Annotated in this window: 212 protein-coding genes and 21 tRNA genes (2 of these 233 only partly in view); 33 read left to right on the forward strand and 200 right to left on the reverse strand. The window is 52.3% G+C overall.

Annotated features, from left to right (window positions below):
- Window positions 1-3,416, reverse strand: partial view of an EAL domain-containing protein gene (locus BQ7382_RS04335; protein ID WP_077390911.1) — the 5' portion only. The gene continues 7 nt to the left of window position 1, outside the view; only the first 3,416 of its 3,423 coding nucleotides appear in the window; the start codon lies at window positions 3,414-3,416; its stop codon lies beyond the left edge, outside the window.
- 1 nt (window position 3,417) lies between these two features.
- On the reverse strand, window positions 3,418-4,332 hold the full coding sequence (locus BQ7382_RS04340) for a GGDEF domain-containing protein (protein WP_159437221.1): 915 nt from the start codon (window positions 4,330-4,332) through the stop codon (window positions 3,418-3,420).
- 381 nt (window positions 4,333-4,713) lie between these two features.
- Between BQ7382_RS04340 and BQ7382_RS04345 the strand changes: the two genes are divergently transcribed.
- The 4 genes from BQ7382_RS04345 to tnpA (BQ7382_RS04360) all read left to right on the forward strand — a co-directional run bounded on the left by BQ7382_RS04345 (window position 4,714) and on the right by tnpA (BQ7382_RS04360) (window position 7,824).
- The gene (locus BQ7382_RS04345; RefSeq protein WP_235847942.1) at window positions 4,714-5,409 is read left to right on the forward strand and encodes a TetR/AcrR family transcriptional regulator; all 696 of its coding nucleotides are present in this window, start codon (window positions 4,714-4,716) and stop codon (window positions 5,407-5,409) included.
- A 39-nt stretch (window positions 5,410-5,448) separates the two neighbouring features.
- Window positions 5,449-6,360, forward strand: coding sequence for an SHIRT domain-containing protein (locus BQ7382_RS04350; RefSeq protein ID WP_077390913.1), 912 nt, complete (start codon window positions 5,449-5,451; stop codon window positions 6,358-6,360).
- Between the two features lie 225 nt (window positions 6,361-6,585).
- Window positions 6,586-7,071 carry an IS200/IS605 family transposase gene (tnpA, locus tag BQ7382_RS04355; RefSeq protein ID WP_077390623.1) on the forward strand — a complete coding sequence of 162 codons (486 nt, stop codon included), beginning with the start codon at window positions 6,586-6,588 and terminating at the stop codon, window positions 7,069-7,071.
- Between the two features lie 267 nt (window positions 7,072-7,338).
- Window positions 7,339-7,824 carry an IS200/IS605 family transposase gene (gene tnpA / locus BQ7382_RS04360; RefSeq protein ID WP_077390623.1) on the forward strand — a complete coding sequence of 162 codons (486 nt, stop codon included), beginning with the start codon at window positions 7,339-7,341 and terminating at the stop codon, window positions 7,822-7,824.
- A gap of 293 nt (window positions 7,825-8,117) precedes the next feature.
- Here tnpA (BQ7382_RS04360) and BQ7382_RS04365 read toward each other — a convergent pair whose 3' ends face one another.
- The 5 genes from BQ7382_RS04365 to BQ7382_RS04385 all read right to left on the reverse strand — a co-directional run bounded on the left by BQ7382_RS04365 (window position 8,118) and on the right by BQ7382_RS04385 (window position 13,481).
- On the reverse strand, window positions 8,118-10,529 hold the full coding sequence (locus BQ7382_RS04365) for an ABC transporter permease (protein ID WP_159437222.1): 2,412 nt from the start codon (window positions 10,527-10,529) through the stop codon (window positions 8,118-8,120).
- Between the two features lie 120 nt (window positions 10,530-10,649).
- Window positions 10,650-11,357, reverse strand: coding sequence for an ABC transporter ATP-binding protein (locus BQ7382_RS04370; protein WP_077390915.1), 708 nt, complete (start codon window positions 11,355-11,357; stop codon window positions 10,650-10,652).
- 93 nt (window positions 11,358-11,450) lie between these two features.
- Complete coding sequence (locus tag BQ7382_RS04375) at window positions 11,451-12,023, reverse strand: TMEM175 family protein (protein ID WP_077390916.1); 573 nt, start codon at window positions 12,021-12,023, stop codon at window positions 11,451-11,453.
- A gap of 65 nt (window positions 12,024-12,088) precedes the next feature.
- Window positions 12,089-12,859, reverse strand: a complete 771-nt coding sequence (locus tag BQ7382_RS04380) for a PhzF family phenazine biosynthesis protein (RefSeq protein WP_077390917.1) — start codon at window positions 12,857-12,859, stop codon at window positions 12,089-12,091.
- A 94-nt stretch (window positions 12,860-12,953) separates the two neighbouring features.
- On the reverse strand, window positions 12,954-13,481 hold the full coding sequence (locus BQ7382_RS04385) for a TetR/AcrR family transcriptional regulator (RefSeq protein WP_159437223.1): 528 nt from the start codon (window positions 13,479-13,481) through the stop codon (window positions 12,954-12,956).
- Between the two features lie 135 nt (window positions 13,482-13,616).
- Between BQ7382_RS04385 and BQ7382_RS04390 the strand changes: the two genes are divergently transcribed.
- Window positions 13,617-14,408 (forward strand): DUF1295 domain-containing protein, encoded by a 792-nt coding sequence (locus BQ7382_RS04390; RefSeq protein WP_077390919.1) that lies wholly within the window; start codon window positions 13,617-13,619, stop codon window positions 14,406-14,408.
- Window positions 14,408-14,935 (forward strand): hypothetical protein, encoded by a 528-nt coding sequence (locus tag BQ7382_RS04395; protein WP_144082079.1) that lies wholly within the window; start codon window positions 14,408-14,410, stop codon window positions 14,933-14,935. Before BQ7382_RS04390 ends, BQ7382_RS04395 begins: the two co-directional genes overlap by 1 nt.
- 7 nt (window positions 14,936-14,942) lie before the next feature.
- Here BQ7382_RS04395 and BQ7382_RS04400 read toward each other — a convergent pair whose 3' ends face one another.
- The 9 genes from BQ7382_RS04400 to BQ7382_RS04440 all read right to left on the reverse strand — a co-directional run bounded on the left by BQ7382_RS04400 (window position 14,943) and on the right by BQ7382_RS04440 (window position 21,198).
- Window positions 14,943-15,938 (reverse strand): sensor domain-containing diguanylate cyclase, encoded by a 996-nt coding sequence (locus BQ7382_RS04400; RefSeq protein WP_077390921.1) that lies wholly within the window; start codon window positions 15,936-15,938, stop codon window positions 14,943-14,945.
- Window positions 15,939-16,098: 160 nt separating this feature from the next.
- Window positions 16,099-16,758 (reverse strand): vWA domain-containing protein, encoded by a 660-nt coding sequence (locus tag BQ7382_RS04405; protein ID WP_077390922.1) that lies wholly within the window; start codon window positions 16,756-16,758, stop codon window positions 16,099-16,101.
- 150 nt (window positions 16,759-16,908) lie between these two features.
- The gene (locus BQ7382_RS04410; RefSeq protein WP_077390923.1) at window positions 16,909-17,967 is read right to left on the reverse strand and encodes a macro domain-containing protein; all 1,059 of its coding nucleotides are present in this window, start codon (window positions 17,965-17,967) and stop codon (window positions 16,909-16,911) included.
- Between the two features lie 68 nt (window positions 17,968-18,035).
- Window positions 18,036-18,554 (reverse strand): nitroreductase family protein, encoded by a 519-nt coding sequence (locus BQ7382_RS04415; protein WP_077390924.1) that lies wholly within the window; start codon window positions 18,552-18,554, stop codon window positions 18,036-18,038.
- Window positions 18,555-18,580: 26 nt separating this feature from the next.
- Complete coding sequence (locus BQ7382_RS04420) at window positions 18,581-19,123, reverse strand: pyridoxamine 5'-phosphate oxidase family protein (protein ID WP_077390925.1); 543 nt, start codon at window positions 19,121-19,123, stop codon at window positions 18,581-18,583.
- Between the two features lie 43 nt (window positions 19,124-19,166).
- Complete coding sequence (locus BQ7382_RS04425; RefSeq protein ID WP_077390926.1) at window positions 19,167-19,514, reverse strand: DUF2200 domain-containing protein; 348 nt, start codon at window positions 19,512-19,514, stop codon at window positions 19,167-19,169.
- A 20-nt stretch (window positions 19,515-19,534) separates the two neighbouring features.
- Window positions 19,535-20,230: an alpha/beta hydrolase gene (locus BQ7382_RS04430; protein WP_077390927.1), complete on the reverse strand. Its 696-nt coding sequence runs from the start codon at window positions 20,228-20,230 to the stop codon at window positions 19,535-19,537.
- Window positions 20,231-20,250: 20 nt separating this feature from the next.
- A complete protein-coding gene (locus BQ7382_RS04435) occupies window positions 20,251-20,535 on the reverse strand; it encodes a DUF1905 domain-containing protein (RefSeq protein WP_077391223.1) in 285 nt (94 codons plus the stop codon).
- A gap of 30 nt (window positions 20,536-20,565) precedes the next feature.
- Window positions 20,566-21,198, reverse strand: a complete 633-nt coding sequence (locus BQ7382_RS04440; protein WP_077390928.1) for a GyrI-like domain-containing protein — start codon at window positions 21,196-21,198, stop codon at window positions 20,566-20,568.
- Between the two features lie 41 nt (window positions 21,199-21,239).
- Here BQ7382_RS04440 and BQ7382_RS04445 point away from each other — a divergent pair, with 41 nt between their 5' ends.
- Entirely contained in the window at window positions 21,240-21,917 is a 678-nt protein-coding gene (locus BQ7382_RS04445; protein ID WP_328587312.1) for a methylated-DNA--[protein]-cysteine S-methyltransferase, read from the forward strand.
- Between the two features lie 11 nt (window positions 21,918-21,928).
- Here BQ7382_RS04445 and BQ7382_RS04450 read toward each other — a convergent pair whose 3' ends face one another.
- From BQ7382_RS04450 to ruvC, 7 genes are all read right to left on the reverse strand, one after another.
- A complete protein-coding gene (locus BQ7382_RS04450; protein WP_077390930.1) occupies window positions 21,929-22,825 on the reverse strand; it encodes a cation diffusion facilitator family transporter in 897 nt (298 codons plus the stop codon).
- A gap of 7 nt (window positions 22,826-22,832) precedes the next feature.
- Window positions 22,833-23,999 (reverse strand): 23S rRNA (uracil(1939)-C(5))-methyltransferase RlmD, encoded by a 1,167-nt coding sequence (gene rlmD / locus BQ7382_RS04455; RefSeq protein ID WP_077391224.1) that lies wholly within the window; start codon window positions 23,997-23,999, stop codon window positions 22,833-22,835.
- A gap of 4 nt (window positions 24,000-24,003) precedes the next feature.
- On the reverse strand, window positions 24,004-25,134 hold the full coding sequence (gene tgt / locus BQ7382_RS04460) for a tRNA guanosine(34) transglycosylase Tgt (RefSeq protein WP_077390931.1): 1,131 nt from the start codon (window positions 25,132-25,134) through the stop codon (window positions 24,004-24,006).
- Window positions 25,135-25,191: 57 nt separating this feature from the next.
- The gene (gene queA, locus BQ7382_RS04465) at window positions 25,192-26,301 is read right to left on the reverse strand and encodes a tRNA preQ1(34) S-adenosylmethionine ribosyltransferase-isomerase QueA (protein WP_077390932.1); all 1,110 of its coding nucleotides are present in this window, start codon (window positions 26,299-26,301) and stop codon (window positions 25,192-25,194) included.
- Between the two features lie 79 nt (window positions 26,302-26,380).
- A complete protein-coding gene (gene ruvB, locus BQ7382_RS04470; RefSeq protein ID WP_077390933.1) occupies window positions 26,381-27,433 on the reverse strand; it encodes a Holliday junction branch migration DNA helicase RuvB in 1,053 nt (350 codons plus the stop codon).
- A gap of 72 nt (window positions 27,434-27,505) precedes the next feature.
- Window positions 27,506-28,111, reverse strand: coding sequence for a Holliday junction branch migration protein RuvA (gene ruvA / locus BQ7382_RS04475; RefSeq protein WP_077390934.1), 606 nt, complete (start codon window positions 28,109-28,111; stop codon window positions 27,506-27,508).
- 15 nt (window positions 28,112-28,126) lie between these two features.
- Window positions 28,127-28,627 (reverse strand): crossover junction endodeoxyribonuclease RuvC, encoded by a 501-nt coding sequence (gene ruvC, locus BQ7382_RS04480; protein WP_077390935.1) that lies wholly within the window; start codon window positions 28,625-28,627, stop codon window positions 28,127-28,129.
- A 373-nt stretch (window positions 28,628-29,000) separates the two neighbouring features.
- Between ruvC and BQ7382_RS04485 the strand changes: the two genes are divergently transcribed.
- Window positions 29,001-29,465, forward strand: coding sequence for an arginine repressor (locus BQ7382_RS04485; RefSeq protein WP_077390936.1), 465 nt, complete (start codon window positions 29,001-29,003; stop codon window positions 29,463-29,465).
- Window positions 29,466-29,492: 27 nt separating this feature from the next.
- The gene (recN, locus tag BQ7382_RS04490) at window positions 29,493-31,136 is read left to right on the forward strand and encodes a DNA repair protein RecN (protein WP_077390937.1); all 1,644 of its coding nucleotides are present in this window, start codon (window positions 29,493-29,495) and stop codon (window positions 31,134-31,136) included.
- A gap of 4 nt (window positions 31,137-31,140) precedes the next feature.
- Here recN and holA read toward each other — a convergent pair whose 3' ends face one another.
- Both holA and BQ7382_RS04500 read right to left on the reverse strand, forming a co-directional pair.
- On the reverse strand, window positions 31,141-32,202 hold the full coding sequence (gene holA / locus BQ7382_RS04495) for a DNA polymerase III subunit delta (RefSeq protein WP_077390938.1): 1,062 nt from the start codon (window positions 32,200-32,202) through the stop codon (window positions 31,141-31,143).
- 3 nt (window positions 32,203-32,205) lie between these two features.
- Window positions 32,206-34,713, reverse strand: coding sequence for a ComEC/Rec2 family competence protein (locus tag BQ7382_RS04500; protein WP_077390939.1), 2,508 nt, complete (start codon window positions 34,711-34,713; stop codon window positions 32,206-32,208).
- Between the two features lie 173 nt (window positions 34,714-34,886).
- Between BQ7382_RS04500 and BQ7382_RS04505 the strand changes: the two genes are divergently transcribed.
- Entirely contained in the window at window positions 34,887-38,525 is a 3,639-nt protein-coding gene (locus tag BQ7382_RS04505; protein ID WP_077390940.1) for a transglycosylase domain-containing protein, read from the forward strand.
- Between the two features lie 172 nt (window positions 38,526-38,697).
- On the opposite strand, the gene rpe is transcribed toward BQ7382_RS04505, so the two are convergent.
- The 11 genes from rpe to BQ7382_RS04560 all read right to left on the reverse strand — a co-directional run bounded on the left by rpe (window position 38,698) and on the right by BQ7382_RS04560 (window position 50,394).
- A complete protein-coding gene (rpe, locus tag BQ7382_RS04510) occupies window positions 38,698-39,354 on the reverse strand; it encodes a ribulose-phosphate 3-epimerase (protein WP_077390941.1) in 657 nt (218 codons plus the stop codon).
- Window positions 39,342-40,211 carry a ribosome small subunit-dependent GTPase A gene (gene rsgA, locus BQ7382_RS04515; protein ID WP_077390942.1) on the reverse strand — a complete coding sequence of 290 codons (870 nt, stop codon included), beginning with the start codon at window positions 40,209-40,211 and terminating at the stop codon, window positions 39,342-39,344. Before rsgA ends, rpe begins: the two co-directional genes overlap by 13 nt.
- 30 nt (window positions 40,212-40,241) lie before the next feature.
- On the reverse strand, window positions 40,242-41,939 hold the full coding sequence (gene pknB / locus BQ7382_RS04520; RefSeq protein ID WP_077390943.1) for a Stk1 family PASTA domain-containing Ser/Thr kinase: 1,698 nt from the start codon (window positions 41,937-41,939) through the stop codon (window positions 40,242-40,244).
- 1 nt (window position 41,940) lies between these two features.
- Window positions 41,941-42,675 (reverse strand): Stp1/IreP family PP2C-type Ser/Thr phosphatase, encoded by a 735-nt coding sequence (locus BQ7382_RS04525; RefSeq protein WP_077390944.1) that lies wholly within the window; start codon window positions 42,673-42,675, stop codon window positions 41,941-41,943.
- Window positions 42,676-42,712: 37 nt separating this feature from the next.
- Entirely contained in the window at window positions 42,713-44,104 is a 1,392-nt protein-coding gene (gene rsmB / locus BQ7382_RS04530; RefSeq protein WP_077390945.1) for a 16S rRNA (cytosine(967)-C(5))-methyltransferase RsmB, read from the reverse strand.
- Between the two features lie 72 nt (window positions 44,105-44,176).
- Entirely contained in the window at window positions 44,177-44,887 is a 711-nt protein-coding gene (locus BQ7382_RS04535) for a zinc metallopeptidase (RefSeq protein ID WP_077390946.1), read from the reverse strand.
- Window positions 44,888-44,927: 40 nt separating this feature from the next.
- A complete protein-coding gene (fmt, locus tag BQ7382_RS04540; protein WP_077390947.1) occupies window positions 44,928-45,854 on the reverse strand; it encodes a methionyl-tRNA formyltransferase in 927 nt (308 codons plus the stop codon).
- 86 nt (window positions 45,855-45,940) lie between these two features.
- Complete coding sequence (gene def / locus BQ7382_RS04545) at window positions 45,941-46,462, reverse strand: peptide deformylase (protein ID WP_077390948.1); 522 nt, start codon at window positions 46,460-46,462, stop codon at window positions 45,941-45,943.
- Window positions 46,463-46,497: 35 nt separating this feature from the next.
- Window positions 46,498-48,498, reverse strand: a complete 2,001-nt coding sequence (gene priA / locus BQ7382_RS04550; RefSeq protein ID WP_077390949.1) for a replication restart helicase PriA — start codon at window positions 48,496-48,498, stop codon at window positions 46,498-46,500.
- Window positions 48,499-48,625: 127 nt separating this feature from the next.
- The gene (gene asnA, locus BQ7382_RS04555) at window positions 48,626-49,636 is read right to left on the reverse strand and encodes an aspartate--ammonia ligase (protein WP_077390950.1); all 1,011 of its coding nucleotides are present in this window, start codon (window positions 49,634-49,636) and stop codon (window positions 48,626-48,628) included.
- A 50-nt stretch (window positions 49,637-49,686) separates the two neighbouring features.
- Entirely contained in the window at window positions 49,687-50,394 is a 708-nt protein-coding gene (locus BQ7382_RS04560) for an epoxyqueuosine reductase QueH (protein ID WP_235847944.1), read from the reverse strand.
- A 219-nt stretch (window positions 50,395-50,613) separates the two neighbouring features.
- On the opposite strand from BQ7382_RS04560, the gene BQ7382_RS04565 reads away from it, so the two are divergent.
- Window positions 50,614-51,555, forward strand: coding sequence for a TIGR01212 family radical SAM protein (locus BQ7382_RS04565; protein ID WP_077390951.1), 942 nt, complete (start codon window positions 50,614-50,616; stop codon window positions 51,553-51,555).
- A 104-nt stretch (window positions 51,556-51,659) separates the two neighbouring features.
- Here BQ7382_RS04565 and BQ7382_RS04570 read toward each other — a convergent pair whose 3' ends face one another.
- The 30 genes from BQ7382_RS04570 to BQ7382_RS04715 all read right to left on the reverse strand — a co-directional run bounded on the left by BQ7382_RS04570 (window position 51,660) and on the right by BQ7382_RS04715 (window position 69,907).
- Complete coding sequence (locus BQ7382_RS04570; RefSeq protein ID WP_077390952.1) at window positions 51,660-54,272, reverse strand: SH3 domain-containing protein; 2,613 nt, start codon at window positions 54,270-54,272, stop codon at window positions 51,660-51,662.
- Window positions 54,273-54,510: 238 nt separating this feature from the next.
- Entirely contained in the window at window positions 54,511-54,918 is a 408-nt protein-coding gene (locus BQ7382_RS04575; protein WP_077390953.1) for a DUF1667 domain-containing protein, read from the reverse strand.
- A 28-nt stretch (window positions 54,919-54,946) separates the two neighbouring features.
- Entirely contained in the window at window positions 54,947-56,206 is a 1,260-nt protein-coding gene (locus tag BQ7382_RS04580; protein ID WP_077390954.1) for an NAD(P)/FAD-dependent oxidoreductase, read from the reverse strand.
- Complete coding sequence (locus BQ7382_RS04585; protein WP_077390955.1) at window positions 56,203-57,645, reverse strand: NAD(P)/FAD-dependent oxidoreductase; 1,443 nt, start codon at window positions 57,643-57,645, stop codon at window positions 56,203-56,205. Before BQ7382_RS04585 ends, BQ7382_RS04580 begins: the two co-directional genes overlap by 4 nt.
- Before the next feature lie 54 nt (window positions 57,646-57,699).
- Window positions 57,700-58,968: an ArsB/NhaD family transporter gene (locus BQ7382_RS04590; protein WP_077390956.1), complete on the reverse strand. Its 1,269-nt coding sequence runs from the start codon at window positions 58,966-58,968 to the stop codon at window positions 57,700-57,702.
- Between the two features lie 146 nt (window positions 58,969-59,114).
- A tRNA-Phe gene (locus BQ7382_RS04595) sits at window positions 59,115-59,190 on the reverse strand.
- Window positions 59,191-59,209: 19 nt separating this feature from the next.
- Window positions 59,210-59,286, reverse strand: a tRNA-Ile gene (locus tag BQ7382_RS04600).
- Between the two features lie 13 nt (window positions 59,287-59,299).
- Window positions 59,300-59,376: transfer RNA gene (locus tag BQ7382_RS04605), tRNA-Pro, on the reverse strand.
- Between the two features lie 32 nt (window positions 59,377-59,408).
- Window positions 59,409-59,485 (reverse strand) — tRNA-Pro (locus tag BQ7382_RS04610).
- Between the two features lie 27 nt (window positions 59,486-59,512).
- Window positions 59,513-59,589 (reverse strand) — tRNA-Pro (locus BQ7382_RS04615).
- A 3-nt stretch (window positions 59,590-59,592) separates the two neighbouring features.
- Window positions 59,593-59,668 (reverse strand) — tRNA-Trp (locus BQ7382_RS04620).
- A 6-nt stretch (window positions 59,669-59,674) separates the two neighbouring features.
- A tRNA-Ser gene (locus tag BQ7382_RS04625) sits at window positions 59,675-59,767 on the reverse strand.
- 13 nt (window positions 59,768-59,780) lie between these two features.
- Window positions 59,781-59,869: transfer RNA gene (locus tag BQ7382_RS04630), tRNA-Ser, on the reverse strand.
- A gap of 13 nt (window positions 59,870-59,882) precedes the next feature.
- A tRNA-Lys gene (locus BQ7382_RS04635) sits at window positions 59,883-59,958 on the reverse strand.
- Window positions 59,959-59,963: 5 nt separating this feature from the next.
- Window positions 59,964-60,039, reverse strand: a tRNA-Gln gene (locus BQ7382_RS04640).
- A 37-nt stretch (window positions 60,040-60,076) separates the two neighbouring features.
- Window positions 60,077-60,153: transfer RNA gene (locus BQ7382_RS04645), tRNA-Arg, on the reverse strand.
- A gap of 72 nt (window positions 60,154-60,225) precedes the next feature.
- Window positions 60,226-60,299: transfer RNA gene (locus BQ7382_RS04650), tRNA-Gly, on the reverse strand.
- A gap of 5 nt (window positions 60,300-60,304) precedes the next feature.
- A tRNA-Gly gene (locus BQ7382_RS04655) sits at window positions 60,305-60,379 on the reverse strand.
- A gap of 3 nt (window positions 60,380-60,382) precedes the next feature.
- Window positions 60,383-60,467, reverse strand: a tRNA-Tyr gene (locus tag BQ7382_RS04660).
- A gap of 6 nt (window positions 60,468-60,473) precedes the next feature.
- Window positions 60,474-60,548 (reverse strand) — tRNA-Thr (locus BQ7382_RS04665).
- Window positions 60,549-60,581: 33 nt separating this feature from the next.
- Window positions 60,582-60,658, reverse strand: a tRNA-Asp gene (locus BQ7382_RS04670).
- Between the two features lie 7 nt (window positions 60,659-60,665).
- Window positions 60,666-60,741: transfer RNA gene (locus BQ7382_RS04675), tRNA-Val, on the reverse strand.
- 280 nt (window positions 60,742-61,021) lie between these two features.
- Window positions 61,022-61,651, reverse strand: a complete 630-nt coding sequence (locus BQ7382_RS04680; RefSeq protein WP_077390957.1) for a YigZ family protein — start codon at window positions 61,649-61,651, stop codon at window positions 61,022-61,024.
- 8 nt (window positions 61,652-61,659) lie between these two features.
- Complete coding sequence (hslU, locus tag BQ7382_RS04685; protein WP_077390958.1) at window positions 61,660-63,102, reverse strand: ATP-dependent protease ATPase subunit HslU; 1,443 nt, start codon at window positions 63,100-63,102, stop codon at window positions 61,660-61,662.
- A gap of 31 nt (window positions 63,103-63,133) precedes the next feature.
- Window positions 63,134-63,673, reverse strand: coding sequence for an ATP-dependent protease subunit HslV (hslV, locus tag BQ7382_RS04690; RefSeq protein WP_077390959.1), 540 nt, complete (start codon window positions 63,671-63,673; stop codon window positions 63,134-63,136).
- Between the two features lie 152 nt (window positions 63,674-63,825).
- Window positions 63,826-66,000 carry a type I DNA topoisomerase gene (topA, locus tag BQ7382_RS04695; RefSeq protein WP_077390960.1) on the reverse strand — a complete coding sequence of 725 codons (2,175 nt, stop codon included), beginning with the start codon at window positions 65,998-66,000 and terminating at the stop codon, window positions 63,826-63,828.
- Window positions 66,001-66,119: 119 nt separating this feature from the next.
- Window positions 66,120-66,995 carry a DNA-processing protein DprA gene (dprA, locus tag BQ7382_RS04700; protein WP_159437225.1) on the reverse strand — a complete coding sequence of 292 codons (876 nt, stop codon included), beginning with the start codon at window positions 66,993-66,995 and terminating at the stop codon, window positions 66,120-66,122.
- A gap of 14 nt (window positions 66,996-67,009) precedes the next feature.
- Window positions 67,010-68,545 carry a YifB family Mg chelatase-like AAA ATPase gene (locus BQ7382_RS04705; RefSeq protein ID WP_077390962.1) on the reverse strand — a complete coding sequence of 512 codons (1,536 nt, stop codon included), beginning with the start codon at window positions 68,543-68,545 and terminating at the stop codon, window positions 67,010-67,012.
- Window positions 68,546-68,554: 9 nt separating this feature from the next.
- Window positions 68,555-68,875 (reverse strand): YraN family protein, encoded by a 321-nt coding sequence (locus BQ7382_RS04710; RefSeq protein WP_077391226.1) that lies wholly within the window; start codon window positions 68,873-68,875, stop codon window positions 68,555-68,557.
- A gap of 174 nt (window positions 68,876-69,049) precedes the next feature.
- Window positions 69,050-69,907: an HAD family hydrolase gene (locus BQ7382_RS04715; RefSeq protein ID WP_159437226.1), complete on the reverse strand. Its 858-nt coding sequence runs from the start codon at window positions 69,905-69,907 to the stop codon at window positions 69,050-69,052.
- A gap of 321 nt (window positions 69,908-70,228) precedes the next feature.
- On the opposite strand from BQ7382_RS04715, the gene trkA reads away from it, so the two are divergent.
- From trkA to BQ7382_RS04730, 3 genes are read left to right on the forward strand one after another with little or no spacing between them, the layout of a single operon-like run.
- Window positions 70,229-71,626, forward strand: a complete 1,398-nt coding sequence (gene trkA / locus BQ7382_RS04720) for a Trk system potassium transporter TrkA (RefSeq protein ID WP_235847945.1) — start codon at window positions 70,229-70,231, stop codon at window positions 71,624-71,626.
- Window positions 71,627-71,638: 12 nt separating this feature from the next.
- A complete protein-coding gene (locus BQ7382_RS04725) occupies window positions 71,639-73,105 on the forward strand; it encodes a TrkH family potassium uptake protein (RefSeq protein WP_235847946.1) in 1,467 nt (488 codons plus the stop codon).
- Between the two features lie 15 nt (window positions 73,106-73,120).
- Window positions 73,121-74,635 carry a TrkH family potassium uptake protein gene (locus tag BQ7382_RS04730; protein ID WP_077390964.1) on the forward strand — a complete coding sequence of 505 codons (1,515 nt, stop codon included), beginning with the start codon at window positions 73,121-73,123 and terminating at the stop codon, window positions 74,633-74,635.
- A gap of 116 nt (window positions 74,636-74,751) precedes the next feature.
- Here BQ7382_RS04730 and tnpA (BQ7382_RS04735) read toward each other — a convergent pair whose 3' ends face one another.
- From tnpA (BQ7382_RS04735) to rpsO, 18 genes are all read right to left on the reverse strand, one after another.
- Window positions 74,752-75,237, reverse strand: a complete 486-nt coding sequence (gene tnpA / locus BQ7382_RS04735; protein ID WP_077390623.1) for an IS200/IS605 family transposase — start codon at window positions 75,235-75,237, stop codon at window positions 74,752-74,754.
- A gap of 267 nt (window positions 75,238-75,504) precedes the next feature.
- Window positions 75,505-75,990 carry an IS200/IS605 family transposase gene (tnpA, locus tag BQ7382_RS04740; RefSeq protein WP_077390623.1) on the reverse strand — a complete coding sequence of 162 codons (486 nt, stop codon included), beginning with the start codon at window positions 75,988-75,990 and terminating at the stop codon, window positions 75,505-75,507.
- Between the two features lie 225 nt (window positions 75,991-76,215).
- Window positions 76,216-78,252 (reverse strand): ribonuclease R, encoded by a 2,037-nt coding sequence (gene rnr / locus BQ7382_RS04745; RefSeq protein ID WP_077390965.1) that lies wholly within the window; start codon window positions 78,250-78,252, stop codon window positions 76,216-76,218.
- A gap of 115 nt (window positions 78,253-78,367) precedes the next feature.
- On the reverse strand, window positions 78,368-80,362 hold the full coding sequence (locus BQ7382_RS04750; RefSeq protein ID WP_077390966.1) for a bifunctional 4-hydroxy-3-methylbut-2-enyl diphosphate reductase/30S ribosomal protein S1: 1,995 nt from the start codon (window positions 80,360-80,362) through the stop codon (window positions 78,368-78,370).
- A gap of 85 nt (window positions 80,363-80,447) precedes the next feature.
- Window positions 80,448-81,731: a phosphopyruvate hydratase gene (eno, locus tag BQ7382_RS04755; protein WP_077390967.1), complete on the reverse strand. Its 1,284-nt coding sequence runs from the start codon at window positions 81,729-81,731 to the stop codon at window positions 80,448-80,450.
- A gap of 108 nt (window positions 81,732-81,839) precedes the next feature.
- Complete coding sequence (locus BQ7382_RS04760; RefSeq protein ID WP_077390968.1) at window positions 81,840-82,367, reverse strand: DUF6382 domain-containing protein; 528 nt, start codon at window positions 82,365-82,367, stop codon at window positions 81,840-81,842.
- Between the two features lie 12 nt (window positions 82,368-82,379).
- Window positions 82,380-83,156 (reverse strand): TadE/TadG family type IV pilus assembly protein, encoded by a 777-nt coding sequence (locus BQ7382_RS04765; RefSeq protein ID WP_077390969.1) that lies wholly within the window; start codon window positions 83,154-83,156, stop codon window positions 82,380-82,382.
- On the reverse strand, window positions 83,153-84,556 hold the full coding sequence (locus tag BQ7382_RS04770) for a DUF5702 domain-containing protein (RefSeq protein WP_077390970.1): 1,404 nt from the start codon (window positions 84,554-84,556) through the stop codon (window positions 83,153-83,155). Before BQ7382_RS04770 ends, BQ7382_RS04765 begins: the two co-directional genes overlap by 4 nt.
- Window positions 84,543-84,962, reverse strand: coding sequence for a hypothetical protein (locus BQ7382_RS04775; RefSeq protein ID WP_077390971.1), 420 nt, complete (start codon window positions 84,960-84,962; stop codon window positions 84,543-84,545). The genes BQ7382_RS04770 and BQ7382_RS04775 overlap by 14 nt, the downstream gene beginning before the upstream one ends.
- The gene (locus tag BQ7382_RS04780) at window positions 84,962-85,150 is read right to left on the reverse strand and encodes a Flp1 family type IVb pilin (protein WP_077390972.1); all 189 of its coding nucleotides are present in this window, start codon (window positions 85,148-85,150) and stop codon (window positions 84,962-84,964) included. The genes BQ7382_RS04775 and BQ7382_RS04780 overlap by 1 nt, the downstream gene beginning before the upstream one ends.
- Window positions 85,151-85,196: 46 nt before the next feature.
- Window positions 85,197-86,222: a hypothetical protein gene (locus BQ7382_RS04785; RefSeq protein ID WP_144082081.1), complete on the reverse strand. Its 1,026-nt coding sequence runs from the start codon at window positions 86,220-86,222 to the stop codon at window positions 85,197-85,199.
- Between the two features lie 5 nt (window positions 86,223-86,227).
- Window positions 86,228-86,968, reverse strand: coding sequence for a type II secretion system F family protein (locus BQ7382_RS04790; protein ID WP_077390974.1), 741 nt, complete (start codon window positions 86,966-86,968; stop codon window positions 86,228-86,230).
- Between the two features lie 14 nt (window positions 86,969-86,982).
- Window positions 86,983-88,272 (reverse strand): CpaF family protein, encoded by a 1,290-nt coding sequence (locus BQ7382_RS04795; RefSeq protein WP_235847947.1) that lies wholly within the window; start codon window positions 88,270-88,272, stop codon window positions 86,983-86,985.
- A complete protein-coding gene (locus BQ7382_RS04800; protein ID WP_144082082.1) occupies window positions 88,269-88,676 on the reverse strand; it encodes a hypothetical protein in 408 nt (135 codons plus the stop codon). Before BQ7382_RS04800 ends, BQ7382_RS04795 begins: the two co-directional genes overlap by 4 nt.
- Complete coding sequence (locus BQ7382_RS04805) at window positions 88,639-89,145, reverse strand: hypothetical protein (RefSeq protein WP_144082083.1); 507 nt, start codon at window positions 89,143-89,145, stop codon at window positions 88,639-88,641. Before BQ7382_RS04805 ends, BQ7382_RS04800 begins: the two co-directional genes overlap by 38 nt.
- 240 nt (window positions 89,146-89,385) lie before the next feature.
- Window positions 89,386-90,678, reverse strand: coding sequence for a DUF2207 family protein (locus BQ7382_RS04810; protein ID WP_077390977.1), 1,293 nt, complete (start codon window positions 90,676-90,678; stop codon window positions 89,386-89,388).
- Between the two features lie 89 nt (window positions 90,679-90,767).
- Window positions 90,768-92,891 carry a polyribonucleotide nucleotidyltransferase gene (locus tag BQ7382_RS04815; RefSeq protein WP_077390978.1) on the reverse strand — a complete coding sequence of 708 codons (2,124 nt, stop codon included), beginning with the start codon at window positions 92,889-92,891 and terminating at the stop codon, window positions 90,768-90,770.
- 155 nt (window positions 92,892-93,046) lie between these two features.
- Window positions 93,047-93,313 (reverse strand): 30S ribosomal protein S15, encoded by a 267-nt coding sequence (gene rpsO, locus BQ7382_RS04820; RefSeq protein WP_077390979.1) that lies wholly within the window; start codon window positions 93,311-93,313, stop codon window positions 93,047-93,049.
- A gap of 312 nt (window positions 93,314-93,625) precedes the next feature.
- Between rpsO and BQ7382_RS04825 the strand changes: the two genes are divergently transcribed.
- Window positions 93,626-95,941 carry a cation:proton antiporter gene (locus BQ7382_RS04825; RefSeq protein ID WP_077390980.1) on the forward strand — a complete coding sequence of 772 codons (2,316 nt, stop codon included), beginning with the start codon at window positions 93,626-93,628 and terminating at the stop codon, window positions 95,939-95,941.
- A 53-nt stretch (window positions 95,942-95,994) separates the two neighbouring features.
- Here the strand turns inward: BQ7382_RS04825 and BQ7382_RS04830 are convergent, their stop codons facing one another.
- Window positions 95,995-96,885 (reverse strand): LysR family transcriptional regulator, encoded by an 891-nt coding sequence (locus BQ7382_RS04830; RefSeq protein WP_077390981.1) that lies wholly within the window; start codon window positions 96,883-96,885, stop codon window positions 95,995-95,997.
- A 212-nt stretch (window positions 96,886-97,097) separates the two neighbouring features.
- Between BQ7382_RS04830 and BQ7382_RS04835 the strand changes: the two genes are divergently transcribed.
- A complete protein-coding gene (locus tag BQ7382_RS04835) occupies window positions 97,098-98,282 on the forward strand; it encodes a M20 metallopeptidase family protein (RefSeq protein WP_077390982.1) in 1,185 nt (394 codons plus the stop codon).
- 51 nt (window positions 98,283-98,333) lie between these two features.
- Window positions 98,334-99,506 carry a hypothetical protein gene (locus tag BQ7382_RS04840; protein ID WP_077390983.1) on the forward strand — a complete coding sequence of 391 codons (1,173 nt, stop codon included), beginning with the start codon at window positions 98,334-98,336 and terminating at the stop codon, window positions 99,504-99,506.
- A 59-nt stretch (window positions 99,507-99,565) separates the two neighbouring features.
- Here BQ7382_RS04840 and BQ7382_RS04845 read toward each other — a convergent pair whose 3' ends face one another.
- Genes BQ7382_RS04845 through BQ7382_RS04855 form a run of 3 tightly spaced genes read right to left on the reverse strand, consistent with a single transcriptional unit; the run spans window position 99,566 to window position 100,912 of the window.
- Entirely contained in the window at window positions 99,566-99,802 is a 237-nt protein-coding gene (locus BQ7382_RS04845; RefSeq protein WP_077390984.1) for a hypothetical protein, read from the reverse strand.
- On the reverse strand, window positions 99,769-99,981 hold the full coding sequence (locus BQ7382_RS04850; RefSeq protein WP_077390985.1) for a hypothetical protein: 213 nt from the start codon (window positions 99,979-99,981) through the stop codon (window positions 99,769-99,771). Before BQ7382_RS04850 ends, BQ7382_RS04845 begins: the two co-directional genes overlap by 34 nt.
- A 25-nt stretch (window positions 99,982-100,006) precedes the next feature.
- Window positions 100,007-100,912, reverse strand: coding sequence for a DMT family transporter (locus tag BQ7382_RS04855; RefSeq protein WP_159437227.1), 906 nt, complete (start codon window positions 100,910-100,912; stop codon window positions 100,007-100,009).
- 118 nt (window positions 100,913-101,030) lie between these two features.
- Here BQ7382_RS04855 and BQ7382_RS04860 point away from each other — a divergent pair, with 118 nt between their 5' ends.
- A complete protein-coding gene (locus BQ7382_RS04860) occupies window positions 101,031-101,957 on the forward strand; it encodes a LysR family transcriptional regulator (protein ID WP_077390987.1) in 927 nt (308 codons plus the stop codon).
- 21 nt (window positions 101,958-101,978) lie between these two features.
- Here the strand turns inward: BQ7382_RS04860 and BQ7382_RS04865 are convergent, their stop codons facing one another.
- The 43 genes from BQ7382_RS04865 to BQ7382_RS05075 all read right to left on the reverse strand — a co-directional run bounded on the left by BQ7382_RS04865 (window position 101,979) and on the right by BQ7382_RS05075 (window position 144,142).
- Entirely contained in the window at window positions 101,979-102,947 is a 969-nt protein-coding gene (locus tag BQ7382_RS04865) for a bifunctional riboflavin kinase/FAD synthetase (protein ID WP_077390988.1), read from the reverse strand.
- 38 nt (window positions 102,948-102,985) lie between these two features.
- On the reverse strand, window positions 102,986-103,939 hold the full coding sequence (gene truB / locus BQ7382_RS04870; protein ID WP_159437228.1) for a tRNA pseudouridine(55) synthase TruB: 954 nt from the start codon (window positions 103,937-103,939) through the stop codon (window positions 102,986-102,988).
- Window positions 103,936-104,937 (reverse strand): DHH family phosphoesterase, encoded by a 1,002-nt coding sequence (locus BQ7382_RS04875; protein WP_159437229.1) that lies wholly within the window; start codon window positions 104,935-104,937, stop codon window positions 103,936-103,938. The genes truB and BQ7382_RS04875 overlap by 4 nt, the downstream gene beginning before the upstream one ends.
- Complete coding sequence (gene rbfA, locus BQ7382_RS04880; RefSeq protein WP_077390991.1) at window positions 104,921-105,340, reverse strand: 30S ribosome-binding factor RbfA; 420 nt, start codon at window positions 105,338-105,340, stop codon at window positions 104,921-104,923. The genes BQ7382_RS04875 and rbfA overlap by 17 nt, the downstream gene beginning before the upstream one ends.
- 65 nt (window positions 105,341-105,405) lie before the next feature.
- A complete protein-coding gene (infB, locus tag BQ7382_RS09860; RefSeq protein ID WP_077390992.1) occupies window positions 105,406-108,375 on the reverse strand; it encodes a translation initiation factor IF-2 in 2,970 nt (989 codons plus the stop codon).
- 3 nt (window positions 108,376-108,378) lie between these two features.
- A complete protein-coding gene (gene rnpM / locus BQ7382_RS04890) occupies window positions 108,379-108,654 on the reverse strand; it encodes an RNase P modulator RnpM (protein WP_077390993.1) in 276 nt (91 codons plus the stop codon).
- Entirely contained in the window at window positions 108,655-109,818 is a 1,164-nt protein-coding gene (gene nusA, locus BQ7382_RS04895; RefSeq protein ID WP_077390994.1) for a transcription termination factor NusA, read from the reverse strand.
- A 9-nt stretch (window positions 109,819-109,827) separates the two neighbouring features.
- Window positions 109,828-110,307 (reverse strand): ribosome maturation factor RimP, encoded by a 480-nt coding sequence (locus BQ7382_RS04900; protein ID WP_159437230.1) that lies wholly within the window; start codon window positions 110,305-110,307, stop codon window positions 109,828-109,830.
- Between the two features lie 142 nt (window positions 110,308-110,449).
- On the reverse strand, window positions 110,450-113,917 hold the full coding sequence (locus tag BQ7382_RS04905) for a PolC-type DNA polymerase III (protein ID WP_077390996.1): 3,468 nt from the start codon (window positions 113,915-113,917) through the stop codon (window positions 110,450-110,452).
- A gap of 3 nt (window positions 113,918-113,920) precedes the next feature.
- The gene (gene ispG, locus BQ7382_RS04910) at window positions 113,921-115,003 is read right to left on the reverse strand and encodes a flavodoxin-dependent (E)-4-hydroxy-3-methylbut-2-enyl-diphosphate synthase (protein WP_077390997.1); all 1,083 of its coding nucleotides are present in this window, start codon (window positions 115,001-115,003) and stop codon (window positions 113,921-113,923) included.
- A 32-nt stretch (window positions 115,004-115,035) separates the two neighbouring features.
- A complete protein-coding gene (gene rseP / locus BQ7382_RS04915; protein ID WP_077390998.1) occupies window positions 115,036-116,049 on the reverse strand; it encodes an RIP metalloprotease RseP in 1,014 nt (337 codons plus the stop codon).
- 13 nt (window positions 116,050-116,062) lie between these two features.
- Entirely contained in the window at window positions 116,063-117,208 is a 1,146-nt protein-coding gene (locus tag BQ7382_RS04920; protein WP_077390999.1) for a 1-deoxy-D-xylulose-5-phosphate reductoisomerase, read from the reverse strand.
- Between the two features lie 94 nt (window positions 117,209-117,302).
- Window positions 117,303-118,085 (reverse strand): phosphatidate cytidylyltransferase, encoded by a 783-nt coding sequence (locus BQ7382_RS04925; protein WP_077391000.1) that lies wholly within the window; start codon window positions 118,083-118,085, stop codon window positions 117,303-117,305.
- A 2-nt stretch (window positions 118,086-118,087) separates the two neighbouring features.
- Complete coding sequence (locus BQ7382_RS04930) at window positions 118,088-118,831, reverse strand: isoprenyl transferase (protein ID WP_077391001.1); 744 nt, start codon at window positions 118,829-118,831, stop codon at window positions 118,088-118,090.
- Between the two features lie 67 nt (window positions 118,832-118,898).
- Window positions 118,899-119,450 carry a ribosome recycling factor gene (gene frr, locus BQ7382_RS04935; protein ID WP_077391002.1) on the reverse strand — a complete coding sequence of 184 codons (552 nt, stop codon included), beginning with the start codon at window positions 119,448-119,450 and terminating at the stop codon, window positions 118,899-118,901.
- Window positions 119,451-119,463: 13 nt separating this feature from the next.
- Window positions 119,464-120,168, reverse strand: a complete 705-nt coding sequence (gene pyrH, locus BQ7382_RS04940) for a UMP kinase (RefSeq protein WP_077391003.1) — start codon at window positions 120,166-120,168, stop codon at window positions 119,464-119,466.
- Between the two features lie 67 nt (window positions 120,169-120,235).
- Window positions 120,236-121,408 (reverse strand): signal peptide peptidase SppA, encoded by a 1,173-nt coding sequence (gene sppA, locus BQ7382_RS04945; protein ID WP_077391004.1) that lies wholly within the window; start codon window positions 121,406-121,408, stop codon window positions 120,236-120,238.
- Window positions 121,409-121,419: 11 nt separating this feature from the next.
- Complete coding sequence (thrS, locus tag BQ7382_RS04950; RefSeq protein WP_077391005.1) at window positions 121,420-123,159, reverse strand: threonine--tRNA ligase; 1,740 nt, start codon at window positions 123,157-123,159, stop codon at window positions 121,420-121,422.
- Window positions 123,160-123,257: 98 nt separating this feature from the next.
- Entirely contained in the window at window positions 123,258-123,785 is a 528-nt protein-coding gene (locus BQ7382_RS04955) for a hypothetical protein (protein WP_077391006.1), read from the reverse strand.
- A gap of 29 nt (window positions 123,786-123,814) precedes the next feature.
- Entirely contained in the window at window positions 123,815-125,017 is a 1,203-nt protein-coding gene (gene thiI / locus BQ7382_RS04960; protein WP_331465914.1) for a tRNA uracil 4-sulfurtransferase ThiI, read from the reverse strand.
- Between the two features lie 11 nt (window positions 125,018-125,028).
- On the reverse strand, window positions 125,029-126,213 hold the full coding sequence (locus BQ7382_RS04965) for a cysteine desulfurase family protein (RefSeq protein ID WP_077391008.1): 1,185 nt from the start codon (window positions 126,211-126,213) through the stop codon (window positions 125,029-125,031).
- Between the two features lie 68 nt (window positions 126,214-126,281).
- A complete protein-coding gene (gene rny / locus BQ7382_RS04970) occupies window positions 126,282-127,820 on the reverse strand; it encodes a ribonuclease Y (RefSeq protein ID WP_077391009.1) in 1,539 nt (512 codons plus the stop codon).
- Window positions 127,821-128,144: 324 nt separating this feature from the next.
- Window positions 128,145-129,506 carry a peptide MFS transporter gene (locus BQ7382_RS04975; RefSeq protein ID WP_077391010.1) on the reverse strand — a complete coding sequence of 454 codons (1,362 nt, stop codon included), beginning with the start codon at window positions 129,504-129,506 and terminating at the stop codon, window positions 128,145-128,147.
- Between the two features lie 396 nt (window positions 129,507-129,902).
- Window positions 129,903-130,643 carry a P-loop NTPase gene (locus tag BQ7382_RS04980; RefSeq protein ID WP_144082084.1) on the reverse strand — a complete coding sequence of 247 codons (741 nt, stop codon included), beginning with the start codon at window positions 130,641-130,643 and terminating at the stop codon, window positions 129,903-129,905.
- Window positions 130,644-130,776: 133 nt separating this feature from the next.
- On the reverse strand, window positions 130,777-131,472 hold the full coding sequence (gene radC / locus BQ7382_RS04985) for a RadC family protein (protein ID WP_077391012.1): 696 nt from the start codon (window positions 131,470-131,472) through the stop codon (window positions 130,777-130,779).
- 99 nt (window positions 131,473-131,571) lie between these two features.
- Entirely contained in the window at window positions 131,572-132,069 is a 498-nt protein-coding gene (locus BQ7382_RS04990) for a hypothetical protein (RefSeq protein WP_077391013.1), read from the reverse strand.
- Between the two features lie 30 nt (window positions 132,070-132,099).
- Entirely contained in the window at window positions 132,100-132,771 is a 672-nt protein-coding gene (cmk, locus tag BQ7382_RS04995) for a (d)CMP kinase (protein WP_077391014.1), read from the reverse strand.
- A 13-nt stretch (window positions 132,772-132,784) separates the two neighbouring features.
- The gene (gene nrdR / locus BQ7382_RS05000) at window positions 132,785-133,372 is read right to left on the reverse strand and encodes a transcriptional regulator NrdR (RefSeq protein WP_077391015.1); all 588 of its coding nucleotides are present in this window, start codon (window positions 133,370-133,372) and stop codon (window positions 132,785-132,787) included.
- Window positions 133,373-133,397: 25 nt separating this feature from the next.
- Window positions 133,398-134,483 (reverse strand): trigger factor, encoded by a 1,086-nt coding sequence (gene tig / locus BQ7382_RS05005; RefSeq protein ID WP_077391016.1) that lies wholly within the window; start codon window positions 134,481-134,483, stop codon window positions 133,398-133,400.
- 401 nt (window positions 134,484-134,884) lie between these two features.
- The gene (locus BQ7382_RS05010) at window positions 134,885-135,067 is read right to left on the reverse strand and encodes a hypothetical protein (protein WP_077391017.1); all 183 of its coding nucleotides are present in this window, start codon (window positions 135,065-135,067) and stop codon (window positions 134,885-134,887) included.
- A gap of 2 nt (window positions 135,068-135,069) precedes the next feature.
- Entirely contained in the window at window positions 135,070-135,426 is a 357-nt protein-coding gene (rplT, locus tag BQ7382_RS05015) for a 50S ribosomal protein L20 (RefSeq protein ID WP_077391018.1), read from the reverse strand.
- Between the two features lie 18 nt (window positions 135,427-135,444).
- Window positions 135,445-135,645: a 50S ribosomal protein L35 gene (gene rpmI, locus BQ7382_RS05020; RefSeq protein WP_077391019.1), complete on the reverse strand. Its 201-nt coding sequence runs from the start codon at window positions 135,643-135,645 to the stop codon at window positions 135,445-135,447.
- 26 nt (window positions 135,646-135,671) lie between these two features.
- Window positions 135,672-136,196 carry a translation initiation factor IF-3 gene (gene infC / locus BQ7382_RS05025; protein ID WP_077391020.1) on the reverse strand — a complete coding sequence of 175 codons (525 nt, stop codon included), beginning with the start codon at window positions 136,194-136,196 and terminating at the stop codon, window positions 135,672-135,674.
- A 148-nt stretch (window positions 136,197-136,344) separates the two neighbouring features.
- On the reverse strand, window positions 136,345-138,075 hold the full coding sequence (locus BQ7382_RS05030; protein WP_159437231.1) for a proton-conducting transporter transmembrane domain-containing protein: 1,731 nt from the start codon (window positions 138,073-138,075) through the stop codon (window positions 136,345-136,347).
- Window positions 138,068-138,331, reverse strand: coding sequence for a hypothetical protein (locus BQ7382_RS05035; RefSeq protein ID WP_077391022.1), 264 nt, complete (start codon window positions 138,329-138,331; stop codon window positions 138,068-138,070). Before BQ7382_RS05035 ends, BQ7382_RS05030 begins: the two co-directional genes overlap by 8 nt.
- Window positions 138,328-139,851: a monovalent cation/H+ antiporter subunit D family protein gene (locus tag BQ7382_RS05040; protein ID WP_235847948.1), complete on the reverse strand. Its 1,524-nt coding sequence runs from the start codon at window positions 139,849-139,851 to the stop codon at window positions 138,328-138,330. Before BQ7382_RS05040 ends, BQ7382_RS05035 begins: the two co-directional genes overlap by 4 nt.
- A complete protein-coding gene (locus BQ7382_RS05045; RefSeq protein ID WP_077391023.1) occupies window positions 139,848-141,329 on the reverse strand; it encodes a complex I subunit 5 family protein in 1,482 nt (493 codons plus the stop codon). The genes BQ7382_RS05040 and BQ7382_RS05045 overlap by 4 nt, the downstream gene beginning before the upstream one ends.
- Window positions 141,329-141,721 carry a sodium:proton antiporter gene (locus BQ7382_RS05050; RefSeq protein ID WP_235847949.1) on the reverse strand — a complete coding sequence of 131 codons (393 nt, stop codon included), beginning with the start codon at window positions 141,719-141,721 and terminating at the stop codon, window positions 141,329-141,331. The genes BQ7382_RS05045 and BQ7382_RS05050 overlap by 1 nt, the downstream gene beginning before the upstream one ends.
- Window positions 141,708-142,493, reverse strand: coding sequence for a hydrogen gas-evolving membrane-bound hydrogenase subunit E (gene mbhE, locus BQ7382_RS05055; RefSeq protein WP_077391024.1), 786 nt, complete (start codon window positions 142,491-142,493; stop codon window positions 141,708-141,710). Before mbhE ends, BQ7382_RS05050 begins: the two co-directional genes overlap by 14 nt.
- Window positions 142,493-142,735 (reverse strand): Na(+)/H(+) antiporter subunit B, encoded by a 243-nt coding sequence (locus tag BQ7382_RS05060; protein WP_077391025.1) that lies wholly within the window; start codon window positions 142,733-142,735, stop codon window positions 142,493-142,495. The genes mbhE and BQ7382_RS05060 overlap by 1 nt, the downstream gene beginning before the upstream one ends.
- Complete coding sequence (locus BQ7382_RS05065) at window positions 142,723-143,163, reverse strand: cation:proton antiporter (RefSeq protein ID WP_077391026.1); 441 nt, start codon at window positions 143,161-143,163, stop codon at window positions 142,723-142,725. Before BQ7382_RS05065 ends, BQ7382_RS05060 begins: the two co-directional genes overlap by 13 nt.
- A complete protein-coding gene (locus tag BQ7382_RS05070; RefSeq protein ID WP_235847950.1) occupies window positions 143,160-143,423 on the reverse strand; it encodes a monovalent cation/H+ antiporter complex subunit F in 264 nt (87 codons plus the stop codon). The genes BQ7382_RS05065 and BQ7382_RS05070 overlap by 4 nt, the downstream gene beginning before the upstream one ends.
- Window positions 143,420-144,142 (reverse strand): Na+/H+ antiporter subunit E, encoded by a 723-nt coding sequence (locus tag BQ7382_RS05075; RefSeq protein ID WP_077391027.1) that lies wholly within the window; start codon window positions 144,140-144,142, stop codon window positions 143,420-143,422. The genes BQ7382_RS05070 and BQ7382_RS05075 overlap by 4 nt, the downstream gene beginning before the upstream one ends.
- 229 nt (window positions 144,143-144,371) lie before the next feature.
- Here BQ7382_RS05075 and BQ7382_RS05080 point away from each other — a divergent pair, with 229 nt between their 5' ends.
- From BQ7382_RS05080 to BQ7382_RS05090, 3 genes are all read left to right on the forward strand, one after another.
- A complete protein-coding gene (locus tag BQ7382_RS05080) occupies window positions 144,372-145,232 on the forward strand; it encodes a radical SAM protein (protein ID WP_077391028.1) in 861 nt (286 codons plus the stop codon).
- A 125-nt stretch (window positions 145,233-145,357) separates the two neighbouring features.
- Window positions 145,358-146,047: a transcriptional repressor LexA gene (gene lexA, locus BQ7382_RS05085; RefSeq protein WP_077391029.1), complete on the forward strand. Its 690-nt coding sequence runs from the start codon at window positions 145,358-145,360 to the stop codon at window positions 146,045-146,047.
- Between the two features lie 80 nt (window positions 146,048-146,127).
- Entirely contained in the window at window positions 146,128-146,937 is an 810-nt protein-coding gene (locus BQ7382_RS05090) for a zinc dependent phospholipase C family protein (protein ID WP_077391030.1), read from the forward strand.
- 167 nt (window positions 146,938-147,104) lie between these two features.
- On the opposite strand, the gene BQ7382_RS05095 is transcribed toward BQ7382_RS05090, so the two are convergent.
- From BQ7382_RS05095 to BQ7382_RS05125, 7 genes are all read right to left on the reverse strand, one after another.
- Window positions 147,105-147,557, reverse strand: a complete 453-nt coding sequence (locus tag BQ7382_RS05095) for a COG2426 family protein (protein ID WP_235847951.1) — start codon at window positions 147,555-147,557, stop codon at window positions 147,105-147,107.
- 21 nt (window positions 147,558-147,578) lie between these two features.
- Window positions 147,579-148,958: an aminopeptidase gene (locus BQ7382_RS05100; protein ID WP_077391031.1), complete on the reverse strand. Its 1,380-nt coding sequence runs from the start codon at window positions 148,956-148,958 to the stop codon at window positions 147,579-147,581.
- A 160-nt stretch (window positions 148,959-149,118) separates the two neighbouring features.
- Window positions 149,119-150,864 carry an NADH-dependent [FeFe] hydrogenase, group A6 gene (locus tag BQ7382_RS05105; RefSeq protein ID WP_077391032.1) on the reverse strand — a complete coding sequence of 582 codons (1,746 nt, stop codon included), beginning with the start codon at window positions 150,862-150,864 and terminating at the stop codon, window positions 149,119-149,121.
- A gap of 12 nt (window positions 150,865-150,876) precedes the next feature.
- On the reverse strand, window positions 150,877-152,670 hold the full coding sequence (locus tag BQ7382_RS05110; protein WP_077391033.1) for an NADH-quinone oxidoreductase subunit NuoF: 1,794 nt from the start codon (window positions 152,668-152,670) through the stop codon (window positions 150,877-150,879).
- A gap of 11 nt (window positions 152,671-152,681) precedes the next feature.
- Window positions 152,682-153,053, reverse strand: a complete 372-nt coding sequence (locus BQ7382_RS05115; protein WP_077391034.1) for a (2Fe-2S) ferredoxin domain-containing protein — start codon at window positions 153,051-153,053, stop codon at window positions 152,682-152,684.
- Window positions 153,054-153,056: 3 nt separating this feature from the next.
- Window positions 153,057-153,626 carry an ATP-binding protein gene (locus tag BQ7382_RS05120; RefSeq protein ID WP_077391035.1) on the reverse strand — a complete coding sequence of 190 codons (570 nt, stop codon included), beginning with the start codon at window positions 153,624-153,626 and terminating at the stop codon, window positions 153,057-153,059.
- A 12-nt stretch (window positions 153,627-153,638) separates the two neighbouring features.
- On the reverse strand, window positions 153,639-154,127 hold the full coding sequence (locus tag BQ7382_RS05125; protein WP_077391036.1) for an NADH-quinone oxidoreductase subunit NuoE family protein: 489 nt from the start codon (window positions 154,125-154,127) through the stop codon (window positions 153,639-153,641).
- Window positions 154,128-154,394: 267 nt separating this feature from the next.
- Here BQ7382_RS05125 and BQ7382_RS05130 point away from each other — a divergent pair, with 267 nt between their 5' ends.
- The 4 genes from BQ7382_RS05130 (at window position 154,395) to BQ7382_RS05145 (ending at window position 156,327) form a co-directional block, all read left to right on the forward strand.
- A complete protein-coding gene (locus BQ7382_RS05130) occupies window positions 154,395-154,739 on the forward strand; it encodes a DRTGG domain-containing protein (protein ID WP_077391037.1) in 345 nt (114 codons plus the stop codon).
- 1 nt (window position 154,740) lies between these two features.
- A complete protein-coding gene (locus BQ7382_RS05135) occupies window positions 154,741-155,178 on the forward strand; it encodes an ATP-binding protein (RefSeq protein WP_077391038.1) in 438 nt (145 codons plus the stop codon).
- Between the two features lie 103 nt (window positions 155,179-155,281).
- Window positions 155,282-155,620 carry a hypothetical protein gene (locus BQ7382_RS05140; protein WP_077391039.1) on the forward strand — a complete coding sequence of 113 codons (339 nt, stop codon included), beginning with the start codon at window positions 155,282-155,284 and terminating at the stop codon, window positions 155,618-155,620.
- Window positions 155,608-156,327 carry a PHP domain-containing protein gene (locus tag BQ7382_RS05145; RefSeq protein WP_077391040.1) on the forward strand — a complete coding sequence of 240 codons (720 nt, stop codon included), beginning with the start codon at window positions 155,608-155,610 and terminating at the stop codon, window positions 156,325-156,327. The genes BQ7382_RS05140 and BQ7382_RS05145 overlap by 13 nt, the downstream gene beginning before the upstream one ends.
- A gap of 13 nt (window positions 156,328-156,340) precedes the next feature.
- Here BQ7382_RS05145 and BQ7382_RS05150 read toward each other — a convergent pair whose 3' ends face one another.
- From BQ7382_RS05150 to BQ7382_RS05205, 12 genes are all read right to left on the reverse strand, one after another.
- Window positions 156,341-157,384, reverse strand: coding sequence for a S66 family peptidase (locus BQ7382_RS05150; RefSeq protein ID WP_077391041.1), 1,044 nt, complete (start codon window positions 157,382-157,384; stop codon window positions 156,341-156,343).
- Between the two features lie 29 nt (window positions 157,385-157,413).
- Entirely contained in the window at window positions 157,414-158,307 is an 894-nt protein-coding gene (locus BQ7382_RS05155) for a YitT family protein (protein WP_077391042.1), read from the reverse strand.
- A gap of 220 nt (window positions 158,308-158,527) precedes the next feature.
- A complete protein-coding gene (gene ppdK / locus BQ7382_RS05160; protein WP_077391043.1) occupies window positions 158,528-161,149 on the reverse strand; it encodes a pyruvate, phosphate dikinase in 2,622 nt (873 codons plus the stop codon).
- Between the two features lie 15 nt (window positions 161,150-161,164).
- Window positions 161,165-162,592 carry a glycine--tRNA ligase gene (locus BQ7382_RS05165; RefSeq protein WP_077391044.1) on the reverse strand — a complete coding sequence of 476 codons (1,428 nt, stop codon included), beginning with the start codon at window positions 162,590-162,592 and terminating at the stop codon, window positions 161,165-161,167.
- A 104-nt stretch (window positions 162,593-162,696) separates the two neighbouring features.
- The gene (locus BQ7382_RS05170) at window positions 162,697-163,527 is read right to left on the reverse strand and encodes a DUF4342 domain-containing protein (RefSeq protein WP_077391045.1); all 831 of its coding nucleotides are present in this window, start codon (window positions 163,525-163,527) and stop codon (window positions 162,697-162,699) included.
- Between the two features lie 26 nt (window positions 163,528-163,553).
- Window positions 163,554-164,348: a DNA repair protein RecO gene (gene recO, locus BQ7382_RS05175; RefSeq protein ID WP_077391046.1), complete on the reverse strand. Its 795-nt coding sequence runs from the start codon at window positions 164,346-164,348 to the stop codon at window positions 163,554-163,556.
- A 1-nt stretch (window position 164,349) separates the two neighbouring features.
- A complete protein-coding gene (gene era, locus BQ7382_RS05180) occupies window positions 164,350-165,249 on the reverse strand; it encodes a GTPase Era (protein WP_077391047.1) in 900 nt (299 codons plus the stop codon).
- Between the two features lie 61 nt (window positions 165,250-165,310).
- Window positions 165,311-166,261, reverse strand: coding sequence for an rRNA maturation RNase YbeY (ybeY, locus tag BQ7382_RS09865; RefSeq protein WP_159437233.1), 951 nt, complete (start codon window positions 166,259-166,261; stop codon window positions 165,311-165,313).
- A 38-nt stretch (window positions 166,262-166,299) separates the two neighbouring features.
- Window positions 166,300-167,265 (reverse strand): PhoH family protein, encoded by a 966-nt coding sequence (locus tag BQ7382_RS05190; RefSeq protein WP_144082085.1) that lies wholly within the window; start codon window positions 167,263-167,265, stop codon window positions 166,300-166,302.
- Between the two features lie 114 nt (window positions 167,266-167,379).
- Complete coding sequence (locus tag BQ7382_RS05195) at window positions 167,380-167,841, reverse strand: GatB/YqeY domain-containing protein (RefSeq protein ID WP_235847952.1); 462 nt, start codon at window positions 167,839-167,841, stop codon at window positions 167,380-167,382.
- Window positions 167,842-167,855: 14 nt separating this feature from the next.
- Entirely contained in the window at window positions 167,856-168,035 is a 180-nt protein-coding gene (rpsU, locus tag BQ7382_RS05200; protein ID WP_077391048.1) for a 30S ribosomal protein S21, read from the reverse strand.
- A 133-nt stretch (window positions 168,036-168,168) separates the two neighbouring features.
- The gene (locus BQ7382_RS05205) at window positions 168,169-169,689 is read right to left on the reverse strand and encodes an NAD(P)H-hydrate dehydratase (RefSeq protein ID WP_077391049.1); all 1,521 of its coding nucleotides are present in this window, start codon (window positions 169,687-169,689) and stop codon (window positions 168,169-168,171) included.
- Between the two features lie 219 nt (window positions 169,690-169,908).
- Here BQ7382_RS05205 and BQ7382_RS05210 point away from each other — a divergent pair, with 219 nt between their 5' ends.
- Entirely contained in the window at window positions 169,909-170,775 is an 867-nt protein-coding gene (locus BQ7382_RS05210; RefSeq protein WP_077391050.1) for an N-acetylmuramoyl-L-alanine amidase family protein, read from the forward strand.
- 28 nt (window positions 170,776-170,803) lie between these two features.
- On the opposite strand, the gene BQ7382_RS05215 is transcribed toward BQ7382_RS05210, so the two are convergent.
- From BQ7382_RS05215 to BQ7382_RS05290, 16 genes are all read right to left on the reverse strand, one after another.
- The gene (locus BQ7382_RS05215; RefSeq protein WP_077391051.1) at window positions 170,804-171,235 is read right to left on the reverse strand and encodes an aspartate carbamoyltransferase regulatory subunit; all 432 of its coding nucleotides are present in this window, start codon (window positions 171,233-171,235) and stop codon (window positions 170,804-170,806) included.
- A complete protein-coding gene (pyrB, locus tag BQ7382_RS05220) occupies window positions 171,236-172,159 on the reverse strand; it encodes an aspartate carbamoyltransferase (RefSeq protein WP_077391052.1) in 924 nt (307 codons plus the stop codon).
- Window positions 172,141-172,767: an orotate phosphoribosyltransferase gene (gene pyrE, locus BQ7382_RS05225; protein ID WP_235847953.1), complete on the reverse strand. Its 627-nt coding sequence runs from the start codon at window positions 172,765-172,767 to the stop codon at window positions 172,141-172,143. Before pyrE ends, pyrB begins: the two co-directional genes overlap by 19 nt.
- A 72-nt stretch (window positions 172,768-172,839) precedes the next feature.
- Complete coding sequence (pyrF, locus tag BQ7382_RS05230) at window positions 172,840-173,556, reverse strand: orotidine-5'-phosphate decarboxylase (protein WP_077391054.1); 717 nt, start codon at window positions 173,554-173,556, stop codon at window positions 172,840-172,842.
- Between the two features lie 3 nt (window positions 173,557-173,559).
- Complete coding sequence (locus BQ7382_RS05235) at window positions 173,560-174,477, reverse strand: dihydroorotate dehydrogenase (protein ID WP_205408166.1); 918 nt, start codon at window positions 174,475-174,477, stop codon at window positions 173,560-173,562.
- 56 nt (window positions 174,478-174,533) lie between these two features.
- Window positions 174,534-175,268 (reverse strand): dihydroorotate dehydrogenase electron transfer subunit, encoded by a 735-nt coding sequence (locus BQ7382_RS05240; RefSeq protein WP_077391056.1) that lies wholly within the window; start codon window positions 175,266-175,268, stop codon window positions 174,534-174,536.
- 28 nt (window positions 175,269-175,296) lie between these two features.
- The gene (locus BQ7382_RS05245; protein WP_077391057.1) at window positions 175,297-176,532 is read right to left on the reverse strand and encodes a dihydroorotase; all 1,236 of its coding nucleotides are present in this window, start codon (window positions 176,530-176,532) and stop codon (window positions 175,297-175,299) included.
- Window positions 176,533-176,683: 151 nt separating this feature from the next.
- Window positions 176,684-176,899 (reverse strand): cold-shock protein, encoded by a 216-nt coding sequence (locus tag BQ7382_RS05250; protein ID WP_077391058.1) that lies wholly within the window; start codon window positions 176,897-176,899, stop codon window positions 176,684-176,686.
- 254 nt (window positions 176,900-177,153) lie between these two features.
- Complete coding sequence (nifU, locus tag BQ7382_RS05255; RefSeq protein WP_077391059.1) at window positions 177,154-177,579, reverse strand: Fe-S cluster assembly scaffold protein NifU; 426 nt, start codon at window positions 177,577-177,579, stop codon at window positions 177,154-177,156.
- A complete protein-coding gene (locus tag BQ7382_RS05260) occupies window positions 177,569-178,759 on the reverse strand; it encodes a cysteine desulfurase family protein (protein ID WP_077391060.1) in 1,191 nt (396 codons plus the stop codon). Before BQ7382_RS05260 ends, nifU begins: the two co-directional genes overlap by 11 nt.
- 188 nt (window positions 178,760-178,947) lie before the next feature.
- Window positions 178,948-179,454: an RrF2 family transcriptional regulator gene (locus tag BQ7382_RS05265; protein WP_077391061.1), complete on the reverse strand. Its 507-nt coding sequence runs from the start codon at window positions 179,452-179,454 to the stop codon at window positions 178,948-178,950.
- A 115-nt stretch (window positions 179,455-179,569) separates the two neighbouring features.
- The gene (locus tag BQ7382_RS05270; RefSeq protein ID WP_144082086.1) at window positions 179,570-180,694 is read right to left on the reverse strand and encodes a hypothetical protein; all 1,125 of its coding nucleotides are present in this window, start codon (window positions 180,692-180,694) and stop codon (window positions 179,570-179,572) included.
- A gap of 156 nt (window positions 180,695-180,850) precedes the next feature.
- On the reverse strand, window positions 180,851-181,492 hold the full coding sequence (locus BQ7382_RS05275; protein WP_077391063.1) for a TetR/AcrR family transcriptional regulator: 642 nt from the start codon (window positions 181,490-181,492) through the stop codon (window positions 180,851-180,853).
- Window positions 181,493-181,507: 15 nt separating this feature from the next.
- The gene (locus BQ7382_RS05280) at window positions 181,508-183,097 is read right to left on the reverse strand and encodes a xylulokinase (protein ID WP_077391064.1); all 1,590 of its coding nucleotides are present in this window, start codon (window positions 183,095-183,097) and stop codon (window positions 181,508-181,510) included.
- A 16-nt stretch (window positions 183,098-183,113) separates the two neighbouring features.
- Window positions 183,114-184,238 carry a class II aldolase/adducin family protein gene (locus BQ7382_RS05285; protein ID WP_077391065.1) on the reverse strand — a complete coding sequence of 375 codons (1,125 nt, stop codon included), beginning with the start codon at window positions 184,236-184,238 and terminating at the stop codon, window positions 183,114-183,116.
- 15 nt (window positions 184,239-184,253) lie between these two features.
- Window positions 184,254-185,732: an aspartate aminotransferase family protein gene (locus tag BQ7382_RS05290; RefSeq protein ID WP_077391066.1), complete on the reverse strand. Its 1,479-nt coding sequence runs from the start codon at window positions 185,730-185,732 to the stop codon at window positions 184,254-184,256.
- Window positions 185,733-186,041: 309 nt separating this feature from the next.
- On the opposite strand from BQ7382_RS05290, the gene BQ7382_RS05295 reads away from it, so the two are divergent.
- Window positions 186,042-187,130 (forward strand): M24 family metallopeptidase, encoded by a 1,089-nt coding sequence (locus BQ7382_RS05295; protein ID WP_077391067.1) that lies wholly within the window; start codon window positions 186,042-186,044, stop codon window positions 187,128-187,130.
- 194 nt (window positions 187,131-187,324) lie between these two features.
- Here BQ7382_RS05295 and epsC read toward each other — a convergent pair whose 3' ends face one another.
- The 24 genes from epsC to mraZ all read right to left on the reverse strand — a co-directional run bounded on the left by epsC (window position 187,325) and on the right by mraZ (window position 211,985).
- Entirely contained in the window at window positions 187,325-188,089 is a 765-nt protein-coding gene (epsC, locus tag BQ7382_RS05300) for a serine O-acetyltransferase EpsC (protein WP_077391236.1), read from the reverse strand.
- Between the two features lie 127 nt (window positions 188,090-188,216).
- Window positions 188,217-189,134 carry a magnesium transporter CorA family protein gene (locus BQ7382_RS05305; protein ID WP_077391068.1) on the reverse strand — a complete coding sequence of 306 codons (918 nt, stop codon included), beginning with the start codon at window positions 189,132-189,134 and terminating at the stop codon, window positions 188,217-188,219.
- Between the two features lie 2 nt (window positions 189,135-189,136).
- Window positions 189,137-190,441 (reverse strand): chloride channel protein, encoded by a 1,305-nt coding sequence (locus BQ7382_RS05310; protein WP_159437234.1) that lies wholly within the window; start codon window positions 190,439-190,441, stop codon window positions 189,137-189,139.
- 105 nt (window positions 190,442-190,546) lie between these two features.
- A tRNA-Met gene (locus BQ7382_RS05315) sits at window positions 190,547-190,622 on the reverse strand.
- Between the two features lie 18 nt (window positions 190,623-190,640).
- Window positions 190,641-190,728, reverse strand: a tRNA-Leu gene (locus tag BQ7382_RS05320).
- A 13-nt stretch (window positions 190,729-190,741) separates the two neighbouring features.
- A tRNA-Asn gene (locus BQ7382_RS05325) sits at window positions 190,742-190,816 on the reverse strand.
- Between the two features lie 103 nt (window positions 190,817-190,919).
- Window positions 190,920-192,017 (reverse strand): tetratricopeptide repeat protein, encoded by a 1,098-nt coding sequence (locus BQ7382_RS05330; RefSeq protein WP_077391070.1) that lies wholly within the window; start codon window positions 192,015-192,017, stop codon window positions 190,920-190,922.
- Window positions 192,018-193,535 carry a B12-binding domain-containing radical SAM protein gene (locus tag BQ7382_RS05335; protein ID WP_077391071.1) on the reverse strand — a complete coding sequence of 506 codons (1,518 nt, stop codon included), beginning with the start codon at window positions 193,533-193,535 and terminating at the stop codon, window positions 192,018-192,020.
- 8 nt (window positions 193,536-193,543) lie between these two features.
- Entirely contained in the window at window positions 193,544-195,265 is a 1,722-nt protein-coding gene (gene argS / locus BQ7382_RS05340) for an arginine--tRNA ligase (protein WP_077391072.1), read from the reverse strand.
- 42 nt (window positions 195,266-195,307) lie between these two features.
- Window positions 195,308-195,760, reverse strand: coding sequence for a DUF523 domain-containing protein (locus BQ7382_RS05345; RefSeq protein ID WP_077391073.1), 453 nt, complete (start codon window positions 195,758-195,760; stop codon window positions 195,308-195,310).
- 32 nt (window positions 195,761-195,792) lie between these two features.
- Window positions 195,793-198,204 (reverse strand): endonuclease MutS2, encoded by a 2,412-nt coding sequence (locus BQ7382_RS05350; RefSeq protein WP_077391074.1) that lies wholly within the window; start codon window positions 198,202-198,204, stop codon window positions 195,793-195,795.
- Window positions 198,194-198,676, reverse strand: a complete 483-nt coding sequence (locus BQ7382_RS05355; protein ID WP_077391075.1) for a cell division protein ZapA — start codon at window positions 198,674-198,676, stop codon at window positions 198,194-198,196. The genes BQ7382_RS05350 and BQ7382_RS05355 overlap by 11 nt, the downstream gene beginning before the upstream one ends.
- A 51-nt stretch (window positions 198,677-198,727) precedes the next feature.
- Entirely contained in the window at window positions 198,728-199,519 is a 792-nt protein-coding gene (locus BQ7382_RS05360) for a TrmH family RNA methyltransferase (RefSeq protein ID WP_077391076.1), read from the reverse strand.
- Between the two features lie 43 nt (window positions 199,520-199,562).
- A complete protein-coding gene (gene ftsZ, locus BQ7382_RS05365) occupies window positions 199,563-200,702 on the reverse strand; it encodes a cell division protein FtsZ (RefSeq protein WP_077391077.1) in 1,140 nt (379 codons plus the stop codon).
- 125 nt (window positions 200,703-200,827) lie between these two features.
- Window positions 200,828-201,577 (reverse strand): cell division protein FtsQ/DivIB, encoded by a 750-nt coding sequence (locus BQ7382_RS05370; protein WP_159437235.1) that lies wholly within the window; start codon window positions 201,575-201,577, stop codon window positions 200,828-200,830.
- A gap of 61 nt (window positions 201,578-201,638) precedes the next feature.
- Complete coding sequence (murG, locus tag BQ7382_RS05375; protein WP_077391079.1) at window positions 201,639-202,745, reverse strand: undecaprenyldiphospho-muramoylpentapeptide beta-N-acetylglucosaminyltransferase; 1,107 nt, start codon at window positions 202,743-202,745, stop codon at window positions 201,639-201,641.
- Window positions 202,742-203,983 (reverse strand): putative lipid II flippase FtsW, encoded by a 1,242-nt coding sequence (gene ftsW, locus BQ7382_RS05380; protein ID WP_077391080.1) that lies wholly within the window; start codon window positions 203,981-203,983, stop codon window positions 202,742-202,744. The genes murG and ftsW overlap by 4 nt, the downstream gene beginning before the upstream one ends.
- A 32-nt stretch (window positions 203,984-204,015) precedes the next feature.
- Entirely contained in the window at window positions 204,016-205,440 is a 1,425-nt protein-coding gene (gene murD, locus BQ7382_RS05385; RefSeq protein WP_077391081.1) for a UDP-N-acetylmuramoyl-L-alanine--D-glutamate ligase, read from the reverse strand.
- 51 nt (window positions 205,441-205,491) lie between these two features.
- Window positions 205,492-206,454 carry a phospho-N-acetylmuramoyl-pentapeptide-transferase gene (gene mraY / locus BQ7382_RS05390; protein WP_077391082.1) on the reverse strand — a complete coding sequence of 321 codons (963 nt, stop codon included), beginning with the start codon at window positions 206,452-206,454 and terminating at the stop codon, window positions 205,492-205,494.
- A 53-nt stretch (window positions 206,455-206,507) separates the two neighbouring features.
- A complete protein-coding gene (locus BQ7382_RS05395; protein ID WP_077391083.1) occupies window positions 206,508-207,971 on the reverse strand; it encodes a UDP-N-acetylmuramoyl-tripeptide--D-alanyl-D-alanine ligase in 1,464 nt (487 codons plus the stop codon).
- 42 nt (window positions 207,972-208,013) lie between these two features.
- Window positions 208,014-210,083, reverse strand: a complete 2,070-nt coding sequence (locus BQ7382_RS05400) for a penicillin-binding transpeptidase domain-containing protein (protein WP_077391084.1) — start codon at window positions 210,081-210,083, stop codon at window positions 208,014-208,016.
- Window positions 210,084-210,152: 69 nt separating this feature from the next.
- Window positions 210,153-210,554, reverse strand: a complete 402-nt coding sequence (locus BQ7382_RS05405) for an FtsB family cell division protein (protein ID WP_159437236.1) — start codon at window positions 210,552-210,554, stop codon at window positions 210,153-210,155.
- 28 nt (window positions 210,555-210,582) lie between these two features.
- Window positions 210,583-211,539 carry a 16S rRNA (cytosine(1402)-N(4))-methyltransferase RsmH gene (rsmH, locus tag BQ7382_RS05410; RefSeq protein ID WP_077391086.1) on the reverse strand — a complete coding sequence of 319 codons (957 nt, stop codon included), beginning with the start codon at window positions 211,537-211,539 and terminating at the stop codon, window positions 210,583-210,585.
- Window positions 211,540-211,553: 14 nt separating this feature from the next.
- On the reverse strand, window positions 211,554-211,985 hold the full coding sequence (mraZ, locus tag BQ7382_RS05415) for a division/cell wall cluster transcriptional repressor MraZ (protein ID WP_077391087.1): 432 nt from the start codon (window positions 211,983-211,985) through the stop codon (window positions 211,554-211,556).
- Between the two features lie 396 nt (window positions 211,986-212,381).
- Here mraZ and BQ7382_RS05420 point away from each other — a divergent pair, with 396 nt between their 5' ends.
- The gene (locus BQ7382_RS05420) at window positions 212,382-213,269 is read left to right on the forward strand and encodes a YitT family protein (RefSeq protein ID WP_077391088.1); all 888 of its coding nucleotides are present in this window, start codon (window positions 212,382-212,384) and stop codon (window positions 213,267-213,269) included.
- Between the two features lie 118 nt (window positions 213,270-213,387).
- Here the strand turns inward: BQ7382_RS05420 and BQ7382_RS05425 are convergent, their stop codons facing one another.
- The 5 genes from BQ7382_RS05425 to BQ7382_RS05445 all read right to left on the reverse strand — a co-directional run bounded on the left by BQ7382_RS05425 (window position 213,388) and on the right by BQ7382_RS05445 (window position 220,314).
- The gene (locus BQ7382_RS05425) at window positions 213,388-215,883 is read right to left on the reverse strand and encodes an FAD-dependent oxidoreductase (RefSeq protein ID WP_235847954.1); all 2,496 of its coding nucleotides are present in this window, start codon (window positions 215,881-215,883) and stop codon (window positions 213,388-213,390) included.
- A 459-nt stretch (window positions 215,884-216,342) separates the two neighbouring features.
- Window positions 216,343-217,002, reverse strand: a complete 660-nt coding sequence (locus BQ7382_RS05430; protein WP_077391089.1) for a Crp/Fnr family transcriptional regulator — start codon at window positions 217,000-217,002, stop codon at window positions 216,343-216,345.
- A 21-nt stretch (window positions 217,003-217,023) separates the two neighbouring features.
- Window positions 217,024-218,256, reverse strand: coding sequence for a cytidylate kinase-like family protein (locus tag BQ7382_RS05435; protein WP_077391090.1), 1,233 nt, complete (start codon window positions 218,254-218,256; stop codon window positions 217,024-217,026).
- Window positions 218,257-218,268: 12 nt separating this feature from the next.
- On the reverse strand, window positions 218,269-219,615 hold the full coding sequence (locus tag BQ7382_RS05440; RefSeq protein ID WP_077391091.1) for a sodium:proton antiporter: 1,347 nt from the start codon (window positions 219,613-219,615) through the stop codon (window positions 218,269-218,271).
- A 174-nt stretch (window positions 219,616-219,789) separates the two neighbouring features.
- The gene (locus tag BQ7382_RS05445; RefSeq protein ID WP_077391092.1) at window positions 219,790-220,314 is read right to left on the reverse strand and encodes a helix-turn-helix domain-containing protein; all 525 of its coding nucleotides are present in this window, start codon (window positions 220,312-220,314) and stop codon (window positions 219,790-219,792) included.
- Window positions 220,315-220,538: 224 nt separating this feature from the next.
- Here BQ7382_RS05445 and BQ7382_RS05450 point away from each other — a divergent pair, with 224 nt between their 5' ends.
- Genes BQ7382_RS05450 through BQ7382_RS05460 form a run of 3 tightly spaced genes read left to right on the forward strand, consistent with a single transcriptional unit; the run spans window position 220,539 to window position 222,183 of the window.
- Complete coding sequence (locus BQ7382_RS05450; RefSeq protein ID WP_077391093.1) at window positions 220,539-221,213, forward strand: DUF4417 domain-containing protein; 675 nt, start codon at window positions 220,539-220,541, stop codon at window positions 221,211-221,213.
- Entirely contained in the window at window positions 221,213-221,728 is a 516-nt protein-coding gene (locus BQ7382_RS05455; protein WP_077391094.1) for a hypothetical protein, read from the forward strand. The genes BQ7382_RS05450 and BQ7382_RS05455 overlap by 1 nt, the downstream gene beginning before the upstream one ends.
- Complete coding sequence (locus tag BQ7382_RS05460) at window positions 221,725-222,183, forward strand: hypothetical protein (RefSeq protein ID WP_077391095.1); 459 nt, start codon at window positions 221,725-221,727, stop codon at window positions 222,181-222,183. The genes BQ7382_RS05455 and BQ7382_RS05460 overlap by 4 nt, the downstream gene beginning before the upstream one ends.
- Window positions 222,184-222,389: 206 nt before the next feature.
- On the opposite strand, the gene BQ7382_RS05465 is transcribed toward BQ7382_RS05460, so the two are convergent.
- From BQ7382_RS05465 to BQ7382_RS05480, 4 genes are all read right to left on the reverse strand, one after another.
- Window positions 222,390-222,659 carry a GNAT family N-acetyltransferase gene (locus BQ7382_RS05465; protein ID WP_077391096.1) on the reverse strand — a complete coding sequence of 90 codons (270 nt, stop codon included), beginning with the start codon at window positions 222,657-222,659 and terminating at the stop codon, window positions 222,390-222,392.
- 530 nt (window positions 222,660-223,189) lie between these two features.
- Window positions 223,190-224,290: a methyltransferase domain-containing protein gene (locus BQ7382_RS05470; protein WP_205408167.1), complete on the reverse strand. Its 1,101-nt coding sequence runs from the start codon at window positions 224,288-224,290 to the stop codon at window positions 223,190-223,192.
- Between the two features lie 867 nt (window positions 224,291-225,157).
- Window positions 225,158-225,245, reverse strand: a tRNA-Ser gene (locus BQ7382_RS05475).
- A gap of 189 nt (window positions 225,246-225,434) precedes the next feature.
- Window positions 225,435-227,207 (reverse strand): SWIM zinc finger family protein, encoded by a 1,773-nt coding sequence (locus tag BQ7382_RS05480; protein ID WP_077391098.1) that lies wholly within the window; start codon window positions 227,205-227,207, stop codon window positions 225,435-225,437.
- A gap of 185 nt (window positions 227,208-227,392) precedes the next feature.
- Between BQ7382_RS05480 and fabG the strand changes: the two genes are divergently transcribed.
- Both fabG and BQ7382_RS05490 read left to right on the forward strand, forming a co-directional pair.
- Window positions 227,393-228,130 (forward strand): 3-oxoacyl-ACP reductase FabG, encoded by a 738-nt coding sequence (gene fabG, locus BQ7382_RS05485; RefSeq protein ID WP_077391099.1) that lies wholly within the window; start codon window positions 227,393-227,395, stop codon window positions 228,128-228,130.
- Between the two features lie 64 nt (window positions 228,131-228,194).
- Entirely contained in the window at window positions 228,195-228,962 is a 768-nt protein-coding gene (locus BQ7382_RS05490; RefSeq protein WP_077391100.1) for an acyl-[acyl-carrier-protein] thioesterase, read from the forward strand.
- On the opposite strand, the gene mmuM is transcribed toward BQ7382_RS05490, so the two are convergent.
- Window positions 228,890-229,851: the 3' portion of a homocysteine S-methyltransferase gene (gene mmuM, locus BQ7382_RS05495; RefSeq protein ID WP_077391101.1), read on the reverse strand. Its footprint extends 37 nt past the window's final position; the window shows 962 of its 999 coding nt (coding positions 38-999); its start codon lies beyond the right edge, outside the window; its stop codon occupies window positions 228,890-228,892. The two genes, BQ7382_RS05490 and mmuM, sit on opposite strands and share 73 nt — an antisense overlap.

The following is a 229,851-nucleotide window of genomic DNA, read 5'->3' on the forward strand; positions in this document are numbered from 1 at the left end:
TCCTCGTGATCTTCACTGTTAAGTATCAACCGGGTCAATCCGTTTATGTATGATTCTTTGTCACTGCTGGATTTATCCGTATATGACACCGTGATATCCACGCTGCAGTTCCCGCTCCACTGACCGGCCTTTCTCATTGACTCTATCCCCTGCCTGATCTTCCTGGCGATATTGCGCACATCTTCCTTGCTGTTGAAGTTCATCAGAAGGTAAAACAGGCTTCCCTGCACTCTGCCTATAACACACCTGGTGCCAGCACTTTTTCTCAGGATAGCACCTGTCTCGCACAGCAGACAATTTCCTGAATCGTCTCCGTAAAGTCTTACTACGTCGCTGTATTCAGGGACAATTATCTCCATCAGAGCTACATTTGTCCCTCTGTGCCAGCGCTCACTCAAATATGAATAGATACTTTCCGACACACCCCTGGCATTGGCAAGGCCTGTGACCTCATCGACAGATGACAGCTTATTTTCCTCGTTAAAGAACTTTGTTGACCCTTCTGCATCTATCACAGTCCCTAATAATCCTATGATCCTGCCGTCACGGTACACAGGGATCTTGCTGACGATGATGTCCCTGTTCGTTCCGTTTACTATGCAGCATCCTCTCCTGAGGTATATCTTCTTCCCCCTGCTCAGTATCTCTTCTTCATCATCTCTGAATGGAGCCGGATCGATGTGCCACATCATATCTTCGTCTGTTTTTCCTATTATGTCCTCTTCTGAACTGAATCCGAAATATCTGAGGAAACTTCTGCTTGCACCTAGGAACCGCCTCTTATCGTCCTTCCAGAAATACATTCGCTTTGCGTTCAGGATCATATTTTTCCAGAGCACCTCGTCCGTTACTCCGACAGTATGGCGGCTCGAGCCGGCATCGCTGAGGTCGGATGCCACTTTTTTGATGCTTTCTTCATCCATTCCCGTCTCAAGTGTGACGTGAAGCGCTAGCCTGAAATCAGATCTCTGGACCGGAACGATAAGATGCAGGAACCAGCGGTATTCTCCTGAAGCAGTAATACTTCGGAACATTCCAGTAAGGGCACTCTTATCGTTATTCTCCATACGAGACCTTAGGGTGGATACATCCATGAATTCCGCAAAGCGCTTCTGATCCGGAAGGTAGCAGTAATTCATCTTCCAGGCATTGATCACAGAAGTCAGGTCCTTAAGCTTTATACCCACACCCATCGGCTGATCTGACAACGAGGATTTCACGCCCTCAACGGTGTTGTTCTCCAAATCATAAATGGCGATGTCGTTGCACATGTAATACAGATCACTCATGGATTCCATTCTGACCTGCTGAATATCATCAACTTTCACTGTCACATACTGGATGTGGACTTTATAAAGGTAGTGATCACCCTGAATGGCCACAACTGATCCCGTGAGCTGCATATAATGATCTCCAGACGGATATGACGTAGTCTGAGGGCCGTTAAGTTTCCTCAGCTGCTGGTCAGCGAACTGCCTGTGGAACATGTGAATAGGATCACCTGCAGTGTTTATTTTTTTCTCCCATCCCTTCAGATCGGGAACATTGTCTTTTATCAGAACATCTCTATAGGCCTGGTTAGCGAAGAGAAGGTTCATATTCACACCGTCATCGTCCACCACACAAAGAGGTTTGTCTGTAAGATAATCGATCTGGCTCAGCCTGGAAAAGTAGCTTCTCCACTTTGCAGGTTCCCGCGTCATTCCCATGCTCTTGAAAAATCCCGGCATCTGATCTATTGGCATTGGACGGCCGAAATAGTAGCCCTGGATTTTTTCGCAGCCGATATTTCTCAGGAAGAGATATTGTTCTTCTGTTTCCACCCCTTCTGCCAGTGTGGAAATATCCAGGGACTTTGCCATCCTTACGATGGATGTGATCATTTTCCTGGACTTCTCATCAAAGTCCTTGAGGAACGCCATGTCGATCTTCAGCTCATCAAACGAATAATTCTTCAGTACTTCGAGTGAGGAATATCCCGATCCGAAATCGTCCATCCACACCTTGTAACCCAGCTGATGAAACCTGCTGATGAAGGCTTCGACCTTGTCGATATTCTTTACGAAAGCGCTTTCTGTTATTTCGATATTTGTGAATTCTCTCGGAACTCCATACTGCTGTGAGATCCTGTCCAAGGTGTCCGGCAGGTCGTCGTGGAGGAAGTCTTTGCGTGACAGATTCACTGATACAGGGATCACGTCAACATCATTTCCAGACACCTTACGATAATCCCTGCACACCTGCTCAAACACATGGAGATCAAGTCTGTATATCTGACCGGTCTCTTCAAGTATTGGAATGAACTGGCCCGGAGATATCACACCGTATTCAGGGTCCATCCACCTCACCAGAGCCTCTCCGCTGCAGACTGTTCTGGTCATCGTGCGGACTACGGGCTGATAGAACACCTTTATCCACCCATTGTTCAGAGCCTTTTCAAAGTTACGCATAATATAGTATTTGAAGGAGGCTCTTTCCATTATTCTGTCATTAAACCATTCAAAGACAGATGATATTGTACCTGAAATCGATTCACATGCCAGTCTCGCTTTGTCGCAGGCATCCGTCAGCCTGGTACCATCATTTTCGAATTTAAATATGCCTACCTTTACCGCCAGATTGTTTCCATCATTCAGATCCTTCATCTGCAAAAATAGCTCGTTGAGCCGGGATTCAATCTGATCATCTTCAGAATACACTACAAAATGGTCACTCTCGAAGCGAGAAGACTTATCCGCATCAAAGAACTTTCCGATCAGCCTTGCAAGGCAGCAGATCTGTTCATCTCCTGCTTTAAACCCGTATCTGCTGTTAAACATCTTCAGATCGCACAGGTCGAAATACATGACTACAGGCACTTGACCCTTTTCCCACATCTTCTCGATGCCGGCGCCGGCATACTCGAGGAAGTGAGTCATATTGTGCATTCCGGTGAGCTCATCGTAGTGCTTTGAGAATTCAGTGCTCTCAGATGGAGAATATTTATCGGACAGCGTGGTCAGTACAGCCTTCACGATTTCATCATTTCCGGAATCGGCAGTTTCATCTGTGTACGTGATAAAAGCCAGTTCCGCACCGTTTACCGAAATGTGTTTGCCTGTTCCGTGAATAATATGATAATCGGACTGGTCTTCCCTCCTGTTCCTGAATATCACATCGTAGCTGTCGTCCTGTGTTGCAAAACTGTAAGAATGATCTTCCATCCTTGCAATATCGTCGGGATGAACGTTTCTGTACAGATCTGTGTTGAGGCAGTACACTGCTTCCTGACAGCTGTCATATCCGAATAGCCTAAGATATGCCTTTGAAACAAGAAGTGGCTTTATCTGATCGTCTACATACCGGTATACGGCAAGAGGGATAGGGATATTTTCAAGAAAAGACCGTGTATCAGATGATATTTCATACGTCCCCATTTTATCTGCTCCTTCTGTCGTTTTCAGCTTTCTGGTAATGTTGACGCTTTACCTCCGACATCTCGTTCGCTGCATTTTTCGTCAGCGCGCTCATGTCGATATCTTCTTTTTTCATATCTGACATGCCCATGGAGACCGAAAAACCCGCAGCCTTGATCTCTTCGTATATGCGATCCATCATTTTCCGTATCTCATTCTCGTTGCAGTCCGGAATGAAAGCCACGAACTCATCACCGCCTATCCGGTAGGAATATTCCTGCCCGAAATGGCGCTGGAATATCTCTGAGGCGGTCTTAAGGATGCTGTCACCCGCATCATACCCCTGTTTTATGTCCACCTCGTGAAGCCCGTTGACGTCGAGAAAAACACATGAGAGATTTTTTCTGCACCTTCCGGGAAAGATGGAGAGTTCCTGCTCGTAGAGGTTACGACTGTTCAGTCCGGTCATCAGGTCCGTCTCGCTTATATACTTCCACTTTCCTTCAAAGTACAGGCGCTGGATCTTGATCCGCGTCATATACGTACTGGTTATGATGCCAACCGTTCCGAATATCAGGGACTGAGCAATATCCAGCGGAAGTATGTTCCTGGCGTCATTTATCACTGCGCTGACAATGAATAGAGTGGTGCAGGCACATATATAAAGGCTTATCCGAACGGGGCGGTCCGTGAAAAACAACGGCAGCACCATGATAAATGCTATGTATTTTACCGCCATCATATCGGGATTCATAATGGTGCTGAGTACTATGCTGTAACCTATCAGGATGCTGTTGAAAACATAGATCTGTAAAAGTATGTTGGTGTTTGCTCTCTTTTCCACTACCCTCGCGTGAAAAAATGACAGGATCAGGCAGATCTGCAGCGACAGATAGACCCAGAAGTGATTGCTGAATCCACCGTAATAGAAATACACAAAAACAACTCCGGGTATGAGCAACAAGCTCAGTATCCTGGAGAGAAACATAAGATTCTTGCGATTGTCCTCGTTGACCCGCCCTTTCAGTTTGCGGTATTCTTCTTCAGATATTCCAATATTAAAAAAAGACGAAATTATATCAAACACTTTCCAGCTACCCCCTCAGGCACCTTGTGATATCACATTTTGAATACTCTACACATTATAACCCCGCGATTAAATAATTGCCTGATATTTTCAGATGTTCTTATTTGAAATCACCGTGTCACCGGGGACGTTTCTTGTTGACAAATTGCAATTCATATCATACTATTGATTATAGTCAAGAGTACGGTATTTCTTGTTAAGGTTCAACTCACATCACCGAGGAGGTTTGATTTGCCAAAGGGACTTCAGTCAAAGGGGATCGCGCGCAGGAACAGGATGCTCCACGCCGCCATAAGGCTTTTTCTGCAGAACGGATACGAGAAGACTACGACCTCGTCCATCGCCAAGGAGGCAGGCATGGCGCCATCATCGTTTTTTGCTGCCTTCGCGAGCAAGGAGGCCCTTCTCCTGATCCTCGTAAAATTGATGTTCGCAGGCCAGTTCGAAAGTGCGGAGCAAATACAGGGTCAGTCGGATGACGACCCCGTGATGCTGTACGCGGTCGAGACGTCACTGCAGATGTACATCACCGAGCTGTCCGAGCCGCTGCGCGACCTGTACGTCACTGGATACTCCCTGCCCTCCACCTCCGAGTACATCTACAGCAGCACGGCGAAGCGGCTTCCTCAGATCTTCGGGAAGTACATGCCGGACGCCCAGGAAAAGGATTTCTACGAAATGGACATCGGTTCGTCGGGGATGATGCGGGCGTACATGGCCAGACCCTGCGATTTCTATTTCACAGTCGAAGACAAGATATCCCGCTTCCTAGAGAATTCGCTTACGCTTTACTGCGTTCCCGTGGAAAAGCAGCATCAGGTGATCCGGAAGGTGCTCGAGATGGACCTCGGGCCGGCCGCGGAGAAAATAATCACCGGAATGGCGCAGAAAGCCGATGAGGGCATCGATCTTATCGGTGATGAGTAAAGAGCAAACGGTAAAAATCAAAAAAGAGAGGTCTCAGAAATGTCTACCATGAGGAACAACAGGAACAGAAAAAGTCTAAGCTATCTCGTCACATCTCTGCTGCTCTGCTGCATGCTGTGCCTCACAGGCCTGGCCGGTACCGTCTGGGCAGCCGATGATGAAGCCGGTCCGGATTGGGATCCTGCATACCTGGCAAAATCATGGCCTGCATCCGGGCTTAACGTGATATGTGACTCAGACAGCTCACATAACATCAACCATATCTATCTCACGGATTATGCAGTCACAAAAAAATACAGGGTCGATAAGTTCTTTTTCTACAGAGATGTCTGGTGCTTTGAGGTCATCCCGAAAGACCCTGCACAGTATTTTCCAAAGGACCCTGCACACGAGGCGTGCGGCGAGTCTGTGCCCCTCAGAATATATTGCGACGATAACGGCAAATATCTAGGTTCTCTGGATGGTGAATACCACTGCAGATGTCAGGCCTATACGCCTGAGTTCAGATGGAACAACGCGGAAAACCTTAAGCTCTCTCTGCCGGTGGATACGAACGTCTACGCCAATGTTGAAAAAGCAAGAGAGGCAGCCAACGCAGCATTCCCGAAACAGACGACCGCTACGGGGACAGACGGATATACCTACCTGTTCTCTGGATGGGACGAAGGCATCGTAAAAGACAAGACTATTATATTCACGGGGAACTGGGAAAAAGTGCCCGGCCAGGAGACGGCAGAACCTGAAGAACAGGGAAAGCCAGCAGTACAGGCCGGAACGACGGGAAAGACTGAAACCACGGTCAGGACTGCTGCAACCACGAAAACCGTGACGAAGGCTCCTAAGACAGAAGACACTTCCGACCTTACGCCGTGGTTCGCCGCGCTGGTGACAGCTTCTGGCCTGCTGGGTGCGGGAGTGTACATGAGGAGAAGATCCAGGTCAAAGTCCTGACAATAAGCAATCATCGAGGACCGGTCCACCGGTCATATGCCCCTTTTGATGACGCCGCCATGCATTCATGTCCCCCGCATGGCGGCGGTTTTTTGTGATCTTTAGTGTAAAAAAACCACCGGCTAAGCCGGTGGAGTAAGAAGCTTTAGCTTCAAGAAAAAACCTCCTGTGATATCATGAATGAGGCTTCCAACCGCACTCATGTAACAAAGGAGGAATAAATCGATGGGTAATATTACCAAAACCGACATCAATAGTTTAACACATTCGAAGTGGCGGTGTCAGTATCACGTAGTGTTTGCGCCGAAGTACAGGAGACAAATTATCTACGGAAAAATAAAAGAGGATATTGGCAAGATACTTAGGCAGTTGTGTGATCAGAAAGGCATAGAAATAATAGAAGCGGAGTTGTGCCCTGATCATGTACACATGCTGATATCAATTCCGCCAAAATACAGCGTATCGCAAGTGATGGGATATCTGAAGGGAAAAAGCTCACTGATGATATTCGACAGACATGCGAATATGAAATATCGGTATGGGAACAGGCATTTCTGGTGCCGTGGCTATTATGTCGATACAGTTGGCAGAAACAAAAAGGCAATCGCAGAATACATACGAAACCAACTGCAAGAAGATATCGCAAATGATCAATTAACATTGAAGGAGTACATAGACCCGTTCACGGGTAGCAAGAATACGAAGGCATAATAAAAAGCGCCCTTAGGCGCAGCCGGAAAATAGAGATGCGGTTGGCAGTCTATTTCGGTGCGTCTTAAGACGCCTGCAAGTAACAGGCCCTTTTAGGGCAAGGACAAACCACCAGTTCAACTGGTGGTTATGATTNGTGATCTTTAGTGTAAAAAAACCACCGGCTAAGCCGGTGGAGTAAGAAGCTTTAGCTTCAAGAAAAAACCTCCTGTGATATCATGAATGAGGCTTCCAACCGCACTCATGTAACAAAGGAGGAATAAATCGATGGGTAATATTACCAAAACCGACATCAATAGTTTAACACATTCGAAGTGGCGGTGTCAGTATCACGTAGTGTTTGCGCCGAAGTACAGGAGACAAATTATCTACGGAAAAATAAAAGAGGATATTGGCAAGATACTTAGGCAGTTGTGTGATCAGAAAGGCATAGAAATAATAGAAGCGGAGTTGTGCCCTGATCATGTACACATGCTGATATCAATTCCGCCAAAATACAGCGTATCGCAAGTGATGGGATATCTGAAGGGAAAAAGCTCACTGATGATATTCGACAGACATGCGAATATGAAATATCGGTATGGGAACAGGCATTTCTGGTGCCGTGGCTATTATGTCGATACAGTTGGCAGAAACAAAAAGGCAATCGCAGAATACATACGAAACCAACTGCAAGAAGATATCGCAAATGATCAATTAACATTGAAGGAGTACATAGACCCGTTCACGGGTAGCAAGAATACGAAGGCATAATAAAAAGCGCCCTTAGGCGCAGCCGGAAAATAGAGATGCGGTTGGCAGTCTATTTCGGTGCGTCTTAAGACGCCTGCAAGTAACAGGCCCTTTTAGGGCAAGGACAAACCACCAGTTCAACTGGTGGTTATGATTCTGGTGCTAGGAGAGCAGCCAGTCGATAAGCCGGACAGACCTTATACCCTCGTACGTCGTCTCCAATCCCGGATCAAGAGAGTGGATAGCATTATTTTTATTCAAGTTTATGCTATTGATTGCAGAAAAATCAAAATCGTCGTTCAACTCGTCAGCTCTCATTCGACTGCCTTGAGTGATTCCGCCATCTGGATGCCGGCGATGGAACGCCGCATGAACAGATTCACGACTGCCGCAAAGATCATCGTACAGACAACCGCAAACAGATAGCTGATACCGTGGATCACAAACGGAAACGTCATGTCGTCCAGCAGGATCCTTCCCAGAACGAACCGGGTGAACAGCCATCCTCCCGGAAGTCCAATGAATCCGGCCAGGGCTGAAATGACCATGTTTTCCCACAGCACGTACGATCTCGTCTCCTCAGGGTAAAATCCGAGCACCTCTACCGTAGCGATCTCCCGGCTTCTTTCAGCAATATTGATGTTCGTAAGGTTGAAAATGACGATGAACGACAGCGCGCCCGAGAACAGCACGAGGAGCCAGATGATGTAGTTCAGGCAGGAAACGGACTCATTGACATCCGCACGCGTATCCTCCAGATCCGTCACGCCCGAAATACCGTTAATTCCGTTGATCTGCTTCAGCAGCGTCTTGTCAGGCGCTCCATCGGTTTTGACAAGACAGGTATTTTCCATATTCGTAAAATCTTCAGCATTATTATCTTCACCCGCACCGAGGATCTCCCGGCAGGTCTTTTCGTTGATGAAGATCGTGTTTCCAATGTAATTCGTATAAACGCCCTCGACCTTCAGTTCAGCTGTCATTGTTGCACCGTTTCCTGCTGAAGATCCCTCGATCCTGAAGGCGTCGCCCTTCTTCAATCCAAGCTTATCCGCCAGCCTCTTGCTGATGACCGCGCCGTTCTCCTGTTCCGGCAGGCGTACTCGTCCTCCGCTTCCGTCCACACGGGTCAGGTTCCAGAATCCACTGATGTCCGCATCGTCGGCAAAGCTCATCAGCGTCACAAATCCCATGCGCTCATCTGCCGAGACGTCCACGATCTGACTCACGCAGGGCAGGACATGTTCCACCTTCGGGTTTTGCTGTATCTCTGCTACGGACGACATGCCCCCCTCATCAATTGTGACGGCGAGCTGATAGGTCTGTATATCCTCGAACTGGATGTCCCCTACATGGATCATCGAATCACGCACACCAAACCCGGTCAGCACCAGCGAAGTGCAGCTGCCGACACCGACCAGCATCATTATCATGCGCGCCTTATATCGGAACATGTTGCGCAGCGTCACCTTTCGCAGAAAAGGAAGCCGCTTCCACAGAGGACGGATCTTTTCGATCCAAATGCGTTTGCCCGGTTTCGCGGACTTCGGCCGGACCAATGCGGCCGGCGAGCTGAGAAGCTCACTTCTGCAAGAAAACCATACGCTCAGGGACACCGCGGCCAGCGACACACCGAAGGTGAGAAGCGCCATCTTCGTGCTGAACACATATGGGAGAGGTGCGAAATCATACAGTGTCCTGTACGCCCACCAGAAAATTTTCGGCAGCCCCCAGGTCCCGACAGGAAATCCGACAGCCCACCCGATCAAGGCTGCGCTCCCGGCGTAGAGCATATATTTCATCGTGATCGAAAGATCCGAACATCCCAGCGCCTTCAGGGTGCCTATCTGAGTACGTTCCTCCTCGACCATGCGTGTCATCGTAGTGATGCATACGAGCAGCGCTATCAGGATGAAAAAAACAGGAAACACATCGGCTATGCCATCGATGATCGACGTATCGTTCTTAAAGCTGGCGTATCCGGTATTTTCCGAGCGCGTCAGCACATATGTCGATGGTGCATATCCATCCTGCTCCGAAGCGGCCGCCGATGTGAGCGCCTCCTCCACATCGTCCTTTTTTTCCTTGATGAGATCCGAATATTCGTCGCTGTAAACAGCCTCGTTTTCCGTAGCACGCAGAGTCATGTCTACCTCTGTGTATCGCGGAGAAGTGAAGTTGTTCTCAGAAAGATAGACAAAACCAGTGCGCTTTGCGCTGTCTATCGTAGAAGAGCCTCTGTCGTTGTTGAGATAGAGCGGCGAATCTACCGTGCCTACGACCTTGTAAGTCCTGTTTTTCAAGCCCACATTATCTATGCTTCCGCTGCCTGAAAAAGTGATCGTGCTTCCCACTATCCTGCTCCCGGCGACACGGTCGTCGACCACGCATTCGTCGTCTGCTTCCGGCATCCGGCCGGAGACAAGAGAAGGAATGTTCACTTTTTCCGGCACAGACATCAGGAGAAATGTGCCGCTGTGTGCAGTACCCTTTGTGTCATCGTATGTTCCTGCGGCATCTGTGGACTTCATTCCCTCGATGCTCTGGATCACTGCTCCTTTTGGATCCATCTGGTCCCGGATCACATCGATCTCATCATCCGTGAAACCAAGGGAGGAATACAGACGGTAATCGTAAAAGTTCTGAGCCTTCAGATAATTCTGACAGGCCATCCACATCTGATCACGACAGACCTTCAGACCTGAAAAGAATCCGACGCTCAGCATGACTATCAGAAAGAGCGCCAGCCAGCGTCCTTTTGAGGCTTGCACGCTTCTGATGAACGATCGTACTGACGTATTTTTCATGCAGATCTACCTCCACGACTTCTAAGCTGCCATCAGTTCTCACCATGCAATGGAATCTACTGGCCGCTTGTCTGTATTCACTTCATTCGCCTCGATCTTTCCGCTGCGAATCCTGAGGATCCTGTCCGCCATCGGTGCGATCGCCTGATTGTGAGTGATCATGAGCACCGTCGTTCCACGCTCCCTGCCAAGCTCATGAAGGATCTTGAGGACCGACTTGCCGGTCGAGTAATCGAGGGCACCGGTCGGCTCATCGCAAAGCAGCATCCTCGGGTTTTTCGCCAGGGCACGGGCGATCGCCACGCGCTGCTGCTCTCCGCCGGAAAGCTGCGCCGGAAAGTGGTCATGCCTGTGTGACAGTCCTACCAGATCCAGCGCCTCACCGGCGGGTATCGGATCATCGCAGAGCATTGCGGCGATCTCTACGTTCTCCAGCGCCGTGAGGTTCGGGATCAGGTTGTAGAATTGAAACACGAAGCCCACATCTTTCCTGCGGTACGCGACGAGCTGTTTTTTAGAAAAATCAGAAACATCGCGCCCATCGAACCATATATCGCCGCAGGTCACACTGTCCATTCCGCCGAGCATATTCAGCAGCGTCGTTTTCCCTGCTCCTGAAGAACCAAGCAGAACGCAGAATTCGCCCTCATCCACGTAGAAACTGATACCATCCAGCGCCCGGACCTCCGCCTCACCAGACCCGTATACCTTGGTCACGTTTTTGAATTCTATGAAATGTGATGTCATAAACTGCTCCAGTCGCACACATCCGTCAGACACACCTATATCGAATTTTGCTGAGGAAGACTATATCAACGCCGATACTTTGCAGCGCTCTCATCATTTCTCGTAAGTATTCATGCCCCTCATGATCATAATGAATACCGCCGCGGCCAACACCCCGATGGACACCAGCGGAGGCCAGAATATCACGCCCAGAACGGTCCCGGCGATCTTGATGCCGACATCGATCAACAGCAAGCCCCGGACCCTGCCCATGTACTCGACCGTCACTTCGCGTTCGTCATCCTTTGCAAGGCTGCCGTAGATCAGTATCAGCATGACAGTAGTGGCGATCACGATGATGCCGTAAAAGCCCTGTACCACCCTGCTCATGAAATACGTGGAGACAAGGCTTGTGGCGTAGGGAAAGAGAGACGAGAAAAAAAGCAGTCCCATGCTGAGCCACATCGTCCTCTTGCCGATCCTGCTCACGACGTGCCAGGCATTGTGGAGGCTCGTCCACATCGCCGCAAGCCACAGGAAGGACAGAGCGTACGCGGCGAAATTGATCCTCAGGTCCCAGAAAGCCCCAAGCGTCGGCGCCGCCGGCTTTTCCAACTCCAGTACCAATATGGTCATAACAATGGCAATGACCGCATCCATGAATGCACCCAGACGTTCCTTATTCATACTTTATCCTTTACTTATCTCTCTGATGACTCGCCTGTCGGCGAGACAAACATGTGTTTTGCTATTTACAGGATATTTCCCTCTGAGTAAAGGACCGCCTTTCCCGCCACAGTCACCCTGTCGCCGGAAATTCCAGTATAGAGCAGCCCCGACCGCTCGGAGGCCTGGTAGCACGTAAGGTGATCCTTCCCGAGCTTCTCACACCAGTACGGCGTGATCATGCAATGGGCGCTGCCGGTTACAGGGTCTTCCTCCACTGCCAGCTTCGGTGCAAAGACACGGGAAACGCAGTCATATTCGCTTCCTTTTGCAGTGACCGCCACCAGAAGCCCATCCAGTTCTCCCATCTTCCTCTGATCCGGCCGGAGATCGATAACGGTCTCCTCGTCTTTCAGCACCAGCAGAAGATCCCGGTCCAGATAAGCCTCAAGAACTTCTGCGCCGATCGCATCCTTCATCGCCTGGGTCACAGGTATGGGCCTGCAGTGATAGGCAGGAAAATCCATGACGAACGTGCCCCCTTCTCTACGTACCGCGAGAGTACCGACCTGCGTCGTGAATTTTATCTCCTCTGCATTTTTTTCATAGAATGTAAAAAGTACGAACGATGTGCCAAGTGTCGCATGTCCGCAGAAATCGATCTCACCGCCCGGAGTGAACCAGCGCAGGTGGTAGGTATTTCCTTCCTTCACTGTGAAGGCGGTCTCCGAAAAGCGGTTTTCCTTCGCGATGTTCTGCATCAGACCGTCAGGGATCCATTCGTCCATGACGCACACTGCCGCCTGATTTCCCTTGAAGAGGGTATCCGTGAAAGCATCTGCAATGTATTGTTTCATGCCGCTCCCTCCTTTTAGAAAAAGCATAGCATAAAGTTCTAAAAGGAAAAAGCTTTTGCACTTGAGCGTACAGAATTTGTATGAAATCTGAATATCAGTATATTGACGCAGCGATCTGCGTCATTTTCTCTGGTGTCTCTCTCATGTCGTGGGAGAACCAGAGGAGCAGACACGAATATATACCACCTATCTGGTACGCTGTTCGATATTGCCCTATTGTCACGTTATCAGTGAACGAGTCTCCGTCCTCTTCTCCATCGTCAAAATCGAAATAGTCCTTCAAAACATCCATGAGCAGGCTTGAAAGACCGGTTCGATGTATCGACAGCATCTGTTCTTTTTTGTCATAAATCGCCTGGAATACTGGCCTGATAAAAGAAGTAAAATCCTCGTGCAGAAGGCTTCTGTCACCTTCAGCTTCCTTTATAATTTCTGAAAGGCAGCAGCGAAGCACATCCTCTTTAGAGCTGAAATGCCTGTAAAAAGTGGCTCTGTGCACCCCCGCCCTCTCCGCAATCTCGCCAACTGAGATATCACCATAATCCTTTTTTTCCATGAGCTGCATAAGAGCCTCAGTCAGATACTCCCGGATCAGGCTGTGATCAAGATTTTTTCTTCTCAAAAAGCGACACCTCCCCCTCTTCTGTTGCAGATATTGGTTTTCCCGCTGAAAAGCATTGAAAATAACGACACCTGTCGCTATCATTGATTATGCTTCAATTATAAAAAACATGTCAAACAATATTCGAGGAGAAACATGAAAACATTTCTGATAATCTTTGTGCTGGCCATGATCGCCAGCTCCTGCGGTTTCCGCAAATATGTGTGGTTCATTTCACTGGGATACGGCGCAGCCGTTGCCCTGATTGGTGCAGGCCTTCTGTTTCTATTTCCCCAGGTACTAACCGTAGGAACGATCCTGGAGTGCGTGCTGTTTATTGTATACGGATGCAGGCTGTCGGGATATCTGGCCTACCGGGATCTGAAAACTGCATACACCGGGCGTATGAAGGGGGAGGTAAAAACTAATGACGGAGTCTCCTTCGCAGCTAAGATGGGGATCTGGATCTCAGCAGCGATTCTGTATGCCCTTCAGACCTCTCCTGTTACTTTCCGCCTCATGGAAGGAAATGATACCGATGGATTCTGCATCGCCGGTCTTGTAATTTCTGCCGCCGGACTTATCCTTGAAACAACCGCAGACCTTCAGAAAAACAAAGCCAAAAAAAAGAATCCCCGCCGTTTTGTGGACACCGGCCTGTTCCGCCTGGTGCGCTGTCCCAACTATTTCGGGGAGATGGTCTTCTGGACCGGAGTATTCATCTCAGGCCTGAATGTGTACAGCAGCGCCCTTCAATGGATCGTCGCCATTCTCGGTTACGCCGGAATCATCTACGTAATGTTCGGCGGAGCCCGCAGGCTTGAGATCCGTCAGGACAAGAACTACGGAAACGATCCGGAATACAGGAAATACAAATCCACTACACCGATTATGATTCCCTTCATTCCTCTCTACTCGGTGAAAGAACATAAATGGCTGGTGGCGTAATGGAAATGAATAAGAACAGGAAAAAAGAAATTTCGAATAGTCAGGCGTCTTCGGCCGTGCCTGAGGGATTTTCTCTTGCCCTGGCCATTGCGGACTGCCTGCCAGTGCTGTTTTTCAGCATCAACTCCGCCATCCTGGCTTCACGCTTTGACAACACCCTTTTCCGCGTGGGCATCGCCCTTGTGATTATTGCCGGAGCATTTAAAGCAGGCTGGAAATTCGCCATCGCCCTGCTCCACAAAGACTTGCCTTTTCTCAGCAGGCAGATGCGATTTGTTATGCCTGCCGGCTTCCTGCTGGTGCTTGTCTCTCTCATGGTTGACCACAATGAATGGTCCTTTGGAGCCGTCGCCGGACATATGGTGCACATGCCATCTCTGATATTTTTCCTCTGCGGAGCAGCTGGCCTGGTGATGATGACATGGCTGGCCAGAAGCCAGGACAGGAGAAATGCAAAAGCTAACTGGATAGAACAGATAGTAAACTCCATATCCCAGTTCTGTATAATGATAGGTATCCTTCTATAGCCGCTTTTTATAAAACGTCCTCATCGGTCACTACTCGATCACCCTTTTCCTCCTTCGCAAGGAACATATACTTGTCTGCACGAGCAACGACAGTTTCCACGTCGTCATTTTCACGAACAACGGTGATCCCTATGGAAGCCCTGCAGGAGATACTCTGTCCATCGACAACGATCTCTGTGTTTTTTGAAAGCTGCAGAAAACGCTGAGCCAGACCACGAACATCTTCCTCTGACTTAAGTTGAAGTACACCGACAAATTCATCACCACCCCACCGGCAGAATCGATCTGTGCGCCTGCCATAGTGGCGCAGCCTGAAGCCAAATTCTTTTAACAGATCATCACCTGCGCTGTGTCCATACTGGTTATTCACATCGTGAAAACGGTCAACGTCTGTATACATGACAGCAAAGGGATGACCAGTGCGCTTGTAGCGTTCCAGCTCCTCCGAAAGGTATGACTCCATATACTTCCGTCCCGGCAGACATGTGACTGGATCTCTCGTTGCCACCTCGTAGATATCACGCATCAGATCTTCATTGTATGGATCCTCCGTAACCGGGATGAAAAGTGACATCATCTCGCTGACTCCCCCATCCTTACCCTTCAGGGGTATCACGGTATTGCGGATCAGAATGCTATCACCATTCTTTTTTCGCATGAACATCTTCATTGTCTGCACTTGTTTTGAGCGGCAAGCCAATATAGCCGGGCAGCTTGGTGTCGGGATCGCATCTCCACTGACAAAGGAGCAGGAAAACGGTAGCTGTGCACACCGCTTTCCGATCACCTCTCCAGGTGCATATCCGATGAGTTTACTTGCTTCTCTGTTCCAGAAATGGACCATCTGATCCGGACTCAGAACATAGCATCCAAAGGGAAGATCATCCAGAATTCTGAAAAGCTCATCTCTGTCTGGCAGTATAGCACCAAGTGAGCTGGAGATCTCAGCCGTATCATTCCCTGAAGAGATGGTCGATTCTTTCTCTTTTTTTATTTCGTTCATTTAATACGTACCCCTCTCTCACTTCTCAAAACAGTTTGCCGCTCGGTTTCATTGTACCACTTTCAATTTATTGCCATGCCTCTAAAACCACTTATTTATCTCCGTTCACCCTGGATATTCTGAGTGGTATCAATATCGCACTCATAAATCAATTTGTTGCTTATCTTTTCTTTCTGCGTTTCTTATAATCCTCGTCTATCCGTTTCTTCCAGCTTGCTCCTAGTGTCGCCTCGCTGCAGCGCATCTCGCAGACAGTTTCAGACAGCACTTCGTAATTCAAGATTGTTCCTGTATGATCGCAGTGATAGTTGGCGGCACGATCTGCAAAGATACCGATACTGCTAGCCGTTTTGACCGCATCTATATTAGCCCCGAGGAAAAGAAACTCCCAGCCGTACTTTTTCTTCTGCCGCACGAGCATCTTCTTGACCTGTTCGTGAGAATATCTTCGGCTGGCATTTTCCAGGCCATCTGTGATGATCACGAATATCGTCTTTCCCGGTCTGTCTTTCTCCCGAGCATACTTGTGAACATTTGCTATGTGGTGGATAGCGCCTCCCACGGCATCCAGAAGTGCAGTGCTGCCGTAAACGCAGTATTCCTTTTCTGTCATCCGTGGCATTCTGGAAAGTGGCACGCGGTCATAGATCACTTGACTGCGTTCGTTGAACAGGACCGTTGATACAAGCACCTCGCCTTTTGTCTTCTTCTTCTGCTTCTTCAGCATGCTGTTATAACCGCCTATGGTATCTCTCTCCAGCCCTCCCATGGAATCGCTTCTGTCGAGGATCAATACCAGCTCCGTCAAATTCTTATTCATTCTGCACACCCTCCTTATCTTTCATCACGAGTCTCCAATTGCCATGACCAACAGGTCTTAAGGTATTGGCCAGTCTCGTGTGTGCTCCAGTTGATGGTGCAAGTATACCTGGTCTGCAAAAAGGTGTGGTCGCTTGTAAAGCGACAGTTGTCAGCCGAGGATCGGCTGGTCGAACTTGAATAGAAGCGCGTTGACTTCGAAAATATCGTAGATGCCGTTTTTGATACAATAACTCACGATGACATCCGCTTTGCTGTTGTTGGTGAGTATCAACCCTGCACTTGCAAGAAGGTCTCTGGTATCATCGAGGTTCAGTCGCAATGCTATCGCCAGAGCTATTATGGTCTTTTTCTTCGGTAAATAATCCTCGCTGCACCGGATCTTTGAAAAGAGCTTTCTGTCTATGTTAGCGCGCTTATAAACTTCCGGATCTGTCATTCCCCTTTCGTCTATCATGCGAAGCAATCGTGCCTGAAAGCTTTCTCCCAGATCATTGACCACGTCCTCCAAAGATTCACTTTCCTTTTCACGTAAGATCTCCTCGCCTTCACCGGAATCAGGATATAAAAGATCCGCTTCAGATTCATCAGCCTCAGTAGCACCGAAAACATATGATGATGGCGCATCCAGAATACTTTTTGGCGGATACTCTTCGAAATATTCTTCCCTCGTCCGTTCTGCGATGTAGTTTTCATCGATGTATTCTTCTATCTGCTCCGCCAGTCCGTATGCGATCTGGTATGAGCTCCTGCCGAACACCACAAGGATGACATCTACATCGGAATCATTCAGATGTTCACGGATCGTGGATAGCGCGATCTCCAGCGCCTTATCCTTAGGAAAACCATTCACGCCTGTCGCTATAAGTGGAAAAGCTATGCTCTTGCAGCCGAGCTGATCCGCCAGCAAAAGTGACCGACGGTAACATGAGCGCAAAACGTCATATTCACCGTGATCTCCATCGATCCACGCGGGGCCGACCGTATGTATGATGTACTTTGCCGGAAGCTTGAACGCGGATGTGACCGCCGCATCGCCAGGCGCGATACGACCGATCTTCTTCCTCTCCAAAAGAAGATCCACGGCCCCCGCTACATTGTAGATCGCCGAATCCGTACCGCTGGCGTATCTAGGCTGCGGATTTGCGGTATTTACGATGGCGTCTGCCCTTACCTTTGTAATGTCATTCCTGATGATCTTAAATGACAAGCTGTCATCACCTGCTTTCCGTTGTCTGTTCTGCTGCTCTTATTGATAGACCAGCGCTCCAGACTGCATTACAGCCACTCCACCATGTTGTCCCATTCTGGATACTCAGTATGCCTCGGTGCCGGCTTGCAGTCCGGGTCTGCATATCCTGCAGGCATCAGGAGAACCGGAACAAGATTGTCCGGCAGGCCGAAGGCTTTTGCGGTCTCTGTGTTCGGGAAAAAGTTCACCCAGCATGTGCCTATTCCCAGGTCTGCTGCTTCCATCATCATGTGAGTTGCGACGATCGAAGCATCTTCCTGTCCGGATCTCACGCCTTCTTCCAGGGGATTGTGCCACTCTTTTTCCTTGTCATAGGCGATAAGGAATACTATCTTAGCCCCGAAGATGCACCTGGTCAGACCATTTATCTTTTTCAGAGCTTCCTCGCTCTGAAGTACATAGATCTTCACTGGCTGAAGGTTTTTTGCTGTCGGCGCCACCTTGGCTGCTTCCAGAATTTTTTCCAACTTATCCTTTTCTATAGGCTTGTCAGTGAATTTACGCACTGAGTAACGCTCTTTTGCCAGATCCAGAAAATTATTCATATCAGAATCTCCTTTCTTATCAGTCTTTAATTAATTCGGACGGTTCCTCCCGTTTCACCCACTGCTCGCCAGATCTGCCTGCTTCCGTAACCGTTCTTCTTGAAATCTGAATTCAGGCATGTCATCTCTGTCGGCACCAGTTTAAGGAGCCACATGGATTCAGGCAGCTTTTTCAGTGTTTCCAGAGGTATCTTCCGGAATGCTGCAGCTGAAATATATTCATCTGTAAAAGGCTCTATTATATCTAAATTTCCTTCAACTTGAATGGACTTCAGACCGCCGAAGGATGGGTCAGGGTCAAATATCGCCGCTGCAGCGTGCCGGTTATCCTGCAGGGCCTTGAACTTCATTCCCCCTTCTGTGAAAATCCACAGCGCACCATCATGCCATGAATATTCCAGAGGTGTGCAGCGGATGAAATTCCTGGTGCAGACTGCCAGGGCCAGTACCTTGTGAGAAGAGAGAAAATCGTCGATCCACCCGGAAAGCCTCTCATGATCTAACCTCTTTTCTCCCTGATCCTTCTTCGTCCAGAAGGAGATAGCTTGAGAAAATTGTTCGTCAGTCATTCTTACCTCCTTTTATTGTAAAACTCATTTATATCTGTTCCACTTATCTCATGATTTTTTCAATTGCTTTACCTTTTGCCAGCTCGTCGATCAGCTTGTCGAGATAGCGGATCTTTTGCATGAGCGGGTCCTGGATATCCTGAACCTTAACGCCGCAAACGCTTCCTGTAATCAAGTGGTAATTTGAATTCATCTGGGGAGCTTCTTCAAAAAAGGTTCTGTAGTCCACCTCTCTGTCCAGCTGCTCCTGCAGCTGTTTTTCATCGTATCCGGTAAGCCAGCAGATAAGCTGGTCTACCTCACCCTTAGTTCTGCCTTTACGCTCCGCCTTCTTCACCAGCAGCGGATAAACGGCAGAAAACTTCATGGCAAATACTTTTTCATTTTCCATAAGATAAACCACTCCCTTTGCTATGCCCGGTCAGCTTCTATGCACCACAGAAAGCCTTTGGCCGTTCTTTCCCCGGAATCCTGAAAATGGCCTCCTGCATTCCATTCCAACGTAGTTGTAATGTTCTGCTCTTTCAGGATCTCCGCCTGTGTCCTGATGGCATCACCCACACGCCTCATTATCTTGTTCTTTGTTTTTTCTTCTCTGTCTCCCAGGCTGAGATAGATCATATCTGTCAGAGGCTTGTGTTCTTCTGCGTATTGGACCCAACCTTCGAACCACACAGAAGGAGAAGCGGCGGCTATGGCATCGAAGGTTTTCGTCTGATAGCCACTCCAAAGGCTGAACAGCCCTGCCAGCGAATATCCCCCTAATATGATCCTGACGTTCTCGTCAAGGCCGTATTCTTCACGGACCTGAGGCAGTAACTTTTTTTCTGTAAAAATAAGAGTCTCTCCTGCGAGCCCTCCGAATCCTTCTTTTCCAAAGACCGCAGGCATGGGCCACGGCGACAGTTCATCGTTCCAGTTTTCAGCCTGAAACGCAACTAAAAGAATGCCTTCATCTGCCTTTGCGGACAGGATCTCCATCTCCTCACCCAGGGCTTCTATATCGTGTTCATCCACCGGCTGCAGCAGAAGATATCCGGGCTTGCCGCACATATATGCAATGCAGTTCTTTCCATCAATAGTAAATACTTCTTTTTCCCAGTTCATTTTATTTTCTCTTTCACAGATCATACCTGAGGATATAGGTCCACATGTACCTCGTCACCTATGCCCTTCCCCATTTTGTTCTGAATATCTTTACGGACCCCGATAATATAGCAGATAGATCCGTCTTCGTTTTTTACTCCCATGTTGACTACGCTGCCGTCGTAGGGAACGCCGTTGAACTCCGCATGTACTTTTAGTCTTCCTTTTCCAGATTCGGCTCGTATGTCGACAGGCACCCTGACGAATGCACCACCCTTGCCCTCAACCGGCTCGATCGCTGCATCAAAAGAATATTTTTCTTTCATGTACTTGCTCCTTCCTGCTGCGATGCACATCTATGCTTTTTTTATCGGGTGCCTGATCACAGTCTTCAGCTTCTCCGGTGACACCTTTCTGGCATCACTCAGATAGATCTCGTGGTGGTGCCTCTCATCTGTGATATCCAGAGTATATCCCTGCTGATCGATAAACTCGTGCATCCGCGCTACTGTTTCCGGCTCAGCGTCATAAGGACCGATGTGCATGCACTGAACACAAAGTCCCTCGTCAATGGACAGAAATTCGACCTTTGAAAAATCGGTTTTCTTTTTCCTTGTCGCTTCTCTCACGGCCCATTGATAATCTTCGCTGGTCACGAAATCCGGGAGACGTATCAGTGAGATCCACCGGAAATCCTCCTTGCGACTGTAATCTACACCTTTTACTCCATCCTGCCACCAGAAGCCTTCAAGAGGAGGAACCACGAAATCAAAATACCCGTCTATATGATGATCGCCTTTCTTGCTCATCTTTATGGTATAGGCGATCCCATAGAGCAGTCCGATGGACTGCTTGTATTCGCCCTCTTCCTCATCAGGGTCACCCTGACCGCGAACTCCAATGTAGTTCATGCTGGGAACCGTCACGATGGACGGTTTTTTCTCTGGCATGTAAAATTCTTTGTATTCTTTCTTATAATCAAACGCCATGTGACGACCTCCTGTTTACATGCGATATTCATCGATCTTCAATGCCAGCGTATCGATCCACCGTTCACCAGCGCATTGACATTATTATAGCAACCTTGCTTGTGTTTTGCTCCATCAGTATTATACTTTCCAGAGAGTGCATACTATTTCTGAATGGCGAGAATGATCGGGAGGTCAGAATGATCTATACCAACCATTATGAATCACCTCTGGGAAATATTCTGCTTGCGGGAGATGAAGAAGGGCTTACCGGGCTCTGGTTTACGGAAGGCGGCAGATATACAGGCCTTGGGCTGAAAAAAGATGCTGTCCCCCGTGATACAGAATATTTTGAACAGACGAAAAGGTGGCTGGATGTTTATTTCACAGGCCGCGATCCCGGCTTCGTGCCGAAAATGCATCTGGTTGGTTCGGACTTTCGAAACCGTGTGGGCGAGATCATGTGTGAGATCCCCTTCGGAGAAACTGTGACATATGGATGGATCGCTGACAGAATAGCAAGAGAAAGGGGCCTTGAAAAAATGTCTGCACAGGCCGTGGGCGGTGCGGTGGGACACAATCCCATCTGTATCATTGTCCCATGTCACCGTGTGGTGGGCGCCAACGGAAGTCTGACCGGATACGGCGGCGGGATCTTAAGAAAAAAAGCTCTCCTGGAGCTGGAAGGTGTGGATATAGATACGTTGCGGAAATCCACTGCCTTCCATTGTCATACATAACTCCAATTCCATTATTTTTCATGGTAAGGATTCACGTGGATCATGATGTGTTTAATATTGCTGTCATGTGCCTCGACCCGGTCGTGGACCTTTTCGGCTATGGAATGTGCCTCATCCAGTGTCATGGCTCCATCCACGGCGATCTCGGCGTCAACATATATTCTGTTTCCGAAGATCCTCGTGTGAAGCATGTCGACCCTTTTTACACCATCAACCTTTATGATCATTTCAGACAGCCGGTCTTCATACTCCCTGCCGCACGAGGTATCGATCATGTTGTCCAGGGCGCCCCTGATAATATCATAAGCTACCTTGAAGATGCACAGACAGATAAAAAGACTGGCCACCGGATCCAGGACCGGGAATCCAAGTCTGGCCCCACCAATACCTATAAGAGAACCAACTGACGAAAGGGCGTCGGAGCGGTGATGCCAGGCATCTGCCATGAAAGCCTCCGAATTCAATATCTTTGCACAATGCATTGTATAGTGGAACATTGCTTCCTTTGTCGCAATTGAAACAATAGCGGCGATCAAAGCGATCATTCCCGGAACAGCCAGAGGTTGTCCACTGATCATCTTCTTGACAGTCACGATACCTATCTCGAAGCCTGTCATAAGAAGAATGAATCCCAGTATCAGAGAGGCTGCACACTCGATCCTTTCATGGCCATACTGGTGCTCCTCGTCAGGTTTCTTCTTTGACATGTTTACTCCCATATATGCAATCACGGTTGCAAACACGTCTGACAATGAATGTACTGCATCTGATATCATTGCTCCCGAGTGTCCAAGTATTCCTGCAATGAGCTTGAACACAGAGAGAATGATGTTTCCGGTGATCCCGATAACGGAGACCCGGTTGACTATCTTCGCTTCATTGATTTTATTATCTGATATCTTATCCATTTTTTCACTACCCCTTTCCCATCAGACAGACCGTCTCCACGTGTTTCGTCCCCGGAAAGTTATCATACGCCTTGATATACACCGGCTCGTATCCTCTGCCCTTGAACCGCTGGAGATTAATGCACAGCGTCTTCGGGTTGCATGAGATGTACATGATGTGCGGGATCCCGTACCCCGACAGGATGTCCACCACCTTGTCGTGCATCCCCGCCCGTGGCGGATCCACCACGATCATATCAGGCTTTTCCTCTACCTGTCCGATGACCTTCAGCACATCTCCGCAGATGAAGTCACAATTTTCAATGCCGTTGATTTCTGTGTTAGCCAGAGCCGAATCCACTGAATCCTGAACTATTTCGATACCCGTAACGTGCCTGGCTCTGGAAGCCATGAGCTGGGTTATGGTGCCGGTGCCGCAGTAGAGGTCGAAGACGTTCTTGCTGTCGATGTCCGGGAGGAGTTCGAGGGCATCGCTGTAGAGCCGCTCTATCGCGGGAATGTTGGTCTGGAAAAAGGAAAACACATTGACCTTGAATCTCAGTCCCAGTATCTCCTCGTTGTAGTAGTCGCGGCCGTATAGGATCTTTGTCCCCTCGTCGATGACAGCGTCGGCCACACGGTCATTAACCGTGTGTAGGACTCCCACGAGTTCCTCATCAAGCTCGAGGCCCTGGAGCATTGCCAGGAACCCGTCCTCGTCAAACTCCACCTGGCTGCTTGTCACTATGTCAACCAGCAGTTCTCCTGTCTTCACACCTCTCCTGACCACTAAATTCCTGAGAAGCCCTTCATGGGACATCTTATGGTAGAACCGGTATCCTCTGTCCCTGCAGAAATCCAGCGTTCCTCTGAGGATCCTGTTGAAATCCTCAGGAACCAGCTGGCAGCAGTCGCTGGTGACTATGGACATAAAATGCTTTTTCTTGTGCATGCCAAGAGTCAGCGGGCCGTCCTTTTCAAGATCCCCGAAGGTATATTCCATCTTGTTCCTGTACCTGTATCTCTCAATGGCAGGAACCATCCCCTGGTAAACAGATGGATCAACATCATACTTATCCAGGAGCCGGCGGACGCCACGGTCTTTTTCTGCCAGCTGTTCATAATATGGCACCCCCTGATAGATACACCCACCGCAGTCCTCGCTTATGGGGCAGACCGGCATATCCTTTTCCATATCCTTAAAACTCTCCGTATTTGTCATAAAATTCCTTCTTGTACTCCAGAAATCTGTCTTCTTCGATAGCTTTTCTGATGTTTTCCATCATGTGGACCAGGAACCTGATGTTGTGTTCTGAAAGGAGCATTGAGCACAGGATCTCCTGGGATTTGAAAAGATGGCGCAGGTAGGCCTTCGTGTAGTTCCCGCAGCAATAGCAGTCACACTCGCCGTCGAGAGGAGTGAAGTCCCTGGCGTATTTTGCGTTTTTGATGTTGACAGGACCGTGGCTGGTCATTGCCACCCCGTGTCTCGCCAGCCTCGTAGGGAGCACGCAGTCGAACATATCCACGCCGCGCTCTACTCCTTCAAAAAGGTAGTCCGGCGTGCCCACGCCCATAAGGTACCGCGGCCTGTCCGAAGGAAGATAGTCCACGCAGTCGTCCAGCACGTCCAGCATCAGTTCCTTCGGCTCTCCCACGGAAAGCCCTCCGATGGCGTATCCCGGCAGGTCGAACTGTGTGATCTCCTTCGCACTCTCGGCCCTGAGGTCCTTGAACATGCCACCCTGCATGATGCCGAAGAGAGCCTGCTTTTCCCGGCTCTCGCTGTTCTTCTGGTAGTTCACGCAGCGCTCCAGCCAACGAGTAGTCCTCTTGTAGGAATCCTCAACATACCTTCTCTCCGAGGGATACGACACACACTCGTCAAAGGCCATTATGATGTCCGAACCGAGGTCGTTCTGCACCTGGATGGAGTCTTCCGGCCTCATCATGTGGCGGGATCCGTCAATGTAGGACTGGAACCTCACGCCTTCTTCGGTGATCTTCCTCATCTTGCCCAGGCTGAACACCTGGAACCCGCCGCTGTCCGTCAGGATCGGCCTATGCCAGTTCATGAATTCATGAAGTCCTCCGGCCTCTCTTACTATATCCGAACCGGGCCTCAGATACATGTGGTAGGTATTGCAGAGGATGATCTCCGCACCCTGTGCCTCCACGTCCTCCGGCTTCATGGCCTTCACCGTGGCCTGGGTCCCGACCGGCATGAAAACCGGCGTCTCGATGGTGCCGTGAGGCGTGGTGATCCGGCCTCTCCTGGCCTTCGTCCTAGAATCGGTCTTTATCAGCTCGTAGCTGAGGGCTTTTTTCATACAAAAAAATTCCTTCCTGTCGTTCTCAGTAGTCACTGCCGCGGGGCCGCATCCCCATCACTCGATGAGCATTGCGTCTCCGTAGCTGAAGAACATGTACTTTTCCTTCACTGCCTCCCTGTACGCCTCCAGGATCTTCTCCCTGTCGTAGAAGGCAGAGATCAGCATTATCAGCGTGGATTTAGGCAGGTGGAAGTTGGTGATCAGGGCGTCTATGACCTTGAACTCGTATCCCGGATAGATAAAGATCCCCGTGCTGTTGTGTCCGGCCTGAACATGGTAGTTTCCGGTGACCTCATCAAGGACCGCCGCGCTCTCCAGCGTCCTGGTGGATGTTGTGCCTACGGACACGATCCGCCTGCCCTGATCGATGGCATCATTGATGATGTCGGCATTTTCACGGGAGATCGAATATTCTTCGAAATGCATCTTGTGGTCTTCCACGTTCTCGCACTTGACCGGGCGGAACGTTCCTATGCCTACGTGAAGGGTCACGAAGGCAAGCGTTACGCCCATGTCCTTTATCTCCTTGAGGAGTTCTTCCGTGAAGTGGAGCCCCGCCGTCGGGCAGGCCACTGAACCGTCTATCCTGCTGTAGACGTTCTGATATCTGTCCCTGTCGCTGGAGTCAGCGGCTCTTTCTATATAAGGAGGGAGCGGCATGGTGCCGAGTTCTTCCAGCCTCTCCATGAAGATCCCGGAATACTCGAAACGGATGACGCGGGTGCCATCGTTCTCGTTACAGATCCCCTCGATGTGAGCGCGGAAAAAGTCTCCCGTCTCAGCTGATCCGTTTTCCCCGGACTTTTCTTCATCGAACTCCAGGGCCTCCCTGCCGAATACCACCGTGTCTCCCTCTTTCAGTCTCTTTCCCGGCTTCACCATGGATTCCCACCGGTCTCCCTCAAGACGTTTTATCAGCAGCAGTTCGATATGTGCGCCCGTGCCGGCCTTACGGCCGTAGAGCCTCGCCGGGATGACCTTTGAATCGTTGAGGACAAGACAATCTCCGGGTCTCAGATAGTCCTTGATATCATAAAAATGACGGTGCTCTATGGAGCCCGTCTCCCTGTTCAAAACCATCAGCCTGCAGTGATCCCTCTGCTGGGACGGGACCTGAGCGATAAGCTCCTTCGGCAGGTCGTAATCAAATTCTTCCAGTTTCATTATGTTAAGATTCCTCTCGAATATTTATTTACACATAAAATTTATTTGTTATTTCGTTGCGGCTCGCACGTCCAGGTCGTCAATCCTCCGGATCCAGGTCCTGCAGGTTGAACTTCCTCTGTCCGTCCTGAGAATACAGGGCCTCCAGGCCCATGTGCTCATAGGCCTTTCTTGTGGCCATTCGTCCCTTTGGCGTCCTGTATATGAGTTCCTGCTGGATAAGGAAAGGCTCGTTCACGTCTTCCAATGTGACTCTCTCTTCACCGATGGCACTGGAGATGGTCTCAATACCCACGGGACCTCCTCCGAAGCCCTTGATTATTGTCGTCAGAATGTCCCTGTCCAGCTTTTCCAGGCCCATGTCGTCTATGCCCAGAGCATCGAGAGCCTTGTTGGTGATGGCCAGGTTCACCTTTCCGTCGGATATCACCTCACTGAAATCCCTCACCCTCTTCAGGAGCCTGTTCGCAATTCTAGGGGTTCCTCTGCTTCTGCCCGCCAGCTCGTTGAGGGACTGGTCGTCTATGGTGATGCCCATCTTGTTGGCGGATCTGTACAGGATCTCCTTAAGCTCTTCTTTAGTGTAAAAGTCGAACTTGGAGATTATCCCGAACCTGTCTCTCAGAGGAGCCGAAAGGCTTCCAGCCCTGGTCGTGGCACCGATGAGTGTGAAGTGGGCCAGGTCGATCCTGAGTGACCTGGCTGCAGGGCCCTTTCCTATTATGATGTCCAGGGCGAAGTCCTCCATGGCGGAGTAAAGCACCTCCTCCACGGAACGGTTCAGTCTGTGTATCTCGTCTATGAAAAGCACGTCGTTTTCGTTGAGATTCGTCAGGATGGCGGCCAGGTCGCCGGCTCTGCCTATGGCCGGGCCCGATGTCACCTTGATGTCAACTCCGAGCTCGTTGGCTATTATCCCGGCCAATGTGGTCTTTCCAAGCCCCGGCGGACCGTAGAAAAGGACGTGGTCAAGGGATTCTCCTCTCATCTTGGCCGCTTCTATATATATGGAAAGGTTTTCCTTTGTTCTCGACTGCCCGCAGTACTCGCTTAGGTACTGGGGCCTCAGGGTCATCTCCCCGTTAAGTTCTCCCGGTTTCATCTTCCCGGACGTGATATTGTCTGCTGCCATTTTCTCCTTGCCTTTAACTCTTCTTCAATGACGGAGCACCGGGGCTCCGGATAACTTCACATCACACTGACATCAGAGAAGGTACTTCAGTGCCATTCTGATGTATTCCTCGGCATCCAGATCTTCCTCCGGCACACTGGCGATTGCTGTCTCTGCTTCCTTTCTGGTATATCCCAGTGTTGTGAGGGCGATCACAGCCTCGTTCCTCTCGCTGGTAAGAGCCGGGATATCTCCTCCCTGTACCCCCTGGAGGCCGCCGTCTTCCTCCGGGACGGCACTCACTTTTTCCGAAAGCTCCAGGATGATCCTCTCGGCCGACTTCTTACCGACGCCCTGTGCCTTGGCCAGTGACTTTGCGTCTTTCGCCGCGATGTATGATTTGACGCGATTTGCCGAACCGAGGGAAAGAATGGCCATTGCCGCCTTCGGGCCTACGCCGCTCACCGTGAGGAGCTGCTGGAAGAGCTCCAGGCTGTCCCTGTCTGGAAAGCCGTAGAGGCTCATGCTGTCCTCTTTCACGGCCATGTAGGTGAAAACACTCACCGTATCGCCCTCACGAGAGTTCAGGATCGGCGAGAGATCCGTGACGAAGACCCGGAAGCCTATGCCTCCGGCGGTCTGGATCACAACTGCTCCTTTTTCATAATAGAGATATTCTCCTGTGATATGTCTTATCATCGATCTGTCCTCTGTTTACATCTGGTTCAGGAGCCTGCTCACACGGCTGCCCCCTGAGTGGGCGTGGCATATCGCCGCCGCTACGGCGTCCGCGGTGTCGTCGGGCTGCGGGACCTCCTTCAGATTCAGGATGGTCTTGACCATGAGCTGCATCTGCTTCTTATCGGCCTTTCCGTATCCCGTGAGAGCCATCTTGATCTGCATCGGGGTGTATTCGTAGACGGTTATGCCATGTACGGCACATGCCAGCATGGCCACACCTCTGGCCTCACCTACACCTATGGCGGTGGTGACGTTCCTGTTGAAGAATAGCTCCTCCATGGAACACTCGTCGGGCTGATGCTCAAGTATTATCTTCTCCAGGCCATTGTACAGGGTCTTAAGCCTGTCAGGCATCGGCTCCCCTGCTTCCGTAAGCAGAGAGTCGTACGCCACCGTCTTGAAATGGTTCCCGGAGTAGTCCAGGACCCCCCAGCCAAGTATGGCGTAGCCGGGGTCTATTCCTAATATCCTCATTATAAAATGTGTTTCCTTTCTTGATCGCGACCGAGACCAGCAACGAGCATCGCCCTCTGATTTCAGCGCACAAAAAATCATTGTAATTATACCCGAGTTGCGGATATATGTCTAACGGACAGGCCCGGTCACTTCCCTTACCTCGACATTTTCTTATCGTAATATGACTAAATATTCACGAATATACAATACAGGCCGTCTGCCCGCGCGCCGTGAATGAACTTTTCTGTTTGGTAAAATTACGGTATTACAGTAAATTTCTCTAAAATAACAACAAAATACATTGCAAAGATTTATTCATAGTTTTTACTGAATATGCTATACTCATGGTGAATAAATGCCGCCCCGCATGACGACTAAACGGAGGTTACATATGCGGTACTCAAGACAGAATAAGATTTTGGAGATAATCAGCAGCCATGACGTCGAAACTCAGGATCAGCTCCAGGAACTGCTGAGCCAGGCGGGATACAATGTTACACAGGCCACCATCTCCAGGGATATCAAGGATCTTCAACTGGTCAAGGCGCTCACTTCCAATGGAAGATACAAGTATGCCGAGAACAGGAACGAGAACCAGCCAATTTCCGAGAGATTCATCCGCATCTTCCGGGACACCACGGTAAGCTACTCAGCCGCTGAGAATCTCATCGTGGTAAAGACTCTTTCGGGATGCGGAAACGCTGCTGCAGAGGCCATCGACTGCCTGGAACTCCCTCACGTCGTTGGTTCCGTGGCAGGAGACAACACCATGCTGGTTGTAGTTGACAGCGTAGATCACGTTTCAGATATCATCAAGACATTCGACAAGATAATCACCAAAAGAGATCAGGAGTGATCGATCAGATAGTACCAGAGATTTTTCATGATCAACTTTGTAACCATAGACAATTTCGCCACGATAGAGCATGTCTCGTTTCAGATGGGAGACAGGCTCAGCGTCATAACAGGTGAGACCGGAGCCGGAAAGTCCGTACTGGTCCAGGCCATAAGTACCGCCCTGGGAAGCAGGGCGGATATTTCTATGGTGCGAAGAGGCGCCGATAAAGCCGTGATCCAGATCGCCGGAGAATACAACGGCGAAGATCTTGTCATCAGGCGTGAGCTTCTGGCCTCTGGAAAAAGTCTGGCTAAGATCAATGGCGAGCTCGTCACCGTCGGACAGCTCCGGGACTTCTGCCGGGGATTTGCGGACATCCACGGTCAGTACGACAACCAGCCGATCATGGATCCGGAGAATCACACTGCGATGGTGGACCGGTACGGCCACCAGGACCTCGAGGAGACCCTCTCCAGGATGGGACACGACTATGCAATATGGCGAAGGGCAAAGGGCGAGTATGACAAGGTCCTCCGTGAGGAGGCAGAATACAGGAGACAGAAGGACTACTTCCAGTACGAGTTCGACTACATAGATCAGCTGGGCCTCACTCCCGGCGAGGACCAGGAGCTTGAGAACCAGCTTCAGCTGATGAAGAACAGCGCTGGGATCTACACCGCAGTCGAGGGCACACACCAGCTTCTCCATGAATCCGAGCCTTCTGCATCAGAGATCATCGGCCGGTGCGCAGAGCTGATCTCCGGAGTGTCCCAGTACAGTCCGGAACTCGAGCAGACGGCCCAGGAGCTGAACGACATCTACTACCGTCTGGAGGACGTTTCCGACAGCCTTCGCCGCATGTCACAGGGCATGGACTTCTCCGAGGAGGACATGGACCAGGTATCCCAACGGTTAAGTGCCATAGAAGATGCCAAGCGGAAGTACAAGATGGACGTGGACGGGATAATCGCCTACGGAAAAGAGCTTGATGAGAAGCTACAGCTCATCACCAATTTTCAGGGTGAAAAAGAACGTCTCAAGAAGGCGGCAGATCAGGCCTATGAAGCGGTGCTCATGGACGGAGATCAGCTTTCGGAGCTCCGCCACGCCATTGCGGAGAGACTGGAAAAAGCGATGGTGAAGGAGCTGGACGACCTGGACTTCGCCAATGACCAGTTCAAAGTAGAGTTCACCAGGCTGCCAGAGGTCACCGCAAGCGGATATGACTCCCTGGAGTTCATGATCTCCACCAACCCGGGTGAGCCGCTAAGGCCACTTTCAAGCACGGCATCCGGAGGAGAGATATCCCGGATCATGCTGGCGTTCAAGCACATAATCGGAGAATCCGACGACGTGGACACCATGATATTCGACGAGATAGACACCGGTATCAGCGGTCACACCGCCCTCGTTGTGGGAAAGAAACTCAGAGAGATATCACAGCACCATCAGGTCCTGTGCATCACTCATCTCCCTCAGATAGCCGCATACGGAGAGGATAACTTCCTCATAGAAAAAGACCTTTCCACTGGAAGGTCCTCCACCAGGATCACCCACCTGGACCGCCCGGGAAAAGTCAGAATGCTTGCAGCACTGTTCAGCGGCGGCACTTCGAACCGCTCCATGGAAGCCGCCGAAGAGCTCATAAGCAGTGTAGAAGGATCCGGGCAGCCTGAGCGATCCGAATGATCACTCAGATGGATGCCGCAAATAGCTCAAGAGCCAGGCTGCTCTCCATACGACCTGTCTTGAACTGCTGATCTATGTCGTAGACCTGGATCAGCAGATTTTTTATGTGTTTTTTCCCATATCCCCTCGCCGCCTGATACGCCTTCGAAAGCCGGTACTCATTGGCTCCGAGTTCCTTCGCCATCTCTTTTGGCGTCATCCCCCTCTCGCTCAGCTCAAGGGAATCGTACATCATCTCCAGCTGGCTTGTGAGAAGTCCCGTGAGGCTTATTGCGATCTTGTTTTCATCGCTCTTGCTCTCGGCCTTTTCCAGATTGTTCAGGATCAGTTGAAATGCCGTCCTCTTATCCTTCCTGCCAAGTGCGTCTATCATTGAAAAGACGAACCGCTCCTCGTCGCCGGTCATCATCTCGTCGATCAGCTCGCGGCTTATGCGCTGCCCGTCCTCTGCCCCGGTGAGCTTTTCCAGGTTCTTCTCTATCTCGTCCAGCGTGACGGTGCTCTCCTTGTTGAAGTATCCGGTGACGCTCACCAGATAGTCCATGTCCTTCGTGGTGATGAGCTTATCAGCTGCCCTGAGTCTTTTGCTGATGAACTGCTTCAGCTCGGCAGGACTTATGGCCCCCATCTCGTATGCTGAACACTTCTTCGCAAGTGCCTTCCCAGCGGCGTTCAGCTTCCCGCTCCCGCTGTACATGCTGTCCAGATAGAAAATAATTATCGAAGAGTCTGGCTGCTCGCCTGCAAGCCGCTCCAGCTGCTTCCTGGCAGCGTCGTCCTCTGCGCTCTTTTCCTTTCCCTTCCTGTGCAGGACGGGCAGGTTCCTGACCAGTATCACCCGTTTTCCCGGAAACATGGAGTACGTCATGGCACTGGATACCACCTTTTCCATGTCCGCCGATTCGTCGAGCTGTAAAACGTTGAGGTCCCTGTACTCGGGAGTCACGTACTTATTGATCACCGCGTTTATAGCCCAGCGGATGAGCAGATTTTCCCTTCCGTAGAAGAAAAACACGCTCCCCGTCCTTCCGCTCCTGAAGTCCTCTGCAAAATCCTTATATGACAATTCTCATTCCCCTATCATGCTGTGGACGGCGATCCCTCCCGGCCTGAGCCTGATCCCCACGGCCCCGTTCACGTCCGTCCTGTATACCTTTATTTTTCTTTTTTCCAGCCTCTCCAGGACCTCACGGTGAGGATGTCCGTAAAGGTTATTCCTCCCCACCTGGATCACCGCTATCTCCGGATCCACCGCCTCGAGAAAAGCCTCCGAGGAGCTGCTCCTGCTCCCGTGATGGCCCACCTTGAGCACGTGGCACTTAAGCTTGTCCGACTGGCCGTAGTATTCTACCATGGCGGTTTCATCTTCCTCAAGGAGGTCCCCCGTGATCATCACCTTCTTATTGTTTATGTGAAAGATCATCACCATGTTCATCTCGTTGTCATTGGACGAGGCCTTGACGTCATCCTCGCCTTCCATTCCGTTTCCAGTCTCATCAAGCGGCCAGACGACCTCCATCCAGGCATCCCTGCCAAGACCCACCCTGTCTCCCTGAGAAAGCCGGAACACCCGGCCCGTGCCGGTGATGTTTTTCAGGTCTCCAATTCCATATCTCTCCGAGACCGCCACCGTTCTCACCGGAAATACCTCCCTCAGCTCCTCTGCTCCGAGGGCGTGGTCCTGGTGCAGATGTGTGAGAAAAGAAATATCGATGCTGGAGCAGCCGTTTTTGAGCAGATAAGGCCTTAGTGTGTCCTTTCCGATGTCATATCTGTCCGACCCTCCGCCGTCCACAAGGAAATTTCCGGCACCCGTCCTGATGTGGATGCCGTCTCCCTGCCCCACGTCGAGGAATATCAGGTCGTCCTGTAAAAAATGGCTTCCCGCCGCGTACCCGGCGGCCCCTGCGGGGATGGCGAGAATGCACATGACGGTAAGGAGCCTTTTCCACTCTTTTCTTATTATCCGTACCGTGGCGAACTCGGATGACATGTAGAACATCCCAAGATACAGCAGGGCCAGCGTCCATGCCGGTATCGATACGATCCCGAAGTCGGCCGCACCAGTCGCGAGAATGCTGTTTGACCTCACGATCATATGGCTCAGACCTTCCAGCGCAATTCTGGCAGGAGAAGGACATGTTCCCGTGACGGTCATCACACAAAGGGATGATATGGCAACGGGACCGAAAATGGACGCCAGGAATATCATCGGTATGTTTATGAAGAGGCTGAATGGATTCATGCTGTTGAAAGAAAATGCCGTAAAAGGTGTCATGGCACCCTGCACTCCTGCGGCCGTACCGAGTCCTCTTCCCAGGAAATGCTCCAGCGGCCCGGAAAGGAATGCCATGCCCATCATCGCCAGTCCGGACATCAGGAAGCCTGTATTAAGAATGAGGTACGGCTGGATAGCCAGCATCGCCATTACCGCAGCGCTGAGGGCAGACAGCAGGTCAAAAGGCCGCCTCACATGGGTGGCGAAGGCCGAGACGGTCAACATGATGCAGGCCTTCACAGTCGACGGGCTCCACAGAGTCATCTCTCCATATATGAAAAGCATGGATATTATCACTATTGAGACGGCGAGTGTCCTTCTTGATCTCGTCAGAGACTTCAGCGCCCCATATATGATCCCCAGATGGAGACCGCTGACGGTGAGTATGTGAGCCGTATTGTTCAGGGCGAATTCGTCGTATGTCTCTTCGTCCAGGCCCGATTTGTCCCCGAAGACCGCTCCCTTAATGAATTCCCGCGTGAGCCTGTCTTCTCGGAAAGCATTCTGAAAATCGATGCGCTTTCTGAGAAGGATCCTTCGTGCTCCCCAAATGATGTCCTGCATATCCTTTTCGAATAGTTCGAGGTCACCATTTCGTGTGTAAGCAGCATGATGATCTCCGCTCAGCGAGATCTCACAGGGCTCTGCCACGGCTGCGATGCCTCTGCTCTTCAGATAATTTCCGTAGTCGAACATGCCGGGGTTCCTGGCTCCTTCCGCTCTTTCCCATATTCCGCGCACACTGACGAAACGTCCGACGAGGAGGAGAGGCTCTTTTTCCAGTATCTCAGGATGACCCTTCACATCTACCGGCAGCAGGAATCTCCTTCCGCGGCCGTCACTGACCGTGAGCCTGAGCTTGTCCCTCTGCCCATCTTCGTTTTTATATTCTCTCGCGTCTACGATCCTGCCAGATATAAATTCAGCGGAATTCGTCCTGGACAGAGAATCGTAATTCTCTTCAAGCCGCGCCCCGTACCAGGCGATCAGTGAAAGTCCGATACCGGCCCAAATGAGAAGGCACGCGAGATCACCTGTCCCTATCTCCCCGTTTCCTGCAAGTACGACCACAGCAAATATCCCGGAAAGGATGACCAGCAGTCCCTCAAGCATCATCCCCCTGTCCATCAATATATATCCGGCGAAAACGCCCCACATCATCGACACGGTATACGCGAAAAGCCTGCGCCTGATCATAGCTCCGTCTCCCTGCCCGCCTCCGGCACCCGCTGAAAACCCTTTTTCCAGACAATACCCTCGCAGGATCACAGAATCAACGGGGTCTGAACAATTGTGCATTTAAATGACGTTAAAATGTATTTTTTTGTAAAAAATGCCGATCAGACAACAGATCGTGCCAGAGTTCTACCTTCTAATATAAAGATTTTCTGAAAATTTCTGGGAAACCGTCAGTTATGTTTCATTTGAATTGTGAAAAATGTTAAAATGAAACGATTATTGAAAGGACTACTATGGCAGAAAACAAGAAACCAAACTCAAATAACATAAACGGCAAGAGACCCGCTTCTTCCACCCCTGCCAGCGACGACGCGCGCAAACAGAAGGAGATGCAGGCTCTGGCAAGAGCAATGGCGAGAAAGCGTCTCCGCGAACAGCAGGAGGCGGCTGCCAGGAAAACTTCTGCTGCGACATCATCCGACCATTCTCAGGGAAGCAAAAGGAGCCAGGCAGGCCCGGGCACCACTGAGGAAATTTCCAGGGAAATAGCGCAGGCTCAGAAGTCCCAGGCTCAAAAGCAGCAGGAGATGCGTGAACTGGCCCAGGCCATGGCCCGCATGAAGCTGAAACAGGACAGGGAGCAGGCCGGTGTCAGTCCTGCCGCTCAGGCCGGCAGCGATCACGCCGCACATACCGGGATCTCAGAGAGCGCCCATGCTGCCCGGACCACTGCTGCAAGCAAGTCCGCTGCAACTCAGCAACCACATCACCAGTCCAGAGTGGAAAGGCACATGGCCGAGAGCGCTGCACGTCATAATACAGCAAGGCCACAGTCGCGGGTCCAGGCACCACAGTTCGCAGAACCATCCCTTCCGCTTTCTGACAGCCCTGATGACGATGATTTCCTGAAGCGTATCGATGCTCAGCTCAGCGGTCAGGATCCTGAAGAAAAAGGACACAGGATAAAGCGGCACCTTCACCACAGATCTGAGGAGGCCACAGGTACTAAGGCAGCGGCTGAGAAGCATCCTAAACTAGAGGTTGCAAAGGAAAAACTGAAGCATCCGAAGGAGACCCTGATAGAGCTGTTCACCAGGGAGAACCCTGCCTACGACCCGGACGGTGGAGATACCGTCACACTGAACGGCAAGAGCGTCAAGAACCGCCCTCGCCTCTTCAGCGTGAAGAAGACTGTTCGAAATGCCTTCGCTGTGGTCGGAGCAATGATAGTGATCTTTATCTTCTCCGCTGTGCTGATCATTGCCACCGCCCCGAAGATCGATCCGTCAAATATATATGACCAGATCTCACAGTCCTCAGTGATCTACGATCAGGACGGTAACGAGATCGATACCGTGAGCTACGGCCAGGACAGGACCATCATCAAATACAGTGACCTTAACAAGCAGACGGTCGACGCATTCGTGGCGCTGGAAGATAAGACGTTCTGGACGCATCACGGCTTCAACTGGACCAGAATGGCAGGAGCTGTTCTCCAGTCCTTCACCGGAGGCGGGATCAGCGGGACCAGCACGATCACCCAGCAGCTGGCGAGGAACGTCTACCTCCCAGAGATCAAGAGCCAGCGAAGCCTCAAGCGTAAGATCATCGAGATGTACTATGCTCACGAGATAGAAAAGACTCTTTCCAAGAAAGAGATAGTTACCGCGTACCTGAACAGCATCTACTTCGGTTTCGGAAACTACGGCATAGAAGACGCCTCGGAGACCTATTTTTCCAAGCACGCAAAGGATCTCACCCTCGAGGAGAGCGCAGCGCTCGCCGCCCTCCCTCAGTCACCGGATTCCTATGCTTTCCTGGTGCCTCAGGACACGGCGACCGTCGACGGCACTGTGATAACCGTAAATGGAAACAACTACGTGGTGAACGATATATCCAAGTCGAGGCGCGACATCTGCCTCGATTTGATGAAGGATCAGGGGTACATCACCAAGAGCGAGCATGATGAAGCATATGGAAAGGATCTTTCCTCCTTTATCAACCCGACGATCGCGGAGTCAGACGACAACGCTTCGTACTTCACGGACTTCGTCATAAGCCAGGTGATCTCCGACCTTCAAGACGAATACAACATGAGCTACAAGCGGGCTCAGGACCTGGTCTATGCAGGCGGACTGAAGATACACACCACCATGGACGAGACGGCTCAGGATGTCATCGAGAAGGAGTTCGAGGACAACTCGAACTTCCCTGGACTCACCAACCTGCAGAAGGACGGAAACAACAACATCGTTTCCGATTCGGGCTCCATCATCCTCTACGATTACGCGAACATGATCACTGACGGAAAGTTCGTGTTCCAGGATGGCGAGTACAAGCAGAAGAGCGACGGCTCCCTGGTGGTTTACAAGAACAAGAGGCTGAACATATACAAGACCAGCACCTCCAGCGGTACTGACTACAGTCTGGAGTTCAAGTCCTCCTACGTCACCGAGGACGGGACGATCTACATCTATCCGGGCGGATACATAAACATCCCTGCTCAGTACAAGTCGCTGGACAAGAATGGCAATCTGGTGATCTCCGCTGAGTATATAAATAAGAACAGCGACATGTTCACCGAGGTGGACGGTCACCCGGCGTTTACGGAAAAGGCATATACCATGCAGGCGAAGGTCGTGCAGCCTCAGGCGGCGATGGTCATCACCGAGGTCGGCACCGGAGAATTGAAGGCAATGGTCGGCGGAAGAGGTGTGACAGGTTCAAACCTGTACAACAGAGCCACCAACACGAGGCAGCCTGGTTCCTCCATCAAGCCGATAGGCGTCTACAGCACGGCACTTCAGATGAGCAAGGAGGCCGAGAGCCAGGGCAAGACCTTCGATTTCAAGGACCCTGGTAACGACACGCAGGGTGCCGACGGATACGGCGATTATCTGACGGCCTCGTCCATCATCAAGGATGAGCCGCTGACCTTCGACGGAAAGATATGGCCTAAGAACTCCTACAACGGCTTCAAGGGCAACGTCACCATGAGATACGCCCTCCAGCAGTCCATCAACACCGTAGCCGTAAAGCTCTACGAGCAGGAGGGATACAAGAACGTCGCCAACACGATCAAGAAATTCGGCATTTCATCGCTGGATCTCGATGAATCAACGGGAAGCAAGGACGCAGGTCCTGCTTCTCTGGCTCTGGGAGGTCTCTCCAACGGAGTTTCTCCTTACGAGATGGCAGAAGCGTATGCTACCTTCCCTAACAACGGTGTGCGAAAGGATACCATCTGCTATACCACCGTCGAGGACAGCAGCGGAGTTCTCCTTAAGTCAAAGTCAAAGTCACACACGGTTCTGGACAAAGGCGTAGCATGGATAATGACAGACATGCTGAAGTCGGTCGTATCTGACGGTATCGGAAGCAACGCCGCCATCAGCGGGGTACAGTCCGGTGGTAAGACGGGAACCACAGAGAATAACTATGATATCTGGTTCTGCGGATTCACTCCTAACTACTCCGCCGCGCTGTGGATAGGAACAGACGTGAACATCCAGCTCACATCTGCATCCGGAATGGCTGCAAGACTCTGGGGACGCATAATGAACCAGATCCCTGCCGCAAAGCAGGGCAAGTACAAGAGCATGCCGAGCAACGTGGTCAAATACCACGGCGAGTACTACACGAAGGGTACTGAGCCTACCAAATCACAACTGCAGACTATCGAGGAGACCCAGGAAGAAGAGACTACGCCTCAGGAGGTCCCTAAGAACGAGGAGAACAACTCCAGTGGCGAGAACACAGGTGATAACACCGGTGGTAATACTGGTGGTAACACTGGAGGCAATACCGGCGGAAACACCGGTGGCAACACTGGTGGTAACACCGGCGGCAATACCGGCGGAAACACCGGTGGCAACACTGGTGGTAACACCGGCGGTAATACCGGTGGTGATAATACCAACACTACCGGATAATATTCACTAGGGTGGCAGCACGCCCGCCCGGTAAAGCTTCGAATACTTCAGACACACGAAAAGACGAGGCGATGACACGAACGGTGTCAAAGCCTCGTCTTTTTATGTGCGATCACATGCACCACTGGCGGATCCGTATCACAATAACAGACCTGCCATGTCTATATCTGGTCTATATCTGCATCTGACCTTGTATCTCTCTGATGGCCATGGCTCTGTCCTCAGCCTTGAACACTGCGGAGCCAGCCACCAGGATATCAGCACCGGCCTCCTCGAGCTTCCTGGCGTTGTTCCCATTAACTCCGCCATCGACCTCTATTTCGTAGCCGAACCCACCGCTTTTCCTGAGCTGATCGAGCCTTCTTATCTTTTCGAAGGAATTCTCTATGAATTTCTGACCGCCGAACCCGGGGTTCACAGACATCACCAGGACGAGATCCGCATAAGGAAGCACGTATTCCAGGGCAGACTCCGGAGTGGCAGGGTTGAGAGCCACGCCGGCCTTTACGCCCAGGCTGTGGATGTGTTGGATAGTCCTGTTCAAGTGGAGACAGGCCTCAGCGTGGACCGTTATGAATTCCGTCCTGTCGGTAATGAAATCTTCCAGGTATCTGTCAGGATCCTGGATCATCAGGTGCACATCATATGGAACACTGGATATCCTGTTCAGGCTCTTCATGACTGGAGCCCCGAAACTAATATTGGGAACGAACATCCCATCCATCACGTCTACATGTATGTAATCCGCCCCAGAATCACAAACCTGGGCAACGTCTCTGCCCAGGTTTGCAAAATCGGCTGATAAAATCGAAGGCGCTATCTTCGCCATTCTGATACCTCTTTCATTATCTGCAAATAAGATCCATATCGGCTTTGGGAGATCTCTCCCCTTTCCAGCCCTTCCTTCACGGCACACTCAGGCTCGTTTCTGTGGACACAGTCCAGATACCTGCACATGCCGTCGTATCTCCTGAACTCCGGAAAAAAATCCCTCACGTTTTTTTCGTTCAGCTCCGGCGCATCCAGGGAAGTGAATCCCGGAGTGTCGTAGAGGAATGTGTCACACTCAAGGCAGAAGATCTCAACATGTCTTGTGGTGTGCTTTCCACGCCCGGTCTTTTCGCTGATACTTCCGGTCTCCGCTGCACCATTGCCGGCAAGGTGATTGACCATGGTGGATTTACCGACGCCGGACTGTCCGGCAAAGGCCGCACTCTTTCCCCTTATCGCCTCAAGGATCTCATCCACGCCTTCTCCAGTCATTCCGTCGACCGTAAATACCGGATATATATCTTTGTATATGTCGACCAGCTCCTGAAGCCTCCCGGCCGTCACCTTGTCTCTCTTGGTTATCGCTATGATGACCTCAAGCCCCAGCGCCTCGGCTCCCACACACAGCTTGTCCGCCGTGATGAGGCTCGGCTCCGGCTCTGCGGCCGCAAACGTGACGATAAGAGTGTCCAGGTTTGAAACGGGCGGTCGGGAAAGAATATTTATGCGTTTCTCCACACCGGTAATAACTGAATCTCCGGTGTCCGAAAGGTGATATTCCACGTGATCACCCACATACAGGATGTTCTTTCCCCGCTTGAACTTCCCCAGAGCCTTTCCCATGTGGACCTGTCCGGTCTCATCGTCCCTGACGAAGTAGAACCCGCCTATGCCTTTTACAACTCGTCCTTTCATATCCTCCCGTCATTCTAACCGGCTCGATCTCTAACCTGTTGTCGTAGAATCACCCGTGTCGCCGCTGTCGCCACCGTTATCCGTCTGAGGCTTGCCCTTGCTGACCTCGATGTCGATGGTAGTACCCTTGTCCAGCTGTGTATTAGCCGCGTACTGCTGCCACATAACGTAACCATTGCCGTAGACATTGGACTCGTCATATGTGATGTTTCCTACTGTGAATCCGGCGTTTGCAATAGCTGCCTTGGCCTGAGCGAGACTCATTCCCGTTACAGACGGTACTGTAGCCTTCTCCTTACCCTTTCCATCGGAGATCACGATGTTGACTCTGGATCCCTTGCTGGCATCTGCTCCGCCCTCAGGATCTTGTGACAGGATGGTTCCTGCGGCCTGTGTGGAAGTCTGTTCTTTTACCACGCCCAGCTTGTATCCGTATTTCTTGAGGTACTTCTCCACCTCATCGTAGTTCATTCCCACGACATTAGGTACGGTCCCGTCCTTGGAGCCCTTGCTCAGGTTGACCGTGATCGTACGGCCCCTCTTTGCCTCGGTCCCGGCACCCGGATCCTGATCTGCGACGTGATTCTTAGTCACGGAGTCGGAATACACGGAAGAGCCCTTCTCGATCTTGAATCCGGCATCTTCTGCTGCGGCCTTGGCCTCGGCATAAGTCATATTTGACAGATCTGGTACCGTCGTCTTCGCAGTGGTCAGGGCCTTCACTCCCAGCACCAGGAGTGGTATCAGACAGATAGCCGCAACAATTGCGATTATGCGTCTCTTTTTCTTCTGCTCAGGCGTGAGATGTCTCTTCTTTTTCTTTTTCTTCTTCTTGCCGGAGTCCTCTTCTTCCTCTTCCTGATCCTTGGTCTCCATCGCCTTGTTCAGGGCGCTCTCTCCGACCATCTTGGTCACGAACTCGATGTTGTCCAGCTCCTCGATGAGCTCATCGGCGCTTGAGTACCTGTTGGTCTGGAACTTGTCGGTACATTTCATTATGCACCGCTCAAGAGCAGGAGGAATACCGCTGACAAACTCGCTCGGCGGGATGACGTCCTCGTTTATGTGTTTGAGAGCGACCGTCACCGGGTTGTCTCCGTCAAAAGGCACCCTGCCGGTGATCATCTCATACATCACGATACCCAGGGAATAGATATCGGATCTCTCGTCCACGTAATTTCCCCTTGCCTGCTCAGGCGAGAAATAGTGAATGGATCCTATCACCTTGCTTCCCGTGGAGAGGGTGGCGTCGTTCACGGCCTTTGCGATACCGAAATCCGCCAGCTTGGCCACACCGTCCTTGGTCATGAGAATGTTGTGAGGCTTTACATCTCTGTGGATTATCTTGTTCTTGTGGGCCACGCTCAGCGCGGATGCCACCTGACGGGCGATGTTGATCACCGTCCTGTAGTCCATAGGAGCCTCCTCTGCGATGATATCGCTGAGAGGACGACCGTCCACGAGCTCCATTACGATATAGTTGATGTTACCTTCTTTTCCTACATCATAGACACCTACGATGTTAGGATGAGAAAGCTTTGCCGCGGCCTGGGATTCTCTCTTGAAATTCTCGACGAATACCTCGTCCTTCGTGAATTCCGGCCGCAGTATCTTGATCGCGATATATCTGTTCAGTAGCTTGTCCTTGGCCTTGTACACAACCGCCATGCCGCCATCGCCTATCTTCTGGATAAGCTCATACCTGCCGGCCAAAAGTCTGCTGCTCATCTTACTCCTCCATCATGTCTATGCAAATCACGGAAATGTTGTCGCTTCCACCTCTTTCGTTGGCCATATCCACGAGAGTCTTTGCGCAGTCCTGCATGCTCTCCGCAGACTGAAACGTCTCCATGATATCCTTTTCGCTGACCTCGTCATACAATCCGTCGCTGCAGATGAGGATCTTATCATCAGGCTCTATGAAAATGTTGAAGCAGTCGGGGCTGTTGTAAGCGTTTGCTCCTATAGCCCTGGTTATCACATTTTTCTTCTCGTGCACGGCAGCCTCAGCCTTTGTGATGGCTCCCATCTTGAGAAGATCGTTTACATAAGTGTGATCTTCTGTGATCTGATGGATCTCGTTGTTGTGAATGAAATACACCCTGCTGTCGCCGACGTTGGCGATATACAGGATCTTGCCGTCTACGTAAGCGAACACCAGCGTAGTGGCCATTCCATTGTATTCGGGCTTCTCCTGAGACATCTCCCGAATGTATTCGTTAACGTAATTCACCGCATTCTCGAAATACCTGAACATGGCTTCCCTGCCGGCCACGCCGCTGAGGGGATTCTGTTCAACGTAATCCTGCAATGCATCCAGCGCACCCTGGCTGGCCACCTCTCCAGACTTGTTTCCTCCTACACCGTCGGCCAGCATGAAAAACTTCTTGTCCTCCAGGACACGCAATGCATCTTCGTTTTTCGTGCGACGTCTTCCAGGATCTGTAAAGTATCCTATATTCATTAAACCACCTTTATAAATATTGATCGATTCCCGGTCTTCACTGTCTCTGAGCACTCTTCCTCAGAATACACCAATAAAAACCTGTCGTAATATTATATGGTAACAACAGGCATTTTTCAACACACTCAAGGTCATCTCCGCTATTTTCGGCGGCATTCATCTCCCGGAGAAAGCCGTCTGTCACACCTTCGTTTTCATCTCTGTTCAGCGTGCATGTTGAATACATCAGCATCCCACCCGGCCTCACATAAGAAGCAGCGTTTGCAAGGATCTTCCTCTGTATTTCAGCAAGCCGCGAAAATCCTGCCACATCTCCCCTGAGCTTTATCTCCGGCTTTCCTCCGATGGTCCCCAGCCCGGAGCACGGAACGTCTGCCAGCACCAGGTCAAAGGCGTCCTCCCACTCGTCCCTGTGTTCGCTGCCGTCGCTCAGACATGTGGAAATGCTTTTCAGCCCCAGGCGTTCTGCATTCTTCTCGATCAGTTCAAGTCTGTGGTCGTACACGTCGCAGGCCGTGATGCTGCATCGGTCTCCCGTCAGCTCGGCCATTGCCGCCGTCTTTCCTCCAGGGGCCGCACACATGTCAAGTATCCTCGTCTTTCCGGAAAAAACATCTTCGTCTGGCGATATTTCCCGACTCTCCCGGAAGTTCCTGATGAGATGCTCTATGGCCGTAAGGGACCCAGCACCCTGCACCGAATAGTGCCCTCTGGCGAAGAGATCATCCCCGACCGGAGCACCCTCCCTCACCACGACACCCGTATCCGTGCCCGCAAGAGCCTCTACAGTGCATCCTTCTTTTTCCAGAGCCGACATGAGAGTCCCGCGGTCGGTCCTGGTCCTGTTCACCCTGAGGATAAGCGGCTTCTTTTCGTTCATCCCCTCCATGATCCTAACCGCTTCGCCCTCTCCGTACTGCCGGATCAACAACTCCACAAGTTCTCTGTTGTAGGAGAGGGTGATGGACAGCCTGTCCACAGGGTCCGTGGTCCCATCAAATGCAGGGTGATGCCAGTTTTCCAGAAAAAGGTTCTTCCGCTGGCGCATGTAACTGCGAAGGATCGCGTTTATGAATCCGGCAGTGCCCTTCGAAACTCTGCGTGCAAGAGCTACCGACTCGTTCACCGCCGCGTATTCCGGCATTGAGTCCATCTCCTCCACAGCGAATATACCCATGCGCAGAATGATCTTTGTCCGGTTTTTTATTCCTTTGATACCCTTCGAAGCCAGCCTGTCGATATAGTAGTCCGCCAGGATGGAGTTTCTCAGTACTCCTCGCGTCATGGCCCTGACAAATGCTCCGTCGCAGCCACGGTGTTCTTCTACTGCCTTGTTAACCGCCAGATTAGAAAAAGCCTGTTCGACATATACCTCTCTCAGTGCCTGAAAGGAGGCCAGCATGTTCTGATTCATGTTTATATCTTCCATCCTCTCCCGTTGATTCGCGGGATCTTAACTAAGAAATGCCGGCTCCAAGAGAGCCGGCAGCAAAAATACCTATCAGTTCCTGTCCCTCAGGAGCATGATCCTGAGCAGGGACGCCACGGCGGTGGCTAGGGCAGCCACATAGGTCATTGCAGCGGCCCTCAGGACTTTTTTGCTTCCTGTATAATCTGCGTCGTCCACTATTCCTATGGTCCTCATCTGTTTCAGCGCCCTTCTGCTGGCGTTCAGCTCCACCGGAAGTGTAACCAGGTGGAAAAGCACCACAAACACGAAGCAGAGCGTGCCTATGTTGAAGAACAGGGAGCCGTAGGCGTTGGTAGTGGACAGCACAAGCCCGAGAATTATCAGTGGCCAGGAGAATCTGGAGGTCAGGTTCACCACCGGAACAAGCAGGTTCCTGACCTTGATGGGAGCATATCCGACCCCATGCTGAATGGCGTGGCCCACCTCATGACAGGCGATGCACATCGCTGCTATGGAACTGGTCCCCGCGATCTCACTGGACAGGTTCACTGAATTGCTGGAAGGATCGTAATAATCGTTGAGAGCCTCCCCCCTTATCACGTTCACCGGAACGTTCTGAAGTCCGTTGGCATCCAGCACCATTCTGGCCGCCTGGGCTCCCGTGATCCCCCTGCTGTTCCTTATCTGTGAATATCTGCTGTATGCTGATTTTATGTTAGCCTGCACGATGATGGTGAAAATCATGGCAGGTATCAGTACTATCATGGATGTGTAATATCCCCATCCTCCGTAATAATACATTTATCTACACCCCTTTCGATGATCTCTGCTTCAGTCCCGCTTAACCGGGCTCGTTGGTGAAACGATCCCCCGGCGCGAGCCGCCTTCCCCGCAGGAAATCCCTTGCGCTCATCCGCTTTTTCCCCTGGAGCTGCAGCTCGTATATCCTCAGCTGACCCTCTCCGCAGCTGATGTCGAACCAGTCTTTTGTCACATCGGATATGGTACCCGGAACGCCTTTCGCCGGGAGGTCCAGCACCTCACCGCCGTAAAACTTCACCATCTTGTCCCCGAGAAAACTGTGGAGAACAGGCCAGGACTTGAATGCCCTGAGCTTTCTCTCCTCCTCCCGGGCACTGCCGGAAAAGTCCGTAAGTCCGTCCGATTTTTTTATCATGTGGGCGTATGTTGAAAGGCTGTCGTCCTGTGGAACGGCCTTTATCGTCCTGTCCACTATTCCCGGGAGAGTGTCCATGAAGAGCTGTGCCCCCATGTGAGACAGCTCTTCTGACAGCTGTAGGATGTCCTTGTCTCCGATCTCCAGTTCACGGCTCGCCAGCATGTCCCCTGTATCCAGGCCTTTGTCCATCTGCATCAGTGTTACGCCGGTCTTTTCCTTTCCCTGGAGTATAGCGTACTGCATGGGAGCAGCGCCTCTCAGCTCCGGAAGAAGAGATCCGTGGATGTTCACGCATCCCAGCTCCGGGATGCTCAGCACGCTCTCCGGCAATATCTGCCCGTAGGCCGCCACCACTATGATGTCCGGTCTAAGCTCCCTGAGTCTCTCGATGAATTCCTGATCCTTTCTCACCGAAAAAGGCTGAGCCACCTGCAAGCCGTATTCCTCTGCGGCCTTCTTGACAGGGGAGCTGGTCATCTTTCCCCGGTTGCCCCTCTTGTCAGGCTGTGTCACCACCAGCTCCAGTTCGATGTCATCCCTCTCCGCCATCGCTCTGAGACACGGAACCGCGAAATCCGGAGTCCCCATATATACTGCTTTTATCAAATCAACGCCTTTCTTCTCTGCCACTGTCTGTTTCTGTCTGCCTTTGTATACTTCTGTATACTTCTTGTCTATTTTTCTGCAGCTGCTTCTTTCTTTCTCTCTTCCTCCAGGGCCTCCTCATACTCCTCGTTTGTCATGACCTCTTCCGCCTTGTCGGTGTAGATCACCCCATCCAGGTGTTCATACTCGTGGCAGTTGACCACGGCCGCAAAATCTTCAAACTCGTATTCGTGCCACTCGCCCTCAAGGTCCTGAGCTCTCATCTTGATCTTCTTCGGCCTGTTCACGTGTCCGATATATCCCGGCACGCTCAGGCACCCCTCCAGCGATGTCTGCTCTCCCTCTTTCTCGTAGATTTCAGGATTCACCATTACCAGATACTTTTCCTGGTCATCCAGATAGGGCCGGGCCACGTAGATCCTCTTAAGTACGCTCACCTGGGGCGCTGCAAGCCCCACTCCGTCCGCCTTGTCCATGGTCTCCACCATGTCCTCGGCAAGGGCCCTTAGCCTTTGATCGAATTTCTTCACTTCCTTGCAGTGCTTCCTCAGTATGGGATCTCCAACTTCTGCTATCACCCTTGTTGCCATAAAAACTCACTCCTTTGACGTTCTTGTATGTGCGATCAATATGGATTGATATCTATCTCAATGTGCCACGGGTCTTTCCGTTCCATGCCCCGCTCCCTCTCTTCCATGAAAAGGCGGACATATCCCGACCTGGTCCCCTTAGGCGCTTTGATGATGAATGTCACCCTTTCTCTTCCGCCGGTCCTCAACGTATCCGGCTTCACCTTCAGGTACTGGGCTCCAGGAGGCATGCCCGGGATGGTCATCAGCATCTGTTTGAATGCCTCGGCCTTTTCCATAAGCTGGTCCTCCGTGACCTCGTCATATGCTCCCGTGAATGATATTGCGATTATATCAGAGAAGGGTGGGTAATTCATGATTCTTCTGTGTAGCAGCTCCGTCTCGTAGAACCCCTCATAATCTCCTCTGGCTGCAGCTGCTATGGCGTCGTCCTCGGGTTCGAAGGTCTGGATGATGACCCGGCTCCTTCCCGACCGCCTGCCGGCCCTGCCGGAGACCTGGGTTATGAGCTGAAAAGTCCTCTCCGATGCCCTGTAGTCCGGGATGTTCAGCGTTGTGTCCGCAAGGACGATGCCCACAAGTCCCACATTGCCGAAGTCCAATCCCTTGGCCAGTATCTGTGTGCCGATGAGGATGTTGGTCTTCCCCTTCTCAAAATCCGAGATGGTCCTGTCTATATCCTTCTGAGACGTGGCAGTATCCAGGTCGAACCTGGCCGTACTGGCATCCGGGAAGAGTGCTTCCACCTGTTCCTGGATGCGCTCTGTCCCCGCTCCCATCATCCTGAGCTCGGTGCTGCCGCATTCAGGGCACTTGTCCGGCACCGGAAAGACCCTGCCGCAATAGTGACACATGGCCCCTCTCAGGGATTTATGATATGTCAGTGAAATGCCGCAGTCCGGGCACTTCAGCCTGGCTCCGCAGTCCCGGCAGAATATAGAAGGAGCAAAACCTCTCCTGTTGAGAAAAAGGATGATCTGCTCGTCCCTGTCCAGGGTCTCTCGAATGGCTTCATAGAGGCGCCGGCTGAGGAGATTCCTGTTGCCATCCCTCGCCTCCTGCCTCATGTCGGCTATCTCTACGTCCGGCATGACGCTGGAACCGATGCGGCTGTTCATGGTTATAAGCTGATAGATACCGGCCTTCGCCCTGGAATATGAAACTATGCTGGGAGTCGCGCTGCCCATGAGGAGCACACCTCCATTCATGAGGCATCTCTTGTAGGCCACATCCACGGTCTCGTATTTAGGATTGTGATCAGACTTGTAAGTCGTCTCGTGTTCCTCGTCTATTACGATCAGACCTATGTTCTCCGCAGGGGCGAACACAGCAGTCCTGGCCCCGACGATTATTCTTGCAGTACCCTCTCTTATCCTCAGCCATTCGGCCAGCTTCTGAGATGTTGTGAGCCTGCTGTGGAGCGTGGCCATCATCTCCTTTCCGAAGCGCGTTTCGAACCTTCTTCTGATCTGTGTGGAAAGGGCTATCTCAGATGCCAGAACGATGACGGTCCTCCCGAGCGCCAGGGCCTTTTCCGCTGCCCTCATGTAAACCTCGGTCTTGCCGCTGTTGGTGACACCTTTTATCAGAAAAGCCCCCGCTTCACCGGCTTCCAGCTGATCATCGATCCTGTCCACGGCCTTCTGCTGATCGCTGCTGAGGGTCATGACCTGCTCTTCGTCGGGTCCATCCTGGATCTTCACCATCTTCCTGGTGTCCTTCTTGCCGCCCACCGTAAAGAGCTTGATACCGTCTATGTATTTCGTGCCGTATCTGCCCTTCATCCATACAGCGGTCTCAACCATCTCCGCGTTCAGAGACCTCTTGATGTCCACATCAGATATGTCCTTGATCCTCGAAGGGCTTATCTCAGGTTCTATACCGGTCTCAAATACATATCCATTCACCGGTTTTTTCCTCCTGGCGAATGGCACCAGCACCTTGTCCCCAACGACCACGCTGTCGGGAGCCCTGTAGGTGTAAAAAGTATCAGTGTTCTGACTCTTGTTGTCTATGACTACGCTGACATACTGCACGGCTCCCTCCTTTCACCAAAATGACCCGGAGCTTGAGCGCCCCGGGCCAAAACTCTCTGATATTATACACTCATCGGGGACGTCGCGCGACCCCGCGTCACAGGCATATGTTTTTTCAAAGCGGCCACTACAGAAGGAAGATGTTGTTCTCAGCACACTCCTTGATCATGTCCTCAGGCCATACGGAGACCTGGACCTCTCCGATGTGGGCTTTTCTCAGGAAATACATGCAGAGACGGCTCTGGCCGATGCCTCCGCCGATGGACAGCGGGATGGTGCCGTCTATGACTCCCTTGTGGAAAGGCATCTCCAGCCTGTCCAGTTTTCCGTCTATCTCCAGCTGGCGCTTCATGGCCTCGGCATCTACTCTGATGCCCATGGAAGAGATCTCAAAAGCCTCCTGCAGGATGTCGTTCCAAAGGATGATGTCTCCGTTCAGCTCCCAGTCGTCGTAATCCGGAGCTCTTCCGTCGTGCTTCTCGCCGGAAGCCAGGACGCCGCCGATCTTCTTGATGAATACTGCACCGTACTTCTCGGCGACGATGCTCTCTCTTTCCTTAGGAGTCTTGTCGGGATATGCATCCTCCAGCTCCTGTGAGGTGATGAACGTTATCTCGTTAGGAATCTCGTTCTGGATGTCTCTGTAGAGCCTGTTCACATAATCGCTGAGGTTCTTGATGGCGTTGTAGATGGTCCTTACGGTCTCCTCGAGGTACTCCTCGGTCCTCTGCTCCTTTGTGATGACCTTCTCCCAGTCCCACTGGTCGACGTACACGGAGTGTAGGTTATCCATCTCCTCGTCTCTCCTTATGGCGTTCATGTCCGTGTAGATGCCCTTGCCAGGCTCCACACCGTACTTTCCGAGAGCCATCCTCTTCCACTTTGCCAGAGACTGGACCACTTCTACCTTCGCTTCATTCATGTCCTTGATGGTAAATTCAACGCGCCTCTCGTATCCGTTCAGAGTGTCGTTGAGTCCGGATTCCGGGAAAACGAAAAGCGGTGCGGTCACACGTCTCAGCTGCAGGCCGTAGGCCAGCTCCTGCTGGAAGTAGTCTTTCACCTTCTTGATGGCCCTCTGGGTCTCTCTCTGGTCGAGGATCGGCTGGTAGCCCTCCGGAATTATAACCTTGCTCATTTTCAATACCCCTTTCATGCTTACTCATATCCGTAAAAGGAACGAAATCGTTATCTGCGGGCCGGCTCGACCAGGCCATTGTCTCTGGCGTACTCGCAGCCGCAGAAGCGCTGACGGTACAGCCCGTATTTCTTCGACAGCTCCACGCTTCTCCTGAAACCGTCTTTTTTCTTGAAGTCTATATCTAAAAAGTCAGCGTTCATGCCCTCTCCGAGGGAGTTGCCAATTTGAGAGATCAGCTGGTAGTTCTTGTGAGGGCTCACCGTCATGGTGGTCGTAAAGTAGTCGAACCCCAGCGACTCGGCCGTCCGCGCCGTCTCCGCCAGCCTCATCTCGAAGCACACCGTGCAGCGCTTTCCTCCCTCGGGCTCATCCTTCAGAGGCTCAGCTCTCTTCAGATACTCCCAGGTATCGTATGGCCCTTCCATGTAATCCACGAAGGTCTCATCCTTGTGATCCCTGTTGAATCCGTCCAGGAACTTCCTGAGGTTGTCTCTCCTGAGATAATATTCTTCACTGTCCGTGATGTTTGGATTATAATAAAAAACCGTCACGGAATAGTCGAAAGCGATACGCTCTACACAGGCGGTGGCGCATGGTCCGCAGCAGGCGTGCAGCAGCACACGCGGCTTCTCCGGATCCAGCATCAGACCGCCGTATTTGCCGGTCACGAGGCCAGACATGCCCACATGATCCACGGGAACGACACCCATGGTCTTCTGGCTCTTTTCCCTTGAGCTCTTATCGCTGCCGGTCATTCCAGACATCTCCTTTCAAAAAACCACGGTGGAAGTATACCATATATTTAATGTAACGTACATGTTTTTCTGTATTTTTACATAAAGCAGCGGTTTAATTTATGGTATTTTTATAAAAGCAACATTATTTCGCATTATTTTGTTCATATATCACGAATATCGTTCGGTTTCGCCTCTGTCAGTATATCAGATGGTGATCCCGGAATTGGGGAAGAAAAAATGGATCAGATCCAGCGATTTTATTCTATCAGCTCATATCTCAGAAGGACGTTCGGAAAAAAGATGGTGAAACTCTCTCTTGACGGAGGTTTCACCTGTCCTAACAGGGACGGGACCATTGGCACAGGAGGCTGTGCCTTCTGCTCGCCCGAAGGGTCCGGAGAACTGGCCTCCGACATTCCCGGCCAGATCGCCCTGCTCAGGGATAAGTGGCCGGATGCAGGTCATCTGGCATACTTCCAGAGCCACACAAACACATACGGCCCGGTGGATGACCTTCGCAGACTGTACATGTCTGCTCTTGACGACCCGCATATCTCAGGGCTGGCCATAGCGACCCGCCCTGACTGCCTGAGCGATGAGGTCCTGGACCTCCTTTCAGAGATAAACCGCAGCAACTTCCTGTGGGTCGAGCTCGGTCTCCAGTCCACAAAGGCCTCCACCATGGAAGCCATGGGGCTCGGGTATACATTCGGCGACTATGAAAGGGCGATCGCGGAGCTGAACAGGAGAAACATCAGGACCGTATCCCACCTGATCCTCGGCCTGCCCGGAGAGACCGAAGATGACATGTTCCGGTCCGTAAGGGATGTGGTGTCCGGTGACCACGGCAGTGTCTTCGGATTGAAGCTGCACCTCCTCAACGTGGTCAGAGGCTCTGCCCTCGGAAACGCCATGCCTGACTATGTTCCGTTTTATTCTATGGAGAGTTACTGCGATCTGGTGGTCAGGCTCCTGGAAGTGATCCCTGCAGACATCACGATCCACAGGCTGACAGGAGATGTGCCAAGAGGACTTCTCATATCTCCTGAATGGAGCTACAGAAAGCGTAGCATCCTGAATACCATCAACAGGTATCTCAGGGAGAGGGACACCTGGCAGGGAAAAGCCCTCGGACAGTGCCCGCAAGACTACTGGTCGCCCGATCCGGCAAGACCGTAAGAATTTTTTTCGAGCATCATTATTTCATACAGACCCTCAAAAGGCGCCCCATTCCGGAACACCGGAACAGGACGCCTTTTACTTTGAATTTTTCCAGGACCCGCCTAGCTTGGAAGCGACGTGGAAGCCGGCATGTTGTCGTATACCGGAATGAGGAACACCAGTGCCTCGTTGGTGATCCCGTATGTGGCGTAGGCGTTCTTCGTGGAAAGCGCCTCGCTGTACGGAGCCATGATGTTCGTCATGTACTGGTGTGTCGCGACCTTGGACGCACCGTTCGCAACGTTGAACCTCTCAAGGTAGATCGTGTTCTGTTTATTGTTTATGTATCCGCTGGCGAGGAACGATGCCGCACCGTTGATGGCCGTCTGCTTGGAGCTCCAGCCCTGCTTCTTTGCATACTGCATGCCCAGAAGCACAGGATTGCTGGATGTGTAAGCCCCAATATTGAACGGATTGTAATAGGTCACTCCGCCGATGGTGTAACCGCTCTCGGCGATGCTTCCCCCTCCGGTCTCCTGCCGCGCTCTTGCCGCCAGGGACACAGGGCTGATACCGTACTTAGCTCCGGCTGATACGAACCAGGATGCCTGGTAACCGTCTCTCTGGAGGGCCGTTCCGGACAGTATCTTGCTGACCACCTGAACGGTCTGGTATGAGCTGTTGTATCCCAGATACTCGAACATGTATACCCTGTCTTCGTTCAGGAAGTTCCTCGGGTCAACGAAATACGCCACGGTCTGCGAGTTGGCAGAATACCAGGAGCTTCCGTCCTTAGGAATGTAAGTGCCTTCCACTATGCTCCCTGCTCCGGTGAGCTTTGACACGTCCGTTGTGGTCGTGGAAGCTGCGGTGCCGGAAGATGCCTGGGCAGGCGCAGCGAAAGATGCTGATGACGCCGTGCTTCTCGCTTCCTGCTGTGTAGTGTCGGCCTTCTCTGTTCCGAGAGTCACCCAGTCGGATGCAAGGTATATGTCCTTACCGTTGTATGTGGCTCTGTACCATACGTAGTTTCCGGATTTTTTTGCACCCGTTATCGTCACGGCAGTTCCCTTTCCGAAGGTGCCGAGCCTGGTGGCATCCGTTCCCGCCTCAGAGCGATAATTCAGAGGGCTGTTCACTGTTCCCGGAACTGCTGCAGTCCCTGCTGTCACCGTGCCTGAAACATCCACGTATGTGGACAGTACGTATACCACATCTCCATTGTAGTTTATCTTGTACCACGTGTTGTTGTCGCAGGATGTCACAGAGGCCAGCACCGTTACAGACTGCCCGCTGCTGAACATGCCCACCTTAGGGAAGTTCACTCCAGGTCCCTTCCTGTAGTTCAGTGCCGTGTTGGTCTTTCCTGTTACCGCAGTCCCAGCGGTCGTCTGGGACTGGGACTGATCCTGATCCGAAGGAGTCTGTCCCTGACCGCTGTCGCCCTGCTGGATCTCCGTAGGCTGCAGCGTCACATAATCGCCGCATATATATCTGCAGGTGCTGCCGTCCCTGAACTTATACCAGGTCCTTCCGCTGCTGTCCTTCGCTGCAAGAACGACATCTATAGATGTGTCTGCAGTAAGTGTTCTCACATATGACCCTGAAGCAGTTCCGGCAATGGTCCTGATGTTGGTGTTCTTCTGGGCCGTCGCCCTGATGCTTGATCCGTATGACTCACTGGTAACTGCTCCGTTTATATAACCCGTAATCCCGTTTGAGAGCTTCACATGCACCCACTTTGCACTTGACGACGTGCTGTTCGACGTGAATTTCTCATCCAGGATGGTGAAGGTCTCGCTGTTGGCAACGTGGCCCACCTTGCCAGACGAAGTACTCGTGCTGCTGTAGACATCGCGTCCGCTTCCCGCCCTGAAGTCTCCGGATGCCGTGCTTCTGTAAGACAGAGGGTATGCGGCATTCACAAGGGAAACGTTGTTCGAGCTCTCCTTGCTCACTACTGTGTTGAAATCCAGACCAGTCTTTATGCTCTGGAATACCCAGTTAGGATGTGATGCGTGAAGTTTTCTCAGATACATCTTGTATTCTTCCGGGAATCCCTGTGCGGTCAGCTGATCCTCAAAGGATCCGGATGTGGTGCCGGAATTTCCGGAATTGCCCGAGTTTCCGGAATTGCCCGAATTTGAATTAGATCCGCCGCTATTTGAAGGGGTAGAAGGCTTTGTAAAGATCGAACCGGTAATGTCCACATACGTACCGCAAACATATCTGTACGAATTTCCGATCTTCACCTTGTACCAGGTGGTGCTGGAGTTGTATGGCTTAGCCTTGAGCACAACGGCCAGCGTCTTCCCTGTAGCCAGCGTTCCAAGGCGCGTCATACCCGTGCCCGCTCCCGTCCTGTAGTTAAGAGCCGTGGTGGTCACCCCGTTCACGGTGGTATAACTTATCCCGTCGATGAGATCAGACCTGATGTACCCGGTCCTTCCACCGTAACTGACCTGGTACCATTTATTTACCGAAGAAGTGCTGCTCCGGCTCGTGAAGACCTCCTGGGTGATCGTTACCTTGGTGTTGTCTCGCAAACCGAAGGCGATCTTATATCTCGTGCCGGCTCCCGATCTGACGTTGACGCCAAACCTGGCGTTCACGTATCCGGTTGCATTGTTGACCGATGCTGCATGAGCGTCAACTGTTCCCAGGCCCAGTACTATCAGCAGGGCCATGAGAATAACTGCCGGCAAAAATTTTATTTTCCTAGCGGCAAGTCCCATCTCTTCCTCCTCAGGGTACCTATCACATTCTCGACATAATTACTGAACAATATTATTTTATCTGAAAATTATCTTCTGTCAAAGATTTGTTTTCATAACCTTGTTTTTTTGTCTTTACACGAGGAGCCGTGGCTCCCGCCGCTCCTCCTGAAGGCAAAAAAATCACCTCATACAGTGGCAGGGCATATTCCCCTCCACTATATGAGGTCGTATCTTCAGTATGATCCGGCTTGAGCTGCTACTGCACTCTGTTGATGTTTTTCGTGGCTACTATGTTGGATCCTGTCCCGCAGACATTCTCCACCAGGATCTGACCCATTTTCACCGGCGCATCCACCTCGACATCCTTGAGTGCGGACATGCAGCTTCCGATCAGTTTCTTCGGTATGTCGTGGTCCGTCTTTACCGAGACGCTTGGAAGGGATCCGCCTCTGACACGCACTGTGGATGTCACGATCCTCCTCGGGTCTGTCAGCTCCTTCCTGGCATAATCGTCCCCTATGGGACAGGTGTTACCTTTGACTGTGAGCTCGTCCCGCATCTCCACAGGAAAAGTATCCTCACCTTCCGGAATGTCCCGATCCGAAGTTACTGTAAGGCCGCATCCCATCGGACATCCGATGCATGTAAGCTCTTTTTTGAACATTCTATGCCTCCTGATATATTTCCTTTTATCACTCTGTTTCTATAGCCACCGTTATGTTCTGAAGGTCACCGTGCTGCTGCAGAACGTCTTTCTTGAGTATCACCTGCTCCATCTCTCCCGGAGCCATGATCCTCTTCTTCACGCTGCTGAGCTGCTCTCCATCGGCATAGGTGACGATCCTGGCATTCTTGAATACCTGTCCTACTCTGAACCTGACGACCTGCTTGTCGGCCATCCTTCCCAGGTCTATGCTTGCGGGGACCGTGTATCTCACACCGCCCTTACAGCTGATCCCGACTTCTTTTACCGGAGTCCCGAGCCTTCCCTGTACGAACTCTGCGGCCTTTTCTCCGGCGACAGATGCCTCCTGAGAAACAAAGTCCACAAGATCGTGTACGTGGAGCACATTGCCGCAGGCGAAAATCCCCTCCACCTGTGTCTCAAGGCTCTCGTCCACTACCGGGCCCTTTGTGACCGGATCAAGCTTTATACCGGCGCTCTTGCTCAATTCGTTCTCGGGAATGAGTCCACAGGACAGCAGAAGCGTATCACAGTCGTAATGTTCCTCAGTGCCCGGGATCGGCTTCATCTTCTCATCTACCTGAGCTATGGTCACGCCTTCGACTCTGTCCTTACCCTGAATGTCCACCACCGTGTGGCTCAGCTTCAGAGGAATGCCGAAGTCGTCCAGGCACTGAACTATATTTCTCTTCAGTCCCCCGGAAAATGGCATGAGTTCTGCAACCACCTGCACGTGAGCACCTTCAAGAGTCATTCTTCTGGCCATGATCAGGCCGATATCCCCCGATCCAAGGATGACGACTTCTTTTCCCGGCATGCGCCCTTCCATGTTCACGTACCGCTGGGCCGTTCCGGCGGAATATATTCCTGCAGGTCTGTATCCCGGAATATTGAGGGCACCCCTTGATCTCTCTCTGCATCCCATGGCAAGGACGATGGCACCGGCTTCTACCGTGTAAATGCCCTTTTCCCGGCTCATGAGTGTGATGACCCTGTCGCTTGATATGTCCATGGCCATGGTCTTCAGAACATACGGAATATTTCTCTCTTTGACCATGTCCACGTATCTTCCCGCATACTCCGGCCCTGTAAGCTCTTCCTTGAATGTATGGAGCCCAAACCCGTTATGCACACACTGGTTCAGGATTCCTCCCAACTCGTTGTCTCTCTCTATGATAAGGATGTCCTTTACACCTGCATCGTGTGCAGCTGCGGCCGCAGCCAGTCCGGCAGGGCCTCCTCCAATAATGGCGATATCTGTCTTCATGCCCTTATTCCCTCCTTGTCATATCCTTCCAGAAACTGCGATCCCGGACCTTTCTTGGTGATCTGCTCCTCATCGACTCCAAGCTCTCTCGCAAGTATCTCCACAACTCTAGGGTTGCAGAATCCCGACTGGCACCGGCCCATGCCAGCGCCGGTCCTGCGCTTGATGCCGTCAACAGTGGTCGCTCCAAGCGTTCGATGGATCGCATTTACGATCTCGCCCTCAGTTACGGTGCAGCAGCGGCAGATGACGTTGCCATAGGCAGGATCCTTTTCGATCTGTTTCTTCCTTTCATCAAAAGAAGCGTATCTCATCTGCGGGATGCCCTTGCGGGTGCCGATGAAATCTGTCTTTTCCTCTGCAGGAAGAATGCCCTGTACTATCTCTGCCACGTATTGCCCGACCGCAGGGGCACTGGAAAGCCCCGGTGATTCCATGCCTGCAACATCCACGAATCCGGGAGCTCCATCGACTTCCTCTATGACAAAGTCGTGCTCTGGCCTGTGGGCTCTGAGCCCGCTGAAGGATGTGATGATCTCCCTTCTGGGCAGGTTCGGCGTGCTGAGCTCCGCCTTCTTGAGGAGTTCGTTCATTCCCTCCGCAGTGGTATTGACGCCCTCTTTGTCGTCGATATCAGTGGCGGTCGGCCCTGTGAGCAGATTGCCATGGACGGTAGGTGTCACCAGAACACCCTTTCCGTAGGCTGTAGGGAGTTGAAAAACAGTGCTGTGAACAAAATCTCCCACAGTGCTGTCCATGAGGCAATACTCGCCCTTTCTAGGTATAATGGTCATTTTATCCTCGCTGACCATGTTGTGGAACTTATCGGCATAAACGCCTGCGGCATTTATGACAACCCTGGCGGAGTACTCCTCGCCGCCGGCTACGACCTGATAAAAGCCATCTTTTTTCTTTATGTCTGTGACCTCAGTACCCAGCCTGAACTCCACTCCGTTATCGGCAGCGTTTTCCGCAAGGGCGATGGTGAGGTTGAATGGACATACTATACCGCCAGTAGGCGCATAAAGAGCCGCGGTGACCTTGTCGGAGATGTTAGGCTCCATCTCCCTCACCTGATCTCCCGAAAGGATCCTGAGGCCGGGAACACCGTTGGCCTCCCCCCTTTTCTTAAGATCTTCAAGCTTGTATTCATCATCAGCATCAAAGCAGAGAACAAGAGAACCGTTCCTGATAAAAGGAAAATCCAGTTCCTTTGAAAGCTGCTCCATCATCGCATTGCCTCTCACATTCATTTTTGCCATGAGAGATCCCGGCTCGTTGTCGAAGCCGGCGTGAACTATGCCGCTGTTCGCCTTGGATGTTCCCTCAGCCACATCTGAGCACTTCTCCAGTACCAGAGTACTGTACTGATACCTTGATAGCTCGCGTGCAGCTGCGCATCCGGAAACCCCTGCGCCAATAATGATAACGTCATACATACTCTTACGCCTCCTCAGGTTATGTATTTCAATAGTTGTGATCAGAATTGCGTACTATGCCCATACGAGCCAGATGAAGATATAGCCGACCATCACGGCAGTCAGTGTGAACGGAACACCTATCTTCATGAATTCCTTAAAGCTCACTTCATGGCCTTCCTTCTTGAGAATGCCCGTTGCCGTAATATTTGCAGAAGCACCGACCGGCGTGAGATTTCCTCCAAGAGTAGCTCCTGAAAGCAATCCGAAATACAGCAGGTTCGGGCTTATACCAAGGCTTCCTGTGAGATTTGTTACCACTGGCAGCATTGTAGCAACATATGGAATATTGTCAATAAAGGCAGAGAAAAGAACTGATGCCCACACCACGATGGTATACAGAACGAAAATATGATCTCCTCCCACGTTTCCGATCGTGTCTGCGATCAGATCGATTATGCCCGTCTCTATCAGACCCTGTATCACTATGAAAAGACCTAAAAGGAGACCCAGTGTTTCAAAGTCGATACTCTTCAAAGCGGCCTTTATCTCACTCCTGTCGCTTGTGATCATGTAGTCATAGAAGATAGCAATGATCGCCATACCGCAGCAGATGAGACCGTTGGACACGTCAGGCTTGTCCTTTATGAATGAGGCCATTATCAGCAACACCACTGTGCCCACCAGGAAGACAGATGGCATAATATCATCCGCCTTGCAATATTCACTGGCGTCCACAGTCTGACGAAATTTTCCGAAAAGGAACATCATCACAGGTACCGTGGCAAGGGCCCCGAGTTCCACTGCGAAGAAGATACCCGGCTTTCCCTCCATCCAGAAAAATGACGTGAAATCCATGTGGGCATACGCTCCGAGCATTATGGAGGTAGTATCTCCCACCAGTGTTGCTGCACCCTGGAGATTTGATGATACGGCTATCGACAGGACCATAGGCACCGGATCTATGTCCAGCTTCCTGCAGACAGCCATTCCCACCGGGGCCACCATCAGAACAGTGGCCACGTTGTCGACAAAGGCGGATATGACTCCGGCAAACAGGCTCATGAAGATTATGACCCACATAACATCTGGAGCCTTATCGAGCAGCCAGTCAGCTATCTGATTCGGCATCTTAGACTTGATAAAATAGTAGACCAGCACCATCGTACCGGCGATCATCAACAGGACGTTCCAGTTGATGGCCCCGGGTACTGCTCTTAGAGGAACCGCCCCGGTCACGAGAAAAAGAACTGCTGTTCCCAGAACGATCCACAGTCTCTTAGGCATGAACAAAGTCATCAATACATACATGGCCACAAAGGCCACGCCAGCGAAAATCTGCATAAAATCTCCTTTATTCAGTTGACTGACCTTTTGACTGACCTTGTAATTATAGATTACCAGTACTGGTCATTCCAGTAAAAAGAGGTGAATTATTGAAATCTGTACACAAAGAAAAAGGCTGCCGCACGATACGCACAACAGCCTCCTGGTGCCCAGACTCGGAATTGAACCAAGGACACTGTGATTTTCAGTCACATGCTCTACCAACTGAGCTATCTGGGCATAACGTATTCAATAATAATGGTGGGCCATCGGGGACTTGAACCCAGGACCTGCCGGTTATGAGCCGGATGCTCTGACCAACTGAGCTAATGGCCCACTTTAGAAATTTTGGTCGGGGTGGCAGGATTTGAACCCGCGGCCCACTGGTCCCAAACCAGTTGCGCTACCAAGCTGCGCTACACCCCGTCAAGCTCTGTATGATCTTTTTTAAAAAAACATGGTCGGAGTGGCAGGATTCGAACCTGCGACCCACTGATCCCGAACCAGTTGCGCTACCGGACTGCGCTACACCCCGATGACACATGTTTTTACTATTTAAGAATGGTCGGGGTGGCAGGATTTGAACCCGCGGCCCACTGGTCCCAAACCAGTTGCGCTACCAAGCTGCGCTACACCCCGTTATGGCAGGGGCAGTAGGATTTGAACCCACGGCACGCGGTTTTGGAGACCGCTGCTCTACCAACTGAGCTATACCCCTATCGATTGGCGGAGAAGATGGGATTCGAACCCATGCGGCCCTAAATCGAACCCTAACGGTTTAGCAAACCGTCCTCTTCAGCCTCTTGAGTACTTCTCCACAGTGTCTCTTATGGCGGAGAGGGTGGGATTCGAACCCACGGTCCCTTTCAGGATCACCGGTTTTCAAGACCGGCTCCTTAAACCACTCGGACACCTCTCCGAATATTAATGATTGGTGACCCATCGGAGATTCGAACTCCGGACACCTTGATTAAAAGTCAAGTGCTCTGCCACCTGAGCTAATGGGTCATAAATGGCTGGGGTAGCAGGACTCGAACCTACGAATAACGGAGTCAAAGTCCGTTGCCTTAACCACTTGGCTATACCCCATTATCAAGGCCGGCTGCATCCTCTTCTCTTATAAAATTGGTGAGCCCACAGGGATTCGAACCCCGGACACACGGCTTAGAAGGCCGTTGCTCTATCCAACTGAGCTATGGGCCCACATGCCATACGAAAGACTCTTTTTACAGAAAACGCCGACCTAGTCGGCGGCTTCGTATGGATTTGTAATTGTGGAGCAGATGGCGGGAATCGAACCCGCGGCTTCAGCTTGGAAGGCTGAGGTATTACCATTATACGACATCTGCATATTTGGAGCGGAAGACGAGATTCGAACTCGCGACCCTCGCCTTGGCAAGGCGATGCTCTACCCCTGAGCCACTTCCGCATATGGTCGAGGGAGATGGATTCGAACCATCGAAAGCACAGCTAACGGATTTACAGTCCGCCCCCTTTGGCCACTCGGGAATCCCTCGATATATTGGAGCTGATGGAGGGAATCGAACCCCCAACCTGCTGATTACAAATCAGCTGCTCTACCGTTGAGCCACATCAGCAAAAGCTGACACATTCATCAGAATGTATCAAATTGGCGACCGGGAACGGGCTCGAACCGTCGACCTCCAGCGTGACAGGCTGGCATTCTAACCAACTGAACTACCCGGCCATAAATTTGGTGGGCGCTATAGGGCTCGAACCTATGACCCTCTGCTTGTAAGGCAGATGCTCTCCCAGCTGAGCTAAGCGCCCGCACCAGACACCCTGTCATCTCAAACAGTTCAACCATCATTAGTCGTCAAAATACTTCTGATGACCGCAGTGATCTGCTCAACGTCTTGTGAATCAAACGACTGCGAGAAGTATGTTAGCATATCTAGCGCTCACTGTCAAGAGAAATTGTTTTTACATTTTTCTCTCTTTCAGTCTCAGCGGGTTGAACCGTGCGACTTGTATAGTTTAATACAATTTAGACCTGAAAACAAGTACTAATTTTATCTTTATTTTTACGATTGCTTTACTTCAGAAAAATTCATACTCGTATCCGTTGCACTCCCTCAGTGGAATCAAGTATCTCACCGCGTCCGGAAGTTACATCAGCCAGCATCTTTCTGAGATCTCCTGCATTCTCGGCATCACCTATCAGTTCGATGGTCACCTTATCTGTGTATTCTATACTTCCGGTGGAAAAACTTCCATCCTTTTCCATCGACTTTATTTTTTCCAGAAACGAATAATCGATACGGCATTTCAGTTTCACTACGCTGTTTACAGTACACACACCTGCGTTTTCTATCGCTTTTTCAGCGACAGAGGAATAGGCTCTGACAAGACCTCCAGTTCCGAGTTTTACACCGCCGAAATATCTTGTTACCACTACTACCATATCAGTCAGATCACTGTCTGTGATCAGCTTAAGGATTGGGGGACCTGACGTCCCCTGCGGTTCCCCGTCATCGCTCGCCCACTGAAGCTCCTGTTTTTTTCCCACAACAAAAGCTGGAACGTTATGTGTGGCATCCTTGTATTTTTCCTTTACGACCGAAATAAACTCACGTGCCTCCACGTCATTGCTGACGGGAGACACATGAGCGATGAATCTCGATCTGTTTATGATCTCTTCGGCCTCTCCGGGACCGAAGACCGATCTATATAACAGCATGGAGCCTCCTACAATATGTACTTATCCACATCTACCTGCTTTATCTTTTCCTTGAAGCAATCCTGGACATAGGCTCTGTCAATGGTGACTTCGCTGATATCAGGATCAGGAAGCCTGAATGACAGATCCTCCAGGAGCACTTCCAGGATAGTATGAAGTCTTCTGGCACCTATGTTTTCTGTTTCCTCGTTCATCAGATATGCCATGCTGGCGATCTCGTCGATAGCGTCGTCGGTGAAGTTGATCTCCACTCCCTCTGTTTCCAGAAGGGCCTTCTGCTGCTTTGTAACAGCGTTCTCCGGGACCGTGAGGATCTTCTTGAAGTCCTCCTTGTCCAGGTTCTTGAGCTCAACGTTGATTGGAAATCTTCCCTGGAGTTCAGGGATGAGGTCGGAAGGCTTTGCCGTGTGGAAGGCTCCCGCACCTATGAAAAGCATGTGGTCGGTCTTTACCGGTCCGTGCTTCGTGTTGACAACGCTTCCCTCTACGATAGGGAGGATGTCTCTCTGAACGCCTTCCCTCGAAACGTCTGCGCCCGAACTCATGGAACTGCCGGAAGCTATCTTGTCGATCTCATCTATGAAAATGATGCCGTTCTGCTCTGCGTTGTCCAGCGCTTCGTCAACCACCTGGTCCATGTCGATGAGCTTGTTGGCCTCTTCCTCAGTGAGGATCTTCCTGGCCTCCCTGACGGTGACCTTCTTGTGCTTCATCTTCTTAGGCATCATGTCACCGAAAATGTTTCCGATGGCTATGCCCATACCCTCGTTCTGCATATCCAGCTGGTTCGTCTTGGGAGCTTCCTCTACTTCTATCTCTATGAGGGTATCCTCCAGCTTTCCTTCCTTCAGGTCTCTCTTTACCTGCTCTCTGGCGAGATCGATCTCGCTTCTGGAAGGAGAGTTTTTCTTAGCCTCTTCCTGCTGCTTAGCCTCGTACTGAGCCTTCTGGCTGGTGTATCCCCCGCCGTTCATGATCATGTCAAAAGGATTGGATGATTTCTTAGAGTCAGGCGACGTCTCTCCGTCGGGGATCAACGCCTCTACGATGCGTTCCTCGGCCTGCTGCTCGGCAACCTCTCTCTTTTCCGATATCCTTTTCTGCTTCGTGAGCCTTACAGAGGCCTCTACCAGGTCTCTCACCATGGAATCCACATCTCTGCCGACGTATCCGACCTCGGTGAACTTTGTAGCCTCCACCTTCACGAACGGGGCATCCATGATCCTTGCCAGGCGCCTTGCGATCTCTGTTTTTCCGACGCCGGTAGGACCCATCATGAGGATGTTTTTCGGAGTGATCTCCTCCCTCATCTCATCGCTCAGCTTATTCCTTCTGTATCTGTTCCTCAAGGCGATGGCTACGGATTTCTTGGCCTCGTCCTGACCTATTATGTATTTATCGAGCTCCGCAACTATCTGCTTCGGAGTCATGTTCTTGATATTGTCACTCATCTTGCTCTCCTTAGAAATCGTTTTGTCTTAATTATAATTTCTCTACAGAGATATTCCCGTTCGTGTAAACGCAGATATTCGAAGCTATCTCAAGAGACTTTCTGACTATGGACTCTGCGTCCAGATCTGTGTTCTCATACAGTGCCGTTGCTGCCGAATAGGCGTAGTTTCCACCGGATCCTATGGCCACCACGTCCTTGTCAGGCACGATGACCTCTCCGTTTCCGGATATTACCAGCATATCGTCCTGGTCGACCACTATCATTAGTGCCTCAAGACTCCTGGTGGCCTTGTCGCTCCTCCAGAACTGTGCGAGATCCACGGCAGCCCTCTTAAGATTTCCTCCGTGTTCCTCCAGCTTGCTCTCAAACTTGTCCGTCAGCGAAAAGGCATCCGCCACAGATCCGGCAAACCCGCTGAGCACCTTGCCGTTATATATTTTCTTTACTTTCTTTGCGCCATTTTTCATGATGGTAGTTTCACCCATGGTGACCTGGCCGTCTCCTCCGATGCACACATCACCGTTTGGCCTCTTTACTGCGCAGATGGTAGTCGCGTGAAATTGTACCATTGTATTTTCCTTTCTGATCCCTTCCGGATCGTATGAGCTACGGGACGTCACTCCCAGTGTATTTCGCATATCATAAACATCGATACTATCCCACCAAATAGTGGTGGCTTAATGTAGTGGATATCAAGCAAATGTGAAGAAGCCGCCAGGATCTACTCGGCAGCGGCTTCTTCGTTATCTTTACCGGCTTTTTCCTTGTACTTGCACTCCGGGTTAGAGCATTTTATCTGCTTCGTCTTGCCCTTCGTCTCCACGAGCATTGCTCCGCACTCAGGACACATCCTCCCCGTAGGCTTGTCCCAGTAAACGACAGTACAGTCAGGATACCCCATGCACCCATAAAAGATCCTTCCGCGCTTGCGGCTCTTCTTCTCCACTATGTCCTTGCCGCACACCGGGCACTTTACTCCGGTCTTCTTGACGATAGGCTTGGTGTTCTTGCACTCAGGATATCCTGTGCATGCCATGAACTTTCCGAACCGGCCTTCTTTGATGGCCATCGGGCGGCCGCAGAGCTCACACTTTTCATCGCTCAGGACCACTTCCTGCTGTATCCTCTCCACTTCCTTTTCGGCCACCTCCAGCTCCTTGCTGAAGCCGCCGTAGAAGTCTTCGATAACGTGCTTCCAGGCCTCCTTGTTCATCTCCACGTCGTCGAGCTTATCCTCCATCTCTCCGGTGAACTTCACGTCCACAATGTCGGTGAAATAATCCTGGAGGATCCCGATGACATCAAAGCCCAGCTTGGTAGGCACCAGGCTCTTCTTCTCACGCTTCACGTATTTTCTGGCAGTGAGAGTGGTGATGATAGCGGCGTATGTGCTCGGCCTTCCGATGTTCTGCTCTTCCATCTCCTTGACCAGGCCTGCTTCGGTATATCTTGCCGGAGGCTGGGTGAATTTCTGTTCTTTTATTATCTCTTTTTCACCCAGCTGCTGTCCCTGTTCAAGCACTGGCAAGTCAGCTTCTTCCCCTTGAGCGCTGGTCTTGTATACTTTTCTCCAGCCGTCGAACACCTGCCTGGAGCCATTTGCCTTCAGTTCGAACCTGCCGTTTTTCACCTTGACAGCCATGGTCTCGACTTCGGCGGGCGCCATCTGGGAGGCAACGAAGCGGGTCCATATGAGGTTGTAGAGCTTGTACTGATCCGGGGAAAGGGATCCTTTTGCCTCTTCCGGGGTCAGCGTCACGTCCGCAGGTCTTATGGCCTCGTGGGCGTCCTGAATGTCCTTCTTCTTGTTGCTGTAGAAATTGTCAGATGTATATCTGCTCCCGTAATTCTCCTCGATAAAGTCCTTTGCCGCAGCTCTGGCCGCCGAGGATATCCTCACAGAATCCGTACGGATGTAGGTCACCAGACCTCTGGCTCCCCTTCCTTTTATCTCGATACCTTCGTACAGCTGCTGGGCTACCTGCATGGTCTTCCTCGTCTGAAATCCCAGCTTGATGGAAGCATCCTGCTGCATGCTGGATGTGGTGAACGGCGCATAAGCCTTAGGACTCCTGTGGCCCGGCTTTATCTCGCTTATTTCGTATTCTCCAGCGTGGAGCTCTGCTGCGATCGCCTCCGCGTCATCCTTTGTGGCGACAGCCGCCTTTTTTCCACCTATCCTGGACAGCTGTGCCTTAAAGCCCTCGGTGAAGTCCGAATATATGTTCCAGTATTCTTCAGGAATGAAGTTCTGTATCTCGGTCTCTCTGTCACATAGTATCTTAAGAGCAGCAGACTGGACGCGCCCCGCTGAAAGTCCCCTGCGGACCTTTTTCCAGAGCAGAGGGCTGATCTGATATCCTACCAGCCGGTCCAGTACCCTCCTGGCCTGCTGGGCGTCTACAAGTCCCATGTCGATAGGCCGCGGATGCTTTAAAGCCTCCTTCACGGCCTCCTTGTTGATCTCGTTGAATGTCACCCTGCATTCAGAGGCCGGATCTATGTCCAGGATGTACGCCAGGTGCCAGGCTATGGCCTCTCCCTCGCGGTCCGGGTCCGTTGCCAGAAGGATACGGGACGCTGCCTTGCCCTCTTTCTTGATCGCCTTGATCGTGTCGCTCTTGCCGCGGATGTTGATGTACTCCGGTTCAAAATCGTTGTCCACCTCAACTCCGAGCCTGCTCTTCGGCAGGTCTCTGACGTGGCCAACCGACGCTATGACCTTGTAGCTGGAGCCGAGATACTTTCCTATTATCTTCGCCTTGGAAGGAGACTCCACCACCAGAAGTGTTTTTTTCCTGGCGGTCTTCGTCGTCTTCCCGGTCTTCTTAGCCGTAGTCTTTGTCCCGGCAGCCTTTGTAGTGCGGCTGCCTGATGTTGCGGTTTTATCTGCCATATGCGGTAAAATTCCTTCTATCAAAATTCTTTCTACTATAATATATCTTGCGTTTCGATCTCCATGACCTGCATAGTTACAGATAATACGATGAAATTTGTGATTTTTCAAGGAAATGATCAGATATGGCCCAAAAAAATTCTTCCCGAGGATGTGGTTATTGCCCCTTTTATCTCCAATACAGTGAGTATTCCGTTGACTTTTGACACCGGCAGTCCGGAGCGGCTCCCGATCTGATCCGGAGTCAGCCCCTGCTCTCCACGAACCAGCCTGTATATCGCGACCTCGTCCTCTCCCATTGAGCTTTCAAGGCTTTCGTCATCTGTTCCAACAATGCCCGAAGGCTCGACACCCATCTCTCTGACGACATCCTCTATGACCACAAGAGGCGATGCTCCGTCTCTTATGAGGAGATTCGTACCAATACTGAACTGACTGTTGATGTTCCCCGGAACAGCATATACCGTCCTGCCCTGTTCCCCTGCTATCTGAGCGGTTATCAGTGATCCGCTGTTCAGGCCTGCCTCCACGACTATGGTCACCTGGCTCAGCCCGCTTATTATCCTGTTCCTCGCCGGAAAGCCATAGCTGCTCCCTGGAAAATCCGGAGGGTATTCACTTATCACCAGTCCCCGTTTCTCTATCTCATCCATGAGCTTCTGATTGGAAGCCGGATATGCCTTGCCTATGGCAGTTCCGAGGACGGCTATCGTCTTTCCGTTTTCCGGCATCAACGCCCCCTGGTGAGCAAAGGAGTCTATTCCTTTCGCCATCCCGGAGACCACGGTTATTCCGTTTTCGGCGAGCATCCGGCCGATCATCATAGCGACTTGTTTTCCGTATATGGTATGGCGTCTGGAGCCCACCACCGCCGCGCAGCGACCGGAAAGCAGCGATATGTCACCAACGCAGTAAAGCCTTTTTGGCGCCCTCGGTATCTCCAGCAGGGAAACCGGAAAGTCAGGGGAATCCCGGTCCAATCTTATTATTTTCATATTCTCCCCCATTCTCAAAACACCTCTGACGGCCTGTATATCAACGCCTCAGACAGGTGCTGAAACCTGATCTCACGGCTTTCATCCATATCCGCTATGGTCCTCGCAATGCGCAGTACCTTCATGCCTGTCCTCGGTGTGAGGGCCAGAGAATCGAAGGCCTTATGGAAAAGTTTATCGGTCTCGTCGTCCATCTCCGCGGCTCCCAGAAGGTCGTCGTCATCCATCCTGCCCGGAGGTCTGTTTCTCCCGGCATCGATCCTGAACCTTCCCGCCGTGTCCACCCATCGCTTCATCTCCTCCGAACTTATCCCCTGCTCTATATCAACCAGCCCTCGGCTGAACTGACTGTATTCCACCCGCTCCATCCTGACATGGATATCTATCCTGTCCAGCATCGCCCCGCTCAGTCTTTTCTGATACCTCTCTATATCCGCCTGGCTGCACGTGCACTCTCTTGTTTTATCCCCGAGGTAACCGCATTTGCACGGGTTCGCGGCACACACGAGCATGAAATCGCTGGGGAACCTGTACGCTCTCCCCTGACGGAAGTGTGTGATCTCCAGGTCTTCTGCGGGAGTCCGAAGCCCGTCTATTATCCCGGGGCTGAACTCCGGAAGCTCATCCAGGAAAAGCACTCCGTTGTGAGCCAGGGATATCTCTCCGGGGACCGGGTAAGCCCCGCCTCCCAGGAGCCCTGCCCTTCCTATGGTAGAGTGCGGACTCCTGTACGGTCTCTGTGTCACCGCAGAAGTCTCCCCAAGCAGACCCGCTGCGGAATATATCATCGTGGTCTCCAGCATTTCCTTTCTGGTCATCGGCGGCAGAATGGTCCTTAGTCTTCTGGCCAGCATGGTCTTTCCGCATCCCGGACTCCCGACCATGAGAATGCCGTGCCTTCCTGCCGCCGCGATGGCCATGCCGCGCTTTATCAGCGACTGCCCTCGCACATCGTCAAAGCTTATCTCCTTCTCGCTCTGGCCCGCCAGAGAAATATTTCTTTTTTCAGGGATGCATATATCCGGCTTCTCCCCGTTGCTCATTTCCTGAAGCACGGCAAAGCACTCCCTCAGGCTCCTCACCGGTATGATCCCCTGCCTTCCGCCTTGCACCGCCTCCCAGTAATTTTCATCCGGCACGAAAATGGTCCTGATCCCCTGCTCCCTTAGGCACATCACTATCGGAAGGACCCCATCCACCCTGGTGGTGCTTCCGTCCAGGGAAAGCTCTCCCAGCATCCCGACTTTTTCCATGATCTCGGTATCGACACAGGAGCCTGCCCCAAGTATCCCCATTGCGATGGGAAGGTCCAGGTGGCTCCCCGTCTTTCTCAGCTCCGCAGGCCACATGTTTACTACAACTCTGTTTCTCGGATACATGAATCCGGAGTTGCTGACCGCGGCCCGGATCCGCTCCTTCGATTCACTGACTATCTGAGACGGATGTCCGACTATGGTAAAGTTGGGAAGTCCCCTTGTCACATCTGTCTCCACCACCACCAGTTTTCCCTGTATACCGTCGCATACCCCTGTGTTTACGTGACAGATCATCCTATCCTCCTAGAAACACTCTGTTATGTGCCTGATCTCCACGGCCATAACGTCAAAAGATATCTCCCTTTCATCCAGACCGTGTTCCATCAGGTAAAGCTGTGCGGCTCTCCTGATATGGACCGCCTTGGACCTCCCCACAGCCTCCTCAGGATGACCGTAACTCCCGGAGCTCCTGGTCTTCACCTCAACAAAATGGATGACTCCCTCCATATCCGCCACGATGTCTATCTCGCCCATCCTGGTACGGTAGTTCGTCTCCAGTATCCTGTAGCCTTTCTGTTCAAGCATTGCCGCCGCCAGAGACTCCCCTCTCTGTCCCAGTATCATCTTATCCACGAACTTCCTCCTGACCTTCTATGCAAAACTCCTGAGAACCTTATATCACAACGGCAAGGCCGTTTCAGCACTCCAGAGAAATTGTGCATTTATTCGTCGGATAAAGATATTTTTCTGTAAAAAAAATCCGCAGCAACTGCTGCGGGTATCGCGGCGATGCGTCAGTCATCGCTTAAGCACAAATTTTTCGATGGCCTTTGCCACTCCGTCCCTCTCGTTTGTGTCGGTCACGTAGTCGGCCGCATCCTTCACCTGATCCCATGCATTTCCCATGGCGATCCCTATGCCTGCATCCCTGATCATAGGTATGTCGTTCGGAGCATCGCCCATGCACATGAGCTCACCATAGCTGAGATCCAGACGGTCCATGATGAACTTGAGCGCTACGCTTTTGTTGGTGTTCTTTCCTCCGATCTCTATGTTATTAGGAACAGATGAAAGGACGGTCGCATTCGGTATGGATTCCAGGAGCGGCTGCCACTTCTTCCTGTCGTCAACTGTGGGAAAGAAGAAATTGATGTTTTCCATCTGATCCCGGTGGCTGATGATAAATGCAAGAATATCGTCCAGCGGAGTCCTTGTCTTCAGAACGTAATCCCTCGGCCTGAAGCTGCACCCGAAGTCTCTGATCTCGTCATAAAGCCCTCTGTCGATATATGCCCTGTCGTCGTAGAATGCCTCAAGAGTGAGACCGTTTTCCCTGGCTATTTTCACCGACTCGTCAACTGCCTCAGGATCGATATAGCTGCTGTAGATCTGTTCCCCTGTAGAAAGATCCGTGACGTGAGCGCCATTTGACGAAATGACGTATCTTAGTCCTTTTACATTCAGCAGCACATCAGGCACGGCCGTGAAAGATCTCCCCGTAGATATGCAGACGTTTACACCCATTGCAATGGCCGCCTCTATCGCCTTCCTGTTGCCCTCAGACAGGCGGCTCCCCTCGCAGAGCGTGGTCCCGTCCAAATCCAGGGCTATGATCTTTATCTCCCGATCTCTTCCGTTCTCTGTCACCTTTTCCATCCTGTTCCTCCTGATGTCCCCGATATGATGATGGCCTCCGGACGTCTCCCGTGGGCACCGGTAAAAAAGCACCCGAAAGCCTTGTTTTTTAAGGGATTTTTTTGTCATCGATTTGTGAAAGATCAGTATTGAAAAACACAAATCACAGTAGTACAATACCTAGACGTTGGCTCAAGTGCGGTCCACGTACAGAGGTCAGTATATAACGAATATATTTTCAATACCAGTCCGCTTTCACTCACCCCTCACCTCGTGGGAGGCGTGACGGATCGGCGAGACACTTCACTACGCAATTAATTTGATATTCAGGGGAACAGTAAAATGCTATCCATTTCTTCCAGAGAAAGAACGGTGAGAGTTGCTATCTTCGGCGCCGGCAAGCTCGGCATCAGGATCGTATCGGCTCTCCTCGACGGCAACTACGACATCACTCTCGTTGACATAAACGAAAAGAAGCTCCTCCAGGTAGCGCAGCGCCTGGACGTCTTCACAGTCACAGGCGACGTGAAGTCTCTTGAGCTGCTCAAAAGCATCGATGCCGGCCGCTACGATTTCATATTCAGCTGCACTACATCTGATGAGGTCAACATCCTTTCTGCATCGTTCAGCAAGCTTCTGGGATGCAAGACCGTGGCTGCCCGTGTCAGGGCCCCTGAATACATGAATCAGCTTGATTTCATCCGGGAGCACTACCACATCGACATGATGGTCAACCCGGACTTTCTCATATCCTCGGAGATCTACCGCTACCTCGTAGAAAAATACACCCTGAGCAACGGTATCTTCACCAGCCACAGGATAGGGCTCATCGAGATCGAGGCCAGGAAAAAGCCTCAGCTTATAGGCAAGAACCTCGCAGAGTTCCGCACGGTCATGCCCAACACCCTTATCGTAGGCATCTCAAGAAAAGGAAAATTCATCATTCCTCACGGGCAGGACATCATCGAGTCGGAAGATCTCCTGTATCTTGCCGGAGAGCGCCACGAGATCGTGGAACTTGGAGAAAAATATCAGGCCCACATGAAAAAGTCTGATATAAACAAGGTCATGATCATCGGCGGAGGAAAGACCGGATATTACCTCGCCCGCCAGCTGTCCGAATACGGGTGCTTCGTAAAGATCATAGAGCAGAGCAAGGAGAGGTGTCATTATCTTACGAACAAGCTGACGGACGTGATGGTCCTCAACGGTGACGGAGCCGACATGAAGCTTCTCGAGGAAGAGAATATCGACGATATGGACGCCTTTGTTACCGCGACGGGATACGACGAGGAGAATCTCCTTCTCTCTCTCACCGCAAAGAACCACGGAATAGAAGACGTTATTTCCAAGGTCAGCCACGACAGCTACATGAGCCTGATAGAAAAGCTCAACATCGACGTGGTGCTGAACCCTCTGGACATCACGGCAAGCTCGATCCTCAACCGGATAAGAGGAGACAAGAGGGTCATCTCTTCCCTTCTCCTCCAGGGACAGGCGGAGCTCATGGAGGTATCAGCCTGTGAGGGCATGAACATGATAAACATACCTCTGAAGAACCTTAACCTGCCTGATTACATCATACTGGCAGCTATCAACAGAGGAAACGAGACCATCATTCCTGACGGAAACACCCGCATACAGCCGAGGGACAGAGTCATCATCGTTTGCAAGCTGTCCAACATCGGATATGTGGAGAAGCTGTTCAAGCCCAACTCTCATCTGAAGCTTTTCGGGTAGGCAGGAGGAAAAATGCTTAAGAGAATTTCGGGCTTTTTCGGGATCTTTCTGGTATTTCTCGGCATCATGATGATCATCCCGCTTATTGTTGCATTGATCTACGGTGAGCACTCATGTGTCAGGGCTTTTCTGTATGGGATCAGTGTTGCACTGATCCCGGGGATCATCATACTGCTGATAAGGAACAAGAACGCTATCTCCGAGGAGAGACTGAAACTGCGTTACAGCTATTTCGTCGTCTCTCTGGCGTGGCTCATCGCCTCGTCTATCTCCGCTATCCCGTTTGTCATACAGGGATGCATACCAAACTATATTGATGCCTTTTTTGAAATGTGCTCTGGTTATTCCACCACCGGCGCCACGATCCTCCAGAACGTGGAGGTCGTACCAAAGTCCCTCCTCTTCTGGAGGGCACAGACACAGTGGCTGGGCGGAATGGGAATAATCGTTTTTGTGATGGCGTTTCTTCCGAATTTCGGCATCAACGCACAGAACATTGCAAATGCCGAGACCCCCGGGCCGATCGCAACGAAGCTCACATCACGCTTTTCAGGAACCGCAAAAAAGCTCTACGAGCTCTATATCTTTTTCACCATATTGATGACTGTCCTGCTCATGCTGGGAGGTGTGAGCTTATTTGATTCCATCACCCATACATTCGCCACGATGGCGACTGGTGGATTCGGCGGATACGCGGACAGTATAGCTCATTTTCACAGCGACTATGTCACATGGGTCGTCACCATATTCATGTTTATCGCAGGGACAAATTTCAACCTCTTCTACGGGATAAGGCCCCTGGGCATTCGCAAAGCCTTCGATGACGATGAATTCATTTTTTACAGGAGATACGTGGCAATAGCGACTGTACTTGTTACCGCTGATCTCATGATAAGGGGCGGCTACCACAGCCTCTGGCGAGCCCTGACAGACGGAGCATTCCAGGTCTCAACGATCGTGTCCACCACTGGTTTCGCTACCTGTGACTTCGATCTCTGGCCGGCATTCTGCAAGATCATTCTGATCTTTCTTATGTTCACAGGCGCCTGCAGCTCCTCCACAGCAGGAGGGATCAAGATCGTAAGGGTCCTCTCTGTTTTCCGCATGATCAAGAGAGACGTGAAGGTCCGGATACACGGACAGATCTTCAACGACGTCCGCCTCAACGGACAGAAGCTCGAAGCGAAGGATCTCAGACTTATGGTGACATTTACATGTTTCTTCATCATCATGGTCTTCGGGATCACAGCAGTGATCGCTGTGGATGGATTCGATCCCCTCACAAACTTCACGGCCAGCCTGTCCTGCATGAGCAATGTAGGTCCCGGACTTGCGGGAGTCGGACCTACCAGAAATTTCAGCGGGTATTCCAACTTCAGCACCTTCGTTCTCGCCCTCACCATGATAGCGGGAAGACTGGAGCTGAATACGTTCATGATACTGTTCTCCAGACACTTCTGGGATTCTAACATGGCTTGAGGATCGATTTGAGGAATGACTAACAGTAATAGATTTATAATCAATGTGGTATCTACAGCCATCAGGGTATGCGGCATAACAATGCTGCCGGCATCCTTCGTTGGACTGTACTACAACGAGACAAAGAGTTCACTGATACTATTCACGATCTCTGTGATCACCATCACCATCGGCAGGCTCGTGGCTAAGTTCTTCGCGAATCCGGCAGAGCCTCCGGTCACGAGAGCAAGATATGCTGCGATCCTGATCACGTGGCTGGTGCTGATATTCATAGGGATGCTCCCTTTTTACGGAGCCGGTGATAATTATTCGCTGATCGACTCTATAGTGGAATCTTGCGCGGGGTTCTGTACAACGGGTCTTTCGGTGATACCTTTTTCTTCCATGCCGCTCTGCCTGCAGCTCTGGCGCTGCCTCTGCAGCTGGATCGGAGGACTTCTGTGCGTGATGCTCACCATGTCGCTGACCCCTTCCCTTCTTGTAACGGGAAGAAAGTTGTTCTCCGCTGAGATCCCGAGCCTTTCCATGCTGAAGGAGTCCGCTACTTACAGAGGCGTTTACTTCAAGCTGATGACAGTGTACTTCTCTGTGACTCTGGCCGGATTCGTCCTGCTGATGGTGTTTGGCATGGGAAAATTCGATGCCCTCACAACTGCCCTCTGCAGCATCAGCACCTCCGGTCTCCCGATGTTTTCAGTCGATAGTTCAGTGGGATTCAACTGGGGCATAAAGACCGTGATCACGATTCTGAACCTCCTTGGATCGCTTAACGTGGCACTCATCTACATTGCCGCACTTCGCGGCATAAAGAGAGCCTGTAAGAACAACGAACTCAACTTTTTCCTGAAGATCCTTCTGATCTCAACAGCAGTGATCTCCACTTCCCAGATCTGGGCGCGGATAAATGCCATCGGACCCGGCAGCCTGGGGGATTCCCCTGCGCAAAAGGCTGAAAGCATCATGAAGATGATCGCAGATTCCATTATGGCCTCTGTATCCTTCAGCTCCACATCGGGCTTCATAACATCGGATCACCTTCACTGGACTCCTCTCACTACAACGGTCCTGCTTCTGATCTCCATGATCGGAGCATGCGCGGTATCCACCGGAGGAGGCATCAAGGTCTCGAGGCTGGTTGCAGTGTCAAAATCCATCAGGCTCGGCATTTACCAGCACGTCCATCCTAATGCGGTAAAACCGGTTAAGATCAACGGAAAACCCCTGGACAGTGCGGTGGTGATCAGGTATTCCATGTACATGGTTCTGTTCCTGATCTTCATTCTCTTTGGTGCCCTGCTGCTGTCCCTTGATACGCTGAGCATCGAACAGTGCTTCGATATTTCAACGTCGATGATGACCACCAACGGCACGGTGATGTCGAATTTAGGCAACGGGACACAGCTGTTTCAGGATCTGATGCCGCTCTCTAAGGTCGTGATCGTGATCCTCATGATCGCTGGAAGGATAGAAATTTACCCGGTGCTCATGGTCCTTTTCAAGAGCTTCTGGATAATCATAACCACCAGTTGAACTGGTGGTTTGTCCTTGCCCTAAAAGGGCCTGTTACTTGCAGGCGTCTTAAGACGCACCGAAATAGACTGCCAACCGCATCTCTATTTTCCGGCTGCGCCTAAGGGCGCTTTTTATTATGCCTTCGTATTCTTGCTACCCGTGAACGGGTCTATGTACTCCTTCAATGTTAATTGATCATTTGCGATATCTTCTTGCAGTTGGTTTCGTATGTATTCTGCGATTGCCTTTTTGTTTCTGCCAACTGTATCGACATAATAGCCACGGCACCAGAAATGCCTGTTCCCATACCGATATTTCATATTCGCATGTCTGTCGAATATCATCAGTGAGCTTTTTCCCTTCAGATATCCCATCACTTGCGATACGCTGTATTTTGGCGGAATTGATATCAGCATGTGTACATGATCAGGGCACAACTCCGCTTCTATTATTTCTATGCCTTTCTGATCACACAACTGCCTAAGTATCTTGCCAATATCCTCTTTTATTTTTCCGTAGATAATTTGTCTCCTGTACTTCGGCGCAAACACTACGTGATACTGACACCGCCACTTCGAATGTGTTAAACTATTGATGTCGGTTTTGGTAATATTACCCATCGATTTATTCCTCCTTTGTTACATGAGTGCGGTTGGAAGCCTCATTCATGATATCACAGGAGGTTTTTTCTTGAAGCTAAAGCTTCTTACTCCACCGGCTTAGCCGGTGGTTTTTTTACACTAAAGATCANTAATCATAACCACCAGTTGAACTGGTGGTTTGTCCTTGCCCTAAAAGGGCCTGTTACTTGCAGGCGTCTTAAGACGCACCGAAATAGACTGCCAACCGCATCTCTATTTTCCGGCTGCGCCTAAGGGCGCTTTTTATTATGCCTTCGTATTCTTGCTACCCGTGAACGGGTCTATGTACTCCTTCAATGTTAATTGATCATTTGCGATATCTTCTTGCAGTTGGTTTCGTATGTATTCTGCGATTGCCTTTTTGTTTCTGCCAACTGTATCGACATAATAGCCACGGCACCAGAAATGCCTGTTCCCATACCGATATTTCATATTCGCATGTCTGTCGAATATCATCAGTGAGCTTTTTCCCTTCAGATATCCCATCACTTGCGATACGCTGTATTTTGGCGGAATTGATATCAGCATGTGTACATGATCAGGGCACAACTCCGCTTCTATTATTTCTATGCCTTTCTGATCACACAACTGCCTAAGTATCTTGCCAATATCCTCTTTTATTTTTCCGTAGATAATTTGTCTCCTGTACTTCGGCGCAAACACTACGTGATACTGACACCGCCACTTCGAATGTGTTAAACTATTGATGTCGGTTTTGGTAATATTACCCATCGATTTATTCCTCCTTTGTTACATGAGTGCGGTTGGAAGCCTCATTCATGATATCACAGGAGGTTTTTTCTTGAAGCTAAAGCTTCTTACTCCACCGGCTTAGCCGGTGGTTTTTTTACACTAAAGATCACAACAAAAAGCAACGACTGATCGAGTCGCTGCTTTTTTTATTTACCGATCTGTCTTTTGCAGGTATCGCCAGTACACGCCGCCATCGACGCCGTATCAGCCCACTATCTCAAAATCTATGAGCTTATCTATGGTATCCACGGCGGTCACCTTTATCTGTACCGGATCACCCAGAGCGTAGCTGATGCCGCTTCCCTCGTTGATAGCGCGGTAGTTCTTTTCGTCATAAACAAAGAAGCCTGTGAGGGTGTCGTATTTGACGAAGCCCTCGACGGTATTCTCCAGCTCCACATAAAGCCCGTTGGCTGTCACGCCGCTGACGATGCCGTCGAACTTCAAGCCGGTCTTGTCTGACATGTAATCCACCTTGGCGGCCTTTTCCACTTCCCTCTCCAGCTCAAGAGTGTTCCTCTCCGTCGCAGACACCTGCGATGCCACGCCGTCGGCTATCTCCTTGTAGTGTTCCTGGTGTTCCTTAAACTCCCTGTCGCTGCTGTGGAGTCTGTCTTTTATTATCCTGTGTATGAAAAGGTCTGAATACCGGCGTATAGGTGACGTGAAGTGAGTATAGTATCTGAAGGCAAGGCCGAAGTGTCCGAGGCACTCTGTGCGATAATCCGCCTTCTGCATCGTCCTTATGATGACGCGGCTCACCACGTTCTCCTGTGGGGTACCTGACACTCTTCTGATGACCGCCGCCAGATCCTTTGGCGCGACCGCGTCGGACCTGCTCGGGATCTCTATACCAAAACTCCTCAGAAAATCTCTCAGGTCGGAGATCTTTCCGGGATCCGGCTTTTCATGGACCCTGTACAGGAAAGGATATCTCGTCCAGAAGAAGTGTTCTGCCACCACCTTGTTGGCCATGAGCATGAACTCTTCTATCATACGGTTTGCCGTGCGTCTTTCCACCAGCCTGATGTCGGAGGCATGGCCCTCTTCGTCCAGGATGATCTCAGCCTCGCTGAAATCGAAGTCAATGCTGCCGTTCCTCATCCTCCTCTTGTGGAGTACCTCTGCAAGATCCCTCATTGCAAGGAGCATAGGATATATGTTCACGTATCTCTTCTTGAGGTCGGGATCTCCGTGTTCAAGCAGGTCTGACACGTCGTCATAGACCAGTCTCTCATCGGAGCGAATAATGCTCTCGTAGATCTCATGGTCAACTACCTTGCCCCTCTCGTCAAGATCCACCTGACAGGTCAGAGTCAGTCTGTCCTCGTGGGGATTAAGGCTGCATATGCCGTTGGAAAGCTGCTCCGGAAGCATCGGTATAACTCTGTCGAGCAGATAGACACTGTTGCCCCTCTTCAGTGCCTCTTTGTCCAGTGGGCTACCCTCTGTCACGTACTCCGCAACGTCTGCGATATGCACGTAAAGACGACATCCATCTCCCAGCTTTTCCAATGATACCGCATCGTCGAAATCCTTGGAGTGAGCACCGTCTATGGTAACTATCGGAAGTTCTCTCAGGTCTCTCCTGTCGGATCCAGGAGAAATGCTCACACCTTCAGCCTGCCTGTTTCTGAAATCCTGCTCCAGGGCTTTTGCCTGTTTTACAGACTTATCACCGAATTCCTGGCGAATCCCGTAGCTCCTGATAAGACCCAGTGTCTCCGCATCAGCCGCGCCTTCCCTCGCGATGATCTGCTTGACTTTTCCTCGTGGAATATCATCTTCATCCGGATATTTCGTTATCTTGGCCTCCACGATATCACCGTTGGCAGACTTAGCAAAATGGCCTTTTTCTATATAAACTGCCTCTCTTCCGTGACGCCCCAGGGGTATCACATATCCACGGTGATCTATTTTTTCCAGGCGGCCTATGACAGTTGTGGTATTTCTCTGCAGGATCTTGATCACCCTGCCTTCTCTTTTGCCGTTGCTGTCGCTGTCTCTGTACTCCACGCGCACCATGTCCCCATCCATTGCGCCATTCATACGTGAGCGGGGGATAAAAATATCTTCGTCTTCCTGAATGAGGAACCCGAAACCTCTCTTCGTTTTCTCAATGAGACCTTCGGCCGTGCACTTTTTCGATCTGTTTCTGGAGCCTGTTCTGCGGCGATATGATCCGCCTTCTCTTCCAGATGCTCCTCTGTTTCTGTTTTGCTTTTCTTTCTTCTTAGCCATCGATTACTCCTTAAGGAGGCACTTTAACTTTATTTTACCTTTGTTTTACCGGGTGATCACGTTACCGCAACTAAAAAACAGAGGGTCGGAAAACCGACCCTCTGGAAGAATCCGATTAATTCTCCTCTGCTGTCTCTTCCTCTGCATCATCTTCGTCATCGGAAAGAGTTGCCTTGATGCTCAGGCTGATCCTGTGTCTATCAGTATCGATATCCATAATCTTGGCCTTGATGACCTGTCCGACCTGAAGCTCATCGCTTACGCTGTCAACCCTCTTGTTGGCGATCTCTGAGATGTGGACAAGACCGTCAAGTCCTGCCTCCAGCTCAACAAAAGCACCATACTCCTTGATCTGAACGACCTTGCCTTCGATGACCTGTCCAACGACATACTTTGTGCCGACGAGAGACCATGGCTCCGGCTGAGTCTGCTTCAGGCCCAGGGAGATCTTGCCCTTCTCCTCGTTCAGAGCGAGGATTTTGACGTTGATGATGTCACCGATAGACAGAACCTCCTGAGGGTGCTTGAGCTTGCCCCAGCTGATCTCGGAAATGTGGAGCAGTCCGTCTACACCGCCGATATCTACGAACGCGCCGTAGTCGGTGAATCTCATGACCTTACCCTCAACGATGTCTCCAACGTTCAGGTTAGCCCAGATCTCCTCCACCTGCTTGCGCTTCTCTTCAACCAGTACAGCCTTTCTGGAGAAAACAGCCCTGTTGCGTCTATCATCGACCCTGATGACCTTGACATCTGCTCTCTGGCCGATGAACTCATCTGCCTTCTCAACATATCTGTCGGAGAGCTGGGACATTGGAATGAATCCTGTGACCTGCTTATACTGTGCGATTACGCCGCCGTTTACCGCTCTGATGAACTCTACGTTGATGGACTCCTTGTTCTCCATGAACTCCTTGAGCTCCTTGTAGTTCTCGTTCATCTCAAGCTTCTTCTTGGAGAGGGAGATCCCTCCGTCTCCTTCATCGGACTTCATCACCTTGGCCTCGACCGTATCTCCCACCTTGAAGACATCAGAAAGCTTCTGGCCTTCCTCAAGGGTCACCTCGTCCTTGCGCAGGATTCCGTCCTTCTTGCATCCCATGTTGATGATGACTTCATTATCGAGTACATCGATGACCTCGCCCTCTACGATCTCTCCTGGCTTCGGAAGACGCAGAGAATCCTCGATCTGATCCATGTAGTCAAACATAGGGTTCTTTTCGTCAGTAATAACATTCTGGCTCATACTGGAAATAACCTCCTTAATAATCCATGCAGGCGTAGATGCACCTGCGGTAATGCCTATTCTATTATATTTGTGCACTTCTTTCAACTCTAAATCAGAAATATCTCGCACAAAAACGGCGTGTTTGCAATATTTTTTTGCGATTTCGTAAAGCTTTTTTGAATTGGAGCTGTTGGGATCGCCGATAACGACCATCATGTCCACTTCTGCGGCCAGCCTGGCACAGGCATCCTGCCTCTCCCTCGTGGCATTGCAAATGGTATTTTTCAGTTCATATCTGATCTCGTATCTATCAAGGACCCTCAGAATGTCATCCAGGAGCTCTCTCCTTATCGTGGTCTGGCAAACTATCAGCGGCAGTCCATCATCCTGTCCCTGTTCAAAATTTTCAGCCCACTTTTCCGCCTCTTCAACATCCTGGATGATCACTCCCTTCCACTGACACCAGCCGTTTGTGGCGATCACCTCCTGATGATCCCTGCTTCCAACGATGATCACCTTCCTGCCTTCTTCCGCAGCCTGATGGACCAGTTGATGGATCCTGCCTACGAATACACATGTGGTGTCCACAAGATTCACGCCTATGGCTTCGGCCTTTTTATAAAATTCCTCCGGTTCACCGTGAGATCTTATGATTATTGTGTCGCCAGGCCCAGCCTGGTCGATGCTCTGGATCTCTCCAACGCCGTTCTCTCTCAGGCGCTCCGTCACGGCTCTGTTGTGTATGAGCTGCCCGCAGGTATAAAGACTGATCTTCTTATCATCGGGTCTTTCGTTGTTCAGGCGGATCTGTTCCTCCGTAAGCTCGATCGCTCTTCTGACGCCAAAGCAAAAGCCTGCATGATCTGCTGTAATTATTTCCAAGCCAAAATCTCCTGATTCTAAAATATCCGGGCAGCAGCGCCGCCCGGTAAAATTCTCAGGTATCGATACCTGACATCCGTTCCTCTTAATCGAACAATCTGCTTCCGATATAGTCTGCGGAATCCCCAAGGTCCTCCTCGATCCTGAGCAGCTGGTTGTACTTCGCAACTCGTTCGGTCCTGGCAGGAGCTCCGGTCTTGATCTGATATGCGTTGACACCGACTACAAGATCTGCGATAGTCGTGTCCTCTGTCTCTCCGGAACGGTGGGAAACGATGGTGTTGTAGCCGTTCTTCTTTGCCAGAGCGATTGTCTCCAGAGTCTCGGAGATGCTTCCGATCTGGTTGAGCTTGATGAGTATCGCGTTTGCGCATCCCAGCTTGATGCCCTTAGCAAAGCGCTCAGGATTCGTCACGAACAGGTCATCTCCGACGATCTGGATCTTGTCTCCCAGCTTCTCCGTCATCAGCTTCCAGCCGTCCCAGTCTTCTTCGTCCATTCCGTCCTCGATGGATGCGATAGGATACTGATCGCAGAACTTCTCCCAATTCTCCACGAGCTCAGCCGATGTAAATGTCCTTCCGGACTTAGGCATCTTGTAGACGCCCTTCTCATTTGTCTTCCAGCCGCTGGCTGCCGCATCTATGGCGATGACGAAATCGGTCCCCGGCTCATACCCGGAGTTCTTGATGGCGGCGACCATGTAGTCCAGCACCTGGAACTCATCTTTCAGGTTAGGAGCATATCCGCCCTCATCTCCCACTGCCGCGGAGTATCCTTCCTTTTTCAGATCCTTTCCCAGCTGGTGATACACCTCTGCGCACCATCTGAGGGCTTCCTTGAACGTAGGCGCTCCTACCGGCATGATCATGAACTCCTGGACATCGACGGTGTTCGATGCATGCTCTCCGCCGTTCAGGATGTTCATCATAGGCACAGGAAGAGACGTTCCGTTGATCCCGCCGAAGAATCTGTAAAGAGGGATACCGAGAGATGCAGCAGCGGCCTTCGCACATCCCAGAGAAACTGCCAGAATGGCGTTCGCTCCGAAGCGGCTCTTGTCTTTCGTGCCGTCCAGCGCCATCATCTTTCTCTCGATACTGAAGACGTCCGATGCGTCCTCTCCGATGAGCAGGTCTCTTATCTCGTTATTGACAAAAGAAACTGCCTTTGTAACGCCCTTTCCGCCGTAACGGGTCTTGTCACCGTCTCTCAGCTCCAGGGCCTCATAAATACCTGTGGATGCTCCGCTTGGAGTATCTCCGTATCCTACGGTCCCGTCCTCAAGATGGATCTCCGCCTCAACGGTAGGGTTGCCCCTCGAATCAAGGATCTCGCGGCCAATAACGTCAACGATCTTAGTCCACATGTGTATTTCTCCTTTACATTGATGAAGATGAGGGCTTGATTTCGCCTTTCTATTGATTTTTCTCACTTCATGGATTATACACTCAAAGTGAAACGCTAACAAGATGAACTAATTTTCGACCCTGGGGCTCAGACGGCTTATCCTCTTGTCCAGGTGGCGGAGGAGCCGGAGCCTGTCCCCGTTCCTGACCACCTCTTTCAGGCGCTCCATTTCTTCTGCCTCCGCGCTGTTCCTCCTGTCCGTGATCCTGTCTATAAAGAGCACGAGCTTGTCCTCAAAGTCTGTCTCGTTGAAATCCGGGTAGAACAGTATCCTCATCCTGTCCTTATCCACGCTGTTGCCGCTGCAATATATGAGCTCTGGTTCCAGCAGATACTTTCGCGCCATCACCAGGTAGTTCTCATTCTCATCGCTGATCTCGATCAGCCCCTTCACCAGCTTCAGCTTTCCCTGTACGTCGAGGTCGCACACACGGAGCTTCCTGAAATTCCCGGTATCATATGTGAACATATACGCATCACCGTCTCTTATGATACTCATCCTCAGGAAATTCCTGCTGTAATTTCCCGTCAGGATGTCGTTCAGATACATTGGCATGTTGTATCCGGTTATCTCCTGCTTTAGCCACTTTTTCATCTTCGAACCTCCCTATCCGCCGCACTTGCTGCAGGGAGTATACCCCCTTTCAAGAGCCGTCTCCTTCTCCATCTCCATGTATCTTCTGTTCAGGACCCCGCAGGACTTAAGATGGTATCCTTCCCCGTACTTAGGAAAAATATACACGGTCGTGCCATCCTTCGCCCTTCCGCTTCGGCAAACGGGACAGCCTTTGTACTGTTTCCGCACATATGGGTCGAGGCTCCTGGTGACGGTACCTGCCTTCATAAAGGTGCATCCGTCTCTGTGGTATTTTTCTCCTCTTTTTGGGAAAACATAGACTCCCGCAGCGTTTTTGTCCTGCATGTCGCCGTCTGTCGCGGGTTTCAAAGGCCTTTTTCTCCCCACGTATGCCCTGCTCATCACAGACATCCTGTAGCGGGCCGATGACATGAAGTTCATGGGATTGCTGGCTCTTAGCTCCATGTCTGCCGAGATGGCTATGGCCTCGTCTATTCCCATGTATTCAGTCCTGAAGCGGAGATCCCTGATCGACGCCGACTCCACAAGGTGGCTGTACTCCATCATCCTGTTTTTGATCCGCCGTGATGCCGTGATGTGAGAAGGGAATACCCCCGCTTCAGCCATTGCCCTGCGCATCTCGTCTGCACCCACATAGTTTGCGTTCTCCACGGCGGCATACATGAGTATCACCGACAGAAAAGTCACGATCCCAATTATGAACAGCGGCAGGCAGATAGCTCCCTCCACCAGGTAGCTTCCAGATATGTTTTTCAGGATCCTCTCCTTCATGTGTACTCTTTTCATCTGTACTCTTCCTCCACCGTGTAGTCCCTGCCGTTGGTCTTTACCGTGAACCGCACACCAGTGTAGTATTCGTCCATATTGAAGTCCCTGTAATATCTGTATTTCATGTTGATCTGGACTATGTCCATGATCCTTAACAGCCTCACCCTTTCGTCCACGGCCAGGATCAGCACCTTAAGGTGGTCTTCATACGTAAGGCCATCCCTGATGCTGCCGCTGCCCCCCGCGCCTCCGGCTTCGCTCATCTCTCCGATGGTCTCAGCGTTTTCATCGAGAGCCTTGCGGCCCTCCTCCCCCAGCTTTCCCCTGAAGGCGTCACCCTCCAGGATGCCCTTAAGGTCGGTCTGCCACGTCTCCTTTGTTTTCATTGCAGGCACCCTGCCGTCGTCCAACAGGGTTTCCACATCCTTGTAGGATTCCGCTGCGGCCCAGAGCTCCAGCAGGATCAGCTGAACGGCCGGTCCCGCCCCGGGAGAGATCACCTCGGCTATGGACAGAGTCAGCTCCATCTTTTCCTGGTCCGTGTACAGGTATGCAAGGTTTACCGCGTTCCTCAAGAGAAAAAGCCTTCTCTGGACTGCCCCGAGGTTCTGGGGATCCGAGGGCTTTCCCGCCGCCACGTATTCCCATTCGTTTCTGAAATACGATTTTTTTCCATCGGGACCGTACAGATGGCTTCCGAGATTGTTGCTTATGAACAGCATGTCCATCGCGGCATTTCCGGCGACCCCGCTAAGCACGTCTCCGGATCTGGAATCCTTCAGGATCTCCCTGGCTCTGCTCCCGCTGAACCTGCCCTGATGGCCATGCGATGGAAGCGTCCTCAATATCACCGGATTGCTGATGTACCTGTATCCTTCGACCGTCTCCACTTTTTCCTGAGCCATGGACTCAGGCACATCGCCACCGACGAATGTCCCATCCGTCACACCGGTAAAGGGCCGATCCTCCACGGTTGGTCTTTTTGTTCTTCCCTTTGACAGCAGCTTCTTTCCCGTTTCCATCCCAAGTGAAAGCTTCATGGCCTTCCTGAAATTCTCCGGATCGCCCAGCTCCATTCCACCGAGTTCCGCTTCGGCTCCCTGGAGCTTTGAGTTGAGCCTGCTGGCCATGGAGTATTCCATGTATGTCTCCACCTTCCTGCCCACCTGCTCATCGTCCCCCTGATAGGCCATAAGGCCATAATCGCGGAGCAGATAGACATCGTATTCTGAAAGGATCCCCCTGGCCCATACGATGGAAAACGCCCTGCTTTCGCTGTGCACCGTAAGTTCCCTTGCCACCTGGATCACCACTACGAGGGCGGCGGCGAATGCGACTATCAGGATGGCGAGAAATACAGCTGCCGATCCTCTTTTGTTCCCTGTGATCCCGGACATGGCATCCTCACTTCTCTTCATCCGGATCTTTCACCAGCACTCTCGCTCTGACCTGCTGATCGAAATTTATGAGGTACCACTCCGACTTCAGGTCTTTCCCCGGGGAATGCCTCAATACACCTCCAGGGGCAAGATCCGCCCGGTCTTCCCTCACATTTCTTTTTATCGTGATATCCAGCCGGTCGGTCTGTTCGGCGATGGTATTTCCGTGAAGCCTCACCCCAGCGCAGAGTATCTCCATGTAGAACACCATCACCCTGATGAGCAGCATCGCGACCAGGATCACGAGAGGGAGGACTATGCTGGCCTCGACCATCTGAGATCCGTTTCTTCTGCGCAGGATCTCCACAAGGCTGCGATAAATACCACCGTTACGCACGCTTCTGCGACCTCCCCTGATGTGATCTCCTTCGCTTTCCTTTTTCATCAGAATTTGCTGGCGTCCAGATTCTTGAACGTCTCATTTACGAAATCGGTTATCTCCGTCTTGAAGATGATCCCTATGGCGACCGCGATAGCGACAAGAATGGCCACCTGCACCATCTCCATTCCTCTTTTGTTGTTCAACGACTTCACGGCTCTTGCCGCACCAGATAGTCTGATCATGTTCCTCATAACGTCTCTCCATTTCTCTTTTCACATTCCATTATCAAACGAATTCCTACATTCCCAGCATTGCCGGCGCCATCGTCACGGCGATGAGCACCACCAGCAGCAGCCCCAGGGGATACGCCATTTTCATCTCCATCAGCTTGCCGTGCTCTCGTGCCATGTTCTTCCTGTTCTCCCACAGATATCTCCCCTCATGGTCAAGACTCTGTATGATATCAGCCCCCTTTCTCTCGTTTTCTTTCAGGATCGACGCCACTCTCATCAGCTCCTTGACGCCATACTTCTCCGCCAGTTCGTTTATCAGCTCGGAGGTGCTCACGCGATCCCTGTCGTTGGACTTCTTCAGCTTTACCAGCTCTCTCTGGAAAAAGGTCATCTGATCCCCTTCCATATCGTAGCTCTCGCATATTGCGGTGAATGCGTCTCTCAGGATCATCCCGCCGTTCATCATCAGCATCAGCTGATTCGTGAACCTCGGAAGCTCCAGGACGATCTCCCGTCGCTGTTCCTTTTCCTGCTTTTTATGCTCCTCCGCATCTCTGCGGCCGGTCATGAAGGCAAGAACGGCGCCGGTCACGGGGAAAAGCACGAACAGTTCCCAGTCCCTGTCCCTGTGGCTCCACTTTATCGCCGTGCCGTCCTCCAGCCTGAGAGGGAGCATTATCCTCTTCCTTGTGCTGTCTTCAGCGTCTCTCACCATGTGGTCTATCTCGGCGGACACCGCCCGGCCCGCGTCTCCTTCATGCGCCGAGGAACCTTCCCCATCACCGCCGTCGGCGACCTTCGGGCGGAACTGCACATCCTTTTCCACCTTTCCGAAATCGCCTGTTACCTCTGCCCTCAGGGAAAACTCCGCTGAGTCATTCACATTCTCCCTGCTGACGCCGACAAGCCTTCCCCTGTCGTCAAAGACATACTTTCGGCCGGCCGCCATGCCCTTTCCCATCGCAAGTGCCATCAGAAGAGAAGTGACCAACAAGATGGTATACATCTTTTTTCTGGTCTCATCGCTCACGGCGCCCATGCCGGCCATTCCGGCTAGTTCCACGCAAAACCTTTTGAGTTTTCCAGCCATCTCTTTCATATTCTCACCCTGATGATCTTCCTGATCATCCCGTACAATCCGATGTCCGCCGCTATCACCCCTGTCATGATCAGCCTTCCGTGTATCGTGGAATAGAGGGGATCAACATAATCGCCTGCCATCAGATCGAGGAAAAGTATCACAGCTATCGGCATCGCAAAGATCATGAAGCCTTCCTTCTCTTTTCTGCTTATTATCCCGTTTATCTCGTTTTCTATGGTCATCTTCTCGATTATCACCGACGCTGCCTTGTTCAGTGCCAGCACCAGGTTTCCTCCAGTGGACCGGCATATCCTGCACACGGTGACAAAGTCCAGAACGTCCTCGAATCCGGTCTTCGCCCCGAGATCCATGAGCACCTGTATCTCGTCCTCTTTCCCCACCTGCAGGCGGTCTTTCATGATCAGAAGTTCTCTGTACATGAGAGAATCCTCACCGTGGATGTCACGCATGCTCGGCATGGATTCCACAAGTCCTTCTCCTATGCCCCTGCCGGCGCCCACAGACGTGGACAGGATGAAGAGCAGGTCCTTGAATTCCTCCAGAAATCTGGCATTCCTCCTCTTCATCAGTTCCTCTGCAGCGAACGCTCTTACCCTCTTGTGAAAGATCATCGGCACGAATGCGAACAGAAGCGTGCCGTAAAACAGAAGCGACAGGAATATCGAGCCTGTCACCATAAGGCCCCAGAATATGATGTTCTCTCTCCTGGAAAAAATGTATACGCTGTAGTCCATGTCCCGTTCTCCAGCTACTGCTGCCCTTCGTTCATCATGATCTTCAGCCGCTGGTCGTCCGCCAGCGAGCTTCCAGTCCTCTCCAGCCTCCCGTTCTCTCCGGAGAGCCGGAAAAGATAGTTGAGATTGTAGTCTCTTCCGTTGAAGTCCACGAGCTCCGCGATCTCCACTACACGCCTGACACCGCTGTGATCCCGCCTCAGATGCACGAAGAGATCTATAGCATTTGCAATCTGGCTTTTCACCGAATACACCGGCATCTGCCCGTCGGTCATGTACATGCTCTCCAGGCGGTTCAGCATCCCCCTTATATCATTGCCGTGACCGGTGCTGAGAGATCCCTGGTGCCCCGTATTCATTGCCTGGACCATCTCCACGACTTCCCGGCCCCTGACCTCTCCAACGATTATCCTGTCAGGCCGCATTCTCAGGCTGGTTCGGATGAGCTGCTCCATAGTCACCTCACCTTTTCCCATGGAATTGGCCGCTCTGCACTCCATGTGGACCTTGTTCGTCAGATGCTCTATCCTGAGCTCTGAAGAGTCCTCTATGATGATCACCCGCTCCCTGTCGTCTATAAATGAGGACAGAGCGTTCAGGAACGTGGTCTTCCCTGAGGATGTTCCCCCGGATATGAATATGTTGTATCCGGCCCTGACCACCTGAGCAAGAAAATCCCTGCACTCCTGGGTGAGGGTCCCCATGGATACCATCTCGTCCATCGTGATGGATTCCCTGTAAAATTTTCTTATGGTCAGTATCGGCCCGTTCAGCGCCACGTTCCTCAGCACTCCGTTCACCCTGTTGCCGTTCGGGAGCCTGGCGTCCACGATGGGCCTTGCCTCGTTCACCTCGCGGTGCACCTCGGATGCCAGCAGCCTGATGAGTGATTCCAGCTCCTGGGGAGAGGTGAAGGCATCATCGATCTCTGTGAGCCTGCGCCTCCTCTCCGCAAAGATGTGGTCCGGCCCGTTGACCATTATCTCGTTCACCGAATCGTCCTCGAGGAGATCCTGGATCACCCCGTACTTGCAGCCGACCCTAAGGTAAACAGCCGTGATGAAGTTCTTTATGTGATCCACATCCACCTCGTCCACCATGGGCGACCCGAAGAAGGCATCTTCCACCATCTCGAGCAGCTCCTCTTCATCCACAGGCGCTCCCTTCTCCGAAAGGCCCCTCTTGATATCCCTCGTGAGCTCGCTGATCCCCCATCCGTACAGGCTCACGGTCTCCTTCATGTTCCTGCAGTTCTCCCTGCGGCCGCCGCGTTCGTCCATCCTCTTCTGCAGCAGTCCTTTCATACCGACACCATCTTTCTGATCATATCCTCCGACGCAAGCTCTATCAGGTCTCCCATCTCCCTCGCATCTATGGTCCAAAGATCCCGCACGTATTCCTCTCCTCCCAGGATCCTCACAGGAAGATCTGACCTCTCTCCCTCGGCATCCGATGAGTGGATCCATATTCTGGTACCAGAACTCTTTATCACCTGTACTCCCTGTTTCGTGCAGGCGGTGCCTATGTGGAAGATGACCACATCAAAAGTCCTGTCAGAGACGCATCTCGTCACTCCCAGTATCTCCCTCGTGGACATGCCGCAGAACGGATTTATGCCACCCGGCATCCTGAAGTGATGCACCCCGTAGCTGTCCTCTGTGAAGAATGCATCAGAGGATATCTTTTTTCCGGACGCTATATGGTACATCATCCGTTTGAACCTCTGATCTCTGCCTGGCCACCATCTGGCAGAACCTGCCGCTGGCGATCTCATCTCCGTCACAGAACACCGCTATCCGAGTGCCCTCGCCTTCTCCCCCGGGTTCCTCTCCGCCCTTGAGCCCGTAGATGAACCTGAGATCCGCCAGGAGGGAATCCACTCTCTGATACTTGAATATCCTGTATGGACCGTTGTCAGGATCGCCTCCGTCGTCCTCCGGCAGTTCCGTCAGAAATACCGTGCTCTCCATCATTCTCCGGCTGCAATTCCCGGCCAGCTCCATGATCCCGTAGTCCGTCACGTTTATGAACCCGTCTCTCTCAAAACTATGGTCAGCATCTATCGCAGGATCCAGGCCCCCCGATATCTCCATGGTCACATCCTGGCTGGACCGCCCGGCCAGCTCTATAAAGGCACTCAGAAATTCCAGATCTCTCATAACTAAATGAAGTTTCACTGTCTCGCTCCTTGTTCATCTGACACTTACTGGCTGAAATATATCATCTGCCATTTTCCCCTGCAGTACATCTTCACCCGTGAGCTTTCTTCCTGTTATCGGTATTTCACGGCACCAGAAAAGGCCGCCCCACAAACGTGAAGCAGCCCTCTACGACCGTGTCTCCGGTGATCTCTGTGACCTCAAGCTTTTACGCTCAGGCCCCCGTCCCTGTTTTCCTGTTCTCGATCTGTTCTGACCTTATTCCTGGAAGTAAGCGTTCTCCAGGTTCCTTATCATGGAGCTCATCGTGACCACGTCGAACACCTGCCCGCTCTTGTATCTGATATCAGATTTGAACCACTTCGGATAACTGACATCTATATCCTGGAAATTTCTTGCCCAGCGCTTCGTTATCCCGAAGAGATATGCATATGGCAGCACCGCGAAAAAGTACTCCGGATCCTCGGCCATCAGCATCCGCAAGGTCTCCTCGTCCGCGTTTTCCACGAACTCCCGGAATTTCCCGAACCTGCTGTTGACCGTACTGTTCCACTGGGACCTGGATCTCATGCTGCCTATGATAAACGGGGCAATACAAAGCAGTACCAGAAGAAGGGTGGTGACCGTCCCGTTCCCAAAGCCGTTAGGGCCGAAACAGATGATATCCATGTACCAGATGGCGGCTCCCACGTAGAGTGCCGCAAGTATGGCGGTCCCTAAGATCTTTCCCGAGCTCCTTTTCGTCTGCCCCCTTCTGTACAGCGCCGCCAGTGAAGGGATAGAGAGCACCATTATCACAGGCAGCAGGATCTCAAGTGCCACGGCAAAGGCGATCTGCCATTGGGAAGCCACCCCGTTGCTGAATAACGATCTTGTATATGTGCTCGTCCTGCCCAGCTCCTTTACGGCGCCCAGAAGTATCAGAGATATGAGGAACACGCATGTCCCGGCAAACTCCGCACCTCTGCTGCTCTTGGAAAAGAAAGATCTCTTTCCCCTGTAGCTCTTCCGGACGCTTCGCTGCAGCTTCTGCTGGTTCTTCTTCATTCGCAGTCGGACGTCGCTAAGACAGACCTTCGCATCATCCCCTGAAGGCACCGCCCTCGAACTCTCAGGCATATCGAAGAGCGCCCTGAAGAACGACTGAACCCCCTGGCTTTCAGCCACCGGGAAATCCAGCGCTTCAAAACTGTATTGTCTTTTTCCTTCTTCATCCAGATACTCGGTTATAGTCATGTACCCCCTGCTGCTCAGGTAAAAAAAGAGCGCCAGGGTGTCATTCCTGTCCACATACCCGTCGATGATATAGGCGGCATCCAGCGGGTCTATCCCCTCCGGCGGATAATACTCCACCTGCGTCCTGTTTTCCGGTTCACGGCCCCAGATGATCTTCAGCAAGATCAGAACTATGATGGCCGCCAGCAGTACTAGAGCCGCGGCTCTCCCGAATCCGGCGGCATCGCTGAGGAGCCGCACGGCACTCCGACCGCCGGCAGCCCGCGACATGGCTGTGCTCCCCATCATCACTGTTACTGACATCATTCTCATCATGGTTCCCTTTTTTCCTCTTCTTCCCCATAAAGACAAATTGGCGGACAGCCCCTGCCATCCGCCAATACCAGGTCTCGTTCAGTTCTGCACTACTCCTGTATGTCTTCAGCTCTTCCTCTTACGAGGTTGATCCTGTCCTGATTGTCGATCTCGGCGACCTTTACCACTACCTTATCTCCAACGTTCATCACATCCTCGACTCTGTCGATCCTGTGGTTGGACATCTTGGAGATGTGGAGCAGTCCTTCCTTTCCAGGGAGGACCTCGATGAAGGCACCGAAGTTCATGATCCTCTTGACCTCGCCGAGATAGGTCTCGCCTACCTCCACGTCCTTCACGATGAGGTCGATCCTCTTCTTAGCTTCCTTTGCGCTCTCCATGTCCGCACTGTAGATGGTGATCTGACCTACGTTGTCGTCGGAGATGTCGATCTTCACGCCGGTCTCCTCGACGATCTTGTTGACGGTCTTTCCTCCCGGTCCGATGACGAGGCGGACCTTCTCAGGATCGACCATCATCATGATAACTCTAGGAGCATAAGGCGAAAGTTCCTTTCTAGGCTCAGGCAGCTCCTCCAGCATGTTAGCCAGGATATGGGCTCTTCCCACCTTGGCCTGGTTCAGAGCCTCCTCCAGTATGTCTCTGGAGAGGCCGTGCACCTTGATGTCCATCTGGAGAGCGGTGATGCCGTCAGGTGTTCCAGTCACCTTGAAGTCCATGTCTCCCAAGAAGTCTTCCATCCCCTGGATATCGCTGAGGATCGCATGGCGGAAGCTTCCGTCAGGGTTCGTCCCCTCGATGAGTCCCATGGCGATGCCGGAAACAGGCTTCTTTATCGGAACTCCGGCATCCATAAGGGCCAGGCAGGATCCGCATGTGGAAGCCATAGAAGAAGATCCGTTGGATGAGAGCACCTCGGATACCACTCTGATGGCATAAGGGAACTCCTCCGCTGAAGGGATCACCGGAAGGAGCGCTCTCTCTGCGAGAGCCCCGTGTCCGATCTCTCTTCTTCCCGGAGATCTGCTCATTCTTGCCTCACCTGTGCAGTAGCCAGGGAAGTTGTACTGGTGCATGTATCTCTTTCTGGTCACATCGATGTCGATGCTGTCCAGGTACTGGGCCTCGCTGAGAGGTGCCAGAGTAGCGACTGAGAGGACCTGCGTCTGGCCTCTCTTGAAAAGTCCTGTTCCGTGGGCTCTCGGAAGGAATCCGGTCTCTGACCAGAGAGGCCTGATCTCCGTGAGCTTTCTGTTGTCCGGACGGATGCCCTCGTCGAGTATCATCCTGCGGACTTCTTCTTTTCTTATGTTGTAGAGGACGTCTGCGACTTCCTTGGAGCCCTCAGGGAAGATCTCTGCAAAGTGCTCCTGTGTATCGGCGTCGACAGCGTCCATGTTGGCAAGGCGCTCCTGCTTGTCTACGGTCTTGATGGCATCCACCATCTTGTCCGTAGCGTAAGCCCTGACGGCCTCGTCCACCTCGTCGGAAGCCTTGAACACCTTGTATTCCATCTTTTCCTTGCCCACCTCGGCAACGATCTCCTCGATGAACACGCAGAGCTTCTTGATCTCCTCGTGACCGAACATGATGGCGTCGAGCATCTCGTCCTCAGGAACTTCCTTTGCTCCTGCCTCTACCATCATGATGGCGTCTTTCGTTCCGGAAACGGTGAGGTTGATGTCTGATGCCATCCTCTGCTCATAAGTAGGATTGATGATCAGCTCGCCGTCAACTCTTCCTACTACAACTGCTGCCGTAGGGCCGTCCCACGGGATGTCGGAGATGGCCAGAGATACCGAGGAACCCAGCATTGCGGCGATCTCCGGAGAGCAGTCGTGATCCACGCTCATCGCCGTGGCAACAACGACTACATCGTTCCTGAAGCCCTTTGGAAAAAGAGGTCTCAGCGGTCTGTCCATGAGTCTCGAGGTGAGGGTAGCCTTCTCGCCCGGCCTTCCCTCTCTCTTGATGTATCCTCCAGGGATCTTACCTACGGCGTACATTTTCTCTTCATAGCTGCAGCTAAGAGGGAAAAAGTCCACATCCTCCTTTGCCTCCTTCGAAGCGGTGGCGGTGCAGTTCACAACGGTGTCTCCATATCTCACCGTCGTCTGGCCGTTGGCCTGCTCGCAGACCTTTCCGATCTCGAACTGCAGGAGTCTCCCTCCCAGTGCCGTTCTGAATGTCTTATAATCCGTGAATCTTGCCATTCTAATTAACAACTCCTTCCTGTTAATTTCCTTCTCCCACGCAGATGCCACGGACAGTCCATAGCACCGTAAGATCCATTAGATCCAGATTTAGAATAATGCTGATATATACAAATAAAGCGGGATATACATCCCGCTCCACATGTCAAAAGTTATTACTTTCTCAGTCCCAGACGAGCGATCAGGCTTCTGTATCTCTCAATGTCAACTTCCTTGAGATACTTCAGAAGGTTTCTTCTCTGACCTACCATCTTCAGAAGTCCTCTTCTTGAATGGAAGTCCTTCGGATGATTCTTGAAGTGCTCGTTCAGGTCGTTGATCCTGTAAGTGAGGATAGCTACCTGTACCTCAGGGGAACCTGTGTCTCCCTCTTTGGTCTGGTACTCTTTGATGATCTCCTGCTTCTTCTCTGGTGTAAGCATTGCATTTCTCCTTTTTTCATAAAATTCACCTGGACGGCGGGGACGTCGGAGTGTCGTTCCTCAGCAGTTCAGGTACAAACATGCTTAGTGAATATATCATATCCATTACGTAAAGTCCAGAATACGCTTTATATATTATATAAAAAAACAAAGCAGATAATTGATCTAACGGCATTCTGTCACTCACATTTTCTTTTCTTTTACCTTGTATATGATCGATCATATGTCACCGGAAGGGATTTTACTGTCATCCGGGCTTTTCGTCAACGGGGCTTTCCATCACACCGCAAATTCCGATATAATGAATATGTTATGGAAGTACCTTCATTAATTACCGACCTGGCCCTCATGCTCATGACGGCCGCCGTCGTTACTATCATTTTCAAGAAGATAAAACAGCCCCTGATCCTGGGGTACATTGTTGCGGGCTTTCTGACGAGCCCGTTTTTTCCTCTGTTCTTCGACGTCGAGAACATGGAGTCCATCCACACGTGGAGTGAGATCGGAGTAGTCTTTCTGCTTTTCCACATCGGGCTGCACTTTGACATCAAGAAGCTGGCAGAGCTCGGGAGCACCGCCATCGTCTCGGCATCCGTCAAGATGGCAGGGGTCCTCGTCATGGGCTGGCTGATGGGGAGACTGTTCGGAATGAACACGATGAACAGTCTTTTCCTCGGGGCGATGCTGTCCATAAGCTCCACGGTCGTGATACAGAAGAGCTTTGAGGAGCTCCACGTCCAGGACGAGCCATACGCAGGCCTGGTCATGGGTTCCCTTGTGGTCGAGGACATCCTCGGCATCTTTCTCATGGTGGTCCTGTCCACCCTTTCGGTGAGCCAGACCATCAACGGACCTGATCTCCTGAAGGAGCTGGCGATGATGCTGATATACCTGGTCGCCTGGCTGCTGCTCGGGATATACCTCCTTCCTACGGTCCTGAACAAGATCATGGATCTTATGAGCGACGAGATGCTGGCGGTCCTGTCGATAGGGCTGTGCTTCTCGATGGCTCTGCTTGCCAGCAGGCTTGGCTTTTCCATGGAGCTGGGTGCCTTTATAGCCGGATCCCTGATCGCAGGAACGGTGCACGCCGAAGACGTCAGCCGTGTCACCTCGGGGATAAAAGATCTTTTCGGAGCCATTTTCTTTCTCTCTGTTGGAATGATGGTGGACCCTTCCGTGATCGCGGCAAACTGGAAGTCCATCGTTCCGATCGCACTGCTGGCGATCGTCTTCAAGCTGATATTCGCCACTGTGGGCATGGTCATGTCCGGACAGGAACTCCGCACGGCGGTAAAAGGCGGCATCAGCCTTGCGCCGATAGGCGAGTTTTCCTTCATCATCGCCTCTCTGGGTATCTCCCTTGGCGTCATGGAGGAGACGCTGTATCCGATAATCGTGGCGGCCTCCATACTCACAATTATCCTGACCCCTGCCCTCATCAGGAACTCAGACCGCGAGATCGACATCCTCATGAAGATCATCCCGGACAGCCTTCTCGCGCTGATCCAGGAGTACACCTCCGGGAACCAGGCCAGCGACGACAGGGACGCAGACTGGACGACGGTCCTGAAGTCCTTTTTCTCGAAGATGCTCATATACGGAACTCTGCTCCTGGTGATAGCAATGGCCGGGACGCAGTTCCTGTACCCCGCGGCTGCACTCATGCTGCCGCCGATCCCGGCGGGTATCATCTCATGCGTCGCGATCTACGGAGTCATGATCATCTTCATCAGACCGATGCTCGATTTCCACAGCGCATCCTTCACCAACCTGTGGTTCTCCCGGATGGCGAACCGCCCTCCGCTGGTCACGATGATAGTTCTGAAGCTCGCGGTCATCGCCGCCATCGCGTACATTCCCATCCGCGTCATTTTCGGTCCGCACCAGTGGATCTTCCTTGCCACTATAATACTGGCGATCGTGATCGTGGGGAGGTCTGACTTCGTATCTACATTCTACCTGCGGCTAGAGACACGGTTCCTGCGGAACCTGAACGAGCGCACCATAGAGCAGGAGGAGGAGCGCGTGGGCAGAGGCCACTGGCTGGACGAGGACTACAGCATCGTTTCCTTCATAGTGCCGGCAGGCGCGCCGTACGTGGGACGAACCCTCGAGGATCTCTCCTGGGGGCGTAACCTGAACATTTACGTCGTTAAGATAGAGCGGAAAAGGGAGCTTGAGGCGGGAGCACTGGGCAACCTCGGCCGGAGGGCCATACTGATGCCTTCAGGCGGTGCCCATCTGTATGCGGGAGACAAGGTATACATAGTCGGCGACTACCAGTCCATCGACACCTTTTACAGCGCACTCGGATTTGAGCGCACCAAGCCTATCCGCACACTCAAAGAGTTCATGGAGACCGACTACCCGGATACCGCCAGCGCGCTGGCGTGCATAGCGGTGAAGGTGAACGGGAACGCGCCGTTCTGCGGCAAGACCATTAGGAAGAGCGGCATACAGGAAAGGCGCCACTGCATGATACTCGGCATCCGCAAGAACGGATACACGGTCACCATGCCTGACGCGAACATGCTGATAGAAGAAGATGACATCATGTGGCTTATAGGCTCCAACAACAACGTCGGAAAGATGGCCGCAGCCGCCATGAAGAAAAGAAAGGCATGACCATCTGCAGGTCATGCCTTTCTTTGATCCGTGCCCGACGTTTCACGTAAACATTATTCTTTCAGTGCATCGATGACGTGTCTCCTGAAGGCCCTCTTGATCCCGGGCTCCGGTGCCTTGCTGCTCACCAGATACGTGGTGATCACCTTCTTCGGCTCCAGCGGGACGAATGTTATCTCGTCCCCGGAGAAATGGCGACAGACCCTGTCTGAGGCTATGAGCACGCCCACATCGTCCCTGACCATGTCTATCATCGTGCCCCACTCGTTGTCGTTCATGAAGGCAACGTTGAAATCAGCCCCCGAGCTGTTGAAGAACTTCTTTATCTCGGTATAGTAGTGGGATTCCAGCCCTCCGGTGAGTATCCTGAGCTCGCCCAGTTCATCTGGCCTGATGGCCTTGTTCCCCGCGAATTTATTGCTCCTGCTCATGAGAACGTACAGCTGCTCGGAAAAGAGCTTTTCGTACTCCAGGTCGCTGAACGTCATGCCGTCATCCGCCACCTTCAGGATGGCGAAGTCGAGGCGCCTGTTCCGGAGCATGTCCTCTCCCTCGCGGTTGTCCACGATCTTGAGGTTTCCGACCACGTTGTGGTTCTTGGAAAAGAACTCGTTGATCACCGGAAGGATCCCGGCCTGGCGAACGAAAAGGAAAACGCCCAGGTTTATCACGACGCGGGAACCCGCAGTCGGCTGATGGAACGACTCCAGAAGCGCATCCATGGCCCTTACCACTTCCTCGCCCCTTTCACAGAACTTTTCCCCATCCTTGGTGAGAGATACCCCGTGTGTATCCCTGTCGAAGAGCCTCATCTGAAGTTCGTCCTCAACGGCTTTCACCTGTCTGGTAAGCGCCGGCTGCGTAATGTAAAGCTCGTTTGCGGCGCCCCGGAAGCTTTTCTGCCTTGCGATCTCCAGCACATAATATATCTGTCTCAGTTCCATAACATCCTTCTCCCATCATTTCCATGCTATTTTACAATAAGTTGCACATGAGTGGCAAAAAAGCTTTTCTCCTTCAATGGAACTGCGTCCTCGTTCACTTGGATGTGATAACAATTGATTATCACCAGACAAACGCTAGTTATTTCCATGTTGCCTGAATTCAAAATAAAATTTCAGTGAAGTAAATGTGAAACAGAAAGGATGCGGCAACAATGAACATTTTTCTGAAGGAGGCTCAGGAGCTCCAGCCGGAGATCATTGAAAACCGCCGGCACATCCACGAGGATCCGGAGCTGGGTTTCGATCTTCCGAACACCCGCTCTTTCGTCAAGGAGCGCCTGAGAGCCTGCGGCTATGAGCCAAGGGAGCTCGGAGGCGGCATCGTGTGCACGGTCGGACAGGGATCACCTGTACTCATGCTTAGAGCCGACATGGACGCACTGCCACAGACCGAAGAGTCCGGAGAGATCTTTTCCAGCAAAAACCCGGGGGTCTGTCACTCCTGCGGGCACGACGGCCACACAGCCATGCTCCTGGCCGCCGCAAAGATACTGAAAAAACATGAATCAGAGCTTGAAGGTACGGTAAAATTCATGTTTGAGGCGGGAGAAGAGATCCTCTCGGGTTGCCAGAGGATGATCGATGAAGGCGTCCTCGAGGATCCGAAGGTGGATGCAGCGATGGCGCTCCACGCCAACATAGGCAACCCTGATCCACGCCGGTCGACACCGGGGAATTTTTCCTACTGTGCCAGAGAGGCTTCCGCCTCCGCTGATGAATTCCACATACACATCACCGGAAGAGCAGCTCACAGCAGCACGCCGAACGAAGGGATCTCAGCGCTCAGCATCGGGGTGAACATCTGCAATCAGCTTGAGCAGCTGGTGGCCCTGAACGTCCCATCAGACCAGAACTTCGTGCTCGCGATCGGCTCCATGAAATCAGGGACCGCCGCCAACATAATACCCGGCGAAGCGCTGATAAAGGGAACTCTCAGAGGGTACAGCAACGAGTACAGGGCAGCGGTCAAGCAACGCATCGAGGCGATTGCCAGAAACGCCGCGGAGACGTGGGGCGGCACTGCCACAGTGGATTATCCGATAGGCGTCTCCCCTCTGATCAACGACACAGAAATGGCAAAAGAGATGGCCGGCTATGCAGAGGATGTCTGCAAAAAGGTCTCGGTTATCCCTCCTCTCCCGGCGTCCGAGGACTTCGCGGAGATGTGCCAGTTCGTACCGGTGTTTTTCGGAAACATCGGTCTCGGCTCTCCTGAAGACGGCTACGAGTTCTCCCACCACAATCCGAAGCTGAGGATGGACGAGAGCGGTCTGTATTACGGAACGGCGGTCTTCTGCAGCTGCGCTTTCAACTGGCTGAAGAACCATCACAAGTAGAGAAAGGCAAATATAGTTACTGCAGTAATAGCAGAGAAAGAATGGTGTAAAATGGACGGATTACTGGCATTGACCATAATAATGATCGTTTACGCGATAGGCGACATGATCACCACTAAGACGAAGGCTATCATCTCCATGCTCTTCGTCGCATCTGTGCTCTTCGCTGTGATGTTCTGGATGGGACTTCCGGGGACCATTTTCCAGGACTCCATGCTCCAGCCCTTCGCGACCGTAACGGTTGGGCTCCTCCTGGTACACATGGGGACCACCATCAAGCTGAGAGAATTCATTGCCAACTGGAAGACCGTAGTCGTTGTGTTCTGCTCGACGATCGCCATCTGCGCAGGCGTGTACTTCCTCGGACAGCTCATCATCAACAGAGACATGGCTCTCATCGGCGCTCCTATCCTTGGCGGCGGCGTTGTGGCCTTCCTGGTCATGTCTGACGCCCTCAAGAGCGCCGGCCCTCAGATCGTCCTCTTCGGCTCCCTCGTGCTCGTCATCCAGGGCGTCGTGGGATTTCCTATCGCTTCCATGCTCTGCAAGAAGGAGGCCCTGCGCCTCAAGGGGCAGATACTGGATGGAAGTCTCACCCTCATGGAGGAGAAGAAAGAGACCAGTGACGGCAAAAAGGAGAAAAAGAACATCTTCCAGGTGCCTGACAAGTACAACAGCCCTAATTTCATGATCGCCAAGCTGGCGGTAGTCGCACTCATCGCACAGAAGCTCTCCGCCCTTTCAGACGGCAAGGTGAACATGCTTGTGATCTGCCTGATACTCGGCATACTCGCAAGAGAGATCGGATTCCTCGACGAAGGCTCACTCACTAAGGCAAACGGATTCACCTTCGTAATAGGTGCCGTGCTCACCAACGTATTCGCAAACCTTGCCCAGACCACACCTGCCACGATCGCCTCCATGATCGCACCTCTGGCAGTGGTAGTCGTGATAGGACTGGCGTGCTGCGCGCTGGTGGCCATCCTCGTCGGAAAGTTCTTCGGCCTCAGCTGGTACATGTCATTCGCGATGGGAGTCACCGCCCTCTTCGGATTCCCTGGAACGCTCATCGTTCCCTCAGAGGTAGTGAGAGCCGTTGCCGACAACGAAGAGCAGAAGGCTATCCTCACCGAAAATCTCGTGCCTACGATGGTCATCTCCGGTTTCGTTTCCGTATCCATCGTATCCGTTCTGGCCGCAGGCATCATGGCCGGATGGGCATAAAAGATCAAAAAAAGCGAGGGTCTGTACCGGGTGTACAGGCCCTCATTTTTTATGACACATCATTTTCTGTTGCGCGCTGTCTGTCTCTTGAGGTGCAGGATCCCGTAGACCGCACCTGCCACGGCCGCGGCCCCGATCAGGAACACCGCACTGTGCACCAGCAGGTTCCCCTCATCGCCGCTGACGAGCCTGAGATATCCGTCAGCAATGGCGCCCGCGATCACTCCCGCCGCCACGCTCACTCTCTTCGCTGATCTTGCGCTCAGCTCTGTGCTGCGCTTTTCCTCTTTTTCCATCTCTTATCCAACTTTACCTCGTTCATCAGCACGTAAATCCCCACCAGCGCCGCTACTGATGCCGCCAGCACCACGTACATTGTGGAGACGCTGACCTTATTTTCGTAGAAATAGAGGTTGCAGTCAACAGAATCTTTCAGGCTCTTGATAAATTCTGCGGGCACGCCGCAGTCCTTCATCTCCCTCAGCGCCCCGTACTCAGGCTTAACATTCTTTTTTCATAGGTTTCCCCGGCAGCGAGGCCGCGATCATTGCCCCGATGATCATGGCTCCTCCGATCACTCCGTTCCAGCCGATGCGCTCGCCCAGGAAAATGGCCCCGAGTATCGCGGTTATGAGAGGATAGCAAGCGCAGTATAGGCCCGCGATGGTGGCGGAAACGTGTTTCTGAGCCACTGGCTGAAGCGTGAAGCCCAGACATGTGCAGATGAGCGCCAGGCATGCCACCATGATCCAGACATTTGTAGAAAAGCTCCTGATAGGATCTTCAGTCACGAATGCAAAGACCATGCTCAGGATCCCGATGACGCCGATCTGGATCACACCGAGCATTGGGGCATCGTCGGTCTTCGAATACCTGTCTGTGGTGATCACGACGGACGTGTAGAATACCGCCGCCAGCAGGTCCAGCATCACCCCTGTTGAAAATTCCAGGTGTCCGCCCTTCAAGGTGATGAACCCCACTCCGGCAAGCGCGAATAAACTGCTGATTATCACTGACTTTCCCGGGAAGCGGCGCACCAGTAATCCGTCAGCTATCGGTACCAGTACTACGGCCGTGTTCTCAAGGAAAGCGGTGGTCGAGGAATTGGTCATCTTGAGACCGAAGGTCTCGCAGGTCATGGTGAGAAAGAAAAGGATCCCCATCACAGTGCCGTGTATAAGCACGCTGCGGTCTATCGTCTTCAGCCTCTTCCAGAATATGACCACGAGCACCGCAAAGGCCAGGAGAAACCTGTATCCAAGCAGCGTGAATGGTCCCATAGCCTCGAGACCAAGAGTTGAAAACAGCAGCGACGTGCTCCTCAGCGCCAGCACGGTGAACAGCAGTATCTTTCCAGTCCTCTCGTTAAGCTCCATCTTTTCCTGTCCCCCACTTTTTCCTTTCACAGATGTTCCTGTTATGTCTCATCTTGACAAGATTATATTAGATGGTATGTTATGAGTAAATCGCTAAAGTTTCAAGTTTGATTTGATTTTCTATCAACACAAAAGAAAGGTCGCCGCCGTGGATACGAGAAAGGTCAGGGCGCTCATCGCCGTCGTAGAGTCCGGAAACATGACAGCAGCAGCAGAGGAACTGGGATACACCCCGTCGGGAATGAGCCGGATGATGGACACCCTGGAAAAGGAACTCGGCATCCCTCTCCTCATCAGGAGCAAAGGCGGCGTCTCTCCCACCCGCGGGTGCCTTCAGATGCTTCCTGCGATGAAGGATCTTGTCCGCCTTGCAGACGACATCCAGAGCAGGGCAAAAGAAGCCGTGGACGGCATAACTGGAGAGATAAGGATCTCCAGCGCATACAGCACCTATTACAGACCACTGTCCAGGCTGGTGACGCGCTTCGAAGAAAAACACCCCGGCATCTCCATAGAGATCCAGGGAGGCATCAATTCAGATCTGATGATGAAAAGGATCACCTCCGGCGAGCTGGACATCGGGATCATCAGCCGAAGAGAAGGGAACTGCCAGTGGATACCACTTACCAGAGATCCAATGAAGGCCTGGGTCCCTGCCGATCACCCTTCCGTTCAGGACGGCTTTTACCCACTCAAGAGATTCGAGACAGACCACTACATAGTCCATTTCCCGGGAAAAGTCACCGACAGCCAGAGGGCCCTCGATTCCGTCGGCATACATCCATCGGTCACCAGCCCCGCCTTCGATTCTTACGCCGCCTTCAAGATGGTGGAGGCAGGTCTAGGGGTGACACTTGTCAACGGGCTGTACAGCACGCTGTGGAAAGGCGATGTGGCGGTCCTGCCGGTACGCCCCGAAATACGCATCCCGATCGGCATAGCCGCATCCGAAAAGCGATTCATCTCTCCCGCCGCAGCCCTTTTCCTGGAATACATGAAGAACGACCTGCCGCTCCTGAACGGCTCTGCGGAACAGGCCTCTGAGGGCCATGACGCCGATGCCAAGGCAAAATAAAAAACGGGCCATAGCGCCCGCTCATATGCCGTGGAACACACGGCCGTCTCTGCAGTTTTTCTGGATCATCTGCCGAAGCTCTTCGAGGCTCGCAAAGTTCTTTTCCGGCCTCTCCCACTTCAGGAAGTAGACCCGGATCTCCCTTCCGTATATGTCGCTGCTGAAGTCGTACAGATAGGTCTCCACGGACATCTGCGTTCCTCCTACCGTCGGCTTCGTGCCCAGGTTGGTTATCCCTGGCCACAGCACCTCTCTTCCTTCGTCGTCGGTCTCCGGCCTGCCCTCCTCGTCGAATATCTTCACCTGCGTGAAGTATACGCCCTTCGGGGGAAGCACCATGTGGGGATCCGGGAAAAAGTTGGCTGTTGGAAAGCCTATTGTCCTGCCGATGTGGCGGCCCTGAGTCACCTTTCCGTTGAGAGCGAAGGGTCTTCCTAGGAACCTCTCCGCCTTTTCCATGTTCCCCTGTTCCACGATCTCCCTTATGGCAGTTGAGCTCACGGTCTCACCATCCAGCTCCACCGGATCCTGGACGATGACCTGGAATCCCAGTTCCTCTCCGAGCCGCCTGAGCAGCTCCGGATCTCCCGAGGCCCTGTCTCCGAACCTGTAGTTGAATCCGCAGTGGACCGACTTCGCGTGAAGCCCGTCCACCAGGATGTCCCTCACAAATGCTTCGGGATCCATCTTCATGATCTCCCTCGTAAACGGGATCGCTATCACCCCGTCTATCCCGATGTCCGACATCAGCTCCAGCTTGTCCTGGGGCTGGGACAGAAACCTCAATGCCTTTCCGCCCGAAAGCTCCTTGAACTCCCTTGGGTGTACCGAAAAGGTGAAACACAGCGAGGTCAGGTCCTTCTCTTCGGCCGCCCGCTCCGCCGCGGACAGTATCTTCCTGTGCCCGATGTGGACCCCGTCGAAGTTCCCGAGGGCCACCGCGGTACCACCGTCTATTGTTATATTCTCTAAATCAGTATAAACCTTCATTATGTTCTCAGCTGTCAGTAAAAATAACTTGCGCAGGCCTATCTGAAGACCTTGAGGGCCTTCAGGCCGTTTCCGCTTTCTTCCGTACGCACCAGCGCACCCGTGCCGGCAAAGGCGCCATCTTCTCTATAGACCCTGAAAACGTTTTCCAGGCCCTCCGCCCTGTAGATCCCGCGGGCGGCAAGGTCGACCTTTTCCACTATGTTCCAGTCTTCCTGTGACACCGGCCTTCCGTTCAGGAAGTCATCGGTACCCCTGCCGTTCAACCTGGCGGTCCCGAGGTCAACGAGAGTCCGGTCCACGGGGATGATAAACCTCTCCAGCTCGTCATCACCCATGTCCATGATCGCGTCGAGGTCCACGGCGTTCTCCTCTGTGAAAAAGCCGCTGGCGGTCCTCCTGAGGTACGTCATGCACCCGCCGCAGCCGAGTTTTGCGCCGATGTCGTCACATATCGAGCGTATGTACGTGCCCTTGCTGCAGGTGACCATGAAGTGGACCGTCCCTTTCTCCAGGTCGCAGCCCTGCAATACCATCTCTCTGATGAAAATGTTCCTGGCCTTGTCCTCCATGCAGATGTCGGCGCCTTCCCTTGCGTATTTATACAGGGGCCTGCCGTTCACTTTGAGGGCGGAGAACTTTGGGGGGATCTGGCGGATCTCCCCGGTGTAGCTGCCGAAGGCCTCCTCCACATCATCTTCCGCGACCCCAGAAAAGTCTCTTGTCTCCAGGATGGTCCCAGTGGAATCCAGGGTATCGGTTACCGTACCCAGTTTCATTTCTGTTTCATATGTCTTGAAGTCGCCGTCGTAGTACTGGATCATCCTCGTGGCGCGGCCGAAGCACACGGGCAGGACTCCCGAGGCCATCGGATCCAGCGTCCCGGTGTGCCCGGTCCGTTTTATCCCCAGCCTTCTCCGCACTCTGGCCACCACGTCATGTGATGTGAGGCCTTCGGGCTTGTTGATATTAATAACTCCCTCTGATATCAAAACTTCTCCTGACTGTCTATCTCCATCTGCTTCTTCAATTCATCCAGGACCACTGGCTCCGCCTGATCGAGGCCCATTTTCAGGGAGCAGCCTGCAGCGCGAACGTGACCGCCGCCTCCGAGGCGCTGAGCCACATCGCCCACGTTGAGCCATGACCTGGCCCTCATGCTGACCTTGACCAGATCAGGCCCATTCTCCTTGAAAATGACAGCGGTCTCTACTCCGTCTATGCTCATCAGTCGCTGAATGATCCCGTCCGTCTCATTCATCTGCGCACCGGTCCTCTCGAGATCGTCCATGGTGATCTCGCCGTACACCAGCTTGCCGCCGCACATGAACCGCGCTCTCTCCACTACCAGCGAACTCATCTTCATGGAAGAGAATGAATTTCTTTCGTACACCAGCGAACTCACCGCCTTCGGATCAAAACCCGGTACATCGAACAATTTTGCCGCGATAAGATGTGTCCTGGCGGTGGTGTTGCTGTACTGAAAATTCCCCGAATCTGTGGATATCCCGGCAAAAAGGCTGTTCGCCATGGCGAGATCCAGCGTCACCCCGAGCTCCATCAGCAGGAGATATGCCAGCTCTGAGCACGCGGCCGAGTCCGGTTCTATGTGCTCCATGTCAAAAGTGGTATCTCCTTCGCCAGTGCTGTGATGGTCGATGCAGATGGATCTCCCGCCCCTAAGAAATACATCTTTTCTCCGGCCTATCCTGGAAACGCTGCTGCAGTCCACCATGAGCACCGTGGTATCCCCGTTCACGATATCGGGATCACCCGTACAGCATCCGGCCTCGAGAAAATCCAGATTGTTCGGGATGCTCTCATCAAGATATACATAGCTGTCGATGCCCAGGCTCCTCAGGCCGAGACATATGGAAGAGGCTGTCCCCATGGCGTCTCCGTCCACGTTCATGTGCGGAAAGATCACCACTCTTTTTGCCTTCTTCAGTTCTCCGGCTATCTCGCCCAGTGAATTATTTTTCGTCTTCATCTCCAGTTTCCCCTGTATCCTCCCGGGCAGCTCCATCCTCGCTGTCGTGGATCTTCTTCAGAACGGACTCGATATGGCGTCCGTTTTCCATTGAATTGTCTATGCGGAAGATCAGCTCAGGCGTGTGCCGCAGCTTGATGTCTCTGCCCACTTTGTTTCTGAAAGTGCCCTTTGCTCTATCAAACCCCTCCAGGACTTCTTTGTCAACCTGTTCTCTGTCCTCTCCCGTGAGGACCAGCGGAGTTATGTATATATACGCATAGCTGCCATCTCTCGTAACGTTCACGTCGGATATGGTTATGATCCTGGACGTGAGCACGGGATCCTTGATCCCGTTGAGAAGGAGCGAGCTCACGCTTTTCCTGATCTCCTCCTCCAGCCGTCCCTGTCGTACCTGTTTCATGTATTTTACCTCTCCTGCAAATAATGCAGCTGCACCTCAGGCACAGCTGCACTCGTTATTGCCGTTTATAAGTCTCTCTCCACCTCTACCATGGTGAAGCACTCGATAACGTCTCCAGGCTTGATATCGTTGTAGTTCTCTATGCCGATACCGCACTCGTAGCCCTGGTTCACTTCCTTGACGTCGTCCTTGAAACGCCTCAGGGATGAGATCATGCCCTCGTGGATCACGATGCCGTCTCTTACCAGGCGGATCTGCATGTTCCTCTGCATCTTGCCCTCGGTGACGTACGCACCGCCGACGATGCCGATGTTCGGGACCTTGAAGGTCTCCCTGATCTCCGCCTTTCCAAGTACCTTTTCCTGGAACTCCGGAGCCAGCATTCCCTTCATGGCCTTCTCCACGTCGTCGATGATGTCGTAGATGACTCTGTACAGTCTGACCTCGACGTTGGCGTCAGATGCCTGATTCATTACCGCCGTCGTAGGCCTTACGTTGAATCCGATGATTATGGCACCAGACGTCTCAGCCAGCATAACGTCGGACTCGGTCACGGTACCCACTCCGGAGTGGATGATGTTTACTTTTACCTCGTCGTTGTTCAGCTTCTCAAGGGAGGTGATGATGGCACCGACAGATCCCTGTACATCGGCCTTTACGATGATATTCAGGTTCTGGACCTCGCCTTCCTTGATCTGCGAGAACAGCTTTTCGAGAGTGGTGCTGGAGTTCTTCGCCAGTACTTCCTCTCTCATCTTCTCGGCTCTGTTCTCGGCGATCTCCCTGGCCGTCTTGTCATCCTTCACAGCATTGAAGGCGTCACCGGCGAGCGGAACATCGTTGAGTCCCAGCACCTCCACAGGAGTTGCCGGGAGGGCCTTTCTGATGGTGTCTCCCTTGTAGTTCGTCATGAGACGGATCTTGCCGTGGCATGTTCCTGCCACGATGCTCTGTCCGGTCTTGAGAGTACCGTTCATCACCAGCAGTGTGGCAACAGGTCCTCTCGCCTTGTCCAGCCTGGCCTCGATCACGCTTCCCATGGCCAGCCTGTCAGGGTTCGCCCTGAGCTCAAGCATCTCGGCCTGGAGGAGGATCATCTCGAGGAGCTCGTGTATTCCTTCGCCCTTCTTGGCCGAAACAGGAACGCAGATCGTGTCTCCGCCCCAGTCCTCTACGAGGACTCCGTTGTCGGCAAGGTCCTTCTTTACCTTGTCAGGGTTTGCGCCAGGCTTGTCCATCTTGTTGATGGCCACGATGATCGGAACGTTTGCCGCCTTGGCATGGCTGATGGACTCGATGGTCTGCGGCTTTACGGAATCGTCCGCGGCAACTACCAGCACCGCGATATCGGTGATCTGCGCACCTCTTGCACGCATGGTGGTGAACGCCTCATGTCCCGGAGTATCCAGGAATACGATCTTCTTTCCGTTGATGTTTACCTCGGACGCACCGATGTGCTGCGTGATGCCTCCGGACTCTCCCTCGGTCACGTTCGTGTTTCTGATGGCGTCCAGCAGGGACGTCTTACCGTGGTCTACGTGTCCCATCACGGTGATGATCGGAGCTCTAGGCTTCAGCTCGGACTCCGCATCCTCATGGAGCTCCAGACCCGGCTCTTCTTCCTCCTCGTGCTCTTCCGTAACGGCGATGCTGATGCCGAGATCCTCTGCCAGCATCTCCACTGTATCCTTGTCCAGGGTCTGGTTGATGGTGGCCATAATGCCCAGCTTCATCAGAGCCATGATGACCATCGAAGGTGATACCTCCGCCTGCTCTGCCAGTCCCGCAACTGTGATCGGAACGGTGATGGCGATGGTGCCCTCTGGCAGGAGATCCTCTATGCTCTCCTCAGGCTCCTGCTGTTTCTGCTTATTCTTGTACTTGTGGCGCTGCTGCTTTTCCAGAGTCCTCTCATCGTAGTACCTGGAATTCTTCCCGCCGCCGTTGCCCTGTTTCTCGAAACGGTTATGTCTCTCGTGAGAGCCGTCTCCTCTTTCTTTCTTGTCGAAGACTTTCTTGGTCTTTCCGCTCTTTCCTGAGTGCTTCCCGGATGTCTGAGGTGCCTGTGCTCCCTCATTTCTTCTTTCATCCGTGCGACCCTCTCCGGATCTGGACTGCCTGCGGCTGCTGTTCTTGTCCCTGCGGTCCTTGCTGCCGCCGTTATCGTTCTTGCCCTTGCCCTTCGCATCTCTGGACTTCTTTCCGGAGTTCTTCTTCTCCTCGGGCTTTGAATCCTTCTTGACGTCGAAGACCTTCTTGAAGCGCATAGGCTTGTTCGGAGCATTCACATACTCCTCTTTCTCCTTCTTCGCCTCTTTCTTCTCTTCTTTTTTCTCTTCCTTTTTATCTTCTACAGACTTGTCGGCGCTCTTCTCCTCATGCTTTTTCGACGCGTGAGAAGTCTTCTCGCCGGTCCTCTCCTCAGCCTTAGAAGGTGCACTGTCTTCCGCCTTGCCGGATGCCTTCTCCTCGGCAGGAGCCTCTGCCTTCTTTTCCTGCGCTCCGGAGACCTCAGGGGCCTTTTCGGACACTGGAGCCTCTGCCTTCTCCGCGGACTTCTCTTCTGTCTTTTCCGCCTCAGGAGCCTTCTCAGAAGTTTTTTTTGCCTTATCCTCATCGGCGCTGGCCTTTACTTCATTTTCAGGCTTCTCAGATGCGGAAGCTGCAGTCTCCACCGCCTCGCTCTTCTCCGCAGACTCATGAGGCTTCTGCGGAGCTTCCTCTGCAGCCTTTTCCTCCGCTGCCTTCTCTTCTGCAGCCTTTTCTTCAGCCTCAATGTCCGCCTTCTTCTTTCTTCTCGGCATGGCCTTGCCCAGTATCGGCATGACCTTGTTCTTGTGCTTTGAAGAGCTTCCCGAAGATGAACGGGATCCCTTGAGCCTCGAAACCGTGTCTGCGATCCTGTCGGCATCTGACTGATCTATGCTGCTTTCTCTGGTTTTGATCTCGATATCCAGAGACTGGGTCATCTTTTTCAATTCATCGTACTCGATGCCAAGCTCTTCAATCAGATCACTCACTTTTTTTTTCGCCATTCGCTATACCTCCTTAACCAGCATAAGCAGCTCCCGGAAGATACCGTCAGTCTCTTCTTCGCTGAAACCTCTCTTGAAGCTTCTGTTAAGCCCTCTGCTCTTTTTCGCCTTTTCAATGCACTCGCTGTTCCGGCAGAAATACACTCCTCTGCCTTTAGCCTTGCCAGTGGTGTCCACAGCGAGCCTCTCTCCGTCCCAGGCCACCCGTATCATGTCCTTCTGAGGATGAGACTCCATGCATCCCACACAGCGGCGCATGGGAATTTTCTTTTCCGTCATCTATTCTCCTGCCGCTTCATCAGCCTCTTCCGCCGGAGTGCCTGCATCCTCAGGCGCCTCGGCGACCTTTTCCTCATCCACGTCCTCGTATTCGTCGAACTGGAATCCGGAATTCTCCAGCTGCTCTCTGCTCTTGATATCTATCTTCCATCCGCTGACTCTTGCCGCCAGCCTTACGTTCTGTCCCTCTCTTCCGATGGCAAGAGAAAGCTGCTGCTCAGGCACGACGGCGATAGCCATCTTTTCCTGCTCGTTCTCCTCGATGTAAACGCTCTCCACTACGGCAGGTCTCAGCACGTTGCTGATCAGCACCGCAGGCTCCTCGTCCCACACTATGATGTCGATCTTCTCGCCGTTCAGCTCGTCAACGATGTTCTGGACCCTGGAGCCCCTGTTACCGACGCATGCTCCCACAGGATCCACGTCAGGATCGTGGGAGTAAACTGCGATCTTGGTCCTGGATCCCGCTTCTCTCGCTATACCCTTGATCTCCACAGTACCGTCTGCGATCTCCGGGATCTCCAGCTTGAAAAGCTCTCTCACGAGGCCCGGATGGCTGCGGGAGAAGAAGACCTGTGGTCCGTTCTTCGAGGCTTTCGGCCTGTTCGGATCCTTGACGTCCATCACGAACACCTTGATCCGGTCTCCCACGTTGAAGTGCTCTGTCTTGACCTGCTCGGATACCGGAAGTATGCCCTCAGTATTGTCGATGGCCAGGAATATTGTACCGTTGTTGATCCTCTCGATCCTTCCGGACACCAGAGTTCCCTGCTTGTCCTTGAGCCTGGAATAGGTGCTCTGCCTCTCAGCCTCCTTGACCTTCTGAACTACTATCTGCTTAGCGGTCTGAGCTGCGATCCTTCCAAAGTCTTTAGGATCGATAGGGAAATACATCTCGTCTCCCACCTCGTAGTCGGGATCGTATGACCTGGCAACTTCCAGCGATATCTGATTCTCGTCGTCCTCCGGATCCTCAACGACTTCCTTGATCAGGAACACCTGGACCTCTCCGGTCTCCCGGTCTACCTCCACCAGTGTATTTCCACCGAAGTTCTTCTCGTAGGCTGTCTTCACTGCGGTCTCAACTGCGGTGATAATCTCCTCCTTCGGGATGTTTTTCTCTCTCTCAAGCTCGTCAAGTGCATCAAGAAACTCTTTGTTCATCTTATCCTCCTAAAAAACGACTGCCAGGTTGATCTTCGACACATCCTTTCTGTCGAATGACTCCTGACCGTCATCTGTGTCTATCACTATTCTGCCGTCCTCCAGGCCCCTGAGAGTGCCCTGGAACTGCTTCTTTCCGTTTGATGCCTTATAGAGCTTCACTTCTACCAGCTCCCCGGCAAAGCGGGTAAAATCCCTGTCCTTGAGAAGCTCCCGATCCAGTCCCGGAGACTCCACTTCCAGGTCATACCTGCCGTCTATTATATCCAGATCATCCAGAGAATCTCCCAGGTAGCGGGCGACATCCTCGCATTCCTCTATGCTCACGTACCGGTCTTCGCTGTCCTCGGGCTTGTCGAGCACCACTCTAAGCTTCCAGGCCGGGCCGGCCTTCTTGTATTCCACAAGATAGACCTCAAGGTCCTTTCCATCGATATGAGACTCCACGAGTTCTGTGATCTGACTGACGATCTGTTCTCTTTTAGCCATGCTTCTCCTGTAAAAATGCATAACATAACTGAAAGAGTGGGTTGCCCCACTCTTTCTGAATCAAACGTGCATAAAGAATATATCAAATAACTCTAGTATTTGCAATGGTTTTTTGCCTGTCCAACCACATTGTGACGGTATTTTACTGGAAAAGCTCAAAAATCGATACCTGCGAGGATTCCGGCAGTCCCTCGAAGAGTCCGCAGCTCTTCAGATCGTCGATGTTCGTCTGTGAAAGGCTGGTCCTGCTCCTCACGTCATCAATGGTGGTAAAAGGCGCCTCATCGTACGCCTCGCACAGCGAAACTGCGGCGGAATGGCCGATGCCGCTGACCGCCCCGAACGGGATGTTCACAGTGCCATCCACAACGTTGAACCTGTCTGGAGCAGAAACGCCAAGGCATGGCATGGAAAACTCTATGTCGCGTGAGAACATCTCGTACATGACCTCATATACCGTGAGATGAGCCTTCTGCTTGGCCGTGATACCCGGCCCCATGGCGTACAGTGCGTCCATCTCCCTCTCCACGGCCCTGATACCACCCTTTGCGGCCTGGATGTCGAAGTCGTCGATCTTCGTAGAGAGATATGCGCAGTAGAACGCCGCCGGGTAGTGCACCTTGAACCAGGCCATTCGTATCGCCATCATGACGTATGCCGCCGCGTGCGCCCTCGGGAAAAGGTATTTCAGCGTCCTGCAGGATTCCACGTACCACTCCGGAACGCCGTGGCTGTACATGAGCTCGAGCTCGTCCTCCTTCAGTTCCCTGTTCTTTCTCACGTCCTCCATGATCCTGAAGGCGTCACTGTTGTCCAGGCCCTTGTTGATCAGGTAGTTCATGATGTCGTCACGGCAGGAGATGACCTCGTCTATCCCTGCGATGTTGTTCTTTATGATGTCCTGGGCGTTGTTGGTCCACACGTCCGTTCCGTGAGAGAATCCGGAGATCTTGATCAGGGCCGAGATGGTCTTCGGCTGTACGTCGTCAAGCATGGCCCTGGTGAAGTTCGTCCCGAACTCTGGAATGGCAAAAGTCCCGTGCTTGAACCTGTAATCCGGATTCTTGATGTTCAGTGCGTCCAGAGACGTGAAAATGCTTATGGTGGCCGGATCGTCCAGCTTTATTTTGAGCGGGTCCACTCCCGTCATGTCCTGCAGGTGCTTTATCATCTGGGGCACATCGTGGCCCAGGATATCCAGCTTGAGCAGGTTCTTGTCTATCTTGTGGTAGTCGAAGTGTGTGGTGATGATGTCCACATCCCTCTTATTCGCCGGCTTCTGTATCGGACAGAACTCGAAGATCTCGTGATCGTCAGGGACGACTATGATACCTCCCGGGTGCTGGCCCGTCGTCCTCTTCACCCCGCTGCACCCCTTCACGAGCCAGTCCATGTCGTACTTGCTCATGGGGATCTGCTTCTCCTCGGCGTAGTGCTTCACGTAACCGTAAGCCGTCTTCTCCGCTATGGTCGAAACGGTCCCGGCCTTGTACACGTTCTTTTCCCCGAAGATCACGCCCACGTACTTGTGGGCCTGCGGCTGATACTCTCCCGCGAAGTTCAGGTCGATATCAGGCTCCTTGTTTCCCTTGAAGCCGAGGAATGTGGCAAAAGGGATGTTCAGGCCGTTTTTGTTCAGCTCGTGGCCGCAGCGAGGACATTTCTTGTCCGGCATGTCGAAACCAACATCGTATTTCTCAACGTCATCTGTGAATTCCAGGTACTTACACTCCGGACAGATGTAATGCGGTCTCAGGGGATTCACCTCCGTGATCCCCGCCATGGCGGCAGCAAATGAAGATCCAACGGAACCACGGCTTCCTACAAGGTATCCGTCCTCGTTGGACTTCTTTACCAGCATCTGAGCGGCCACGTACATCACGGCGTACCCGTTGCCGATTATGGACTTCAACTCCGTGTCCAGCCTGTCCTGGATCGGCTCCGGCAGGGGATCTCCGTAGATGCTCTTCGCTGTTTCATAACAGGTGTTCTTGAGGGTCTCCTCCGCCCCGTCGATGTGCGGAGGGTACTTTTCGGCAGGCACCGGCTGGAACGACTCGCACATGTCGGCTATCTTATTCGTGTTGTCGATGACTATCTCTTCCGCACGGTCTCCAAGATATGAAAACTCATCCAGCATCTCCTGGGTGGTCCTGAGATAAAGGCTGTCGGAATTCGTATCCTTGAATCCAATGCCGGCCATTATGATGTTTCTGTTTACTGCCGCCTCCTTAGTGGGATAGTGGGAATCCGTTGTGGCCACTGTGAGCTTGCCGAGCCTGTCCGCACAATGGAGTATCTTCAGATTGTTGTTGATAAGGTCTTCTCTGGATGAAACTATTCCCTCATCTATCATGAACTGATTGTTTCCAAGCGGCTGTATCTCCAGGTAATCGTAAAAGCCGGCAAGCTTGTCCAGTTCCTCATCTGTTGCGCCGTTCTCCACGGCCTTGTATATCTCTCCCGCCTCGCAGGCACTTCCTATGATCAGGCCCTCTCTGTATTTGCTGAGGACAGATCTGGGAAGCCTCGGCTTCTTGTAGAAGTAGTCGATGTGGGAGTATGAGACCAGCTTGTACAGGTTCTTGAGGCCGGTCTTGTTCTTTGCCAGCAGGATGATGTGATATGTCTTATGTTTCTTGATGTCTATGTTCCCGTCTTCGTCCCATGCGTCCTCGTCGGGATAGAGGTATCCCTCCATTCCATAGATCACCTTGATGTTCTTTCCCTTACCTTCAAGTTTTTTTGCGGTGTTTGCCGCATCAGGGAAAGCCTGGACGACGCCGTGGTCCGTGATGGCCACAGCCGGCTGACCCCAGGCCGCCGCCTGCTCAACCAGCTTGTCCACCTCATTGAAGCCGTCGTTATCGCTCATCCTGGTGTGGACGTGGAGCTCTACCCGGCGTTTTTCACCAGGGTATCTCTCCTCCTTGCAGACGTTTGGTATAACATTGATGTTCCTGGCATCCATCAGAGCCTCGTGCTCGAACCTGTCGCTCTTGATCTTTCCAGAGACACGGACCCTGTCACCCTCCGAAAGGTTCTCGCTTACTTCCGCAAACTTTTCCGGATCCATGAAGCTCTTTACGCCCATGGCTCTGTTGTGGTCCTCGATCTCCATCATGAAGATGACGCCCTTTTTGGCATCGCCCTTGCGATCCTTGTATGAGATCTCTTTTCCCTCCATGGAAAAAACGTCTCCGTCCACAATCACCTCTTCATCTGTGTCGGTGAGGACGAAGGCATCGCCATAGCTCATTGGGCTTCCTTTTATCATGCGGCCCTTTATCACCGGCGACTTCTCTCCCGAAGAGTCACTGCTGTTATCGCTCTTTTTTTCATCGATGCGCTGAACGACAGTTCTGTCCTGCTCCAGGATCCACTCGAAGTCGAGGCCTTCGATATCCTTCATCCCCTTCATGTATTCTTTCTTCATCCGGGATTCCAGATATTTGGGCACAGAAAAATTGAGCCTGACGCTCAGTGTCAGGACTCCCGTATGCCTGTTCAGCTTCGCTTCCTGTATTTGAAAATTCAGATCTTCCGGAGCCCTGCCCTGGGACTTCGCCAGCACCTCGGGGTCCAGGACTCCTGATGGATCATTGATCATATACTACTTCCCGCTTTCCTTTCTCGTGTCTTCTTCTATCATTTCTACCAGAACACCGATCAGCTCATTCTCAGGAAGGGTGCGGACGACCTCTCCCCCGGCGATGATCAGCCCCTGGCCTCTGCCTCCGGCAATGCCGTAATCTGCATCCTTAGCCTCTCCAGGGCCGTTTACCACGCACCCCATGATGGCGACCTTGAGAGGCCTCAGCCCCAGAGTCTCTCTCTTTGCAGCCAATGGTGCCAGAGCGTCCTCAGCTCTGTTGGCGAGACCGATGAGGTCCACCTGTGTTCTACCACAGGTAGGACAGGATACGATCTCGATGCTCCTCTTTCTCAGACCTGCAGCCTCCAGTATCCTCCTGGCACAGTAGACCTCCTCTACCGGATCGGTGGTCAGCGACACCCTTATGGTGTCACCTATCCCGGCAAGCAGGAGACCTCCGATGCCTACCGCCGATTTGATTATGCCATTTCTTGGTGTACCAGATTCGGTAATGCCGATGTGGAGTGGATAGTCGGTCATGTCCTTCAGGAGCATGTGACAGTCGTAGGTCATCCTGACGTCCGTAGACTTCACGGACAGCACCAGCTGGTCGTAATCCATCTCCTCTATCATGCCGAGAGTCCTGACTGCGCTCTCCGCAAGCCCACGGGCAGTGACCCTGCCATATTTATCCACAAGGTCCTTTTCCAGCGAGCCTGAATTGACTCCTACACGGATCGGGATGTTCCTCTTTTTTGCCGCATCCACGACCAGTTTAAGCTTGTCTCTGCCGCCGATGTTTCCCGGATTTATCCTTATCTTATCGGCGCCGGCGTCTATCGCCCTGAGGGCCATCCTGTAGTCAAAGTGGATGTCCGCCACCAGCGGCATGTCGGTCTGCCTGCGCACCCTGGCAAAGGAATCTGCCGCCTCGTTGTCGGGCACCGTGACCCTGACGATCTGACAGCCCGCCTTTTCAAGCTCTCTGATCTGCGCCAGCAGAGCCTTTTCGTCTCTTGTGTCCACGTTTGTCATGGACTGTATTGAGACCGGCGCTCCTCCTCCGATGAGGACGCCGCCGCAATTCACCTGTTTAGTCATTTCTATCTCCCGTCATTAAATGAGAGAAGCCGTCACAGCAGCTTCGTTATGTCGTGCCAAGTTATGAATATGAACAGGGCAAATAGTATAGCCATTCCGGCCAGGTGCACATAACCTTCCATGGCATCCGTTATCCTGTTGCCGGACAGCTTCCGCACTATCACGAAAAGAATGCGTCCACCATCCAGTGCCGGAAGCGGCAGCAGATTTACCACGGCCAGGTTGAGGCTGACCAGCGCCACCAGATAAAGGATGGTCACGATGCCATTTGCTCTGGCCTTGTCCACGATGGTCACCAGTCCCACCGGCCCGGATACGTCGTCGGCTGTCAGCTTTCCGCTGAACAGCTGTCCGAAGGCCTTCAGCATCGACTTGTTGAGCTCCCAGGTCGCAACGCCTCCGTAGTATACACACTTGAAGACGTTCCTGGATCTTCCCGCCTGGATGCCTATTATGTACCTGCCCGTGCCGTCATCAGACTTTTCCATCGCGACAGAATAACTCTTCTCTTCACCGTCTCTGTCTACCACGATCTTCACCGGGGCGATGGGATCTGCCTTTTCCAGCTGCGTCACCGTATCTCCCCAGCTGGATACTTCGTTACCGTTCACCGAGACTATCTCGTCTCCCTGGCGGATCCCCGCCTGGTACGCCGGACCGGACTTGTCCACGCTGGACAGCTGATTCGTCGGGATGCCCATGATGGTCACAGCGATGATGATCGTGAGAAGGGCCACCAGGATATTGTTGAAGGCGCCGGCAAAAAGTATGACCAGCTTCCTCCACCACGCGGCATTTCCGAAAGCTCTGGGATCATCGTTCCCTTCCTCGTCTTCTCCTTCCATAGCGGTATATCCCCCAAGAGGAATGGCCCTCAGGGAATAAAGGGTCTCCCCCTTCTGCTTCTTCCACAGAGCGGGTCCCATGCCGACTGCGAACTCGTTCACTTTCACGCCCATCTTCTTGGCCGCTACCATGTGTCCGAATTCGTGGGGTATGACCAGGATCATGAAAAGAATTACCGTAAGTATGATCGTTATTACCATATAGTTTCCGTTCTTACAGGCCCAAGGCCTCTCTTACGTCCCTTCGCGCTCTGCCGTCCACGTCGAGGAGCTCCTCCACAGAGGAGGCCCTCCCCGCCTGATACCGATCCATAAGCGTCTCAAGGGTGTTCTGTATGTCCAGGAAGCCTATGCGGCCCTTAAGGAAGTGGTGCACGAGCTCCTCGTTCGCCCCGTTCATGTAGCACGGAGCCGTCCCCCCCTCCTTTATGGAGGAATATGCTATATCGATGCACTTGAAAACGTCTCTCCGAGGCTTTTCGAAGTGGAGCACCGGGGCTTCCGTGAAAAAGTCCAGGCTGTCCCCTCCGAAGTCCACACGCTTCGGGTATCCCAGGGCATAGCTTATCGGGAGCCTCATGTCCGGCAGGCCCATCTGAGCGATCACAGATGTGTCCTCGAATTCCACCATTGAGTGTACGATGCTCTCAGGGTGGACGTGGATCTCTATCCTCTCAGGGTCAACGTCAAAGAGCCACCTGGCTTCTATGACCTCAAGGCCTTTGTTCATCATGGTGGCCGAATCGATGGTTATCTTGTTACCCATGGACCACTTCGGATGGTTGAGCGCCTGCTCAAGAGTCACCTGCTCAAGCTCCTCCCGTGAACATTTCCTGAACGGACCTCCTGACGCCGTGAGGAGTATCCTCTTTACACCGGATCCCCCTCGGGACTGCAGACATTGGAATATTGCACTGTGTTCGCTGTCCACAGGGATGATGGAGACTCCTTTTTCCGCAGCGAATGATGTTATGATCTCACCCCCCGCCACGAGTGTCTCCTTGTTGGCGAGAGCGATGTCCCTGCCCTGAGATATGGCCTCATACGTAGGAACCATGCCGCTTATCCCCATGAGGGAATTGATGATCATGTCACAGTCAACGTGGGTGATGTCTCTCAGCCCCCGGCTGCCGCAGTACACCTGGAGCCCTGAAAACTCCTTTTCCAGAGCCATGGCATCCTCTTCTCTCTCCACGGCGACCGCCTGAGGTGAAAACTCTCTTATCTGTTCTCTCAGCTCCCGTATCCTCGACCTGCACGTAAGGCCGGCCACCTGGAACTTGTCGGGGTTGCTTCTAATCACGTCCAGGGCCTGAGTCCCTATGGACCCGGTGCTTCCCAGGATCAGTATTTTTTTCATAAACGTTCTTTCCTATCTTGCCTTCCTGTCACGTCTGTCTGTTCTTTCTGTCACGTCAGGCGCGCCTTCCATATCGTGGAATGCTACCACACGTCTATGGAAGGATGAAAACGATACTGTAATAGATGAATGGAGCAACGAAGATCACGCTGTCGAACCTGTCCATGATCCCGCCATGACCTGGTATGAGGTGACCGTAGTCCTTGATGCCCATCTTTCTCTTGAAGGCGCTGGCGGTCAGGTCTCCGCACTGGGAGACGATGCCTCCCACAAGACCCATGATCAGGCATTCGTGGAAAAGCCCCGGCATGAAGAAATATCCGAAAAGGCCTCCGAAAACGGTTGCGCCGAGCGCTCCTCCTATGGCTCCCTCGATGGTCTTCTTAGGGCTCAGGTTCGGACACAGCTTGTGTTTTCCGAAGGCGTATCCCGTGAAGTAAGCCATGATGTCGGACCCGAAGGCCGCGATGAGCACCAGCCACACCAGCTCAGAATACGCAGTGTGGTCGATGAGCACTATATGATATGTAAAGAAAACGATGTAGACGATGCCTGTGAGGGTGGCCATGGAATCTTCCGGGGACCTGTTCACTATGTCCCAGCCGTACAGAAGGGAGGCCGTGATGGACAGGAGGATCCAGCCCATGAGGAACACAGGGTTATGACCGTTCACCAGGAAACCAACGTAAAGTATGGTTATCATGCAGTATGCGATCTTCCTGGACGGGCGTATTCCCATGTTGTTGAATCCGTTAAAGAACTCCGTCACTCCTATGTAGGATACAAGCGCCGCCGCGATGAGCAGCGGGATCCCGCCGAAGTATACAACCAGGAGCAGGGGTACCATGCATATTCCAGATATTATCCTCGTCTTCATTGCTACTTATCTTCCTTTTCTCTCCCGCCGAACCTTCTGTTGCGGTGAGTGTATTCATTCAGCATCTCTCTGTATTCGTCCTCTGAAAAGTCAGGCCACAGCGTATCTGTGAACATTAGCTCGCTGTATGCCGACTGCCACAGCAGGAAGTTGGACATCCTCTCTTCCCCGGAGGTCCTTATGACCAGATCCGGATCCGGGATGTCACAGTGAAGGGATCCCGTGTACAGGTGAGCGCTGATCTCTTCCTCGGTAACATCTCTGCTGATCCCTGGTCCGTTTGTGACCTCTCTGTCTGCGAGCAGTTCGTTCACTGCCTTGACGATCTCGTCTCTCCCGCCGTAATTCAGCGCGATGTTGAAGTTCATGCCATTGCAGTGTTCGGTCTCCTTGAGGAGCTTGTCTATGCTCTTCACGGAATCGTCCGGGAGCATGCTGTAGTCTCCCAGAATGTTGATGTGGACGTCGTTCTCCACCAGCTCGGCCAGCTCGGACCTCACATACTTTACTATGAGCTTGAAGATGCCCGAGACCTCCTCGGTGCTCCTCTTCCAGTTTTCCGTGGAAAAGGCATACACTGTAAGGTTTTCGATCCCCATGTTCGAGGATGCGATCACTATCCTCTTCATAGCCTCCATTCCGGCATTGTGCCCCATGAGGCGCGGAACGCCTCTCTTCTTTGCCCATCTGCCGTTCCCGTCCATGATGATGCCAACAGAACGCGGAATATTGTTTTCTCCAGCCATTTTATCACCTTCATTCAATAACAAAGCAAACGTGACCGCAGCCACGTTTGTCTTTCTTCCCAGCCAGTTATACGGCCATTACTTCCTTGTCCTTGGCCGCGACCATCTCATCGATATCCTTGATGGCCTTGTCGACGGTCTTCTGGATATCGTTCATGGCGGACTTCACATCGTCCTCAGTGAGCTCTCCGTCCTTCTGCTGTTTCTTCAGCGCTTCGTTTTCTTCTCTTCTGACGTTTCTGATGGCGACCTTGGCTTCCTCGCCGTATTTCTTTACGCTCTTGGTCAGTTCCTTGCGCCTCTCCTCTGTAAGGGTAGGCATTGCCAGTCGGATGACCTTCCCGTCGTTGCTTGGATTGATGCCGATGTTAGCTTCGTTGATGCCCTTCTCTATGTTCGAGATCGACTTCGGGTCGAACGGTGTGATCAGAAGGGTCCTCGGATCAGGCACGGAAACGTTCGCCAGTGCCTTGAGCGGAGTCGGAGATCCGTAATAATCCACCGTGACCCTGTCCAGGAGAGAAGGATTTGCCCTTCCCGCCCTTATCGTATTCAGGTTCTCCTTCAGGTTCTCTTTGGTCGCCCCGATCTTTTCTTCCAGTGTCTTCTTGCTGGCCATTGTCTTACCTCCATCAGTGAATAAGAGTACCGATATTCTCACCGTTGATAACTTTCATCATATTATGCCCCCCTCTGAGTCCGAAGACGTAGAGGTTGATGCCGTTGTCCTTGCAGAGGGTCGCCGCGGTGAGATCCATGACCCGCAGCTCCTTTTCCACTATATCCATGTAAGTCAGCTCCGTATACCTCTGAGCATCCGGATCCTCTTTCGGGTCGGCGGAGTAGACCGCGTCCACGTTCTTTGCCAGGAGGATCACTTCAGCTCCGATCTCGGCAGCTCTCAGTGCCGCCGTGGTGTCTGTGCTGAAAAAAGGACTTCCCGTTCCGCAGCCGAAGATCACGACTTTGCCTTCTTTGAGGTAGTCCAGGGCTTTTCTCCTGGAATACCCTTCAGCCATGTCCCTGATCTCGATGGCAGTCATGACCTTGGCCTCGCATCCGATGGAAAGGAGCACATCCTGCAGTGCCAGAGAATTCATAACGGTGGCCAGCATGCCCATGTAGTCTGCAGTGGCTCTGTCAAGGCCTTCGCCTGTCCTTCCCCTGAAGAAGTTGCCCCCTCCGACTACGATGGCGACCTGCACTCCCAGATCGCTTATCTCCTTGATCTGCTTCGCAGTGTCCAGGGTGACCTCAGGGTTGACGCCGAATTTATCATCGCCCGCCAGTGCCTCCCCGCTGAGCTTTATGAGCACTTTTCTGTACTTGACCGCCATATGAATTCTCCTTTTCCGTATCTGTAAAAAAACTTGTGTCGTCACGCCTGTGTTATGTTTGCGTTACCTATTTCCTGATCTGTGAGATGTACATGACCTGGAAAGAGGATCCGCCGCTGTTCACCAGCTCCATGGCCTGGCGGTACTGTCCGACTAGTGACGGGCCACCCGCTCCGAAGTATCCCAGAAGGGACTGGACGAAGGATTTGTCCTGTTCCTGAGCTATGTACTGGATGTCGCAGTCCTGCAGCTTGCTGTTCCTTCGGATCCTGTTGTAGAACTCCTTCTCGGTGCATATCTCGTCGATGAGTCCATTGCTCTTGGCCTGCTCGGCTGTATAGACTCTGCCATCCGCAAGAGCCTTCACCTGATCCACGGTCATGTGCCTTCCCTTGGCCACGACATCCACGAACTGGCTGTATGCATCGTCTATCAGGCTCTGGAATATAGCCTTCTGTTCATCTGTCATAGGGCTGGTCGCAGAGCCCATGGCCTTGTTAGGCCCTGATGTGATGGTCTGGGTCTTGATGCCCAGCTTATCCAGGAGCCCGCTCACGTCGTAGAACGTCCCCATGGTGACGCCTATAGAACCGGTCCAGGCATTCCTGTTGGCGTAGATTCTGTTGCTCGGAGCCGCCACGTAATACCCGCCTGAACATGCCTGGCTCTCCATGTAAGTATACACAGGCCTCCCCGTCTTCTTGTATTCCAGGATCTTCTGGTACAGCTCATCTATGGCGTAGGACTCACCGCCCGGTGTGTTTATCCTCAGGACCAGAGCCTTGTTGTCCCTGTCCTTCTCCAGCTGATCGATGGAGTCCAGCAGGAACGACTGGTCGTAGGTGTTCTCGCTGAAATAGAATCCCGAGCTGTATCCCATGGTACCGTTCACATCCAGGACGGCAATGTAGTCCTTCATGTAGTTTATCTTCTTGTAGCCATTGCTGTCCTTCCCCGGGTCTACAGAAAAGCGCCCTATGAAAAGGCCCCCCAGGAAGAGGAGGAAGCAGAGCAGGAACGCTATCCCTCTGCTTATGAGCTTTGGCTTCTTGCGTGATCTCCCGCCGGTAGCAGGATCACCTGTCGGAGCGGGACCGCCTCCCTCACCTCCGGTGCCCTTTTTTCCGACCGGGATCCACTGCCTTTTTTCCTGGTTCCTTATGCGGCCGTAGACCACCTGGGGCTCCTCGCGGCGTTCCTCGCCGCCGCGGTTCATGTTATCCGAATTGTTGTTTTCCATATCTCTCCCGATCACAGAGCCTTGGTTTCGATCTCTTCCACGAGCTTGGCTATAAAGTCGTCAACGCTCATGGATCCGAGGTCACCTGCCTTTCCGGATCTCACGGACAGAGTTCCGTCCTGAGCCTCCTTCTCACCTATGACGCACATGTAGGAATCCCTGGCGTTTCTGGACTCTCTGATCTTGTATCCGATCTTTTCGTTCCTGTAGTCGGTCTCGACTCTAAGGCCGGCGGCCTCACACTTCTCTCTTACCTGCTCGGCATACTCATCGGAAGCGTCTGTTACGGTCATGAGCTTCACCTGTACAGGCGCCAGCCAGAGCGGGAACTTGCCCGCGAAGTGCTCGGTGAGCATTCCGATGAACCTCTCCACGGAACCCATGATGGCTCTGTGGATCATGATAGGTCTGTGCTTTTCTCCGTCCGGTCCGATGTACGACATGTCGAAGCGCTGAGGCATCTGGAAGTCCAGCTGGATGGTGCCGCACTGCCATGTCCTCCCGAGGGAATCCTCCAGGTGGAAGTCCAGCTTAGGTCCGTAGAATGCACCATCGCCCTCATTTACCACATATTCTTTGCCGATGGACTCGATGGCCACTCTCAAAGCGTCCTCAGCTGCATCCCACTCGGAGATCTCGCCCATAAAGTCGTCCGGACGGGTGGACAGCTCAACGTGATACTTGAAGTTGAACACCTTGTAGAAGCTGTCGATGAGCTGAATGACCTTCACAAGCTCGTCGGTCACCTGGTCAGGCGTCATGTAGATGTGGGCATCGTCCTGGAAAAAGGTCCTTACCCTCATCAGTCCATGAAGCGCTCCGGAGAGTTCGTGTCTGTGCACCTGTCCCATCTCAGCGTATCTGATAGGGAGCTCCCTGTAGGAGTGGGACTTGTTCTTGTACACCAGGATGGAACCAGGGCAGTTCATAGGCTTGATGGCGTACTCCTGATCGTCTATCTCAGTGAAGTACATGTTGTCCTTGTAGTGATCCCAGTGACCTGAAGTCTTCCACAGCTCCTCGTTCAGGATCAGCGGAGTGAGGATCTCCTGATATCCGGCCTTCCAGTGAATCTCCTTCCAGAAGCTCTGCAGCTGGTTCCTGATGATCATGCCCTTAGGAAGGAAGAACGGGAAACCCGGACCTGCCTCGGACACCATAAAGAGCTCCATCTCCTTGCCGATCTTCCTGTGGTCTCTCTTCTTTGCTTCCTCCAGTTTGTCCAGGTAGTCCTTCAGCTCTTCCTGAGTCGGGAAGGATGTTCCGTAGATCCTCTGGAGCATCTTGTTATCGGAATCTCCTCTCCAGTATGCGCCTGCAACGCTCTGAAGCTTGTATGCCTTGATCTGGCCTGTGGACTCCATGTGAGGTCCTGCGCACAGATCCGTGAAGTCACCCTGCTTGTAGAAGGAGATCGTCTCCCCTTCAGGAATGTCTCCTATGAGCTCCACCTTGTACGGCTCATCCCTGTCTTCCATGAACTTGATCGCCTCATCCCTCGAAAGCTCGAATCTCTCGATAGGATATCCGGCCTTGATGATCTTCTTCATCTCCTTGGTGATGGCCTGGAGATCTTCATCCGTGAACTTGTGATCAAGATCGAAGTCATAGTAAAATCCGTTGTCGATGGCGGGGCCGATCGCCAGCTTCGCTTCCGGCCACAGTCTCTTCACGGCCTGAGCCATGATATGAGACGTGGTGTGTCTGTATTTATCTCTATCTTCCTTGTTGGAAAAATCAACCTTTGCCATAATAATCTCCTTAAAATATATATCAAGAGCGCCTTGCGGCGTCCAAAGCCTGCACGGTGAAATTATACCATCTTTATTCTGTCAGTTCCATGAAGTGGCTATTTCCTTCTTGTATATCCGAAGAGCCATCCGCAGACTCCTCCTACGACGACCCCTGCGGCTAGAGATGGCAGCATGCTCTTGTCTCCCAGTACGGCGACCAGTAGTCCTGCGGCGAACCCGATGATCGTGCCTATCTCTGTGAAGTAATACAGAACATCTCCCTTTCCGTCCTTGCCTCCTGTGATCATGGATGACCTCATGGCCTTGACGGAGCTCAGGATGCCCCCGACGACAAGGGCGGCTATGCCGATGATCAGTCCGCTGTTCCCCTTGAGATGGACGGTGCCCATCTGAACGAGTGGGAGCCATACGATGGCGAAAAATATAAATATCAGACCCGGTACGCTTGGTGCCGGCTGTTTTTCTCCTCTTCTTCTCGTGTTGTGGACCCTCTGCAGACTCGGTGTGTCTCTCCTGCCACCCTTATTGCCGTCACCGGCCTTTTTTTTCCTGGCAGTCCCTCCGGAGCCAGCACTCTTCAGCTCGTCCTTGTAATGGTAGTTGCTGTTTTTCTTTCCTGCCATCTTTTTACTCCTTATCCTGCGTGACCCTGCTACACGATCTCGCTCGGTTTGATCTCCACGATCTCATCTGAATCGACAGCCGCCTTGACGAGTCCCTCTACGTCAAGTGCTGATTCCGATTTCTGTATCCTGTCCAGCTTCGGCTTTGTCACCGGATGCTTTGGCAGGAATACCGTACAGCAGTCCTCATAAGGCTGAATGGAAAGGTCGTATGTGCCTATTTCCTTCGCCTTGTCCATAATGTCCACCTTGTCCATCGCGATGAGGGGGCGCATGACCGGCATGTCCACGACGCTGTCTGTCACCACAAGTGCCTCAACAGTCTGGCTTGCCACCTGGCCAAGATCCTCTCCAGTGATCAGCATCATGTTCTTCGTCTTTTTCGCCACTTCCTCGGCTATCCTCATCATGAACCGCCTGACGAGGATAGTCGTCTCGTCCTCAGGGCAGTTCTTTACGATCTCTTCCTGGATAGGGAGAAGGTTTATCACGTGCATGGTGATGGTCCCCATGTACCCGGCTAGAACTCTGCAGAGGTCCTCGACCTTTCTCTGTGCTCTCTTGCTAGTATAAGGATACGAATGGAAGTGGATCGCCTCGATCCTCATCCCGCGCTTGGCCATCATGAACGCAGCCACCGGGCTGTCGATGCCTCCGGACATCAGGATCAGACCTTTTCCATTGGTACCAAGAGGAAGCCCTCCGAAGCCCTTGATCTTGTCTCTGTAGATATATGCAGCCTCTCTTCTCACGTCGACGAAAAGCTTCAGGTCAGGCTCGTGAACGTCCACCCTGATATCCGGTACCCCGGACAGAATGGAGCCTCCCACCATCGCACCGATCTCCGGAGACTGGACGGGAAATGACTTATCTGCCCTCTTGGCCTTGACTTTGAAGGTCCTGATATCTTCTTCTCTTCTAAGATCCCTGACGAAAGCCGCTGCCGCCTCCCCTATGGCGTCCATATCTTTCTCGACGCTGATGGCCGGGCTGACAGTTGCCACTCCGAATACCTTTGAAAGCTTTCTCACCGCATCATCTACCGGAACATCACCGCCGATGCGTACCAGCATCAGTCCGCCGTTCCAGTGGGAGTCATTGTCCCAGCAGGCTATGGCATTTCTGACTCTTTCCAGCAGGACCCTCTCGAAATAAGGCTTGTTCATGCCCTTGAGAGCGACCTCGCCGCATCTCACTATGTACAATCTGCTGTTTTCACTGTTCAAATTCAAATCAAACTCTCCTATCTGAAGCTTCCGAGCCTGCGGAACCTCTCCACGGCCTCTGCGGTCTTCCGGATCACCACATCCATCTCCTGGATGGTATTGAAATGGCTGAAGCTGTACCTTACCGCTCCCTCGATCTCCTTGTGGGACCTTCCCATGGCGGTCAGGACGTGACTGTCTCCCGCGTTGTTGGAATGACAGGCTGACCCCGTCGATACAAAGATCTGGTCCTGCTCAAGCGTATGAAGTATGACTTCTCCTCTCACTCCCTCGAAGGAGATATTGAGGACCGACGGACATCTCCTTCCCGGCTCGTCCAGCGTGGTCCCGGTGACTGACGGCCCGTTCAGCCGGATATCTTTTATCTCCGTCGACAGTCCATTATAAAGGTATTCATTGAGCTCGGAAAGTTTTTTATTATTTTCTTCCAGTTCACCGCACGACATCTCCGCCGCCAGGCCCATGCCAGCGATCCCCGGCACGTTCTCAGTACCGGAGCGAAGCCCTCTTTCCTGTCCGCCTCCGGTGATGAATGGAGGAATGTCTATTCCCTTTTTTATATACAGCGCACCGATCCCCTTCGGTCCGTGGAACTTGTGTCCGCTTATTGAGATGAGGTCGAAGTCCTCACGTCTCAGGTCGATCTTGCCAAATGCCTGAACAGCATCCGTATGAAAAAGGATCTTCTGGCCGTGTTTTTCCGCGAATGCACGCGTCATCGCGCAGGCATCCTTCACCGGCTGGATGGCTCCTGTCTCGTTGTTCACGGTCATCATGGATACCAGAACGGTGCTCTCGTCGAGCTCGTCTCTTAGCTGATCAAGATCAGCGACCCCGTTCTTGTCCACGCCTATTTCTGCGACATCCCAGCCATCCTCTCTGAGCCTCATGGCAGTCTGGATGACGGCAGGATGTTCAACGGCTGTGATAATGATTTTGTTCCCCCGCCTCCGAAGCTTCCTCGTACCGGACATGAGCGCCATGTTGTCGCTCTCCGTTCCGCAGGACGTGATCACCACTTTTCCACCTGTTGGAAAACATGATCCGAGCTGAGACGCGGCTTTGCGAAGTATTTCCGATCCGTCGAACCCCAGTTCATGAAGTGAGCTCGGGTTTCCGAAGTGATTTCTCGCTATGTCTGCCATCAGATCTGTGACCTGATCGTACTGTCTGGTGGTGGAACTGTTATCAAGGTAGATCATCAGATGATTTTCCTTCCTTCCCTTGTAAACAAAAAGCCCTCCCGCACTTAGGAGAGCTTGTGAATGGCCTATTTTGCGTAGTCAACCGCTCTAGTCTCCCTGATGACATTGACCTTGATGTGACCAGGATACTCCAGCTCGGACTCGATCTTCTTTGCAACATCCCTTGCCAGCATCGGTACTTCGTTGTCTTTGACCTGATTTGGCTTGACGATGATCCTGATCTCACGTCCTGCCTGGATGGCGTAGGATCTTTCAACGCCCTTCGTGGAGTTGGCGATCTCTTCCAGAGTCTCCAGACGCTTGATGTAGGACTCGAGAGTCTCTCTCCTGGCGCCAGGTCTGGCGGCACTAAGGGCATCAGCTGCAGAAACGAGCACGGCTTCCATAGTGGTGGCTTCCACATCTCCGTGATGAGCCTCTACGGCGTTGATCACCTTCCATGGCTCCTTGTACTTCTTGCAGATGTTAACTCCTATCTCGACGTGAGTACCTTCGACCTCGTGGTCTATGGACTTTCCTATATCGTGTAGAAGTCCTGCCCTCTTGGCAAGGCGGGTATCGAATCCAAGCTCGCTGGCCATGATGCCTGCAAGTTGTGATACCTCGACTGAATGCATGAGCACGTTCTGTCCGTACGAAGTCCTGTATTTCAGACGTCCAAGCAGCTTTACAAGCTCTGGGTTCAGGTTGTGTACTCCTGTCTCGAAGCAGGCCTTCTCGCCCTCCTCCTTGATGATGTTGTTCACTTCCTTCGTCGACTTCTGGACCATCTCCTCGATCCTGGCCGGATGGATACGTCCATCAACGATGAGCTTCTCGAGCGTAAGTTTGGCTATCTCCCTCCTGATAGGATCGAAGCCTGAAAGTATGACAGCCTCAGGTGTATCATCGATGATCAAATCTACACCGGTGAGGGTCTCTATTGCTCTGATGTTTCTTCCCTCACGTCCGATGATCCTTCCCTTCATGTCGTCGTTCGGGAGCTGAACGACGGAGACGGTGGATTCTGCCACCTGGTCGGCAGCGCATCTCTGAATGGCAAGCGTGATTATGTTCTTTGCTCTCTTGTCTGCCTCCTCCTTGGCCTCTGCCTCCACCTGAGCGATCATTGCGGAAGCATCCTTGCGGACATCCTTCTCTATCTCCTCCAGCAGAAGGTGCCTGGCCTCTTCCCTGGAGTATCCCGAGATCTTCTCAAGTTCGGCCACCTGCTTCTGCAGGTATTCATCTATCTCCTTGTGCTTTTCGTTCATCGAGTGCTCTTTCTTGGTGAGCTCCTGCTCCCTGCGCTCGATGCCGCTGAGCTTGCGGTCGATGTTTTCTTCTTTTCCCTGAATTCTCTTTTCGGTCTTGTTTATCTCGTTTCTTCTGTCACGGATCTCCCTCTCAACATCGGATCTCAGCTTGTGAGCCTCCTCCTTTGCTTCCAGGATCTTCTCCTTTTTTACATTTTCCGCTGAATTCTCAGCGTCCAGCAGGATATTCTGGGCCTTCTGCTCAGCACTTCCGATCTCTTTCTCACCGATGGATTTGCGCAGCAGATATCCCACGAACAGACCAACTACGAGAGCAACAAGTCCGGCAATAATTGCAGATATTGTCATCTTGTTCTCCTTTTCTGATTCTATATATTATCCGACCTAACCACCTTAACGGGTAAACAACAGGTCAAAACAGACTATAGTCATACGGACCCGTTATGTTCAACTCCGCTGAATTCATGTGAATACACGGTGATTAAATTGCATAAATAAACCAATTAATTATACGTTATCCCGCCGTTTACGTCAATAAAACGAATAGCCCCAACTGTAAGCGTGATAACTATCGTACGGCACTCGACCACATATCGAAACGCAGAAAAAAAGCGCCACACAAATGTGCAGCGCTCTCTTTGATTGTCTGTTCAACAGTATAAGACAAATGTCTTATTTTGCTGTCTCCAGCTCATCCAGCTTGCCGCTGAAGATCCACATGATAACTCCGAATGCGATTACGATCGCGCCGGTGATACCATAGCCCTTTGCGAATGCAACTGTGTTCAGGTATGCGTATACACGTGGATAGATCTGCTGAGCCAGGAATACTGCGATAGGCCAGAAGCCCAGGAGCAGACCCAGAACCTTAGCAGGTGCCAGCTTGTTGATGAAGGAGTTGCCCAGAGGGGAGAATACCATCTCACCAACGGACATCAGCAGGGATACCAGGAAGATCCACAGGCAGGATGTTCCCTCTCTCTGACCACCGGCAAGGTTGTATGCCAGTACCATTACCAGGTAGGAAACTCCAACCAGGATGGTTCCGAAACCAGTCTTCTTGAACATGGACAGGTCCTTGCCCTTTGCTGCCAGCTTGTTCCATACAACGGCCAGAACTGGTCCCAGAATGATGCAAACCAGAGCGTTCATGGAGTCGAAGTAAGAAGTAGGGATCAGCTTACCGAACAGGTGCCAGTCGGCGATATTCTGGAAGTCGCTTCCATCGCCCCAGCCAAATACGTAGTAAGCAGGCATGTATGCCATGTACCATACCATCCAGAATACACCGGAGAACAGTGTTACCAGGATGATAGCGAAGACTCTCTTCTTGTCTCCGGAAGTGAGCGGCTGATTTGCTGCCTCTCTCTTCTCCTCAGAAACGAACTCTCTCTGATCCTTCTTGAAAGGCGCCTTACCAGCATCTCCCAGTGTTGCTCTTCCTCCGATGACGAACAGCAGCGCATCGATGAACAGCAGGATGCCGCAGAGTCCGAATACTCCCTGGAAGCTCATCGTAGGGTTGTCGCCTACTGCCATTACGGCGATGAATGTCGTTCCGATGAATGAACCGATGTTAACGAAGGAATACTGGATGGAGAAGGCTGCGTTCAGCTCATCAGGATCGGAGAAGAGCTGTCCGTTGATTCCGGAAAGATTTCCTTTGAACAGTCCTGTTCCGACAGATACCAGAATGATCATTACCCAAACCATTCCAAGTCCTGAAGCTTTCCATGCAACCAGGTATCCGATTCCCATGAGGATCATACCAAGGGCTACGCAAAGTCTTGGGCTTACAAAGTGGTCAGCGATATATCCACCGATGATAGGTGTGATATATGTCCATGCTACGAACTGTGCGGACATTGTCGCTCCGGCAACGCTCGTGGAACCGAGACCACCTGCAGATACATCAGTTGCCAGCCAGATGGCAAGCAGATACTTTACAGTATAGAATGCCATACGCTCGAATGTGAATCCGAGGGCGCAGATGTAAAAGCCTAATGGTCTGCCCTTTTTAGCTGTTTGTTCCATTCTCTTTTACCTCCTAAGTAAAAAAAAGATTTAGTGATAATTCCTCAGGGGAACGGCACTGCACCATCGGTCCTGTTACAAAACCAGCCCGGGTAATTCAACCGGTTCCATTTCCAGCCGGAATGCGTTTCCTGTAACTTACAAATTACTCCCCCTATTACCGTGAAGATGTTATCACATACATTTCACAAAGTCAATTAAAAAACACATGCTTTTACACAAGGTATAAGTCATGCGTTTTGTGTATAGTCACAGTTTTTATTGTGGTTATTGAATGTTATTTTATAATTTTAAAGATAATCGGCGAATTGTACTGATGGCGGAACATGAACGATATGTGAATTTTCGACCGTCGTCTAAACCGCATACTCCGCACATGCAGCCATGATTTTTTTCTTACCACTCCTCATCATACAGCCTGGCCCTTATCTCCCTCGCTATACGCCTGAAGTTCTCCGCGATGTAAGTATCCTGTTTTGCCACGATGGGGATCCCCATCGCCCCCGCAGCTCTGATGTTCTGATCCTCCAGGACAGCTCCAAGGCTCTCGCACCGCAATGCCTCATCTACCGTCCTGTAGTCGAGTTCCAGCTTTTTCTCTTCCAGATCCCGGATGACTCTGTTCAGTATATATCCCCTGGACATTACCTGGTTTTCCAGCATCACTTCCTCCGCAGCCTGGGCGGCCCTGAGGGAAGGCCAGTCCGGAGTGAGGACCACAATGCCTCCGTCAGATACGCTGGCACACGTAGACAATATCTCCCCTGCACCCGGAGGACAGTCCAGGATTATCCAGTCGTATTTGTATTTCAGCACTTCCACAAGTTTTCCAAGTGTTTCCTTTCGCAGCCACTGCACAGATTCTGTCTGAGCTCCCGGTATCAGCTGAAGCCCGCTGAGATGAGGAGCCGTAAGAATACCCCTGTCCGTGCTGCACACGCCGGTGAGAATGTCCCTGATATCGAACAGCGCATAATTCTCCACACCGAGATAAAGGTCCAGGCACCGGGCGTTAGGGCTCATGTCGATCAGGATGGTCTTCTCCCCCTGGATCTGCCAGGTCAGTCCCAGATTGCACGCAATGGTGGACTTTCCCGTTCCCCCTTTACCTGAAGCTATCATTACAACGCTGCTCAAAATCTACTCCTGACTGCCTGCATCGACGCAGATCCTTCTCAAAGAAATAACGTATTGCATATTTTAATATATTTTTCGGCTGATTCACAGTCTGTAATTATCTCATGTTATCTGCAACGAATACCAGCGGCCGTTATCCCTCTCCGCTGTCCTCGAGATATCCCTGCTCCTTCATGCTGAAATATCCCGACTCGGCTATGATGATATGATCGAGCAGCCTTATGCCGACCAGTTCTGCTGCGGTTTTGATCCTGGCCGTGCCTGCAATATCCTCCGCGCTGGGATCCGGGCTTCCACTCGGGTGATTGTGGACCAGTATTATCCCCGCCGCACTTCTCCTTATTGCCGGATTCAGCACCTCTCTGGGGTTCAGTGCGGTGCTGTCCAGAGCACCTATGGAGATCGTAAGTCTCGATTCCACCTGGCACCTGTTGTTTATGATGAGCTCGATGAGATGCTCCCTCTTTTCGTAGCGCAGCGTCTCACGCAGGAGATGGTATACCTCTCTGGGATTGCAAGCTGAATCCCGGCTCTTTCCTATCTCCTCTCTGCTCCGCCTCATGAGCTCCATGGCAGCTACCACCGCACAGGCCTTAGTCTTACCCACGCCGTCGATGAACATCAGCTCGCTGGGTTCTACGTTGTAGAGATCTCCTGACGACTCCGCGGAAAAGGAGATTATGTCTTCTGCGAGCTGTACGGCCGATTTTTCCCTGCTTCCAGTGCGTATCAGAAGAGCGATGAGCTCAGCGGTACTGAGGGCTCCCTTTCCGTAATACATCATCTTCTCCTGAGGCCTCTCCTCCGGCGGCAGCGATTTGATCTGCATGGCTGTTCTCCTTTCAGGGACTCACAGCCGGATTATATACAATAAAAACTCCGGGCCGCAAACACCCGGAGCACACTCTGTTACATAAATGTGACAAAGTTATCTCTTCTTTTTCTTTTTCTTAGCCTGACCGCCGCCCGAGGACTTTTTGTCCTGTCCCCCTCCGGCATATCCGTCAGGCACCTGGTAGTTGCCTCTCTGAAGGATCGTCAATGTCTTCAGAGTGAGCATGGTAAGCACGATGAGTGTCGCAGATACGATCTTGTCCAGGTAATAGTTCCCGAGATACGCCTCATTGGCGACCTGAAGGATCATCAGTACTATCTGCACCAGAAGCCACAGCCGCAGCCTGGCGCAGTACATCATCACTACCTTGTGCATCTTTCCCCTCGGCACTGTGGTCGCATACTTCACGTCATACAGAACACACAGGATCACCTGGATCACTGCCAGCGCCACAAGACCGAAGACCAGCTTCCTGTCGCTAAACCCTGTGGCTGACGATATAGAATCGTGAAAAAGCATGGCGAGATACATAAAAAAAACGATGTACGTATAAGTTCTGACCTTTGCCAGGGCTCTCTTTCCTTCGCCCATCCCCGGTTCCCCTTTCTGTGGAAAAAAATGTTATTTTCTGCGTTCCTCTGCCAGGCGCACTATGGCGTCAGTGACATCAGGTATAGTCATGTGAGAGGTGTCGATCTCCACGGCATCCTCGGCCTTCGACAGTGGATTCAACTCCCTGTGTGTGTCCTGGTAGTCCCTCTGACATATGTCCTGATACACCATCTCCAGCGTGACACCGACGGCCTTTCCCTTTTCCTGGAGCTCCCTGAACCGTCTTTGAGCCCTCACCATCGGATCCGCCGTGAGGAATATCTTCAATTCAGCATCCTTGATAACATTTGTACCGATGTCCCTGCCGTCCATGACCACGTCCGAGGTCTCAGACATGATCCGCTGAAGGTCGCCGAGCTTCTTCCTTACGCATGGGATCCTGGAAAAAGAAGATGCGGCTTTCGATACCTCAGGCGTGCGGATGGACCCGCTGACGTCCCGACCGTCCAGAAGTATGCGGCCGTCGCTGAATTCGATCCTCGTATGACCCAGTACTCTTTCCACTCCGTCCAGATCCTCCGGATTCACGCCCTCTTCGGTCAGCTTCAGTCCGATAGCTCTGTACATGGCGCCCGTATCAACATACTCAAGGCCGAGCCTGGCGGCGACGATCTTTGAGATCGTGCTCTTTCCGGCGCCACCCGGACCGTCGATGGCTATGCGAAATCTTGACTTACTCATATTACTGCTGCTTTCATTCTTTTTCCCGGGTTTCCTTTTCGCCTGTTTTTTCACCAGGCTTGTCACTCGGGTCAGACAGGACTACCTCTCCTGTCTCCGTATCCTCTGACTCAATAATGTACTTCTCGTGCTTTTTCTTGCCGGTATTCTCGGCCTGGAGCAGCTTGTTGATCTCCTGCACGAAGGTGTCAACATCTGTGAACCTGTGGTATACAGACGCAAATCGCACATATGCTACCTGATCGATCTCGCGGAGCCTGTCCATGATAAGTGCGCCGATCATCTCGGAATCGATCTCCTTTTCCATGGTGTTGTTCAGACCACGCTCTATGTCGTCTGCGATCTTGACCACATCGTCATAGGTCACCTTTGTCTTCTCGCAGGACTTCATTATGCCGTTTATTATCTTGTTCCTGTCGAAGCTCTCTTTTCTGCCGTCCTTCTTGACCACCACAAGAAGAGTGTCCTCTATCTTCTCAAATGTGGTAAAGCGCTTGTGGCATTTCTCGCACTCTCTTCTTCTCCTCGTGGCAAACCCACCCTCAACGGGTCTTGAATCCACTACTTTCGTATCCGGGAAGTTGCAAAATGGGCACTTCATCTAAGCAGTCTCCTGTTCTTGCGAATTATTTAGCTACGCTCTTCTTCATAACTTTAGTCATCACCTTGTCGTAGAGCATGGAATCGTACAGGTTGTTGTCCTCTGCATACTCCTCGATGGTGGAGCCGGTGGCCTGCTTGAACTCATCCTTGCTGTATCCGGCGGTCTTCAGGAGATCGTCCAGATAATCATTGTACTCCTTGGACGTGATGGAGATATCGTACTTGTCGGCGAGGGCGTTGAGCACCAGTTCCTGCTTCACCATGTTCTTCGCCGCCGTCTTTGCCTGGGCCTTGAACTGTTTTACGGTCATGCCGGTAGAGCTCTTGATGTACTTCGAGAATGTGGTGTCGTTGGACTTTGCCGCCTTTTTGTATGACTCAATGATCTTGTTGTACCTGTCGTCAAGCTCCTTCTCAGGGTATTTCTTCACCTTGCTGGTGCTGAGGATGGTGGAGAACACCTGCTGCTTGTCGGTCTCCTCTGCCTGCTGATCCGCCTTTTTCTGCAACTGCTTTCTTATGGCCGCCTCATACTCCTCTGTCGTGTCGTACTTTGTGTTCTTCTTTACAAAAGCATCGTTGTACTCAGGAGTCTCCTTCACGGTCAAGCTGTTGATCGTGATGGTGAACGTTGCGGTCTTCCCCGCGACAGCAGAATCACTGTAGTCTGACGGGAAGGTGAGATCCACGTCGTACTTGTCTCCAACGTTGTGCCCCACGATCGAATCCGCGAACCCGTCGATGAAGTTGTTGTCCGCAATGCTGATCTCAACATTCTTTGCAGAACCGCCGCTGAACTTCTTGCCGTCGATCTTTCCCACGTAGTCTATGTTGACAGTGGAGTCACTGGCAACTGTACCTTCCTTGACCTTCTTGGTCTTCACAGCGGCCGCTATGTCCTGGTCGATCTGGCTCTGTACGTCGCTGTCGGAGACTTGGGCCTCCGTCTTCTCGTATTCTATACCGCTGGTCTTCCCCAGCTTGATGTACTCGCTCAGATCATAATTGTAATCTTTCGGCACCTTCGCGCCGCCACAGGAACTGAGCATCAGCATCATCAACGCCGCAACGGAAAGAGTCAGGACTTTTATCGTTGTTTTTCTTTTCATAAGACTTGCTCCTCTGTCAAATAACAATCCCGTGTATTCTAGCACAAAAAAGCGCTTCCTTTCAATGGCAGAGGGTCGATGTACACCCAGTGTTCACCTTCGGGCTATATTTCACATTATCCAGCGCTTTTCAGCACATTCATTACATTTCCGCGTCTCCGATCTTTGACCGAAACGACATATTCGATTGGTATTATAACGGTGCCAAGAGGAAGTGACCCATAAACAAAACTTACTCTAGATTGTTCTTTCTAAACTTAAAGTAATCGTAGTAAATGGGAAAAAAGATCCGGTTCGTCCGGGTCTTTTTCCTTTTTTGCCTTACAGCCATCCGCTAATCGCCTTCCGATCTCCGGTGAAAAAAAACACCGGTAAGGAACGTGCCCTGCCGGTGAATTTTCTTATTTACCAGGATGTCCGTGTTTACTGGCCTGTATCTCATCAGCCTTCCTGAGCGCATCCTCGATTTTCTTCCGCTTAGCCTCTTCGTTTTTCATGGAAAAGAACCATCCCGCGACCGCCACAAGAGCGACGATGCCAGCGGCAATGGCTATATAGCCAACATGACTTACGAAGTATTCCATGACTAGTTAATGGCTGCCTTTGCAGTCTCGCAGAGCTTTGCGAATCCCTCTGCATCATAGATAGCCATCTCTGAGAGCATCTTCCTGTTGATCTCGATGCCGGACTTCTTCAGACCGTTCATCAGGCGGCTGTAGGAGATGCCGTTAGCTCTTGCCCCGGCGTTGATCCTTGCGATCCACAGCCTTCTGTACTCTCTCTTCTTGTTCTTACGTCCGATGAACGCAGATCTCAGGCTGCGCATCACTGCAGGGTTAGCTGCTCTGAAAGTGTTGCTCTTTCTTCCGTAGAATCCCTTTGCCTGCTTGATTACCTTCTTGTGCTTCTTGTGAGCGTTAACGCCCTTCTTTACTCTTGCCATATCTAACTACCTCCCTGATTACTTACCCATTGATCTCAGCATGCGCTTTGTATCTGCGCTGGTCAGGATCGAAGACTTCCTCAGTCCTCTCTTCCTCTTAGGCGACTTCTTGGTCAGAATATGGCTCTTGTATGCCTTGTTCCTCTTGATCTTTCCGGAACCTGTCAGCTTCATTCTCTTGCATGCGCCTCTGTGAGACTTCATCTTGTTCTTAGCCATTGGAACTCCCTCCTGTAAATTCTCTGCTACTTCTTTGGGGCCAGAAACATCGTCAGGCTTCTTCCCTCGAACTTTGGCTTCTTGTCTACCACTCCAACTTCGGCCACCTCTTCTGCGAATCTGTTCATCACATCGTAGCCCTTTGAAGTGTAGTCCCTTTCACGTCCTCTGAACCTGAGGCTCACCTTGACCTTGTCACCCTCTTTGAGAAACTTGGCAGCGGTCTTGGCCTTCACCTGGATATCGTGCTCCTCGATGAAGGTACTGAGCCTGATCTCCTTGATCTGCATGGTCTTCTGGTTCTTTTTAGCAATTTTGTCCTTCTTCTGCAGCTCGTAACGGTATTTACCGTAGTCGAGGATCTTGCATACCGGCGGCTCAGCATTCGGAGACACATTTACCAGATCCAGTTTTGCATCCTCAGCCATCTGAAGCGCATCCCTGGTGTCCATGACTCCACGCATCTCCCCGTTCTCGTCGATCACTCTGACCTGCCTGGCGCGAATAGCACCGTTTATCTGTCTTTCCTTGCTAATTTTTCTTACCTCCAACAAATAAAAAGCGGATACACGAAGTATCCGCACTATAAGTCAGGGACTATAGAACCCTATCAACGTAAGTCGGTAAGGTGAGAAGCGGATGACTTCTGCTTTGACCGTAATATGATACATCGTACAGGTGCCGCGGTCAAGCCCTGAATTACATAAATGCAACAACTATCCAGAGAATTATCACCGCACTCACTGCTTCACCAATTACCGTTCCGATCCGCCTGTCCTCGTTTTCAAACGACATCGAACGGATGACCGCAAAATGCGATCCCTCTGTCATGATTTCCGGATGGGCAAGCCTGTCGCTGAGTCCGTGGACGAAGTTCAGAGAATGCCTGTCGCACCAGTCTCCCACGGCGTTGAGCGCCACGGATATACAGTTGAAAAGCGCCTTCAGCGGTTTCCTGTAGAACCAGTCGAAGTCGATGGTAAACTCGTCGTGAGGCTTCATCTTCTTCAGATACAGGAAGAACGGTACAGACCCGCCCACGAAAATCGCCACATACTCCATGACATGTGCCATGGTGAACGGATCGTAACTCGTCTGATACTGTGTGAACCTGTAGAGCGTCCTCGGGATCAGTCCGAATATCACAGAGACTGCGGTCCCGGTGATCATGGCAAGGTCCATGGATATTGATCTGGTCCTCACCTGCTTCACGTCCAGGTCAGACGGACCAAAGAACACGAACCAGTTGATCTTTAGCGTGATCGACAGGAGAGTTCCCACTCCTGCTGCGGTTATGAACAAGGCCGGTATCCTGTATCCGCCCTGGGCAAGAGATTCCATTATGAGGCCCTTGCTGGCAAATCCACTGGAAAACGGCATCCCCGCGATAGCGAGAGACGCTATCAGGAAGCACATTGAAGTCACGGGCATCTTCCGCCACAGACCGCCGAGTTCCGTGATCTTCCTTTTCCCGGTGCAGTACACGATCGAGCCGGTACACATGAGGAGGACGCCCTTGAACATTATATTCGCCACCGCGTGTGCCGAGGCCCCGTCTATGCCCATTGTGCTCCCTGTACCGAGAGAAGCCACCATCATCCCAAGCTGGCTGACGATGTGATAACACAGGAGCCTGCCAATATCGTTTTCCATTATCGCCATGCAGGCGGCGTATATAGCCATGAAACAGCCGACCCAGATCAGCATCTCCGTTCCGGCCATGAATCTTATCAGGGCGTATATGGCTGCCTTTGTGGTAAAAGATCCGAGATATGCCGTCCCGCTCATAGATGCTACAGAATACGCGTCCGTCAGCCATGAGTTCATAGGCGGTATAGCTGCGTTGATCCCCAGCCCTATGAGTATGAGCCAGAAGCTGGCATCATGAGGACCCTGTGCCAGGTTCCGGATAGCCATGCCGTTGTGGTATACGTTCAGAAGGAGTCCCACAAGGAGAGTGTTTCCTCCGAGAGCGTGGATCAGCATGTACCTGAACGCCGCCCTGCTCGATTCCCTGGTGTGCCTCGCGTATATGAGAAATGTGGATGCTATTGCAGAAGCCTCCCAGAAGACGATGAAGCTGATGCAGTCCCCGGCCAGGACGACCGACATGGCGCTGCCCGCGTACATGGTGGCGATCGCCGCCTCTCCCTTATCAGTCAGCCTGTATGAGTAGATAGACAGAATGATGGATATTATGCAGAAGGCGAACAGGAATGCCATTGAGAGGTTGTCGACCTTCAGGAGCTCTACGGAAAAATCGTCTGTTATGTGATACGTGAGGTTTGCGGATCTAGACAGTGTCAGTCCCGCGGCAGCTGCGCAGACTGCGGCGATAATGGAAAGTGGGCCTTTGGCCTTCTGCGGCATGATGAAGATGAGTATGCCGAAAGCCATCATTATCAGCCCCGGATGCAGTACATTATTCATCATCATCCTCCTTTCCCGTAGAGCTTTCCTCTTCGTCTCCGTACAGATACTCCGCCGCTCCCGGCAGGAAGTAGTCGGTCTTTCTGACTCTCACGTAATCGATGTTCTTCAGCATTTCCGCCTCGTCCCGTCTCTCGCCGGCCTCGTAGTAGTCCTTGTCCTTTCTCATGAAGGAGCTCATGACGATCTTGCTGAGAACTATCAGGCAGGCTGCACTCAGGAAGGCTATGGCAAAATATTCGAAAAATTCCTTCATATCCCAACTCCTATAGTTCCGAAGATCTGGTGGCCGGCAGATACAGCCATGCTGTACAGATGGAGCCCTGCATCAGGCGCCACTCCCAGGATGAAAACGACCGCAGTAGTTACAACTATCGGCACCAGCATCGGAAGAGAAGCCTCTCCCCTTTCCTGGAATTCCATATTGATAACGTCCCTCTTGAAAGCCGTGAATACCACCGGAAGAAGGTATGCCAGTGCAAGGACGCCGCTGGCGATATAAGTTGCAGCATAGAGTGGAGACTGAACGGACACCGCTCCCATCACAAGATTTCCTTTGCTGACAAAGCCCACGAAAAGAGGGAACCCGGCCACCGCCACCGAGGCGATGGTGAAACACGTCATGGTCACCGGCATCCTGCGACCGATCCCCACCATCTCAGAGATATTCTTTTTTCCCGTGGTCACATACACCGCACCGGCGCACATGAACAGGGTTATCTTCATAAAGGCGTGAGCAACGATATGGTAAAGCCCTCCGACCGCTCCGAACGGGGAAAGCATGGAGACCCCCAGCACGATATAGGAAAGCTGTCCGATCGTGGAGAAGGCCAGCCTCGCCTTCAGATTATCCTTCCTCAGGGCTATGAACGAGGATATCCAGATCGTGGCCACCGCAAAATACGATAGTATCTCCGCTCCGCCGCATGCCCTCGCGGCATCAGGACCGAACACGAAAAACACCACTCTTATCGTTGCGAACGCTCCTGCTTTTACTACCGCGACCGCGTGGAGCAGCGCACTGACAGGCGTCGGTGCCACCATCGCTGCTGGCAGCCAGCTGTGGAAAGGCATGACTCCTGCCTTTACCATCCCTGCCCCCACCATGAGGAAAAAAAGCGTCAGCATGGCTGGTCCCGGCAGCAGATCAGGCGAGACGAAACCTCCCGCCTTGAACTCAAGCGTCCCGGTGAGAACGTAGAGGATGACTATCCCGGCAAAGAAAAGCTGTCCGCTGATAAGCGTGTACGCAAGGTATTTTCTTCCTGATCTCCTGCCCTCCTCGTCTCTGTAGTGGACCACCAATGGATAGGTCGCCACCGTCAGGATCTCGAAAAAGATGAAGAACGTAAGGAGATTGGAAGCGAAGCACAGCCCCATTACCGCCGAGATGCACATGGCGAAGGCCGCATAGTAGCCCGTCTGATGCTTCTCGTGGTGCCCGCGCATGTACCCCACGGAATAGAGCGACGTGAGGATCCAAAGTGTGGAAGATACGCAGGCGAACACCATTCCGGCGGCATCCGGTGAAAAGCTCAGATCTACTCCCTCTGCTATCTGGAAGAGAGATACTCTCATGTTCTCTCCGGCCAGGACGTGAGGCACAAGGGATATCACTATGGCACAGTTGAATATCGCAGCAATGAAGGTAATTGCCTCCCTGACGTTCTGCCGCACATGATCTCCCATGACGAAGATCAGCCCGGAGGCCGCCATTGTTACGAAAACCGCCATTACCGGACGGAGGCCGGGATTTTCAAGAAACCAGTTCATCATGATCCCACCTCCATCACAGTCGGCATCAGCACATTGACTATCGGCACGTTGAACACTCCTATGAGGATGATCGCAAGGAAGCAGACTACGATAGCCAGCACCATATTCCACGGTACCTCCTGTGCAACCTCTGACGGTATCCTGTCCGGCAGCTCCTTGTCCCGAGCCATGAACATCTTCTCAAAAAGCTTGAAGAAATAAACAGCGTTGAGAAGCGAACTGATCACCAGCACGAACAGGTACACCAGATGATGGCTGCCGGCGGCACCCATTCCTATGTACCACTTGCTGAAAAATCCTCCCAGCGGTGGAATGCCCACCATGGAAAGGGCCGCCACCACCATGAGTCCTGAGGTCAGCGGCATTTTCTTATAAATATACCCAAGATCCTCCATCTTCATGGAACCGTATTTCTGTCTTATCGCACCCGTGCCAAAGAAAAGTCCGCTCTTCATGAAGGCATGAGCCAGCATATGGAGAAATCCTCCCACTATCCCCACAGGCGAACCTGTGGCGAAGCCAAGGGTTATGTACCCGATCTGAGCGACGCTTGAATAGGCAAGCATCTTCCTGAGGTCTGTCTGAGCCATTGCCCTGACAGAGCCGTATATTATTCCGCAGCAGGAGAAGATCCCCACGATCAGGAGAAACTCGTCCATGAACCTGAACTCACTGCCGTATATGCAGAATATGTACCTGAACATCGCATATGCAGGTATCTTTCCCATCACGCCTGCTATCAGCGGCCTGGATCCCGCATTCGCGTGGGCGTAGGCCGAAGGCTGCCACCCGTTGAACGGGAACAGTGCCATCTTGACACCGAAGGCGGCGATGATGAATACGAGCGCCACCGCCTGGGCTTCCGTGCTGACGCCTCTTGAGAGCATGTAGTGCATGTCCTCCATGTTCAGGGTCCCGGTCTGAGAATAGAGGATGCCCACTCCCAGCAGATAAAAGGTTGCAGCTATGGTGCCCACCAGCATATATCTGAAGGCCGCCACGATGCCTCTGCTGCCGCCCAGCGCTATCAGGCAATAGCCTGACAATGAAGTTATCTCCAGGAAGACATAGAGGTTGAACATGTCTCCCGTGGATGTCATCCCCACCATTCCAACTATCAACAGCGCGAGCATGGTGTATGCGCCGGAATTCTTGACTTTTCCTCCGTCTCTGACCTCAAAGCTCATGCTGAACAGCAGTGTGATGAAACCAATGATCAGGATCATCACTATGATCACTGCACTTATAGCGTCGATCCTGAATTCGATCCCGTAGGGGATCTTGTATTTTCCGAAAACGTAACTGACAGTTCCGTGGTCTATCACGTCTTTCAGTTGTATGACCGACAGCACCAGAGATGCTGCCACAGATGCTATTACCACGTCTCTTCCCAGGCGCCAGTGGATCAGCGAAAGGGCCATGCAGAGAAGTGCCGCGCTGAGGGGCAACAGCACAATTAATACAGGTATGTTGCTCATCAGAACTTGTTCTCCCCCTTGATGATGTCGTCCTCTTCAATAGAACCGTATTTTTCCTTGATCCTGGTGAGCAGTGCCAGCCCAACTCCCGTCGTGCCCAGGGATACCACGATGGCCGTGAGCATGAGCCCGTGAGGCAGAGGATTAATGTAGTGTCTTGCTCCCATGAGTCCTGTGACCTGCACAGGTATAGTTCCGCCGTTTTTCTGTCCGAAGCACAGGAAAAAGAATATCACCGCCACCTGCATGATGTTCATGCAGATCAGCTTCTTCATGTAGTTCTTGCAGGTGATCATCCCGTATATACCCAGCACGAGCAGGAATGCCGTCAGAAAATATATTCCCTTATCAGCCAGGAAAACGGATATACCGGACATGTTATTTGTCATCATCGAACCTCGCTCTCTCGTGTATGGCGTTCAGGATGGTGATGATCGTCGCCATTACGCCGATGGTCACTCCGACCTCCACCATCAGTATGCCCGTGGAATGCTTTTCCTCAAAGCTCATGGAAAACGGCAGCTTTCCGTATTCCAGGAATACACCACCCCCAACAAGAGTGAGTATCCCGGTGAGTGTGTAGATAAACGTCCCGGCGCCTGCCAGCGCAACGGATCTTTCCTTCGGGAGCCTGATCAGCGATATCGTCCCAGGTGAGACCATCGTATCGATAATGTATACCATTCCTATGAGAGCACCTGCCTGAAATCCTCCTCCCAGGCTCACCTCTCCATGGAACAGAACATATACAGCATATATGAGGATAAGCGGCTCTATGATCTTTATCATCACGTCCTTGTTTATGGATTGATATGCGGGCGCACCGAGGTGCTCCCTGTTTTCCGTGAATTTGCGCGGCTTGATGATCCTTGCCTTCGGATCAGGTCTGCTGGCGAGCAGTATCACCACCCCGAGGCCGGCGAGGAACATTACCGTAGTCTCCAGCATGGTATCGAAAGCCCTGTAATCCACGATCACAGCCGTAACGTAATTAGGTGAGTTTGTATCCTTCACTGCGTGCTCGATATAGTAGTCGGACGTCCTCGTATGGGCTGGAGCGTCCGGATCTCCTATGGAAGGAAGAAAATCGAACCGGGCGAATGCTGCGGCCAGAACTATTGCGATGATAACTACAGGGATCGCATTCTTTATTTTCTTTGCCATCACTTGCACCTCCTGTCGATGTTCCTCAGTGAGATCACGAAGTAGATGGTGGAGATCACGCCGATGACCGCTTCAGTGAAGGCAACGTCAGGGGCACCCATCACTATATAGAGGAACATGGTGATAAAGCTGAACGCGCAGTATGTGACGACTGCTGCCAGCAGGTCTTTATCGAAGATGACCACCAGCGTGATAGCGATGAGCGCCATCAGCAGAACGGCTTCCAATATCAGCGAATGCATGGCTCCTCCCTTCCGTCATTCTCTTCATCGTCCTCTTTATCGTCATTGTCATTTTCATCTTCATCTGATCCCACGTTTCCACCATTCCCGGATACGGCATCCGTCGGATACTGATCTGCCGGTTCCTGTTCGTTATAGTCCAGGAAATCCTTTTTCCTCACCGCCGCCAGCATGATCATATTCGTTCCCAGAGGATTAGCGATCAGAAGTATCAAAAAGACTATCAGTATTTTCAGAGACATAAGCGTAAGACCTGTCATGAACATCATTCCGATGGTCATGAGCATGGCGCCAAGAGTCTCACCGATACCAGAGGCATGCAGCCTGCTGTAAAAATCCGGAAATATCACAACACCAAAGGCAGATATGATCAAAAATACGGTGCCTGCGCTGATGAAGATCACAGCTGCAACATGTGACGGGCTCATCTTCTGCCTCCTATGTATTTTGCGAGAATAACGGTCGTGACAAAGCCGAGTATGCTGTAGCTCAGGGCGATGTCGATGTACATGGCCATTCTGCCGTCTATGAAACCGAAAATCAGGATCATGAAGACGATATTGGTATTCATCACGAACATGGAGTTCATCTTATCGTAGACCAGTTTGCCTGAAAGCATGAAAACCAGCATGGCGATCACCACGCACACCAGCGCTATCAGGATCCACGAGAAAAAATGTGTCATCATCTTGTCATCCTCCTGATACTGTATTCACTTCTTCTGTATTTTTTCCTCACCAGCTGTATCCTTCTCTCCCTCTCTCTCTGCTCGAGTGACTCTTCCTGGATGTTCACCACTCTGTAGTCGATGGTCTCCCTGAAAACGTCTGCCACCTTTCTCTGCATGCTTCCCTCCAGCAGCCCCTCAGCCGCACTGTCGGTCAGAGCGTGGACAGTGTAGATGCCGTTATCGTAAATGTCCATGGTAACGGTGCCCGGCGTCAGGGTTATGGAGTTGGCCAGCAGAGCCCTTGCGGCGGGGTTGTCGTAATCCGCCTTGAACCAGATTATCTTCTGTTCGATAGCGCTCCGGTCGGAGAAGATCACCTTAGCCACGTCAAGAGAACTTATAATTATCTGACCCATGAGCCAGATAAAATATGAAATGAATTTGATAACGTTGATGTGGAGAAGAAAATATCTGTTTTCGGACTTGAGCCCGTCCATTGTCAGAGAATTCAGGCAGAAATAAGAGATGACGATGCTGGAACCGATACCGAACACCAGAAACTTCACCTCGTGAAATATCTGTGACATCACAAACCACATAACGGACAGGATAATAAACAACTCAAGCCAGTTCAGAAAAGGATTTGACTTTAACCTCTTGTCAGAAAAAAACTTATTCATCTCGCTATTCCAGTCAGTTGCGGGACAATAACGGTCAATGAGTTTTCGGCGGATCATCACAATCCGTCAAGATCAAATTTGCTAAAAATCACAAAAATTCATCAGTTTGATTATACACTAACTCATATGCCAACAAAAGATTTATCCGCTCCTGGTTTTTCTTTGTTTTACATGCACGATTGTCTGAATAATATCATTCGTAGACAAAATATTGATCACGGTGATATACTGAGACAGTTAAACAGCAAGGCCTTCAAAGGGCCGGCACACTAAGGAGATAACTATAATGGCAAACATGGATATAAATAACTCCGATGTTTCCGGAACAAGAGAAACAGTCCTGCCCCCCCTGTCCAGGACGAAGGGACCAACTGTGACGATGTTCGCACCGTACGACTGCAACAACAGCTGCCCTTTCTGTGTCAACAAGAAAGAGTACAGGGACACATCCAGCTTCAGCATCAAGAGGTGCTATGACGCCCTCGATATAATGGACAGGATCTTTCCAGAGAACGACGTCGTCCTGACCGGAGGTGAACCGCTGGCTGATCTCAACGCTCTTCAGAGCATACTGGATCACATCAAGCCATCCCATCATATCTACATCAACACCACCCTTCCTACCAACGAGACCAACACAGAGGAAGTCGTGGCAGCATTCCTGAACAGGAACGCCGACAAGATCTCCTGCGTGAACGTGAGCCGCCATCTGAAGCACTACGTCAAAGAGTGCTCCGATGACATCTTTTCCATGCTGAATGTACGGCACAGGATCAACTGCGTCGTGTTCGACGATACCACCAGGGAAAAGCTGAGGGCGTTCCTCGACCGCTTCAACGGCCACGAGGTCCAGCTGAGGGCAAACTATTCGAAGCTCACGCTTGACAACGTCTTCAAGACGGAGGATGACGATCTTTTCCACCTGATAGAGTCTATCTGCAGGTACGAAGGCCAGCTTGAAAAAGAACTGTTCCGCACGGGATTCGTTTTCTCATACAAAGACAGCAGGATCACTTATCACAAGACTCTTCCTTACAGCAAGATAAACGGCCGCATCGGAGACATCATCATCCGTCAGACAGGCTTTATCTACGACGACTGGAACGACTACGGCGAACAGCTCAATATCAACGATCTGATCCTGTAGATCTCTTTAAAATCTGAACATGCGTTCTTGATTAATCTCCTTCCGTGCTGTATACTTCCAGAAGGATCAACCTTCTGATCTCTCCGTTTAAAAACGGAGAAGACTATCCACAGGGAGGAATACAGATGAAGAAATGTGAAGAGCGGCAGAAGGCAATACTCAAGTACATGAAGAAGACCGTGCAGAACAAGGGTTTTCCTCCGACGGTGCGAGAGATATGCACAGCCCTGAACATAAGATCAACTTCTACAGTTTACAGTGATATCAAGGCTCTGGAGGCGGCAGGACTCGTCCGTAAGGACCCGAGCAAGCCGAGAGCCCTCATGATAGTAGATAAGGAAAAGAATCGCTCCAGAGAGTCCAGATCTTCCGCCCAGTCGCAGAATTCCGGGAAAAAGACTGATGTTCAGCCCGCGGATGTGGTCGAGCTTCCGGTCATCGGACGCGTTGCGGCGGGCACCCCGATACTTGCTTCACAGAACGTGGAGGACACTTTCCCTGTTCCATCCAGGTTCATCGGGAGCGGTAACAACTTCATGTTAGTGGTACATGGAAACAGTATGATCAACGCCGGGATCAACGATGGGGACTACCTCATAGTCAACGAGGATCCGGCGCCGCGTAACGGAGAGATCGTTGTGGCTCAGATCGCAGGAGAATTCGATCAGGAGACCACGGTCAAGACATTTTACAGAGAGAACGGACACATCAGGCTCCAGCCTGAAAACGATTCCATGGATCCCATCATAGTCGACAACACACAGGAGATAAGAATAGTGGGCAAGGTCAAGGGAGTTTTCAGATACATCAACTGACCGTTTGTCAGGAGCCCCTGCACCGGAGCCATTCCGGTAAGCGATTTCTGCTCCTGAGAACCGCCCTGTAAGGAGGCACTATGCCAGCTCATTACGCACATTACGTGTTCGGATCAAAAGTCACCAGAAAACTTCCTGAGGATATCAGGGAAATAATAAACAGAGACGGTGATTCTGTGGATGCTTATCTGCTCGGTTTCCAGGGGCCGGATCCACTAGCCTTCTACAAACCATGGTTTCCCAACGACATCAACAACGAAGGAAATTCGATCCACGACAGATCTGGAAGATTTTTCTTCGCCCGGGCCCTTGTCTACCAGCACGAAGAGCCCTGTAATGCGAGATGTGCATATCTTCTGGGGTTCATGTGTCACTACATGCTGGATTCAGCATGTCATCCACTGGTATCAAGATACATGGCAAAGGAAGGCATAACCCATGCACTGGTCGAAAGAGAGTTCGATACCACACTTATAGAGAAAGACGGAAAGGATCCGAAAGGTCTCGACCTGGGCGTTATGATACCGACTAACAGCGATCTTGGTGAGATCATTTCCCCTCTTTATCACTCGGCCGGCTCCACGAGAATGCAGGAGAGCATCGTATCCATGAAAAGGATACTTGATCTTATGGCCTCCCCTGACGATGGATTCCGCAGGAGAGCATTCAAGGTCATGTCCAGGATACCTTCCGCCAGAGATCACGCAGACATGATCGTGAGAGACCAGATGACCTCATACACGAAGGAAAGCAGCAAAGCACTTGAAGAGAGACTTGAGAATACGGTAGGACCTTGCGTACATGAGATGGAAAACCTTCTGGAATGCATGAAGGAGGACAAGCCTCTCAGTAAACGCCTGGCGCTCAACTTCATGGGACGGAGCGTATAACCGGAATATATTCAGGCTACGGCTTCCGCATATTACCAACAGAACATGCAACGTCAAGAAGAGGGTCACCCGCATATCGTGCGGATGACCCTCTCTTCGTGTGTCTTTTTATATGTTTTTCTGTGTTTCTGCTCTGAGCCCTCTCTGATGCTTTACCTGATGGTATCTCAGATGAACATCTCCGCGCCGTAGGTGATGAAGGACACTATCAGCCCCGCGATCACCACACCAAGGCAGACCGCAAGAAATGCCTTTTTCCAGTCCATCTCCAGCACCGCGGCCACCAGGCATCCCGTCCATGCGCCTGTGCCGGGAAGCGGTATGGCCACCAGTATCACCAAACCGAGGAACTCGTACTTGTCTATCACGTCCTTCTTGCTGAGGGCCTTGTTCTCCATCCTGGTGACGAAGTTGTTGAGCTTCTCGCTCTTCTTTCTCAGCCACGAGAAGACTTTTGTCGTGAACATGATGAGAAAAGGTACAGGTATCACATTGCCGATGAGAGCGCACACCAGGGCGCTCTTCACGCTGAGGCCGGCAACAACACCATAAGGTATGCCGCCCCTCAGCTCTATTACCGGCAGCATGGATACCAGTATCGTCATTAAAGCTGCTTTCAAACTATGCTCCTGTCCCGGATACTACGCTTCCCTGAGGAAAGCCATATATCCTTTTTCCGCCTCGTACAGATCCGACTTGCTCACTGCCTCCCATGGTGCGTGCATGCTGAGGACCGCGATGCCGCTGTCCACCACTTCCATGTTGTAGAGGGCCATGATGTACGCGATGGTACCGCCGCCACCGACATCGACTTTTCCGAGCTCCGCGGACTGGAACATGACGTTGTTGTCGCTGAAGATCCTTCTCAGTCTCCCAAGGTACTCGGCATTCGCGTCATTTGAGCCGCCCTTTCCCCTGCTTCCGGTGTACTTGTTGAAGACGATGCCCCTTCCGAACTGGGCTGCATTCGCCTTGTCGAATTTGTCCGCGTAAAGCGGATCATACGCGGCGCTCACATCCGATGACAGCATCCTGCTCCGGCTCAGCACCCTCTTGAGATTCAGCTCAGAATAGATGCCCATCCTGTCCAGGACTTCCCTCAGGGCGTTTTCGAAGAATTCAGACCTCATGCCTGTGGCGCCTACGCTCCCGATCTCCTCCTTGTCCACAAACAGGCCGCATGCGGTCTTGGCAGGAGACTTCACCTTCAGCATAGCAGTTGCCGATGTATAGGCACAGCATCTGTCGTCCTGTCCGAATCCCAGGATCATGGATCTGTCCAGGCCGGCCTCTCTGGCGCTTCCAGCCGGCACGATCTCCAGCTCCGCGGACCAGAAATCGTCTTCTTCTATGTCGTATTTCTCTTTCAGGAGCCTGAGGACGTTCTGCTTTACCGCATCCTTCTGATCGCCGTCTACAGGGATCGTCCCCATGATCACGTCCAGAGCCTCGCCATCTATGACCTTCGATGCCTTCTTTTCCATCTGATCCTGAGCCAGGTGGATGAGGAGATCACTGATGAAGAACACCGGATCAGCAGGATCTTCTCCGATGGTCACCTTAACCACTGTGCCATCTTTCTTTGCCACCACGCCGTGGATCGCCAGAGGCATGGTCACCCAATGGTACTTCTTGATGCCGCCGTAATACTGAGTGTTGAGGTATGCATACTCATCGGACTCGTAAAGAGGATTCTGCTTCACGTCCAGTCTCGGGCAGTCGATATGGGCTCCGAGGATGTTCAGGCCGTCCCTTACGATGTCATCTCCTATATTGAAGAGGACAACTGACTTGTTCATGTTCACCGAATAGACCCTGCTGCCCTTTCCCAGCTTCTCTCCGTTCCTGATGACCTCTTCCAGATCTCTGTAGCCCTCTGCCTCTGCCATCTTGACGATCTGATCCGCGCACTCGCGCTCTGTCTTGCCGTTGTTAAGAAAATCTATATATCCCGCACCGAGATCGTCCACAGCCTTGAGTTCTTCCGCAGAATATCCGGTCCAAGCATTCCTTTCCTTCATCATTTCCCTCCTGTAAAAACTGGCGAAGCACTGCTCCGCCAAATGATATCAGATCAACGATAGAGATTCTACCACATAGCTCGTCATTCCGCAAAAAAGGACCGCCGCCTGGCGGCAGTCCTTTTCGTAATGCGTACTTCTGCGGGTGATAGCACAGAAGCTACTGGTTGATCCTCCTCTTTACATAGGAGGTATGAAGCGCGTGATGTGCCTTCTCGCTTCCCGGTTCTCCGAAGTACTCGTTGTACATCTGAATGATCACCGGGTTCTCGTGAGACTTTCTGATCGGCTTGTTCTCATCCAGCTCGTAGAGGCCTTTTGCTCTCAGCTTTCTCACATCGTTGAAATTTCTGATCTTCGATGCAACGTGAGGCTGACCTCCGCCGTTTACGCAGCCGCCAGGGCATGCCATGATCTCGATGAAGGTATAGTCTCCCTCGCCCGCTCTTACCATGTCCAGCACCTTTCTGGCGTTTGCCAGTCCGGAAGCTACGGCGACCTTTATCACGGTCCCGTTCAGGTCATAAGAAGCCTCCTTGATGCCCTCTACTCCTCTTACGTCCTTGAAATCGAGCTGCTTCAGCTCCTCGCCCGTTATCTTCTCAACGGCCGTTCTCAAAGCAGCCTCCATAACGCCGCCCGTGGCTCCGAAGATGACTCCTGCGCCTGTGTACTCGCCCAGAGGGTTGTCGTAAGGCTCATCCGGCAGACTCATGAAATCGATGCCCGCCTCGTTGATCATCCTTCCAAGCTCTCTCGTTGTCAGGGCGTAATCCACGTCAGGATATCCTGCTGCTGCCTGGTCGTCTCTTCCCACCTCGAACTTCTTGGCAGTGCAAGGCATTACGGAGACAGAAACGATCTTGTCCACAGGAATACCCATCTTCTCGGCATAATATGTCTTCGTTACCGCACCGAACATCTGCTGAGGCGATTTGCAGGAAGACATGTGAGGGAGCAGGTCCGGATAGTAGTGCTCGCAGTACTTCACCCATCCCGGTGAGCAGGATGTGAACATAGGGAGCACTCCGCCGTTCGTCACTCTCTCGATCAGCTCGTTTGCCTCTTCAACGATGGTGAGGTCGGCAGAGAAGTTGGTGTCGAACACCTTGTCAAATCCCAGTCTGTGGAGCGCAGCGGACATCTTGCCCTCGCACTCAGTTCCGATAGGATATCCGAAGCACTCTGCCAGTCCGACTCTCGTGGAAGGTGCAGCCTGAACTATTACGACCTTGTCCGGATCCTCGATAGCCCTCTTGACATCCGCGATGGAATCTTTTTCATAGAGAGCCCCCGTAGGACATGCGACGATACATTGACCGCAGTTCACGCAGCTGGTCTCGGAAAGAGGCATACCGAATGCTCCTCCGATGTACGTGTCGAATCCCCTCTCGTTCGTGCCGATGGCTGAGATCCCCTGGAGGTTCTCGCAGGCGCCAACGCAGCGGCGGCAGAGGATGCACTTATTGTTGTTCCTGACGATAGATGCAGAGCTGTCATCGATCTCGTAATGGTTCTGCTTGCCGTCATAGTAGTGGCTCTTCTCCACTCCATATCTGGTGCACATCTCCTGAAGCTCGCAGCTTCCGCTTCTCCCGCAGGCCAGGCAGTCCTGGTCGTGGTCGGAGAGAAGAAGCTGGAGAGTGGTCTTTCTGGACTGGATCACCTTCTCAGTGTGGGTATGTGCCACCATTCCGTCTGTGCAAGGGTATACGCAGGAAGTCACCAGGCCCCTGGCTCCCTCTACCTCGCAAAGACACATTCTGCAGGCACCGATCTCATTTACATCTTTAAGATAACAGAGTGTAGGGATATCGACTCCGGCGGCATGGGCTGCCTGGTAGAGAGTAGTACCCTCCGGAACCGTGACCTCAATGTTATCTATAGTTACTCTTATATCTCCCATGATAACCTCCCACTACTTCCGTGTGATCGCACCAAAGCGGCAGTTGTCCATGCAGGCACCGCATTTGATACATACTGCAGTGTTGATAACGTGCGGCTTCTTGACCTCTCCTGAAATCGCGTTCACCGGGCAGTTTCTCGCACAGAGCGTGCAGCCCTTGCACTTGTCAGGATCGATCTCGTATCTCAGGAGAGCCTTGCAGACACCGGCCGGGCATCTCTTCTCCTTGATATGTGCGACGTACTCATCTCTGAAGTAGCGCAGCGTCGACAGGACAGGGTTTGGCGCCGTCTGTCCCAGTCCGCAGAGGGAGTTCGCCTGAACGTACTTAGCCAGGTACTCCAGCTTGTCCAGGTCTTCCATTTCGCCCTTGCCCTCTGTGATCTTGGTCAGGATCTCCAGCATTCTCCTGGTACCTATCCTGCAGGCTGTACATTTTCCGCAGGACTCGCTTACTGTGAACTCCAGGAAGAACTTTGCGATATCGACCATACAGGTATCCTCATCCATTACGATGAGTCCGCCGGATCCCATCATGCATCCGATGCTCTTCAGGTTCTCGTAATCGATAGGAATATCATAGTAAGTGTAAGGGATGCAGCCGCCGGAAGGTCCACCGGTCTGGGCCGCCTTGAACTTCTTGCCGTTTGCGACTCCGCCTCCGATGTCCTCAATGACCTCTCTCAGCGTAGTTCCCATAGGGATCTCCACAAGTCCTGTGTTGTTGACCTTTCCTCCCAGAGCGAACACCTTGGTTCCCTTGGAAGTCTCGGTGCCCATGCTGGAGAACCATTCCGCTCCCTTGTTGATGATCTCAGGGATGTTGGCATAAGTCTCAACGTTGTTCAGTATAGTAGGGCTCTGGAAAAGTCCTTTTACTGCAGGGAACGGAGGACGCGGGTGAGGCTCACCTCTGTTGCCCTCGATGGATGTCATGAGCGCGGTCTCTTCTCCGCATACAAAGGCTCCTGCGCCCAGCCTCAGCTCTATCCTGAAGTTGAATCCGGAATCGAAGATGTTGTCTCCCAGCAGTCCGTATTCCTCGGCCTGCTTAATGGCGATCTTCAGTCTCTTTACTGCGATAGGATACTCTGCCCTTACATAGATATATCCCTGATCAGCACCGATGGCGTATCCGGCGATGGCCATGGCCTCCAGCACTGAATGAGGGTCTCCCTCGAGAACAGATCTGTCCATGAATGCACCAGGGTCGCCCTCGTCGGCATTACAACAGACGTACTTCTGTACTTTTCCTCTGTTTCCGGAAGCGAACTTCCACTTCTTTCCGGTAGGGAACCCTGCGCCGCCTCTGCCTCTCAGGCCGGAATCCAGGATGACCTGGATGACCTCGTCCGGTGTCATCTCCGTGAGGACCTTGCCCAGGGCCTCGTAACCGCCGGTACCGATGTACTCCCTGATGTCCTCAGGGTTGATGAGTCCGCAGTTTCTCAGGGCTATACGCACCTGCTGCTTGTAGAAGTTGCTGTCGTTGATGGAAAGGGAACCGCTCTCGTCTGCAGTCTCCTCGGTGAGGCGGTACTTGTCCACGACACGGCCCTTGACGATGTGCTCATCCACGATTACGGCTGCTTTTGCAGGGGTGATCTCCTGATAGTAAACAGCACCAGGGTGAACTACGACGATAGGTCCCTTTGCGCACAGGCCCTGACATCCGGTAGCTACCACCTGGACTTCGTCCTCAAGGCCTGCCTCTTTTATCTTACTCTTGAAGGTCTCGATAACTTCACCACTGTGGTTCGAATCACAGCCTGTTCCGCCGCAGACCAAAACATATGTATGAAACATCTCAAGACCTCCTAAATATCAACCTTGCTCAGGGTGAAGTCGGCGATAGGCTTCCCGCCGATGATGTGCTTTTCGATGACTTCGTCTGCCTTGTCTGCAGTCATGCGCACGTAAGTCACCTTGTCTTTTCCAGGCTCGAACACCTCGACGATAGGCTCGTATTCGCACATTCCTATGCACCCCGTCTGCTCTACAACTACGTTCTTAAGGCCCTTTTCATTAACATCCTTAACCAGCTCGTTCAACACTGGTCTTGCGCCTGCCGCGATCCCGCATGTGGCCATTCCCACTACGATCTTGGTGGTATCGTCGTCCTCGGAGCGAAGACCTATCTGGCCCTGCATGCTCTCACGGATAGCCTTGAGCTCTGCCAATGATTTCATTACTTATTCCTCCATGCTTTCTCCCCTATCTACGGCCTCCTGGTTTTCGATAAGGTAAGATCTGATGAACTCTGACACTTTCGGGTCGCTCAGCGGTACACCATCAAGTATCTCTCTGACCTCTCTGGTGTCCAGCTTGAAGCTCCGTCCGTCCACTTCATAGGTATAAACAAAATCCACATCCTTGTTTTCAGATGTGGTTACCAGCATGCAAATGCTTGAGTTGATGTCTCCGAGGGGCATGCAGTCTATGTGATCCCTGTGAAAAAGAGCTTCTACCACTGTCCCTTTCCCCTCTTCAGACTTAATGCTGAACGTGCCGCCTGTACACTCTGCTTCCTGCTTAAGAAATGGTATACCCAGACCCACTTTCCGTGTCGTTCTGGAGGTAAAAAAAGGATCTTCTACTTTCGCAAGCTGCTGCGGGCTCATGCCGGACCCGTCGTCAGCAATCGTCAGTCTCAGGGTTTTTTTACGGGTATCCAGATCTATTGATATCTGCACCAGGGATGCTCCTGCCCTGGTGGAATTTCTTGCTATGTCGATCACGTTCAGGGAGATCTCTGTCAGCATCTGATCCTGGCCTTATCTATACTTCTGGATTATCTCGTGGACCTTGTCAGGAGTAGCCTTGCCGTAAACCTCTCCGTTCACTATGAAGACAGGAGCAAGTCCGCACGCACCCACACAGCGGCATGTATCCAGTGAGAACTTCCTGTCGCTGGTGCACTCACCGTCCTTGATGCCCAGCTCCTCTTCCAGCGCATCCAGGATGGCGGCGGCGCCTTTAACGTAGCACGCGGTCCCGAGACAGACTGAGACCTCGTTCTCTCCCTTAGGGGACATGGTAAACTGAGCGTAGAAAGTAGCAACTCCGTAGATCTTCTCGATCGGAATGCCTGTACCATCTGAGATCATCTTCTGGACTTCATACGGAAGATATCCGTAGATCTCCTGGGCTTCCTGCATGATAGGCATCAGAGCGCCCTTCTCGTCCTTGTGGGACTCGATCACCTTGTTGAGCCTGACTTCCTGCTCGCGGGTGCCCTTGAAAGGAACATTTGAAACTTTCATGGGTTCATACCTCCTTAATTGAATATCACCTTTCTTGATAATTATACTGTCGTGCACGATGCATTTCAACCATGATGGTCGTTTAAATAGTGTCAATCCCTTGATAAATGAATGGCTTCAGGGTGTGCTGCCATTTCTCTGGAATATGCATGAAATGCATAAAGATCCTTAATTTATCGAACTGATTGCGTCTTTATATTTATTTCATACCATGATAAAATAATCACGCAAGATATTTTTTCTCATTTGGGGGATAGGGAGGTCTGTATGACTTTGCGAGAGATCCAGAGGCTCCTGGACGGTCGTATTCTAACCAAGACTAGTAACCTGGACATCGAGCTGAACAGCGCGTTTTCATCTGACATGATGAGCCACGTTCTTGCTTATGCAAATGACAAATCCATACTCATAACGGCACTTTACAACCCTCAGGTCCTTAGGACCGCTGACCTGATGGGGATCTCATGTGTCATTTTCATAGGAAAGAACAAGCCTGAGCCGGAGATAGTGGCACTGGCCAATTCCCTTGGGATAACCATTCTTCAGTCCCCGTACTCAATGTATGTCACCTGTGGTCTTCTCTATTCGAACGGACTGAAAGGAACTAACTAGGATGTGTGATCACCAGCAGTGCATCCACCTGACATACAACGTATCGGGGGATGATTTCACCACAGCAGGCGAAGCCAGCAGCAATTTCAAGAAGAAGCTTATGGACCTGGGTGTTGACAGAAAGACTATCCGCCGGGTCTCTATTTCTATGTATGAGGGTGAGATCAACATGGTCATCCACGCTAACGGTGGTGTCATCGACGCTTACATCTGCACGGACCACATCGATCTCATACTGAAGGATCAGGGCCCCGGTATACCGGACATAGACAAGGCGATGCAGGTAGGATACAGTACTGCCCCTGCCCAGGTACAGGCTCTGGGCTTCGGGGCCGGCATGGGGCTGCCTAACATCAAGAACAACACAGATGATCTCTCCATCGAGACTGAGCTCGGGGTAGGAACCACACTCAGGATGAGGATCAACTTAGAGGACTAGAGTATCACCACAGGCAGCGCTTTCGCTGTCTTTTTATTAACGCAATTTTCCCTTTCAGAAGCACGTAATGCGCTGTTAGAATACAAGGTCAGAGGTGAAAGACATGAACGTCAGAAGCATAACAGAAAACCTTGGTCTGGAGGTCATCAATCTGGGCTCCGGCATGGATATTTCCGTCAGCTCGGTAGAATGCTGTGATCTCCTCAGCATCGCCATGGGAAATCTCCCGCCGGACTGCGCCTGGGTCACCGTAATGTCGAACATCAACACCCTTGCAGTCGCTTCACTTACGGACGCAGCATGCGTTATCCTGGCGCTGAACACGCAGGTCACCGATGAATTCACGAACAAGGCCGCCGAAGCCGGCATCACCGTCCTCAGGAGCGAGGATGGTATCTTTGAAACAGCCCTTGCAGTACACGATCTGATATGCAGAGAATAAGCTACGATCTACACATACACTCCTGCCTGTCCCCATGTGGAAGCGATGAGAGCACTCCCGGGAACATTGTGGGCATGGCTGTCGTGGCCGGTCTTGATGCTATCGCCGTAACCGATCACAACAGCTGTCTCAACCTTCCTGCAGTGATGTCTCTGGCAGAGGCATACGGGATCACCGCCGTGCCAGGCATGGAACTCACAACATCCGAAGAAGTCCACGTGCTGTGCTACTTCCGGAGTCTTGACGATGCTATGGATTTCAGTGGCTACGTGGCGGAACACTCCATGTACATAGAGAACCGTCCCGAATTCTTCGGTGAGCAGCTCATCATGGACGCTGACGACAATATTACAGGCAAAGAAAAAAGGCTGCTCCACACGGCCAGCCAGATCTCTTTTGATGACGTTTTTAAATTGCTGAAGGGATTCCACGGACTGATGGTCCCCGCGCACATAAACAAGTCCACCACCAGCGTTCTCAGCAACCTTGGAATGCTTCCCGACGACTCCGAATTCACCGCGGTGGAGATCCAGACTCCGGATAAGATCCAGGAGCTCCGTGAGAGATTCCCGTATCTCCAGCGATGCCACATTCTTACAAGTTCCGATGCCCACTATCTCAGGGACATCCAGGATCCGGTACACTTTCTCCACGTAGAAGAAAACTCACCCTCCGGCATCCTGGATTCTCTCAGCTCATATCTTTGAAGCGGCAGCTCGATCAAAGCTTCATCGCAAGACTTCCTTTTCCATTTTCGAATGTGAATGTCCCGGTCGCCTCGTTTATCAGGGTGAATGCCGGCTTCACGTGGCCGATGTCGGCGTTGAAGATCACCGGTATCCTGAGGCCTCCCGCCAGCTCGTCCAGGTAGTCCTGATCTTCAGACAGTCCCTGGAACATCACCCTGCCTATCACTATGGCGGCGGCGTTTTTCATGTACCCGCAGTACTCCATCTGTATGATGAACCTGAGGAGAGATGGTGCGTCCATCGCAAAATCGTCGAGGTACCAGATGACAGGTTCATCTCCGTATCTTTTTAAGAAATCCCCGGTGCCGTCGTATGGTGTTCCCAGGAGATTCAATATGCAGTCACTGCAGCCACCGATCAGGCGGCCTGTGACGGAAAACCGGCTCTCTGACTCAGCCATGGGGCTGCCGCCACGTGATAGAATACCACTCCCTTTTTTCCGGGTGCTCTCAGGGAGAAGGAGTCTCCATCTCACCGGGGTGTCGAGATCCACATCGTCGCCGAAAGTCCTGGCCCCCTGATACATGGAAAAGGACTCCTGAGTGATAATATCTCCCTTCAGGATGCTGATGGCGTTCTTCTGGAACTGGTGGATCGGAACCCAGTCGAACGTCCCGGCGTTGAACCCGTACATGGTGGCGATGTCCAGTTTCGTGGTCACATAATACAATATGTTGGTGGGGTCGCTGGCGCCGACGATCCACTTCGGATTTTCCCTGACGAGCTCGCTATCTATATACGGAAGCATCTCGATGTTGTAATCGCCCCCGGAAGCGGAGATGACCGCCCTGACCCTTCTGTCCGCCATGAGCTGATCGAATTCCCGACCCCTGGTCTCGGCGTCCGCAGACCTGTCGTCTTCATTTCTCACGCTGCCTGTCTCCAGTATCTTATATCCCTGTGCCTTCAGGCAGTCCAGCGAACGGTCAAAAGACTCCATCTTGTGGCCCACTCCGCTGCTTGGTGCACAAACGCCGATCAAATCTCCCTTTTTCGGGAACACAGGAAAGATCATGTACGCCTCCTTTTTCTCGCTCCCCGCCTCTAAGCCAGGTGCTTCTTGAAGTTTCCTACCACGGTCTCGCCTTCGTCGACCGTCATGAACGCGTGGGGATCGATGCCCTCAACGATCTCCTTCAGCTGCGGCAGCTCGTACTTGGTGATGGCCACCATCATCACGTGCATGTCGTCTCCGGTGTATGTCCCCATGCCATCCCATGCGGTCACGCCTCTTCCCATCTCCCTGTTTACGGTCTCGGCGATGCCTTCCTTCTTGGTCACTATTATTGCCTTGATGTTGATGTTCTGGGTGTGCATCCTGTCCATGAATGTTGAACGTATCGTGGTGTAAATAAACGAGTAGATCGCGATCTGTACATTAAAGACGAAAAAGCACGTGAGATAGACCAGTGCGTTGAAGATGATGTTCACGGTCCCCACACTCAGGTTCGGATGGGTCTTTGACATGCACACTCCTATGATGTCAGTACCTCCGGTGGAGCTTCCGCCCCTTAGTATCATCCCGGATCCAACGCCGCCAATGACGCCGGCTACGACGCAGGCGGAGAGATAGTCCTGGAAAATCGGTTTTGCCGGGACCGGTACTATTGTGAGAGCCAGGGAGGAGATTCCTATAGAAAGGAGAGATTTTATGGAAAATCTCAGGCCAACGCTCCTGTAAGCATAGATGAAAAGCGGGCAGTTCATGAAAAAGTAGATTATACCGGTGATGTCGAAGTTGGCGGGTAAGTCGACACCCAGGCCATTGGCCAGGAAGTATCTGATGAGCTGGGCAGTTCCCAGAAACCCGCCATTATACAGGTTCATCGGGGTTATCAGGGTATTGATGCTAATAGCATAGATGATGTTTCCCACCACGATCCACATCAGATTGGCCAGAGTTCGGAATTTTCCTTCGAATTTATAAAAAGCGTCCATGATCCTCTTTTTGATATTGCATTCAAGAGTAACGATTGTATACAGGCCCGAAGCCTTACGGTGAGAATTCTAACACATATACACGAAGGAAACTCAAAGTATACTCGCATTATTGTATACAATTAAAGTTCCCTCCGGGAACACCCGCTTTGCTGCAGATGTTCTCCGGAGGGAGCTAGACATTCAGTCTTATTCTGTTATCGCACTCTTTTCGTCAGAACTACTTGTTCCTGATGGCAGCCTGTGCTGCGGACAGCCTTGCGATCGGAACTCTGAATGGAGAACAGGATACGTAGTTCAGTCCTACTCTCTGGCAGAAGTCGATGGTCGCAGGATCTCCGCCGTGCTCGCCGCAGATACCAAGGTGGATGTCAGGACGTGTCTTCTTTCCATCCTCTACAGCCATCTTCATCAGCTTTCCGAGTCCGTGCTGGTCAAATGTCTGGAACGGATCGTTGTCCAGAACGCCCTTAGCTATGTACTCCTTGATGATCTTGCCTGTATCGTCTCTGGAGAATCCGAATCCCATCTGAGTGAGGTCGTTCGTTCCGAAGGAGAAGAATGCAGCGTCCTCTGCGATCTCGTCGGCGATCAGTGTAGCCCTCGGGATCTCGATCATCGTTCCAACCAGGTAGTCCAGCTTCTCACCAGCCTCGGCGAAGCACTTCTCTGCGGTCTCATCGATGACCTTCTTCACCACCTTGAGCTCGTTTGCTATGCCTACCAGCGGTACCATGATCTCAGGCTTGATGTTCAGTCCGGTCTCCTTCTTGACTTCGAGAGCCGCCGTGATGATAGCCTCTGTCTGCATCTCTGCGATCTCAGGATATGTCACCGCAAGTCTGCAGCCTCTGTGTCCCAGCATCGGGTTGAACTCGTGGAGCTCGATAGTCTTGTTTACGATCTTCTCATAAGGGATGTTGAACTGCTCCGACAGCTGTCTCATCTCTGCTTCTGTGTGAGGCAGGAACTCGTGGAGCGGCGGATCCAGCAGTCTGATCGTGACAGGTCTCTCGCCCATCACCTTGTAGATTCCCTTGAAGTCGGCCTTCTGATATGGCAGGAGTCCAGCCAGTGCCTCTCTTCTCTCTTCCTTTGTATCGGCGAGGATCATCCTTCTGATCTTAGGGATCCTCTCATCCTCAAAGAACATGTGCTCTGTTCTGCAGAGACCGATGCCCTCGGCTCCGAAATCAGCAGCCTGCTTTGCATCTCTAGGGTTGTCGGCATTCGTTCTGACACCAAGTGTTCTGATCTCATCAGCCCACTTCATGATGGTGCCGAAGTCTCCGGACAGCTCTGGAGCAACAGTTTTGATGGATCCGATGTAAACGTTTCCGTCTGTTCCGTTGATGGAGATATTCTCTCCTTCTCCGTACTTGACACCGGCGATCTCCATTGTCTTTTCAGCAGCATTTACCGTGATCGCATTGCAGCCCGTAACACAGCACTTGCCCATTCCTCTTGCCACTACTGCGGCGTGGGAAGTCATTCCGCCTCTTGCTGTCAAGATGCCCTGAGCAGCGACCATTCCGGCAAGGTCTTCCGGAGAAGTCTCTTCTCTTACCAGTATGATCTTCTTTCCTTCCTCTGCGGCGGCAGCTGCATCCTCAGCGCTGAATCTGATCTCTCCTGTTGCGGCTCCCGGAGAAGCGGCAAGTCCCTTTGCAACAGGCTCGAACTTCTTGAGGTCATCTGCGTCGAACGCAGGGTGGAGGAGCTGATTGATCTGGTCAGGCTCTATCCTCATGATCGCGGTCTCCTTGTCGATAAGGCCCTCGGAGACCATGTCCACTGCGATCTTAACAGCTGCAGCGGCAGTTCTCTTTCCATTTCTGGTCTGGAGCATGAACAGCTTGTTGTCCTCTACTGTGAACTCCATGTCCTGCATGTCAAGGTAATGGTTCTCCAGGATCTTTGCGATCTCTGCGAACTTCGCATATACCTCCGGGAAAGCTTCCTTCATCTCGTCGATAGGCTGAGGCGTCCTGATACCAGCAACAACATCCTCGCCCTGAGCGTTCACGAGGAACTCTCCGAAGATTCTGTTCTCTCCGTTAACAGGGCTGCGGGTGAACGCAACTCCTGTGCCGGATGTGCTTCCCATGTTTCCGAATACCATGAGCTGTACGTTTACAGCCGTTCCCAGAGATGACGGGATGTCGTTCAGCTGTCTGTACAGGATGGCCCTGTCGTTATTCCAGGATCTGAAAACGGCCTTAACAGCCTCCATCAGCTGATCCTTAGGATCCTGAGGGAACTCTCTTCCCAGCTCTTTTCTAACTACTTCCTTGTATCCTGCAATGATCTTCTTGAGGTCATCAGTCGTCAGGTCAACGTCGTACTCAGCTCCAACCGCCTTCTTCTGGCCATCAAAGACCTCGTCGAACTTGGCCTTCTCGATCTCCATAACGACATCGCCGAACATCTGGATGAACCTTCTGTAGCTGTCGTATGCAAATCTCTCGTTATTTGTACGAGCTGCAAGTCCCTTTACAGCGTCGTCATTGAGTCCCAGGTTCAGGATCGTGTCCATCATTCCAGGCATGGATATTGGAGCTCCTGATCTTACGGATACCAGAAGCGGGTTTTCTGTGCTTCCGAATTTCTTTCCTGATACCTGCTCCAGCTCTGCCAGGTGCTCATATATCTCCTGGATCATTCCGTCGCTGAGCTGTCCGCCGTTGTCGTTGTAGTACTTGCAGGCGTCAGTTGTAACAGTGAAACCAAAAGGAACGGGCAGACCGATCTTTGTCATTTCTGCAAGGCCGGCTCCCTTGCCGCCCAGAAGGCTTCTCATGTCCTTGGAGCCTTCGTTGAAAGAGTAAACAAATTTCTCCATGTTTCATCTCCTTGATTAGAAAATCAGCTTTTCCTCAATATATTCCCTAACGTCATCCAGAGGCAGGCGGATCTGTTCCATTGTGTCTCTATGACGAATAGTGACAGTATTGTCTTCAGGCGTCTGGAAGTCCACGCAGATGCAGAAAGGCGTTCCGATCTCGTCCTCTCTTCTGTATCTCTTTCCGATGGATCCCGAAGTATCGTAATCGGTGCTGAAGTACTTGCTCATCTCCTCATACACCTTGAACGCATCGTCCTTGAGCTTGTTTGAAAGAGGCAGTACTGCCACTTTGTACGGCGCCAGAGCCGGATGGAGCCTCAGCACAACCCTTTTGTCTTCCTTGCCCTTTGCGTCGGTCACGGTCTCCTCGTGATAGGCATCAAGAAGGAAGGCCAGAGCCACTCTGTCGGCGCCGAGAGACGGCTCTATGCAATAAGGAACGTATCTCTCGTTCGTCTCCGGATCAAGATATGTCATGTCCTCTCCAGAGTGATCCATGTGGCTCCTGAGGTCGTAGTCAGTTCTGTCTGCAACGCCCCACAGCTCTCCCCATCCGAACGGGAACTTGTACTCCAGGTCGGATACGGCTGCAGCGTAATGGGCCAGCTCAGCCTGTTCGTGATCTCTCACCCTGATGTTGTCCATGTTCATCCCAAGAGAGCTCAGGAAGTCGGTCGAATACTTCTTCCAGTAGTCGAACCACTCGAGGTCAGTTCCCGGCTTGCAGAAGAATTCCAGCTCCATCTGCTCGAATTCCCTCGTCCTGAAGGTGAAGTTTCCTGGAGTTATCTCGTTTCTGAATGACTTTCCGATCTGAGCGATCCCGAAAGGTATCTTCTTTCTCGCAGACCTCTGAACGTTCTTGAAGTTTACGAATATACCCTGTGCAGTCTCAGGCCTGAGGTATATCTCTGCAGATGAATCCTCTGTCACGCCCTGAAATGTCTTGAACATCAGATTGAATCTCCTGATCGGAGTGAAATCGTGCTTCCCGCACTCAGGGCACTTGATCTGATGCTCCTCTATATAGGCCGAAAGCTCATCGTTGCTCATGCCCTCGACCACTATCGGCTCAAGACCGTTCTCCTGGATGTACTCCTCAATGAGCTTATCCGCCCTGAACCGGGACTTGCAGGCTCTGCAGTCCACCAGTGGATCCGAGAAGTTGCCCACGTGTCCCGAAGCGACCCAGGTCTCCGGGTTCATGAGTATAGCCGCATCGAGTCCTACATTGTAAGGGCTCTGCTGAACGAACTTCTTCCACCAGGCTTTCTTGATGTTGTTCTTGAACTCCACGCCCAGTGGCCCGTAGTCCCACGTGTTAGCCAGTCCGCCGTAGATCTCCGAACCCTGAAAAATATACCCTCTGCCCTTGCAGAGAGCGATGAGGGTGTTCATGTCCACGCCGTCCTGATTTCCCTTTTTCTTGTTGTCTGCCATAAAAAAATTATCCTTTTGAAATACATTGGGGACGAAATTCGTCCTCTGTTCTTACATAGCGAATTCCGGCAGAAAAATCTGCCGGATCCGCAAAGTGTCACGATTTAATTCTCTTCCGGTGTATCGGAAAGTTCCTGCTCGACCTCATCGAGGACCTGATCCACCTCCGTAGCCGGTTCTTCAGCGGCAGGTTCAACATCCTGGGCGTCATCAGAAGCCTTTACCACAGGATCCTCCTGCTGGGACTGATCTCCCTTTACTTTACTGAAGATCTCCTCCCCCTTTGCCCTGATGGAGTCCAGATTGTCCTTCAGATCAACATCCTTGATCTTGTTAAGAGTATCTTCGCCCCTCTCTCTGATGTCGCTGTAAACGTCAGTCTCCTTGATCTTGTTCAGAGCGTCTCCACCTTTCTCCCTGATGTTGGAGTAGATGTCGGTGTCTCTGATCCTGTCCAGCTGGTCGTCCGCCATGGTCTTGTACTCCTGGCCCTTTGCTCTGGCCTTGCCATAGCCCTCGATCACCTTTCCGTTGATGTCGGTCGCCTCGCCCTTGTCGTTGACGAACTCGATCCTGCAGTTGAATCCCACTGCGGCAATAAGCCCGAAGATGACTCCCCAAGGTGCAACTACGGCGCCCAGGATGCTTACTGTGAGAGGGAAGTTGAGGAGCACCTCGTCACCCTTCTTTACCACGATCCTTGACATGTTGCCCTTGTTGGCTGTCTCCTTGATCTTGTCGAACAGCTCGTTGTTCTTCAGTCCGTCCTTGAATCCCGCCTTAGGCTCTTCCTGTGTATGTTCTGAGGACTCTTCGATGTTGATGATCGCGTCTACGACGCTTCCATCGGCGGCCTCAAGGGCCTCCTTAGCCTCTCTGTAGGTCACTCCTGTTCTGTCCTTAACCAGCTCAATCTTCTCAAGTGTGATCTCCATGATGCACCTCCTGCATAAAACGCTGTTTAAATAAGTGCTTTCTCATCAAGAATATCTATATTCAGGTAATAGCTTACGTATATAGATATGATGCGCCTTATCTGCTCTCTGTACTCCGGCTTCAGGCTCACTCTGTCGAAGACTCTGAAGGGCTTTTCCCCGAAGTACTGCAGCACACCAACTATATCAAAATCAACGGTGAAAAGCAATTCCCGCCGGCCTCTTCTTCCCCTCGCAGAAGCATTTTCTCCGGCCTCCTCGCCTCTTTGTTCCATCCGGAAACAATCTTCGCACAGAATCCCTCCCGCATCTATGGAAAAGTGGTGCGGCCCGTCCTTTTCCACTGGCTTACCGCAGTTTGCGCAGTGACGCAGCTCCGGTCTTATACCCATCAGCGGAAATGTCTTCACTATGAACGCATAGAGCATCATGGTGCAGTCTCCTTCTGCATCCTGAAGTGCGTCCATGAATTCAAGCACCAGGTCGAAGAGCCGCGGCTCGGCCTTTTCCTCCTGAAGGACCTGATCGAGGTATTCCAGGACTTTCGACGCCGCAAAGTACCTGTCCAGATCTTCTCCTATCCCGTAATAGCTGCGCTTGACCGTGGCGTAATTGATATTATAATATCCCCGGTTTTTGAAGATCTCATATTCCGCGTATGTAAAAGGTCTGAGGGCAAGTGCCGATTTTCCCTTTCCCTTCTCGTTGATAGACGTTCCTGCCGAAATGCGTCCGTATCTTTTCGTGAAAAGGGTGAGCATCCGCCTGTTGCCGGGGATCTTCTGCTGCCTGAGTACGATGCCTTCTGTATCAATTAGCATTTTACTCGTCCTTGTATCCCAGGTTCCTTATCATCCTGTCTGAGTCGCGCCAGTTCTCCTTCACCTTCACCCATAGCTCGAGATACACCTTGGTGCCCAGGAGCTCCTGGATCTCCATTCTTGCGCTCTTTCCGATCCCCTTGAGCTTCCTTCCGCCCTTTCCGATGATGATGCTCTTGTGAGACTTCTTTTCACAGTAGATCACGGCGCTGATGCTTGTGAGGTCCTCCTCTTCCTTAAAGGACTCTATCTCCACGAATACCCCGTGAGGCACCTCCTGATCAAGATACGTCAGAAGCTTTTCCCGGATGATCTCGCTGACGAGGAACCTCTCCGGGTCACTGGTGACCATGTCCTCCGGAAAAAACATCGGTCCCTCCGGCATATATTCCTTCAGGCGGTCGAGGAGCTCGGGCACCCCGGTACCCTTCAGCGCGGAGACCCCATATACATCGTCAAAGAGACCCGTCTCCATGTATGAATTGTAAAGCTTCAGGTAATCCTCAGGTTTCATGAGGTCCATCTTGTTGATGGCCAGGAGTTTCGGAGTATCAGACTCCTTGAGCATCTCCAGCAGATAATGGTCTCCCCTGGACATCTCCTTGCTCCCGTCTGCCAGGAGGAGGATGACATCCACTCCCTTGTATGTGTTGACCGCCGTTTCGTTGATGGCGCTCCCCAGCTTGTTCTTGGGTTTATGTATCCCCGGAGTATCCAGGAAAACCATCTGAACGCCCCGGCCCTCATCTGCGGCCATATCGGTGTATATTCCCGTGATCCTGTTCCTCGTCGTCTGGGGCTTAGCCGATGTTATGGCTATCTTCTCCCCCAGTATCCTGTTGAGGAGCGTCGACTTTCCTACATTAGGCCTTCCGATTATACCGATAAATCCTGATCTCATCTATTACCGTCTTTCTATTACAGTCTTTCTATTATCGTCTTTCCTGATACCCTGTCGTTTATTATTTGCTGCCGCGATCTTCTTCCGTCAGGACGAAGGCCTCCGGCAGTATCTGCCCGAGCGTCCTCACTTTCAGATGCTCAGGGGTCTTTCCCGTGATCACGTACATGTTGATGGAAAATTCCGCCAGGAACTGGCGGCATATCCCGCACGGTTCCGCAACGCCCCTGTCAGACGCCACAGCGATGGCGGCAAAGCTCCTCTCGCCTTCAGAGACCGCCTTCACCGCAGCAGTGCGCTCGGCGCATATCGAGCATCCGTAGGATGCATTTTCCACGTTCACCCCTGTGTACACCTTGCCCGATGACGCCAGGAGGGCAGCCCCCACTCTGAACCCTGAGTATGGCGCATAGGCGCTGCTGCAGGCCTGAGAAGCCTTCATGAAAAGATCCCTGTAACGGGCGAAGGCGCTCTTTTCCTGAGGGAGTCCTATGCCGGTCATGATCACCTCTTCATGGCGGCGCATTATGCGCTTCTCATCCTCTTCCATGTGATCGTAGCCCAGCAGATGGAGCATACTGTGGACGAAGAGATATGCCAGCTCACGCTCCCAGCTGTGGCCGTACTCCTGAGCCTGCTCCTCAACCCTGGTCCAGCATATCACCACGTCGCCCAGCGGGATGTTCCTTTGCTCGCCCTGGTCATCCACGTCGTCATCGGCATTCTGAAGGGCCTCGATGACCTCATACTTGTCTTCGTATTGAGGGAATGAAAGCACGTCGGTAACAGCGTCCACGTTTCTCATGTCCCTGTTTATCTCTCTGATCTCCTGTGCCGAGACGATCGTCACTCCCACCTCAAGAGGGATCTCTCCGGTCTCGGCCAGAGCCATATCGTCACAGCTGAGAAGAGGTGAGAGCTCGTCTCTGACAACTTTTTCAGCTGCAGTGTCCAGCAGCGCGGTCATCTCATCCGTCAGATGTCCGTGCTCGTCCCCGTATATGATGATCATTTCTCCGCCTCCATTCTCCGGATATCAGCTTTGATCCGTTATCTGTGTTTTTCGCCGTACTGGCTGTAGGCCCTGATGATCTCCTTCACCAGAGGGTGACGGACCACGTCCACCTCGGCAAGTCTGCAGAAGGCTATGCCATCGATGCCCTTCAGTACCTTTTCCGCTTCCAGCAGGCCGGACCCCTTGCCTTTTGGCAGGTCTATCTGAGTCACGTCTCCTGTTATCACCACTTTGGAGTTAAAGCCCATCCTGGTGAGGAACATTTTCATCTGCTCCCTGGTCGTATTCTGCGCCTCGTCCAGGATTATGAACGAGTTGTCAAGGGTCCGCCCTCTCATGTACGCCAGAGGGACCACCTCGATAGTTCCTTTTTCCTTATATCTTGATGCGGTCTCCCTTCCCATTATCTCGAAGAGAGCATCGTACAGAGGCCTGAGATATGGGTCGACCTTCTCCTGGAGATCTCCCGGCAGGAATCCCAGGCTCTCTCCTGCCTCTATTGCCGGTCTTGCCAGTATTATCCTCTCAACGTCCTTGTCCTTCAGTGCCGTGACGGCCATGGCACAGGCGAGATACGTCTTTCCCGTACCGGCCGGGCCTACGCCGAATACCATGTCGTTCTTCCTGATCATGTCCACATAGTGCTTCTGGCCGCTGGTCTTAGGTCTTAGCGGCTTGCCCTGGCACGTGTAGCATATTATGTCCTTCGAGGATGTGGTGTTGTCCACGGTCTGTCCCATCGACTCCATGTCCATGATGTAGCCGAGCCGCTGTGGATCCAGCTTCCTGTTGTGGTGCAGGGCATCTACCATCCCCTTTATTATCCTCTCCGCGTGTTCCGGATCCCTGCCCCTGATTATCAGGTCATCATCCCGCAGGATCACGCTGGTCCCGGTGCTCTTCTCCACCTTCTTCATGTTGGCATCCATGTTGCCGAAGAGCTCCGTCCTGTCAACATCCTGATCCAGCAGCATTCTGACCGATCTGTTGTCTTCCTTCATTTTCACCTCTGTAATTCGATTTTTCCTACTGCTGATTATAACCTTTACGGGGGAACAGAACAACGATAAAAGGCAGGGCCTCAGCCCTGCCTTCCAAAGTCTGTTTCGTTCTGTTTATTTACCAGACAGATAGCTCTTGACCACCTTTGAAACAAGGGATCCGTCAGCCTTGCCCTTAAGCTCTGCCATGGCCGTCTTCATGAGTGTGCCCATGCTCTTCATGGATCTCTCGATGCCGCTGTCGGCGGCGATCTTCTCAACAGCCTCTCTGATCTGCTCCTCGGACATCTCCTCAGGAAGATATTTCTTAAGGATCTCTATCTCCCTGTTGTAGCTGTCAAGCAGATCCTGGCGTCCCGCCTTCTCGAAGTCGGCGAGCGCGTCGGTACGCATCTTCAGCTGCTTCTTGATGATCGGGATAATGTCAGCGTCATCCTCCAGAGTCACCCTCTGGTCGATCTCGTGCTGCTTAATGGCCGCTCTGATGAGGTTCACAGTCTCCTTGGAGGTGACGTCGTGCTCCTTCATCGCTGTCTTGTAATCTGCTAAAAGCTGTTCTTTCAGACTCAATTCCATCAACTCCCCGGGAATTAATACTTTCTTGCCTTCTTTCTGGCTGCTTCAGACTTCTTCTTGCGCTTAACGCTTGGCTTCTCGTAGTGCTCTCTCTTCCTGAGCTCAGCCATGACGCCGTCACGCGCGCAGCTTCTCTTGAATCTCTTCAGAGCGCTCTCTAAGCTTTCGTTCTCTCTAACAACGACCTGTGCCATATTGATATTCACCTCCTGTCATATATAGAGTGATGCTTGGAACTTACGCCCATAACGTTTTGTATTATAGCATCAGTAAAAAACCAATACAAGTTTTTATTACCGACACGCTGTTCTATCTCAGTCTTCAGGGTCAGAAGAGATTGTCAGCGATATCACCTGCCATCATCTTCCTCTCCCCGTTCTTGGTCCTGGCGAACCGTTCTGCGGCTCTGCCGTGGAGCATCACTCCGAAAAGGAGACTGTTATTCAAGCTGTTCCCCTGGGCCGCCAGTGAAGCGATAGCCCCCGAGAGCACGTCTCCCGATCCGGCGGTGGCAAGTCCGGAATTTCCGATGGTGTTCACGAAGAGCTGCTGAGCGTTTCCCCTGATCAGGGAAAGGATTGAAACATCGTTCTTCGCCACCATGCTGACGTGGTACTTCTCGGAAAATCTTTTTACAAATCCTATGATATTTTTTTCCACCACGGCGATATCTTCACCGCACAGCCGTGCAAGCTCGCCTATGTGAGGAGTGATCACGCACTCGCAGCGTCTCATTCTGAATGACCTGGCGTTTCTGGATATCAGGTTCAGCGCTCCGGCGTCCACGACGGCAGGAGTAGAGTTCCTGAACACCACATCGAGAAGACCTCTGCCGTAGTCGTTTTCTGCCAGGCCGGGACCTATGACCACCACCCCGACCTCCTTGAGGAAGTGCTCCAGCGCATCCGGACCGTTTTCAGGCTTGTATGGCACCACCACCGCCTCAGGGATGGAGATGTTGAAGTATCCCATGAACTTTCTCGGGCACAGGATCTTCACCAGGCCGCACCCGGCTCTGTAGGCGGACTTCGCAGCCAGGATACTGGCCCCCATCATGCTGCCCTGACCTACAACGATCCCCACTGTGCCGAATGTCCCCTTGTGAGACTTCTCAGGACGCGGAAGTATGGCCCTGTTGTAGTTTTCCCGGAAAAAAGCGTTGTCGCATACCACGAGCTTGTCCGGCACCTCGTCATACGCCGACGGTACCAGGCCGATGTCCGCCACTGTCACTTTTCCGCAGCAGGCTCTTCCCTCTCCCATGAGCATGCCTATTTTGTAGCTCCCGAAGGTCACGGTCTCATCTGCCAGGAAAAGGGCATCCATGTTCTGCCCGGTCGTTGCGTTCAGCCCTGAAGGTATGTCTACGGATATCTTGTAAGCGTCCTTGCCGTTTATGTATTCGATGAATTTTATGAAGTTGTATCCGAGACGCCTGCTCAGACCTGTCCCGAAAATGCTGTCCAGTATGACGTCATATTTTGCTTCCAGTGCGGCCGCATCCTCCTCGTCACCTTCAAGTCCGCCTATGAACGCATCCGGGAAGGTCCTTGTATATATATTCATCTGCCTCAGGAACTCCTCAGATGTCCTGTCGGGATTTCCTGCAAAATACAGGAGGACGTCATACCCCAGGTGCTTCAGCCACCTGGCCGCGCACACCCCGTCACCTCCGTTGTTTCCGGATCCGCAGAGGACGAGTATCCTGGTGCTCTTTTCAGGAAATCTCTTCTGGATGAGTTCTACCACGGCCTTGGAAGCATTTTCCATCAGCACAGGCGACGGTACTCCCAGATCTATCGTGTATTTATCGATGTAACGCATGCCCTTGGCAGTCAATGCATACATGTATATTCACCTCTTCAATGAATTGCGCATAAAAATACATAATGATTCTATCACCTTAACTCCGCCCTGACAATCGAGCAAGCAGTCCTTTTGCGGCCTTTTGCGCCGGGAGCCAATATTTACATGAGATTTCATTTAGGGTAACATAATACGCGAAGATCTTTTGGGATCTCATTTCTTTGATTTGTTACTCATATTTGCTTATAAAGGTAGACCGATTTGCAATACACCGACGACGAAATAATCCAGATAATAGTCGAGCAGAAGAAGGCTAAACTGCGCAGGCAGAAGAGAAGGCGCAGGCAGATAAACCTGATCATGCTGCTGATCGTACTCATCCTCTTTGCTCTCCTTGCCGGGATCCTGATAAAGGTCACCGCAGATTACATATCCGAAAGGACTGGAAGCTCGGGTACCACATCATCATCTTCTTCAGGCGCATCAGAAACGGCCGCGGTGAAGAACGGCGGAGTCATATTCCTGGATCCGGGACACGGCGGAAGCGATCCGGGGGCTCAGACTTCAGGAAGGAACGAAAAGGACGACACGCTCAAGATCGCGCTGCTGACTAAAAAGGCTCTGGAGAAAAAGGGTTATACAGTCTACATGAGCCGCACCACTGACAAGAGCGTGGACCGCGAAGAGCGCGGAAAGATGGCAAACAGGAAGAAGGCCGATCTGTTCGTCTCCATACACAGAAACACCGGAGACGCTGGTTCCGAGGCAGCAGCCACGGCTTCTGGCGCAGAGGTGTGGATAAGCTCCTCCGACCCTGACGACAGCAGGCTCCTGGGATCCGAGATACTAAAGGAACTGAAGGCATCTGGCACCATGAGCGCAAGGGCAGTAAAATCCGGAACTCTCCCGGATCCGAACGACGACTACTACGAAAACGAGATACCGACCATGCCGTCCTGCCTCGTAGAGCTGGGATTCATGACAGACAAGTCGGACAACAAGGCGATCGATAACAAGTCAAAAAAAATTGCCCAGGCCCTGGCGACCGGCATCGACAAGTCGTACAAGATAATCAAGAACGACAATGTGAGCAGTTACCAGGATCTCCTGGACAAATACAGGCCGTGACGCTGCGGCGCGACACCTCGGCACGCGTCTAAAACAGATGTTTTTCACTTGCCATGGCGTCACAGTACACACAGCGATAAAGTCTTTTTTCCGGATCCACCAGCTTGAAGCGCTGAGGAAGATCGGTCTCGGAAGACGTTATACACCTCGGGTTCCTGCACCTGAGAACATCGGTCAGCTCATCAGGAAGGGAGACGTGGCTTTTTCTGGCCAGTTTCCCTTCTTTTACTATGTTCACCGTTATGTTAGGGTCTACGAAGCCTATGGCGTCGAAGTCCAGATCAATGATCTTATCGATCTTGATGATGTCCTTTCTGCCGTACTTCGCGCTCTTCACATTCTGGATAACGGCCACTGTGCAGTCGAGACGGTCCAGTCCGAGCAGCTTGTATATGACCATGGACTTTCCTGCATGGATGTGGTCAAGAACGATCCCGGTATTCACTCCATCTACGTTCATCTAGTCCTCCTTCCACTTAAGCAGTGTGAGGATGAGCGCCTTCCTCACGTCCTTGCCGTTTTTCACCTGTTCAAAATACTTCGCCCGCGGGTCGTCATCCACGCTCACCTCGATCTCGTTCACCCTTGGCAGAGGATGCATGACGATCATGTCCTCAGGAGCGGCGGACAGTTTTTCCCTGTCAAGCACATAGGTGTTCTTCAGCCGTATGTAGTCCTCCTCGTTGAAGAATCTCTCCTTCTGGACCCTCGTCATGTAGAGCACGTCCAGCTCCGGGATGGAGTCCTCGAGGCTCCTGGTCTCGTGCCACACGGCCCCTGCCCCGGTCATCTTCTCCTTGATGTATCCTGGCAGTGTCAGCTCCTCCGGTGAGATGAGCCAGAACTCCACGTTCTCGTATCTCAGGAGGGCGTCTATGAGAGAGTGGACGGTCCGCCCGAACTTGAGGTCTCCGCAGAACCCTATCTTTATCGAATCCAGCCTGCCCTTCTCCCTTCTGATGGTGAGAAGATCGGCGAGGGTCTGTGAAGGGTGAAAATGGCTTCCGTCTCCCGCGTTTATCACGGGGATGTCGCAGCTGTGGGCCGCGACGTAGGCGGCTCCTTCCTTAGGATGCCTCACGGCGATGATATCGGCGAAGCAGGAGATGACCTTCATGGTGTCGTGGACGCTCTCTCCTTTTGAAACAGATGTGGAATTTGCATCGGAAAAGCCGATGACGTTTCCCCCGAGTTTGTACATTGCCGACTCGAAGCTGAGCCTCGTCCTGGTAGACGGTTCATAGAACAGGGTAGCCAGCTTTTTGTGGGCGCAGGCATCCTGGTACTTCTCCGGTTCAGCCGTTATCCTGTCGGCAAGATCCAGCATCTCGTCCACTTCTTCTGTGGAAAGGTCGGTGATGTTGATCAGATCTCTCTTAGCCATTTGATTATCTTCTCTCCTTCCCCTGTCCTGATGTAGTCTTCCTTCTCGGCTTCATCTATGAGAGTCTCGATGGTGCACAGGCTCCTGTGATCCACTCCGGCCTCCCTGAAATTGACCTCTGCTTTGTTTGTGTTATAGGTAAATATGCTTACGATGCCGAGAACATCGGCACCTGCTTCTCTGAGTGCCTTCACAGCCTCGATGGAAGAGCCTCCAGTAGAAAAAAGGTCTTCAATAACCACTACCTTGTCCCCGCTCTTCAGTTCTCCCTCTATACGATTGTTTCTTCCGTGGGACTTTGAGCTGCTCCTCACGTATCCCATCGGCATCCCAAGGATATGCGCTGCTATGGCCGCATGAGCGATGCCTGCGGTGGCGGTGCCCATGAGTTTTTCACACTGTGGATAGAATTCCCGTATGGTCTCTGCCATCTCGTTTTCCACCACGTTCCTCACCTCCGGAGCGGTGAGGATCAGCCTGTTGTCGCAGTAGATAGGGCTCTTTATTCCGCTGGCCCAGGTGAACGGTTCATCTGGCCTCAGGAATACCGCCTTTATCTTGAGAAGCCCTCTGGCTATCTCTCTTTCCTTATTTTCGTCTCTTACCAAATCTGTTGCCTCCTCCCAGAACACGAAAACTTCTCTCGTCAGCCGGAAACCCGGCATATGTGAAAATCTTTTTTACCGGAGACACCTCTCGTAGGCAGAAGAAGGATCCTCCGCCCTTGTGATGCTCCTGCCTATGACCATGAAATCGCTGCCGCCCTTTCTGGCATCTCCAGGCGTGGTGACCCGCTTCTGGTCGCCCTTCGAATCTCCCGGCAATCTGATGCCAGGAGTCACGGTGAGGAAGTCCTCTCCAACCGACCGGTGTATTGTCCCGGCCTCCATAGGGGAGCATACCACGCCGTCCAGGCCCGCTTCTCTGGCGTTTCTCGCATAGCTGACCACGGTCTCCTCAACCTCTCCAGGTATAAGGAGCTGGCCGTTCATGGTGTCCTTGTCTATCGACGTGAGCATGGTCACGGCGATGAGATACGGCTTTTTCCCCGGAGCCCCTGCCTGGACCCAGCCCTCGTCCAGGCCCTTCCTGGCAGCCTCCATCATTTTTCTGCCTCCTGCGGCGTGGACGTTCACCATGTCCACCCCGAGGCCAGCCAGCACTCTCATGGCACTGCCCACGGTGTTCGGGATGTCGTGGAGCTTAAGATCGAGGAATATCCTGTATCCCCTCGCCTTGATCTCCCTTATGATGTCAGGGCCACAGGCGTAAAACAGCTCCATGCCGACCTTGACGAATGGCTTTTCTCCCTTGATCTCCATACGGTCGAGGAAGTTAAGCGCCTCCTCACCTCCCGGAAAATCAAGTGCGATCATAATGTCGTTATAGTCTCTCATGTTCTAAATCACTCCTCTGATCTCATCCAGACTCTCAATGCCAAGCTCTTCCATGCGCTTCGGAAGTTCCTTTATTATATCCGGGCAGGTCCACGGGTCCACCAGGTTTGCCGATCCCACCTGTACGGCGGTGGCTCCAGCCATTATCATCTCGAGCACGTCATCAGCATTTGAAATGCCGCCTATTCCTATGACCGGTATATCCACTGCATGGAAGGCCTCGTTCACCATGCGAAGGGCTATCGGCTTGATAGCGGGCCCGGAAAGTCCGGCGTATTTCATGGCTGTAACGGGCTTCCTGGCCTTCAGGTCGATCTTGAGGGCCTTGAAATTGTTGATAAGGCTGATGCCGTCTGCACCGCCCTCCTCACACGCCCTGGCTATCGACGCTATGTCTGTGACATTCGGCGTCAGCTTCATGAACACCGGAAGACTGGTGTTTTTCTTAACCTCTTCGGTTATCCTCCTGCTGATCTCAGGGTCGGCACCGAACGCTGCGCCTCCGTCTTTGACGTTCGGGCAGCTTATATTCACTTCTAAGGCGACCACCTGCTCCTGGCCGTCTATGGCCCTGGCAAGCCTGCCGTATTCTTCCGGCGAGGACCCGCTGATGTTCGAGATCACCGGTCCGTAGTAGATCTCTCTCAACATCGGAAGGTCCTCTTCCAGGTAGTGCTCTATACCAGGGTTCTGGAGGCCTATGGAATTCATCATACCCTGGCTGCACTCCGCGATCCGCGGCAGCGGATTTCCATATCTCGGTTCCCAGGTCACGCTTTTGGTCACCAGCGCTCCCAGGATGCTCAGGTCAAAATAATCCTTGTATTCCTGCCCGTATCCGAACGTTCCGCTGGCAGGCATGACCGGGTTATGAAGCTCGGTCCCCGCCAGATCCACCTTCATGTCAGGTCTCATATCCATCTCCTGTCTAGTCTCCTCCGATCTCTTTCTCGCTGTTCATCCTTCAGGCTACGGCATCACACCAGCTGATCCCACAGAAGCTCATCCTTCCGGAACACCGGCCCTTCCTTACAGACTCTCCTGCTACCGTCAACGGTCTTCACGGAACAGCCCATGCATGCTCCGAAACCGCAGCCCATTCTTGCCTCCAGGCTGAAGAACCCGTCTTTTACCTTAGGGTCCAGTGCCTTCAGCATGGCCAGCGGACCACAGGCACAGGCCACATCCGCGACATCGAAGGCATCTGTTACGAAGCCCTTTTTTCCAGAACTGCCGTCAGCCGTCATTACCGTAACGTCGTCGCACAGATCCCTGAACTGATCCAGGAGGAATATTTCCTTCTCTGAATTGTATCCGAGTATTACCTTACAGCTCTTGCCTTCCATGGTGAGTGCCCTCACAAGGCCCAGCATCGGAGGGATCCCGATGCCTCCACCGATGATATATACGTCCTGCGGTAAAACGCCAACGTCATAGCCGTTCCCGAGTCCCGTGAGCACATCAAGCTCATCACCGGACTCCATGCGGCTCATGATCCTGGTGCCGTCTCCGACGACCCTGTACACGAGGGTATACCGGTCACCGTCGAACCTGCAGACAGAAATGGGCCTCCTCAGAAACTTCTCAGGGACCTGCACCATGGCAAACTGCCCGGGATGGCTGAAGCGACTCCCCTCTGTCTCTATCATCATGGAGTATATGCCAGGAGCTATCTCAACATTCTCCAGGATAGTGCTCTTCGTATTACGCATCTCTTTCCCTCCTGTGTATTTCTGATCTCTATCTGATGTCCGGGTCCCGATATACGACCCTGCCTCCGCAGATGGTCATCAGCACCCGTCCGTAAAGTTCCTGACCGTCGAATGGCGTACATTTTCCCTTGGAAAAGAATTTCCGGCTATCCAGGGCGAACGGCTTCTCCAGTTCTGCAAGAGTCCAGCTGTTGTCCTGCGGGATGTTGAACCGACTTCTAGGGTTTATGCACATGAGCTCCACCAGCTTCTCCAGCGTGATGATCTTCTCTCTCACAAGACCGGTGTACAGAGCAGGAAAGGCGCACTCAAGTCCCGTGATGCCGTTCATGCTCTTCAGGAACCCCCTGCTCTTTTCCTCTTCGCTGTGCGGCGCGTGATCTGTGGCGATCATGTCCACGGTGCCATCAAGAATCCCGATGATGAGCTGCCTCCTGTCCTCCGGATCTTTTATCGGCGGGTTCATCTTGTACCGTCCTCCGAGCTCCGGCGCTGCCGCGATCCTCTCATTCACAGTTTCGCTGTCCAGGAGCAGATAGTGTGGCGCAGTCTCGCATGTCACGTCTACTCCGCTCTTTTTTCCTTCTCTTATGACCTCCACGCTCTCTCTGGTGGATATGTGGCACACGTGATAGGACGCTCCCGTCTCATCCGCAAGTTTTATGTCCCTCTCGATCTGCCGCCATTCACTTTCTCTGACCTTTCCCTGAGCCAGAAGCGCTTCATCCTCGCAGTGAGCGACTATTATTTTTCCAAGGGCATGTGCCTCTTCCATCGCCGCCCTCATCAGTCCCTCGTCCTGAACGCCTCTTCCGTCATCGGAGAATGCCACTACATGAGGGGCCAGCTCCTCCATGCGCGATAGCTCTCCTGTGCCGGACTGGTCGCCCGTGATCGTCCCGTAAGGGTGGATGTGGATCCGCTCCTCTTCCGGTATTCCATCGATCGCGTCAGTCTCTGCTTTAAGGCCTCTCAGGTCCGACGGGGCCGGTTTCAGGTTCGGCATGGTGCATACGTCTGTGTATCCTCCCCTCGCCGCAGCTCTCGATCCCGTGAGCATCGTCTCCTTGTACTCCTGTCCCGGCTCCCTGAAGTGAACGTGGACGTCGCAGAAGGATGGCAAAATAAAAGAGTTATCAATGTCGATAACCCTGTCATGTTGTGAAATATCAATAAAGCCGCCAGCCAAGCCGCGCTCCGTATCGAAAAGGATGTTGTCTTCGAAGTGTTTGTCTGTGTAGATCTTTCCGCCTCTGAAAAACATTTATATCCTCCGTGATCTCTTATCTTTACCCGAATCTACGAAACATTTTACCATCTGTCGGCAGGTAATTGTGTATTAATAATGAAAAAAGCCACCCGTTCGGGCGGCCGTCTATACCTGATCATGATTTTAACTTTCAGGCTGCTGTGAGTTACTCTACGACGGTAACGTTCACAGCTCTCTTCTTGGTAGGATTCTTAGGATCGTCCTCGATGTCGAATGTGACCTTGTCCCCATCCTTCAGAGATTTGAATCCATCGCACTGGATGGCAGAATAGTGAACGAACACATCTGCGCCCCCTTCTCCGTTCTCGATGAATCCATAGCCCTTGCTGTTGTTGAACCATTTAACCGTACCCGTGCTCATTATGTCCTCCTGTCCTAATACCCTGAGGTTTCATTTGTTGGTGAAAAAAATAAAACACAATCGGAATTTTACCCCCGGCATAACAAATTGTCAATTGAAACGCCGAATTTTATAGTATAAATTTCATATTTGTGGTTATTTATGCATCAATGTGACGGCAAACGACGTCACAAGTCTCCATATGTGTCCAGAAAAAATGCGGAGGCCGCCTCATCATCCGGCAGACTCCGCAATATCCTCAGATCATTCCCGAACTACAGGTCGCTCTCCTCATCAGGCTTGAAGTCCTTGATCTCCGGAGGCAGCTCCATGTCGTTCTTCTTGTAGTAATCCACCAGCGCTGCCTTGATGGCTTCCTCGGCCAGTACCGAGCAGTGGATCTTGTGTGTAGGCAATCCGTCCAGTGCCTCTACAACAGCCTTGTTGGACAGCTCCAGCGCCTCCTTTACCGTCTTCCCCTTGATCATCTCCGTCGCCATGGAACTTGTGGCGATGGCTGAACCGCAGCCAAATGTCTTGAACTTGCAATCCGTGATGATGCCGTCATCGATCTTGAGGTACATCCTCATGATGTCTCCGCAGACAGGGTTTCCAACCTCGCCTACTCCGTCGGCATTCTCTATCTCTCCTACGTTTCTCGGATGCTCGAAGTGATCCATTACTTTTTCACTATATAACATGTTTCCTGACTCCTCTCTCCAGTTCGTCCCAGAAAGGACTGATCTCTCTGAACTGAGCTACTACCTGATGTACCTTCTCGATAATATAGTCTACCTGCTCCTCGGTGTTGTCCTCGGCCAGGCTGAATCTCAGTGATCCGTGTGCGGCCTCTACCGGAAGTCCGATGCCCATGAGCACGTGGCTCGGCTCAAGGGACTGGCTGGAGCACGCCGACCCGGATGAGCACTCTATTCCATACATATCCAGTGCAAGCAGCAGAGACTCTCCTTCTGCTCCCTCGAATGAATAGTTCACGTTGCCCGGCAGCCTCTTCGTCCTGTGACCGTTGAGCCTTGAATGCGGAATATCCGCAAGACCCTCGATGAGCCTGTCTCTCAGGGCGACAGTCTTTGCCGTGTTGGCCTCCATGTTGGCGACACCCTCCTCCAGGGCAGCAGCCATGGCAGCAGCCGCAGGTGTGTTGGATGTGCCGGCTCTCTTTCCTCTCTCCTGAGCACCTCCCTCGACGATGTTCAGCAGCTTCACACCCTTTCTGGCATACAGAGCTCCCACACCCTTAGGGCCGTGGAACTTGTGACCGGACATCGACAGCATATCGATGTTCATGGCCTGTACATCGATAGGCAGGTGGGCGGCCGCCTGTACAGCGTCTGTATGGAAAAGTACTCCCTTCTCGTGGCAGAGTTTTCCGATCTCAGCCACAGGCTGGATGGAGCCGATCTCGTTGTTTGCGAACATGATGGACACCAGCGCTGTGTCAGGCCTGATCGCCTTCTCTATGTCGTCAACGGAGATGATCCCGTCAGGCTGAGGATCCAGAATGGTCACGTCGAACCCTTCCTTCTTCAGCTTCTTCATGGTATTCAGAATGGCATCGTGTTCGATGCTCATGGTTATCAGATGGTTCTTACCCTTGCTCTTCAGTCCTCTGGCCGCGGAGATCAGAGCCTGGTTGTCCGACTCGCTTCCGCCGGAAGTGAAGTAGATCTCGTTCGGATTTGCTGCATTGATGGCCTTCGCCACCTTGGCTCTGGCATCCTCGAGGACTTCTTTGGTAGCCTGTCCTTCAGAATGCAGGCTGTTAGGGTTGCCGTTGGCATTTTTCAGGCAGTCCACCATGACCTTCATAGAAGTCTCGCTCATGTACGTAGTGGCTGCATTGTCTGCATATACTCTCATGTTCTCCTCCTGTTTATCAATAGCCCGCCCTTCTGTAAGATGCGAGGCTGATCGTCTGGGAACCCCATTGAGTTTCTTTCGTTTTTCTTTCCATGGGATAAATTAGCACTTAATTCCTAGCGTGTCAATAGGAATTATTCAATAGAGGTTGTGCAATAATCTGTACATTCTTTACGTTCAGGTAAAGTTTATATTTCACCTTGCATTTTCTCCTCCGCGGCGCGCCTCTTCGCCCGGCAGGACTCCTTGTAATCCGCCATGGTTATCCCCTTTGGAAGGATCCTGTCCATGTTTCCGTCTATGATATCGCGAAGGGTTATGTTCTCAAGATAGTTGTCTATAACCATGTCCAGCCCCAGCCACAGAGGCAGGATACCGCAGGATGCCGCCTTCTCGCAGGATACGTGATCGTTTTTCAGACATTCTACAGGCGCAAGACTCCCCTCGGTTATCTCGAGTATCTCTCCGATATTGTATTCCTCGGGCTTTCTCGCCAGTCTGTACCCGCCGTTCTTTCCTCTCAGACTCTTGAGCAGACCTCCCTTGTTCAGCATGGATACCACTATTTCAAGGTATTTCATGGACAGATTCTGTCTCTCCGCGATGTCGCTGAGTGATATCACTCCGTCGCCCTCGTTGTTGGCCAGATCCATCATCACGATGAGCGCATACCGGCCCTTTGTGGAAACCATCATTTCAACTCGACCTCCCGATCCTGATTTTTCTCAAAATGTAATTCCTAGTATAACACAGGAATTTAGTATTTGGTGTTCTTTGTGGAAAGGAAATGAGTGCAGATGCGTCACAGACCTACCGTTTCTTGAAATTTCTCTGGGAAAACAGCAGGTCCTGTTCGTTTCCGAACCTGTCAACCACCGCTCTCCTCCTGTCCCGGGCAACGACCACGTCGAACATACCATCGTCCCGATACTTTATATATGAATACTCCGCCGGTGCAGTCATTGTCTTCGACGCCACGTCGTAGATCCCCATGCACTCGAATCCGACGTCTTCCCAGTATTCTATGTAAAAAAGATATTTATCCGTGTTGCCGTAAATGTCCACTCCGTAGATGCTCGGGCCGAAGATCGCGTTGTCGTCGTAGTCGATGACCCAGAAGTGGTTGTTCTGATCCATCACCATGGCATATCCCACCTTGAGACAGTAGAGATCCCTGTACTGGCACGGGATGAGGAGCCTCCCGTCGGCGGCGCAGGCGCCCACAAGCAGCTGGCCGTCACCGCTCATGACCGACACCTGATACAGTTCCCTGGTGAAGTCGGCCAGGTGTATGTACCTGTACACCGGAGGGATCTTCACCTTGCCTGCCACGTCCACCAGCCCTTCGTACATCTGGCCGTCCTGGAAGTTCCTGACTCTCTGCTTGTAGCTGTCCTGGGTCATGGGGATCTTCTCGGTGCTCATGACACCGTAAACGCCGTCCCGCACATCCACCGTATCCACCGTAAAGACGAATCGCTTTTCTTTTTCGTTGTACGAGAGTCTGAGGGAGACCGCCTTTGTGGTCTCGTGCCTTTTCTTCCTGTGCTCCGAGTCCATCATCTTGTCGCCGAACAGGAAAATTATCGACCTGGAGGCATTTCTCCCACCCGGATAGATGGCCAGCAGAGACTTCCCGAATACCTGCCGGCACTGCTCTATGAAGTTCTCGTCTTTTCCAAAGCTGTCCTGGGAACTGTGGCGCAACTTGCACCGGTCCCCTCCTCCGAACCACACAGCAAGACCTGTTTTTTCGAAGAACAGTGAACAGAAGCCCTGTTCGCTGTTCCCACGCACGGCGGTGAGCCACTCTCCTCTCAGCGCCTCGGAGAAGCTTCGCAGCAGATCCCCGAATTCGCTGGCAGAGCCCGGCTCACGGCCGAACCACTCTTCGTATGACACCCCGTCTATCGACCTTACAACATTCTTTGCCATAGCCATAGCCATTACCGATCCTTACTACTTCTTCACAACAGCCTTTCGGCGCACACTTCTTAATATTATAAAGCCTTATGCCTTACCGTTGCAAAAGAAAAAGACCGCCCGGGCGAAGATGTCCGGACAGTCCGTGATTCAGCGATATTTTTACTTTTATGTTCTGTCTGAGTGCGGAGAAAACGCCGCGTTCAGAAAGCTGAGCAGCTGGTCCCGCATGAGTTCATCGTCTTCCAGCGCCTCATCGCCGCAGAATATTCTGAGCCTCTCCCTGTAATATGGACAGGAATACGAAAACTGCAGCGTTGTCATCAGGTCATCGAAGAAAAAGGAAAGATACCTAATGTCCTCGTCGCTCCTTATCTCTCCCCTGTCAGCGGCATCCTGGATCGTCTTCCTGTACGTCTCGGAGCTCACAGACTCTATCCTGGCCGCAAGCCTTGCAGCCAGCCCGGGATCGGTGGAAGATGTGATCTGGTTGTACAGCCTGTTCACCTCCGGGTGTTCCCTGGAATAGACCTGAAGAGATCTGATGATCTTGTCAGCCCTCTCCAGCAGTGGCACATCTCCCTCAGACGCCTCATGCAGGGCCGCCTCCAGGTCGTCAACGGCCGTCTCAAGGCATGCCACAAAGAAATCTTCCTTCGTCCCGAAATAGTTGTATAAGGTGCCAACGCTGATCCCGGCCTTCCTGGCTATATCGTTGATGTTGGCATTTTCAAGGCCTTTCCGGGCGAATTCTTCGATACCGGTCTTCCTCAGCCTCTGAAGCTTTTCCTCTGAAACTCTCTTCTGCATCTATAAGGCCCCCGGTCAGCTGTTCATGGTCCTGAAGTTGTCCTTGTTCGACTCGTACAGCCTCTTGAAAACGCTGTAATTCCTGTCATATGCACCGGCCTTTTTCTCATCGGGATCAAAGGATGATCTTACTCTTATGAGGCCTTTTATCTGATCCAGATCATCGATGATCCCGAGGCCCACCGCAGCCACAGCCGCGGCCCCTATGGCTCCCACGTTCTGCGGATCCTCCACGATCTCGATCCTGCGCTTCGTGATGTCTGCCATCATCTGCCCCGTCACATCTGACAGGGCACCGCCTCCTACGAAGCGGACGATATCGCTGACCTTCACTTTCTTTTCCTGGCACTCCAGCATCCACCGCTGGTGGTAGCATATGCCCTCCACTACGGAGCGGATCAGCTCCGTCTTTCCGGTCTCCAGCCTTATGTTGAAAAACATCCCGGCCGCTCCCGGGTCTTCGAACGGGCACCTGTTGCCGTGTAGCCACGGCGTAAAGATTGTGCCCCCGGCCCCGGGCTCAGCCTTCTCGACCGTCTCCATGAGGTAGTCGTAGAGGCTGGAATACTTCTTCTCGAAGCCGCAGGTTATGTCCTTCTTCTCCAGGAAAATGCCGATCTCGTCCAGAGCCAGGTGATTTTTCACCCACTCCAGGCACTTACCGGCAGTCTCCATCTCGGCGAAGTAGTTGAACCTGCCCTGCTGCGCCCCGACTATGGAGGCGATCATGTGGGACACGTCCAGTATCTGGCTGTCCACCACCGTGGACACCCATCCCGAGGTTCCGATGTAGATGTGGGTCTCTCCCGGCCTGATGGCACCTGAGCCTATGGCGGTGAGAGGTGCATCCCCTCCTCCGCCGAAGACCTTCGTGCCGCAGGCAAGGCCCAGCTCTTCCGCCGGTCCTTCTCTGAGCGTGCCGGCTAGATCGCTCGACCCGATTATTTCAGGCAGGTGATCCATGTTGACCCCGTACAGGTCGCAGAGTTCCCTGCTCCAGCCCTCTCGCCCCGGCCTCGTGTCGTAAAGCATCGTGGCGAAGGCCGAATCCCTGGTCATGATGAAGTTCCCCGTGCACCTGGCGATGAGATATTCTTTCACGTCGAGCCACTTGTAAGCCCTGGTGAAATTATCCGGCTCGTTTCTCTCGATCCACTTGTACTTCCAAACCGGATCCTTCGCACTCAGAGAAGCCGCCTTGCAGATCCTCAGGCTCTTCAGGAGCTTGAAGACATTCGCTCCCTCTACCTTGATACCGCGGCCGAAGCAGGCCTTCAGTTCATCTTCTCCTCTCTGATCCATGTAGCTCATAGGCCTGTGTACGGGAACTCCATCCCTGTCAACCAGGACCAGACCCTGCATCTGAGAACAGAAGGAGATACCGCTGACCTCCGCAGGATCGGCACCGCTCTTTTCCATCACCTCTCTGGTGGCACTGCACATGGCGCTCCACCACTCTTCGGCGTCCTGCTCCACTCCCCCGTTTTCAAGGGTGTACAGCCCGTACCCCCTGGTGGAGCTCGCCATGAGCCTTATCCCCTCTTCGACAGAGAACAGGCACGTCTTCACTCCCGTGGTCCCAACATCGTACGCCAGAATATACATTTCCCCTCAACGCCTTTCACTTCTTTCTGAGCTTTGAATACTTAGTCACGTAGACCGTCCTCTCGGCTAGCGCAGCCTGAGGCTTCACCGGTTTGACCCCGCCGAAACTCTCAGCCAGATGCGCGGCGGCACACCCCTTTTCCATTACGGTGGCAAGAGCCTCCGCCTCGTCCTGGTCGGCCCCGCGGCAAATGGCACCGCGACCCTTCACCAGGACCGCATCACGTCGCCTTATGGCATCCTTTAGCTCGGAAACCTTTCCTGTCGGGAGTACGCATTTGATGGAAGTTCCGCCGATCTGAGCCAGATCGTCGATATAGGATCCCATTTCCTTCCCCAGACGGCTCATCTTGACGGTGTAAGGCTTTCTGGAGACAACGACGCACTTCTTATCGTCGGTCATGATCCTCCTCGCCCATCTCGGTGTGGACGGATCTCCCAGGAAATACACCTTGTCGTCCTCCACCTGCTGAGCGGCCACGTCTCCCAGGCAGTACTGGGAATAGACCTCCTCCGAGACATCCTCCAGGAGCTTCGTGCACCTGAAGGCCGACTCCACGTCTTCTCCCAGGCATACCGCGCCGTGGTTCTTCATGAGGAGCGCCTTTGCATCGGGGTTCTGGGAAAAGGCGGCTCTCACCTTTTCCGCCAGCTTCTCTGTGGAGGACATGGCGTACTCCGCGCAGGGAACGGTGTCCCCCATGACCGCCGCTGCCTCCTGGCTGACATCGCCAGTGTTTTCCACGTCGAGGCCCAGCACGCTTACAGCAGAAGCGTAGAACTGGTGTGTGTGGACTATCACGTTCACCTCCGGACGGTCCAGATATATGTAGCTGTGAAGGAATTTCTCGCTGGACGGCTTGATGTCTCCGAACCACGTGCCGTCTGCGGCATTCACCACAACGATCTGGTCAGGAGTAAGCGTGCCGTAATCCCTGCCGCTCGGGGTGATGGCGAAGAGGTCGTCGGATATCCTGACGCTCACGTTCCCCCAGGTCCTGGCCACCAGGCCCTGGTCCACCAGCATCCTGCAGGCCTTCAGCACCTGTTCTCTGGCGTCGTCCACCCTGCTGGGTATGACGTCGTGATCGAGCAGCTCAATGCCGCCGTTAAAATCCAGTCTCGTAAAATCTGATCCCATAATATCCGCCTCCGTCTACAGCTTTCCGCATTTTGAAAGGACTCTGTCGAATCTGGCGATAACGTCGTCGATCATCTCTTCGTCGTACGCAGCGCTGGTGTACAGTCTCGTGCCTGCCAGCGTTATGATGCCCTCTGCCATGTAGGCCGCACCCATGTGCTCCATCTCCTTCTGGCGCGCGCCGGTCTCCTTGAGGACCTTAGGCAGCGTCCACGGCTTGCTCCAGTCGATGAAGTAGTGCATGGTCCCGGCGTTGTCCAGGTGGCATACGGAACCCTGATTGAAGCAGACGAACGGCAGGTGATACTTTTCGATGGACTTATTTATCCCGGCTACCAGCCTGTCGGCCATCCTTCCTGCCTGCTCGATCGCGTGAGTCCTCTCTATCTCGCAGATCGTATAATATCCGGCCACGCAGGAGATAGGAGTCGCCGCCATGGTGCCTCCGCAGAGGGCCTTCTTGACCTTCTTTCCGGAGGAATCCAGCCCTGCTCCCATGTGGGCCATCACGTCTCTTCTTCCGCCTATGCCGCCGGCGCCCGGATAACCTCCTGCGATAACTTTTCCAAATACCGTGAGGTCAGGATTGATGCCGTAATATCCCTGCGCCCCGCTGAGGCCGATCCTGAAGCCGGAGACCACCTCGTCTGCGATGAGGAGCGCCCCGTACTTGTGGGCCAGGTACTCGCATCCCTTGACGAAGTCCTTGGTGACAGGCCTCGTTCCGCTCTCTGGCCCGATAGGCTCTATGTACACCGCGGCAGTGCCGCCATCCAGCTTGTTCTTCTTGAGCTTACGCTCCAGATCCTCAAGATCTCCCGGGAAGAACTCGTCCGTGTGCCTGAAGATGTAATTAGGGATGCCCCTCGACTGGAGTCCCTTTGTTCCTGGTATCCTGATCCCGTAGGCAAGCTGATCGGACCATCCGTGGTAGGCGCCTCCCATCTTGAGGATGTTCTTCTTACCAGTGTAGAGTCTCGCGATCCTGGCGGCCACCATGTCCGCCTCGGTACCGGACCCTAGCATCCTGAACATGTCCACCGACGGCACCAGGTCGCTGATCTTCTTCGCCAGCTTGTACTCGTACTCGTGGAAAAGTCCAGTGGAAGGTCCGCAGGTGTTCAGGAGCTCGATGACCTTCTCCCTGACCTCCACCGGGTTGCTTCCCAGCACTGTCGGTCCCCCCGCCTGCAGCAGGTCGTAGTACTCGTTTCCGTCGATGTCGTACAGCTTCGCTCCGGAAGCCTTCGTGATCACTATCGGGAAAGGATAGTTGAACGCCAGGTTGTGCTGAACGCCTCCCGGGATGATGGTCTTCGCCTCGTCGATCATCTCCTTCGACTTAAGACACTTCTTGTTGAAATACTCTTCTTCGTACTCTGCCAGGTATTCCGGCCTTATGGAGTAGATGGGGCCGTCCCTCAGGGCGTCCAGCTTGCTGATGACCTCTTCCACATCCAGATATTCATCGATCGCAAAACCGTTATAGGCCATGTCATTCCTCCTTAAATATTCTATTTCAGATTCGGATGAGCCAAAATGAGCAGTCACTCAATTTAAATCAATACTATTCGCCCGGTGGTGTAAAGTCAATGAGTTAAACGCTATAAACCTTATGAATACAAAGTTTCACGGAATTTCGATCTTTCTGTAACGGATCTGTTCCGCCGGTGTTGACTGTTGCGCATATTGATATATAATTGTCATAGACCGCGGTCTAAAAGATGGTCTGTATTTTCTTTGACCTGCCACCGTAATAACTGGAACAGGGATTGGTTTGTTGTTTGCAAAGGAGGAATTGCAATGGCTATTAAACCGAATGAAGAGAAAGTGCTGAAGTACATGGAGCAGCAGGGCTACGATGCTTTTCTGATCTCCAACCCTACGAACGTCCGCTACGTCACGAACTTCACCGCCAGCGACGGGGCACAGCACCTGCTTTTCACAAAAGAGGGGAAGATATACTTTATCACCGACCTCAGATACTCAGAGGATGCGGCGATCGAGTGTCCTGAGTGCGAAGTATTCATCTGGAGGCTCCCCGGCAAGACAGTCAGCGATGCAGTTCAGCACCTGCTCTCTGAAAACGGATGCAAGAACGTTGCCTTCGAAGCTGACGCCTTCACTTATGACTCATACATGGTCATGGACAGCACGGTCAAGGTGGAAAAGATCCCTACTCAGGGCGTCATTGCAGACATGAGAATGATAAAGACTCCGCAGGAGATCGCATACCAGAGAGCCGCATGCCAGATCAGCTGCAGAGCACTGGAGAGGCTTCTCGAGGACATCCGCGTCGGCATTACCGAAAAGGAGCTGGCTGCCATGCTGTCCCTTTACATGGTACAGGAAGGCGCCGACACCATGCCTTACGGAAACATCCTCATCTCCGGAGCCAGAACGTCCCTGCTCCACGGAGTTCCGAGCGAAAAGGCAGTCCAGTACGGCGATTTCGTCCTCATGGACTTCGGATGCCAGGTCAACGGCTACATGTCAGACATGACCCGTACTGTAGTTGTAGGTCAGGCCACCGAGGAGCAGCGGACGGTATACGGGCTCGTGCAGCAGATGTTTGACGCCTGCAACAAGATCACAAAGGCCGGAACGCTGGGCAAGGACATCTATCTCGAGTCCCTGAAGCCTCTGGAAGGCACTCCTTACAAGGGATATGAGTACAACAACATCGGTCACGGCATCGGCCTCTTCGTACACGAGGGACCTTTCGACAGCATCACCGACGAGACACCTTTCCCTGTGAACAACGTCCGCACCATAGAGCCTGGTCTTTACATCCCTGGCTGGGGCGGTGTGAGGATCGAGGATCAGATCCTGATCACCGAGGACGGCTTCGAGAACATGACAGACTTCACTCACGACCTGATCGAGCTGTAGGTTTTTCCGGAAAAAAGAGAACGCCGGCTGAGCCGCGGCTGGCGGGGCAATAAAAACGAGCAGCAGTTCTCCACCAGATGGAGATGACTGCTGCTCTCTTTTATTGCATCGTTATTATATGTCCTTTGCGCGCTTTTCCACCCGCAAGGCTATAGTGATACCGCACCACCGCCATGCCCCGTTGAAAAAACTTCCTACTCGGCCTTCCGGTCCGTGAGCCACGCAGGCTTTCCCTTTTCCTCTTCTTCGGGCTTGTTCACCAGGCAGTTGCTGCACTCCTCGTGGAGCTTCTGGCCTTTGAGGGGACATTCTCCTCCGTTCCTGTCCTTCTTCTCCACGATCTTGTTGGTCACGGCACACCTCTCATAGGTGCGGTTCCCTGCGTGCTCCTGTATCTTCTTGATGTTCCCGTGTTCGTCGTAGGATATTATGCTGTCCCCTGTGCGCCTCTTCACTATCCGTGCAGGAGCTCCGACAACGGTGGTATCCGCAGGTACATCCTTGAGAACAAAGCTCTCGGCTCCCACGACCGCGTTATCGCCTATGGTGATCGGACCGAGGACCGTCGCCCCGGCGCAGATCGTCACGTTGTTTCCCACTGTAGGGTGCCTCTTGCCGCTCTCCTTGCCAGTGCCGCCAAGAGTAACTCCGTGATACATGCTCACGTTGTCTCCGATCTCCGCAGTTTCTCCGATCACGACCCCGTGACCATGATCGATGAAAAATCCTTTTCCAATGGTGGCACCAGGATGGATCTCGATCCCAGTCTTCCTTGCAGCCCTCTGGGAGATGAACCTGGCCCAGAAGAAATGCCCCTTCAGATAGAGCTTATGAGCCCTCCTGTAGGATCTGAGGGCCTGAAAATAAGGATACAAAAGGACCTCGGCCTTTGAATGGATGGCCGGATCACGCTCCTTGATGACCTCGTAGTTCTCGTTCAAGTCTTTAAAAAATCCCATATACATCACTCTTTTTCTTATTGCTTCAATGGTCGCGCGCCCCGCCCCGGGCGTCCTAATTCCCTTAAATCCCCTAGGAATTAAGATGATTATATTCTCTGATTTCTCGTTTTGTCAATGGGATAGACTAAAGCCATTTTTTCTTTATAAAATACCTGATCTCCAGGATGAGAAGCACCGCGCTTGCGCAGATCATCACCGGATAGGAATATCTGAATCCCAGCTCCGGCATGTACTTGAAGTTCATGCCGTACCAGCTGGTGATGAGAGAAAGCGGCATGAAGAGCGTGGTGACGACCGTGAGTATGGTCATGATCCTGTTCTCCCTGATTTCCAGGTGGGTCACATAAAGCTCTTTGATGTTGACCGTGTAGTCTCTGAGGGAAACCGACATGTCCTTGAGCTTTTGGATCCTGTCGGTGAAGAGCTTGAAGTAGCGGATGTTGTCGCTCTTGAAGAAATGGTTTTCGTTCTCCTGGAAAAACTCTCCCAGGTCGATGAGCTGCTCGTAGTGTATGCGCAGGTCCCGGAGGTCGCTCCGTATCTTGCTGAGCCGCTTCTCGTCAGCCACCATGTCATCGTTCAGGATCTTTCTCTCCATCTCGTCCAGCTCGTCCTCGTAGGTCTCCATTATCAGGGCATCGTTGTGGATGAAGTGATCCAGCAGGTCGTATATGAACCTCTCCAGGCTCGGGAACCGCCAGCGCTTCACCAGCCTCATGGACTCGATGATCCTGTTCACCTGATGGCTGTCGTCTATCAGAACGATCCCCTTTTCGTCTAGTGCAAAGGTGAACCTGAGATCCTCGTTGTCCAGGTTGGTCCTGTCCGGGATGCTGAAAGCACCGGTTATGGAATCGTAGTTTTCCTTCGCCTCTGTGATGTACGGGGATACGGCGGTCGGATCGAAATCGATCCCCAGATCGAACTCATCCTTCATCTCGTTCCACTGGCCCGTGGTGAGCACAGCCACAAACTGCTCGTCCGTGGCGAAAAGCTGATCAAAGGATACTTTTTCCAGTTTTTCTCTTATCAGGTAAAACATGTTCAGTCCTTCTTTGAAAAAATCTTCTTTCCTCCAGTGAGCAGGGCTCCGGAATATGCGCCGGCAGCCACTGGAACGATGTATGATACCGGAAAACACAGCATGAGCACGGCAACTACCACCAGGGGCTTTTTGCTCACGTTCCCGTACAGAGCAGCCACCACTACCGCCACCGCAAACAAAGGACTTGCTCCCGTGATCCCGGCCGCCGCAAACCCGATGGCCGAGCCTCCGAATATGATCGGGAATATCTTTCCTCCACGCCACCCGAGGCTCATACACACGTTAGTCAGGAAGAGCTTGGAGATCCCCATAGCCAGCAGGATAGCCGGTCCCATGGCCGTCCATCCTTTCATGAGCTCCTCAAGCTGATCTTCCCCGGAAAACATCGTCATCGGAACCAGCCAGCTCACACATGTCAGGATGATGCCCGCCGCTATTCCCGATATCACACGCCGGTCTCCGATCCTCTCCGCCATCCAGGACGATACCCTGTCAAACGAACTAAAGGCGAGTCCGCCGACGACACCGATCAGGACCAGAGGTATGAACCACTTCCACTCCCCGAGGTGCAGACCGGGATCCGCGGAAAATCTCGGAAGGCCTCCCGACTCTCCCGTCAATTCATTGAACACCTTCATCACCAGCAGGGCACCGAAGAGGCTCATGGCATAAAGGAAAAACCTGGTCTTCTTTGACACCAGCCTTTTTCCCTTTCCCCTTACGTCTGTCTCTGTCTCCGCGACAGGATCTGTACTACCGGCGCCGATCCTATCCGTTTTTCCTGCAGCACCAATACCGAAAGCTGACTCGATCTCGTCTGCGAAAATGAACAGCGGCGCACCGAAAAGAGCGCACATCACAGCACCGAGGCCTGCCTCCTCCATTCCTTTTACTTCAAAGCCCTTGCGCCTCATCGTAGCGTTTACCCAGGACACCAGCCCCGCGATGATACCTGACAGGCCCGCCTCTGGTCCGACAGCACCTCCGAAAAAGAGCGGCAGAAGTGCCGATACAGCCACGACGCCCAGGTGATCATATGGATAATAGCCGTCTCTTTTCACCTTCCCAAGGACCTGCTCCATGGAGTCAGGCAGGTCTCCATGCTTCCCGTGCCACAGCCCTATCAGAGCCCCGCCTGCAGCGCAGACCAGCATTCTGTACCATATAGTCGATCCGCCCGGAACTATTCCCGGCAGCCTGGTCCACAGCAGCTCTATAACTACCCTCATGATGTCTATTACCAGCCAGACGCAGGCGCCGGAAAAAGCACCCAGCACAAAGGCGAGGCATCCGAAAAGAAGCATTGAAGATGTGCGGCGTGATCGACTCATCATTGATCCTTTCTGGTCATGGTGAAACGAAAGACCCTGCAAGCCTTGATTTCTCAGTGCTTGCAGGGTCATGATCATTGGTTGCGGGGGGAGGACTTGAACCTCCGGCCTCCGGGTTATGAGCCCGACGAGCTACCAACTGCTCTACCCCGCGATATCAAATTGTCTGTATTGGTGCCGGAAACCGGGCTCGAACCGGTACGAGATAAAATCTCATGGGATTTTAAGTCCCAGGCGTCTGCCAATTCCGCCATTCCGGCAGAAGAAATTAAATGGCTCCGAGGGTGGGGCTCGAACCCACAACCTACCGGTTAACAGCCGGTTGCTCTGCCATTGAGCTACCTCGGAAAATCCTGTCCCGTTTTCGCGACTTCATTAGTATACACTTTGAGCAGGGGTGTGTCAACGTTTTTTTACAATAATTGCAAAATATTTTTACACGGCCGCGGAGCTACTCCTCTGCGGCCATGTTATCCTTTACGATCTCGATCTTTTTTCTGTATTTCTCCGCGCTGTCGTTCAGTCCGACGGCCTCGTAGACCTGGATGAGCTCCTCCATGATCTGAATGTTGCTCGGAGAATACCGGAGCGCGGTCTTGTAGTCCTGGATCGCCTCCTCGGCGCTGCCAAGAGCCGTCTCGGCCTGTGCCAGGTAATACCAGAGAGGCCACCACTGGCTGTAAGGTCCCTCCGTGTAACCAAGCAGAACGTCTCTGCCGTTCTGGAAGTCCCCTCTCAGGATATCGTTCACGGCAGCCTCTATCTTCACCGGCTCCTCGAGGGATTCAAGCCTTTCGCTGATCTCCTCCCTCATGTCCTCTCCATCCTTGTCCGTGCGGGACGAGGACAGCTCCAGGAAGGTCTGCCATGTGAGCTGGGCTTTTTTGTACAGGCCCAGGTTGGCATATGAATATCCCAGAAAGTAGTATCCCATATCGAAGTCCTGGTGGATCATGGTAAGGAGCTCGAAGATATCGATCGCCTCGGCCTTGAATGATCCGACATAATTCTCGTCGTCATTCTCCAGTGAATAGGCATCCGTAAGCGCCCTGCCATAGTAATAAAGTGCGTCTCTGTTCTGAGGGTCCATGAGAAGAGCCGTCCTGAAAAACATGGCTCCCGCCTCGTAATTCCCTGCAGACGACCTCTTTACGCCTTCTCCAATCATGGCCTTCACCGCCTGATCTCCGAAGATCCTCTTTATGTATTCAAGATACTGTGCCCTGAATGGAAAATCCGGGTCTCCCCCCAGGACGCGGCCCATGTTCACTGCGATGGTCCTGGTGGTCAGCTCCTGCCCTTCTCCTGCATCCACGGGAACGGGCACTCCCTTCAGGACTTCGGCCATCCCCAGGCGGTCCAGCATCTCGTCGTTCAACTCATCGAAGAGAGTCCCCTCGTTGAGCTTTCTGAGGTATTTCGCCACCCGGTCCTTCGGCTCATCCTGCTTCGGAGTCCTGCCGCCCGGCTCCGAGCCGCCGTCAGCACCGCGTCCGACGGACTTCTCTTTTTCCCCCTGAAGGTCCTTAAGCTTCACGATCTCCGTCATCTACAGTTCCCATCCTTTTCTGTCGAACTTCTTTACTTCTTCCGGGCTCATGCTCTTCTCCATGTCGTCGTGGATAACGTCCATGAGGACCTGGAGGCGCAGAGTCTCGTTGCTGCTGTCGTACTGCCGCTGGGCGAATGCATACAGTATGCGGTAAAGATCGTCCATGCGGCCGGTCTTTTTCGTGAGACCGTTACGCTGCACATAGTCGGCCAGCTCCGAGAAAAAGGAGTACGGCCTTGCGCCGGTATCCCGGAAGATCCGGTCCAGCGACTGGGAGAACGCGTCGGTCCCGGTGTAAAGCCCGGTGATCTTCGCCACGTCCTTGATCCTGATCAGCTCAGGTGCTGTCATGAAATCGTTGGCGATCACCTGGTAAGGCGGCCTCGTGCTGTACACGTAGCCGAACCGGTCGGCCTCCTCCCTCAGAAGTGTCCCCTTTCTGAGCCTAAGGATGCGGATGTTGAGAGTGGCCGTTCCCAGGCCGTACGCCTTGTTGAACGTCCTCTCGAAGTGCTGCGGCGTATCGTACGGCAGTCCCGCGGTGATATATGAATTTATCCTCACCTTGCTTGTCTGGAGAAGCTTGCTCACGTTGTACATCAGCTGATAGATGTTCGCCTTTCTCCCCACCGCATCAAGCGCCTCGGCGTTGGTGCTCTCGATATCCATGTTGAACTCGAAGAGCCCCTCCCTCGCTCCGGAGAGCAGCCTGATGGTCTCGTCGTCCAGATAGTCACCGTTGATATCGAAAACGAACGTGGTCACGCCGTTGTCGTTGCTGATCAGGTAGTCCCAGATCTTGTAGGCCCTGTCCACGTCGTAGTTGAACCACTTTTCTATGAACGTTACAGACTTTACCTCCTTGATGAGAAAATACCTCAGCTCGGAGCACACCCTGCCGAGCGGCAGTGTCCTTATCGTCCTGTCCGGCAGCACCTGAGAATAGGCACACCGGTCAGGGTTCCCACGGAAGGACTGATAATAGACTTCGTCTCTGCTGGAGAGCTCTTCTCTTTCGTATGGAAAAGGGATGTTGTCGAAATCCACAGGTTCCGGGAACTCGTTGACGAATATCGTCCCGTTGTCCCTGTAGGCCAGCCCCCTGATGTTGGCGAAATCGAACTGGTATGTGAGGAGCGTCTTCACGAAGGAAAAGAGGATCATCTCTCCCTCGCCTCTGAACACGAAGTCCACCTCAGGGTGCTCCTCCATGTACCTTCTCGTTCCGAAGGACACCTCCATGCCCCCCACTATGATGTTCACCACCGGCACAGCCTTTTTCACCAGCTCCGCCAGGCTGTCGATTCTGGAGGATATGCGCATGTTGGTGTGGAAATAGACCAGGTCGTATCCGCCACGGACTATGTCGTCGTACATCTCCCCCACTGTCATCTCCTCGGGATATTCCTTTACAGAAACATCTGCGGGAGAGTCGGCGACTGCGCTGTACATGTTTTTCAGCGCGAGCTTGTTGTGAATGCATCCGCTCTGAATAGTAGTAAGAAGAAGTCTCATCTCTGTTATTACATCCTTTCAGGAGCCTGGATACCCAGGAGGCCCAGGCAGTTTGCTATCACGGTCCTGGAGGCGCTGACAAGGGCCAGCTTCGCCAGTTTTTCCTTCTCGTCATCGACCAGAATGTGTTCGTCGTGATAGAACTTGTTGAAGCTCTGTGCAATGTCCACCAGATGTCTCGTGAGGATAGAAGGCTCATACTTCTCTCCGGCATCCATGATCACCTCAGGCACTCTGTACAGGTCCTTGATGAGCTGATAACCGCTTTCCGAGGTTATGTACCTGAAGTCCAGATCCTGCACGTCCTTCAGCTTTTCCAGGTCTCCCCTGGAGGCCTTTCTCAGCACGCTGCATGCCCTGGCGTGTGTGTACTGTACATACGGGCCCGTCTCTCCGTCGAAGTTAGTCACGTTGTCCCAGTCAAAGACGTAATCCTTGATCCTGTTGTTGGAAAGCTCCTGGAATATCACGGCTCCTATGCCGACCTGCTTTGCCACCTGGTCCACATCTATGCCCTCGGTGTTCTTTTCGGCGATGATATCCCTGGTCTTCTCCACGGCGGTGTTCAGCACGTCCTCCAGGAACACGACCCTTCCGTTTCTCGTGGACATGGTGCCCTCAGGCAGGCTGACCAGTCCGAATGGTACATGAACACAGTCCTTCTGCCAGTCGTATCCCATTAGCTGAAGGACTGCCTTCCACTGCTGGAAGTGGAGGTTCTGCTGTGATGCCACCACGTAGATGCACTTGTAAAAGTCGTATGTCTTTTTGCGGTAGATAGCGGCCGCTATGTCTCTCGTTGCGTAGAGACTGGAGCCGTCGGACTTTTGTATGACCGCCGGAGTGCTGATACCCATTGACTCCAGATCAACGATCTGGGCGCCCCTGGACTCCTGGAGAAGCCCCTTTTCCTTGAGCTCCTCGATGACCGCAGGCATCTTATCTGAATAGAAGCTCTCACCGGCATAGGAATCGAAGGTGATCCCCAGCATCTCGTAGACCCTGCTGAACTCCTTGAGGGAGAGCTCTCTGAACTTCTGCCACAGAGCGACTTCCTCCTCGTCGCCGGCCTCGAGCTTCGCAAAGGCCTCCCTGGCCTTGTCGTCGAGCGAAGGATCCTTTTCCGCCTCTCTATGGAACCTGGTGTAATACCCCAGCAGGGTCTTGATCGGGTCCTTAGCCAGCTCATCCGGGTCTCCCCAGAGCCTGTAGGCTACGATCATCTTACCGAACTGCGTGCCGTAATCTCCCAGGTGGTTTATCCTCACCACGTTATAGCCCATCTCATCATAGAGCTTGTAGATGGCGTTTCCGATAACGGTACTCCTGATGTGGCCGATGTGGAAAGGCTTCGCGATATTAGGAGAAGAATACTCCACGATCACTGTCCTTCCCTTTCCGATATCCGAACGTCCGTAGTCCCTGCCCTGGGTGAGGACAGCATTTACCACATCAGCTGCCACCAGTTCCTTGTTCATGAACATGTTCACGTACGCGTTTACAGGCTCGACTTTCTGGAAGAGAGAAGAGCCGGAGATCCTTTCTGCCACGTCCTTTGCTATGAGCGGAGGTGCCTTTCTCAATACTTTGGCCAGCCTGAAGCACGGAAACGCGAAATCTCCGTGGCTGGTGTCTCCCGGTATCTCAATAAGTCCTGCGATCTCCTCGTCGGTGAGTCCGAAGGACGGATCATTGATCTCCTGCGCTATCTTCTTCTTAAAATCGATCATGAATCCCTCTCCAATCAAAAAGTGTTATATCTGTATGGTGTCTTATTTTCTTACAAAGACCTCTTTGAAGTTGTTCTCGGTGGCCACGGGAATGCCCATATCCTTGAGCATCTTTGTGAAAATGCCGTTTCCCGAAACTCTCCTTCCGGTAAAGGTCCCGTCATAGATGTATCCGCAGCCGCAGGACGGGCTGTAGGCCTTGAGGATAGCTCCCTCTATGACCTCTCCCTTCCTCTCCGCTGTGTCCATGGCCAGCCTGAGGGCCTCTTCAGCTCCCCTCTGGAAAAACTCGGTAACGTCCTTTCCCGACTTATCGATGACACGGCCATCCACCTGCTCTGCCGGCTCGCGGGGAGATTTCAGGCCTCCCTGGGCCTCAGGGCACACGGAAACACAGCTGTGCTCCTCACAGAAACGAACGACGTCGGGCTTCACGTTGTTGCCCCCGTCGTACTTGCAATTTATGCCGATCAGGCACCTGCTCACGATAAACATAGATCACACACCTTTCTCCACCACTGCAGAAATTACTTTTTCTTAAGCTCCACAACGGTAACGCCTTCTCCTCCCTGATTGTAAGGAGCAGGCTTTATACCCTTCACAAACTTGTTTCTTCTGAGCTGATCCCTCAGGCCCTGCTGAAGGATGCCCTTACCTCTTCCGTGTATGATGTTTACGGTCGTCAATCCCGACAGATAAGCGTCATCTATATATTTTGCCACTTCTATGGATGCGTCGTCCAGGTTTTTGCCGATCACGTTGAGCTCGGGCTTCACCGTCCTGGCCTTCCCGGCGGCGATCCTGGCATAGGACTTCCGCCTCTGCCTCTCCTTGTTGCCCTGAGGTTCATTCTTCAGGACAACAAGATCCCTTGCGTTCACGTTCATCTTCAGGGAACCTATGCGGACGGTCACATCGCCCTTTGCGTCGGGAGGCGTCTCCACCTCGCCCCTCTGCTGGAGGGTCATGACTTTCACGAGGCTGCCGACCTTCAGGTCCTCGGCCCTGGCACCCTTTTCCCTCTTCTTCGGAGCTGTATGAGAGTCCTGCTTCTTCGCGGCCTCTCTGAGCTTCCGCCTGCTGTCTGCAACGGCTGCGGTCCGGTGTCCCTTGTCAGCGTCTCTGGAGGCCTTGAGTTCTCTGCTCACCTCCTCCACCTGATCCTGGGCGTCCCTGATGATGGCGGCCGCCTGCCTCCGCGCATCCTCGAGGATCTTTTCCCTGGAAAGGCGGGTCTCCTCGGCCTCCTTCGAGGCCTCCTGGAGTTTCTCCTCCGCTCTCTCCCGGATCCTCTTCGCCTGGGCGATCTGCTCTTCGGCCTCCGCCCTGCCTGCCTCCACTTTGGAGACGGCATCCTCGAAGTTCAGCTGGTTCTCGTCCAGCAGCTCCGAGGCCCTGGCGATCACGGATTCCTTAAGTCCGAGCTTCCTGGAGATCTCGAAGGCGTTTGATCTGCCTGGAAGTCCCACTCTCAGCCTGTAGGTCGGCGAAAGGGTCTCCACGTCGAACTCCATGGAAGCGTTCTCCACACCGGGGGTCGAAAGAGCATATTTCTTAAGTTCCGTGTAATGTGTGGTGGCGGCAACCATAACGCCCTTGCCCCGCAGCTCCTCGATGAGGGATATTGCAAGCGCGGCTCCCTCTGACGGGTCGGTGCCTGAACCGAGCTCATCCAGCAGAGCCAGTGTGTCAGGCCCGGCCTCGGTGATGATCTCCGAGATGTTTTTCATGTGAGAAGAAAAAGTGCTCAGGCTCTGCTCGATGCTCTGCTCGTCTCCGATGTCTGCGAAGACGTTCCGGAGCACCGGGATACGGCTGTCCGCCAGGCACGGGATGTGGAGCCCCGTCTGAGACATGAGAATGAAAAGACCGATGGTCTTGAGAGTCACGGTCTTTCCTCCGGTATTAGGTCCGGTTATGAGCAGAGTGCTGTACCCTTCCTCATTTGATGCGCCCCCGTCGCCCGATGGTCTGCCCAGGGAGACATCGATAGGGACCACCTTTTCAGGATCGATGAGCGGGTGTCTTCCTCTGTGGATATAGAGTCCTCCTGTGGCGGTGACCTCAGGCTCACAGGCGTCCATCGCTACGGACAACCTGCCCTTGGCGTTTATCACATCCAGCTCCGTCAGGAGATTCTGATTGTTGTTCAGCTCGTGGAAATGCTCAGAGACCTGATCGGTCAGCTTCTGAAGGATCCTCTGGATCTCGGCCTCCTCGGCCAGCTCCAGCTCCTTCAGCTGATTGTTCATGTTGACGATCTCCTGAGGCTCTATGAAAAGTGTTGAGCCGCTCTGCGACTGGTCGTGGACGAGGCCCGGTACCGAAGATGCGTACTCTCTCTTCACCGGCACCACATATCTGCCGTTCCGCACCGTGACTATAGAATCCTGGAGATTTTTCTGGAGAGTCCTGGAGCTGGTGTATTTGTACAATCTGCTCTTTATCGCCTCATTTTTGTTGCGGATCTCTCTCCGGATCCTCTTGAGTTCCGGAGACGCATTGTCGGCGATCTCATCCTCCGAAAGGATGCACCTGTTTATCTCCGACTCCAGGCCCGGCTGTGGCTCCAGAAGATCCGATATCTCCGAGATCACCGGGATCTCAGGGACATCTTTGGAGAGGAAGGCCTTTACCTCCCTCGCTCCTGCGACGCTTCTGCGCACCTGCAGAAGCTCCCTCATGGACAGGGTCCTGCCCTTTCTGGCCGCAGACAGGAGCTGGCTTATGTCGCCGAACTCCCCGACCGGAATTGACCCTTTATACACAATAACGGAAACAGCTTCCGTTGTTTCCGTTAAGGCTTCCTTCACTGAACGTACATCCGTGTGGATATCCAGTGTGGCTATCCTCTTGCGGCCGAGCTCAGAGCCCGCCATTCCGGACAGCATTTCGATTATTCTGTTGTAGTCCAGCAGTCTCAGAGTCTTACTCTTCATCAGTACCCTTCAGCTTCTGGAGATTTCTCATTTCGTTTCTCAGGCTGACGTTCTCTCTCTGAAGGTCGAAATATGCGTTCTCCAGGTCGCTGCACTTGGCCTCGAGAGCCTTGTAGCGCTCGCTGTCCTGGACGGCCTTGTCATTGTCGTTTCCGATCTTCTCCTTGAGGTCCGTGACCTGCTTCTTGGCATTCTCCCACAATGAGATGTAGTGCTTTACGTCGTTGTCAAGCTGGTGGTTTTCGGTCTGAACCTTGAGCAGCAAGTCGCTGTTGTCCATGAGCTTCTCGGCCAGGTTGATCGCAGCGAGAACGGCACACTTGTAATTTGGATTGCTGTTCAGGATCTTGCTGGTATGACGGATCTCGTCATCCACGTACTTGCCGATCTCCTTGATCTTTTCCTCGCTCTTTTCACCCGAAAGAACATACGTATTGCCGCAGATCACAACCTCTGCTCTGTTTCTTTCCATACACTGCTCCTATCTAAAAGTAATATCACATGTATCGAAGCCGCTGTTCCATCAGCCTCTTACCGCCTCATACATAAGTATCGCCGCCGAGATCCCCGCATTGAGTGACTCGACGCCATCAGCCATCGGAATGGTGACTCTCACATCTGCCATATCCATGAGACCCGGAGAGATGCCCCGGCCCTCGTTTCCTATGACCAGCGCCGCGCCCCGCTTAAGGTCGGCGTCATAATAGGGGACCCCTCTCCTGGGATCCGTCACCACTAATCTCCGCCCGCTTTTCCTGACTGCATCCAGGACTTCATCCTCGGAATCCACCGTGAAGAAGGGGATCTGAAAGATCATTCCCGCAGTGGATCTCAGGACCTTCAGGGAAAAGACGTCAGCCGTCCCCTTCAGGGCTATGATGCCGGCGTATCCGGCCGCTGCCGCAGTTCTTACCATGGTGCCTAAGTTTCCGGGATCCTGGATCCTGTCCAGCACCAGGACATTGCGCAGGCCTTCTCCAGAGCTTACAAACCGGTTCAGATCCCATACGGGCTTGCGTATCACCCCGACGACTCCCGCTCCGCTCTGAGCGTCGCTGACTTTTTCCATCAACCGCTCTGGAACCACAAAGGTCTTCTCCGGGACGGCCCGATCCAGCATCTCCCTGAGATCACTCATGTGACCCCCGTCAGACACCAGAAAATACTCGGCCTCCCAGTCCTGCTGCAGCGCTTCAGTCACCAGGTTGGCACCCTCTATGAGGAAGAGCCCCTGCCGGTCTCTGTATTTCTTTCTCTTGAGCCTGACCACTTCCTTTATTCTGTCGTTCTTGTCAGACTGTATGCTCAGGCTCATTGATACTTTCCTTCTTGTTTCCGTGTACTAAAACGCCGCAGCTCTACTTCAGGAAATCAGGAACGTCGAAGTTTGACGACGCATCCGGATCCTCACTTCCCAGAAGGGAAGAAAGATCCATCTCTGTTCCGTGGAGTCCGTCCGCAGTCTCGATAGGCTTTCCAGGCTTCCTTGCAGGCTTCGCCTTGGCCTTCTCAGGGATCTCGTCAACGAGTCCGCCCATGGTAAAATCCGTAGCGATGAGGGTGATGGATACGGTGTCGTTCATATCCTCGCTGACCGTAGCTCCGAATATGATATTGGCATCCGGATCCGCCTCTGCCTGCACCTTCTCGGCGATCTTGCTGATGTCCAGCATTCCGAGGTCCATTCCGCCGGATACGTAGAGCAGGATGGACTTGGCTCCGTCGATCTTGGTCTCCAGCAGCGGGCTCTCGACCGCATTCCTGACAGCGTCCTCGATCTTGTTCTCTCCGGTCCCGACACCAACGCCCATGTGAGCGATGCCTCTGCCTTCCATGACGGTCCTGACATCGGCAAAGTCCACGTTCACGATGCCGTACTGGGAGATGAGGTCGGAGATGCCCTGTACGCCCTTGCGCAGAACGTCGTCTGCCATAGCAAAGGCCTCCATCATCGTTGTGTTCTTCTCGCTCGAGTCGATCAGCTTGTCATTAGGGATAACGACAAGGGAGTCAACAAAGTTCTGCAGGTACTGAATGCCCTTTGCCGCTCTGTTCCAGCGCTTCTTTCCCTCGAAGGAAAAAGGCTTTGTAACGACGGCGACAGTCAGCGCTCCGCAGTCCATGGCAGCCTTTGCGATGATAGGAGCCGCACCTGTTCCTGTGCCGCCGCCCATTCCAGCCGTGATGAATACCATGTCGGCATCCTGAAGATAGCTCGTGATCTCCTCAAGTGTCTCCTCTGCTGCTCTCTGTCCGATCTCAGGGTTCGCTCCAGCGCCCCTGCCTCCGGTGATCTTCTCACCGATCTGTATCTTCACCTCTGCCTTGCACTTGGCCAGAGCCTGTTTATCAGTATTAACTGCTATGAAAGTGACGCCCTGCATGTCTGTGTCGACCATTCGATCAACTGCGTTGCATCCGCCGCCACCTACGCCTACTACCTTTATAATTGCTGCATTGTCCTGGTCTTCGACAAAGTCAGAAACGAATTCCATCATAGAGCTCCTCCTAGTCTGTAGTTACATATATGTTAATATAGCATAATAATTGTGTTATTGCACGAAATTGTTTCTTTTTTCAACGCCTTTTCAACGCTTACCCAACATTTCTTTACACTGTATGATCAGACATCCGGGGTAAAGGAAGCGTATCCGTCTTCACTGATCGCTATCGTTCCCCTTTTGATGTTTTTCGCAAATAATTTCTCCAGTATCTGCTGTATATGCCCGTCGTCGATGGAGCTTTCCACTTCCTTTATGGCTCCGGAGACGACCAGGCTCTCATATACGTAGCATCTTATGTACATCTCCGACATCTCGATCCTAATGAAGTAGATGCCTCCGTCGTCCATCTTTCCAAGAAGGGCCAGCGCATCCTTGAACACACTGGCATTTTTCGCCTCCAGAGGCTCTCCAAGTGTTGCCTTTTTGATCTTGATGCCCGTCAGCATCGTCACCTTCGGCGGTGTTTCAGTCTTCCTGAGAAGGATTCCGTTGCGGTCTATGACCAGATATTCGTCTCCGTACTGGATCGCCGCTATCTGCGTCCTCTCTTTCACGGTGATGATCAGCGTTCCCGGAAGTTTCCTGTGTACCTCCACCGACTGGATGTACGGGTTCTGCAGTAGATAATCCTTGATCTGCCTTATACCCGGGTTGTAAATTAGGTTCCGCCCTGTCTCTGCGTGGGCCATCTCGATGATCTCGGTGTCGGTGAAGTATGTGTTGCCGTTGACTTCGATGCTCTTCGTCGTGAAAAAGCCCGAGAGGGAAAAAGCCACGAGGGCGGCCAGTGCGGCGATGATCGCTATTCGCCTGGCTCTTGAAGCGGGGGTCCGCTTCCTCTTCGCACGCTGATCCTCCCTTTTTTTCATGTTTTCAGCAACCTGTTCCTCAGGGGTCATGTACCGCTCCCGTTCACACTGTGTTCAGGGACTATCCCCTGATATCACTCATGATATTATCGTAAATTATATCCGTGGCATTGAGGGGTGCCACTCTGCGGCTTCCCTGCTCCATCTCCTCCAGCGTCTCAGGCTCTCTCATGAGCTGAGCGAGGGTGTTTACCACCCTCACACAGGAATCGCCGTCCTCACGGACGATGACCGCTCCGCCCTCGTCAGCTACAGCCTTTGCATTGTAGTACTGATGGTCGCCTGTCACGTTTGGAGACGGGATGAATATCGCCGCACGCCCCGCCGTCATTATCTCCGCCGCGCTCAGAGCACCGGATCTGGAGATCACGATGCTCGAAGCTCCGAGCACCGCGGGCATGTTGTCTATGTACGGGGTCACCCGTATGTTGTCATGATCTTTGATCCTGAGAGCGTCGAGCTTTCTTACCACGGAAGAGTAGTAATTTCTGCCCGTTCCGAAGATGACGCTCGTCCCGCTCTTCCCGGCGTACTCCCTGACGCATTCGACTCCGATATCGTTGAGGGTAGCAGCGCCCAGACTTCCGCCGAAGACCGTAATGACAAAGTCATCCTCAGGGATGCCGAGTTCTTTTCTGCACTGTGTTCGATCCAGATCGTAAAAGGCTTTTCTCACCGGATTGCCGCTGTAGACCAGCTTATCGTGATCCTTGAAATACATGCCGCCGGCCTCGAATCCGAGGAACACGATGTTTGCGAATTTAGAGAGCTGCTTGTTGGCGACCCCAGGAAAAGCGTTCTGCTCGTGTATGTATATCCTCACTCCCAGTTTGTGTGCCGCCAGGACCACCGGAGCGCTGATGAAGCTTCCGGTGCTGATCACCATGTCCGGCCTGAACTTCTTCATTATGCTCAGAGCCTTGCGGTATCCTATCTCGGTGTTCCACGCTGTCTGGAACAGCTTCATCGGATTGCTCCTGTCTATGCCCTTGGCCCTGACCAGCTTGAGGTCGAAACCGTGAGCCGGAACGATCCTCTCCTCCATGCCGCCGTACGCGCCTATATACAGGATCTGCGTGGACGGATCCTTTTCAATGAACTTATCTCCGATGGCCAGAGCCGGGTAGATGTGTCCGCCGGTCCCACCTCCTGTGAGCACTATCTTCATCTCAGATCTTCCTTTCTGGAAATATTCAATACTATACCCATTGCCGCCATGAACACGAGTATGGAGGTACCTCCGTAGCTGACGAACGGGAGCGTCACTCCCGTGGCCGGCATGGATGCCGTAACGACGGCGATATTCATGAGCACCTGCACTCCCAGCATTATGCCCACGCCCGAAGCCAGGAACATGCCCAGCTTATCGGGAGCGTTGGCCGCCACCACGAAGCACCTTTTTATCAGGAAGAGATAGGCGACCATCAGCAAAAAGATGCCAACGAAGCCCAGCTCCTCTCCGATGACCGCCAGGATGAAGTCATTCTGGGGCTCCGGCAGGTAGAGGTTTTTCGTTATACTGTTCCCCAGCCCGAGGCCCTTCAGGCCTCCGTTGCCGAGGGCTATGAGAGACTGGGACACCTGGTATCCCTCTCCCTGACTGTTTTTAAAAGGATCGATGAAGTTGGTGATCCTCGAGTACCAGTGGCTGTCCGGCAGGAATGTCAGGATGAATATCACTCCTGCGACTCCCGCTCCGATAACGGCTCCGATGTATCCCCAGTTCAGTCCTCCCACGAGGAGCATGCCGACCACGATCACCAGTATCACTATGGCCGTGGACAGGTTAGGCTGTTTCACGATCATTGCCGCCTGCACCAGTGTCAGAGCAAGTAGCGGCAGTATGCCGTGCCTGAGGTCCGTGGCCCTGGTCGGGTCCTTCGACAGGAAAACGGCCGTGAATATGATCATCGCCAGCTTGGTGAGCTCACTCGGGGTGATGCCGATCGGTCCGATGTAGATCCACCGGGTGGCACCATTCACGCTCGTTCCCACAGGCGTCAGCACCAGTGCCAGCATCATCACTGTCACCATGAGGTAGATCCTGTTGTACCTAGCCATCTTGTGATAGTCCCACCTGGCCATGAAGAACATCAGGACGAACCCGGCGGCTGCAAATCCCGCCTGTTTTTTCAGGTAGTAGTACGGGTCAGGCTTGCTCAGGTTCACCGTGGAATAGTACCCGGCGCTGAACACCATCACCACTCCGAAGAGCACCAGGCCTGTGACCAGGAGCACTATGATGTAGTCGTATACGGACAGCATCCTGATGGTGGACTCCGACAGATACTCCCTGGGATCCGGAAGGTGCCTCTTGCGCCTCTTTTCCACGTTCTCCCCGGAGCCGTTCTCCGCCGCTTCATTCCTTTTTCTTTTTTTCTTTTTTTCTTCGGACTTCCTTGCCATCGTCACCAGAATGCTTTCTCAGCGAGGGCGATCTACTTCAGGAGCTGCTCGACGCAATCTTTGAAGTGCTTTCCTCTCTGCTCATAGTTATCGTACATGTCCCAGCTGGCGCAGGCCGGGGACAGGAGGACCTTGTCTCCCTTTTCCGCCAGGGACACCGCTTTCTTCACGCAATCGTTCATATCCTTTTCGTAGAATATGCTGGAGAATCCCGCCTTCTCCGCGGCCTCTCCGATGATACCGCCGTCCCTTCCCATGAGGATCAGGTGCTTTACCTTTCCCGGAAGGTGCTGAGCGAACTCGGTGAAGTCCTGGGCCTTGCCGTCTCCCCCGGCGATGAGGATGATGTTGTCCTTCAGTGCGTTCAGGGCGATGATGGCGGCGTCTGTATTGGTCCCCTTGGAGTCGTTGTAGAACTTTACTCCATCCACCTGTCCGCAGTACTCGATCCTGTGCTCCACTCCCGGGAACTCACGGATCGTCTTTCCAATGATCTCATCGTCTATCCCGGCGCAGAACGCTATGGCGGCTGCAGCCAGCGCGTTTTCCACGTTGTGGTCGCCTATTATATTCAGCTCGTCCACACCGCAGATGTCGTGGATGCTTCCGTCTCTGTCGGCGATCACGATCCTGCCGCCTGAAACGTATGCGCCCTTTTCAAGTTTTTCAGTTCTGCTGAACGGAAAGAGCTCCGCCCTGCAGTCGTATTTTTCGGCCAGCTCGTAGCAGGCCTGATTCCCCTTGTTGATGACCAGGACGTCGTCCTCGGTCTGGTTCCTGAACACGTTTGCCTTGGCCTCGCCGTAGCGCTCCAGGGTCTTATGCCTGTTCAGGTGGTCCGGGGTGAGGTTCAGTATGGCGGATATGGCCGGCCTGAATGTCTCCGTGGTCTCCAGCTGGAAACTGCTCACCTCCGCTATAAGCCACTCGTCCGGCGCAGACTCGAGAGCTACGGACATAACCGCCACTCCGATGTTGCCCACGACCGCCGTGTTCCTCCCTGCTTCTTTGAAAATGTTGCCGACCAGGGTGGTGGTAGTGGTCTTTCCGTTCGTTCCGGTGATGCCGACGAAGGTGCCGCGGGAGATGCGGTATGCCATCTCCAGTTCTCCTATCACCTCGATGCCCATATCTCTGGCCGTCTGCAGGAACTGCAGGTCGGTGGCCACGCCCGGGCTGAGGACGATGGTGCTGTATTCGCCTATGTTCTCCGGATCGCATCCGAAAATGTACGGGATCCCGTTTTTCTCCAGCCAGGTCACCAGCTTCGGATCCACCTTATCCCTGGTCTTGGAATCCTGGCATGTGATCTCTGCTCCCAGGCTGTGAAGGGCTTTCGTGGCCGCGACTCCGGACCTGCCCATTCCTACCACCAGGATCTTTTTTCCTCTTACTGCTTCTCTGTTCTTCTCCGCAAAATCCTCAGGTATTGCAGTTCTCACATCTTTGCCTTCCATTTCACACCCTCCTGCTGCCGGTCACAGCGATCTCACATCTATATCGTTCTTCTATATAACGGAATAGTATCCGATCACACAGCACAGAGCCGTAAACGTGGAGAACAGAAGTACGACTCTGACTTCATTCATTCCCCCGAGCTCAAAGTGATGGTGAAGAGGTGCCATTCTGAAAAATCTCTTTCCTCCTGTTTTTCTGAAATACGTCACCTGAATGATGACGGACAGCGCCTCAAGGACGTAGATCAGCCCCAGCACGGGAAGGATGAACTCCGTTCCTGTAACTATGGTGACAGCCGAGAGCACTCCTCCGAGAGCCATGGAACCGGTATCGCCCATGAATATCTTTGCTGGATGCCTGTTGAATATCAGGAATCCTGCGAGAGCGCCGGCGATGATCATCCCCGAGCTTGCGAGCACGCCGTTTCCGGCGCTCAGTCCGATGGCTGTCATCCCGATGCCCACTATTATGGTCACTGAAGACGCAAGTCCGTCCAGGCCGTCAGTCAGGTTCACGGCATTGGACATGGCGATCTCCACAAAGATCACGAACGGAATGAAGAGATATCCGAGGTCCACCCATACTTTTGCAAACGGGATGAAAACAGATGTTCCGACCTGTCCGGCAAACATCATGTAAAATGCAATGGCCGCGCCGAACACCAGCTGAAGGATTATCTTCTGCCTCGGATTGAGACCCAGATTGTTCTTCTTCGCTATCTTCTCAAAGTCGTCCAGGAATCCTATCAGCCCGAAGCCGACCATGGTGAGTATTATCACCATGCCGTCGGGATTTCTTCCGAAAGCCAGGATCACCCCAACAATTATCCCGGCAACAATGGCTATCCCACCCATGGTAGGTGTGCCGGCCTTGCTCTTGTGGGCCTGCGGGCCTTCCTCCCTTATGTACTGACCGAACTGCTTCCTGTGGAAATACGGTATCAGGAAATATGTCAGCACGGCCGTGACAAGCATGGCTATAACAAAATACGGTATCAGGGATCCTCTGTTCATGAATGTTCTTTCCTTAAACTCAAATTTCTTTCAGACGTCAAACGAGGCACCTGCTACCTGTCTCCTTCTTCCACAAGGACCTTCACCAGCTCTTCCAGAGCCATTCCGCGGGATGCCTTCACGATCACCAGATCGCCTTCCTGAAGTCTGGACGGCAGATCCTTTTCCGCCTCAGCCCTGTTCTCATAGCTGATAATGACCGGAGCCTTCTTCCCATCCTCAGACTTCTCACGGGCTCCCTCTGTGATGTCCGCCGCCAGCTCTCCCACAGTCACCAGGACGTCCAGGCCCGTCTCCAGAGAATATTCTCCGACAGACCTGTGGAGGGCAGCCGAGTCGGCTCCAAGCTCCAGCATGTCTCCGAACACCGCCACGGACCTTCCTTTCCTTTTGCTCCTGGAAAGGATGTCGAGGGCGGCCTTCATGGACTCCGGGCTGGCGTTGTACGTGTCGTTGATCACTGTGTATTTTTGTGTCTCCGACACATCCAGCCTGTTGTCGTTGGAATATACGTTTTTGAGTGCCTCTATTCCGTCTTCTTCACTTATTCCGAGCCTGGCACCAAGAGCTATTGCGAGCGCTGCGTTCCAGCTGTTGTGGGCTCCTATCACAGGAAGCTTCATCTCGAGCCTCCCGCCGGTCTCTCTCCCCTCGCGGGCACCAAACTCCAGCGTGCATTTTACACCATCTATCCCCTCATCGCAAATTCCGGAGATGCGGTAATCACACCGGTTTCCTGTGCCGATGGTAACTATGTCGAAATCGCCCTTTGTGTGCTGTCTGATCCACTGCGGCTCCAGCTCGTGACAGTCGCTGTTCACCACCAGAACGCCTTTCTGGCCGTTACGGCCGAAGCCTGTTGTGATGGCCAGCTTGGCCTCAGCCAGCTTTTCCCTGGTTCCGAACACCCTCATGTGAGCGCTTCCTATCGTGGTGACGATGGCGGCCTCCGGCTTCACCATGTCCACCAGGTCTTCCATGTCAGCTCCGTATCCCAGGCCTATCTCTATCACGGCTATCTCGGTATCCGGATCGAGTCCGAACACGGTGAGAGGAATGCCGTACTCGCTGTTCAGGTTCCCCGGGGTCTTTCCCGTTTTGTATTTAGAAGACAGAACGCTGTAAACGAACTCCTTTGTGCTGGTCTTTCCGACGGAACCCGTCACGGCGACGCGCCTGAGCTCAGGCCAGTCTTCCATGTATTTCTTTGCCAGCCTCATGATGGCCCTGGTCGTGTCTTCCACAAGGATGACGTTTACATCCCCGGCCTCCTTCATCTTGTCAGCCCACTCCCGGTCGGAGACCACCACGGTGTGGCAGCCCCTTTCCACCACGTCCGGAAGGAATCTGTGAGCGTCCACCCGCTCACCTATGATCGCAAAGAACAAACCGTTTTCCCGGACGTTCCTGTTGTCTATGGCGACGTTGTCGACTGTGTCATACATACCGCCTTCCGCTCTCGCCCAGATGCGTCCCTCTGTTCCTGCTGCAATATAATCGATGGTTACGGGTCTCATGCCTTCTCCTTTCAGATGGAAATGGATCTGTGATGATTTAGTTTACTTACTGTAGAGGTATACCGTGGAGCCCTTCACCACCTTGGTGCCGGCCTTAGGATACTGGTCGACCACGCTGAAGGAGGTGCTCTCCTGGCCAGACGGCACTGACTTCACGCTGAGCCCCTGTCCCTGGAGCTTCTTGATGGCCTCCTGGCTGTCGGTGTTGGTAACGTCTGGCACGGTCACCTCGCTCTGGGCCATGGAAGCCTCTTCCTTGCTGTTGTACTTTCTCTCAACGCCCTTGTAGACGAGGGTCTTCTCGAGGATGTTCTTGATGATAGGGCCTGCGGTGTCGGCACCGAACTCGCCCTTGGTAGGCCTCCTCACCAGTACCAGCACGGAGATCTGAGGATCGTCCATAGGGGCCATGGCGACGAAGGATGTGACCTTGTCGTCGGAGTAACCGCCGTTCTCAGCGATGTTGGCAGTTCCGGTTTTTCCTCCTACCCTGTAGCCGGGGATGTAGGCGCTGGTGCCGCCCCCGTCGCTGACGTAGTATTCCATTATCTCTCTCATCTGATCTGCGGTCTCTTTTGCCACCACCTGGCGGACCGCCACATCAGAGAAGGATTTCACTGTTTTTCCATTGGAGTCCACGATCTTCTGGACCACCTTTGGCTGCATGAGTACTCCGTCGTTTCCGAGAGCGTTTATGGCGGTCAGAAGCTGGATCGGCGTAACTGCGATGCCCTGCCCATATCCAGTTGTCGCCAGATCTACTTTTGAGAGGCTGTTGGCGTTCTTGATGATGGCCGTTCCCTCTCCCGGAAGATCGATGTTGGTCTTCTGGTTGAAGCCGAAAAGATCTATGTATCTGTAGAATTTCTGGGCCCCCAGGTTCATGGCAACTGTGGCCAACGCCGGGTTGCAGGAATTTCCAACGGCCTCCTTGAGGTCCTGGCTTCCGTGTCCCGCAGAGCTCCAGCAGTGGAGCGTCGTACCGTCAACATCTATGGCTCCGTTGCAGTAGTACCTGGAGCTTGTGGTGGCCGATCCAGTGTCTAGGGCAGCCGCCGCTGTAATGAGCTTGAATGTGGAACCTGGCTCATACACGCCGCTGACTATGGAGTTGGTCCACATGCGGCTCAGGTAGTCGCTCTGCTCGCTGGTGCTCATGACCTTGAAGCTGTTGTAATCCTCATCGCTGGAAGGTCTGTAAGGGTTGTTCGGGTCGTAGTTCGGCGTGCTGGCCATCGCCAGAACGTCGCCGGTCCTTGGATTCATGACGATGCAGGAAATTGAGTCCGCGCCCGTGTCCTCCATGCCCTGTGCCAGCGCGTCCTCTACGTAGTGCTGTATCACCTCGTCGATGCTGGTGACCAGGCTGTCTCCATCCTTGGTCTCGTAGTACTTGCTGCTGGCAGTAGCCAGAGGATTGCCCTGGCTGTCTGTGCTCCTTATGATCCTTCCCTTCACCCCTGCAAGTGTGGAGTTGTACTGGTACTCAAGGCCCATCAGGCCGCTGTTGTCGCTGTTGACTCCTCCCAGGAGCTGAGCGGCAAATGCGCCGTTCGGATAGGATCTCGTGACCTTGGTTCTGACGACCACGGCACTGCCGAATTCCTTCTGGGCCTTCTTGATCTGAGACTGCTTAAGGCCGTCCGCCAAAAGTGCCGGATTGTCCTTGCCCTTCAGCGCCTTCTCAATATCGGAAGCATCCTTGCCGGTGATCTCCGCCAGCTTCTGGATGTTGCTGTCTCTCTTGCTCTTGCTGAGGCCGTCGGCCCTGTACAGCTCGTTGGTGTATCCGTAGAGCTGGTATTCCGTGACTGTCTGGGCGAGGGCCTTCATGTTCGAATCGTATATGTTCCCCCGCACAGGATCAAGGGACGTGTCTGTGGTCTGCATCTCCGCGGCCTTCACCTGAAGGTCATCCGCCCTGACCACCTGCCACCAGGCCGTCTTGAAGATGAGGAATGACATGACCACCGCCATGAGGGCGAATATCACGGAGAGCCTCTGCCTGTTGGAAAAGCTGACGGTCTTCGACCGCCGCAGCTTCGACCTCGCGCTCCTCTTTTTTCTCTTTTCTATTATCTTCTTTATCTCATCGTCGGTGTAGTTCGCCATCGCTCTCCTCTGTATTACGAAAAAAGGGCCACTAACCCTCGGGGATCAGTGGCACCTGCGGAATCGATCCTAGCTGTACGCCTCGTCCTTGATGGTGGCGGCCAGATCCGAGTTGGTGTTTTTCTGCGAGCTGATAGCAATGCAGTTCTGAGAATCCGGATGCACCATGCCGTATTCTTCAGTGGCCACTTTCTCGATCTGATCAACGTTGGTAGCCTCGCCTATCTGATCATTCAGGGAATCTATCTCAGCCTGAAGATATTCGTTGTCCTTCTGCAGCTGAGTGTTTTCTCTTCTCAGGTTGGCAGCAAAGGCAGCCATGAACACAATGAGGAGGCATATCATGGCCACGCCCACTATGAGCATGAATCCCTGATACCTTCTGAGGGCCTCTTTCTTCGAGATCCTTCTGGCTCCCGTTCTCGCCCCGGTCCTCATCCTGGACGAAGTATCGGATGATACCTTTCCCAATTGTCTTGTTGCTCCTGCTGCTGTCATTTTACTCCCCCCGGCTGGCTGCATCCAGCTTTTCTATGACCCGGAGCTTCGCGCTCCTCGATCTGGGGTTCCTCTCCAGCTCTTCGCCGGAAGGAACGATCGGTTTTCCGGTAACTTTCCTGACGTCTGGTTTTTTTCCACATACACAGACAGGTATGTTCTTCGGACAGGTGCACGGATCCAGTCTCTTGTGAAAAGCCTGCTTCACTATCCTGTCCTCCAGAGAGTGGAAGGTTATTATCGCCAGCCTCCCACCTGGCGCCAGAATATCCGGCAGCGACTCGGCCGCACGCTTCACGTGATCCAGCTCCCCGTTCACCTCGATGCGTATTGCCTGAAACGTCCTCTTCGCCGGGTGAGGTCCTTCCCTCCTGGCCTTTGCGGGGATCGCCGCCTTGATCACGTCCACCAGCTCCCAGGTGGTCTGTATCGGCGCCTCTTCCCTTTTTCTCACTATGAACTGGGCTATCCGGGAGGCCCATCTTTCCTCGCCGTATTCCCTGATCACTCTCTCTATCTCCCGCTGGCTGTATCCGTTGACCACGTCGTAGGCCGTCAGACTGTCGTCCTCGTCCATTCTCATGTCAAGAGGGGCGTCGTGCATATAGGAAAAGCCTCTTTCCGGGTTATCCAGCTGGAACGAAGACACCCCAAGGTCCAGGAGTATGCCGTCTGCACCGGCAGGTCCGCAGGCCTCCCTGAGCGTCTCCAGATCGCTGTAGTTCGTGTGGAGGAATCTCTTCTCACAGGTGAACCCCTCCAGTCTCTTACGGGATGCGTCAAGTGCATCCGTGTCTCTGTCCACCGCTATGAGAAGACCATTTCCATCCAGCCTTTCGCATATCCCGGCCGAATGGCCGCCTCCACCGGTGGTACCATCGATATATGTTCCTCCCGGCCTGATGTTGAGCGCTTCCATCGCCTCGTCGAACAGGACGGGAACATGCTGAAATTCCATGTGTGCACTCCTCTCTACAGGTCGTAGGCCTCAAGCTTCTTTACGAAATCGTCGTTGTCCATGAGGTTCTCATCCTCAGGATCGTTGTATACCTCACGGCTCCACACCTCGATCTTGTCCAGTGCTCCCAGCGTGATGAGATCCTTCTTTATCCCTGCGTACTTGATAAGGTTCTGCGGGATGTGGATCCTGCCCTGAGAATCCAGGCTGCACTCCTCTGCATTGGAGAAGAACTGCCTGATGAACCGGCGGACGTCTCTGTCGGTCTGGCGGAGCTTGCTTATCTTGTCCACCAGTACCTGCCAGTCCTCCATGGAGTAGATGTAAAGGCACTTGTCGAATCCGGCGGCCAGCATGCAGGTGCCACCCAGCTGGTTACGGTATTTGGCGGGAACGATCATCCGGTTCTTGCCGTCTATTGAGTTTTCATATGTTCCAGTGAACATGCGTCCCTCCCGATAAGCCGAAAACAGAACCGAAAAAACACACTTTCCCACACTTACTGATTATTAGTGCCACCATTTTAACCCACCACCCACCACTTTTCAACGCAAATACTCCCCTATCGCTCCCGTCCCTCCACTTTGCCGCCCACGATATTCCGCAATTTTTTTCCAAAATCCGGAAAAAAGCGAAACGGGCACCACATATGGTGTCCGTTTCGGAAAAATCATTCTATTTGTTGTTTCTTAAATTTGTTATCCCGTGGTAGAGCGGGTGGAGTGCCGGTGGAGGGCCCGCCCTTAAACCCACGGGTAAATTGTGCTATCATGAATCGTGTTCTGTCCGGGACGAACCGGAGCAGATGCGATCATTCTTTCAGATAAAGGGGTAAAGACACAATGCACGAGACAGCGATCAGCAGGCGCACCTGGGAAAAGATCATCCTTGTAGTGGCGGGAAATCTCTTCTACGCCTGCGGAAACAACCTGGCCATAATGCCGCTCCACCTCTACAGCGGAGGATTCACCGGTATAGCCCAGCTCATCAGGACGGTCCTGATCCAGATCCTCCACATGCCCGTCCCTACCGGGTTCGACATCTTCGGAGTGGTCTACTTCCTCATAAACGTACCGTTTTTCTTTTACGCTTATAAAATCATGGGCAAAAAGTTCTGTCTCACCACGCTGATCTCCATCGGCATGGCTTCCGCCTTCCTTTCCATCATCCCGATCCCGGTGCACCCGATCATCGAGGACAGGATGCTGGCGGCTTTCTTCGGAGGGCTTGGCTCTGGCGTGGGCGCCGGCATGGTGCTCCGCGCAGGAAGCTCCCAGGGAGGCCAGGACCTTCTGGGCGTGTGCCTCGCCAAAACGCACCCGAACTTCAAGGTGGGCACCGTGGGCATCATCGTGAGCGTCACGGTCTACGTGTTCTGCCTTTTCATGTACGACATCACCACAGTGCTCTATTCCATCGTGTTCGCCATCATCACCGGCCTGGCCATCAACAGAGTCCACGTCCAGAACATCAAGATCCAGGCGATAATATTCACCAAGGAGACCGGAATGTCGGCCGCCATAATGAACGAGCTCCACAGGGGCGTCACCAGGTGGGAGGGCACCGGAGCATACACCAACGACGACTCCCACGTCCTGGTCACCGTCATCTCGAAATACGAGGCCGGACACCTCCAGGATATAGTGGCGAAGATAGATCCGCACGCCTTCGTGATCCTGGACGAGAACGTCACTGTTCTGGGTAACTTCCAAAAGCGATTCACTGAATAGTTGACGCAGATATAGCTATACGAGGCAGCGTAGCAGTCGTCTGCGGCAACGTGGAACTTTTGCGGCAGAAATGCCACGGGATTCACGCATCTCCTTTTTTCCGTGGCAAGCAGATCACTTAGATAAACAGGTTGCTGCTGGCGTCCTCCGCGGCGCCCAGATAGGTGCCGACGCCCGCCAGGTCGACTCCATCAATGAGCTCTTCCTTTTTTATTCCCATGACATCCATGCTCATGGTGCACGCCATCATGGTGACCCCCTGTCTGACAGCCTCCTTAATGAGTTGATCCAAGGAGTTTACGTTTTTCTCAGCCATGATCTTCTTCATCATCTTGCCGCCCATACCGCCCATGTTCATCCTGGACAGGCCCAGCTCATCCACGCCTCTCGGGAGCATGGCGCCGAACATCTTTTCCATGCCGGATTTTTTCACCGTCTTATCAGGTTTCAGCAGTGCGGTGAGTCCCCAGAAGGTGAAAAACATCGTAACTTTCTTGCCCATGGCTGCGGCGCCGTTGGCGATGATGAAGGCGGCCATCACTTTGTCGAAGTCTCCGGAAAAAACTATTATGGTCTGTCCGTCTTTTGCGGCCGACGCAGCGGCACCGGCGGCGGATGTTCCATCCGTGGCTCCAGCAAGGCCCTTCTGTATAAGCGCATAATACCCCTCATCGTTCTCCCCGCTGGATATCACGGAATTTCCAGTTTTCCTGGCCCAGGCTTTGATATCCCTCACGAAGCCGGGATCAGAGGCGGTAACCGCCAGCTTTTTGCCATTCTCCATGGTCTTCACCATATCGTTGACTTTCATGAGCGGCCCCGGGCACTGCATGCCGCAGCAGTTCAACTTGACTGCGGGAACGGGATCGCCCGCTCCTGCGTCACATTCCTTTTCCTGGAAAAGACCCGTGATCTCCGCTCCGGGAACGCAGCTGCCATCAGACTCCTGACCCGAACGGCTCTCCAGAGCCCTATAGAGATTGGTGCCTCCCGGGAATACCTCCACATTGGAAAATCCGCTCTGCATGAGGATCCTGGCGGCGGTGTACGACCGGACCCCCACTGAACACATAGCAACGTAGTGCTGGTTCACATCCAGCTCTCCAATTCTATCTCTGAGCTGGGTGAGTGGAATGTGACGAGCCCCCGGAATGGAATAGGCCAGCAGCTCCGGATCCTCCCGGACATCAAGTACCACTGCATCTTCAGGCATCTCATAGCCGCTGAACCTGACCAGCCCGGTAAGGAAGTTTTCGGCAACGAAGCCTGCCATATTTACCGGATCCTTGGCGGCGGAAAATGGCGGCGCGTAGGCCAGCTCCAGATTTTTCAGGTCCTCTACGGTTCCGCCAAATCTGATCACGGTAGAGATGACGTCGATCCGCTTATCAGCTCCGTCGGCTCCCACGATCTGGGCGCCCAGCACCTTTCCGGAAGGGATCTTGAAGATCAGCTTGATGAGCATTGGCGCCGATCCCGGATAAAATCCCACGTGGGAATTCTGGGTCAGCACCACAGTCTCGTAGTCTTTTCCCTTTTCCGCTCCTCTTCTTTTCAATTCCTTCTCGTTCAGGCCGGTGGAAGCTGCCACCATGTGGAATACCCTTGCGATTGAAGTGCCGTTGAAGCCTGCGTATTTCGAATCCCTCCCCGCTATTCTGTCGGCGATGATCCGGCCTTCCTTTGCTGCAGGGCTTGCAAGGGGTGCAGGCTGTCTGTCTCCTGTGATGATGCTGTAAGTCTCAACAATATCTCCGGCAGCGTAAATATCCGGATCCGAGGTCTCCATGTGTTCGTTGACCTTCACGTAACCTCTTTCGTTGAGCTCCAGACCGGCATCTTTCGCCAGCTGGCTGTTAGGCTTCACTCCTATGGAAAGGACTACCGTTTCTGCAGCCACCACCCTGCCGCTTTTGAGGACGATATCCAGGTGATCCTCTTTTTCATCGAAATGATCCACGCCATCTGACAGAATAAGTTCTGTCCCGCTGTTTTTTATTTCCTGATGGATCATCTCCGCCATCTCCGGATCAAGGGGAGTCATCACCTGATCCGCGGCCTCGATGAGCACGACCTTGAGACCTGCCTTTTTCAGGTTCTCCACCACCTCGAGGCCCACGAATCCCCCGCCGATCACTGCGGCAGTCCGGCTCTTCTTGAGAGTCTCATACACCTCGTCTGCATCCGGGATGCTCCACAGTGTGTGGATCCTCGGGGAGTCTATGCCCGGGATCGGCGGCTTCACAGGCGATGACCCCGTGGACATGACCAGCTTGTCGTATGACTCTGTGTATGTGGTGCCGTCCTTCGTCTGCACCGTCACGGTCCTGGTGTTTCTGTCGATGCTCGTGACGGCGCTGTTGATGCGGACGTCTATGTTGAATTTGCTCTTCATCGCCTCCGGGCTCTGGACCAGGAGCGACTCCCTGCCGGCCACGGTCCCGCCCAGGTAATACGGCAGGCCGCAATTGGCGAAGGAGATATACGGGCCTTTTTCGAGGATGACTATCTCCGCCCTCTCGTCGAGCCGCCGCAGCCTTGCGGCACATGCCGCCCCGCCAGCGACTCCGCCTATGATAACGACTTTTTTACTCTTGCTGTTCATGCTGTTCATGATGCACCTCCGAATATTAGTGGAAAGGCTGGAGCAGTGGTAGCCGGGATAGGGCCCAGGGTTCGTAGGGTTCCGGCCCGGGGATTTCCGTGGCCGTGAGTCTGTGGGCTGATCCAAGGGATCCCGAGCCCGGTGGCCGGGATCCTACCGCTGTCCGAGACTCTTTCGATATCTGCGGAACCATGATAATAAAAAAACGGACCCGGTTCTGTGACCAGGTCCCATAAGTGGTTATTTTCCTTCGTTTTCCATGATATAGGGCGCTTCGGTTTATTCCGTGGAACCGTGATCCTTCTTTTTCCACGATATGGGGCGTTTCGGTTTATTCCGTGGAATCGTGCCCCTTCGTTTTCCATGATATAGAGCGTTTCGGTTTATTCCGTGGAACCGTGCCTATTCGTTTTCCATGATATAGGACGTTCCTGCGTATATCATGGAAGCAGCACCTGAACTCTCGCCTCACCGTCCGGTCTCAGCCAGCTGCCGAAGTCCACGTGGATCCAGTATCCTGATCCGGCCTCTTCCAGTGGACACCAGTCCGTCCCTGGCAAACTGCCTGACTGCACGTGCCACAACTTCCCTTGCAGAATTGATCTCGCCTGCTATCTCCTCCTGAGTCATGATGATCTCAGGGCATCCCGATTCTTTGTACTTTTCCAGAAGAAACCCCGCAAGCCGCTGATCCAGCCCGGCAAAGATCATCTGCTGCATCACGTGCATCACCGCAGAGAACCTGCGGGTCGCAGTCTCGTAGGCGAACTCCCGTACGTAGACGTTTTCCCGGAAAAGCCTGTCGAAGGCTCCCGTCGGCACGATGCGTAGGCGCGCGTCCTCTGCCGCCATGATCTGCGTCTCGAAACGGATCTCCGAAAGTACGCATGCCACCGACAGGACGCAGCTATCGCCCTCGCCCAGCTTGAACAGTGTGATCTCGCGCCCTTCGGGCGACACGATGTAAGTGCGGATAGTACCGGACTCCACCATGATCATGCCGAGGCACTCGTCGCTGCTGTCGTAGAGCTGCTGGCCCTTTTTGTACTCGCGGAGGCCGGCGGACCGTTTGAGGTACTGCTGCTGGTCATCGGTGAGGTGGGACCAGAACGGAAGGTTTTCAAGCATATCAGAGTCCTCCTCTATTTTTTATCCTTCGCATGCACCATCAGCCCGTGCCTCGCGGCGCCTTTTTTTCTTGAACGAGTCCCCCTCGATCATCGTCACATCCCCGAGTTCCGGGTTTATCGGGGACTTCCAGTGGGCGACCGCCGGTGTCTTCACTGTTCCGTAAGGAGTGGCCCTCATGAAGTCGCCATCCACGTCCTTACCCATCGCACGGAGCACGAAATCGATGGTGCCCTGCACCCCAAAGATCGAGGTGTTGATGCAGAGGTCGTAGTTCTTCGCATCGCCCCACTCTTTTCCCGTAAAATACTTGTAGTAAGATGCGTGGGCGCGGTCGACCTCGCGGAGCTGTTTTTTTGCAGTCCTGTGGTCCACGTGGTTGATGTTCATGACGCGCTGGATCCGCTGCTCCTCCGGGGCTGTGAGATAAATGCTAACGTGAGGAACGTTGTGATTTGTCAGGATCTGGTCGGCGCACCGTCCCATTATCACGAAGTTTTTCCGCTTTGCCAGGTCGAGGATGAGATCCGTCTGATAAAAAAACAGGGCATCTCTCGTCGGTAGTCCGTGGTACTTGTTTATCCTGTGTATGCGCTCCTTCAGCGAAGGGTGCTTCTCGACATAGGCCAGTCCCGGATTTGTCTTTAAACTGGAATCCTGCCAACGGTAGGCCAGCTCCTTTCTGCGGAGCCTGGTTTCATTTTCAGATTCTTCCCCACTCTCCGATTCTTCCGCATTCTCCGATTTTTCCCATCTTTTAAGCATCGCAGACAATATTTCCGCATCGTAATAATCGCCGTGGAAGGCATCCGCAAGCTTGAATCCTATGTAGCCTCCGCCGCAGCCGTAGGACCGGGAGATGCAGATCACGAGGTGGTCCTTTTTCCCGAATCTCTCACGGAGATTGAGCTCATTCAGCTCCGCCTTGTGGACGTTGCACACACCCCTGTCCCTGCTGCCCTGGATCAGGCTCTCCATCCTCTCGACCAGCTGCCCATAGGAAGTCATGATCTCGCTGCGCAGGTCCTCCTCCGGCAGCGTTCTGGCCATGTTTCCGATCAGAGCGACCTCGCTCCTGACGATGTGCTCTCTGCCCTCGCTCAGAGCATCGGCCACGGCCTGCACATTCATGCGCCGGTCTTCGGTGAAAACTCGGCCCAACTTGGATCCAACTGCCTTGTAGACCCTTACATCCAGGTCGTACACGTCGTTGGCGAACTGCAGTATCTCGTCGTTTCTGTCTTTTTCACTCATCAGTGCCACCTCCTACAGGAAAAACACTATCGTGTCCAGGAGAAATACCGGGATAAGCACCAGGATGGACCACTTCATGTACCCGAAGAAAGACGGCATGCGCACGCCGTTCTCATCGGACAGAGATTTCACCATGAAATTAGGCGCATTTCCAATATATGTCATCGCCCCCATGAAAACCGCTCCTGCGGATATGGCCATGAGCATCTGTGGCGGGATGACGCCAAGGGCCGTATGTAAGCCCGAGGAAAAATCAAGCGAACCTGCGGTGGTGGAGAACACCAGGTATGTCGGGGTGTTGTCCAGAAAACTTGACAGGAGTCCCGTGGACCAGAACATCTGGGCAGGTGTGTCCAGACCGAGCTCCGCGCCCCTGCTCTTCAAGAGCTGAAGTGCGGGCTGCATGGTCAGGAAAATCCCGATGAACAGAACAGCTACTTCCTTGATAGCTCCCCACGTCATGTGGTTGTTCCTCCTGACGGACACGTCCGTGGTCCTGAAGGAAAGCCATGCCGCCAGCAGTATGATGCCGATCTCAATGAGATCAGGCCACGAAAGGACGATATCCCCCATTATATGGATACCCTTCACGTTTCCGCTGCCGTCCTGGAACGCAGCCATCCCCGGGAGTACGCCGCTCAGAACTACGCCAAATACGATCATCACGAAGAACAGCAGATTGTGTCCGCCGTCCAGCTTGAGCTTCGTGCCACGCTCGCTGATGTCCGGGCGGTACCCCTGAGCCACGTCCTGAAGATAGTATTTCCTGTCGATCCTGTAAAACACCGTCAGCAATATTACCAAATTCAGGATCAGTATCGGCAGCAGGTGGAAGCTCCAGGTGAACAGCACTCCGTTCATGAAGCCCATGAGAAGCGGCGGGTCGCCCACAGGAGTCAGGCATCCGCCCATGTTAGATACCAGGAAAATAAAGAATATCATGATGTGCGCACGTTCCCGGCGCCAGGAGTTCATCTTGATCACCGGGCGGACCATGAGCATGCTGGCTCCAGTGGTGCCTATCAGGCTGGCCAGGATGGTCCCGATGGCCAGCAGCGCCACATTCACCTGCGGCGATCCCGCAAGGTCGCCCTCAAAAGATATGTTTCCCGACGCGCAGTACAGCCCAAAAAGCAGCACTATGAACGTCAGATAGTCGTCGATAAAGCAGCTCACCGTCATGTGTGCGGAGGCCGCCGGCCCGTATACCACGGCATAGAGGACGACCACCAGTACTGACCAGGCCGCCACAACAACAGGCTGGTGCGCCCCCCACCACTCAGGCTTCAGCACAGGCATCAGCGCGACACATGCCAACATGCCTATGAAAGGAATGCACAGCCATACCGGAACACTCATCTGTCTTTCTTCCCTCAACTTTCTTTAGTTTTTCCCAACCCTTAGCGAATGAATTTATGCCAACTTCACTAGTTTGTCACCAAACGGGCAAAAAAACAACCCCGCTACTCTTTGGCAAGCTAATCTCCGTCTTAGATACTTGCTAGTCTTCCTTATGCCCATCACATACCGATCCTATCCAAAATTTTTTGGCGCTATTTTGCTCAAAAGATCTAATGAGTTATTGATTTCTTTAGCGCATGATTTCTTTAACTGATCCAGATATACATCCGGATCGGCAAATGTTTCTTTTCTACTCGCATACTCTTCTAATGCATTGATTAGACGTTTGATTGTTGCATCATAGGGGGTATTAAATACCATTTTATTTTCATTAACCATCCTGGTAAGTTTGTTTCCATGTCCGATTACGCCCAATATCCACAACATGTATATACTATTCACCACTTTTGTCCCAACATCAGTTGCTTTGTTGATAAAGGCTTCATTTTCATCGCCATAGTACAATTGATCCAAAGAAACTTCCAAAGCACTTGCAATAATTGCAAGAGTTTCAAGCCCTGGTGCTTTTTTACCTCTCTCATATGCACTTATAACCGTATTTGCTATACCAGTTGCTCTTGCCAAATCTGTTTGTGCCCAATTCTTGTTCTTTCTAGCAGATCTTATATTATTCCCAATTAAGTTTGCATCACTCATTGCAGTTCCCTTATACTTTCGTATTTAAACAATATCTCTATTGATATTATACACAAGTTTAACTTTTTATGATAAGCGTCATTATTCGTCATAGCGAATTCCTTCGCATATAACAGTCTTTATATACCACTCATACAAAATAATACAACCAACTCGGAATTATATCGTCTCGCCATTTTCTTCATACTTGAAGTGTAGATAAACGAAGTAAATGGAGGTTCAAAATGAAGCGCAAAGCAATTATGGACGACGGATGTGATCCGGAGCTTGTGGCCGGCGCAAGATTTGACGGCTTATTTGATATCCCTGTAATCGAAAAACCTGAACAAATAGTTATTCCTTCTTCAATAGTGCCCTTTTCTGAACGAAACAAATTCACAGACTACAATACTGCCATTGGCTTTTACGAGATGGATATCAGATTTTCTGAAGTACTTATTTCACCAGAGAAATTTGTTGACGATTTCCGGAGATTTAAAGCCTTTATTTCACCTGATTGTTCTCTGTATAGAGATGCTCCATTAAGTGTACAGATCATCAATGTCTATCGTAATCGCGCAATTGGCAGTTATTACCAGCGACGAGGTCTTTATGTCATACCTCAGATACGTTGGGGAACCGAAGCAACATATACGACAAATGTGCTTCCGGAAGCCGTTGCCTTCTCTGGTATAGAGAAAAACAGCATCGTTGCAGTCGGAACATATGGGTGTATCCGGCATAAAGATGACAAAGACCAATTTAAGGCAGGTCTTGAAGCAATGTTGAAATGTTTGGAACCTCATGTCGTTTTGGTGTACGGACCGATGCCAGCATCTGTTTTTAACGAGTACCTGCACTGCACAAGATTTGTTCAATTTGATGACTGGACAAGAATCAGGCATAGAGGTGATGTATAATGGGCAGCGGAATCGGAGGCAATTATTCAGGTACCAGCGGTAGCTCTCAACCATATGCAAATACATACAAGGTTGTATGCAGTCAGCTTCGAAAGGATAAAAAAGACAGGGATATTTATAGCGGCAACAGTGGATACTTCAAGAATCCAACAGCTGTATATCTTGAATCTTCGGTTTCAGAAAATCGAATAGAGATCGAAGGTCACCGAGCCGAAGGAAAAATGACTTATGTAATGGACAAGACTGGAAATATCATTTTCGGTAAGCGGTCAAACCCAAACAACGCACAAAAACGCGCTCCACACCCTACCCTTATTGGTGGAAAGAATCCTGAGGTCCAATGTGCAGGAATGATAGATTTCCGTAAGGGAAAAATCTATTCCGTCGACATTAGCAGCGGTCATTATAAGCCGAACATCAAGTCCCTCGAAAAAGTGGATAAGGCGCTCCAGCAATTATGCAACAAAAATCCCAACCTCTTTTCAAGGGATTCTAAATGGAGGAAGAAAAAATGATAGAAGATAGAATAACCAAAGATACAGATTATCTATTTGATAGATCGTATGATGACGAACTATCCGATGAGCAGGAAGATGCTTTGTTGGATGCTGTTTCAGAGCAGATCACCAAGTACGGCTGGCCAGACACATTTAACAGTTGGCTGAATTTCCTTTACAGCAACTGCACGTCAGCAGAATCTGCAATGAATTTTGCAAATCTATTCTGGTGGTTTGGCGGTCAGGATCACGTTATTCCTGAACCTCATAAGTTTATCGCATATTTCTACTATAGAATAAACTATGATACTGCTAAGTATGATCCAAACGACGTTCTGGATAGCATAGCCATAACAATTCTTCCCCGTGCAGGTTTTTCAGAAGCTGACCTGATGACCAATACCGAATATATACCTGAAAAAGACCCACTAATTAAGGCACAGGTAGATGAGTATGCAAAACAGGGTTATTAACTTCTGGCGTCTTTTAGAGATAAACATAAAAGCTGGCTATCTCTAACGTATTCATGTTAACTCCCCTGGTTTGTCACCAAACGGGCAAAAAAAATAACCCCGCCCTCGGCTTTTCCGCCCGGTCCGAAGACCGCCGGAAACTCTCGGGAGCCGGGATGTTTTTTATAAGAGTACTTTTTCCGGAATAGTCTCTGGAAAAAGTTCGTCTATGCCTTGTCAGGATGGCGTTCCAGCCAGCCCTTGGCGTAGGAGCAGGTGGCCATCACCGTGCCCCCATTCTCGTGGATCCTGTCCACCGCCCTCTCCACGAGCTGCCCGGCGACACCCTGTCCCCGGAGCTTGTCAGACACCCACGTGTGGTTGATGTTGTAGATCCCGTTCCCGAGATTTTCAAAAGTTATCTCCCCCAGACGCTCGCCGGACCCGTCGTCTGCGTGGATCCCGTCCACCGTCTCAATAAACCTCAGATCTGCCATAACAGTCCCCCTTCCCCTGAAATGCATTCCAGTGCATGCCAATTGCTCACCAAAGTGGAGCAGTAATTCTTAAGAAAAGTCTAACATCCCACGGGAAAAAAAGGTGGAGCAAAAGAAAGGGTTTTGTGACGTAAATCAGGACTTATGCATTCGTCAATAATATTATTTCTGAGCATCATTGTTCATTACTTCTCTTTCACACACAACGTTCAATGCTCTCGATTCTCTCTTTTCCTTTTCTTGTATTAATTCTCACCGTGCTAATATGCTTATTGGGTTAATATAAACTAACGACCAAATTCATGTTTTCCAAAAGAATTAACCTTTGCCGTTCATAAAACTTAACCATACAAACTCATACAACTCCGAAGCAGTGCAACAATGTTCATAATAGCTAAATAGAAGGTTTAGTGCATTCGGTGGCAAGTATGGCTGATGGCCTTGCGTGCAGTCCAAGTGTCGCCTTGCATGTGTATTCAAAAGTTTTCATATTATTATCACCTTCCTGAACAGAGTAATACCTTTCCTGGCTAGCAGCATCCCTCGGATCCGCCGTCGTCGCTGCAGCAGGCTTCTGGCTCCTCGAACCATCCGAAGTGATGGCTGCGGTCGCCGAACACCGTGAAGAATCTACTGAAGCGGGTGTGCTGTATCATGGCGCAGGTGTTTCCGGAAACAGATACCGGAAGGTCCTTGATGAAGGTGTGGTTCATGTCCAGTGACCAGCTGTGCTCGTGCTCTGGGATGCCTCCGTCGTAGCGGATGAACTGACCGTAATTCTCAGCCGCATCCTCGATGAGGTCCGGCAGCTTCACGGCCCTGATGGTGTCGGAAGTGTAGCCGATGTTGCCGACCTTTTCCTCGATCTCCCTGTTGTTGATCGGTACGTCGGTGCAGGACACCACGCGGTAATCGTTCCACCCTGCCTTGTACAGCATGCGCCGGAAGTCCTCTACGTACATGCTGCCTCCCAGGCACTCGCCGAGGAGCACTGGATCGTGGTTTATTTCGTCAGGCACTCTTCTGTCTGCAAAAATATCGCTGAAGTACAGCTCCCCGCCGTTCTTCAGAACGCGCCAGATCTCGCTGAACACCTTCTGCTTTTCGTCGGCGAGGTTGATCACGCAGTTCGAGATCACCACGTCCACCGATCCGTCCGGGATGCCCGCGCTCTTGAGGTCCTCGATATAGCCTTTTCGAAACTCCACATTGTCGAAGCCCCACCGGGTAGCCATCTCCTTGTGGTATTTTTCAGCGATGGCGAGCTGATCGTCGTTCATGTCCACGCCGATCACGCGGCCGGATGGCCCGACGAGCTTTGCCGCCACGTAGCAGTCGCGGCCGGTGCCGCAGCCGAGATCCAGCACGGTGCAGCCCTCCAGCACGTCTGGCAGAGGCGAGCCACAGCCGTAGTATTTCGTGAGGATCTCATCCGGAAGCTGCGCGGAGATCTCCTTGACCTGCCGGCTCATCCCGTGGGATGAACAGCAGCAGACCGACGTGGCAAGCTGGCCGTCGTTCTCGGTGCTGGCGCTGCTGTAGTATTCTTTTACCAATTCGTGAGTGTCTTTCATGGATGCCTCCTTTGCCCTGCTGTCACTTTCAACGCAGAATATCAGTTGCTTAGTCATCTTCTCCCCCGAATATACCGATAAAATCTGTTGATTCCACATTGAATGGCAGATGCTGGATCATACCAGCTCGATATAGATTCTCCGGTGAGTAGTTTCCATTTGTCTTCCATGTAATTATCTTATTATCATTTGACAAGAAATCAATGGAATGTCTATTCCGTTTAAGAACCTTCATCGGACTCGTGTTGTGAGTCGTAAAGCATACCGGCTTACAGGACAAAAAACGTGTTTATTTATTCCTGTGGAGAGAGGGATCTTCCTCTTTTTATAGAGATCACGTTCAATAGTCACATTTGATAGCAGAATCACCCCATGGCGAGATAGTCGATATCAGAAGCGTCGGATATTACCCCGGGATTCGTAATAATTACCATAGCTTACCACTAGATTTCAAATATCAAAAAAATCGTTGAGACGTACAAGATTTTTCCGCATGCTGTTACGGCGGGAAATGGGGTTTCCGAATTCCCGTGGTAATCATGGTAGTGATGCTTGCAAAGCACATGAAACTGTCCGCCATGGATGCAATAAAAATCATCAGAACAAGATGTACAGAAACAGCAATCGTAAGAATCATGCCTGTGATCTACCACGGGATTTAATCAATAAAGCTATCTCGCCGTAAAAAACTCATGTTTTTTTGATCGGCTACGGCGAGATAACAATGCTCTCAAATCTCGGGGTAACCATATAACTGCTAACAAACATTCTTAACACGTTTTTGTCCTATAAGCCTCATTTGAGGACAGTTCTTTCATAAAAATAAAGCCGGCCAGTCGCCAGCTCGCGATGATCGGTGCCATAGATCAAATGTACATCGCAAACACAAAAAACCCCGAGACCATCATCTCGGGGCAAGATAATTGGCGGAGGACATGGGACTCGAACCCACGGGGCTGTTACACCTTACTTGATTTCCAATCAAGCTCCTTAGCCGCTCGGTCAATCCTCCGCATCACGGCTATTACGTTCGAACTAGAATGCGCTTCCCGTCGAACGCATGCTAGTTTAACATAGATCAAACATTGGCGCAAGCATTTTATACAGAGTTTTCACATTTTGTAACGTCGTCTATTTTGAAAGCTGAAATGTCTAACACTATGGATTTACTACCTAGAATGTATTCATCTCACAAACACCGTCAGAAGCCTGCTTTCCTGATCTCGTCTATAAGAGCCGGACGCCTCTTGTATTCCTGTTTCCACGACTCAGCAATAGAATCTGCCAGCGCTTTTCCTCCGTCATACCGGGTTATTTTACGCAGATAAGCAACTACGTAACGGTACTGCTTCCTGTCAGATACATTTTTAATCATATTACGAGCATGATCTGCATACATATCTCTTATCTCATGCGAATACGCCGGTCTCAGATCCTTCTCATATCGCTCAAGTACATCTATACTTCCGGTTGTGAGTATCTCCTTCACGAGCCTGTCGTACAGTTTCTCCTCATGCATAAGATCAAATCTGACCGACCTGCACGACTCTGATCCAAGAATTTCTTCCCGCATCACCGTCCATTCTTCATCGGAAATGATATTCCTGAGACGGTCAATATAACGCAGATTTTCCTGGTAACAGTTAAGCACTTGATACGATAGTTCATCAAGCAACTCCTTCTTCATATCCTGCCCGGCATAAAACTCGATAAGCTCACGGCTGTAGGCACTGACTGCAGAGGAGTTGGCAGCATCTCTGATTTTTCCCTTTTGGAGAAGTCCTGCCGCACAGTCAATGTCGCGGGTCTTATAGACAGCCTCAGCGTATCTGATGAGGATCGCTGGAAGAAAAGTATACCTTTCCGTATATGAGAGCACCTCGTCATCCGGCACTTCCAGCTCGATCATCGTATCAATCCGATTGTTGAGATCTCTGACAAGGGTCTGTGTCTTCCAGATGTTCTTGTTCTTCTTGTATTCTTCCATCTCGTTACAAATGATCCCGTCGAGTTCCTCGAGCCGCCCTTCCAGGATCGGTTTCGAGTAGAACCCCGTCATACGGAAGTCGTCCAGATAGTCCTCCATGTAATCATGCACACTACCGCTGCCTATCTGTCTGCAGAACCAGTCATACATATTCTCCTGCTGCAGATCTGATGCTCCTGATACTATCTTTCCCCAGAATTCACAGCATTCATCAGCTCCGTAAGCTATATCGCCATCATCATCTACCTCCGCATTGCCAATGGTGATAAACACATAGCATGTCAGATCAAAGGCTTCTTCCAGCATCCCCCGGTCGATCAGCGGCGAAACATCATTGTGGAGGAACCCGATCAGGTCACTGACAAAATCAGATGCGTGATTCCAGTAGATAAATCCGGACTGGTCACTGTGCTCATATACGATTTCATCTACCATGTTTTTCATCTTGAGGATCATTTTCTCATCGATCGTTTTCGAATACATTGCAGCGATCCTGTTTCTTAGAGATTCGTCATCAGACGCAAGTTTAAAAAGCATTTCACGCATTTCATCCACTGACATGCGCGAAATGCACTGCCTCAGTTCCTCTTCCTCAGCCTCAAGTTCGCTCACACCGAAAGGTTTTTTCTTCTTCTCATCATCTTGAGCATCACCGCAATCTGGGTGCCCGGCATCTGGATCCTGCCCCTTGCAAGATCCTTCTTCTACGTCCTCTGACTCTTTGGCCAGAGCATATAGTACAGCTGCCTCATGCTTGCAATAGTTGCCGTCAGCAGCATATGGACAATCGCAATCCATATCCTCTATCCTGCCGTCAGCCAGTTTGATTGTCACACAATACTCTTCGGTCCCGTCTACTGTTGCAGAAACTTCTACATTACTAACCTGGAGATTCCATACTCTTCCATCAAGATAGTAATCATATCCACGGCTCAGTATCCTTGCCGCAAACAGTTCTTTCCAATCATCCTTGCATTGATAAGCCATATGCAATCACCTTTCCAAAGACTGGTCAAGCAGATCATCTTTTTCCTACCGTGTACTTCATTGGACACCTCCGGCGGCAGATGATAATATATTCGTCACGGAAGTTTTCCGCCACAGATCATTTCGGAGACAAGATTATTAATGTACAGTATATTACTGTACATAGACGATAGAATGGAGTGAAGATGAAGGCATCCAGGAAAAGCAAAAAAGTTCTTATCACCGGCGGTTCCCGAGGTATCGGGGCCGAGGCAGTAAGGGAGTTCGCCGCGGAGGGAAGCAGCGTCGCATTCCTCTACAAGAGCTCCAGCCAGAAGGCTCTGGAGCTGAGCAAGGCCACCGGAGCCCTGAACATCAAATGCAACGTCGCCAGCTCCCCTTCCGTGAAGGCAGCTATGGACGTAGCGAACGAGTTTTTTGAGGACGAGCTGGACGTGCTGATATGCAACGCGGGGATCTCGGACTTCGGGCTCTTCACGGACTTCGACGAGGACCGCTGGAGTAACATGATCGAGACCAACCTGAACGGAGTCTACCGTTGCATCAGAGAGGTTCTCCCGGGCATGATCAGCAGGAAAAAAGGGAGCATCATCATAGTGTCTTCCATGTGGGGACAGGTTGGAGCGTCCTGCGAGGTTCCGTATTCAACGGCAAAAGCCGGACTCATCGGTTTAACGAAGGCGCTTGCAAAAGAGGTCGGCCCTTCCGGCATCCGTGTGAACTGCATCTGTCCGGGGCTCATAGACACCGACATGAACGCAGAGGTATCAAAGGAAGCTCAGGACGTCATAATCTACGACACGCCGCTTTCCCGGATCGGAAAGCCGGCCGATGTGGTGAAGGTCATGAAGTTTCTGGCTTCTGACCAGTCCGGATTCTTGACCGGTCAGGTCATCGGAGTAAACGGCGGACTGATCATGTAGGCAACACGGAAGACGCGGCTGACACGGATGACGTGACCAACGCGCCTGAGAGGAAGGATTTTTTATGAAAAACGGAAAATTCCCAAGGGAATACCAGATCAGGTCTTTTGAGACCAACACTACCGGCGGCCTGAAGCCCACCGTCATCCTGCAGTATCTGCAGGAGACCGCGGAGTTCCAGCTCAAGGTCCAGGACATGGATTACGTGGACATGTACACGAAGCTGCATAAGGCTTATGTTGTGAGCCGGATGTGCATCCAGATCCACAGACAGCTGCACAAATACGACGACGTAACCGTCCGCACCTGGACGAGCGACGACCGGGCGGCCAATTTTCCAAGATCCTTCGACGTCTACCGTGGAGACGAGCTGGCCATCACCGCATTCAGCAACTGGGCGCTCATCGATACCGACAGCAAGACTCTGGTAAAGAGGTCCGAGTACGACATATCCAACTACGCATGGGGCGAAAAGCAGGAGCTGGACATCCCGACCCGCTTCAAGATACCAAAGGACGTCGAGATGTCAAAAGCCGGGATCCATCACGTGGCCTACAACGACACCGACATCAACGGCCACATGAACAACGCCATGTACGCAGATGTCCTTTACAACTACGTTCCAGACCCGCGCAGCTGGGACATCACGTCCATGAACTTCCACTACAAACATGAGGCCCCGCTCGGCTCGGACATGGAGATCCACAAGAGCGAGCTTCTGCCGCCGGGAGACATGGATCCTCAGGCGGAGAAGATCATCTACTTCCAGACTTTTACAGGCAAAGGAAGATCGAACATCGAAGCCTGCTTCGGCCTGACAGCGAGGAAATAGTCCCTCGCCCTTCTCGCCGCGCTGACCTCCGGTGCCAGCGTGGTGCAGCATCCTCCCACGGCTGCGGCCCCCGCCCTGTAATAGCTCAAAGCGTAGTTGTAGAATCCCTGCCAGGCCTCCGGGGCTCGCCAGGTCTTCGTCACCGGGTCGTAGACGCTTCCGTTGTTCGGGTAGGCGGCGACAGGCCTGTCGCCTTTTTCAACCATCTCACGGATCAGGGACTCCACGTACTGAGGCATGGTGCAATTCACGCCGATCATCTGGAGGTGCGGCCTGTCCCTCAGGGCCTCAGCGCAGTCGCCAATCTCCTGCCCTTCGCACGTCCTGTGCCCGTCCTGGCAGCTGAAGCTGATCCAGTACTCCAGGCCCTTTTCCTCGCAGATCTCCGATTGAATGAGGGCCTCCTCGAGAGATGGCACGGTCTCGCACAGGATCACGTCTGCGCCGCCCTCGTGGACCAGCCGGATCTGTGTCTCGTGAAAATCCTTCAGCTCGTCGCGGCTTATCCCGTAGTTGCCACGGTATTCGCTGCCGTCCGCCAGACAGGCGCCGTAAGGGCCTACTGATCCAAGGCAGAGCGGATACGCCCTGTCCGGGTGTTCTTCCTCGTTCCACCATTCATCACGGGCCTCCAGGAAAAGTCTTACGGCGTTTCGAATGGTGTCTTCGGCAGCCTTCCGGCTGAGTCCCTTTCTCATGAAGCCATCCACCGTCGCCTGGTAAGTACAGGTTATCCCGCAGTCGGCTCCGGCACGAAAATAGTATTTGTGCACTTCCTTTATCATCTCGGGGCTCTCCAGCAGCATCTTTGCCGTCCAGAGGCTGTCGTTCAGATCGCAGCCCATCTCCTCGAGAGCGCTGGACATGGAGCCGTCGATGACGAACCTGC

Origin of the sequence: Mobilibacterium timonense (genome assembly GCF_900155555.1) — a bacterium.
Classification (GTDB): Bacteria; Bacillota; Clostridia; order Peptostreptococcales; family Anaerovoracaceae; genus Allobaileyella; species Allobaileyella timonense.

What these genes read in the sequence shown, in the direction of transcription:
- BQ7382_RS04350 (WP_077390913.1), top strand. Translation starts at nt 5,449, where the DNA reads ATGTCTACCATGAGGAACAACAGGAACAGAAAAAGTCTAAGCTATCTC.
- tnpA (WP_077390623.1), top strand. Translation starts at nt 6,586, where the DNA reads ATGGGTAATATTACCAAAACCGACATCAATAGTTTAACACATTCGAAG.
- tnpA (WP_077390623.1), top strand. Translation starts at nt 7,339, where the DNA reads ATGGGTAATATTACCAAAACCGACATCAATAGTTTAACACATTCGAAG.
- BQ7382_RS04365 (WP_159437222.1), bottom strand. Translation starts at nt 10,529, where the DNA reads ATGCTGAGCGTCGGATTCTTTTCAGGTCTGAAGGTCTGTCGTGATCAG.
- BQ7382_RS04370 (WP_077390915.1), bottom strand. Translation starts at nt 11,357, where the DNA reads ATGACATCACATTTCATAGAATTCAAAAACGTGACCAAGGTATACGGG.
- BQ7382_RS04375 (WP_077390916.1), bottom strand. Translation starts at nt 12,023, where the DNA reads ATGAATAAGGAACGTCTGGGTGCATTCATGGATGCGGTCATTGCCATT.
- BQ7382_RS04380 (WP_077390917.1), bottom strand. Translation starts at nt 12,859, where the DNA reads ATGAAACAATACATTGCAGATGCTTTCACGGATACCCTCTTCAAGGGA.
- BQ7382_RS04390 (WP_077390919.1), top strand. Translation starts at nt 13,617, where the DNA reads ATGAAAACATTTCTGATAATCTTTGTGCTGGCCATGATCGCCAGCTCC.
- BQ7382_RS04395 (WP_144082079.1), top strand. Translation starts at nt 14,408, where the DNA reads ATGGAAATGAATAAGAACAGGAAAAAAGAAATTTCGAATAGTCAGGCG.
- BQ7382_RS04400 (WP_077390921.1), bottom strand. Translation starts at nt 15,938, where the DNA reads ATGAACGAAATAAAAAAAGAGAAAGAATCGACCATCTCTTCAGGGAAT.
- BQ7382_RS04405 (WP_077390922.1), bottom strand. Translation starts at nt 16,758, where the DNA reads ATGAATAAGAATTTGACGGAGCTGGTATTGATCCTCGACAGAAGCGAT.
- BQ7382_RS04415 (WP_077390924.1), bottom strand. Translation starts at nt 18,554, where the DNA reads ATGAATAATTTTCTGGATCTGGCAAAAGAGCGTTACTCAGTGCGTAAA.
- BQ7382_RS04420 (WP_077390925.1), bottom strand. Translation starts at nt 19,123, where the DNA reads ATGACTGACGAACAATTTTCTCAAGCTATCTCCTTCTGGACGAAGAAG.
- BQ7382_RS04425 (WP_077390926.1), bottom strand. Translation starts at nt 19,514, where the DNA reads ATGGAAAATGAAAAAGTATTTGCCATGAAGTTTTCTGCCGTTTATCCG.
- BQ7382_RS04430 (WP_077390927.1), bottom strand. Translation starts at nt 20,230, where the DNA reads ATGAACTGGGAAAAAGAAGTATTTACTATTGATGGAAAGAACTGCATT.
- BQ7382_RS04435 (WP_077391223.1), bottom strand. Translation starts at nt 20,535, where the DNA reads ATGAAAGAAAAATATTCTTTTGATGCAGCGATCGAGCCGGTTGAGGGC.
- BQ7382_RS04440 (WP_077390928.1), bottom strand. Translation starts at nt 21,198, where the DNA reads ATGGCGTTTGATTATAAGAAAGAATACAAAGAATTTTACATGCCAGAG.
- BQ7382_RS04445 (WP_328587312.1), top strand. Translation starts at nt 21,240, where the DNA reads ATGCCAGCGTATCGATCCACCGTTCACCAGCGCATTGACATTATTATA.
- BQ7382_RS04450 (WP_077390930.1), bottom strand. Translation starts at nt 22,825, where the DNA reads ATGGATAAGATATCAGATAATAAAATCAATGAAGCGAAGATAGTCAAC.
- rlmD (WP_077391224.1), bottom strand. Translation starts at nt 23,999, where the DNA reads ATGGAAAAGGATATGCCGGTCTGCCCCATAAGCGAGGACTGCGGTGGG.
- tgt (WP_077390931.1), bottom strand. Translation starts at nt 25,134, where the DNA reads ATGAAAAAAGCCCTCAGCTACGAGCTGATAAAGACCGATTCTAGGACG.
- queA (WP_077390932.1), bottom strand. Translation starts at nt 26,301, where the DNA reads ATGAAACTGGAAGAATTTGATTACGACCTGCCGAAGGAGCTTATCGCT.
- ruvB (WP_077390933.1), bottom strand. Translation starts at nt 27,433, where the DNA reads ATGGCAGCAGACAATATCACGTCCGGGAAGATGAAACCGGGAGAACTT.
- ruvA (WP_077390934.1), bottom strand. Translation starts at nt 28,111, where the DNA reads ATGATAAGACATATCACAGGAGAATATCTCTATTATGAAAAAGGAGCA.
- ruvC (WP_077390935.1), bottom strand. Translation starts at nt 28,627, where the DNA reads ATGAGGATATTAGGAATAGACCCCGGCTACGCCATACTTGGCTGGGGG.
- BQ7382_RS04485 (WP_077390936.1), top strand. Translation starts at nt 29,001, where the DNA reads ATGCGGTACTCAAGACAGAATAAGATTTTGGAGATAATCAGCAGCCAT.
- recN (WP_077390937.1), top strand. Translation starts at nt 29,493, where the DNA reads ATGATCAACTTTGTAACCATAGACAATTTCGCCACGATAGAGCATGTC.
- BQ7382_RS04500 (WP_077390939.1), bottom strand. Translation starts at nt 34,713, where the DNA reads ATGCACAATTGTTCAGACCCCGTTGATTCTGTGATCCTGCGAGGGTAT.
- BQ7382_RS04505 (WP_077390940.1), top strand. Translation starts at nt 34,887, where the DNA reads ATGGCAGAAAACAAGAAACCAAACTCAAATAACATAAACGGCAAGAGA.
- rpe (WP_077390941.1), bottom strand. Translation starts at nt 39,354, where the DNA reads ATGGCGAAGATAGCGCCTTCGATTTTATCAGCCGATTTTGCAAACCTG.
- rsgA (WP_077390942.1), bottom strand. Translation starts at nt 40,211, where the DNA reads ATGAAAGGACGAGTTGTAAAAGGCATAGGCGGGTTCTACTTCGTCAGG.
- pknB (WP_077390943.1), bottom strand. Translation starts at nt 41,939, where the DNA reads ATGAGCAGCAGACTTTTGGCCGGCAGGTATGAGCTTATCCAGAAGATA.
- BQ7382_RS04525 (WP_077390944.1), bottom strand. Translation starts at nt 42,675, where the DNA reads ATGAATATAGGATACTTTACAGATCCTGGAAGACGTCGCACGAAAAAC.
- rsmB (WP_077390945.1), bottom strand. Translation starts at nt 44,104, where the DNA reads ATGGAAGATATAAACATGAATCAGAACATGCTGGCCTCCTTTCAGGCA.
- BQ7382_RS04535 (WP_077390946.1), bottom strand. Translation starts at nt 44,887, where the DNA reads ATGTATTATTACGGAGGATGGGGATATTACACATCCATGATAGTACTG.
- fmt (WP_077390947.1), bottom strand. Translation starts at nt 45,854, where the DNA reads ATGGGGACTCCGGATTTCGCGGTTCCGTGTCTCAGAGCGATGGCGGAG.
- def (WP_077390948.1), bottom strand. Translation starts at nt 46,462, where the DNA reads ATGGCAACAAGGGTGATAGCAGAAGTTGGAGATCCCATACTGAGGAAG.
- asnA (WP_077390950.1), bottom strand. Translation starts at nt 49,636, where the DNA reads ATGAGCAAGGTTATAATTCCGGAGGGCTACCAGCCGATCCTCGACCAG.
- BQ7382_RS04560 (WP_235847944.1), bottom strand. Translation starts at nt 50,394, where the DNA reads ATGACCGGCAGCGATAAGAGCTCAAGGGAAAAGAGCCAGAAGACCATG.
- BQ7382_RS04565 (WP_077390951.1), top strand. Translation starts at nt 50,614, where the DNA reads ATGGATCAGATCCAGCGATTTTATTCTATCAGCTCATATCTCAGAAGG.
- BQ7382_RS04570 (WP_077390952.1), bottom strand. Translation starts at nt 54,272, where the DNA reads ATGGGACTTGCCGCTAGGAAAATAAAATTTTTGCCGGCAGTTATTCTC.
- BQ7382_RS04575 (WP_077390953.1), bottom strand. Translation starts at nt 54,918, where the DNA reads ATGTTCAAAAAAGAGCTTACATGCATCGGATGTCCGATGGGATGCGGC.
- BQ7382_RS04580 (WP_077390954.1), bottom strand. Translation starts at nt 56,206, where the DNA reads ATGAAGACAGATATCGCCATTATTGGAGGAGGCCCTGCCGGACTGGCT.
- BQ7382_RS04585 (WP_077390955.1), bottom strand. Translation starts at nt 57,645, where the DNA reads ATGTATGACGTTATCATTATTGGCGCAGGGGTTTCCGGATGCGCAGCT.
- BQ7382_RS04590 (WP_077390956.1), bottom strand. Translation starts at nt 58,968, where the DNA reads ATGCAGATTTTCGCTGGCGTGGCCTTTGTGGCCATGTATGTATTGATG.
- BQ7382_RS04680 (WP_077390957.1), bottom strand. Translation starts at nt 61,651, where the DNA reads ATGCTGTTATATAGATCGGTCTTCGGTCCCGGAGAGGCCGAAGAGATC.
- hslU (WP_077390958.1), bottom strand. Translation starts at nt 63,102, where the DNA reads ATGAGTGACAATATCAAGAACATGACTCCGAAGCAGATAGTTGCGGAG.
- hslV (WP_077390959.1), bottom strand. Translation starts at nt 63,673, where the DNA reads ATGGTACAATTTCACGCGACTACCATCTGCGCAGTAAAGAGGCCAAAC.
- topA (WP_077390960.1), bottom strand. Translation starts at nt 66,000, where the DNA reads ATGGCAGATAAAACCGCAACATCAGGCAGCCGCACTACAAAGGCTGCC.
- dprA (WP_159437225.1), bottom strand. Translation starts at nt 66,995, where the DNA reads ATGAAAATAATAAGATTGGACCGGGATTCCCCTGACTTTCCGGTTTCC.
- BQ7382_RS04705 (WP_077390962.1), bottom strand. Translation starts at nt 68,545, where the DNA reads ATGATCTGTCACGTAAACACAGGGGTATGCGACGGTATACAGGGAAAA.
- BQ7382_RS04710 (WP_077391226.1), bottom strand. Translation starts at nt 68,875, where the DNA reads ATGATACTGGGACAGAGAGGGGAGTCTCTGGCGGCGGCAATGCTTGAA.
- BQ7382_RS04715 (WP_159437226.1), bottom strand. Translation starts at nt 69,907, where the DNA reads ATGGAAAAGGTGACAGAGAACGGAAGAGATCGGGAGATAAAGATCATA.
- trkA (WP_235847945.1), top strand. Translation starts at nt 70,229, where the DNA reads ATGCTATCCATTTCTTCCAGAGAAAGAACGGTGAGAGTTGCTATCTTC.
- BQ7382_RS04725 (WP_235847946.1), top strand. Translation starts at nt 71,639, where the DNA reads ATGCTTAAGAGAATTTCGGGCTTTTTCGGGATCTTTCTGGTATTTCTC.
- BQ7382_RS04730 (WP_077390964.1), top strand. Translation starts at nt 73,121, where the DNA reads ATGACTAACAGTAATAGATTTATAATCAATGTGGTATCTACAGCCATC.
- tnpA (WP_077390623.1), bottom strand. Translation starts at nt 75,237, where the DNA reads ATGGGTAATATTACCAAAACCGACATCAATAGTTTAACACATTCGAAG.
- tnpA (WP_077390623.1), bottom strand. Translation starts at nt 75,990, where the DNA reads ATGGGTAATATTACCAAAACCGACATCAATAGTTTAACACATTCGAAG.
- rnr (WP_077390965.1), bottom strand. Translation starts at nt 78,252, where the DNA reads ATGGCTAAGAAGAAAGAAAAGCAAAACAGAAACAGAGGAGCATCTGGA.
- eno (WP_077390967.1), bottom strand. Translation starts at nt 81,731, where the DNA reads ATGTGGACTAAGATCGTTGACGTTATTGGCCGCGAGATCCTTGATTCG.
- BQ7382_RS04760 (WP_077390968.1), bottom strand. Translation starts at nt 82,367, where the DNA reads ATGAAAAAGTGGCTAAAGCAGGAGATAACCGGATACAACATGCCAATG.
- BQ7382_RS04765 (WP_077390969.1), bottom strand. Translation starts at nt 83,156, where the DNA reads ATGAAAAGAGTACACATGAAGGAGAGGATCCTGAAAAACATATCTGGA.
- BQ7382_RS04770 (WP_077390970.1), bottom strand. Translation starts at nt 84,556, where the DNA reads ATGAAGAGAAGTGAGGATGCCATGTCCGGGATCACAGGGAACAAAAGA.
- BQ7382_RS04775 (WP_077390971.1), bottom strand. Translation starts at nt 84,962, where the DNA reads ATGAAAAAGGAAAGCGAAGGAGATCACATCAGGGGAGGTCGCAGAAGC.
- BQ7382_RS04780 (WP_077390972.1), bottom strand. Translation starts at nt 85,150, where the DNA reads ATGAGGAACATGATCAGACTATCTGGTGCGGCAAGAGCCGTGAAGTCG.
- BQ7382_RS04785 (WP_144082081.1), bottom strand. Translation starts at nt 86,222, where the DNA reads ATGGCTGGAAAACTCAAAAGGTTTTGCGTGGAACTAGCCGGAATGGCC.
- BQ7382_RS04790 (WP_077390974.1), bottom strand. Translation starts at nt 86,968, where the DNA reads ATGGACTACAGCGTATACATTTTTTCCAGGAGAGAGAACATCATATTC.
- BQ7382_RS04795 (WP_235847947.1), bottom strand. Translation starts at nt 88,272, where the DNA reads ATGAAAGGACTGCTGCAGAAGAGGATGGACGAACGCGGCGGCCGCAGG.
- BQ7382_RS04800 (WP_144082082.1), bottom strand. Translation starts at nt 88,676, where the DNA reads ATGTACCATATAGCGTCCGGAAAAAAGATATCCTCTGATGCATTCTTC.
- BQ7382_RS04810 (WP_077390977.1), bottom strand. Translation starts at nt 90,678, where the DNA reads ATGATGAGAATGATGTCAGTAACAGTGATGATGGGGAGCACAGCCATG.
- BQ7382_RS04815 (WP_077390978.1), bottom strand. Translation starts at nt 92,891, where the DNA reads ATGGCAAGATTCACGGATTATAAGACATTCAGAACGGCACTGGGAGGG.
- rpsO (WP_077390979.1), bottom strand. Translation starts at nt 93,313, where the DNA reads ATGCTTACACCAGAGAAGAAGCAGGAGATCATCAAAGAGTACCAGACC.
- BQ7382_RS04825 (WP_077390980.1), top strand. Translation starts at nt 93,626, where the DNA reads ATGGAAGTACCTTCATTAATTACCGACCTGGCCCTCATGCTCATGACG.
- BQ7382_RS04830 (WP_077390981.1), bottom strand. Translation starts at nt 96,885, where the DNA reads ATGGAACTGAGACAGATATATTATGTGCTGGAGATCGCAAGGCAGAAA.
- BQ7382_RS04835 (WP_077390982.1), top strand. Translation starts at nt 97,098, where the DNA reads ATGAACATTTTTCTGAAGGAGGCTCAGGAGCTCCAGCCGGAGATCATT.
- BQ7382_RS04840 (WP_077390983.1), top strand. Translation starts at nt 98,334, where the DNA reads ATGGACGGATTACTGGCATTGACCATAATAATGATCGTTTACGCGATA.
- BQ7382_RS04845 (WP_077390984.1), bottom strand. Translation starts at nt 99,802, where the DNA reads ATGGAAAAAGAGGAAAAGCGCAGCACAGAGCTGAGCGCAAGATCAGCG.
- BQ7382_RS04850 (WP_077390985.1), bottom strand. Translation starts at nt 99,981, where the DNA reads ATGAAGGACTGCGGCGTGCCCGCAGAATTTATCAAGAGCCTGAAAGAT.
- BQ7382_RS04865 (WP_077390988.1), bottom strand. Translation starts at nt 102,947, where the DNA reads ATGAAGGTTTATACTGATTTAGAGAATATAACAATAGACGGTGGTACC.
- BQ7382_RS04875 (WP_159437229.1), bottom strand. Translation starts at nt 104,937, where the DNA reads ATGAAGACGAAAAATAATTCACTGGGCGAGATAGCCGGAGAACTGAAG.
- rbfA (WP_077390991.1), bottom strand. Translation starts at nt 105,340, where the DNA reads ATGAAACAGGTACGACAGGGACGGCTGGAGGAGGAGATCAGGAAAAGC.
- infB (WP_077390992.1), bottom strand. Translation starts at nt 108,375, where the DNA reads ATGGCGAAAAAAAAAGTGAGTGATCTGATTGAAGAGCTTGGCATCGAG.
- rnpM (WP_077390993.1), bottom strand. Translation starts at nt 108,654, where the DNA reads ATGACGGAAAAGAAAATTCCCATGCGCCGCTGTGTGGGATGCATGGAG.
- nusA (WP_077390994.1), bottom strand. Translation starts at nt 109,818, where the DNA reads ATGAACAAAGAGTTTCTTGATGCACTTGACGAGCTTGAGAGAGAGAAA.
- BQ7382_RS04900 (WP_159437230.1), bottom strand. Translation starts at nt 110,307, where the DNA reads ATGGCTAAAAGAGAACAGATCGTCAGTCAGATCACAGAACTCGTGGAG.
- BQ7382_RS04905 (WP_077390996.1), bottom strand. Translation starts at nt 113,917, where the DNA reads ATGATCAATGATCCATCAGGAGTCCTGGACCCCGAGGTGCTGGCGAAG.
- ispG (WP_077390997.1), bottom strand. Translation starts at nt 115,003, where the DNA reads ATGACTAAACAGGTGAATTGCGGCGGCGTCCTCATCGGAGGAGGAGCG.
- rseP (WP_077390998.1), bottom strand. Translation starts at nt 116,049, where the DNA reads ATGGTAATAACGATCATACTTACGGTAATTCTTTTCATGATCCTGGTC.
- BQ7382_RS04920 (WP_077390999.1), bottom strand. Translation starts at nt 117,208, where the DNA reads ATGAAAAAAATACTGATCCTGGGAAGCACCGGGTCCATAGGGACTCAG.
- BQ7382_RS04925 (WP_077391000.1), bottom strand. Translation starts at nt 118,085, where the DNA reads ATGAAGACGAGGATAATATCTGGAATATGCATGGTACCCCTGCTCCTG.
- BQ7382_RS04930 (WP_077391001.1), bottom strand. Translation starts at nt 118,831, where the DNA reads ATGGCTGGAGAAAACAATATTCCGCGTTCTGTTGGCATCATCATGGAC.
- frr (WP_077391002.1), bottom strand. Translation starts at nt 119,450, where the DNA reads ATGGCCAGCAAGAAGACACTGGAAGAAAAGATCGGGGCGACCAAAGAG.
- pyrH (WP_077391003.1), bottom strand. Translation starts at nt 120,168, where the DNA reads ATGGCGGTCAAGTACAGAAAAGTGCTCATAAAGCTCAGCGGGGAGGCA.
- sppA (WP_077391004.1), bottom strand. Translation starts at nt 121,408, where the DNA reads ATGGAAAACAACAATTCGGATAACATGAACCGCGGCGGCGAGGAACGC.
- thrS (WP_077391005.1), bottom strand. Translation starts at nt 123,159, where the DNA reads ATGGCAAAGGTTGATTTTTCCAACAAGGAAGATAGAGATAAATACAGA.
- BQ7382_RS04955 (WP_077391006.1), bottom strand. Translation starts at nt 123,785, where the DNA reads ATGGCAGGAAAGAAAAACAGCAACTACCATTACAAGGACGAGCTGAAG.
- BQ7382_RS04965 (WP_077391008.1), bottom strand. Translation starts at nt 126,213, where the DNA reads ATGATCTACCTTGATAACAGTTCCACCACCAGACAGTACGATCAGGTC.
- rny (WP_077391009.1), bottom strand. Translation starts at nt 127,820, where the DNA reads ATGACAATATCTGCAATTATTGCCGGACTTGTTGCTCTCGTAGTTGGT.
- BQ7382_RS04975 (WP_077391010.1), bottom strand. Translation starts at nt 129,506, where the DNA reads ATGGAACAAACAGCTAAAAAGGGCAGACCATTAGGCTTTTACATCTGC.
- radC (WP_077391012.1), bottom strand. Translation starts at nt 131,472, where the DNA reads ATGCAGATCAAATCGCTGCCGCCGGAGGAGAGGCCTCAGGAGAAGATG.
- BQ7382_RS04990 (WP_077391013.1), bottom strand. Translation starts at nt 132,069, where the DNA reads ATGGGCGAAGGAAAGAGAGCCCTGGCAAAGGTCAGAACTTATACGTAC.
- cmk (WP_077391014.1), bottom strand. Translation starts at nt 132,771, where the DNA reads ATGAGTAAGTCAAGATTTCGCATAGCCATCGACGGTCCGGGTGGCGCC.
- nrdR (WP_077391015.1), bottom strand. Translation starts at nt 133,372, where the DNA reads ATGAAGTGCCCATTTTGCAACTTCCCGGATACGAAAGTAGTGGATTCA.
- tig (WP_077391016.1), bottom strand. Translation starts at nt 134,483, where the DNA reads ATGAAAAGAAAAACAACGATAAAAGTCCTGACTCTTTCCGTTGCGGCG.
- BQ7382_RS05010 (WP_077391017.1), bottom strand. Translation starts at nt 135,067, where the DNA reads ATGGAATACTTCGTAAGTCATGTTGGCTATATAGCCATTGCCGCTGGC.
- rplT (WP_077391018.1), bottom strand. Translation starts at nt 135,426, where the DNA reads ATGGCAAGAGTAAAGAAGGGCGTTAACGCTCACAAGAAGCACAAGAAG.
- rpmI (WP_077391019.1), bottom strand. Translation starts at nt 135,645, where the DNA reads ATGGCTAAGAACAAGATGAAGTCTCACAGAGGCGCATGCAAGAGAATG.
- BQ7382_RS05030 (WP_159437231.1), bottom strand. Translation starts at nt 138,075, where the DNA reads ATGAATAATGTACTGCATCCGGGGCTGATAATGATGGCTTTCGGCATA.
- BQ7382_RS05035 (WP_077391022.1), bottom strand. Translation starts at nt 138,331, where the DNA reads ATGAAGGAATTTTTCGAATATTTTGCCATAGCCTTCCTGAGTGCAGCC.
- BQ7382_RS05040 (WP_235847948.1), bottom strand. Translation starts at nt 139,851, where the DNA reads ATGATGAACTGGTTTCTTGAAAATCCCGGCCTCCGTCCGGTAATGGCG.
- BQ7382_RS05045 (WP_077391023.1), bottom strand. Translation starts at nt 141,329, where the DNA reads ATGAGCAACATACCTGTATTAATTGTGCTGTTGCCCCTCAGCGCGGCA.
- BQ7382_RS05050 (WP_235847949.1), bottom strand. Translation starts at nt 141,721, where the DNA reads ATGATGACAAATAACATGTCCGGTATATCCGTTTTCCTGGCTGATAAG.
- mbhE (WP_077391024.1), bottom strand. Translation starts at nt 142,493, where the DNA reads ATGGCAAAGAAAATAAAGAATGCGATCCCTGTAGTTATCATCGCAATA.
- BQ7382_RS05060 (WP_077391025.1), bottom strand. Translation starts at nt 142,735, where the DNA reads ATGCATTCGCTGATATTGGAAGCCGTTCTGCTGATGGCGCTCATCGCT.
- BQ7382_RS05065 (WP_077391026.1), bottom strand. Translation starts at nt 143,163, where the DNA reads ATGAGCCCGTCACATGTTGCAGCTGTGATCTTCATCAGCGCAGGCACC.
- BQ7382_RS05070 (WP_235847950.1), bottom strand. Translation starts at nt 143,423, where the DNA reads ATGATGACACATTTTTTCTCGTGGATCCTGATAGCGCTGGTGTGCGTG.
- BQ7382_RS05075 (WP_077391027.1), bottom strand. Translation starts at nt 144,142, where the DNA reads ATGATCCGCCGAAAACTCATTGACCGTTATTGTCCCGCAACTGACTGG.
- BQ7382_RS05080 (WP_077391028.1), top strand. Translation starts at nt 144,372, where the DNA reads ATGGCAAACATGGATATAAATAACTCCGATGTTTCCGGAACAAGAGAA.
- lexA (WP_077391029.1), top strand. Translation starts at nt 145,358, where the DNA reads ATGAAGAAATGTGAAGAGCGGCAGAAGGCAATACTCAAGTACATGAAG.
- BQ7382_RS05090 (WP_077391030.1), top strand. Translation starts at nt 146,128, where the DNA reads ATGCCAGCTCATTACGCACATTACGTGTTCGGATCAAAAGTCACCAGA.
- BQ7382_RS05100 (WP_077391031.1), bottom strand. Translation starts at nt 148,958, where the DNA reads ATGAAGGAAAGGAATGCTTGGACCGGATATTCTGCGGAAGAACTCAAG.
- BQ7382_RS05105 (WP_077391032.1), bottom strand. Translation starts at nt 150,864, where the DNA reads ATGGGAGATATAAGAGTAACTATAGATAACATTGAGGTCACGGTTCCG.
- BQ7382_RS05110 (WP_077391033.1), bottom strand. Translation starts at nt 152,670, where the DNA reads ATGTTTCATACATATGTTTTGGTCTGCGGCGGAACAGGCTGTGATTCG.
- BQ7382_RS05115 (WP_077391034.1), bottom strand. Translation starts at nt 153,053, where the DNA reads ATGAAATCATTGGCAGAGCTCAAGGCTATCCGTGAGAGCATGCAGGGC.
- BQ7382_RS05120 (WP_077391035.1), bottom strand. Translation starts at nt 153,626, where the DNA reads ATGCTGACAGAGATCTCCCTGAACGTGATCGACATAGCAAGAAATTCC.
- BQ7382_RS05125 (WP_077391036.1), bottom strand. Translation starts at nt 154,127, where the DNA reads ATGAAAGTTTCAAATGTTCCTTTCAAGGGCACCCGCGAGCAGGAAGTC.
- BQ7382_RS05130 (WP_077391037.1), top strand. Translation starts at nt 154,395, where the DNA reads ATGACTTTGCGAGAGATCCAGAGGCTCCTGGACGGTCGTATTCTAACC.
- BQ7382_RS05135 (WP_077391038.1), top strand. Translation starts at nt 154,741, where the DNA reads ATGTGTGATCACCAGCAGTGCATCCACCTGACATACAACGTATCGGGG.
- BQ7382_RS05140 (WP_077391039.1), top strand. Translation starts at nt 155,282, where the DNA reads ATGAACGTCAGAAGCATAACAGAAAACCTTGGTCTGGAGGTCATCAAT.
- BQ7382_RS05145 (WP_077391040.1), top strand. Translation starts at nt 155,608, where the DNA reads ATGCAGAGAATAAGCTACGATCTACACATACACTCCTGCCTGTCCCCA.
- BQ7382_RS05150 (WP_077391041.1), bottom strand. Translation starts at nt 157,384, where the DNA reads ATGATCTTTCCTGTGTTCCCGAAAAAGGGAGATTTGATCGGCGTTTGT.
- BQ7382_RS05155 (WP_077391042.1), bottom strand. Translation starts at nt 158,307, where the DNA reads ATGGACGCTTTTTATAAATTCGAAGGAAAATTCCGAACTCTGGCCAAT.
- ppdK (WP_077391043.1), bottom strand. Translation starts at nt 161,149, where the DNA reads ATGGAGAAATTTGTTTACTCTTTCAACGAAGGCTCCAAGGACATGAGA.
- BQ7382_RS05165 (WP_077391044.1), bottom strand. Translation starts at nt 162,592, where the DNA reads ATGGCAGACAACAAGAAAAAGGGAAATCAGGACGGCGTGGACATGAAC.
- BQ7382_RS05170 (WP_077391045.1), bottom strand. Translation starts at nt 163,527, where the DNA reads ATGGAGATCACACTTGAGAAGATTGAGCTGGTTAAGGACAGAACAGGA.
- recO (WP_077391046.1), bottom strand. Translation starts at nt 164,348, where the DNA reads ATGCTAATTGATACAGAAGGCATCGTACTCAGGCAGCAGAAGATCCCC.
- era (WP_077391047.1), bottom strand. Translation starts at nt 165,249, where the DNA reads ATGAGATCAGGATTTATCGGTATAATCGGAAGGCCTAATGTAGGAAAG.
- ybeY (WP_159437233.1), bottom strand. Translation starts at nt 166,261, where the DNA reads ATGATCATCATATACGGGGACGAGCACGGACATCTGACGGATGAGATG.
- BQ7382_RS05190 (WP_144082085.1), bottom strand. Translation starts at nt 167,265, where the DNA reads ATGAAGGAAGACAACAGATCGGTCAGAATGCTGCTGGATCAGGATGTT.
- BQ7382_RS05195 (WP_235847952.1), bottom strand. Translation starts at nt 167,841, where the DNA reads ATGGAATTGAGTCTGAAAGAACAGCTTTTAGCAGATTACAAGACAGCG.
- rpsU (WP_077391048.1), bottom strand. Translation starts at nt 168,035, where the DNA reads ATGGCACAGGTCGTTGTTAGAGAGAACGAAAGCTTAGAGAGCGCTCTG.
- BQ7382_RS05205 (WP_077391049.1), bottom strand. Translation starts at nt 169,689, where the DNA reads ATGTATGCATTGACTGCCAAGGGCATGCGTTACATCGATAAATACACG.
- BQ7382_RS05215 (WP_077391051.1), bottom strand. Translation starts at nt 171,235, where the DNA reads ATGAACGTAGATGGAGTGAATACCGGGATCGTTCTTGACCACATCCAT.
- pyrB (WP_077391052.1), bottom strand. Translation starts at nt 172,159, where the DNA reads ATGGCTAAGAGAGATCTGATCAACATCACCGACCTTTCCACAGAAGAA.
- pyrF (WP_077391054.1), bottom strand. Translation starts at nt 173,556, where the DNA reads ATGAGAGACTATAACGACATTATGATCGCACTTGATTTTCCGGGAGGT.
- BQ7382_RS05235 (WP_205408166.1), bottom strand. Translation starts at nt 174,477, where the DNA reads ATGGATATGAGACCTGACATGAAGGTGGATCTGGCGGGGACCGAGCTT.
- BQ7382_RS05240 (WP_077391056.1), bottom strand. Translation starts at nt 175,268, where the DNA reads ATGCGTAATACGAAGAGCACTATCCTGGAGAATGTTGAGATAGCTCCT.
- BQ7382_RS05245 (WP_077391057.1), bottom strand. Translation starts at nt 176,532, where the DNA reads ATGTTTTTCAGAGGCGGAAAGATCTACACAGACAAACACTTCGAAGAC.
- BQ7382_RS05250 (WP_077391058.1), bottom strand. Translation starts at nt 176,899, where the DNA reads ATGAGCACGGGTACGGTTAAATGGTTCAACAACAGCAAGGGCTATGGA.
- nifU (WP_077391059.1), bottom strand. Translation starts at nt 177,579, where the DNA reads ATGTTATATAGTGAAAAAGTAATGGATCACTTCGAGCATCCGAGAAAC.
- BQ7382_RS05260 (WP_077391060.1), bottom strand. Translation starts at nt 178,759, where the DNA reads ATGAGAGTATATGCAGACAATGCAGCCACTACGTACATGAGCGAGACT.
- BQ7382_RS05265 (WP_077391061.1), bottom strand. Translation starts at nt 179,454, where the DNA reads ATGATGGTTTCCACAAAGGGCCGGTATGCGCTCATCGTGATGATGGAT.
- BQ7382_RS05270 (WP_144082086.1), bottom strand. Translation starts at nt 180,694, where the DNA reads ATGGCAAAGAATGTTGTAAGGTCGATAGACGGGGTGTCATACGAAGAG.
- BQ7382_RS05275 (WP_077391063.1), bottom strand. Translation starts at nt 181,492, where the DNA reads ATGCAGAAGAGAGTTTCAGAGGAAAAGCTTCAGAGGCTGAGGAAGACC.
- BQ7382_RS05280 (WP_077391064.1), bottom strand. Translation starts at nt 183,097, where the DNA reads ATGTATATTCTGGCGTACGATGTTGGGACCACGGGAGTGAAGACGTGC.
- BQ7382_RS05285 (WP_077391065.1), bottom strand. Translation starts at nt 184,238, where the DNA reads ATGGGATCAGATTTTACGAGACTGGATTTTAACGGCGGCATTGAGCTG.
- BQ7382_RS05290 (WP_077391066.1), bottom strand. Translation starts at nt 185,732, where the DNA reads ATGGCCTATAACGGTTTTGCGATCGATGAATATCTGGATGTGGAAGAG.
- BQ7382_RS05295 (WP_077391067.1), top strand. Translation starts at nt 186,042, where the DNA reads ATGGCTATTAAACCGAATGAAGAGAAAGTGCTGAAGTACATGGAGCAG.
- epsC (WP_077391236.1), bottom strand. Translation starts at nt 188,089, where the DNA reads ATGGGATTTTTTAAAGACTTGAACGAGAACTACGAGGTCATCAAGGAG.
- BQ7382_RS05305 (WP_077391068.1), bottom strand. Translation starts at nt 189,134, where the DNA reads ATGTTTTACCTGATAAGAGAAAAACTGGAAAAAGTATCCTTTGATCAG.
- BQ7382_RS05310 (WP_159437234.1), bottom strand. Translation starts at nt 190,441, where the DNA reads ATGCTTCTTTTCGGATGCCTCGCCTTTGTGCTGGGTGCTTTTTCCGGC.
- BQ7382_RS05330 (WP_077391070.1), bottom strand. Translation starts at nt 192,017, where the DNA reads ATGACGGAGATCGTGAAGCTTAAGGACCTTCAGGGGGAAAAAGAGAAG.
- BQ7382_RS05335 (WP_077391071.1), bottom strand. Translation starts at nt 193,535, where the DNA reads ATGAGACTTCTTCTTACTACTATTCAGAGCGGATGCATTCACAACAAG.
- argS (WP_077391072.1), bottom strand. Translation starts at nt 195,265, where the DNA reads ATGATCGATTTTAAGAAGAAGATAGCGCAGGAGATCAATGATCCGTCC.
- BQ7382_RS05345 (WP_077391073.1), bottom strand. Translation starts at nt 195,760, where the DNA reads ATGTTTATCGTGAGCAGGTGCCTGATCGGCATAAATTGCAAGTACGAC.
- BQ7382_RS05350 (WP_077391074.1), bottom strand. Translation starts at nt 198,204, where the DNA reads ATGAAGAGTAAGACTCTGAGACTGCTGGACTACAACAGAATAATCGAA.
- BQ7382_RS05355 (WP_077391075.1), bottom strand. Translation starts at nt 198,676, where the DNA reads ATGGAAAGAAACAGAGCAGAGGTTGTGATCTGCGGCAATACGTATGTT.
- BQ7382_RS05360 (WP_077391076.1), bottom strand. Translation starts at nt 199,519, where the DNA reads ATGAGCCTGAGCATACAGTCTGACAAGAACGACAGAATAAAGGAAGTG.
- ftsZ (WP_077391077.1), bottom strand. Translation starts at nt 200,702, where the DNA reads ATGATGGAATTCGTTTCTGACTTTGTCGAAGACCAGGACAATGCAGCA.
- BQ7382_RS05370 (WP_159437235.1), bottom strand. Translation starts at nt 201,577, where the DNA reads ATGAAAAAAAGGGAGGATCAGCGTGCGAAGAGGAAGCGGACCCCCGCT.
- murG (WP_077391079.1), bottom strand. Translation starts at nt 202,745, where the DNA reads ATGAAGATAGTGCTCACAGGAGGTGGGACCGGCGGACACATCTACCCG.
- ftsW (WP_077391080.1), bottom strand. Translation starts at nt 203,983, where the DNA reads ATGGCAAGGAAGTCCGAAGAAAAAAAGAAAAAAAGAAAAAGGAATGAA.
- murD (WP_077391081.1), bottom strand. Translation starts at nt 205,440, where the DNA reads ATGGAAGGCAAAGATGTGAGAACTGCAATACCTGAGGATTTTGCGGAG.
- mraY (WP_077391082.1), bottom strand. Translation starts at nt 206,454, where the DNA reads ATGAACAGAGGATCCCTGATACCGTATTTTGTTATAGCCATGCTTGTC.
- BQ7382_RS05395 (WP_077391083.1), bottom strand. Translation starts at nt 207,971, where the DNA reads ATGAGACCCGTAACCATCGATTATATTGCAGCAGGAACAGAGGGACGC.
- BQ7382_RS05400 (WP_077391084.1), bottom strand. Translation starts at nt 210,083, where the DNA reads ATGGCGAACTACACCGACGATGAGATAAAGAAGATAATAGAAAAGAGA.
- rsmH (WP_077391086.1), bottom strand. Translation starts at nt 211,539, where the DNA reads ATGGAATTTCAGCATGTTCCCGTCCTGTTCGACGAGGCGATGGAAGCG.
- mraZ (WP_077391087.1), bottom strand. Translation starts at nt 211,985, where the DNA reads ATGTTCACTGGAACATATGAAAACTCAATAGACGGCAAGAACCGGATG.
- BQ7382_RS05420 (WP_077391088.1), top strand. Translation starts at nt 212,382, where the DNA reads ATGCACGAGACAGCGATCAGCAGGCGCACCTGGGAAAAGATCATCCTT.
- BQ7382_RS05425 (WP_235847954.1), bottom strand. Translation starts at nt 215,883, where the DNA reads ATGAACAGCATGAACAGCAAGAGTAAAAAAGTCGTTATCATAGGCGGA.
- BQ7382_RS05430 (WP_077391089.1), bottom strand. Translation starts at nt 217,002, where the DNA reads ATGCTTGAAAACCTTCCGTTCTGGTCCCACCTCACCGATGACCAGCAG.
- BQ7382_RS05435 (WP_077391090.1), bottom strand. Translation starts at nt 218,256, where the DNA reads ATGAGTGAAAAAGACAGAAACGACGAGATACTGCAGTTCGCCAACGAC.
- BQ7382_RS05440 (WP_077391091.1), bottom strand. Translation starts at nt 219,615, where the DNA reads ATGAGTGTTCCGGTATGGCTGTGCATTCCTTTCATAGGCATGTTGGCA.
- BQ7382_RS05445 (WP_077391092.1), bottom strand. Translation starts at nt 220,314, where the DNA reads ATGAGTGATGCAAACTTAATTGGGAATAATATAAGATCTGCTAGAAAG.
- BQ7382_RS05450 (WP_077391093.1), top strand. Translation starts at nt 220,539, where the DNA reads ATGAAGCGCAAAGCAATTATGGACGACGGATGTGATCCGGAGCTTGTG.
- BQ7382_RS05455 (WP_077391094.1), top strand. Translation starts at nt 221,213, where the DNA reads ATGGGCAGCGGAATCGGAGGCAATTATTCAGGTACCAGCGGTAGCTCT.
- BQ7382_RS05460 (WP_077391095.1), top strand. Translation starts at nt 221,725, where the DNA reads ATGATAGAAGATAGAATAACCAAAGATACAGATTATCTATTTGATAGA.
- BQ7382_RS05465 (WP_077391096.1), bottom strand. Translation starts at nt 222,659, where the DNA reads ATGGCAGATCTGAGGTTTATTGAGACGGTGGACGGGATCCACGCAGAC.
- BQ7382_RS05470 (WP_205408167.1), bottom strand. Translation starts at nt 224,290, where the DNA reads ATGACTAAGCAACTGATATTCTGCGTTGAAAGTGACAGCAGGGCAAAG.
- BQ7382_RS05480 (WP_077391098.1), bottom strand. Translation starts at nt 227,207, where the DNA reads ATGGCTTATCAATGCAAGGATGATTGGAAAGAACTGTTTGCGGCAAGG.
- fabG (WP_077391099.1), top strand. Translation starts at nt 227,393, where the DNA reads ATGAAGGCATCCAGGAAAAGCAAAAAAGTTCTTATCACCGGCGGTTCC.
- BQ7382_RS05490 (WP_077391100.1), top strand. Translation starts at nt 228,195, where the DNA reads ATGAAAAACGGAAAATTCCCAAGGGAATACCAGATCAGGTCTTTTGAG.